Source organism: Alphaproteobacteria bacterium (genome assembly GCA_041396705.1).
In the GTDB taxonomy this organism is placed as follows: Bacteria; Pseudomonadota; Alphaproteobacteria; order CALKHQ01; family CALKHQ01; genus CALKHQ01.
The window spans coordinates 1-195,078 of record JAWKYB010000012.1 but is presented as its reverse complement, the minus strand read 5'-3'; the positions used below and the strand labels follow the sequence as shown (position 1 = coordinate 195,078).

Below are 195,078 nucleotides of genomic sequence, written 5' to 3'. Positions count from 1 at the left end.
GCTGCCGCACGAGCTGAGCGGCGGCCAGCGCCAGCGGGTGATGATCGCGATGGCGCTGGCCAACGACCCCGACATGCTGATCGCCGACGAGCCGACCACCGCGCTCGACGTCACCATCCAGGCGCAAATCCTCGACCTGCTGCGCGACCTGAAGCGGCGCATCGGCATGGCGGTGGTGTTCATCACCCACGACCTCGGCATCGTCCGCGCCTTCGCCGACCGGGTCTATGTGATGAACGAGGGCCGGGTGGTGGAGCACGGCCCCACCGGCGCGCTGTTCGCCCATCCGCGCGAGCCCTATACCGCGATGCTGCTGGCGGCGGAGCCGACCGGCCGCAAGCCGCCGCCGCCGGCCGACGCGCCGCCGGTGATCGAGGGACGCGGAATCGACGTGACCTTCCGCCTGCGCGGCGGCCTGTTCGGCGGCGCCGGCCGCGAGATCCGCGCGGTCGAGCAGGTCTCGATCGCCGTGCGCGAGGGCCAGACCCTCGGCGTCGTCGGCGAGAGCGGCTCCGGCAAGTCGACGCTGGGCCGCGCGCTGCTGCGGCTGCTGCCCAGCCGCGGCCGCATCCTCTATGCCGGACAGCCGATCGAGGGGCTGGACGAGCGCCGGATCAGGCCGCTGCGGCGCGAGATGCAGGTGGTGTTCCAGGACCCCTACGGCTCGCTGTCGCCGCGGATGACGGTGGGCGAGATCGTCGCCGAGGGCTTGCTGGTGCACGACCCGGCGCTGGGCCGCCGCGCGCGCGAAAGGCGGGTCGCCGAGGCGCTGCGCGACGTGCAGCTCGACCCGGCCATGATCCGGCGCTATCCGCACGAGTTCTCCGGCGGCCAGCGCCAGCGCATCGCCATCGCCCGCGCGCTGATCCTGCGGCCCCGGCTGATGGTCCTGGACGAGCCGACGTCGGCGCTCGACCGCTCGGTGCAGAAGCAGATCGTCGAGCTGCTGCGCGACCTGCAGGCCCGCCACCGGCTGACCTACATCTTCATCAGCCACGACCTCGCCGTGGTCCGCGCCCTGGCCGACACGGTGATGGTGATGAAGGACGGCAGGGTGGTCGAGGCCGGGCCGACCGAGGCCATCTTCGAGGCGCCGGCGACCGACTACACCCGCGCGCTGATGACCGCAGCCTTCCGCTATACCCGCGCCGACGCCTCGTCCGCTTGAACGCGGCGATTTTCGCAGCCACGATGAACCGGTTGCGGCGGTCGTGCGTCCAAGCCACATCCGAAGTCACCGCCTGTGGAGCATCCTTCGTCATGTCGAAACCATCCCGCGCCGCCTGCCTGGCCGCCGCGCTGCTGGCCGGCGCCGCCGCGACGGCGCACGCCGCCGAGCCCGCGCCGGCGTCGCCGATCCTGTGCTTCTCCAGCTTCGCCCGGCTGGGCGCCGACGCCGGCGGCGCCGCCGTCGAGGGCACGATGCGCGCGATCGCGAGCGACGGCCGCATTCTCGCGGTCGACCAGCTCGGCCCCGTTGCCGCCCTCGCCGCAACCGGCTTCTTCCTGCAGCCGATGTCGACGCCCGAGATCGTGGCGGCGCAGCTGGCCGGCGCGACCGAGACCGGCGCGGTCGTTCCCGCCGACCAGGTCGCCCGGATCGCCGGCCTGATCGAGGAGGCCCGCCAGGGCCAGGTGCTGGTGACGGCGCCGCCTGCCCCGCCGACCGGCCAAGGCATCGCCACGCTCGGCTGCTATGCGCCGGCCGCGGACGGCACGCTGGAACACATCCCGGTGCAGGTCACCGGCGATGCTTCCGCCCGCATCAACAACGAGGCGGGCCTGGTGCTGGCGAGCGAGCTGGCCGCGCTACTCGGCGCGCGGACCTTTCGGCCGACTGAACCGCTGGCCGGGTCTGCGAACGCCTGCTAGCCTGCCGCCGCGCCGCGACCACGGCGACAGGCAGCGGGAGTGTTTCCATGACCGGATCCGCTGTGGGGCGGGCCGCTCGGCGTCGTCCTGTTGGGCCGACAGGCGCCGCCCAGGCCGGCCAGCCGGTGAAGGGCGACGACGACCGTACCGAGCGACTCGGCTTCGAATGCACGGAGTGCATCGTCTTCGGCAACGCCCTCGGCGCCGAGTTGGTGATGTCCTATGCCAACCGGCCGGAGGGCTGGAACGTGTTCCCGGTCGCCTACCCGGTCGACCTGAACGGCGACGGAGTCGACGAGTATGTCGCCCAGATCATCGACGGCTACTGGTGCGGCACCGCCGGCTGCAGCACCTGGGTGCTGAGCGAGGACGGCGGCACCTGGCACATGCTGCTGGCCGAGCCGCTGACGGCGGACGGCGTCGACGTGCTGCCCAGCCGCACCAACGGCTATCGCGACATCGAACTCTATGCGCACAGCTTCGGCGAGACCTGCTTCCTGCTGTACCGGTGGAGCGGCACGGCCTACGCCGGCGGCGACATGCGCTGCGTCACCGACTGACCCGGACGCGGCGGCGGGCTATCCGGCGTCGAGCGCAGCCCTGACCTTGTGGCCGAGGCCGCGCAGCCTGGCAGCCGGCTCGTTGGCGAAGACGAAGCGGATGTACTGGCCGCCGTGGGTCTCGCCCCAGCCCGCCATCGGCGTGGCCGCCACGCCCTTGGCGAGCAGCCGCTCGGACATGGCGGCGCCGTCGATCCCGAAGCCGTCGACGCGCAGCAGCATCGACCAGCCGCCGGCGGGCACCCCCACCGGCAGGCCGTCGAGTTCGTCCAGCAGCACATCGCGCCGCCGCTGCAGCTCGCCGACATAGGCCGGCAGGGTCTCGGCCGACCGCTCCAGCGCGCCCGCGACCGCGTCCTGGGCGATGCCGACCGGGACCACCACATTGGCCAGCGAGACCGCGACGATGTCCGGCATCGCCGCCTCCGGCCCGACGATCCAGCCGACCCGCCAGCCGATCATCCGCAGCTCCTTCGCCGACGAGCCGACCGTGATCGTGCGTTCGGCCATCCCCGGCAGGCCGGCCGGGTGCAGCGGCCGGCGCCCGTCGAACAGCAGCCGCTCCATCGCCGCGTCCAGGATCAAGGTCAGGTCGTGGGCGACGCACAGCTCGGCGACCAGGCGCCAGTCGTCGGCGTCGAGCCAGCCGCCGCTCGGCATCGACGGCGACATCAGCAGCATCGCGCGGGTCCGCGGGCCGACGGCCGCGTGCAGCGCCGCCCGGTCCAGCGTCCACGGCGCGCCGGGCGCGAAGCGGAACGGCACGAAACGGGGCACGCCGCCGGCCAGCCGCACCCGGTTGATCAACCCGGCATAGGTGGGATCGGTGACGATCACCTCGTCGCCGACCTCCACCGTCGCCAGCAGCACGTTGAGGATGCCGGACAGCCCGCCGGCGCTGACGACGCAGTTGCGCGCGCCGGAATAGGCGACGCCGGACAGCGCCGCGACGTGCCGCGCCGCCACCTCGCGCAGCCGCTCCTGGCCGACGAACGGCAGGTAGGAGTTGGCCGGGTCCTCCGCGGCCGCGGCGCGGGTCCGCGCCACCGCCTCCGGGTCGGGCGGGACGTCGGTGTCGAGGTTCTCCAGCCGCAGCATGTCGTGCCCGGCCGCATCGGCCAGCGCGCCGAGCCGGTCGACGCCGATGCCGGCGATGTGCTGCAGCCGCGCCGGGCGCCGGCGGGTCATCGCCCGGCGCCTACCGTGCGCCGGCGGCGGCCCGCGCCGGCGCCAGCCGTCCCGCGACCTCGGCCAGGATCTCGTAAGACCGCAGCCGTGCGGCGTGGTCGTAGATCGCCGCGGCGACGATCAGCTCGTCGGCGGCGGTGCGGTGCACCAGCGCCTCCAGCTCGCGCCGCACCGTGTCGGGCCCGCCGACGATGCTGCAGGCCAGCATGCGCATCGCCTGCATCTTCTCCATCGGGTTCCAGTAGGACTCGATGTCGTCGATCGGCGGCTGCAGCTGGCCGCGCGCGCCGCGGAACATGTTGGTGAAGGCCTGCTGCGGGCTGGTGAACAGCCGTCGGGCCTCGGCGTCGGTGTCGGCGGCGACGATGTTGACGCCGACCATGGCATGGGGCCGGGCACACTGGCCCGACGGCTCGAAGCCGGCGCGATAGACCTGCAGCGCGCGCATCAGCTGTTCCGGGGCGAAGTGCGAGGCGAAGGCATAGGGCAGGCCGAAGGCCGCGGCGACCTGGGCGCCGTAGAGGCTGGAGCCGAGGATCCAGATCGGCACGTGGCTGTTGCCGCCGGGGACGGCGCGCACGGCCTGACCCGGCTCGACGGGACCGAGGAAGGCCTGCAGCTCCTGCACCTCCTGCGGGAACGCCTCGGCGCGCGCATCGTCGCGGCGCAGCGCGCGGGCGGTGCGCTGGTCGGTGCCCGGCGCCCGGCCGAGCCCGAGATCGATGCGGCCGGGAAACAGTGCGTCGAGCGTGCCGAACTGCTCGGCCACCATCAGCGGCGGGTGGTTGGGCAGCATGATGCCGCCGGCGCCGACCCGGATCGTCGACGTGCCGGCGGCGACGTGGCCGATGACCACGGCGGTGGCCGCGCTGGCGATGCCGGTCATGTTGTGGTGCTCCGCCAGCCAGAAGCGGCGGTAGCCCCAGCGCTCGGCGTGGCGGGCGAGATCGCGGCTGTTGCGGAAGGCGTCGGCCGCGCTCGACCCCACCGTGATGTGCGCCAGGTCGAGAACGGAAAGCGGGATCATCGGCTGCTCCTGCGTGCCGGCCGTGCGCCGGCCCGTCAGGAGCAATTGGCGATCCGTCGCGGCGTGTCAACCGCGCGGCGGCGGCCCTCAGGCCTTCGGCGGCAGCGGCGCGACCGGGCTGGCGAAGAACATCGGGTCCTGGTCGTCGGGCGTGGCGTCGAACGGGTCGCGCATCTGCACCTCGCCGCCCTCCTCCTCCGCCTGCTGCATCGCGCCATTGAGCTGCTCGGCTGCCTCCTGGCTCCACGGCAGCACATAGGCGCGCGGGCCCTCGACGCCGTCGATGCCGAGCCAGACGTAGATGGCGACATCCTCCTGCATCTCGGCGGCGATGACGCGGGCCTCGGCCAGGTCGCGGCCGCCCCACTCCGCGTCGATCGGCTTGGGCCGGCTCAGCAGCTCGACCATCGTGCCGTAGCCCAGCACGAACAGGCACAGCGTCAGCCCGATGGCACCGAGCTTGGGCACCAGCATGCGGCGCGACCAGATCGACAGGCCGGCCAGCCCGGTCGCGATGACCACCAGGGCGACGAACGGATAGAGCAGAGGCAGCATGGCCGGTCCTCCCGTCGAGGCGTGGCTCAGGGCGCGCGTTCGCGCAGGGCGACCGGCAGGGTGTTGAAGCTGCCGGCGACGACGTTGCCGTTGTCGTCCACCGTGAAGCGGGCGACCGTGCGTTCCTCGCCCAGCCGGCGCAGCTCGATGGTCTGGCTGAGCAGCTGCTGCGAGGCGCCGCCGTCGGCCGGCCGGGTGCTGATCACCACCACCACCGGGATCGGGCGCAGGTGGGTGTTGTCGCGATACAGGTGCAGGTTGATCGCATATTCGCCCGCCGGCAGGCCGCGGCTGTAGGCGACCTCGTAGTTCAGCCCGGTCGGGTCGTTGCGGTTGCCCAGGTCGTCGCGCAGCAGGTCGAACACCTCGCCGCTCTTGTTGGAATAGCCGACCGAGCGGTCGCCGGGCGCGCGCACCCACAGGTCGACGTCGACGTCGGACTCGTCGGCCCAGCGCGCCTCGACGATCAGGTTGCCGGGCGGCACCAGGGTCTCGTCGGCCTTGGTCGGCGGGTTCAGGTGCGGCAGCAGCAGCACCACGATGGTGACGAAGCCGAACAGCACCAGCATGATGACATCGCGGAAGACCGTGCCGTCGTCCGATGCGTCGTCGAACTGGTCAAGCGCGCTCATGGCCCGCCTCCAGCGCGGCGTGCTCGCCGGCCTCGACCAGGCGGCCGGCCAGCCGCGTCGCCGCGCCGACCAGCATGTGGAAGTTGATCATCAGCCACATGTTCAAGACCGCGCCGGCCAGCGTGGTGTACAGCGCCACCGACATGCCGCGCAGCAGCCCGCCGACCATCGGCGCGATGGCGCTGGGGTCGGCGGCGGTGTCGGCGCTGATCCCGCCCAGCGCGATGATGAAGCCGATCACGGTGCCGATCAGGCCGAGCAGAACCAGGGTGTTGGCGACGTGCTTGACGAAGCCGATGCGGTTGGCCAGCTGCATGCGCAGGGCGGAGCCGGCGATGGCCCGCGCACCCGCGTCCTTGGCCGCCGCCTCGGCCACATAGGCCGATATCCAGCGGATCGGTGCGCGGGACGGGTTCTCGGCGGCGTTCAGCGCCTGGCTCAGTTGCCACACCTTCCAGCCCGCCGTGACCAGACCGATCACGAACACGCCGAGGATCGCGACGGTCAGTCCGGTCTCGTCGCCCAGCAGCACCGTGCCGACCCAGCCCTGCACCGCGCCCACCGCCAGCAGCGCCAGCGCGCTCATGTTGGTCAGCACGAAACGCAGGATCAGCAGGTGGCGGTAGCGCGACACCGACTGGCGCGGCTGCGGCCTTGCCGCGGCTCTGTCGCCGACGATCGCCTCCGCAGCGCGGGTCCACAGCTTGACGAAATCCGGGGCGGCGGTGGCGTCCGCTGGGCTGTGCAGGCTGGCAAGCGACATGGCCGTTCTCCTGTTAGAGTCGATGGCCTGGCGTGAACTCGTCTTCCGCTTGCGATTCTCCGGCCCGGTACGGCCATCCGATGGCAACCGAAAGTCAGCGCAGACCGTCATTAGGCGCCTGTTGTGGTTAAAGCCCAGTAAACCGCTCCAGCCGCGCGTTAGTGTTAATGTACGCACCTTCATCGCGCGCGGTGTGCGCGGTGTCACAAGATCGGGCAACGCGTTCGTCTATTTCTCTTTTATGTGATCGCGGACACAGTTCTCGTGATCGCCGCGATGTCCCTTTCAACATTGGGCGAATTGTGGAATGCGGCCGCGTCGGCGCGGCTGCCGTTCCGCATGCATGGCGCAATTCATGGGCGACATCACAGCTGACGCCGTCGCCGACCGCCTATGCGTGCCGCGACGCCAAGCCCGGACCTTCGTCCCGCCGGCGTCCGCCTCACCCGGTCAGCACGGGCCGCAACGCGTCGATCTGCGAGCCGACGAACGCGAAGAACGCGTCGACCCGATGCAGCTGGCGGGCATCCGGGTGGCAGAGCAGGCGCCACACGCGGGTAAGTTCGTGGACCGGCGGCAGGATCTGGACCAGGTCCGGCTCGCCATCGCCAAGCGGCAGGGGCAGCGCCGCGATGCCGACGCCCGATTTGGCGGCGGAAACCAGGCCGAGCACGCTGTTGCTGCGCGCGACGATGCGCGCATTCGGCGCGACCTCGCGCAGCCAGAGCGACAGCCGATGCCGCTCGAGGCTGGCGTCGAAGGCCACCACGGCGTGCCGGTCAAGCTCGTCGATCGAAGCGGGCGCGCCGTGCTGCTGCACATAGCCGGTGCTGGCGTAGACCGCCCACAGCGAGTCCGCGATCTTGCGGCCGACCAGGACGTCGTCGGTATCGCCGGAGCGCAGCGCCACGTCGGCCTCGCCCTTGGCGAGGTCGACATAGCGATCGGCCAGCACGAACTCGACGCGCAGATCCGGATGCTTTTCGCTGAACCGTTCGAGGAATCCCGATTGCGACAGGCGGTCGGCGATCGGCTCCGGGCAGGTCAGGCGCAGGATGCCCTCATGCGCAGCGTCGATGCAGCGCCGCTCGAACGTCTCGATCGCGGTCGCGACCGCCTCGGCTGAGGCCAGCACGGACTGGCCAGCCGGCGTCAGGCAATAGCCGCTCGGCAACCGGTCGACCAGGCGCAGCTTCAGGCTGGCCTCCAGGTCGAGCAGGCGCCGCTGCACGGTCGACTGGTTCACCCTCAGCGCCCGGGCCGCGGCAAGCGTACTGCCGTTGCGGGCAACCGCCAGCAGATACTTCAGATCGTTCCAATTGAACACGACGAACCGCCCGTCCCCCAAGCACGCATGACCTCGGGACTATGCAATCCTGCGGGGCCCTTCTGCAATCTTGCCGACTGTCCCAACTGCGCGCCTCGGGCCACCTTGTCCCGGACGATTGGCGAAGCGGCACAGGGCATCACCGGACGCCGCAACGTTCGTCGCCGATACTCGCGAAAACATGAGGAAGTCGGCAGACGGCATGACGTGCGGCACGCGCGGCACCGGCTCCCGCTTCCCGACTGCAGGGAACGTGCGCAATGAGGATCTTGCGGAAGACGGCAATGAGAGCGCAGCTCGCGCTCGCAGCCGCGATGCTGACGCTGTCGGCGGTTCACGCGCAGGATGCGGCAGTAACCGATCCGGACCTCTATAAGGTCGTCTTCGAGAACGATCGCGTCCGCGTGCTGGAGTATCGCGACCAGCCGGGCGACCGGACCAGGATGCACGACCATCCGGCCTTCCTGGTCTACGCCCTGAGTGCGTTCGAACGCCGGCTGACGTTGCCGGACGGCCGGGAAATGCATCGCGCCTTCACCCCCGGCCAGGTCATGTTCTCCGAGGCGCAGACCCACGCGGGTGAGAATGTCGGGTCAACGGACACGCACATCATCATGGTGGAACTGAAGTAGACCTGCGCGCCACCTGGCGATGCATTTGTCAGTGCGCCCGGTGCTCGTCGCCAATATTCAGTGAAACGAACGGCGGCGTCGACTTCATACCTCGCCACAACGCCGGATTGCGTTGTTCGACATTGCGGATCTTTCCAGAAGCCACCCCGGATTCTCAACCGCAGCGGCAAGGCCGCAGGTACAACATGGAGAAGAGATTGACAACGAACCGGTCACTGTTACTGGCCTGCGCGCTCGTGGGCGCGTTCTCGGTCGCCGCACTCTCCGCACCAAATGTCCTTGCGCGCGATGCCGGACCGCATGGCGGCGGCGGCGGCGGCAACTTCCGCTCGGAATGCCGGCCGAACGATGCCCTGATCGGAATCAACCTGAGGAACGGCACGGCACTCGATGCCGTCGTCGCGCTCTGCATACCGCTCAACCCCGAAAGAACCGCGTGGGCCATGCAGGCCTACGAGCCCACCCAGTATTGGGGCGGCCCCGGCGGAGAATGGCAGAAGATCGCCTGCCAGGACGGTGACGTGGTGCGCGCGTTGCGGATCTTGTCCGGGCCCTGGGGCGACCTCACCGTCGTCAAGTTCATCGGGATCGAATGCCGCGATCTCGTCGACGGGCACACCTACGAGGTACTGGCAAACCCGGCGGCCGGCACAGTCCATGCGGACGAATGGGTCGGCTGCGACAACGCGACCGAGGTCGGCTCCGGCATTTTCGGCGGCGCTGGCACGATGATCGATCGGATCGGCCTGATCTGCGCCAGCGTGCCGGCACCGACGCAAACGGCTCCTGCCCCGGCACCTGCCCCGGCGCCCGCACCCGCCCCGGCGCCCGCACCCGCGCCGGCGCCCGGACAGCTCGTCGTGCTCAGCCCGGTGACCGGCTACTTCCAGGCGGGCGGCGGCGGTGGCGACCAGTGCTACCTCAATCCCGGCGACACCGGACGCCTGATCGAAAAGCTGGCGAGCGACCCGAACTGGCTGCACGTCGCGGTCGCGACGGGCGGTTGCGCCGGCCAGGAGACCTGGATCTACAACGGCGGCGAGGTGCGCTACTAGAGCGGCCCGCAGCCCGGCGGGCATGGACACGAAGCCCTGACTCGCCGAATCGACCGGTCCACATGCGATCGCGCGTGCGGCCCGGAGTGCGCGACGGCGCATTCCGGGCCACCGCCTTTTGCTTCTGGCAACCGCGCGCGCCTCCCCGGAGCGCGCATCGCTGCGTCCAGCGACGCGGCCGACGGCCCTCCGGGCGCGCTTCGCGCCTGCGGGGAGCCCACGCTCGCCAGCCGCGTGACTTTCGTCACCGCCGCCCGCGCGCAGCTTATGATGGCCTGCTGTCACAGACAGCGCTCACAGGGTGCGCGGGCGGCCCTTCCGCGCTACTGCCGAGATCGATGAGCAGCGATCAGGATTGCCGGCTCTCGGGCATGCCGGCCTTGCGAAGCCCGGCGAGCAAATGCTCCAGGTCACGGGCGTTGGCGAAGGGCAGGATCCACAGAGTGTCGCACGCGGTTCCGGGCCTGACGCGCGCCAGTTCGGCCAACGGCCGGCACGCATCCTCGATGCGACCGAGTTGGGCAAGGCTCGCAGCGTGCAGAATCAGCGCGAGCCACCATTGCGGTCGAAGCTCCACGACGCGACTGACATGCAGAAGGGCCTGGTCGTACCGGGACGCGAGATAGTGCGCGAGCGACAGACCCAGGTGACGGAAGAAACTGGTCGGATCGTCCGGGTTCATGCGGAGCGCAAGCTCGTTGGACCTGATCGCCTCGTCGGGCTGTCCGAGCCAGGCGTGGACCGTACCGAACGAGCCGTGTGCGATCGAACAGCTCGGGTTGATCTCGAGCGCCCGCTGCAACGATCTGAGACCTTGGGCATGCTCCTTCCTCAGCAGATACGCGCACTGCATCGCCCAGTAGCAGTATTCGTCCGCATCCTCTGCCCGGATCGACTGCGAGGCATGCGTGTAGAGATCGTCCAGCGCCTCACGGGTCCAGGGCAGGAAGCCCATGTAGACCTGATGGTAAAGGCAGACCGCCAGCATGCGATGCGCCGTGCCGCTCTCCGGCTCCAGCGCCAGCGCGCGTTCCGCCAATGCGCGGCTCTTCGCCAGCGACGGTTGCGTCAGGCTCAGGAATTGCTGCCAGGACCGGGCAAGCAGGCTCGTCGCGGTCTCCTGCGCCGCGATGTCCGCGATCCTGCCCTCGTGCAGGATGATCTGCGTCTGCACCGACGCCACGACCCCGCTGCAGATCTCGTCCTGAAGCGCGACCGTTTCGGCACCGATGTGGTCGACGCGGCTCGCCCAGATGTGCAGGCCGCTCGCGACCTCGATCAACTGCGTTGAGACGCGCATGCCCCCTGAGAAGCGGCGGACGCTGCCCTCCACGACGTAGTCCGCACCGAGATCAGGTCCGAGGTTGCGGATATCGACCGGACGGCCCTTGTATGTGAAGACGGTATTGCGCGCGACGATCCGGAGAGCCCTGATGCGCGCAAGGCTGGCAATCACATCTTCCGTCAGGCCGTCGGCGAACGCGCTGAGCGATGGGTCCTCGCCCATGACGTCGAACGGCAGCACGGCCACCGATGGCCTTGTCCGCGCCTGTTCGCTGTGGGCACTTCCGTCGCCGTTCGCAGCCAGAAAAGCCCTTGAGCCCTCGATCAGGCCGTCGCGCAGGGCAGTCGTTTCCTGGTTCGGCTCGATACCGAACTCCGTCTTCAGCGTCGCACGACAGATCTCGAACTGCAGCAGCGCGAGCGCACGCTCGCCCGCCTCGGCGTATGTCTGGATCAGCTTGCAATGCGCGCTCTCGCGCAGCGGGTCGAGAGCCACCAGACGCTTGGCGATATCGAGCCGCACTGCGCCGCGTTCCTGCGCCCACAGTTTCTCCAGCGCTTCGACCGCCATGTCGGAAAAGCGGCTGCGCTCCAACTGCAGCCACTCCTCGAAGGCGACATCGCCGATCTCGATGTCGGAAAGCAGCACGCCCCGGTAGAGCGCCGCTGCGGCGCGCAGGTCATCGGGTGCCGATGACACCGCGAGCCGCCGGAATGCCAGCGCGTCGACGTCGATCCGTTCCGGATCGAGACCGACGCGGGCATCGTCGGCGAAGATCGTCGCGGCGCCCGCCGCTTTGAGTTCCTTGCGCAAGGTCGTCAGGGCCTGGCGCAGGCTGCTGCGCGCCTGCTCGTCGGCGCGATCGCTCCACAGCAGCCGGGCAGCGCGAGCGCGCGAAACGGATGCGCCCGGCGCGAGGGCAAGGATAGCCAGGAGTGCACGATTCTTCCGGCCGACCAACGGGATGATCTGCCCCGCGCCGTCTCGGATCTCGAATTCGCCCAAAAGGCTGAGCGCGAGTTCGCGCAATCGAGTAGACGCTCCCCCCAAAACGCCGCGTGAAATCGAGCGATCACGCCATTCGCTCTCTTTGCACCGTATAGCGCACTTTTCCTGGGCTTTCACGCTGGTTTGACGCTGCTTTCCCGCATTCGTGAACGCCCATGAACCATTTTCCAGCGTGGACGGGACAGGTGTTCTGCGCCGGCACGGGCCGGTCGCAGGGGCATAGAGGAGAAGGGAAATGATGCGGAACCGATCTGCGTTTCTGGCCTGCGCGATCGCGGGCGCGTTCTCGGCGACCACGCTCTTCGCGACACACGTCCACGCACGCGACGTTGGGCCGTTCGGCGGCGGCGGCGGCGGCAACTTCCGCTCGGAGTGCCGGCCGAACGATGTGCTGATCGGGGTCAACCTGCGCAGCGGCACGGCGCTCGATGCCGTGGTGGCGATCTGCACGCCGCTGAATGCGGAGCGGACCGAGTGGGCCGGCGGGGCATACGAGCCCACCCAGTACTGGGGCGGCGGCGGCGGCGGATACCAGAAGGTCGCCTGCCAGCCCGGCGATGTGGTGCAAGCGCTGAGCTCATCGTACGGGCCCTGGAGCGAGCTGACGATCGTCAAGCACATCTCGATCCAGTGCCGGGACCTCGGCAGCGACTACACCTACGAGGTCAGGCCCGACCAGGTTGCCGGCACCGTCGTCGCGACCGACTGGGCCGGGTGCGACGCCGCGACCGAGACCGCGTCCGGCATTTTCGGCGGCTCCGGCGAGTATGTCGATCGGATCGGGCTGGTCTGCGGTGGTGCGCCGTCGCCGGCGCCAACCTCTTCGGCGCCGATCTTCCCCTGGGACATGGCCGCAATGCACACGCAAAACGATTGCATGGCAGCCGAAAGCCAATGCCGGGCTCTCATCATGCAAGCATATGGAGCGAGCGTCTCTTCGGCAGGCGTGATCCAGGCCGCATGCGAGCAACCGTTCCAGATCTGCGTTCAGCAGGTGCTGGTCCAGCAGACAACGACGCCGCCGCCGCCCGCGCCTGCACCCACCGCCGGCACGGTCGTGGTGCTCGCCGATGTGACCGGCTACCCGCAGGAGGGGGGCGCGGACCAGTGCTACCTCTCGCCCGGCGACCAGGTGCGCCTGATCGAGAAGTCCGCATCCGATCCGAACTGGCTTCACGTCGCGGCCTCGTCGGGCGGTTGCGCCGGCCAGCAGACCTGGGTCTACAACAGCGGCGAACTTCAATTGTAGAGCGGCGCGCACCCAGGCAGGCGCGGACATGACGCCCTGACCCGCTGACGAGATCGGCAACCCCGATCGGGCGCGCGGCCCGGAGTGTGCGACAGCGCATTCCGGGCCGCCGCCTTTTTGCTTCTGGCAACCGCGCGCGCCTCCCCGGAGCGCGCATCGCTGCGTCCAGCGACGCGGCCGACAGCCCTGCGTGCGCGTTTCGCGCCGGCAGGGAGCCCACGCTCGCCGGCCGCGTGACTTTCGTCACCGCCGCCCGCGCGTTGCCGCGGCATCGTGCCGATTAACCATATTCCCGCCGCCAGACAGCCGGATTTGCCGGCCAGGGTGATCGCATGAGCACGCCCCCCAGTCGCTCAGCGGCCTCGCGCACCGTCGCGACGTCCTATGCCTCCGCTGCCGGTAACGCCCGCGCCGGCCGCGCCGCGCCCGGCCAGGCGCTGTGCACCGCCGTTCTGTTCGGGCTCGGCCTGTTGTGGGGCCTGCAGATCGTGCTGCTGCGCATGCTGGCCACGGCCGGCGTCGACGAGACCGGCGCGCTGGCGCCCGCCCTGACGCTGTGCGCGGCCGCCTTCGCCGCGGTGCTGGCCGCCCGTGGCGGGCTGTTCCGCCCGACCCGGTCCGAGGCCGCCTATTTCGTGCTGGCCGCGCTGTTCGGCTTCGTCGTGCCGCTGGGCGGGGCCGCCGCGGCGGCGTCCGCGATGCCGGCCGGCGTCGTCGCCTTCTTCGAATCGCTGACCCCGGTGGCGACCGTCGCCATCCTGCTGGCGCTGCGCTGGGAACGCGTCGGCCGCGACCGGCTGTTCGGCGTGGCTCTGGGCACCGTCGGCGTCGCCGTGCTGCTGCTACGCGAGTTCGGACGGCCGGAATCAGGCTGGCTGCACGCCCTGCCCTTCGCGGTCGCGATCCCGGCCGCCTATGCCTTCGACGGCATCTATGTCGCGCGGTTCTGGCCGCGGCGGCTGAACACGCTGCAGGTCGTCACCGGCCAGCTCGCCGCCGCCGCGCTGATCGCGCTGCCCGCCTGGTTCGTCGTCGGCACGCCGTCGGCGCTGTTCGCCGACTGGCCGGCCGTGCGCACGCCGCTGGCCGCCTTCATCGGGGTGACGGGGGTCGAGATCTATCTCTACATATTGCTGCTGCGGCTGTCGGGCTCGATGTTCGTCGCCTTCGGCAGCTTCATCGCGCTGCCGGCCGGCATCGCCTGGGGCATGGCGCTGCTCGACGAGTGGTACCCGCCCCACTTCTGGCTCGCGGTCGCGCTCAGCCTCGCCGCGCTTGCCCTGATCGCCCTGCCGCGCCAGCCGGCCCGAAAGCCGGCACGGCGACGGCCTTGACCGGCCGCAGCCGCGCCCGGAACCCGCTCGATGCTGCAGCGTTGTGCCTGTGACAGCCTGCAACGGAGAGCGCACGTGCCCGCAAGATCGAAAGCACAGCAGAAGGCTGCCGGCGCCGCGCTGGCAGCCAAGCGCGGCGAGGCGCAAGAGTCCGACCTCAAGGGTGCCGCGCGCAGCATGTACGAGTCGATGACCGAGGCTGAACTGGAAGAGCTGGCAGAGACCAAGCGGAAAGGACTGCCCGACAAGCTGGGCAGATAGACGGTTCGTTCCCCTGCGCGACCGGGCACCGTGGCGCGGTCGCGGCGCGCCCGACGCGGACCGGCAAAGCGACCCGCAAGCGCGAGCCGATGACCGCGCAGTCTGTGCGCATGGCCGGCTTTGCCGTCTCCGGGATCGTGAGCGGCCCGAGAGATGTGACAGAACGTACCGGACACATGGGTGACATGTTTCAGGCGCGCCTGGGAGATGTCGATGCCGTGGAAGGAGTGTTCGGTTGTGGAAGAACGCCTGAGGTTCGTCGCTCGTCTGCTCGAGGGGGTCGGATGAGCGATGTCTGCCGGGAGTTCGGCATCTCGCGGAAGACCGGCTACAAGGTCTACGATCGCTATAGGGAACATGGCCTGGAGGCGCTGAGCGACCGCTCGCGCCGGCCGGTGCGCTACGCCAACCAACTGCCGGCGCCGATCGAGGCGATGATTGTCGCCTTCAAGCAGGAGAAGCCCCACTGGGGGGCGCGCAAGATCCGCGAACTGCTGGTCCGGCGGCTGGCGGGCGACGTCCGCGTCCCCGCCAGGAGCACGATCCCGCCGTCCTGCACCGGCACGGCCTGGTCAAGGTCCCCGGACGGCCCCGCCACAGGGCAAAGGGCACGCCGCTGTCCGCCGGCGCCGAACCCAACGACCTCTGGTGCGCCGACTTCAAGGGCGAGTTCAAGCTGGGGAACAGCCGATACTGCTACCCGCTGACCGTAACCGATCAGGCGTCGCGCTACCTGCTGATGTGCGAAGCGCTGAGTCCACCCGCGAGGACCTGGCCATCACCGCCTTCGAGCAGCTGTTCCACGAGCGCGGCCTGCCCGGCGCGATCCGGTCCGACAACGGCGTTCCCTTCGCAGTCCCAACGGGCTCTACGGCCTCTCCAGGCTCGCCGTCTGGTGGCTGAGGTTGGGGATCGCGATCGAACGCATCAAGCCCGGCCGCCCCAGCAGAACGGGCGCCACGAGCGCATGCATCTCACCCTGAAGAAGGAGGCGACCCGGCCGGCCGGCATGAACAGCCTCCAGCAACAAGCTCGATCGACGCCTTCGTCCGCGAGTTCAACACCGAGCGACCGCACGAAGCCTTGCAGATGAAGACGCCAGCCGAGGCCTACGCGCCCTCCACCAGGCCCTATCGCGGTCTGCCCGACATCAGTTATCCAATGCACGACCGCGACATCATGGTCACCGCCTGCGGACGCATCTGCATGCACCGCGAAGATCAACATTTCAACCGTGCTCGCCGGACAGCGTCTCGGCATCAAGGAAGTCGACCAGGCCATCTGGCTGGTCAGCTTCATGCACTACGACCTAGGATACGTCGACCTGGAACAGAAGACCCGCAGACTCTCGACAACCCGTTCGGCCCGTGGTTGTCACCCAATGTCTTAGGTACAATCCGTTACCCATCTCTCCGGGCCGGACATCGGCGCTATTGGGGTGGCTGATGGGATTTGAACCCACGACCCCTGGTACCACAAACCAGTGCTCTAACCAGCTGAGCTACAGCCACCGCAGTCGGCGGTTTACTACGCCCGCGAGGGGGTAGCGTCAAGCCGGCGCTTCCGCCGGCGCGTCGGCCAGCGCGGTCTCGACCAGCACCTCGCGGTGCAGGGTCTGGTGCACCGGGCAGCGGTCGGCGATCTGCAGCATGCGGGCGGTCTGGGCATCGTCGAGATCGCCCTGCAGCGCGATGGTGCGCACGAAGCGGTCGACCTTGCCCTCGCGGGTCTCGCAGGTGGCGCAGTCCTCGGCGTGGATGCGGTCGTGCACCACGCGCACCGCGACATGGTCGAGCGGCAGCTGCTTGTGGCCGGCATACATACGCAGCGTCATCGCGGTGCAGGCGCCGAGCGCCGCCGACAGCAGGTCATAGGGCGACGGCCCGCTGTCGTCGCCGCCGGCCGCGCGCGGCTCGTCGGCGGTCAGCCGGTGCGGGCCGACGGCGATCGCCTGCTGGAAGCGGCCGAGCCCGGTCTCCGACACCAGCACGCCGCCGGCATCCTCTTCCGCCGCGCCGGCCGCAACCGCGGCCGCCTCGACATAGCGCTCGGCCCAGGCGGCGAGCACGCGGGCGACATAGACCGCGTCGGCCCGGTCGGTCAGCAGGTGGTCGGCGGTATCCAGGCTGACGAAGCTCTTCGGATGGTGCGCCGCCTCGAAGATCATCCGCGCGTTCTCGATGCCGACGATCTCGTCGCGCGGCGCGTGCATCACCATCAGCGCCGCCTTCAGCGCGCGGATGGCGCGGAGCTGGTCCTGGTTGCGCAGGTCGTCGACGAACTGGCGCCGGATGCGGAAGGCGCGGCCGGCGATCTCCACCTTCGCCTCGCCCTCCGCCTCGATGTCGGCGACCGCGTCGCCGAGCGCGCGGGTGACGTGGGCCGGATCGGCCGGCGCGCCGATGGTCGCCACCGCCCGCACCTCCGCGATGCGCGTCGCCGCGACCAGCACCGCCGCGCCGCCCAGGCTGTGGCCGACCAGCAGCGTCGGCGCGGCGTGGTTGGCGCGCAGCCAGTCGGCGGCGGCGACCAGGTCGTCGACGTTGGACGAGTAGTTGGTGTTGGCGAAATCGCCGGCGCTGGCGCCGAGCCCGGTGAAATCGAAGCGCAGCACGCCGTAGCCGGCCTCGGTCAGGCCGGCGGCGATGCGTGCGGCGGCGAAGATGTCCTTCGAGCAGGTGAAGCAGTGGGCGAACACCGCGAACGCCCGCGGCGGGCCCGCCGGCAGGTCGAGGCGCGCGGCGAGCGGTTCGCCGAGGGCGCCCAGGAAGGTCACCTTGTGCCGCAAATCACCGCTGGCCATCGCTTTGTCCCTCTTCGGCTGTGTCGGTCGGTCCGACGCAACATAGGGCGGGCCGGCGCCGGCGCACCATGACGCATGTTCGCGCGCGCGGGCGACGCTTGCTTCCGTCGGCGGTTTTGCGCACATGTTGCGCGCTTCCGAGAAACGGCCCGGACGGGCGCAAGACGAATGGCCCGCGGGCCGGAGGGGGAAACAGGATGGCGACACTCGCCGCCGGAATGGCACGGCTGGGAACCGAGACGGCGTTCGAGGTGCTGGCCCGGGCGCGGGCGCTGGAGATGCAGGGCCGCGAGATCATCAACCTCGGCATCGGCCAGCCGGACTTCAAGACCCCGGACCATATCGTCGAGGCGGCGTGCAAGGCGCTGCGCGACGGCCATCACGGCTATACCCCGGCGAACGGCATCCTGCCGCTGCGCGAGGCGGTGGCCGCCGACCTTTTGAAGCGGACCGGGGTGGCGATCGACCCGGACTGCGTGGTGATCGTGCCCGGCGGCAAGGTCACCATGTTCTTCGCCTGCCTGATGTTCGGCGAGCCGGGGGCCGAGATCCTGTATCCCAACCCCGGCTTCCCGATCTACGAATCGGCGATCCGCTTCACCGGCGCGACCGCGGTGCCGATCCCGCTGTACGAGGACAACGGCTTCTCGTTCAGCGCCGACGAGGTGCTGGGCCTGATCACGCCGGCGACCCGCCTGATCATCGTCAACAGCCCGGCCAACCCGACCGGCGGCACCGTGCCGAAGGCGGAGTTCGACAAGCTGGCCGCCGGGCTGGCCGCCCACCCGCACGTCGCCATCCTCAGCGACGAGATCTACAGCCAGATGACCTATGACGGGCAGCCGCACGTCAGCCTGCTGACCTATCCGGAGCTGCGCGACCGGGTGATCATGCTCGACGGCTGGTCGAAGACCTATGCCATGACCGGCTGGCGGCTGGGCTATGCGGTGTGGCCGAAGCCGCTGGCCGAGCAGGCGACCCGGCTGGCCATCAACTGCCATTCCTGCGTCAACGCCGCGACGCAGTTCGCCGGCATCGCCGCGCTGGAAGGGCCGCAGGACGCGGTGCACGAGATGGTCGCCGCCTTCGACAGCCGCAGGGGCGTGATCGTCGACCGGCTGAACGCGATGCCGGGCGTGCGCTGCATCCGTCCCGGCGGCGCCTTCTATGCCTTCGCCAACACCGCCGGCACCGGCATGCAATCGCGCGAGTTGCAGCAGGTCATGCTGGACCAGCTCGGCATCGCCGCGATCTCCGGCACCAGCTTCGGCCGGTTCGGCGAGGGCTACATCCGCTTCTCCTACGCCAACTCCACCGAGAACATCGAGAAGGCGATGGACAAGCTGCACGCCTTTCTGGACCAGAGGAACTGAATGGCGATCCAAGCCGGCCGCTCGAGCCGCGGCTCCCTGATCTGGCTGGCGCTGCTGGCCGCCGTCGCCGCCGTCGTCTACGTCCTGTTCCTGCGCGACACCAGCGAGGCCGACTACCGCGCGGTCGAGGCGCGGATCGGCAAGGATGCCGCAGATCGCCTGCTGGCCGGCGTGATGCCGGTGGCGATGGCCAAGGTCTGCGCCGACCGCTTCGGCCGCGACGACGCGATGATCGAGGCGGTCGCCGAGTTCCTGGTCCGCAACCAGCCGGCGCTGGCGGTGTTGCACGCGCGGCTGGCGGATGGCGGTGCGCTGACGCCGGACGAGGAGATGGCGGTGGAGGCCTATGCCATGCCGCTCGCCGAGCAGCAGGTGCCGGACCAGGACGCGTGCCGCGCCGTCACGCAGCGCATCGCGGACGGCGCGTTCGACCTGCCGGCGCCGGAGACCGCGGACGGCGCCGCTGAACAATGACTGGTCAAATGCATAATTATTATGCAGTCATTGCCCGCGTTTCGATCAACCGGCCGCCGGCCGGTTGCGGTCGCGGGGTCCGCGCAGAGTGGCATGGTGCATGCTTCGCGGCCCGCCGAGCAGGCGCCGCCACGTCCCCGCGCGCCATGGAGAGGAAACGTCGAGGGTCATGAAGAAGATCGAAGCCATCATCAAGCCGTTCAAGCTCGAGGAAGTGAAGGAAGCGCTGAGCGAGATCGGCCTCAGCGGCATCACCGTGCTGGAGGCCAAGGGATTCGGCCGCCAGAAGGGCCATACCGAGCTCTACCGCGGCGCCGAGTACGTGGTCGATTTCCTGCCCAAGGTGAAGATCGAGATCGTGCTGGAGGATTCCCAGGTCGACCGCGCGATCGAGACCATCCAGAAGGCAGCGCACACCGGCAAGATCGGCGACGGCAAGATCTTCGTCGTGCCTATCGAACAGGCAATCCGCATCCGCACCGGCGAGACCGGGGCCAGCGCCATCTGACCCGGCCTTCACCGGCCGCGGTGTGCCGCGGCGCCGGGTTGGCGCGCAGTTTGAATGGGACCGGGCCGAGCATGGCGCCGAGCCGGCCGCACGTGTAACGACAACCGATCAACAGACCCATGGGGGAACCATGTCGGACGCAGCATCAGTCAAGAAACTCATGGAAGAGAACGACGTGAAGTTCGTCGACTTCCGCTTCACCGACCCGCGCGGCAAGTGGCAGCACACCGCCCAGTGGATCGACACCGTCGACGAGGACATGCTCGAGGAAGGCATCATGTTCGACGGCTCGTCGATCGCCGGCTGGAAGGCGATCAACGAGTCCGACATGCGGCTGAAGCCCGACCTGTCGACCGCGGTGATGGACCCGTTCTCGGCCCAGCCCAGCCTGATCCTGTTCTGCGACGTGCTCGACCCGATCTCCGGCCAGCCCTATGAGCGCGACCCGCGCAGCATCGCCCTCAAGGCCGAGGCCTATCTGGGGACCACCGGCCTCGGCGACACCGCCTATTTCGGCCCCGAGGCCGAGTTCTTCGTGTTCGACGACGTCCGCTACCAGGTCGCGCAGAACCACACCTTCTATGCCATCGACAGCGAGGAAGGCCCGTACAACACCGGCCGCGTCTTCGACGAGGGCAACGTCGGCCACCGGCCGAAGACCAAGGGCGGCTACTTCCCGGTGCCGCCGGTCGACAGCGGCATGGACATGCGCGCCGAGATGCTGTCGGCGATGCACGAGATGGGCCTGGTGGTCGAGAAGCACCACCACGAGGTGGCGCCGTCGCAGCATGAGCTGGGCACCACCTTCGGCCCGCTGGTGAAGTGCGCCGACGGCATGCAGATCTACAAATACTGCGTCCACATGGTCGCCCACTCCTACGGCAAGTCGGCCACCTTCATGGCCAAGCCGGTGTTCGGCGACAACGGCAGCGGCATGCACGTGCACCAGTCGATCTGGAAGGAAGGCAAGCCGACCTTCGCCGGGTCCGGCTATGCCGACCTCAGCGACACCGCGCTGTACTACATCGGCGGCATCATCAAGCACGCCCGCGCGATCAACGCCTTCACCAACTCGACCACCAACAGCTACAAGCGGCTGGTGCCGGGCTTCGAGGCGCCGGTGCTGCTGGCCTATTCGGCGCGCAACCGCTCGGCCTCGTGCCGCATTCCGTGGGCGGCCAGCCCGAAGGGCAAGCGCGTCGAGGTCCGCTTCCCGGATCCGGCCGGCAACCCCTATCTCGGCTTCGCCGCGATGCTGATGGCCGGGCTGGACGGCATCCAGAACAAGATCCACCCCGGCGAGGCGATGGACAAGGACCTGTACGACCTGCCGCCGGAGGAACTGGCCGGCGTGCCGACCGTGTGCTCGTCGCTGCGCGAGGCGCTGGACGCGCTCGACGCCGACCGCGCCTTCCTGACCAAGGGCGACGTGTTCACCAACGACATGATCGACAGCTACATCGACCTGAAGTCGGAGGAGGTGGTCGCCTTCATGCAGGCGCCGCACCCGATCGAGTACCAGATGTACTACTCGAACTGACCGGTCGCGCAGCGGCCGCCAGCAGGCCCCGCCGGCGCGATCCGGCGGGGCCTTCGTCTTTCAAAGGCCGCGCGCAGCGGTCCCGCCGCCGCCGGCTGTGGCCATTGCCACGGTCGCGGGCGGATTATCAATTGTAATGAGCGGGTTGCGGTTTGGACATTGTCGCTGTCCGGAGCCGCCGGTATGGTTAACGCAAAGCAAACGGGCAGGTAGGAGCGAGAGCATGACCGGTGTCGTGGCGAAAGGATTGGCTGGCTTGGCCAGCGCACTTGCGGTGGCGGCGGCGCTGCCCGCCCAGGCGATCGAGCCTGTGTTCACCTTCGCCGACCTCAACACGCTGACCGGCCTCGACGGCGACTGGTACGGCTATCGTTCGGCCGACCGGTTCATCATCTCGAACGCGGTCAGCGACACCGCCATCTACTACATCGCCTTCAACGACCTGGACGCCCAGCTGTCGCTGACCGTCGACGCCGAGCTGATCGCCAGCGACCCGACCTCGGCGGTCGGGCTGTTCTGCTGCCGGCAGGAAGAGGCGGGCCCCTATCTGGTGGTGATGCTGGAGCCCGGCGGCAACATCGGCGTCTGGAAGATCGACACCCGCACCGGCGACGCATCGTCGGTGATGTCGGTCGGCGGCGCGACCGCCGATCCGTCGCGGGCCGAGATCACGATGATCGAGACCGCCGACGGCATGGACATCCTGATCGACGGCACCTCGGTCGGCTCCTACGGCGACGGCGACCTGCGCGCCGGCAAGTCGGGCCTGTTCTTCTGGGGCACCGGGGTGATGGCGGTGAACGACTTCAACCTGTACGAAGGCGACCTGCAGGCCTCGTCGAACGGCGGCTCCGGCTTCTGGAAGGGCCTGCGCCAGGAATCCGCGCAGGACACGGTGGCGCCGGCCAACTAGCGCCGGCGCCGGCCGGGGCTAACGCGGGATCGCCACCGTCATCTCGGCGCCGCCCAGTCCGTGCACGCTGTCGTGTGCGCGCACGGTCACCGCGTCCACCCCGTCCGGGACGACGACGCCCGACAGCGACCGCGTGAACGGCTGCTCGGTCTCGTGCGGGTGCAGCAGCACGCGCTCGCCCAGCACCGCGCCGTCCGGGCCGACCACGTCCCAGCGGTCGGCATAGTGATCCCAGCCCGCGTCGGCGTGGGCGACCGTGACATCGAACCGGTAGCTGCCGTCGGCGGAACGCGTCACCGCCACGTCGACCACGTCGGCCTCGCCGGCACCGGCCGCTCCCGCCGCCAGCGCCAGGCCCGTCGCCATCGCCGCCCTGCCCAGCCTGCTTCGCATCGCCTCGTCTCCCGCGCTGCCGCAACCGCCTCAGGGTAGCGGCAGCGGCCGGCGAGGCCAGTCACCGTTGGGTGAGACGGCGTGAGCGGCTCAGCCGGCAGCGTCGTCGATCGGCCGCGGCTTGCGGTCCTCGCCGATGGCGACATAGGTGAACACGCCCTGGGTCACGCGGTGGCGCTCGCCGTGGCCGCGATGGTGCGACCAGGCCTCGACCCGGATCGCCATCGAGGTCCGGCCGATCCGCACGATCTCGGCATGGCAGCTGACCACGTCGCCGACAAAGACCGGGCGGTGGAAGGTCATCGAATCGATCGCTACGGTCGCCACCCGGCCCCGCGCCCGCTCCCAGGCCACCACGGCGCCGGCCAGGTCCATCTGTGACAGCAGCCAGCCGCCGAAGATGTCGCCGGACGGGTTGGTGTCGGCCGGCATGGCGATGGTCTGGGTGGCAAGGGTGCCGCGCGGCGCGGCGCCGTCGGCGGCCTCAGGTCCGGTGTCGTCCATCGCGGCGAGTTCTCCGTTTCTGCGCGCCGAATCGGCTCGGCGCCGGATGCGGGTCCGCCCCGCTCATAGCGTCGGCGCGCCGGCTTGTCCCGGCCCGGATGGCGCGGCGGCGGGGCGGCGCGCGGCGGATTGCCTTGAATCGCGCGGAGTCGCATCCCTATAGTCCGCCGCCATGAGCGACCTGTTCACCGCCGCGGCCACGCCCGACAGCTACAGCGCCAAGGACATCGAGGTCCTGGAGGGGCTGGAGCCGGTGCGCCGCCGGCCGGGCATGTACATCGGCGGCACCGACGAACGCGCCCTGCACCACCTGGTGTCCGAGCTGCTGGACAACGCGATGGACGAGGTCATCGCGGGCCATGCCAGCTTCATCTCGGTCGAGCTCGCCGGCGACGGCTGGGTCGGCGTGCGCGACAACGGCCGCGGCTTTCCGGTCGATCCGCATCCGAAGTTCCCGTCGAAGTCGGCGCTGGAGGTGGTGCTGACCACCCTGCATTCGGGCGGCAAGTTCTCCGGCAAGGCCTATGCCACCTCCGGCGGCCTGCACGGCGTCGGCGTCTCGGTGGTGAACGCGCTGGCCGAGGCGCTGGAGGTCGAGGTGGCGCGCGACAAGCGGCTGTGGCGCCAGGGCTTCGCGCGCGGCGTGCCGACCGGCCCGCTGGTCGACGCCGGGCCGATGCCGAACCGCCGCGGCACCCTGGTCCGCTTCCGGCCCGACCCGCAGATCTTCGGCGACCTCAGGCTGAGGCCGGCGCGGCTCTACGAGATGGCACGGTCGAAGGCCTATCTGCACCGCGGCGTCGAGATCCGCTGGTCGTGCGCGCCGGAGCTGCTGCGCGACGGCGACACGACGCCGGCCGAGGCGCGGCTGCACTTCCCCGGCGGCCTGGCCGATTTCCTCGCCGCCACGCTGGGCGGCCGGCCGCAGGTGACGCCGCTGCCCTTCGCCGGCAAGGCCGAGCTGGCCGACGGCCAGGGCCGGGTCGAATGGGCGGTGGCCTGGCCGCTGGACCAGGAGGGCGGCCTGCGCGCCTATTGCAACACCGTGCCGACGCCGCAGGGCGGCAGCCATGAACAGGGCCTGCGCACCGCGCTGACGCGCGGCCTGCGCGGCTACGCCGAGCTGGTCGGCAACAAGAAGGCGGCCGGCCAGATCACCGCCGAGGACGTGGTCGACGGCGCCTTCGCCATGCTGTCGCTGTTCATCGTCGACCCGCAGTTCCAGGGCCAGACCAAGGAGCGGCTGGCGATGCCGGGCGCGACCCGGCTGGTCGACGCCGCGCTGAAGGATCACTTCGACCACTGGGTGGCGCAGGACCCGGCCGCCGGCAGCGCGCTGCTGGCTCATGTGCTGGCGCGGGCCGAGGAGCGGATGGCGCGCCGCCAGGCCAAGGACCTGCAACGCAAGACCGCGACGGCGCGCAAACTCAGGCTGCCCGGCAAGCTGGCCGACTGCGCCAGCGGCGCGGCCGCCGGCACCGAGCTGTTCCTGGTTGAGGGCGACAGCGCCGGCGGCTCGGCCAAGCAGGCGCGCGACCGCGAGACGCAGGCGGTGCTGCCGTTGCGCGGCAAGATCCTCAACGTCGCCAGCGCCAGCCTGGAAAAGCTGCAGCAGAACCAGGAACTGGCCGACCTGCTGCAGGCGCTCGGCTGCGGCCGGCGCGAGCACTATCGCGACGAGAACCTGCGCTACGAGCGCGTCGTCATCATGACCGACGCCGACGTCGACGGCGCCCACATCGCCTCGCTGCTGATGACGTTCTTTTTCCGCGAGATGCCGCAACTCATTGCCAACGGCCATCTTTTCCTGGCCATGCCGCCGCTATACCGCCTCTCGCGCGGCGGCGAGGTGCACTATGCCCGCGACGATGCGCACCGCGAGCAGCTGATGCGCGCGGTGTTCAAGGGCCAGGGCAAGGTCGAGGTCAGCCGGTTCAAGGGGCTGGGCGAAATGCCGGCGCGCCAGCTGCGCGAGACGACGATGGACCCGAAGACCCGCAGCATGCTAAGGGTCTCGCTGTCCGACGGAGCCCGCGCCGCCGCCTATGGCGGCACGGCGGGCTTGGTCGAAAGTCTGATGGGCCGGAAACCGGAGCTGCGCCTCGCCTACATACAGCAGCATGCCGCCGAGGCCGAAGACCTGGACGTCTGACCGGAACGCAAGACGAGAGACACTCGGCGACGGCAAAATAGCCCGACTGTCCTGTGTCAATTGACAGTTAGGGTCCTGCTCCTATAGTCCGCTGACCTCCGACCGAGCATGAAGGAACTTGGCGCTGATTGATGATTCGCCAGTGAATGCCGAGGCATTTGCCGCATTGGGATTGAGCGAGCCGGTCGTAAACGCGGTTGCCGATTCCGGGTATCAGACTCCAACACCGATCCAGGCCCAGGCCATCCCGCAAGTCTTGATCGGGCGGGACGTGCTCGGCTGTGCCCAGACCGGCACCGGCAAGACCGCCTCGTTCGTCTTGCCGATGATCGACATCCTGAGCTCGGGACGGGCCCGCGCCCGCATGCCGCGTTCGCTGATCCTGGAGCCGACGCGCGAGCTGGCGGCGCAGGTGTCGGAGAACTTCGTCAAGTACGGCAAGTACCAGTCGCTGTCCTTCGCGCTGCTGATCGGCGGCGTGTCGTTCGACGAGCAGGAAAAGAAGCTGGACCGCGGGGTCGACGTGCTGATCGCGACGCCGGGCCGGCTGCTGGACCACACCGAGCGCGGCGGCGTCATCCTGACGGCGGTCAAGCTGCTGGTGATCGACGAAGCCGACCGCATGCTCGACATGGGCTTCATCCCGGATATCGAGCGCATCGTCTCGAAGCTGCCGAAGAGCCGGCAGACGCTGTTCTTCTCGGCGACGATGCCGCCGGAGATCCGCCGCCTGGCCGACTCCTTCCTGGTCAACCCGCGCGAGATCACGGTGGATCCGCCGTCTTCGACCGCCACCACCATCGAACAGTTCCTGGTGCCCTATCAGGGCCGGGACCGCGAGAAGCGGGCGGCGCTGCGTGCCGTGATCGACAACGAGAGCATCCAGAACGGGCTGGTGTTCTGCAACCGCAAGCGCGACGTCGGCGTCGTCTTCCGCTCGCTGAAGCGGCACGGCTACAACGCCGGCGAGCTGCACGGCGACATGGCGCAGGAATCGCGCATGGCGACGCTGGACGCCTTCAAGCGCGGCGAGATCCAGCTGCTGGTCGCCAGCGACGTCGCCGCCCGCGGGCTCGACATCGCCGCGGTCAGCCACGTCATCAACTACGACGCCCCGGTCAATGCCGAGGACTATGTCCACCGCATCGGCCGCACCGGGCGGGCCGGGCGCAGCGGCCGTTCGCTGACCATCGTCGGCGACGCGGACGCCAAGCACGTGCAGGCGATCGAGAAGCTGATCGGCCGCACGATCCCGGCGATGAGCGCTGCCGGCGAGGCGCTGGCCGATGTCGGGCTGGAAGCGCCGGCGCCGGCCAGCCGGCGCCGCCGGCGCGGCAAGGCCGACGCGGCCAAGGAGGCCGCACCGCGCGAAGAGAAGTCGCAGGCGCCGCGCAGGCGCGACGAGGCGCCGGCCGAAGGTCGCCGCTCGCGGCGCGGGAGCGAGGAACGGCCGCAGCGCGGGGCCGAGGAACGGCCGCAGCGCGGCGCGGAGCAACGATCGCGGCGGGGCGGCGAAGACCGTCAGGCGTCCGAAGGCGGCCCCCGGTCGGCCAAGGGCGAGTCGCGGCGCCGGACACGCGGCGGCGAGGACGAACCCGAGGCGCTGCAGGGCTTCGGCGACCACGTGCCCGCCTTCCTGCTTATCCCGTTGCCGGAACTGGGCAAGGACGCTAAAGGGTCGACCTGACCGCGGCGTGGCCGGACGGGTCCCGCGGCGCCGAAGGGGAGCCCCATGCAGACGATCTTCATCATGGTCAAGAGCGAGCTCGGCCGGTCCTACGACGTTGCCGACGCCGCGGTCGATGTCGAAGGCGTGTCGGAAGTCTATTCTATTTCAGGTCAGTACGACCTGTTGATGAAGTGCTACCTTGAGGACGATCGCGATATCGGCCACTTCGTCAACCAGGAGATCCAGACCCTGCCGGGGGTCAAGGACACGTTCACGCTGATCACGTTCAAGGCCTTCGCCTGAGGCATCGGGCGGTGGCCGACACACGCCGTCCGCTTGCCGGCCAGACCGCGCTGGTCACCGGCGGCAGCCGCGGAATCGGCGCCGCCATCGCCGACGCCCTCGCCGCCGACGGCGCGTCGCTGTGGATCACCGGACGCAACGAGACCGTGCTGGCGGCAGTGGCCGCCGATCTCGCCCGCCGCCACGACGTGCCGGTGCGTCATGCCCGCTGCGACGTGACCGCGCCGCAGGACATCGATGCGCTGGCGGCCGCCATCGGCACGGCGTGTCCGCGGCTCGAGATCCTGGTCAACAACGCCGGCGCCGCCGACAGCATCGCCTTCGACAAGCTGGACGAGGGGTTCTGGCAGCGGATGCTGGACACCAACCTGACCAGCGTCTACCGCGTCGGCCGGGCGCTGCTGCCGCTGCTGCGGCGGGCGGAGGACGGTGCGCGCATCGTCAACGTCGCCTCGACGGCGGGGCTGGTCGGCTTTCCCTATGTCACGGCCTATTGCGCCGCCAAGCACGGCGTCGTCGGCCTGACCCGCGCTCTGGCCGCCGAGCTGGCCCGCGACGGCATCACCGTCAACGCGGTCTGCCCGGGCTATACCGATACCGAGCTGGTCGACCAGGCGGTGGCGACGATCACGGCGAAGACGGGCATGAACGCGAGCCGCGCCCGCGACGGCCTGATCGCGAACGTGCCGATCGGTCGCTACATCCGACCGGCCGAGGTCGCGGCCGCGGTCCGCTGGCTGTGCCAGGCGGAGGCCGCCGGCGTCACCGGCACCGCGATCCCGATCGCCGGCGGCGCGGTGACCTGAGGCCCGTCACGGCCCGCCCGGATCACGGCTCGGCGCGCGGTTGTCCGTCGGGCGGCGGCGGGCGCCGCGGCCGCGTGAACCCGTCCCACAGGCCGAGCACGAAACCGGCCGCGATGCCGCCGGCATCGAGGCCGTTGCCGTGGCGGTCCGCCACGGTCGGCCGCCCGCGACCGCGCATCACCAGCGCGACCAGCAGCGCCAGCACGATCAGGATCGCGCCGACGATGGCCAGCGCCCCGCCCGTGCCCACCAGCGCCGCGAACCCGACGACGGCGGCCGCACTGAGCAAGCCGATCGCGACCAGCGTCAGCGCCAGCACGATCAGCCCGGCAAACAGGTTGTCGAGCAGGTTCTTCATGCCGGCCGCGCCGCTCCGGCCTTAGCGGCGCAGCAGGATGGCGGCCAGCGCGCCGGCGACGAAGGCGATGCCCATCGCCGCCATCGGGTGCGTCCGCACGCTGTCGCGCACCGACGCCGCCGCCGCCTCGCCATACTCGCGCGCCCGCGACTGCATGTCCTCCGCCACGTCCACCGCGGCATCGCGCACGCGGTTCACCCGCTGCTTGACCTGCGGCTGGATGACCTCCTTGACCGACCTGGACAGCGAGGAAAGTTCCTCGCGCAGCTTGGCGATGTCGGCCTCCAGCTTCTCCTGGGTGTCCTTCGCCGAATCCGGTGTGCTAGCCATCGCGTCCTCTCCGTTGCGACCGATCCCGCCTTAACATCACCAGCTGGCGTTTCGTTCCGCCGATTCAAGCGAATCCGCCGTGCGGCGCGTTGTCTCTGATGGAAGGGCCGGGCCAGCGCTTTCCCTGATTTCAACAGGTTATCGCCCGGCGTGCAAGAGCTGTGTCAACAAGACCGCGCATCGGCAACCGTGGCGCGGCGCGCTTGCTGCTGATGACAGAGGGCCCCGCTCCCGGCCTATAGTGGCCGATGATGTCCGAGCACCGCTTTGAGTCCGCCGCATACTTCGCCATCGACGACGCCGCGGCCTATCGCGCCCGGCACGTGCGCTGGCGGGTCGACGGCCCGGTCGGTACCGTCGTGCTCGACCGGCCGGCGCGCAAGAACCCGCTGACCTTCCAGTCCTATGCCGAGCTGCGCGACCTGTTCCGCGCCCTGGCGCGCTGCGACGCCGTCAAGACCGTCGTGATCGCTGGCGCCGGCGGCAACTTCTGCTCCGGCGGCGACGTGCACGAGATCATCGGCCCCCTGCTCGACCAGGACATGACCGGCCTGCTGGCCTTCACGCGGCTGACCGGCGACCTGGTGCTGGCGATGCGTGCCTGCCCGCAGCCGATCGTCGCCGCGGTCGACGGCATCTGCGTCGGCGCCGGCGCCATCCTCGCCATGGCCTCGGACATCCGCATCGGCACGCCGGCGGCGAAGGTCGCGTTCCTGTTCACCCGCGTCGGACTGGCCGGCTGCGACATGGGCGCCTGCGCGATGCTGCCGCGCATCGTCGGCCAGGGCCGGGCGGCCGAGCTGCTCTACACCGGCCGCATCATGCCGGCCGACGAGGCGGAGCGCTGGGGCTTCTTCAACCGGCTGGTCGAACCCGCCGGGCTGGGCGCGGCGGCCGAGGACACCGCGCGCCGGCTGGCCGAGGGGCCGACCTTCGCCCACGGCATCACCAAGCGGATGCTGCACCGCGAATGGGACATGGGGCTGGAATCCGCCATCGAGGCGGAGGCGCAGGCCCAGGCGATCTGCATGCAGACCAACGACTTCCGCCGCGCCTACGACGCCTTCGTCGCCAAGCGCCCGCCGGCGTTCGAGGGCGATTGATGGCCGACCGCAGCTTTCTCGACTGGCCGTTCCTGACCGACGCCCACCGGGCGCTGGCCGACAAGCTGGAGAGCTGGTGCGCGGCCAGGCTGGCGCGGTTCGGCCATGGCGAGGCGACGGTCGACGCCGACTGCCGCGCCCTCGTCGCCGCGCTGGGCGAGGCCGGCTGGCTCGGCATCCCGGTCCCTGACGACGGCAAGCCGCTCGACGTCCGCGCCCTCTGTCTCGCCCGCGAGACCCTGGCGCTGCCATCACGGCCTCGCCGACTTCGCCCTGGTGATGCCAGGGGCTGGGCACCGCGGCGCTGGCCGCCTTCGGCAACCCGGCGCAGCGCGCGCGCATCCTGCCGCCGGTGCGCGAGGGGCGTGCGATCGCCGCGCTGGCGATGACCGAGCCGCAGTCGGGCTCGGACGTGGGCGCGGTGGCGACCGCCGCGGTCGAGGACGCCGGCGGCTGGGTGCTGGAACGGCGAGAAGACGCTGATCTCCAACGCCGGTATCGCCGACCACTATCTCGTGCTGGCCCGCAGCGACGGGCCGGGCACCCGCGGGCTCAGCCTGTTCGTGGCGCCGGCCGATGCGCCCGGCCTGACCGTGGCGGAGCGCCAGCAGGTGATCGCCCCGCACCCGCTCGGCCGGCTGGCGTTCGACGGCTGCCGGCTGCCCGCCGACGCGCTGGTCGGGCCGCGCGGCGGCGGATTCAAGGCGGTGATGACCGTGCTCGACCGGTTCCGCCCGTCGGTCGGCGCCGCGGCGCTGGTTTTGCCCGCCGCGCGCTCGACGGGCGCTGGCCTGGAGCGAGCGCCGGCCGATGTTCGGCACCACCCTGGCCGAGATGCCGGTGACCCAGGCCGCGCTGGCCGACATGGCGCTGGACATCGACGCGGCCGCGCTGCTGGTCTACCGCGCCGCCTGGCGCGCCGACACCGTCGACGGCCGCAACACCCGCGAGGCCTCGATGGCCAAGCTCTTTGCCACCGAGGCGGCGCAGCGCGTGGTCGACGCCGCGGTGCAGATGCACGGCGGCAGCGGCGTCGTGCTAGGCTCGATCGTCGAGCGGCTGTATCGCGAGGTCAGGGCGCTGCGCATCTACGAGGGCGCCTCGGAGGTCCAGCGCCAGATCGTCGGCGCGCAGACCCGGGCCGCCTTCGCCGCCGCACCGGAGGGCGGAACGGGCCATGCACATGCATCCTAGCGGCCACGTCGACAGCTTCGCGCGCGACAACCTGCCGCCGCCGCACCTGTGGCCGGTGATCGATGCGCACGGCCTGAACGATCTCGCCTATCCGGAGCGGCTGAACTGCGCCGCGACGCTGATCGACGACGCGCTCGCCGCCGGCCATGGCGCCCGGCCGGCGATCCACTTCGCCGACGGCGCCTGGAGCTATGCCGAGCTGGCCGACCGGGTCGACCGGCTGGCGCATGTGCTGGTCGCCGACATGGGCGTGGTGTCGGGCAACCGCGTGCTGCTGCGCGGCGGCGGCGGCCCGATGATGGCCGCTGCCTGGCTGGCGGTGGTCAAGGCCGGCGCCATCGCGGTCGCCACCATGCCGCTGTTGCGCGCCCGCGAGCTGGCCGTGATCGTCGACAAGGCCGAAATCGATTTCTGCCTCTACGAGAAGGCGTTGGGCGACGAAGTTTACGCGATTGCCGACCACGCGGCGCGCCCGCTGGTCCGCCGCAGCTTCGGCGACCCGGCCGCCGACGACGCGGTCGAGCCGCTGATGGCGCGGCACGGCGCCCCCTTCCCGGCCGCCGACACCGCCGACGACGACGTCTGCCTGATCGCCTTCACCTCCGGCACCACCGGCAAGCCGAAGGGCACCATGCACTTCCACCGCGACGTGCTGGCGATCTGCGACTGCTTCCCGCGCTATGTGCTGCGCCCGACCGCGGACGACGTCTTCATCGGCTCGCCGCCGCTGGCCTTCACCTTCGGCCTGGGCGGGCTGCTGCTGTTCCCGATGCGCGCGTTCGCGGCGACCGTGCTGCTGCCGCGCACACCCCAGCCGAGCTGATCGCCGCCATCGCGCGCTTCAGGGCGACGGTCACTTCACCGCGCCGACCGCCTATCGCGCCATGCTCGACCGCTTCTACGAGGCCGGCAGCTGCGATCCATCGCCAGCCTGCGCAAAGTGCGTCTCCGCCGGCGAGACGCTGCCGGCTCACGACCTTCGAGCGTAGCGCCGGAGTCCGCCGGCATCACCATCATCGACGGCATCAGCGCGACCAGGGATCTTTGCCCATCTTCATCTCGGCCGACGAAGGAAAACATACGGCCCAGCGCCACCGGCAAGCCTTCGATCCCCGGCTATCGCGCGGGTGGTCGACGCCGCCGGCGCGCCGCACCGCCAGCGAGTCGGCCGGCTGGCGGTGCGCGGCCCGACCGGCTGCCGCTACCTCGCCGACGACCGCCAGGCCGTCTATGTCAAGGACGGCTGGAACCTGACCGGCGACGCCTACATGGTCGACGCGGACGGCTATTTCATCTACCAGGCGCGCACCGACGACGCTGATCATCGTCCGGCTACAACATCGCCGGGCCGGAGGTGGGCAGCGCTGCTGGAGCATGACGACGATACGCGAATGCGCGGTGATCAGCATGCGGACGCCGAGCGCGGCCCATCGTCAAGGCGTTCGTGGTGCTGCGCGAGGGGGTCGAGGCCGGGCCGGACACCGCCAAGGCGCTGGGACTTCGTCAAACGCACGGTCGCACCGTTCAGTACCCGCGCGCGGTCGCCTTCGTCGACAGCCTGCCGCGCACCGAGACCGGCAAGGTGCAGCGCTTCAAGCTGCGCGACGCTGGCTGACCGGCATGGTCAACCGCCCGCGTCCCGACGACGCCCCGCGCCGCCGGCGCGAACCGGTGTTCAACACCGAGGGCAAGCTGTTCAGCCTGCTGTTCGCGGCGGCCTGCGTCGCGGTGTTCGTCTACCGGGACCTGCGACCGACCGAGCAGGCGCAATTCATCCCGCCTTCGGCCTGACGCCAGGTATTTCCTGAAGGGACTGGAACGCAGCTGAGGCCTGGCCCTGCTGCCCTGCAACTGCCGCTGTTCACCATGCTGCTGCACGACGGCTTCTGGCACCTGTTCCTGGACATGGTCGCCCTGCTGTCGTTCGGACCGGCGGTGGGGCGCGCCATCAGGACCTGGCGGATGGCGCTGCTGTTCGTGCTGGGCGGTCTCGCCGCCGCGCTGGCCGAGGTCTACCTGACCGCGGAGCCGGCGATCGTGATGATCGGCGCCAGCGGCGTCTTCGCAGTCATATCCCGCCTATGTCATGCTGTGGCCGACCGGCTGGCTGTTCCTGTTCGTGATCGCGATGCCGGGCTGGGTCTGGATGATCGTCGTCGTGCTGCTGCACGTGGCGCTGGGCTGGATCTGGCCGGTCGAGGGCATCGCCTGGTGGGCGCACATGGGCGGGCTGGTCGCCGGGCTGGTGCTGATCCTGTTCCTGCGGCCGCCTGGCGTGGCGCTGTTCCAGCCGTCGCCGCGGCCGCCGCGCCGGGTGCGCCGGAGCACGCCCGAATGACGGCGTTCGAGACGATGCGGCTGCCGGCCGAAGCGGACGTCCAGGCCCCCGACGGCTCCGACGTGCGGGCGCTGCTGCGGCTGCCGGGCGGCAGCATGGCCCACTTCACGCTCGCGCCGGAGCAGGTCGCAGGCGGTCACCACAACACGGTCGAAGAGATCTGAGTACATCGTCGCCGGCCGCGGATATGGCGCCAGCAGGGCGGCCGCGAAGCGGTGGTTGCTCTGGAGCCCGGCGTCTGCCTGACGGTCCGCTCGGCACCGATTTCCAGTTCAGGGCGGCCGGCGACGCGCCGCGCTATGCTCGTCGCCGTCACCATCACCGCCCTGGCCGCTGGACCGCGAGGAGGCGCGGCCGGTCGCCCAGGCCGGTGGCCCGCCGCGCTGTAGGCCGCGCGGCGCCATCGAGCAGGTCGAACAACCGGCGCTCGGCGCCAGGTCTCGCTTGCCAGCGAGATGCCGGGTTCACGTCGACGATCGCCGCGCCGTCGCCGGCGCGCAGCGTGTCGCCGTTCAGCGCGACGGTGCCGCCGGGCGACCTGCAGCGAGGCATGGCGACCGTCCGGGATGGCGATGGTCGAGGCTGTCGTCGGCAGCGAGCTCGGCGACATGGGCCGCGTCCTGGTGGATGGTGATGGCGCCGTCGCTGCCGTCGCGGTCGCCGACCAGACGCAGGCGGCCGCGCCGCTGCTGCGGCGGAAACACCTTCTGCTCATAGCCCGGCTCCAGGCCGCGCCGCTCCGGCAGGATCCAGATCTGCCAGAAGTGCCGGCTCGCTGGCGCTCGGGTTGTATTCCGAATGGGTGATGCCGGTGCCGGCGCTCATCCGCTGGACGTCGCCGGGCCGGATCACCGAGCCGTTGCCCAGCGAATCCTTGTGCTCCAGGGCGCCGGTCAGGACGTAGGACACGATCTCCATGTCGCGATGGGCATGGGTGGCGAAGCCGGCGCCCGGCACCACCCGGTCCTCGTTGATCACGCGCAGCGCGCGGAACCCCATCAGCGCCGGGTCGCGATAGTCGCCGAACGAAAAGCTGTGCCGGCTGTCGAGCCAGCCGATCTGCGTTTGGCCGCGGCTGTCGCGGTCGCGGACGACGATCATCGCGCTGTCTCCCTGGCCGGCTGTGGCGGGGTCGGCCCCGCGCGGTGCGAGCCCGTGACCTGGGACCGCCGGCCGGCAAAGGAAAGCCCGCGGGCGTGGCCGCTTCCGCTTTGGCATCGCGGCAGCCCTCGCCTATGATCCCCGCCAAGGGCGACGGCCCAGAGAACGCGACGAGGGAGACATCCATGCGACAACACATCATCGGCGCCGCCGTGGGCGCGGCGGCGCTGGCCGGGGCCGGCATCGCCCAGGCCGACGAGATCAAGATCGGCTTCATCGCCACCCTGTCCGGCCCGGCTGCGGCCCTGGGCCAGGACCTGCTCGACGGCTTCCAGCTCGGCATCGCCGACAGCGGCGGCACGCTGGGCGGGCTCGACGTCGACCTGATCGTCGAGGACGACCAGCTGAAGCCCGACGTCGGGCGCCAGGTCGCCCAGTCGATGCTGGAGCGCGACGAGGTCGACATGATCGTCGGCATCGTCTTCTCCAACGTGATGATGGCGGTGGCGCCGCTGGTGATCGAGAACGAGACCATCCTGGTCAGCGCCAATGCCGGTCCGTCGCCGCTGGCCGGCGAGATGTGCAGCCCGTACTTCTTCAACGTCGCCTGGCAGAACGACAACACGCATGAGGCCATGGGCCAGTACGTCAAGGACCAGGGCTTCGACAACGTCTATATCATGGCGCCGAACTATCCGGCCGGCACCGATGCGCTCGCCGGCTTCAAGCGCTTCTACGACGGCGGGCTGGCCGGCGAGGTCTATACCCAGCTCAACCAGACCGACTATGCCGCCGAACTGGCTGAGCTTCGCGCCGCAAACCCCGACGCCGTCTATATTTTCTATCCCGGCGGCATGGGCGTGAACTTCGTCAAGCAATACGCGCAGGCCGGGCTGATGGAGACGATCCCGCTGTTCGGACCGTCGTTCAGCTTCGACCAGACCATCCTGCCAGCGGTCGGCGAGGCGGCGCTCGGCGTGTTCAACACCTCGTTCTGGACCCAGGACCTCGACAACGCCGCCAACGCGCAGTTCGTCGCCGGCTTCGAGGCGGCCTACGACCGCATCCCGTCGCCCTACGCCGCCCAGGCCTACGACGCCGCCCGACTGCTCGACAGCGCGCTGGCCGCCGTCGGCGGCGCCACGGACGACACCGCGGCGCTGATCGCGGCGCTGGAGGCCGCGGACTTCGAGTCGGTGCGCGGCCCGTTCCGGTTCAACACCAACCATTTCCCGATCCAGAACTTCTATGTCCGCGAGGTGGTCATGCTGGACGACGGCCGCATCGGCAATGCGCTGCGCGGCACCGTGTTCGAGGCGCATGGCGACGCCTACGCCGCCGACTGTCCCATGGAGTGACCTGCCGCAACCTCGCGCGGCCGTTCCGAACGCGCGACCGCGTCATGGCCGGTCCGGTGCGCGCCTACCCGCAGGGGTGGAGCCCGGTCGGCCAAAGAAGCCCGGGTCAAGCCCGGGCATGACGCATCCCGGGGATCGACCGGCCGCGACGGGGATGGCCTGAGCCATGTCCGCGCTGCTCCTCCTCGAACAATGCCTGAACGGGCTGCAGCTCGGCGTCATGCTGTTCCTGATGGCGGCCGGGCTGACGCTGGTGTTCGGCATCATGAACCTGGTCAACCTGGCCCATGGTTCGCTGTACATGATCGGAGCCTATCTGGCCGCGACCCTGGTGCCGGCGACCGGCTCCTTCGCCCTCGGCCTGCTGCTCGCCCTCGCCGGCGCCGCCGCCGTCGGGGTCGCGCTGGAGCTGGCGGTGCTGCGCACGCTGTACGAGCGCAGCCACCTCGACCAGGTGCTGGCCACCTTCGGCCTGATCCTGACCATCAACGAGCTGGTGCGCATCCTTTGGGGCCCGCAGGCCTATTTCATGGCGCTGCCGGCCGGCCTCGACGGCTCGGTCGAGATCGTGCCCGGCGCGCCCTACCCCCGTGTTCCAGCTGGCGGTGATCGGCGTCGGGCTCGCGGTGGCGCTCGGCCTCTATCTGCAGTCGGCCGCACCCAGCTCGGCATGCTGATCCGCGCCGGCGCCAGCAACCGGCGCATGGTCGGCGCGCTCGAGTCGACATCGCCCTGCTCCTACGGCCTGATCTTCGGCCTCGGCGCCGCGCTGGCCGGGCTTGCCGGCATGATGTCCGGGCGCTGTTCTCGGTCGAGGTCGGCATGGGCGAGCCGGTGCTGATCCACGCCTTCGTGGTGATTGTCATCGGCGGCATGGCTCGATCCGCGGCGCCTTCGCCGCCGCGCTGTTGGTCAGGCTGGCCGACACCTTCGGCCGCATCCTGCTGCCGCCGGCGGTGGCCCGGAGATGACGATCTACATGCTGATGGCCGCCGAGCGCTGTTCTGGCGTCCGCGCGGCCTGTTTCCAGCCCATGGCTGAGCGTTCCGGTTGCAGGACTGGGCCGAGCCGCTGGTGGCCTGGCCCTGCTCGCCGCGCCCTGCCCTGGGGCGCCGAGGCGGCCGGCGAGCGCTTCCTACATCATCTTCGCCAGCCGCATCCTGGTGTTCGCGCTGGCCGCGATCGGCACCGACCTGATCCTCGTGATTACGGCGGCATGGTCAGCTTCGGCCGCCGCCTTCTTCGGCGTCGGTGCCTACACCATGGGCATCCTCGCCGCCACGCCGGACGGCACCGCCCTGTTCTTCCTCGATTGGGACATCGGCGGGACCGCAACCTGTTCGTCCACCTGCCGGCGGCGTGCTGGTCGCCGGTCTGGCGGCACGCTGCTGATCGGGCTGGTGGTGCTGCGCACCACCGGCGTCTACTTCATCATGATCACGCTCGCCTTCGCCAGATGCTCTTCCTGTTCGTCTCGCTGGACGGCTATGGCGGCGACGACGGGCTTTCGCTGTTCGGCCGGTCCGATACCGCCCGGCCTGCTCGACCTTGGCGACCGCACCAGCTCTACTACCTGATCCTGGGCTGCCTGGCGCGGCCTGCAGCTTCCTCCGGCTGGCCGTCCGCGCCCGCTTCGGCCTGACGCTGACCGGCATCCGCAACATCGGCCGGATGGAGGCGATCGGCGTGCCGACCTTCCGCTACGGCACAGCTGCGCGCTCGTCATCGCCGGCGCGCTGTGCGGCCTGGCCGGGGCGCTGATGGCCAATCTCGACCGCTTCGTCAGCCCGTCGCTGATGCACTGGACCCGCTCCGGCGAGCACTGATCATGGTCATATTGAGCGGCATGGGCCGGCTGGCCGGCGCCGTGCTGGGCGCCGCGCTGTTCCTGTTGCTGGAGGACGTGCTGCCCGGCCTGCTCGACCTCTTCGGCGACGGCTGGGGCCAGCGCGGGTGGCGCTGGGGCCAGTCTGATCTGGTCGTGCTGTTCGCCCGCGGCAGCATCGCCCGGGCTGGTCGAGGCCGGCTGGCGCGGAGCCCGCGACGATGACCGCGGCCGCACTGCGGGTCGGACCTAGTCCAAGCACTTCGGCGGGCTGGTCGCCAGCGACCGACAGCCGGGCTCGCTGCCGGCAGAAGGAGAAGCTGCATGCCGTGATCGGGCCGAACGGCGCCGGCAAGACCACGCTGATCGCCCAGCTGGCCGGCAACCTGAAGCCGGATCGCGGCCGCATCCGTGTTCGGCCGCGACGTCACACACTGTCGCCGCATGCGGGTCGGACATGGGCTGGCCCTTCGTTCCAGATCACCAGCCTGTTCCGCGACCTCGACCGTGCTGGACAATGTGCGCCGTGCCGTGCTGGCCCGCACCGGCCATGGTTTCGGCTTCCTCCGGCCGACCGGGAGCGACCCGGCGCTGACCGGTCCGGCGCTGGCCTGCCTCGACCGCGTCCGGGCTGGCCGAGCGCGCCGGCGCCGTCGCCGGCACATGGCCCATGGCGAACGACGCCGGCTGGAATCGCCGATGGCGCTGTACCAGGCCGAAAGTGCTGCTGCTCGACGAGCCGATGGCCGGCGCCGGCCCGGACGAGCGCGGCGATCGTCGCCCTGCTCGGCGCTGAAGACACGATGACAGTCCTGCTGGTCGAGCACGACATGGACGCGGTGTTCGCGCTGGCCGACCGGATCAGCGTGCTGGTCGGCCGGGTGATCGCCTGCGACGTGCCGGCGGCGGTGCGCGCCAACGCAGCGGCGGTGCAGGAGGCCTATCTGGGCGAGGAGCGGCTGGCGTGCTGAGCGTGGAGGCGTCGATGCCGGCTACGACGCCTCGCAGGTGCTGTTCAGCCTGTCCTTCGCCGTCGGCGCAGGCGAGGATCGTCTCGCTGCTCGAGCGCAACGGCATGGGCAAGACCACCGCGATCCTGGCGGTGACCGGTCTGAACCCCGCCCAGTGCGCAGCCGCATCGGCTGGGACGGACGCCGATCGGGCCGCGAGCGGCCGCGCCATCGCCCGGCGCGGCATCCAGGCTGGTGCCGGAGGGACGCCAGATCTTCCCCAACCCTGACCGTGACCGCGAGAACCTGGTCGCCACCGCCCACCCGCCGCGCGGGGCCTGGAGCTGGACCGTCGCCCGCGTATTCGCTGTTCCGAGCTGGCCCGGCGGGCGAGCGCCATGGCGGCCGGCTGTCCGGCGGCGAGCAGCAGATGCTGGCGATCGGCCGTGCACTGATGACCAACCCGCGGCTGCTGATCCTCGACAGGGAGCGACCAGGGCTGGCGCCGCTGGTCGCCACGACATCTGGACCGCGCTGGACGCACTGCGGCGCACCGGGCTGGCCATCCTGGTGGTCGACAAGAACCTGCCGGCGCTGATGGCGCTGGCCGACCTACGTCATCATCGAGAAGAGCCAGCCGGAGTCCCGCTGGGCCGGCGACAGCCCGCCGCCTTCGCCGCAAACCCGACGCTGCCTGAGCACGCTATCTGGGCGTCTGACCCCGGGCGGGAACCGGCGCCGGCTCAGTCGTTGGCGAGCAGGTGGATCAGGCTGGAGGTGTCCCAGCGCTGGCCGCCGCGGGCCTGGACCTGGGCATAGAACTGGTCGACCAGCGCCGTCACCGGCAGCCGCGCTTGTTGCGCCGCGCCTCGGCGGAGCAGATCGACAGATCCTTGCGCATCCAGTCGACCGCGAAGCCATAGTCGAACTTGCCGGCGGTCATGGTCGCGGCGCGGTTGTCCATCTGCCACGACTGCGCCGCCCCCTTCGAGATCACGGCGATGACCTTCTCCATGTCGAGGCCGGCGCGGATACCGAAATTGACGCCCTCGGACAGACCCTGGACCAGGCCGGCGATGCAGATCTGGTTGACCATCTTGGTCAGCTGGCCCGAGCCCGCCGGCCCCCATCAGCACACGGACTTGGCGAAGCTGTCGATCTCCAGCTTGACCCGGTCGGAGCAGCGCCTGGTCGCCGCCGACCATCACGGTCAGCTGGCCGTTCTCCGCCCCGGCCTGGCCGCCGGAGACGGGGCCGTCGAGGAAGGCGACGCCCTTCGCCTTGGCCACGCCGTAGAGCTCGCGGGCCACATCGGCCGACGCGGTGGTGTGGTCGACGAAGAAGCCGCCGGCCGCCATGCCGGCCAGCGCGCCGTCGTCGCCGAGCACGACGCTGCGCAGGTCGTCGTCGTTGCCGACGCAGGCGAACACGATCTCCTGGCCCTGTGCCGCGGCCGCCGGGGTCGGCGCGCTGCGGCCGCCGTGCTGGGCGACCCACTTCTCGGCCTTGGCGGCGGTGCGGTTGTAGACGGTGACGTCATGACCCTTGGCGGCCAGGTGGCCGGCCATCGGATAGCCCATCACGCCGAGCCCGAGAAATGCGACTTTCGCCATGCGGCGGTCCTCCCTGTTTCCGATTGCCGCCATCCCCGGGCCTGTCCCGCGGATCTCGCGCCGCGCACGCACCGTGGCCCTATGGCGACGGCGCCCTTTCCCGTGGAGATCCCGGGGTCAAGCCCGCGGATGACGGACGTGGCTGTTGCGGCGTGTGCGCTCACACGCCGTTGAAGTGGTCGCGAATGCGATGCCACAGGTCGCGGTTCGGCGCAACCAACAGGCCGATGCCCGGGTCGACCAGCCGATAGGGCGTCTCGTCGGCCGCCCGTGCCGCATAGCCGCCGGCCTCGCGGTGCATCAGCACGCCGGCGGCGTGGTCCCACGGTTTGAGGTTCTTCATGAAGCTGAAATGCCGGCGGCCCCGGCTCATGTCGACATATTCGCGCCCGGCACAGCGCAGGTTGCGGCATTGGCGGAACGCCGCGCACCGCGCCTTGACCGTCTCGCGCGGCATCGGTGCGAACAGGCTGTAGGTGACGCCGCCGACCAGCGCGTCGAGGCGTTCGGGCTGGTCGACCGCCATCCGGCTGCCGTCGATCCAGGCGCCGCCGCCCTGCTCGGCGATCGCCATCTCGCGGTCGATCGGCAGGTAGATCCAGCCGCGGCGGGTGGCGCCGCCCTCGACCAGCGCCAGGATCAGCGCGAAGGTCGGATCGCCGTGGGCGAAATTGTGGGTGCCGTCGACCGGGTCGATCACCCAGACCGGGCGATCGTCGCTGAGATGCGCCAGCACCGAGCCGTCGGCCGCCGCCGCCTCCTCGCCGACCACCAGCGAGCCGGGCAAGAGGTCGGTCAGCCGGCGCGCCAGCGCCGCCTCGCTCTCCCGGTCGGCAATGGTGACCAGGTCGCCGGGTCCCTTCTCGTGGATCTCGTGCGCCTCCAGCGCGCGGAACCGCGGCAGCACGACCGTCTCGGCCACCTCGCGGACGATGGCGGCGACGGTCTGGGGATCGGGACTGGTCATGATGGCTCGGCTTCCGGCGGCTGTGTGTCGGGGCCAACGGCCCGCTGCCGTGGTTGACACCAGATTCGCGCCCGCCGCGCAACCGCGCGGCGCGCGGCCGGTTCAGACCGCACGCTGTTCCGCGGCCGCCGCCTGCGGGGCAATGGCGAAGCGGTCGAAGAAGCGGGCCGAATCCGCCTGCTCGATCCGCACCTGGCATTCCAGCACGTCGCCGTGCGGCTCGACCCGCTCCACCTTGGCGTGCCGGTGCAGCCAGGCGAGCGCATCGCCCTTGGCCGCCGGCACCGCATAGGTGACCAGCGCGTGGCGTGCGGTCAGCGCCCGGCCGATCGCGCGGCGCAGGTCGTCGATGCCAAGCCCGCTCAGCGCGGAAATCGCCACCGCGTCGCCGTCGCGGGCGCACTGGTTCAGCACGGCCTGCCGGCCGGCCTCGTCCAGCTGGTCGATCTTGTTCAGCACCACCAGTTGCGGCGTCGCCTCGACGCCCAGGTCCTTCAGCACGGCGTCGACGTCGGCCTTCTGCGCGTCGCTGTCGGGCGAGGCGGCGTCGCGCACGTGCAGGATCAGGTCGGCGGACTGCACCTCCTCCAGCGTCGCCCGGAACGCGGCCACAAGCTGGGTCGGCAGGTCGGAGATGAAGCCGACCGTGTCGGACAGGATCGCGTCGGAACCGCCGTCGAGATCGATGCGCCGCATGGTCGGGTCCAGCGTCGCGAACAGCATGTCCTCGGCCAGCACGTCGGCCCGGGTCAGCCGGTTGAACAGGGTCGATTTGCCGGCGTTGGTGTAGCCGACCAGCGCCACCACCGGATAGGGCACCTTCTCGCGGGCGCTGCGGTGCAGGCCGCGGGTGCGCTTCACCCCTTCCAGCTGCTGCTTCAGCCGGGCGATGCGCTCGTCGGTCAGCCGGCGGTCGATCTCGAGCTGGGATTCGCCGGGACCGCCGACGGTGCCGGTGCCGCCGCGCTGCCGCTCCAGGTGGGTCCACGACTTGACCAGCCGCGAGCGCTGGTAGGTCAGCGCCGCCAACTCGACCTGCAGCCGGCCCTCATGGGTCCGCGCCCGCGCGCCGAAGATCTCCAGGATCAGACCGGTGCGGTCGATCACTTTCAGCTTCAGAGCCTTTTCCAGGTTGCGCTGCTGCACCGGGCCGAGCGCGCAGTCCATCACCAGCAGCGTCGCACCGGTGGCGGCGACCTCGGACTCGAGCCGCTCGATGGCGCCGGTGCCGATCAGCGTGGCGGCGCGGATCTTGGGTACCCGGATGCAATGCTGCCCGACCACGTCGAGCCCGATCGAACGGGCCAGGCCGACCGCCTCGGCCAGCTGCATCGCAGGCGTGCGCAGGTCGCCGCGATGGGTTCGCGTGGCCCTGGGAAGCTCGGGATAGACGACCAGCGCGGCCGTTTCGGAGCGGTCGGCTGCGCCCGGCTGCGGCCGGGCGGCATGAACCTCAGTGATGATCGCCGTCCTTATCGCCTTCTGCCTTGTCGCCTTCGAACAGGTTGATGGCGGTCGCAGGCATCACGGTAGACATCGCGCTCTTGTAGACCAGCTGGGAGTGGCCGTCGCGGCGCAGAAGCACCGAATAGTTGTCGAACCAGGTGACCACGCCCTGCAGCTTGACGCCGTTCACCAGAAAAATGGTGACCGGAACCTTGTTCTTGCGGATGTGGTTGAGAAATACGTCCTGTACGTTATGGCCGTCGTTCGACATGGGAACCCTCATTTTTTTCCGTTCTATGCGCAGCGGGTCGTAAACGCCCTTCCCGGATCGCGCATATCGTTCCAGGCTCGAACCTCATATGGCGCTGAGTGACGTGGAAACAAGCGCCCGCAACTCATGCAAGGACGATACCGCATGGATTTCGCCCGGCGTCGGCGGGTCGTCGGCGGGATTCCAGCGCAGGCGCACGCCGGTGCAGTCGGCGGCAAGCGCGCAGGCCATGTCGACCGGCGTGTCGCCGACCAGCCAGACCGCGCGGCCGGCCTGCAGGCCGCTGCCGGCGAGCGCCAGGTCGACCACGGCGCGGTCCGGCTTGTCCGCCGCGGCGTCGCCGGCGCCGACCAGCGCCCGGAACGCGCCGCCCCAGCGCAGATGCGCGACCTCCGCCCGCAGATAGGGCCCATTCTTGTTGCTGACGATCGCCATCGGCACGCCCGCCTGGCCCAGCATGGCTAGCAGCTCCGGCGCGCCCGGCTTGACCGCCAGGCCGTCGATGTGATGGGCGGCGAAGCTGTCGAGGAAGATGGTGCGGGCCCGCTCCCACTCCGCCCCGAAGATCTCCGGGAAACTGTCGCGCAGCGACCGCGTCGCCCGCCGCTTGGCCTCGTCGATCGACACCGTCGGCATGCCGAATGCGGCATAGGCCGCGTTCAGTGCCAACGTGATCGTCGGCCAGTTGTCGACCAGCGTGTCGTCCCAGTCGAACAGCACGGCCGCCAGGCCCGGGGCGGGCGATGCCGTCATCCCGCGCTCGCGGCCTGGGCGAGATAGGCGTCGCGCAGCCGGCAAGCCAGCGGCCCCGGCTTGCCGTCGCCGATCGCGGCATCGTCGATGCGCACCACCGGCATCACCAGGTTCGAGCTCGACGACAGGAAGGCCTCGCGCGCCTGCCGCGCCTCGGCCAGCGAGAACGGCCGCTCCTCGAAGCGCAGGCCGGCATCCCGCGCCAGCGCGATGATGCGCTGCCGGGTGACGCCGTTGAGGATCGCCGAATCCGCCCGCCTGGTCACCAGAGCGCCGTCGGCGGTGACGATCCAGGCATTGGTCGACGCACCCTCGGTCACCTGCCCGTCGGGGTCGACCATCCAGGCTTCCACGCACTTCGCCTCGCGTGCCATCTGCTTCGCAAGAACATTAGGAAGAAGAGATATGGTTTTGATATCGCATCTTTTCCACCGAATATCAGGCGTCGTGACCACGGCCACGCCGCTGACCTGGTCGGCGCGGCGCGGCGGCGGCCGGCGCATCGTGGTCATCACCAGCGCCGGCGCGACGTCGCCGCCGGGAAAGGCGTGGTCGCGCGGCGCCACGCCGCGGGTCACCTGGATGTAGAGCAGGCCGTCGCGCAGCCGGTTGCGGCGCAACAGCTCGCGCGCGACCAGCTCCAGCGCCCGCCGCGGCATCGGCCAGCGGATCGACAGCTCGCCCAGCGAGCGGTCGAGCCGGTCCAGGTGCGGCGCCTCGTCGACCAGGCGGCCGCCGATCACCGGCAGCACCTCGTAGACGCCGTCGGCGAGCTGATAGCCGCGGTCCTCCACGTGGACGCAGGCCCGCTGGTGCGGCACGTAGCGACCGTTGACATAGGCGAAGCGCGGCATGCGGCTCTCCGGTGGCGTGCGCGCCGGCGGCGGGTCAGAAATACTCGAGCCGGACGGCGAACAGCTTCTCGACTCGCTTGATCGTTCCGGTCGCCGCGAACAGTACGACGCGGTCCTTGGCCTGCACCACGGTGGTCGGCCGCGCGATCACCACCTCGTTGCCGCGCACGATCGCGCCGACGATCACGCCGTCCGGCAGCTTGGCCTCGCGCAGGTTCTTGCCGACCAGGGTCGATGTCTCCAGCGCCTCGGCGACGATCACCTCGCCGAAGCCCTCGCGCACCGAGTTGACCGACAGGATGCGGCCGCGGCGGATGTGCTGCAGGATGGTGGACACGGTGATCGCCCGCGGGCTGACCACCACGTCGATGCCCAGCGTGCCGATCAGCGGGGTATAGGTCGGCGCGTTGATCAGCACCACCGCCCGCTCGCAGCCGTAGCGCTTGGCCAGCAGGCCGGCGAGGATGTTGACCTCGTCGTCGTCGGTGACCGTGACCACCGTCTCGGTCGCCGAGACGTTGGCCTCCTCCAGCACCTCCGGGTCGAGCCCGTCGCCGTTCAGCACGCGCACCCGGCTCAGGCGCTCGGCCACGTGCTGGGCGCGCTCGCGGCTCAGCTCGATCAGCTTGGCGGAGACGCCGCTGAACTGCTGCTCGATGGTCTCGGCCAGGTTGAGGCCGATGTTGCCGCCGCCGATGATGATGACCCGGCGCGCCTCCTGCTCGGTGTGGCCGAACACCGCCAGCGCCCGGCCCAGGTGGCTGGTCTCGGCCATGAAATACACCTCGTCGCCGGGCAGCATCTGGTCGTCGCTGGTCGGGATGATGGTGCGGTCGCCCCGCAGGATGCCGAACACGACGATGTGCAGGTCCGGGAACAGGGTGGTCAGCTGCCTCAGCGGCGTGTTGATCACCGGGCAGTCCTCGCGCAGCCGCACCCCGGCCGCGCGCACCTTGTCGTCGGCCATCGGGATCACGTCGAAGGCGCCGGGCACGTGCAGGCGCCGGGCGATGGCGCGGGCGACCTCGACCTCCGGTGAGATGATGACGTCGATCGGCAGGTGGTCGCGGCTGAACAGGTCGGCCCACAGCGGGTCGAGATAGCTCTGATTGCGGATGCGGGCGATCTTGGTCGGCACGTTGAACAGGCTGTGCGCCACCTGGCACGAGACCATGTTGACCTCGTCGGCCTGTGTGACCGCGATGATCATCTCGCACTCCTGGGCGCCGGCGCGCTCCAACACCGGCGGGTGCGAGGCGTGGCCGACGATGCCCTGCACGTCGAGCTGGTCGGAAATCTTGGCGACCAGGTCGGGGCGCTGGTCGATCACGGTGACGTCGTTCTCGCTCGACAGGTAGCGGGCGATGTTGAAGCCGACCTGACCGGCGCCGCAGACGATGACCTTCATCGCCGCACCTCGCCGGCGGCCGCGCGGATCGGGGCGTCAGCCATCAATCGCCGCCGTTCAGCTTGGCGTTGGCGGCGACGCCCAGCGCCTTCAGCTTGCGGTGCAGCGCGGAGCGTTCCATGCCGACGAAGGAGGCGGTGCGCGAGATGTTGCCGCCGAAGCGGCTGACCTGCGCCGCCAGGTACTGGCGCTCGAACGTCTCGCGCGCCTCGCGCAGCGGCAGGCCCATGATCTCGCCCGACTGCTCCCAGCGCAGCGCCGGCGGGGTGGCGGCGCTGATCTCCGGCGGCAGCATCTCGGCGCGGATCATCTCGCGCCCGCCGCCCGGCGCCATGATCAGCAGCCAGTCCATCACGTTGCGCAGCTGGCGCACGTTGCCCGGCCAGTCATAGGCCTGCAGGGCGGCGATGGCGTCCTCGCTGAGCTCGCGCGTGGCCAGGCCGGCCGACTGCGCCGCCAGCTGCATGAAATGGCGCGCCAGCAGCGGGATGTCCTCGCGCCGCTCGGCCAGCGACGGCACCGTCAGCGGCACCACGTTCAGGCGATAGTACAGGTCCTCGCGAAAGGCGCCGGCCGAGATCAGCTCGGCGAGGTTGCGGTTGGTCGAGGCGATCACCCGCACGTCGACATGGACCCGGGCCGACCCGCCGACCCGCTCGAACGACTGGTCCTGCAGCACCCGCACGATCTTGCCCTGGGTCTCGGTCGGCATGTCGGCGACCTCGTCCAGCAGCAGCGTGCCGCCATGGGCGCGCTCGAACATGCCGACCTTGCGCCGGCCGTCGCCGCTGGCGCTCTCCTCGCCGAACAGCTCGATCTCCAGCCGGTCGGGGTTCAGCGTGGCGCAGTTCAGCACCACGAACGGCCCGTCGGCCCGGCGCGAGCGGCGGTGCAGCAGGCGGGCGACCACTTCCTTGCCGCTGCCGGGTGCGCCGGACAGCAACACCCGGCTGCCGGTCGGCGCCACCCGCTGCACGGCCTGGCGCAGCTGGTTGACCGCCGGCGAGTTGCCGATCAGGTCGGTCTCGGCACCGGCGCGCAGCTTCAGCTCGGTGTTCTCGGCCCGCAGCCGCGCCGACTCGACGGCCCGCTCGACGATCAGCAGCAGCCGGTCCGACTTGAACGGCTTCTCGATGAAGTCGTAGGCGCCGATCTTGATGGCCGACACCGCCGTTTCGATCGAGCCGTGGCCGGAGATCATCACCACCGGCAGCGCCGGATATTCGCGCAGCAGCGCCTCCAGCACCTGCATGCCGTCGAGCTGGCTGCCCTCCAGCCAGATGTCGAGGATGACCAGGCTGGGCTGGCGTTCGCGCACCGCGGTCAGCGCCTGTTCGCCGCTGGCCGCCTCGCGCGTCGAATAGCCCTCGTCCTCCAGCGTTCCCGTGATCAGCAGGCGGATGTCGGCTTCGTCGTCAACAACAAGTACGTCGCGCGCCATTGCTCGCCTGCGTCATTCCGCGATGTTCCGAAGGGGGCTCCCGGAGCCCGCGTCGTGCCCGACCCCTTCGCCTGCGTCAATCACTTTCGGGGCGGCCTGGGCGCGCGTCGCGGCCGTCTTGCCGCCGCCCAGCGACGGCGCCGTGCGGTCCAGCGGAAGTGTCAATGTCACGCACGCGCCACCGCCTTCCCTGTCGGACAGCGTCAGCTCCCGCGATGATCCTCGACGATCCGCTTGACGATGGCCAGCCCCAGCCCGGTGCCCTTGGCCCGGGTGGTGACATAGGGTTCGGTCAGGCGGTGCCGCTCCTGCGTCGGCAGGCCGCGGCCGTTGTCGCTGATCCTAATCTTCACCGCCGTCGTGCCGGCGTCGATATCGATGCGGATCTCGCCCTGCGGCAGTTCGTCCGCCGCACCCTCGCGCCCCTCGATCGCTTCGATCGCGTTCTGCAGCAGGTTGGTCAGCGCCTGGCCGAGCTGCTGGGCGTCGCAGGTGATGCGGATCGGCTCCTTCGGCAGGTCGTAGACGAAGCGCACCTCGCCATGGGCCGTGCGCTGCAGCACCACCGCCTGGGCGCAGACGGTGCGCAGGTCGGCCTGCTCCATCTTCGGCGCCGGCATGCGCGCGAAAGACGAGAATTCGTCGACCATGCGCCGCATGTCGTCGACCTGGCGCACGATGGTGTCGGTGCAGAGCTGGAAGGTCTCGGGGTCGTCGGCGATCTGCTTCAGGTACTTGCGCTTCAGCCGCTCGGCGGAGAGCTGGATCGGGGTCAGCGGATTCTTGATCTCGTGGGCGATGCGCCGGGCGACGTCGGCCCAGGCGGCCTTGCGCTGGGCGGCGCCGAGCTCGGTGATGTCGTCGAAGGTCACCACATAGCCATTGACCTGGCTGTCGACCCGCTCGGTGGCGACGCGGACGACCAGGTTGCGCAGCTCGCCGCCGCGCTCGACCGCGACCTGGGTCTCGACGAAGCCGGCCGGCCGGCGCCGGGCCAGCCGCAGGATCGGCGCCATGTCCGGCGCCACGTCGGCCAGGCGGGCGCCGCGCAGCGCCTCCGGCGTCTTGTCGAGCAGGCGGGCGGCGGTCTCGTTGGCCATGTGCACCGAGCCGCCCTGGTCCAGCCCGATCACGCCGGCCGACACGCCGGCCAGCACCGCCTCGTTGAAGCGGCGGCGGCGGTCGATCTGCTCGTTGGCCTCGATCAGCTCGGCGCGCTGCGCCTGCAGCTGCTCGGTCATCCGGTTGAACGCGCGGCTCAGCGAGGCCAGCTCGTTGTCGCCGCGGCCGGAGTCGACCCGCGCGCCCAAGTCGCCGTCGCGGACCCGGTCGGCCGCCCCGATCAGCGCGCTGATCGGCCGGGCCAGCCCGGTGGCGAACTGCAGCCCCAACATCACCGCCGTGAACAGCAGCAGCAGCGCCAGCATGACGAAGATCAGCGCGAAGGTGACCTGCAGGTCGGACAGCCGCGTCTCCAGCATCGCATATTCGCTGACCGCGCCGCTGGTCTGCTCGATATAGCCGATCACGGTCGGGTCGATCTCGCGGCCGACGTAAAGGAAGGCGTTCTGCAGCCCGTCGAGCCGGACCAGCGCGCGGACCCGGTCCTCGTCGTCGCTGGTCATCAGCACGACCTCGCCGGCCTTGGCCGCGTCGATCGCCTCCGGCGGCAGCCGCGACGGGTCGAGGTCGGCGCGCGAGGCGAAGTCCACACTGGACAGGATGTTGCCGTCGGTGGTGAACACCACCGCCTCCGGCAGGCCGCGGACCTGGCCCTGGGCCACCAACAGCTCGCCGAAGCGCTGCGGATCCTCCGCCGCCAGCGGCGCCGCCCGGTTGAGGTCGTTGGCCATCGCCACGACATCGGACTTGATCACCCGCTTGTGCTCGGCGAGATAGGCCTCGGCCACCGCACGCGAGGTGTTCACCGCGGTCCGCACCTGGTCGGAGAACCAGGCCTGCAGGCCGAAGGTGAAGAACAGCATCGAGAACAGCGCGACGACGATCGTCGGCGCGATCGCCAGCAGCCCGAAGCGCACCACCAGACGGATGTGCAGGCGCGAACCGGCCGAGCCGCGGCGGCGCGCGCCCCAGACCTGCACCAGGTTGACCGCGATCACGCCGCCCAGCGCCAGCAGCACCAGCAGGTCGAAATTGACCAGCACGATGGTGGCGGTCGGGTCCTGGCCGAACGGCGGAATGCCGGCGAAGGCCATGTAGGTCGCGATGGCGCACAGCACCGCGACCACAAGCATCACCAGGGTAAGGATGCGGCTCGTCGCCAGCCGACGCAGCCATGCGCCCAGGTTGCGTCGCGCGGACTGCGACGGCACGACTACATCGCTGGTCATGGGCCCTCGCCGTCGTCGGCGCCCGTCGCGGCGCCGTCAGCCGGCCTAATTTATGCCGCGGCCAACCGGAATGTCCAATTCGCGAATCTTCTTGCGCAGCGTGTTGCGGTTGAGACCGAGCACGCTGGCCGCACGGATCTGGTTGCCGTTGGTGGCGTCCAGGGTCAGCCGCAGCAGCGGCCGCTCGATCTCGTGCAGGATGCGGTGGTAGAGGCCGGACGCCGGCAGGCTGCCGCCATGCGCCGCGAAATATTCCTCCAGGTGGTGCTGCACGCAGGCGGCCAGGTTGTCGGCCTGCGGCCGCGTCATCGCCAGCGGCTCGCGTTCGCCCTGGTCGAGTTCGCGCGCGATGATGTCGCCGCTGATCACGTCCTCGGAATAGAGCGCGGCCAGCCGCCGGATCAGGTTCTCCAGCTCGCGCACGTTGCCGGGCCAGTCATAGGCCTTCAGTCGCGCCAGCGCGCTCTCGTGCATGCCCTTGCGCGGCAAGCCGATCGCCACCGCCTGATCGATGAAGTGGCGGGCCAGCGCCGGGATGTCCTCGCGCCGCTCGCGCAGCGGCGGCACCCGGATCGGCACCACGTTCAGCCGGTAGTAGAGGTCCTCGCGGAACTGGCCCTCGGCGACCAGCTGGCGCAGGTCGCGGTGGGTGGCGGCGATGATGCGCACGTTGGCCTGCACCGGGGTGCGGCCGCCGACGGTGGTGAACTCGCCCTCCTGCAGCACGCGCAGCAGCCGCGTCTGCGCCTCCAGCGGCATGTCGCCGATCTCGTCGAGGAACAGCGTGCCGCCGCGCGCCTGCTCGAACCGGCCGATGCCGCGGGTGGTGGCGCCGGTGAACGCACCCTTCTCGTGCCCGAACAGGTCGCTCTCGATCAGGTCGCGCGGGATCGCGGCCATGTTGATGGCCACGAACGGCCCCTTCTTGCGCTTGCCGTAGTCGTGCAGCGCGCGGGCGATCAGCTCCTTGCCGGTCCCCGACTCGCCGGTGATCATCACCGTCAGGTCGGTCGCCATCAGGCGGGCCAGCACGCGATAGATGTCCTGCATCGCCGGCGAACGGCCGATCAGCGGCAGCGGCTCGTCGAAGCTGTCGTGGCCGTCGTGGGCGGCGGGCTCGCCGCGCGCGCCCTCGCCCTGCGACGCGGCCAGCGCCCGCTTGACCACGCCGAGCAGCTCGTTGAGGTCGAACGGCTTCGGCAGGTATTCGAACGCCCCGCGCTCGGTCGCCTTCACCGCGGTCAGCAGGGTGTTCTGCGCGCTCATCACCAGGATGCGCAGCTGCGGCCGGATCTGGCGGATGCGCGGGATCAGGTCGAGCGCGTTCTCATCCGGCATGAACACGTCGGTGATCACCAGGTCGCCGAGCCCCTCCTCCACCCAGCGCCACAGCGTGCCGGCGTTGCCGGTGGTGCGCACGTCGTAGCCCAGCCGCGACAGGGCCTGCTCCAGCACGGTCCTGATGGCGCGATCGTCGTCGGCGACCAGGATGGTTGCGTGGGCGGCCATGTCAGAATCCAGCGGCATCGGAACCGGTCGGTTCGGCGATGGGAAGGAACATGCGGAACTCCGTACCCTGGGTAGAGCTGTCGAACTCGATCACCCCGCCGTGGTCCTGCACCACCTTCGCGACCAGGGCGAGGCCGAGGCCGGTGCCGCGCGCCTTGCTGGTAACGAACGGGTCGAACAGGTGCGGGCGCATGTCGTCGGGAATGCCGGGCCCGTTGTCGCTGATCGACACCGTCAGCGGCAGCTCCAGCCGGCTGCCGCCGCCGACGCCGGCGATGCGCAGACCGTGCCGATAGGCCGTGCCCAGCACGATCTGGCCGCCGTCCTCCGGCACCGCCTCGGCCGCGTTCTTGATCAGGTTGAGCAGCGCCTGGACCAGCGCGTCGCGGTTGCCCAGCGCCGCCGGCAGGCTGGGGTCGTAGTGGGCCTGGAAGGCGACGCGGCGGCCGAATCCGGCCTCGGCGATGCCGCGGACGTGGTCCAGGATCTGATGGATGTTCACCGCCGACCGCGGCATCGCCCGGCCGTCGGCGAAGGCCTCCATGCGGTCGACCAGCCCGCAGATGCGGTCGGTCTCCTCGCAGATCAGCTGGGTCAGCCGGCGGTCGCCCTCGGTGGCCGCCTGCTCCAGCAGCTGGGCGGCGCCGCGGATGCCCGACAGCGGGTTCTTCACCTCGTGCGCCAGCAGCGCGGCCATCGCCGACACCGAGCGCGCCGCGCCGCGATGCGACAGGCGCCGCTCGATCGCCTGCTGCACCGTGCGCCGGTGCAGCGAGACGACCACCAGACCTTCGACCTCCTGTACAGGCGCTATGTGCACCGCGACCTCATGGCTGCCGATCCTCGGGGATTCGAGCGTCAGGCCATGGTCTGCAAGACTGACGCCAGTTGCGCGTACCTGGCGCAACATGGCGAAGATCGGATGGTCGGCAGCCAGCATGTCGCCCAGAGTGCGGCTGGACAGATAGCCCTCGCCGGCCTGCCAGAACTGTTCCGCCGCGCTGTTGACCTGCACGAAGCGGTCGGCCCCGTCGAGCGAGAACACCGGCTCGGCCAGCGCGTTGAGCACCGCAGCCCGCAGTGCCAGATCGGAACCGCCGGCCGGTAGCCGGTCCGTCATATTCGAGTCCATCAGCCCCCCGCCGATCTGCCTGATCGCTTCGCATATGCCTATTTATTGAGCAAATGCCGCTCTGCTCAAACGGTGTGCACTCTAGACGCTTTCCGGAATTGTTCAAGATTGCGCGTTGCGGTGAATTGACCTTAATCGGTCGGGCCCGGGGCGAGGACGGACGGAGGACCATGCAGCGGAGCATCGCGGCGCTGATCGTGGCGGCGGGGCGCGGCCAGCGCGCCGGCGGCGAACGGCCGAAGCAATATGCGCCGCTGGGCGGCGGCGCCACGGTGCTCGGCCGCGCGCTCGACGCCTTCCTGGCGGCGCCGCTGGTCGACACGGTCCGGGTGGTGATCCACCCCGACGACGCGGCGCTCTATCGCGCGGCCGCCGCCGGGCGGGCCGTCGCCGCACCGGTTGCCGGCGGCGCCAGCCGCCAGCAGTCGGTTCGGGCCGGGCTGGAGGCGTTGGCCGCCGACCCGCCGGCGCTGGTGCTGATCCACGACGCCGCACGCCCGTTCGTCGGCCAGGCCACGATCGCCCAGGTGATCGGCGCGCTTGCCGTCGACGACGGCGCGATCGCCGCCGTGCCGGTGGCGGACACACTGAAGCAGGCCGGCGCCGACGGCATGGTCGCCGCCACCCGCGACCGGGCCGGGCTGTGGCAGGCGCAGACACCGCAGGGCTTCCGCTTTCCGGCAATCCTGGCCGCGCACCGCGCCGCCGCCGGCCGCGACCTGACCGACGACGCCGCTGTCGCCGAGGCGGCCGGGATCGCGGTGCGGCTGGTGCCCGACCGGCGCGACAACTTCAAGATCACCACGGCGGACGACCTCGCCCGTGCACGGCTGCTCGCCGGCGGCAGCGGCGGCGGCGTCGACGTCCGCTGCGGCCACGGCTTCGACACCCACCGGCTGATCGAGGATGCCGCGCGCCCGCTGATGCTGTGCGGCGTCGCGGTGCCCGGCGCGCTCGCGCTCGCCGGCCACTCCGACGCCGATGTCGGCCTGCACGCACTGACCGACGCGCTGCTCGGCGCGGCCGGCCGGGGCGACATTGGCCAGCACTTTCCGCCCTCCGACCCGCGCTGGCAGGGCGCACCCTCCGCGACCTTTCTGCGCCACGCGGCCGACATTGCCCGTGCCGAGGGCTTTGCCATCGCCCATGCCGACGTCACCGTGATCTGCGAGCGCCCGAAGGTCGGCCCGCATCGCGACGCGATGCGCGCGGCGATCGCCGCCCTGCTCGCCATCGCGCCGGAGCGGGTGTCGGTCAAGGCGACGACGACCGAGCGGCTGGGCTACACCGGCCGCGGCGAGGGCATCGCCGCGCTCGCCTCCGCCACCCTGGTCCGCGGCCCGCAAGACTGAGGTCCGCCATGCCCGAGATGTCGCCGATCGACGAGGCCGAAGCCCTGCTGGCGCTCTACCGCGACCGCGGCTGGATGGTGGCGACGGCCGAATCCTGCACCGGCGGCCTGATCGCCGCGACCCTGACCGAGGTCGCCGGCAGCTCCGACATGGTCGACCGCGGCTTCGTCACCTATTCCAACCAAGCCAAGACCCAGATGCTCGGCGTGCCCGCCGACCTGATCGCGCGCCACGGCGCGGTCAGCGAGCCGGTGGCGGTCGCCATGGCGCGCGGCGCGCTCGCCGCCAGCCGGGCCGACGTGGCGGTCGCCGTCACCGGCATCGCCGGGCCCGGCGGCGGTTCGGCCGAGAAGCCGGTCGGGCTGGTGTTTCTGGCCTGCGCCCGCAAGGCCGACGGCGCGGCGGCGGCGGGCCGGGTCGAGCGCCACGTCTTTCCCGGCGACCGGGCGGCGGTCAGGCAATCGACGGTGCGCGTCGCCCTTCGCCTGTTGCGCGAGGCGGTCGAAGCCGCGTGAAGCGGCCGGCCGCGGCCGGCAACGTCTCACCCGCCCTGCGTGGCGGGCGGCGGGCCGAAGCTGAGCAACAGGTCGCGGGCGGGATGGCTCTTCCAGGACAGATAGGTGTCGCCAAGCAGGTCCCAGTCGTCGATCACGTCGACGATCTGCGCCGGATGGGTCATCGGACGCGGCTGGGCGGCGGCGATGCGCGCGACCACGTCGGCATCGCCGAGCTGGGTGGTATCGTCCAGCACATGGTCGATATAGCGCAGCACCTTGCGCCGGTAGGCGAAGGCGGCGATCAGGATGCCGCAGACCTCGGCCGCGCCGGCCGGCGAGTCCAGCGCGAGGCTCGCCCGGTCGAATACCTGGGTGCGCAGCCTGCCGGTCAGCGCGACGCAGAAGCGCGGCGGATGCGCCCCGCCCTCGCGGCTGCCGCCGCGCCGGCCGTACGCGACCACGGCGTCGGCCATGAACAACGCCTTCGGGCCGATCGCCGCCATGATCGCCTCGCTAGCCTGGTACGGCTCGAACAGGCGCGGACGGCTGAAGCGATCGACCGCGACGCCGACCCGGTCGGCGCTGTCCTCGACAAGAACGCCCGCCTGCGCCAGCGCCGTCTCGATCGCCGCCAACGTACTCGCCCGCGGGTCGCCGACGTTGCGTTCGATATTGTTCAACGTTGCCAAGGAGATGCCGGCCGCTTTTGCGAGATCCGACTGGCGCGCGCCGATCAGCGAGCGCGCGGCGCGGATATGGGTGGGGGTGAGCATGGGCTGCCCGGTTCGATTTCCTGTCTGCTCTGCTAGGGATGATCCCTAGTTTTGCGCCAATGTAAAGCGCCGCCGCCAGCGGGCGGTCAGGCAGCGGGCCCTTCGACGGACGGCTCGGCCGTACCGGCGCCGTCGCCATAGAGCCGGGCGGCGCGGGTCTCGAAGGCACGCACCATGCGGCGTACGGCCTCGTGGAAGAACAGGCCGATGATCCGCTGCAGCAGGCGCGAGCGGAACTCGAAGTCGACGTGGAAGTCGATGATGCGAGTTCCCCCCGGCCCGCGTTCGAACTGCCAGCGGCTGTTCAGATATTTGAACGGACCGTCGGAATAGGTGATGTCGATGCGGCTGGGCCGGTGCAGGTGCACCTCGGAGGTGAACTTCTCCCGCACCGCCTTGTAGCCGATCGCCAGGTCGGCGACGATCAGATGCTCGCTGCGGCGGCGGATGCGCGCCGCGGTGCACCAGGGCAGGAACTCCGGATAGGCGTCGACGGCCGCCACCAGCTCGAACATCTGCTCGGGCGTGTAGGGGACGTGGCGGCGTTCGGTATGGGTGGTCATCGGCCCGCCGACCGGCGCACGCGACCGTGCGATGGCCGCGCGCCCGCGCCGGCCGGAGCGGTCGGCCGTCGCTGCTGCAACGGCGCCGCGGTCACTCGGCTGCCGGCGTCGCCGCGGCCTCGGCCGACGCCCCGCGCGCCGCCGCCAGCCAGCTTTCCCGCGCCGCCCGCAGCCGAGCGAAGTCGTCGCCGGCGTGGTAGGAGCTGCGGGTCAGCGGCGTCGCCGACACCATCAGGAAGCCCTTGGCGCGGGCTTTCTGCGCCATCGCGTCGAACGTCTCCGGCGTAACGAAGCGGTCGACCGCCGCATGCTTGCGGGTCGGCTGCAGGTACTGGCCGACGGTCAGGAAGTCGATCTCGGCCGACCGCATGTCGTCCATCACCTGGCCGACTTCCTCGTCGGTCTCGCCCAGGCCGACCATCAGGCCCGACTTGGTGAACAGCGTCGCGTCCAGTTCCTTCACCCGCTGCAGCAGCCGCAGCGAGTGATAGTAGCGGGCGCCGGGCCGGATCCGCGGATAGAGCCGCGGCACCGTCTCCAGGTTGTGGTTGAACACGTCGGGCCGCGCCTCGACCACGATCTCCAGCGCGCCGTCCTTGCGCAGGAAATCCGGCGTCAGGATCTCGATGGTCGCGCCCGGCGCCTCGCGGCGGATCGCGCGGATGGTCGCGGCGAAGTGGCGGGCGCCGCCGTCGCCGAGGTCGTCGCGGTCGACCGAGGTGACGACCACGTGCTCCAGGCCGAGCTCGCGCACGGCGCGGCCGACGTTCAGCGGCTCCAGCGGGTCGAGGTGGTCGGGCCGGCCGGTGGCGACGTTGCAGAACGAGCAGGCGCGGGTGCAGGTGTCGCCCATGATCATCATGGTGGCGTGGCCCTTGGCCCAGCATTCGCCGATATTGGGGCAGGCCGCCTCCTCGCACACCGTGTGCAGGCTGCGCTCGCGCACGATCCTGACCGTGTCCTGGTAGCCCTTCGAGGTCGGCGCCTTGACCCGCAGCCACTTCGGCTTCGGGTGCGCGGTCGGATTGTCCGGCCGGTGGGCCTTCTCCGGGTGCCGGAGGGCAGGGTCGCTCTTGGTCGTCATACGGCGCTCTCGCTTTCGGGTCCGGGCTGTGGCCACGCCCTCTTCTCGTCATCGCGAAGAGCCGAGCGACGCGCCGATCCACGCGTTCGCGCCGGCGTCGGCAGCGTCAGCGGGATTGGCGCGCCGCCTGCGGCGGCTCGCAATGACGGCGATGGATGGTGCGTCGCCGGCACGTCACGCACCGCTAGACGTGGATCGCCTTGCCATAGGCGTCAAGGACCGACTCGTGCATCATCTCGCTGAGCGTCGGGTGCGGGAACACCGTGTGCATCAGCTCTTCCTCGGTGGTCTCCAGGTTCATCGCGACCACATAGCCCTGGATCAGCTCGGTCACTTCCGCGCCGATCATGTGGGCGCCGAGCAGCTGGCCGGTCTCCGCGTCGAAGATGGTCTTGATCATCCCCTCCGGCTCGCCCAGCGCGATCGCCTTGCCGTTGCCGATGAACGGGAAGCGGCCGATCTTCAGCTTGCGGCCGGTCTCCTTCGCCCTGTTCTCGGTCAACCCGACCGAGGCGATCTGCGGGTTGCAGTAGGTACAGCCCGGGATCTTGGCCTTGTCCATCGGGTGCACGCCCTTGACCCCGGCGATCGCCTCGACGCAGACGACGCCCTCGTGCTCGGCCTTGTGTGCCAGCATCGGCGGGCCGGCAACGTCGCCGATGGCATAGATGCCGGGCACGTTGGTGCGGCCGAGGCCGTCGGCGACGACGATGCCGCGCTCGGTCTTCACGCCCGCCTTCTCCAGGCCGATATTCTCGATGTTGCCCTGCACCCCGGCGGCGGAGATCAGGCGGTCGGCCTTGATCGTCTGGGTCTTGCCGTCCTTGCCCTCGACCGTGGCGGTGATGCCGTTGGCGGCCTTGTCGACCTTGGTCACCTTGGCGTCGGTGACGATCCGGATGCCCTGCTTCTCGAACCGCTTGCGCGCCATCGCCGCGATCTCGTGGTCCTCGACCGGCAGGATCTGCGGCAGCAGCTCGACCACCGTCACCTCGGCGCCCATGGTGCGGTAGAACGAGGCGAACTCGATGCCGATGGCGCCGGAACCGATCACCAGCAGCGACTTAGGCATCGCCTCGGGCACCATCGCCTCGAAATAGGTCCAGATCAGCTTCTTGTCCGGCTCGATGCCCGGCAGCACCCGCGGCCGCGCCCCGGTGGCGACGATGATGTGCCTGGCGGCATAGCTGCCGGCGCCCTTGCCGGTGACGGTGACCTTGCCGCCGCCGGCCAGCGCGGCCTCGCCCTCGATCACGTCGACCTTGTTCTTCTTCATCAGGAAGCCGACGCCGCCGTTCAGCTGCTTCGACACCGCGCGCGAGCGCTTGACCACGGCGGCGATGTCGAAGCCCGGCTTGCCGGCGGACAGCCCGTAGTCGGCCGCGTGCTCCATGTAGTGGTAGATCTCGGCCGAGCGCAGCAGCGCCTTGGTCGGGATGCACCCCCAGTTCAGGCAGATGCCGCCGAGATGCGCCCGCTCGACCACGGCGGTCTTCATGCCGAGCTGGGCCGATCGGATCGCCGCGACATAGCCGCCGGGGCCGCCGCCGATGATCAGGACGTCGTAGCTTTTCTCAGCCATTGCAATTCCTTAGCGGCAAAGACTTCGTTCAGAGCATCATCGAGAGCGGGTTCTCGATCAGCCCCTTGAACGCCTTCATGTATTCGGCACCGACCGCCCCGTCGACCACCCGGTGGTCGACCGACAGCGTGCACGACATCACGGTGGCGATGGCCAGTGCGCCGTCCTTGACCACCGGCCGCTGCTCGCCGGCGCCGATGGCCAGGATGCAGCCCTGCGGCGGGTTGATCACCGCCTCGAAGTGCTTGACGCCGAACATGCCGAGGTTGGACAGCGAGAAGGTGCCGCCCTGGTAGTCCTCGGGCACCAGCTTGCCCTCGCGCGCCTTCTTCGCCAGCGCCTTCATCTCCGACGAGATCGTGCCCAGGCCCTTGGTCTGGGCGGCGCGGATCACAGGCGTGATCAGCCCGCCCTCGATGGCGACGGCGACCGAGATGTCGGCCGATTTGTACATCTTGGCGCCTTCGTCGGTGTAGGAGGCGTTGGCGGCCGGCACCTTGATCAGCGCCAGCGCGCTGGCCTTGATGATGAAGTCGTTGACCGACAGCTTCGGGCCGCCCTCGCCCGACTGGTCGTTCAGCGTCTTGCGCATCGCCAGCAACGCGTCGAGCTCGCAATCGACGGTCAGGTAGAAGTGCGGCACGGTCTGCTTGGACTCGGTCAGGCGCCGCGCGATCACCTTGCGCATGCTGGTGTGCGGCACCAGTTCGAACGCCGGCTCGCCGGGCACGGCGGCGGCGGGCGCCGGGGCTGCCTTGGCCGGTGCTGCGGCCGCCTTCGCCTCGCCGGCCGGTGCGGCGGCGCGTGCCTTCGCGCCGCCCTTCAGCGCGGCCTCGACGTCGGCCTTGACGATCCGGCCGTGCGGGCCGCTGCCGGCGACGGCGCCGAGATCGAGCCCGGCCTGCCTGGCCATCCGCTTGGCCAGCGGACTGGCGGCGATCCGCCCGCCGGCGGCCGACGCGGCCGGCTGCGACGGTGCGGCGGCTGCCGGGGCATTGGCGGCAGGGGCGGCGGCCGGCTTCTGCGCCGGCGCCTCTGCCGGGGCGGCCGGCTTGGACGCGGCCGCGCCGCCGCCGGCGTCGAAGCCGTTCAGCGCGCTCTCGTCCTCGCCCTCCTCCAGGATCACCGCGATCGGCGTGTTCACCGCCACTTCCTCGGTGCCCTCGTCGACCAGGATCTTGCCGAGGATGCCTTCGTCGACCGCCTCGACCTCCATGGTTGCCTTGTCGGTCTCGATCTCGGCGATCACGTCGCCGGATGCGACCGCGTCGCCAGCGGCCTTGTGCCACTTGGCGAGCTTTCCTTCGGTCATCGTCGGCGACAGCGCCGGCATCAGCACGGGGATCGGCATCGGGATTCTCCGGTGTTCAGTCGCGGTAGCAGACGGCCTTGGCCGCGGCGACGATGTCGTCGACCTGCGGCAGGGCCATCCGCTCGAGATTGGCGGCATAGGGCAGCGGTACGTCCTTGCCGGTCACGCGCGCAACCGGCGCGTCGAGCCAGTCGAACGCCTGTTCCATCATCACCGCGGCCAGCTCGGAGCCGATCCCGGCGAAGGGCCAGCCCTCCTCGACCGCGACCAGGCGGTTGGTCTTCTTCACCGAACCGACCAGGGTCGCGGTGTCCAGCGGGCGGATGGTGCGCAGGTCGATCACCTCGGCGTCGATCCCCTCGCCCGCCAGCTTGTCCGCCGCCTCCAGCGCCCGCTCGCACATCAGCGAGAAGGCGGTGATGGTGACGTCGGCGCCCGGCCGCAGGATGCGCGCCTTGCCGATCGGCGCCACATAGTCGGGGTCGGTCGGCACGTCGTCGTGGGTGCGGCCGTACAGGATCTCGTTCTCGAGGAAGATCACCGGGTTCGGGTTGCGGATCGCGGCCTTCAGCAGCGCCTTGGAATCGCCGGCGCTGTAGGGCGCGATCACGATCAGCCCGGGCACGTGGCCGTACCAGCTGGCATAGCACTGCGAATGCTGGGCGGCGACGCGCGGCGGCGCCGTTGGGGCCGCGGAACACCACCGGGCTGCCCATCTGGCCGCCGGACATGTAGCGGGTCTTGGCGGCCGAGTTGATGATGTGGTCCATCGCCTGCATGGCGAAGTTGAAGGTCATGAACTCGACGATCGGGCGCAGGCCGTTGAAGGCGGCGCCGACCGCCAGGCCGGCGAAGCCGTGCTCGGTGATCGGCGTGTCGATCACCCGCCTGGCGCCGAATTCCTGCAGCAGGCCCTGGCTGATCTTGTAGGCGCCCTGGTACTCGGCCACCTCCTCGCCCATCAGGAAGACGGTGCCGTCGCGGCGCATCTCCTCCGCCATGGCATCGCGCAGCGCATCGCGCACCGTCATGCTGGCGGTCTCGCCGGTGTATTCGGGCGCGGCGGGCGCAGCCGGCTGCGGCGCCGCCGGCGCCGCCGCGGCGGCCGGGGCCGGTTCCGGCTCCGCCGCCGGCGCTGGCCTTGCGGCGGGGGCCGCGGACGCGCCGTTGAGGGCGGAGGCATCTTCGCCCTCCTCCAGCAACAGTGCGATCGGGGTGTTGACCGCCACCTCGTCGGTGCCCTCGGCGACGAGGATCTTGCCGATGACCCCTTCGTCGACCGCCTCGACCTCCATGGTCGCCTTGTCGGTTTCGATCTCGGCGAGGACGTCGCCGGAATTCACCGTGTCGCCTTCGGACTTCAGCCATTTGGCGAGCTTGCCCTCGGTCATCGTCGGCGACAGCGCGGGCATCAGGATTTCAATGGGCATCTTCGGCGCAGTCCTCAAATCAAGGATCGGGCGGGGATCGGACGGATGGCGGCGGGCGACGGACCGGGCCACCCGCGACGGACGGCGGCAGCCGGACGCATGGTCAGGCCTCGGCGAGCACGTCGGTGTAGAGCTCGGCGGGATCCGGTTCCTGGCTTTGCTGGGCGAATTCGGCGGCATCGGCCACCACGGCCTTGACGTCGCGGTCGATCTCCTTCAGCGCCGCCTCGTCGGCCTCGCCGCGGTCCATCAGCTTGGCGCGCGCATTGTCGATCGGGTCGTGCTGGTCGCGCATCTTGCTGACCTCCTCCTTCGACCGGTACTTGGCCGGATCGGACATGGAGTGGCCGCGGTAGCGGTAGGTCAGCATCTCGAGGATGACAGGGCCGTCGCCGCTGCGCGCGTGCTCGATGGCCTGGGTGGCGCTGGCATTCACCGCCTCGACGTCCATGCCGTCGACCTGGTGGCCGGGTATGCCGTAGGCGGCGCCGCGCTGGTGCAGGTCGGGGTTGGCCGAGGCGCGGGCGACGGAGGTGCCCATGCCGTATTTGTTGTTCTCGATCACGTAGACGACGGGCAGCTTCCACAGCGCGGCCATGTTGAAGCTCTCGTAGACCTGGCCCTGGTTGACCGCGCCGTCGCCGAGGTAGCACATCGCCACGCCGCTATCGCCGCTGTACTTGTGCGCGAAGGCGAGGCCGGTGCCGATCGGCACCTGTGCCGCGACGATGCCGTGCCCGCCGAAGAAGTTCTTCTCCTTCGAGAACATGTGCATCGAGCCGCCCTTGCCCTTGGAATAGCCGCCGCGCCGCCCGGTCAGCTCGGCCATCACGCCGCGCGCGTCCATGCCGGCCGCCAGCATGTGGCCGTGGTCGCGATAGCTGGTGACGACGGAATCCTGCTTCTGCGCCGACAGCTGCATGCCGACGACCACGGCTTCCTGACCGATATAGAGGTGGCAGAAGCCGCCGATCAGCCCCATGCCGTAAAGCTGGCCGGCCTTTTCCTCGAACCGGCGGATCAGGAGCATCTGGCGATAGGCTTCGAGCAGCGAATTGCCGCCGAGCCGGGAAGCGGCACCCGCTTTTTCCTTCGACTCCGCACGGGGTTTGCGCTTGGTCGCCGCCATGGACGGGTTTCCTCCTGTGATCGCTTTGCCAGCAAGCTGGCACGCGCGCACGGGTTAATCAATCCGCCATTGGCTTATTTTGTTTTCAAAGTGACGCCGGAAAAGGCGTTGAATTTCGCGGCCTAGCGCCCGCCGCAGGCCCGGCGGGAACCGTGCGCCGGCGCGTCCGTGGCCGAGGCGTCCCCGGCACGGCATGGCCCGACCCGTCCCATCCACGGCGCCCCGCGGTCCGGGCCGAAATGGGGTACCGACCCCATGGGGCCGGCGGACCCCAGCCCATAGCTTCCCCGGTGTCCAACGCCCGCCGTCGACCACCGCGGCGGCGGATCGCACCGAGAGGAGAACGAGATGACCGGACATGGACTGCGCCGCAAGGCCTTCGCCATCGCCACGATCGCCGCCGCCGGCATGCTCGGCGCCTGCATCGCCATGCCGATCGGTCCTGGCGTCGGCGGCCCCGCGCCGATACCGCAGCCACAACCCCAGCCCCAGCCGCAACCCCAGCCGCAGGAGCAGACGCGCACGTTCAACGATCCGCAGGTCGGCGGGCGCTGGGTCGACCTTTGCTATGCCGAGGGCTCCTGCCGACAGCAGCAGCAGATCGACCTGTTCTGCCAGCAGCAGGGATACGACGCGGCGGTGTCGTCCTATTCGCGCAACACCGTGATCTTTCAGACCAACGTACGGCTGGGCGACCAGTCGGTCTGCCGGTCGACCGGTGTCGGCAACTGCCACCGGGTGGCCAGCGTCACCTGCCGGCGCTCGGCGTAAGCGGGTGCGTGAGGCCCTAGTCGGCGGGCCCGGCCGGGCCCGCCGGCGCCGGCCGGTCGAAGATGACGACCTCATGCGGCCCGATATGGTTCAGCACCGCCCGGGCCCGTTCGCGCAGCATGTCCAGCGACAGGGTGCTGGACCGGCCGCCGCTGCCCGGCCGCAGCAGCGAAACCTCGTGCTCCAGCACCGCGCGCTCGTCGGCCACGGCGGCAAGCTCGGCCGTGGCCTCGGCCAGGGATTCCTGCAGGCGCCAATAGGCCAGCAGGCCGCGCTCGCCGTTGACGGCGTGATAGGCGAAATAGCTAAGCGTCAGCAGCCCTGCCACCGCCGGCAGGACGGCGCGGGAGCGGGATCGCAACTCGCGGAACAACGCCATCGCCGCACCGAATCACGGATCAAGACGCCGGTCAACGGGAATTGCGGGCGCCGATTCTGCCAATGGAGTCACCCGGTTGTGCCGCTATGCCGAGTCGTCGGCCGGCAACGCAACGGCCGTCGCCCGGGCGGTCTCAGATAGTCCGGCCAAGCCTTTGATAATCGATATATCTTCCCGGTATGGCGGAAACGCGTCCTTGTGAATGGGCAGCACGCGCTGCCACAAGACTCAGCGCCGCCAGCGCGCGTACTGCGCCGCGTTGCTCAGCTGCTCCTCGATGCGCAGCAGCTGGTTGTACTTGGCCATGCGGTCGGTGCGCGACAGCGAGCCGGTCTTGATCTGCCCGCAGTTGGTGGCCACCGCCAGGTCGGCGATGGTGGCGTCCTCGGTCTCGCCCGAGCGGTGCGACATCACCGCGCTGTAGGCGGCCCGGTGCGCCATCGCCACCGTCTCCATCGTCTCGGTCAGCGAGCCGATCTGGTTGACCTTGACCAGCACCGAGTTGGCTGCGCCGGACTTGATGCCGCGATGCAGGCGGGCGGTGTTGGTGACGAACAGGTCGTCGCCGACCAGCTGGACCGAGCCGCCGATGGCGGCGGTCAGCGCCACCCAGCCGTCCCAGTCGTCCTCGGCCATGCCGTCCTCGATCGAGGCGATCGGGTAGCGCTTGGTCAGGTCGGTCAGATAGGCGACCATCTCGTCGGAGCCGAGGGTCTTGCCCTCGCCCGCCAGCAAGTACTTGCCGTCCCGGTAGTATTCGGTCGCGGCACAGTCGAGCGCCAGCAGCACGTCGTCGCCCGGCTTGCGCCCTGCCGCCTCGATCGCGCCCATGATGAAGCCAAGCGCCTCGTCGGTGCTCGACACATTGGGGGCGAAGCCGCCCTCGTCGCCGACATTGGTGTTGTGGCCGGCGTCCTTCAGCGCCTTCTTCAGCGCCTGGAACACCTCGGCGCCGGTGCGCAGCGCCTCGGCGAAGGTCTCGGCGCCGACCGGCATGATCATGAATTCCTGGATGTCGACCGGGTTGTCGGCATGGGCGCCGCCGTTGAGGATGTTCATCAGCGGGATCGGCAGCACATGCGCGTTGGCACCGCCGACATAGCGGTACAGCGGCAGACCGGCGTGGTCGGCCGCCGCCTTGGCCACCGCCAGCGACACGCCGAGGACGGCATTCGCGCCGAGCCGGCCCTTGTTGGCCGAGCCGTCGAGCGCCAGCATCGCGGCGTCGACCAGCCGCTGCTCGTTCGCGTCCATGCCGATCACCACGTCGCGGATCTCGCCGTTGACCGCGTTGACCGCCTTGGTCACGCCCTTGCCGCCATAGCGGGCCTTGTCGCCGTCGCGCAGCTCGACCGCCTCGTGCGCGCCGGTGGAGGCGCCGGACGGCACCGCAGCCCGGCCGAAGCCGCCGCTGGCCAGATGCACGTCGACCTCGACGGTCGGGTTGCCGCGGCTGTCCAGGATCTCGCGGCCCACGATATCGATGATCTCGCTCATCGGGCGTCTCCTCACGGCTGCAGGGCGGTCTGCCCGGACGCGGGCGCCGCCATGTTGACGGGTCGCGATGCGCGCGCGGTCAGGCCACCGCCACCGGGCGGGCCTTGGCCAGCGCGTCGAACTGCATTAACGTCTCAAGAATTTCCGGTAATTCGTTGAACTTTATCATATTTGGCCCGTCGGACGGTGCGTTGTCCGGGTCGCGGTGGGTCTCCATGAATACCGCCGCCACGCCGACCGCCACCGCCGCGCGGGCCAGCACCGGCGCGAATTCGCGCTGGCCGCCGGAGCGGGCACCCATGCCGCCCGGCTGCTGCACCGAATGGGTGGCGTCGAACACCACCGGGTGGCCGGTCCGCGCCATGATCGGCAGCGCGCGCATGTCGGAAACCAGGGTGTTGTAGCCGAAGCTGACGCCGCGCTCGCACAGCAGCGCGTTCGGGTTGCCGGCGCCGTCGATCTTGGCGGCGACGTTGGCCATGTCCCACGGCGCCAGGAACTGGCCCTTCTTGACGTTGATCGCGCGCCCGGTGCGGGCGGCAGCGACCAGCAGGTCGGTCTGGCGGCACAGGAACGCCGGGATCTGCAGCACGTCGACGGCCTCGGCCACCGGCGCGCATTGTTCCGGTGCGTGCACGTCGGTCAGCACCGGGCAGCCCCAGCGCTCGCGCACCTCGGCCAGGATCGGCAGCGCCGCGGCCATGCCGATGCCGCGCGGGGCGTCGCCCGCCGTGCGGTTGGCCTTGTCGAACGACGTCTTGTAGATCAGGCCGATGCCGAGCCGGCCGCACAGCTCGACCAGCGCCTGGCTCATCTCCAGTGCGTGCTCCCGGCTCTCCAGCGCGCAGGGACCGGCGATCAGGGTCAGCGGCATCCGGTTGCCGACGCTGAGCGCACCGATCTTGACCACACGCTGGGCCGGACCCTGGACGGCCGGGTCGCTCTCCGCCATCAGACCAGCCTCTCCTGCTCGATCGCGGCGCGCACGAAGCTGGTGAACAGCGGGTGCGGCCGGTCTGGGCGCGACTTCAGCTCGGGGTGGAACTGGACGCCGATGAACCACGGATGGTCCTCGCGCTCGACGATCTCGGGCAGCCGCCCGTCGGGCGACATGCCGGAAAGCGCAGGCCCGCCGCCTCGAGCTGGCCGCGATAGTTGATGTTGACCTCGTAACGGTGGCGATGGCGCTCGCTGATGCTGCCGGCCTCATAGATCTCGGCCACCTTGCTGCCGGGCGAAAGCACCGCCGGATAGGCGCCCAGCCGCATGGTACCGCCCAGGTCGTCCTCGCCGGAGCGGGTCTCCAGCCGGTTGTCGCGCACCCATTCGGTCAGCAGGCCGACCACCGGCTCCGGGCACGGCCCGAATTCGGTGGAGTTGGCGCCGGCCAGCCCGGCCAGGTTGCGCGCCGCCTCGATCACCGCCATCTGCATGCCGAAACAGATGCCCAGATAAGGCACGTTGTGCTCACGCGCGAAGGCGGCGGCACGGATCTTGCCCTCGGCGCCGCGCTCGCCGAATCCGCCCGGCACCAAGATGCCGTGGACGCCGGCGAGATGGTGCACCGCGTCCTCGCGCTCGAAGATCTCCGAGTCGATCCAGTCGATCTGCACCCGCACGTTGTTGGCGATACCGCCGTGGGCCAGCGCCTCGCCCAGCGACTTGTAGGCGTCGAGCAGGCTGGTGTACTTGCCGACGATGGCGATGCGCACCTGCCCGTCGGGCATGGTCGCCCGGCGGCAGATTTCCTCCCAGCCGCCCAGGTCGGGCTTCGGCGCGTCTTCCAGCCCGAAATGGCGGCAGACCTCGTCGTCGAACCCCTCCTGGTGCAGCAGCAGCGGCACCCGGTAGATGGTGTCGGCGTCGATCGCCGGAATCACCGCGTTGCGGCGCAGGTTGCAGAACAGCGCGATCTTGCGCCGGGCATCGTCCGGAATCGGCCGGTCGCAGCGGCACAGCAGGATCGACGGCTGGATGCCGAGCCCGAGCAGCTCCTTCACCGAATGCTGGGTCGGCTTGGTCTTCAGTTCGCCCGCCGACGGGATGAACGGCACCAGCGTCAGGTGCACGAACAGGCTGCGATCCGCTGCCAGCTCGTTGCCGAGCTGGCGGATCGCCTCGAGGAACGGCAGGCCCTCGATGTCGCCGACCGTGCCGCCGATCTCGACGATGGTGAAGTCGGCGCCCTCGGGGTCGGCGGTGATGAAGTCCTTGATCGCGTCGGTGACGTGCGGGATCACCTGGATGGTCGCGCCGAGATAGTCGCCGCGCCGCTCGCGCGCGATCACCTCGGAATAGATCCGCCCGGTGGTCAGGTTGTCGTTCTGACGGGTCGGAACGCCGGTGAAGCGCTCATAGTGGCCGAGGTCGAGGTCCGTCTCCGCGCCGTCGTCGGTGACATAGACCTCGCCGTGCTGATACGGGCTCATCGTGCCCGGATCGACGTTGAGATAGGGGTCCAGCTTGCGCAGGCGCACGCTGAACCCGCGCGCCTGCAGCAGCGCCCCGAGCGCCGCCGCCGACAGGCCCTTGCCCAGCGACGAGGCGACGCCCCCCGTGACGAAAATGAATCGCGTCATGGGAGGTCAGTCTAGCCGGTTCGGCGGTGCGAGCGAAATGATCCTTTGGCGAACCGGCACGGTCACTGTGCCGGCGCGTCGGCGTCGTCGCCGGACGGGCCGTCGGCCGGCTCGCCATCGGCCGGCGCGGCGTCGTCGCCCGCGGCGCCGGACTGGCCGGACGCCGCCGCGTCGTCGCCGGTCGCTGTCGCGCCCTCGGCGTCGGTCGCCGCCGGCTGGTCGCCAGTCGCCTGGTCCTCAGTCGGCTGGTCGGCAGTCGGCTCTGTCGCCTGTCCCGTCGTCTCGGTGGGCGCGCCCTCGTCGTCGAGGAACGAACCGCGCTCCAGGCCGGCGACGATGGCCAGCGCGATGCAGTTGACGAAGAACAGCGTCGCCAGCACCGCCGTGGTGCGGGTGAGCAGGTTCGAGGCCGAGCGGCTGGTCATCATGCCGGCGCCGCCGCCGCCGCCGAGACCGCCCATGCCGCCCTCGTTGCGCTGGATCAGGATCACCCCGACCAGGCCGATCGCCAGCAGAATCTGGATGACGAGAAGAACCGTGCTCATGAAAACCGATGGTCTGTTGAGAGAAGGCGCGCCAAATCGGCGGCGGACGCACCCGGCCGCCCGCCACGACCGCCGGGTTGTAGTGCCTTTGCCGCCGCTTGCCTAGCCCGGAATGCGGTTGTGCGGGTCAGGCGGTGACGATGCCCAGGAAATCCGCGGCCTTCAGGCTGGCGCCGCCGACCAGCGCGCCGTCGACATCGGCGGTGGCCAGGATCTCCGCCGCGTTGCCCGGCTTGACCGAGCCGCCGTAGAGCAGCGCGACCCGGGCCGGGTCGCCGACCAGCCCGGCGAGGCAGCGGCGCAGATGGGCATGGGCGTCGGCCACCTGTTCCGGCGTCGCCGTGCGGCCGGTACCGATCGCCCAGACCGGCTCGTAGGCGACCACGACGTCCGCGCCGGCGCAACCCGGCGGCACCGAGTCCGCCAGCTGCCCGGCCAGCACCGCCTCGGTCCGGCCGGCGTCGCGCTCGGCCTCGGTCTCGCCGATGCACACGATCGGGGTCAGCCCGGCGGCCAGGGCGGCCTGTGCCTTCTCCCGCACCAGCGCGCTCGATTCGCCATGGTTCTGGCGGCGCTCGGAATGACCGACGATGACGTGGCTGCAACCCAGGTCGGCCAGCATCGGCGCGGCGATGTCGCCGGTGTGCGCCCCGCTCGCCGCCGGATGGCAGTCCTGCCCGCCGACCAGCACGCCGCTGCCGGCGACGGCGGCCAGCACCTCGGCCAGCAGGGTCGCCGGCGGGCACAGCAGCACCGACGGACCGAACGGGCCCGCCTCGGCCACAGCCGCGGCCAGCGCCCGGCCGTCGGCGCGCAGCATGTTCATCTTCCAGTTGCCGGCGATCAGCCGCCGCGGCCGTTCTGCCATGTCGCTTCCTCTCCCGACCGGGCCCGCAAATGGGGCGGATGCAGCGCCGCCGTCACAAAAGCGCCAGCTCGGTGTTGCAGGCCATGGGCGCGGTTCCTATGATCCGGCGCCCTTCGGACCGGGACCATGTCGGTTGCCGCGGTGCTTGGCAAGTGCGGCCGCGGCCGCCAAGGCGGAGACTGGAAGCCTCGATGCTGACCTCGATGCGCAAGACGTCGTCTTCCCTGTTCGTGAAGCTGCTGTTCGTGCTGCTTATCGCCAGCTTTGCGATCTGGGGCATCGGCGACGTGCTGCGGCCGTCGGCCGGCGGCGGCCCGATCGAGGTCGGCGACAAGCAGATCGGCCTGGCCACCATCGACCGCGAGTTCCGCGGCATCCTCGACCAGCAGTCGCGGGCCGTCGGCTTCCGCTTCACCCCGGCGATGGGCCTGCAGTTCGGCATGCTGGACCGGGCGATCAGCAACGTGGTCACCCGGGCACTGTACGACAATCTGGCCACCGACCTGGGCATCCGCATCGACGACGAATCGGTGCGCGACTTCATCCGCGACCGGCTGGGCTTCAGGACCGACGACGGCCGTTTCGACCGCGCCGCGTTCGAGCAGGAGCTGCGCAACCGGCAGGTCACCGAGGACGCCTTCGTCGAGGAGCTGCGTGCCGACATCGCCCGCGACGACCTGGTTCGCACGGTCGGCGCCGGCATCCGCCTGCCCAACGCGCTGGCCGCGGCGCTGCATGCCTATCGCGAGGAAACGCGCGTCGCCGACTATTTCAAGATCGCGGCCGAGGACATGCCGGCCCCCGCGGCGCCGGCCGAGGACGTGCTGACCGCCTATTACGAGGCCAACGGCGAGCTCTACATGGCGCCGGAGTTCCGCAGCGGCGACGTCGTGGTGCTCGATCCGGCGGAGATCGCCGCCGGCATCGCCGTCGACGACGAACAGCTGAACGAGGAGTTCCTCTACCAGCGCGATTCGCTCTATGTGCCGGAGCGCCGGACGGTCGAGCAGATGATCCTCGCCGATGCGGCGCAGGCCGAGGCCGCGGCGGCAGCGCTGGGCGAGGGCCGCGACTTCGCGTCGGTGGCGAGCGAGGTCGCCGGCCAGGACGCGGCGGCGCTGGCGATGGGCGCGTTCAGCAGCGACGAATGGTTCGTGGCGGAGGCGAAGGACGCGCTGTTCGACGGCGACGTCGGCGCGGTCAGCGCGCCGGTCGAGACCCCGCTCGGCTGGCGCATCTATCGCGTCACCGCGATCGAGCCGGGCCGCGAGGCCGAGCTGGACGACGTGCGCGACACCCTGATCGACGAGATCAGGACGCGCATCGCCCGGGACGAGATCTTCGACCTGGCCGGGCGGGTGCAGGACGAGATGGCCGGCGGCGCCAGCCTGGCCGAGGCGGCGCGGACGCTGGAGATCGCCGTGCAGCCGGTCGGCCCGATTTCCGCGGACGGCCAGGATCCCGAGGGGCTCGACACGGTCATCCCCGGCGGCGATCCGGTCGTCGCCGCGCTGTTCGAGCAGGCGCCGGACGCCGACCCGGACCAGCGCGACCTGCCGGGCGGCGGGGTGTTCTTCGTCGCCGTGACCGTGGTGACGGAGCCGGCGGTGCGCCCGCTGGCGGAGGTGCGCGACACCGTGCTGGCCGACTGGACCGCCGACCAGCAGATGGAGGCGGCCCGCGCGCTGGCCCAGACCGCAAAGGACGCGCTGGCCGCCGGCACCGGCTTCGGCGCCGTCGCGGACGCGCACAGCCTGCTGCCGCTGGTCGCCACCGGCATCCGCCGCGACGGCAGCGAGAATGCGGGCCTGCCCTCCGGCCTTGCCGCCACGCTGTTCGAGGCCGCGGTCGGCGCCGCCGATTCCGAGGAAGCGCCGGCCGAGCGGGCGGTCTATGTCGCGCAGCTGAAGGAGATCGTGCCGGCGCCGGAGGATGCGGAGGCGCTGAACACCGTGCGCATGCAGGTCAGCGCCCAGGCGACGTCCGATCTCTACACCGCGCTCGGCACCGAATTGCAGGGCCGGTACGAGACCGCGATCCAGAGCGATTTCATCCAGCAAAGCTTCTCGCAAAGCTACAGCCAGTAGGCTATGTCCTACCGCAGCCCATACATGCGCACCCGAACGGACAACGACGATGGATGACAAGGCTGACGGCCCATGGCGATCGCACCGGATTTCGACCAGTTCGTCGCCGAGTATGACGCTGGCAGGCCGCAGCTTGTCTGGACGCGCCTGATCGCCGACCTGGAGACGCCGGTTTCGGCGTTCATGAAGCTAGCCGACGGGCTGCCCAACAGTTTCCTGCTCGAATCGGTCGAAGGCGGCAAGCTGCGCGGCCGCTACTCGATCATCGGCCTGAAGCCGGACCTGATCTGGCGCTGCAAGAACGACCGCGCCGTGATCAACCGGCGCGCGCGCGCCACGCCCGGCGATCCGGCCGCCTTCGAGCCCTGCCCGGTCGGCGAGGCGAACGGTGCGCTCGCCTCGCTGCGCGCGCTGCTGGCCGAGTGCGAGGTCGCGATCCCGAAGGCGCTGCCGCCGATGGCCTGCGGGCTGTTCGGCTATCTCGGCTACGACATGGTCCGCCAGATGGAGCGGCTGCCGGATTCCAATCCGGATCCGCTCGACGTGGCCGACGCGATCCTGCTGCGGCCGTCGATCGTCGCGGTGTTCGACAGCGTCGAGGACCTGGTCACCATCGTCACGCCGGTGTGGCCGGCCGACGGGCTGTCGGCGGAACGGGCCTACACCCTGGCCCGCGAGCGGCTGGCCGACGTGATGACCGACCTGCGCCGCTCGCTGCCCAACCGGCGCGAGCCGCGCGCCGCACTGGACGGCAAGATCGAGCCGGTGTCGAACCTGGACCCGGCCGGCTACCGCGCCATGGTGGAGAAGGCGAAGGAATACATCCGGGCCGGCGACATCTTCCAGGTGGTGCCGTCGCAGCGCTTCCGCTTCCCGTTCAAACTGCCGGCGCTCAGCCTCTATCGCTCGCTGCGCCGGCTCAACCCGTCGCCATTCCTGTTCTTCTTCGACTTCGACGACCTGTCGCTGGTCGGCTCCAGCCCGGAGATCATGGTGCGGCACCGCGACGGCGTGGTCACCATCCGGCCGCTGGCCGGCACGCGCCGCCGCGGCGCGACCCCGGCCGAGGACCGCGCGCTGTCGGCCGACCTGCTCGCCGACCCGAAGGAACTGGCCGAGCACCTCATGCTGCTCGACCTGTCGCGCAACGACGTCGGCCGGGTGGCGGAGATCGGCTCGGTCGAGGTCACCGAGCGCGAGGTGATCGAGTATTATTCGCACGTGATGCACATCGTCTCCAACGTCGAGGGCCGGCTGCGCGCCGACAAGACCGCCCTGGACGCGCTGATCGCCGGCTTTCCGGTCGGCACCGTCACCGGGGCGCCGAAGGTGCGGGCGATGGAGATCATCGACGAGCTGGAGTCGGAGCGCCGCGGCGTCTACGCCGGCGCGGTCGGCTATTTCGGCGCCGACGGGGCGATGGACACCTGCATCGCCCTTCGCACCGCGGTGCTGAAGGACGGCACCTGCTATGTCCAGGCCGGCGGCGGCGTGGTCGCCGACAGCGACCCGCAGGCCGAGTATGAGGAAAGCTGCAACAAGGCACGCGCGCTGATGCGCGCCGCCGAGGACGCGCTCAGCTTCGCGGCCGACGGATTCTAGGCATGATGCTTACTCGGGGAACAACGAAGCAGCCAAAGCCGCTAGGCAATGAGCCTAACGGCACTGGTGGCACGGCTGCAACGTGTGACACGTGTCACACGCCGACTCGCTGCGACTCAGCATACCAGAACGGCACGGCGCCATGTTGCTGCTGATCGACAATTACGACAGTTTCACCTACAACCTCGTCCACTTCCTCGGCGAGTTGGGGGCGGAATGCGATGTGGTCCGCAACGACGCCGTGCCCGTCGACGAGGCGATCGGGCGCGGCCGCGAGGGCATCATCCTGTCGCCCGGCCCCTGCGACCCCGACAAGGCCGGCATCTGCCTGGCCGTGATCGCTGCGGCGGCCGAACGCGCCACGCCGGTGCTCGGCGTCTGCCTTGGCCACCAGGCCATCGGCCAGAGCTTCGGCGGGCGCGTGGTGCGGGCGCCGGCGCCCCTGCACGGCAAGACCAGCGCGATCCGCCACCAGGGCACCGGACTGTTCGCCGGGCTCCCGGACGGCTTCACCGCCACCCGCTATCATTCCCTGATGGTCGCGCGCGAGGATCTGCCGGCGTGCCTGGAGGTCAACGCCTGGTCCGACGATGGGGTGATCATGGGCTTCCGGCACCGTACGCTGCCGATCCACGGCCTGCAGTTCCACCCGGAAAGCATCGCTACCGCGCATGGGCACGACCTGCTGCGCAACTACCTCGCCGTCGTCGCCGCCGCGGCGCGCCAATAGGACAACCGGGGACCGAGACGATGACGCCCACCCTTCCGTCGATCAAGGCCGTGCTTGCGACCATCGCCGCCGGCGGCACGCTCAGCGAGGGCGACGCCGAACACACATTCGACCTGCTGATGTCGGGCGACGTCACGCCATCGCAAATGGGCGCGCTGCTGATGGGCATGCGCGTGCGCGGCGAGACCATCGACGAGATCACCGGCGCTGCGCGCGCCATGCGCGCCAAGGCGCTGGCCGTCGAGGCACCGGCCGGCGCGATCGACACCTGCGGCACCGGCGGCGACGTCAAGGGCACCCACAACATCTCCACCGCAGCGGCCATCGTGCTGGCCGGTTGCGGGGTGACCGTTGCCAAGCACGGCAACGTGGCGCGGTCGTCGAAGTCGGGCTCTGCCGATGTGCTGGCCGCTCTGGGCGTCAATCTCGAGGCCGACCTGGCTGCGTTCTCGCGCAGCCTGGAGCAGGCGCGGATCGGGTTCATGCTGGCCCAACGCCATCACGGTGCCATGCGCAACGTCGGCCCGACCCGGGTCGAATTAGGTACGGCAACTATTTTCAACATCCTGGGGCCGTTGGCCAACCCGGCGGGCACGCGCCGGCAGCTGATTGGGGTTTATGCCGACCACTGGATCCGGCCGATGGCCGAGGTGCTGAACCGCCTGGGTTGCGAGCGGGCCTGGGTGGTGCACGGCAGCGACGGCATGGACGAGTTGACCACCTGCGGCACCAGCCGCGTCGCCGAAGTCCGCGACGGCACCATCGCCGAGTTCGAGATCGACCCGACCAGCCTGGGGCTGCCTCTGGCGCAGCCGAGCGACCTGGCCGGCGACGACGCCGCCACCAACGCGGCGGCGATCCGCGCCCTGCTCGCCGGCCAGACCGGGCCGCTGCGCGACATCGTGCTGCTCAACGCCGCCGCCGGGCTGGTGGTCGCCGATGCCGCGGTCGACCTGACCGATGGCCTGGCCCAGGGCGCCGCCGCGATCGAATCCGGCGCCGCCGCGGCCGCGCTGGACAAGATGGCGCGCATCTCGCGCGGCGGCTGAGACGGCCATGGCCAGCGTTCTCGACAAGATTTGCGCCGACAAGCGCGTGCATGTGGCAGCCAGCAAGGCCCGGCGGCCGCTGGCCGCGGTCGAGGCGGCGGCACGGCACGCGGCGCCGGTCCGCGGCTTCCGCGCGAGGCTGGCCGAGAAGGCTGCGAGCGGCTACGGTCTGATCTGCGAAATCAAGAAAGCATCGCCCTCCAAGGGATTGATTCGAGAGGATTTCGATCCGGAGGACCTGGCCCGTGCCTATGCCGCCGGCGGTGCCGCCTGCCTGTCCGTGCTGACCGACGTGCCCTATTTCCAGGGTGACGATTCCTATCTGGTCGCCGCCCGTGCCGCGGTCGACCTGCCGGTGCTGCGCAAGGACTTCATGGTCGACACCTACCAGGTTGCTGAGGCGCGGGCGCTCGGTGCCGACTGCATCCTCGTCATCATGGCCGCGGTCGACGACGGCCTCGCCGGCGAGCTGATGGCGGCCGCGGCAGCGTGGGGCATGGACGTGCTGGTCGAGGTCCACGACGCGGATGAGATGGCGCGCGCCGCACGGCTGCAACCCAGCATGGTCGGCATAAACAATCGCAATCTCAAGATGTTGTCCGTCGATCTTGCAACGACGGAGGCGCTGGCTGCGCTGGCGCCGTCGGGCGCTCTGCTGGTCTGCGAGAGCGGGCTGGGCAGTCGCGCCGACCTCGACCGCATGGCGCGGGTCGGCGCCCGCTGCTTCCTGATCGGCGAATCCTTCATGCGCCAGCCCGACGTGACGGCGGCGGTGCGCGCCATGCTGCTGCCGGCGCCGGCCGGCGCGGCGGCGGAGTGAAGGCGATGAGCGGCGGCCTGACCCATTTCGACGCCGACGGCGCGGCGCGCATGGTCGACGTCTCCACCAAGGCCGAGACCGCGCGCGTCGCCGTTGCCGCCGCGCGCGTCGAGATGGCGCCCGCCACCCTGGCGGCGATCCGCGGCGGCACCGCGGCGAAGGGCGACGTGCTCGGCGTGGCCCGCATCGCCGGCATCATGGCGGCGAAGCGCACCCACGAGCTGATCCCGCTGTGCCATCCCCTGCCCCTGGCGGCGGTCGAGATCGCGTTCGAGACCGCCGATGCGCCGGTGCCGGCCGTCCACATCAGGGCGACGGCGAAGACCACCGGGCGGACCGGGGTGGAGATGGAGGCACTGACCGCCGCCGGCATCGCGGCGCTGACGGTCTACGACATGTGCAAGGCCGTCGATCGCGCCATGCGGATCGAGGGCGTGCGGCTGCTGCACAAGTCCGGCGGCAAGTCCGGCACCTACGACGCGGCCTGAGGACGCGGGCATGCTGTCGGTCGACGAGGCGCTGGCGCGACTGACCGCGGATGTGCCGCGGCTGGCGGTCGAGCAGGTCGGCATCGCCGAGGCGGTCGGCCGCGTGCTGGCCGAGGACCTGGCGGCCCGTCTGACCAAGCCGCCGACCGACGTCTCCGCCATGGACGGCTATGCGGCGCGGGCCGCCGACGTCGCCGCCGTGCCGGCGACGCTGCGCGTGGTGGCGGAACTGCCGGCCGGCGTGCACGATGCCGGCCGGATCGGCCCGGGCGAGGCGGCGCGGATCTTCACCGGGGCCCCCCTGCCCGCCGGTGCCGACACCATCGTCATCCAGGAAAACACGACCGCGGCGGACGGCCAGGTGACGGTGCACGAGACCGCCGCGCTCGGCCGCTACGTCCGCAAGGCCGGGCTCGACTTCGCAGCCGGTGCGGTCGGCCTGCGCGCCGGCCTGCGGCTGGCGCCGCGCCACATCGCGCTGGCCGCGGCGATGAACCGCCCGTGGCTCAGGGTCTATCGCCGGCCGCGGGTGGCGGTGCTGTCCACCGGCGACGAGATCGTCGGGCCGGGCGATCCGATCGGGCCGAACCAGGTGGTCAGCGCCAACGCACTGGCGCTGGCGGCCTTCATCCGCGCCGAGGGCGGCGAGCCGGTCGACCTCGGCATCGCCGCAGACCGGCCGGAGGCGCTGCACGAGCGTGCCGCCCAGGCCCGCGGCTGCGACCTGCTGGTCACCACCGGCGGCGCCTCGGTCGGCCGACACGACCTGGTCCAGAGCGCGCTGGGCGCGGTCGGGCTCGCGGTCGATTTCTGGAAGATCGCGGTCCGTCCCGGCAAGCCGCTGATCCACGGCCGCATCGGCGGCATCCCCATGCTCGGGCTGCCGGGCAATCCCGTCTCGTCCCTGGTTTGTGCGCTGTTGTTCCTGCGACCGCTGCTGGCCGCCATGCACGGCAGCGCCACCGGCCGCGCCGCAACGCTGCCCGCCATCCTCGGCACGGCGCTCGGCGCGAACGACAACCGCGAGGACTATCTGCGCGCCGCGCTGGCCCGCGATTCCGCCGGCCGGCTGGTCGCCACGCCCTTCCCGGTGCAGGACAGCTCGATGCTTGCGATCCTGGCCCATTCCGACGGCCTGGTGATCCGCGCGCCCCATGCGCCCGCCTTGCCCGCCGGCGCGCCCGTCGAGGTGTTGCCGCTTTAGTTCCGCCTGGCTTGACGGCACTAGGGAACCTAAATAGAACATTCGGTGTTATGCGTTTGTTCCGATTCGGCGACGCACAAAACCACGCCGGGCACGCACCGCACAGGCTGCGCGCCGGGCGACAGACACGGGAACCGCCGTCATGTTGACCCGCAAGCAGCACGAGTTGCTGCTGTTCATCAACGAACGCATCAAGGCCGAGGGCATCTCGCCGTCGTTCGACGAGATGAAGGACGCCCTCGACCTGAAGTCGAAATCCGGCATCCACCGCCTGATCACCGGCCTGGAGGAGCGCGGCTTCCTCAAGCGCCTGCCGCATCGCGCCCGCGCGCTGGAGGTGATCCGCCTGCCCGACGACGCCGCGGTCGATGCCGCCGACCGGCGCGGCCGCCGGCGCACACGCTCCTTCGCCCCGAACGTGATCGAGGGACGGTTCAGCACGGTGATCCGGGCCCGCGGCGCCCGCGCGGTCGAGGGCGGCAACGGCGCCCAGCCGATCCCGCTCTACGGCCGGATCGCGGCCGGCATGCCGATCGAGGCGCTGCGCGACCATAGCGTCACCATCGACATCCCCACCGCCCTGCTCGGCCGCGGCGAATACTACGCGCTGGAGGTCGCCGGCGATTCGATGATCGAGGCCGGCATCTTCGACGGCGACGTCGTGGTGATCGAGCGGCGCGACGCGGCGGAGAACGGCGACATCGTCGTCGCGCTGGTCGACGACCAGGAGGTGACGCTGAAGCGGATCCGCCGGCGCAAGGACTCGATCGCACTGGAACCGGCGAACAAGTCGTACGAGACCCGCATTTTCGGCCCGGACCGGGTCAAGGTGCAGGGCCGCCTGATCGCGCTGATCCGCCGCTACTGACCGCGCTCTCAGCGGTTGGTTGCCACCCACGGCCGATGGCCGCGCCGGGCGCCGACGCTGTCGACCGCCAAGCCGCCGTCGCCGTCGAGCGCGATGCTGTGGGCCCCATCCACCGCCAGGTCGACGTAACGGATGGTCGGCGTGCCGGTGGCGCAGGCGCGGCCGCCCGGAAAGAGCTGGACGACGAGATCGGCCAGGCGGCAGTCGTCGTCGAGCGCGTCCCGCGTGGCCGCCAGCGCGACGGACCGGCCGGCAACCGCGAACACGCAGCCGAAGGCGTCGCAAGACGCCGGCACGCCGTCGTCCGCGGCCGCGTCCAGCCGGCGCAGCGAAACCGCCGGGTCCAGCCCGGCCAGCCGGGCCCAGCCCTCGGTGTCGAAGCGGTCGCGGCGCAGCGACGGCACATACAGCGCCGAGCCGGCGACGAGGCCGTAGGCACGGCCCGATCCGGCGACGAACACCGCCGGCGGCGCCGCGGCGAGCAGCGCGACGAGCCCCGCCACCGCCGGAACCGCACCGAGCCAGCGCAGCCGGCTGCGCCACAGGCAGAGCCACAGCCCGCCCCCGGCGAACAGCGCCAGCGTCCAGGCCTCGGCCGCGGGTGCGCGCAGCACCGCGCCGGGCGCGTCGGCGATCGCCGTGCTGACCGTGCGCAACAGCGCGATGCCCCACCCCGCCGGCACGAAGCCCAGCTCGCCGAGGCCGACCGCGGCGGCGAGACAGCCGAGCGCCAGAAAAGGCATGATCCAGAACGCCATCAGCGGGATCGCGACCAGATTGGCGACGATGCCGTACAGCGCCACCTGCTGGAAGTGGAACAGCGCGAATGGCGCGGTGGCCAGCGTGGCGACCAGGGTGCTGTACAGCGTCGCCGCCAGGTAGACCAGCGGCCGCGCCCGCGGCCCGCCGCCGCGCGGCCGGCCGAGGCCGGCGATCAGCGCGCGGCGCGCCTCCACCCATTCGAAGCCGGCGATCAGCGCGACGACCGCGGCGAAGGACAGCTGGAAGCTGGGCCCGAGCACGGCCGCCGGCGCCAGCAGCATCACGCCGAGCGCGGCCGTGGCGACCAGGCGCATGGAGATCGGGTTGCGGTCGAGCAGCACCGCGCCCAGTGCCAGCGCCACCATCAGGAAGGCCCGCGCGGTCGGCGGCGTGGTGCCCGCGATCAGCATGTAGACGAAGGCGGCGGCGATGCCGGCGATGGCGGCCCACTTCTTGACCGGATGGTGCAGCGCCAGCGCCGGCACCAGCGCCAGCAGCGCCCGCACGCCCCAGAACACGAAGCCGGCGACGATGCCGATGTGCAGGCCGGAGATCGCCAGCAGGTGCGCCAGCCCGGCGTCGCGCAGCGCGGCGCGGTCGTCGTCCGCGATCTCGCCGCGCTCGCCGACCACCAGCGCCTTGGCCAGCCCGGCCTCGGGCCCGTCGAGCGCGCCGCCGATCGAAGCGGAAATGGCGCGGCGGGCGCGCTCCACCAGCGTGTCCGGGCTGCCGGCGCCGGCATCGTCGATCGCCGCGCGGCCCAGCACGAATCCGACCGCGCCGATGCCGTCGAAATAGGACTGGCGCTGAAAATCATAGGCACCGGGCGCAAGCGGCGGCGGCGGCGGCTGCAGCACCGCGCTGGCCGAAAGCGTGGCGCCGGGCGACGGCATCGCCTCCGGCGACCGCAAGCTGATGCGCACGCGCGGCGGCAACGGGTCCGTTTCCGGCGTCGAGAGCGCCGGCCGCTCGACCACGACCCGGACCCGGCCGCCGTCCCGCGGCTCGATGTCGACGATCCGCCCGCTGACGTTCACCGCGCCGACATCCCGGTCCAGCATCCGCGGCGCGACCGACCAGGTGGCGAGCTGCGCCCAGCCCCAGCCGGCTGCCGCCAGCGCCAGCACCAGCGCGACCAGCGGCAGCGTCGCACGGCGGCGCGTCGTCCAGGCCAGCGCGACCAGGACGGCGAAGGCGGCGGCGGGCCAGACCCAGGGCGGCTCGACCGGCCGGTCGAAATAGGCCAGGACGCCGGCGCCGAACGCGACTGGCAGCCACAGCACCAGCCGTTCCTGCTCCCGGCCGAGGCAGGCGCCCAGCGCCGTCCCGGCGCGCATGGCAAGCGAGGGTTGCATGGCGCGAGTGTGGCACACTCGCCGGCCGCGCGCTGCCGTCTGTGCGCCGCAGCGGCGCGGCAGCGGCGCGGCGAAGGGCGCCCGGGCCGACAACGGGTTTGGCGCGACGGGAAGCGTCGTGCTACATCAGCCCAGCCCCACGCATCCTTGCCGAGCCCGATGACCGTCACCACGCGTTTCGCGCCGTCGCCGACCGGATTCCTCCACATCGGCGGTGCGCGCACCGCCTATTTCAACTGGCTGTTCGCCCGCCATCACGGCGGCCGTTTCCTGTTGCGCATCGAGGACACCGACAAGGCGCGCTCCACCGAGGCGGCGATGCAGGCGATCGTCGACGGGCTCGCCTGGCTGGGCCTGGCATGGGACGGCGACGTGATCTACCAGTCGGCCCGCCAGGACCGCCACGCCGCGGTCGCGCACGAGCTCGTCGCCGCCGGCCGGGCCTATCGCTGCTATTGCACGCCGGAGGAGCTTGAACAGATGCGGGCGGAGGCCAAGGCGGCCGGCCGCTCGCTGCGCTACGACGGGCGCTGGCGCGACCGCGACCCGGCCAAGGCGCCGGCCGGCGTGCCGCCGGTGATCCGGGTGAAGGCGCCGCTGGCGGGCAGCACCACCATCGACGATGCGGTCCAGGGCGAGGTCACCGTCGGCCACGACCAGCTCGACGATTTCGTGCTGCTGCGCGCCGACGGCACGCCGACCTACATGCTGTCGGTGGTGGTCGACGACCACGACATGGGCATCACCCACGTGATCCGCGGCGACGACCACCTGACCAATGCCTTCCGCCAGCGCGTGCTGTACGAGGCCTGCGGGTGGGACGTGCCGGCCTTCGCCCACATCCCGATGATCCACGGGCCGGACGGCGCCAAGCTGTCGAAGCGACACGGGGCGCTTGGCGTCGAGGCCTATCGCGAGATGGGCTACCTGCCGGAGGCGCTGCGCAACTATCTGCTGCGGCTGGGCTGGAGCCACGGCGACGACGAGGTGATCGACACCGACCGGGCGGTGGCCTGGTTCGGGCTCGAAGCGGTCGGCCGCTCGCCGTCGCGCTTCGACTTCGACAAGCTGAACAGCCTGAACAACCACTACATCCGCCAGGCCGAGCCGGAGCGGCTTGCCGGGCTGGTGCTGCCGCTGGTCGCGGCGCGCACCGGCGCCGACACGGCCGCGCTGAACCCCGGCCGGCTGGTTCGCCTGGTCGACGAGCTGAAGCCGCGCGCCAACACGCTGGTCGAGATGGCCGAGCAGGCGGCGTTCCTCTATGCCGCCCGTCCGCTGGCCGCCGACGCCAAGGCGGCGCGGGCGCTGGACGAAGCCGCCCTCGCCCGGCTGGCGGCGCTGGCCGCTGCGCTGCGCGCCCTGCCCGCCGCCGGCTGGACACCGGCGGCGCTGGAGGATGCGACCAAGGCGCATGCCGAGGCGGCCGGGCTCAAGCTCAAGGACGTGGCCCAGCCCTTGCGTGCCGCCCTGACCGGCAGCCTGGTCTCGCCCGGAATCTTCGGCGTGCTGGCGGCGCTGGGCCGCGACGAGAGCCTGGGACGGATCGACGATGCGGTTGCCGGCCGGATGGCCGGACTGGACTCGCACGAAGCGGTAACCAGTTGAGATGTATGAGATGTGCGCCATTCGCGTGCAGGTGAGCCGACAGGAGCAGAAGTGATGGGCGAGGCCGACAACAAGGGACGCACGGTCACACTGGTCGACAAGACCAGCGGCAAGGAGTTCGCGTGCGCCGTCATCCCGGGCACCACCGGGCCGGACGTGATCGACGTGCGCAAGCTCTATGCCGAGACCGGGATGTTCACCTTCGATCCGGGCTTCACCTCGACCGCCAGCTGCCGCTCGAAGATCACTTTCATCGACGGCGACAAGGGCGAGCTGCTCTACCGCGGCTATCCGATCGAGCAGCTCGCCGACAAGTCGGACTTCATGGAGGTCTGCTATCTGCTGCTGTACGGCGAGCTGCCGGCCCCGGCAGAGAAGGACAAGTTCCAGAAGTCGATCACCTACCATTCGATGCTGCACGAGCAGATCCTGAATTTCTTCCGGGGCTTCCGGCGCGATGCGCATCCGATGGCGGTGATGTGCGGCGTGGTCGGCGCGCTGTCGGCCTTCTACCACGACTCGCTCGACATCAACGATCCGCACCAGCGGATGATCGCCTCGCACCGGCTGATCGCAAAGATGCCGACCATCGCGGCGATGGCCTACAAATATTCGGCCGGCCAGCCGTTCATGTATCCCCAGAATGCCCTGTCCTATGCCGAGAATTTCCTGCACATGACCTTCGCGGTGCCGTGCGAGGACTACAAGATCAACCCGGCGATCGCGCGGGCGATGGACCGCATCTTCATCCTGCACGCCGACCACGAGCAGAACGCCTCGACCTCCACCGTGCGGCTGGCCGGTTCGTCCGGCGCCAACCCGTTCGCCTGCATCGCCGCCGGCATCGCCTCGCTGTGGGGCCCGGCCCACGGCGGCGCCAACGAGGCGGTGCTGAACATGCTGCGCGAGATCGGCGACAAGTCGCGGATCGGTGAATACATCAAGAAGGCGAAGGACAAGGACGACCCGTTCCGGCTGATGGGCTTCGGCCATCGCGTCTATCGCAACTTCGACCCCCGCGCCAAAGTGATGCAGCAGAGCTGCTACGAGGTGCTCGACGCGCTCGGCATCCGTGACGAGCCGCTGCTCGACCTGGCCATGGCCCTGGAGAAAATCGCGCTCGAGGACGAATATTTCGTCGAACGCCGGCTCTATCCGAACGTCGACTTCTACTCCGGTCGTCTCTTGAACGCGATCGGCTTTCCGACGCCGCTGTTCACCGTCCTGTTCGCGCTGGCGCGTACCGTCGGGTGGATCGCGCAGTGGAAGGAAATGATCGAGGACCCGGAGCAGCGCATCGGCCGTCCGCGGCAGCTCTACTCCGGCTATGCCAAGCGCGACTACGTGCCGTTGGACGCGCGCGGCTGAACCGGGCATCGAACCGGACAGACGCGCGCCGGTAAGAGCCACGAGGGCTTGCAGACATGGCCCTGCCGAAGCAACCGAACGATCCCGGGCCACCGGCCTCCGGCCGCGGCCGCCGGGCGCCTGCATTCGCGCGAAGCGGCCTCGCCGGCCGCTTCCAGCCGCCGCACGAGGCGTTGCACAGGGCCGGCCTGCGGCCGCTCGCCGGGCCCGGGGCGCGACAGGCCATTCCCGCGGCCGCCAACGACAACGCGCCGTCGATGCGCTGGCGGCTCACCCAATGGGTCACCGCGGCCGGGCTGGTGGTCGCCAGCGCGGCGCTGGTGTGGCTGGCCGGGGACTGAGCCCCCGGCCGGCGCCGGTCAGGCGCGTTCGATCAGTTCGATCTTGTAGCCGTCCGGATCCTCGATGAAGGCGATGACGCTGCCGCCGTGCTTCATCGGGCCCGGCGGGCGCGGAATGCTGACGTGCTCCGCCTCCAGCTGCTTGCAGACTCCGTAGATGTCCGGCACGCCGATGGCGAGATGGCCGAAGCCGGAGCCGAGCTCGTACGGCGTCTCCTGGTCCCAGTTGTGGGTCAGCTCGACCACGGCGCTGCTCTCCTCGTCGCCATAGCCGACGAAGGCCAGCGTGAACTTCCCGGTCGGAAAATCCTTCTTGCGCAGCAGCTTCATGCCCAGCAGGCGGGTGTAGAAGTCCAGCGACTTGTCCAGGTCGCGGACCCGGATCATGGTGTGCAGCAGGCGGAACCTGTCGGCCTGCACGGCGGGGCGCTCGGTTGCGGTCTCGGCCACGGCCATCGGGCATTCTCCCTCGGTTGCTGTGCGCTGACTTGGGCCGACGGCGGGCCGGGCGATGCCGGCGCCGGCGCCGTTCAGCCGTCGATGGCAAGGTCGGTGGCGGAGCCGTCCAAGTCAAGCCCGGCCAGCCGCAGCACCGTGCGCGCGGCCTGCCGGCTGGGTGCCTCGTCGCCGGCCCCGATCGCCGCCAGCGCCTCGCGCTGCGCCTGCCGGATCGCGCCGGCCCGGGCCGGAACGCGCAGGATTTCCGCCACGGTGTCTGCGATCGCTTCCGGCCGGGCCCGGTCCTGCAGCAGCTCCGGCACCGCCATGCGGTCGAGGATCAGGTTGACCAGGTTGGCATAGCGCACGCGCACCATCATCCGCACCACCAGGCCGGTGAAGGCGGAGACGCGATAGACGATGACCGGCGGTACGCCGGCCATCGCCAGTTCCAGCGCAACGGTGCCGGACGCGGCGATCGCCGCATCGGCGGCGGCCATCGCGTCGTACTTCTCCGCCTCGTCATGCGTGAGGACGGGCGCGCCGGGCCATGCGGCCGCCATCGCCGCGACCCGGTCGGCCACGTTCGGCACCGTCGGCACCACCACGCGCAACCCGGGTACCGCGTTCGCCAGACGGGCGAGACTCGCGCCCAGCACGGCGCCAAGCCGGTCGACCTCGCCGCGGCGGCTGCCGGGCAGCACGCAGACCAGCCTTGCCGCCGGATCGATGCCGTGCCGGCGGCGGAAGGCCGCGCCGTCGCCACCGCCGGCGGCCGATTCCAGGATCGGGTGGCCGACGAAGGTCGCCGGCAGCCCGACGCGCTCGAAATAGGGCGGCTCGAACGGCAGCAGCGTCATCAGGTGGTCGAAGTTCTTGCGGAACTTGTGCACCCGCCAGGGTCGCCAGGCCCAGACGGTCGGCGCCACATAGTGGATGCGCGGCACGCTGCGGTCCGGCAGCCGGCGCACCACGCCGAAGGCGAAGGCCGGCGCGTCGATGGTGACCAGCGCGTGCGGCCGGAACGCCGTCACCGCATCGGCCACCTGGCGCATGCGGCGGAACAGCGCCGGCGCGCGCGGCACCACCTCCAGCACCCCCATCACCGACAGCTCGTCCATCGGGAACAGGCTGTCCAGACCGGCCGCGGCCATCGCCGGGCCGCCGACGCCGCGCAGTTCGATCGGCCGCGGCGACAGCGCACGCAGCGCCGCGATCAGCCGGCCGCCGATCAGGTCGCCCGACGGCTCGCCGGCGACCAGATACAGCCGCAGCGGCTCGGTCAAGGCGCCGGCGCGGCCTGGACCGCGACCCCGACGACGAACAGCCCCAGCCGGTCGGCTTCCGCGACCGTCTCGGCGCGGTCGATCAGGATGACGCGCCCGGCCTCGATCGCCATGCCGCGCAGGCCGGCCTGCGCCGCCGCGCGCACCGTGTCCGCGCCCACGGTCGGCAGGTCGAGCCTGAGGTCCTGCTGCGGCTTGCTGGCCTTGACCAGCACGCCGCCCGCCCCCTTGCGGCTGAGCGCAGCGCAGCGCGCGATCATCGCGTCGGTGCCTTCGACCGCCTCGACCGCCAGCACGATGCCCTGCTGCACCGCGGCCGCCTGGCCGACGTCGCAGGCGCCCAGGCCGGCTACGACCGCGATGCCGCGCCGGATGTCGGCTTCCGCCTCGGCGTCGGGACGGGCCCGGGTCAGCACACCCTCCGGCGTGGCGAGACCGGGCGCCAGATCGAGCGGGCCGACCACCTGGAAGCCTTCGCCGGCGATCACGTCGGCGATCGCGCGCAGCAGGCTGTCGTCGCCCAGCGCGCGCCGGCCGATGCGGGCGAGCAGGCCGATGGTCGCGAAATCGGGCCGCAGGGACGACAGCGACGGCCGCTCGACCTTGCCGACGAAGACCACCTGCTCGACGCCGGCCCGTTTCAGGTGCTTGACGCCGGTGCCGGCCTCGCCCAGGCGGATCGCCGCGTGGCCGTCGGGCTGCACCCGCGCGGCAAGCTCGGGATCGGCATCGTCGCGCAGGCTGAGCAGGAAGACCGAGCGGCCGGCGTCGCGGCACGCCCGTGCCACCAGTTCGGGAAGACGGCCGCCGCCGGCGACGACACCGACCTTAGGCGGCATTGTCCTGCGGCCGGCAGATCGGCCGCGACTTGCCCGCGCGGATGAACTCGACAATGGCGCGCACGGGGGCATTGTCCGCGAAAGCCGCCTCGACCTCGGCCACCCGCTCCTCCAGCGTCGCGCCGTCGTCGAACAGCGTCCGGTAGGCGGCGCGCAGCGCATTGATGTCCTCGCGCGCCATGTTGTGGCGCTTGGCGCCGATCAGATTGAGGCCGGACAGCCGGGCCCGGTCGCCCATCACGGTGCCATAGGGAATCACGTCCTGCTCGACCCCGGACATGCCGCCGATCATGGCGTTGCGGCCGATGCGCACGAACTGCTGCACCGCCGACATGCCGCCGATGATGGCGTAATCCTCGATCACCACATGGCCGCCCAGGGTGGCATTGTTGGCCATGATGACGTGATTGCCGATCAGGCAGTCGTGGGCGACGTGGCAGGTCGCCATGATCAGGCAACGGTCGCCGACCCGGGTCAGCATGCCGCCGCCCTCGGTGCCGGGGTTCATGGTCACATGCTCGCGGATCGTGGTCCCGGCGCCGATCTCCAGCCGCGATTCCTCGCCGCGGTACTTCAGGTCCTGCGGTCGGTGGCCGATCGACGAGAAGGGATAGATCTCGGTGTCGGCGCCGACCCGGGTCCTGCCGGTCACCACCACATGGCTGTGCAGGCGCACCCGGTCGCCAAGCTCCACATCACCGTCCACGATGCAGTAGGGGCCGACCCGCACGCCCGCGCCGAGGCGGGCACGCGGATCGATGATGGCCGTCGGGTGAATCTCGGCCGCTGTCTCGCTCATTCCTCCGGCGGATCCACGATCATCGCCGTGAACACGGCCTCGGCGCAGATGCGCCCGTCGACGCGCGCCTCGCCGCTGAACTTCCAGACCGCGCCGCGACTGCGCTCCTTCAACACATGCAGCTCGAGCTGGTCGCCGGGCAGCACCGGGTGGCGGAACCGGGCGTTCTCCACCGACATGAAATAGACCAGCTTGCCCATCGCGCCGGGACCGAGCGTGTGGACAACCAGGACGCCGGCGGTCTGCGCCAGCGCCTCGATGATCAGCACACCCGGCATTACCGGCTTGGACGGAAAGTGGCCCGCGAAGTAATGCTCGTTCATCGAGACGTTCTTGACGCCCACAGCGCCGACGCCGGCGCGCGCCTCGACGATCCGGTCCACCATCAGGAACGGATAGCGGTGCGGGATCATCCGCATGATCTCGGTGACGTCGAACTCCTCGGCGTCCTGAGGCTTGAGCTTGGCCTCCATCGTGCTAGGCGTCTCCTTTCCGGGCCAGCCGCTGCAGGCTCGCGAGCTCGCGAAAGAACTGCTTTATCGGAACGGCCGGCGTACCGCCATATCTCCCACCGGGCGGAACGTCGCGCATCACACCCGAGGCGGCCGCAATCTGCGCCCCCTTGCCCACCGTGATGTGGCCAGCAACACCCGATTGCGCCGCAACGACGACGAAATCCTCTAATTTTGCGCTGCCGGCGACGCCAGACTGGGCAACCAGAACACAACCGCGGCCAATGGTGACGTTGTGCCCGATCTGCACCTGATTATCAATCATCACGCCATCGCCGACCACCGTATCCGGCCCGGCGCCGCGGTCGATGCAGGTATTGGCGCCGATCTCGACATCGTCGCCGACCAGCACCCGGCCGACCTGCGGAATCCGCCGGTGCCCGGCGGGCGACATGGCGAAGCCGAAGCCGCGCTGGCCGAGTCGCACGCCGGGGTGCAGCAGGCAGCGCTTGCCGACCAGGCAATGGCTCAGGCTGGCGTTCGGCCCGACCACGGTGTCGTCGCCGACGGCGACGTTCCGGCCGATCACCGCATTGGCCCCGACATGGACCCGCGCGCCCAGCACAGCCCCCGATTCGATCACCGCTCCCGGCTCGATCCGGCAGTCGGCCGGCACCACCGCATCCGCGGCGACGACGGCGGAAGGCGCCACCCCCGGCTCCGGCGCACGGTCGGGATAGAACAGGTTGGCGATGACCGCGAAGGCCATATAGGGCTGTGCGCTGAGCAGCAGCACCATGCCCGCCGGCGCCTCGTCGCGAAAGGTCGGCTTCACCACGCAGACCCCGGCCGCGCTGGTGCGGAAGCCGGGCAGATAGGCGACGTTGTCGAGGAAGCCGATCTGGTCCGGCCCGGCCTCCGCCAGCGTGGCGATGTCGCGGACCGGGCGGGTCGGATCGGCATCGTCCGGCCACAGCGTGGCCGAGGCCGCCGCGGCCAGCTCGCCGATCGTGAACGGACCGGCGTTGTCAAAGAAGCGCGGATCAGCCATCGCTGGCGCAGCCCGGCATCATCGGCCCTGCCGCCTAGAACCGGGTGCCGAAGCTGAGCGAGAAGCGCTCGGTCTCGTCGTAGGATTCCTTCGATACCGGCTGCGAGACGTCGACCCGGACCGGGCCGAACGGCGAATCCCACAGCACGCCGATGCCGACCGAGCTGCGGATCGAGCCGGAGTCGACGACGGTCGGGCCGGAGGAGTCGAGGCCGGTCAGCGTGCCGAAATCGGCGAACACGGCTCCGGTCAGTCCCAGTTCCTCGGGCAGGCCGAGCGGGAACGACATCTCCGCCGAGCCGGTGAAGAAGGTGTTGCCGCCCAGCGCGTCGTCGGTGAACAGGTCGCGCGGACCGATGCCGCCGCGGCGGAAGCCGCGCAGGTCGCGGCCGCCGATGAAGAAGCGGTTGAAGATGCGCACGTCCTCGCCGATGCCGCTGATCATGCCGGCCTCGGCGCTGAGCGAGGCGACCACCTCCTCGGCGACCGGATAGTAGTAGCCGGCGCCCGCCGTCGCGCGGAAGAAGGTGACGTCGCCGCCCAGGCCGGCGAACTCGGTCCCGGCCCGGAGGAAATACCCCTCGGTCGGGTTGACGCGGCTGTCGCGCTGGTCGAACAGCAGCTGCTGGCCGATCGACGAGGTGATGCGGTCGCCCTCCTGCTCGCGCACGAAGATCGAGGCGTCGGACGGCACGTTGCTGATCGAATCCTGGCGCAGGGTGTAGGTCCAGTTCTGGCTCAGGCTTTCGTTGATGTTATAGCCCGCCCGCAGCGCGAAGCCGGTTTCCTCGGAGTCGTAGGAGGCGACGTCCTGCTGGTCGCGGGTGATGCGGAAGATATCGAAGCCCGCGGCGAGCCGGCGGTCGAGGAAATAGGGCTCGGTGAAGCTGAGGTCGATCTCCTGCCTGGACGTCGCCAGCGACAGGCCGAGCCGCAGGTCCTGGCCCTGGCCCAGCAGGTTGCGTTCGCGCAGCGAGAAGTCGGCGAGCGCGCCGTCGTTGGTGGAATAGCCGGCGCCGATCGACAGCTCGCCGGTCGACTTCTCCTCCACCTCGACCACGATCACGGTCTGGTCGGGGGCGTCGCCCGGCACGCTGCTGACGTCGACGGTCTCGAAGAAGTCGAGGTCGCGGATCTCCTGCTCCGACCGGCGCAGCCGCGCGGTGTTGAAGGCATCGCCCTCCACCAGCCGCATCTCGCGGCGAATCACCTGGTCCTGGGTGCGCACGTTGCCGACGATGTCGATGCGCTGCACGTAGACGCGCGGGCCCTGCTGGATGTCGTAGGTGACGCCGATCAGCAGGTTGTCGCGGTCGCGCTCGATGCGCGGGCGCACCTCGGCGAAGGCATAGCCGAGCTCGCCCAGCCGCGCCGTCATCGCCTGGATCGAGGCCTCGACCGCCTCGGCGTCGTACCAGTCGCCCTCGAAGGTGGTGATCTCGCTGCGCAGCTCCTCCGGCGACAGGTCGGGCAGCGCGCTCTGCACGTCGATCGCGCCGAAGCTGTAGCGCTCGCCCTCCTCCACCGTGAAGGTGACGAAGAAGCCGTCGCCTTCCGGCGCCAGCTCGGCGACGGCGGAGACCACCCGGAAGTCGGCGTAGCCCTCGGACAGGTAGAAGTTGCGCAGCAGCTCGCGGTCGAACGTCAGCCGGTCCGGGTCGTAGTTGTCCGAACTGGACAGGATGCGCCACCAGGCGCTCTCCTCGGTGAGGATCTCGCCCCTGAGCGTGCCGTCGCCGAAAGCCCGGTTGCCGACGAAGCTGATGCGGTCGACGCCGGTGAGCGGGCCCTCCTCGACCTCGAAGACGAGGTCGACGCGGTTCTGGTCCAGCGTGATGATCTGCGGGTCGACCGCCGCGGCATAGCGGCCGCTGCGCCGATAGACCTCGAGGATGCGGTCGGCGTCGTCGGCCACCTGGGTCTGGGTGTAGACGATGCGCGGCCGCGACTGGATCTCGGCCTCCAGCACGTCGGTGTCGATGCGGTCGTTCCCCTCGAACACCACGCGGTTGATGATCGGGTTCTCGTCCACCGTCACGGTAACGACCGTGCCGGTCACGGTCAGGTCGGCGTCGCGGAACAGGCCGCTGGCGAACAGGGCGCGCAGCGAGTCGTTCAGCGCGAACGGGTCGAGCGGATCGCCCTCCTGCACCGTCAGGTAGGAGCGGACCGTCTCGCTCTCGATGCGCTGGTTGCCCTCGACCACGATGGCGGAAATGGCCGGGCCGCCCTGCTGGGCCTTCGCCGCCATGCCAAGGCCGATCATCCCCATCACGACCGCGAGGATGGCCAGCGGCCGCATGCTGCCCCACTTCCGCATGATTCCGTACCTGCTCAGCCCGTGAGGTCGTTGAAGAATTCGACGATGCCGTCGTAACGCATCAGGTCATGCACTGTCGTCGTCAAGAACAGTCCGATGATCACGACAAGCCCGAATCCCATGGCCAGTTCGATCGCACGCCGCCCCAGCGGACGGCCACGAATCGCCTCGATGGCATAGAACAACAGATGACCGCCGTCCAGCACGGGGATCGGCAGCAGGTTGATCAGGCCGAGGCTGATCGACAGCGCCGCGATGAAGAACGCCAGCGACGGGGTTCCCGAGGCCGCGACGTGGCCCGACATCTCCATGATGCGCGGGATGCCGCTGATGTCCTCGGTGCCGCGCGAGCCGGCGACGATCTGGCCGACCGCGCGCACGGTGATCACGCTGAACTCCCAGGTCCGTGCGAAGCCGTGGACGACGGCGGAGAACGGGTCCAGCGTCTCCGCCGGCGCGGTGCTCTGCGAAATGCCCAGCCGCGCCACCTGCCGCGTATCGCCCAGCGGGTCGGTCTCCTCGACCATGTCGGGCATCACCTCGATCGACAGGGTCTCGCCGGCGCGTTCGACGGTCAGCTCCATCGGCGTGCCGACGTTGAGCTGCACCGCGCGAATCAGTTCCTCGAAGCTGCCGATGCCGCTGCCGTCGACCTCGACGATGCGGTCTCCGGCCTCGAGCCCGGCGCGCTCCGCCGCGCTGCCGGCGACGATCTCGCCGGCGACGGGCTCGGTCGTCGGCTCGCCGACGAACATCGCCAGCCCGGCGAAGACCACGGCCGACAGCAGGAAGTTGGCGACCGGGCCGGCCGCCACGATGGCGGCCCGCTGGCCGAGGCGCTTGGTCGGAAAGGCGCTGCGGTAGTAGTCGGCCTGGCTCATGCCGATCGCCTCGAGATGCGCGATCATCTCCGGCGTCGGCGGATCCTCGCGGTTGGCGGTCAGCGACTGCTCGCCGCCCAGCATCTTGACATAGCCGCCCAGCGGCAGCGCGCTGAACCGCCAGCGCGTGCCGGAGCGTGCGGTCCAGCCGAACAGCTCCGGGCCGAAGCCGATGGAGAAGACCTCCACCCGCACCCCGTTCCAGCGCGCCACCAGGTAGTGGCCGAGCTCGTGCACGAACACCAGGACGGTGAGCACGAACAGGAACGGAATGACGGTACCGAGGATGTAGTCGAACATGGGCTCCCGTCCCGAAACGCAATGCCGCCGCCGGCCGCCGACGCGACGATTGCGGCGCTGTCACATTACGCGGTCTGCGCGCCGCTTCACAACCTGCGTCGCCCGCAGGCGCGCGCTGCGGTCGGCCGCCAGCACGTCATCCAGGCCGGCGGGGGGCGGCGGGGCGACGTCGTCCAGCACCGATGCGACCACGTCGGTGATGGCGAGGTAGGGCAACGCCCCGTCGAGAAAGGCCGCGACGGCGACCTCGTTGGCCGCGTTCAGCACATTGGGAGCGCTGCCGCCGGCAGCAAGCGCCTGCCGGGCCAGGGCCAGCGCCGGGAACTGCGCGTCGTCCGGCTCGGCGAAATGCAGGGCGCCGATGGCGGCGAGGTCGAGCCGTGCCGCCGCCGTGTCCACCCGCTCCGGCCAGGCCAGGCAATAGGCGATGGGAATGCGCATGTCCGGCGCGCCGAGCTGGGCCAGCACCGACCCGTCGACATAGCAAACCATCGAATGAACGATCGATTCCGGGTGCATCAGCACCGCGATCTGGCTCTTGGCGACAGGAAAAAGATGAAAGGCCTCAATGGTTTCCAGGCCCTTATTCATCATCGTTGCGCTGTCGACCGAGATCTTTGCGCCCATCGACCAGTTGGGATGCGCCACCGCCTCGGCCGGCGTCACGTCGGTCAAAGTCTCCCGCGGCCGGTTGCGGAACGGGCCGCCCGACGCGGTCAGGATCAGGCGCTCGATCGCCTCCGGCCGGCGGGAGTCGAGCACCTGGAAGATGGCGTTGTGCTCCGAATCGGTCGGCAGCAGCAACGCACCGCTCGCCTGCGCCTCGGCCAGCATCAGGTCGCCGGCGCAGACCAGGCACTCCTTGTTGGCCAGCCCGATGCGGGCGCCGCGGCGGATGGCGGTCAGCGTCGGCGCCAGCCCGGCGGCGCCGACGATGGCGGCCATGACGAAGTCCGACTCGCGCGCCGCCGCCTCTTCGAGGCCGGCCGGACCGGCGGCCACCGCGATGCCGGTGCCGGCGAGCGCCTGGCGCAGCGCGTCGTAGCGACCGGGGTCGGCGACCGCCGCCATCTCCGCGCCCAGCCGCACCGCCAGCGCGGCGAGGCCGTCGACATCGCGGTTGGCGGTGACGGCAACGGCGCTGAACCGGTCGGGATGGCGCAGCATCACGTCGGCGGTCTGCCGTCCGACCGAACCGGTCGCCCCCAGCAGGGTGACGCGGGTCATTCCCATCGCAGCGCGATGTCGCCGGCCAGGATCTGGGCCAGGGCGAGCCCGATCGAGGCGGCGAACAGGCCGTCGAAGCGGTCGAGGAAGCCGCCGTGGCCGGGAATCAGGCTGCCGGCGTCCTTCACCCCGACACGGCGCTTGGTCAGCGATTCGGCGAGGTCGCCGAGCTGCGCCAGGATCGCCAGCGCCACCCCGACCGGTGCCAGGATCGCGGCGTCGCCGCCGAACGCCCAGCCGCCGATCCCGCCGGCGAGCCCGGCGCCGGCCAGGCCGCCGATGGCGCCCGACCAGGTCTTCTTCGGGCTGATCCGCGGCGCCAGCTTGGGGCCGCCGATCCAGCGGCCGACGCCATAGGCCAGGGTGTCGTTGGCGATCACCACCGCCAGCAGCCACAGCAGGCTGTCGCGCGCATAGTCGACCGATATCTCAAAAAACGGGAAGAAATATACGTAGAAGAACGAAAAACAGGCGACAGCCAGATAGGCCCATCCGCCGGCGACCCAGGCGTCCGGCAGGTTGCGCCGGCTCAGCCGATGCCATTCGGCGACCACGCCGCCGACCACCACGCCGGCAAGGATCACGACGCCATACGGCCCGGCGATGATCGCGGCCAGGCCGACCAGACCCATCACGATGCCGGTGGCCGTGCGGACGGTCAGGTCGCGGAATCGGCTCCCCGTCGGCGACGCGGACGGCGCGGCGTCACCGTCCGGCCATGCCATAGCGTCGCTCGCGCCGGCCGAACTCGCGCACCGCTGCGGCGAGCTGGTCGTGCCCGAAATCGGGCCACAGCACGTCGAGGAACAGCATCTCCGCATAGGCGCACTGCCACAGCAGGAAGTTGCTGATCCGCTGCTCGCCGCTGGTCCGGATCAGCAGGTCCGGGTCCGGCAGGTCTGCGGTGTACATGTTGGCCGACATTGCGGCCTCGTCGACGGCGTCGACCGTCATCTCGCCCGCCGCGACCTTGGCCGCGATGCGCCGCGCCGCCGTGGCGATCTCCGCCCGCCCGCCATAGCTGAGCGCGAGGGTGAGGGTGAGATTGCGGTTGCCGGCAGTCAGCGCTTCCGCATCCGCGATCAGCGCATTGATGTCGGGCGCCATCCGGGCGCGGTCGCCGATGACGCGCAGCCGCACGCCCTGGGAATGCAGTTCCGAAACCTCGCTGCGCAGGTAGCGGCGCAGCAGGCCCATCAGGTCCTCGACCTCGGCGAAGGGCCGCTTCCAGTTCTCCGACGAGAAGCCGAACAGGGTCAGGTAGCGCACGCCCAGCGCGACTGCCGCCTTGACGGTGGCGCGCACCGCGTCGGCGCCGCGGCGGTGGCCGGCGATCCGCGGCAGCCCGCGGCTGCGCGCCCAGCGGCCGTTGCCGTCCATGATGATGGCGACGTGCAGCGGCGTGGCCGGGTCGGCCGGTTCTGGCGCGGTGTCGGCCAAGGATTCAGACCTGCATGATCTCGGCTTCTTTGGCGGCGAGCAGCGCGTCGATCTCCTTGATGGTGTCGTCGGTCCACTTCTGCACGTCGTGGCCCAGGCCGTGGTGCTCGTCCTGCGAGATGTCGCCGTCCTTCTCCTGCCGCTTCAGCACCTCCATCGCGTCGCGGCGCACGTTGCGCACGGCGACCCGGGTCTGCTCGGCATATTTGTGGGCGACCTTGGTCAGCTCGGTGCGGCGCTCCTGGTTCAGCTCCGGCAGCGGCACGCGGATCACCTGCCCTTCCGACGACGGATTGAGGCCGAGGCCGCTGTCGCGGATCGCGCGCTCGACCGCGCCGGCGAGCCCGCGGTCCCACACCTGCACCGACAGCATGCGCGGATCGATCACGCTGACGGTGCCCAGCTGCGAGACCGGCATCTGGCTGCCATAGGCATCGACCATCACCGGCTCCAGCAGCCCGGTCGAGGCACGGCCGGTGCGCAGTCCGGCCAGTTCCTGCTTGAACACTTCGACCGCGCCGTGCATGCGCCGCCGGATGTCCTTGCCGCTGAATTCGCGGCTGCCTTGGTCGCTCACATCACCCTCCCTTCGGCCGTCTGACGCGCCCGATTTCAGGCGTCCCGGTCGCAGATGATCGTATACCGTCCGGCACCCTGCGCCACATCGGCGAACGCGCCCGCCTGGCGGATCGAGAACACGACGATCGGGATGCGGTTCTCGCGCGCCAGCGAGATGGCGGAATGGTCCATCACGCTGAGGTCGCGCGACAGCACCTCGCGATAGTCGAGCTTGTCGTGGCGCACCGCGTCGGGCGACTTCATCGGGTCGGCGCTGTAGACGCCGTCGACCTTGGTCCCCTTCATCAGCACGTCGCACTGCATCTCGGACGCGCGCAGCGCCGCGGCGGTGTCGGTGGTGAAGAACGGATTGCCGGTGCCGGCGGCGAAGATGACGATCCGGCCCTTCTCCATATGCCGCATGGCGCGGCGGCGGATGAACGGCTCGCACACCGTGTCCATCGGGATGGCCGACTGCACCCGGGTGTGCACGCCCAGCCGCTCCAGCGCGCTCTGCAGGGCCAGCGCGTTGATCACGGTGGCCAGCATGCCCATGTGGTCGGCGCTGGCCCGGTCCATGCCCGACGCCGCGCCGGAAACGCCGCGGAAGATGTTGCCGCCGCCGACCACCAGGCACAGCTGGATGCCGCTGTCGCGCACGATCTTCAGCTCGGACGCGACCTGCTTGACCACGTCGCTGTCCAGGCCGAAATCCCGGCTGCCCATCAGGGCCTCGCCCGAGATCTTCAGCAGGATCCGGCGATAGGGTCGCGGAGGTTGGTCGCTCGCCACCTCAGGTCACCCGCCTGCGCGCCCGCACGCCCCGGTCAGCCGGCGAGCTTCGCCACCTCGGCGGCGAAGTCGTCTTCACCCTTGTCGATGCCCTCGCCGAGCACGAACTTGGCGAAGCCGGCAACCCGGATCGGCGTGCCCGCGTCCTTCGCAGCCGCTTCGACCACGGCGCCGACGGTCTTGTCGGTGTCCATGATGAACGCCTGCTCGGTCAGCACGACGTCCTCGAAGAACTTGCGCATCCGGCCCTCGATCATCTTCTCGATGATGTTCTCGGGCTTGCCCTGCTCGCGGGCCTGGTCGCGCAGCACCGCGCGCTCACGCTCCACCTGCTCCGGCTGCAGGTCCTCGCGCGCCGCGACCAGCGGGTTGGCCGCGGCCACGTGCATGGCGATCTGCTTGCCGAGGCCGGCCAGCATGTCGGTCGCCGCGCCGGACTGCAGCCCGACCAGCACGCCGATCTTGCCGAGGCCGGGCGCCACCGCGCTGTGCATGTAGACCGCGACCGCGCCCTCGGGCACGCTGAGCTTGTGCATCCGGCGCACGGTCATGTTCTCGCCGATCGTCGCGATCAGGTTGGTCAGCGTGTCGGCCACGCTGACGCCGCCGCCGAAATCGGCCGCCAGCAGCGCATCGACGCCGTCGACGTCGAGCGCGAGCTCGACCGCGCGGGCGACGAAGGCCTGGAACTGCTCGTTGCGCGCCACGAAGTCGGTCTCGGCGTTGACCTCGACCAGCGCGCCGACCGCACCGCGCGCGGCAACGCCGACCAAGCCGTCAGCGGCCACGCGCCCCGCCTTCTTCGCCGCCGCCGCCAGGCCCTTCTTGCGCAGCCAGTCGACCGCCGCCTCGATGTCGCCGTCGTTCTCGGCCAGGGCCTTCTTGCAGTCCATCATGCCTGCGCCGGTTTTCTCGCGCAGCTGCTTGACCAGCGCGGCCGTAATCTCCGCCATCAGTCTTCCCCTTGTCGCATTGGGTGCTCGGTACCGGGTACCGAGCGCAATCAGGCCTCGGCGGCCTTGCTCTCTTCCTCGGTCGGCTCCTCGGCGGCCGCGGCCTCGGCCGGCACCTCCGCCTCGACGGCCTCCTCCTCGGCGGCGTCCTCGTCGGGCAGGTCGGCCGCCACCGGCTCGGCGGCCGCGCCGATATCGACGCCCTGCGACAGCATCATCGCCTGCAGGCCGTCCAGGATCGCACCGGAAAGCAGCTCCAGGTACAGCGAGATCGCGCGCAGCGCGTCGTCGTTGCCCGGCACGGGGTATTGCACGCCCTTCGGGTCGGAGTTGCTGTCGATCACCGCGACGACGGGGATGTTCAGCTTGTTGGCCTCCTGCACCGCGAGGTCGTCCTTGTTGACGTCCAGCACGAACAGGATGTCGGGCAGGCCGCCCATGTCCTTGATGCCGCCGAGCGCGCGCTCCAGCTTCTCGCGCTCGCGGGTCAGGAACAGCAGCTCGCGCTTGGTGAAGCCGGAGCCGCTGTCGCCGTCCAGCATCCCTTCCAGGTCGCGCAGGCGCTTGATCGAGTGCGAGATGGTCTGCCAGTTGGTCAGCATGCCGCCGAGCCAGCGGTGGTTGACATAGTACTGGCCGCAGCGCTTGGCGAACTCGGCGACCTTGTCGGCGGCCTGGCGCTTGGTGCCGACGAACAGCACGCGGCCGCCGGACGCGGCAACGTCGCGCATCACCCGCAGGGCCTGGTCCAGCATCGGGACCGTCTGCTGCAGGTCGATGATGTGGATGTTGTTGCGGGCGCCGAAGATGTAGGGCGCCATCTTCGGGTTCCAGCGCCGGGTGTGATGCCCGAAGTGAACGCCGGCTTCCAAGAGCTGGCGCATCGAGAATTGCGGCAGAGCCATAGCGATGTCCTTTTCCGGTTGACCAAGCATGGGGCGAGCTTCGACAGCGATCGGATTGCCGAAACACCGGATGGACCGTCCAGGGACGGCCACGTGCCCATGCGCGGAGGTGGGCGCCTAGATAGCGGCGGCATGCGCGATTTGCAAGCCTTGCGACGTATGCGCGAATGGGATGTTTAGTGCATGGCCCATGCAATGCGCGCGGCGCGGGCCGGCCCGGACGATGCGGAACGGGCCGCCAGAGGGAACCGGACAAGCGGATGCTGCACGTCGCCTCCTACAACATTCGCAAGAGCGTCGGGCTCGACTGGCAGCGCGACCCCCGGCGGATCCTGGCCGTGATACACGAGATCGGCGCCGATATCGTCGCGCTACAGGAGGTCGACCGCCGCTTCGGCAGCCGGTCCGCCAGCCTGACGCCACAGATCGTCGCGGAGGAAAGCGACTACGAACTGGTCCGCCTCGCCGAGCGGCCGGCCAGCGTGGGCTGGCACGGCAACGCCTTCCTGGTTCGCCGTCATGTCGCGGTGACTGCGACGCGCGGTCTCGCCCTGCCGGCGCTGGAGCCGCGCGGCGCTGCCATCGCCGAGGTCGATGTCGAGGGCCGGAACCTGCGCGTCGTCGGCCTGCACCTGGGCCTGCTCGCGCTGTGGCGCCGGCGCCAGGCCGATGCCGTGCTGGACCACCTGGCCGACTGCGAGGCCCGGATGCCGACTGTGATCATGGGCGACCTCAACGAATGGAGCGCCCATGGCGGCTGCCTGGCCGCCTTCGCCCGCGACCACGATATCGCCCACGCCGGTCCCAGCTTCCATGCCCGGCGTCCGTTCGCGGCGCTGGACCGGATCATCGTCAGCCGCGACCTTGCCATCGTCGACGCCGGCGTGCACCGATCCCATCACGCCGCGATGGCATCGGATCACCTGCCGATCTGGGCGCGGCTGGCCCCGGCGGAGGAAACCGCGGCATGAACGGGCAAGCTGTCGAATCCGTCGCCGCGTTGATCGAGTGGGACCTGGCGGTGCTGATCGCGGTGGCGGTCTACGCCGCCGCGGCCCTTTGCGCCGTCTATGCGATCCACAGCAGCCGCACGCCGCAGTCGGCGATGGCCTGGAGCATCGCGCTGATCGCGATCCCGTTCGTCACCATCCCGCTGTACCTGGTGTTCGGGCGCAATCGCTTCTACGGCTACGTCCGGGCGCACCGCAGCGCGATCGCGCGCGCCTCGCCGCAGGTCCGCGCGATCCTGGAGAACCTGGCCGGCCATGCCGCGCCGGCGCCGGCGCCGCTGGCGCCGCTGTTCGAGACGGTGCGCCGGCTGACCGGGCTGCCGTTCTCGACCGGCAACACCGCCGAAGTCCTCATCGACGCCGAGGCCACCTACGACCGGATGATCGCGGCGATCGAGGCGGCCGAGGACTATGTGCTGCTGCAGTCCTACATCGTGCGCGCCGATACCGCCGGGCTGCGCTTCCGCGACGCGCTGGTCGCCCGCGCCGCGGCCGGCGTGCGCGTCCATTTCCTGTTCGACGAGATCGGCAGCGTGCGCCTGCCCAACGGCTATCTGCGCACGCTGCGGCAGGCCGGCATCCACGTCACCGGGTTCAAGACCGCGCGCCGGCTCGGCACCCGCTGGCAGATCAACTTCCGCAACCACCGCAAGGTCCTGGTGGTCGACGGCCGCACCGCGTTTCTCGGCGGGCTCAATATCGGCGACGAGTATCTGGGCAGGAACCGCCGCCTCGGCGCATGGCGCGACACCCACCTGCGGCTGACCGGCCCCAGCGTGCAGATGGTGCAACTGGCCTTCGCCGAGGACTGGTTCTGGGCCGAGCAGGAGCTGCCGCAGCTACGCTGGGACGCCGCGCCGAACCCGCAGGGCGGCGCGACCGCCACGGTGGTGCGCACCGGGCCGGCCGACGAGAACCCGGCCTGCGAACTGCTGCACGTGGAGGCGTTTGCCGCCGCCAACCGGCGGCTGTGGATCGCGGTCGGCTATTTCGTGCCCGACGAACCGGTCATGCTGGCCCTGCAGCGCGCCGCCCTGCGCGGCGTCGACGTGCGCGTGCTGATCCCGCGCAAGAGCGACAGCCGGCTCGCCTGGATCGCGTCGTTCAACTACCTGCCCGCCCTGATGCAGGCCGGCGTCAAGGTGTTCCACTACACCGAGGGCACCATGCACCAGAAGGTGATGCTGATCGACGACCGGCTGGCCGGGGTGGGCTCGTGCAACCTCGACAACCGCTCGCTGCACATCAATTTCGAGATCACGGCGCTGGTCGCCGACCTGGCCTTCGCGGGCGACATCGAACGCATGCTCGAGGCCGACTTCGCGCGCGCCACCCAGCTGCGGCCCAGCGACCTGGAGGACAAGTCCGGCTGGTTCTGGCTGCTGGCGCGCGCCGTCAACCTGGCCGCGCCGATCCTGTGACGGCGGCGGCGGTCCGGCTCAGGCCACCATGTCGGCGCGGGCGAGCGCGACGCCGGCCTGCTGGAAGCCGGCATAGGCCGCCTCCTTGGTGCCGTGCAGGTCGACCGCGCGGCAGGCGTCCTCCAGCACCACCGCCTCGAAGCCCTGCCGCACGGCATCCTCCGCCGAGAAGCGGACGCAGATATCGAAGGCCAGGCCGACGCAGAACAGCCGCTTCAGCCCGCGCTCGCGCAGATAGCCGGTCAGCCCGGTCGGCGTGGTGCGGTCGTTCTCGAAGAAGGCGGAGTAGGAATCGATCGTCCGGCGGAAGCCCTTGCGGATGATCAGCTCGGCATGGTCGGCATGCAGGCCGCGGTGGAAGGCCGCCCCCGGCGTCGCCTGGACGCAGTGGTCGGGCCACAGGGTCTGCTCGCCATAGGCCAGCCGGATGGTCTCGAACGGCGCGTGGCCGGGGTGCTGCGAGGCGAAGGAGGCATGGCCGGCCGGATGCCAGTCCTGGGTCAGGATGACGTGATCGAAGCTCGCCGCCAGCCGGTTGACCACCGGCACGACCGCATCGCCGTCCGCCACCGCGAGCGAGCCGCCGGGGCAGAAGTCGTTCTGCACGTCGATGACCAGCAGCGCGTCGTCCGGCCGGCGCTGGCGCAATGCCTTCATGTCCGTCATGGCCGCAACTCCCCCACGATCAGGCCAGCTCGTGCACGTCGATCACGCCGGCGATCCCCTTGACCGCGGCGCGCAGCGCGCCCCCGGTGAAATGGGGACGCGGCAGCGCGATCTCCACCTCCTGGTCCTCGGCATCGATGACCAGCTGGATCTGGCCGCGCTTGGCGCTGCCGTTGTGGCCGGCGGCCTGGGCGTCGGCCTGCTCGATCGCCGAGCGGATCAGCGGCAGCGGCTTCGGGCTGTCGATGAAGATGCGCAGGTTGGTCACGCTCTGGGCCGCGCGCGCCTCCAGCGACTCCACCCGCTGCGCGGTCAGGCGCATGTCGTCGTCCTGCTGCTGCACGTCGACCGCGACCACCACCACGCTGCCGACCGCCAGCAGGTCGCGCGCCACCGCCAGCAGTTCGGAGAACAGGGTCACCTCGAACGAGCCGCTGGCATCGGACAGGGTGACGTGGGCGAAGCGGTTGCCGGTGCGGTTCGACGTGCGCTCCTGCACCCCCAGCACCACGCCGGCCAGCGACGGCCGGCCGCCGCTGCGGCCCTGCAGCCAATCGCGCAGGCCGCCGAACTCCACCACGCCGATCCGCTTCAGCGTCGCCTCGTAGGCGTTCAGCGGATGGGCGGTCAGGTAGAAGCCGATTGCCTCGAACTCGCGGCGCAGCCGCTCCATCGCGTCCCAGTCGTGGACGTCGGGCAGGCGCGGCGCCTGCATGCGTTCGCCGCCGCCGAACAGGCTGGTCTGCGTGCTGGCGCGCGCCGCCTGGGCGGCCTGCGACCATTTCACCAGCATCTCGACCGCGTCGAAGGTCCGCGCGCGGTTGGGCAGCAGGCTGTCGAAGGCGCCGGCGCAGACCAGGTTCTCGAGCTGGCGCTTGTTCACAACCTTGGCGTCGAGGCGATAGGCCAGGTCGAACAGGTCGGCGAAGCGGCCGCCGGCCCTGCGCTCGGCCACCAGATCGTCCATCGCCTGGCGGCCGACGCCCTTGATCGCCGCGAGCGCATAGCGGATCGCCGGCCGGCCCTCGTGCTCCTCGACGCCGAACACGGCATCGGAGCGGTTCACGTCGGGCGGCAGCAGCGGCACCTTCAGCCGGCTCAGTTCCTGGCGGAAGACGTTCAGCTTGTCGGTGTTGCCCATGTCGTGGGTCATCGACGCCGCCATGAACGCCACCGGGTGGTTCGCCTTCAAGTAGGCGGTGTGATAGGCGACCAGCGCATAGGCGGCAGCATGGCTCTTGTTGAAGCCGTAGCCGGCGAACTTGTCGACCTGGTCGAAGATCCGGGCCGCGGTGGCGTCGCCGACGCCCTTGTGCATCGCGCCCTCGATGAAGGTGGCGCGCTGGGCGTCCATCTCCGCCTGGATCTTCTTGCCCATGGCGCGGCGCAGCAGGTCGGCGCCGCCGAGGGTGTAGCCGGCCAGCACCTGGGCGATCTGGATCACCTGTTCCTGGTAGATCATGATCCCGTAGGTTTCCTTCAGGATCGGCTCCAGGGTCGGATAGAGATAGTCCGGCTGCTCGCGGCCGTGCTTGCGGTTGATGTAGCTGGGAATGTTCTCCATCGGGCCGGGGCGGTACAGCGCGACCACGGCGATGATGTCCTCGAAGCGGTCGGGCTTCAGCTTGCGCAGGACGTCGCGCATGCCGCCGCTTTCCAGCTGGAACACGCCGACCGTGTCGGCCCGGCCCAGCATCTCGTATGTCGCCGGGTCGTCGAGCGGAATGCGGTCGAGGTCGATCTCGACCCCGCCGGCGCGGATCAGCGCGCAGGCGTCGTGCAGCACGGTCAGCGTCTTCAGCCCGAGGAAGTCGAACTTCACCAGACCGGCCTGCTCGACGAACTTCATGTTGAACTGGGTCACCGGCATGTCGGATGCCGGGTCCTTGTACAGCGGCGTCAGCTCGCTCAGCGGCCGGTCGCCGATCACCACGCCGGCGGCGTGGGTGGAGGCGTTGCGGTACAGCCCCTCCAGCTTCAGCGCGATGTCGATCAGCCGGGCCACGCCCTCGTCGCTGTCGCGCATCTCCACCAGCCGCGGCTCGCTCTCGATCGCCTGGCCGAGCGGGATCGGCTTTGCCGGGTTGTACGGCACCAGCTTGGCGATGCGGTCGACCTGGCCGTAGGGCATCTCCAGCACCCGGCCGACGTCGCGCAGCGCCGCCCGCGCCTCCAGCTTGCCGAAGGTGATGATCTGGGCGACCCGGTCGAAGCCGTATTTCTCCTGCACATAGCGGATCACCTCGTCGCGGCGGTCCTTGCAGAAGTCGATGTCGAAGTCCGGCATCGACACGCGCTCGGGGTTGAGGAAGCGCTCGAACAGCAGCCCCCAGCGCAGCGGGTCGAGCCCGGTGATGCGCAGCGCCCAGGCAACCACGGAGCCGGCGCCGGAGCCGCGGCCCGGGCCGACCGGGATGCCGCGGTCCTTCGCCCATTGGATGAAGTCGGAAACGATGAGGAAATAGCCGGAAAAGCCCATCTCGACGATGACGCCGAGCTCGTATTCCAGCCGCTCGCGATAGGGTGCCGCCGCGGCCTCGCGCGCCGCCCCGTCCATGTCCGCGGCGAAGACATGGGCGACCAGGTGCTTCTCGAGCCCGGCGCGGGCCTGGGCGCGCAGCTCCTCCGGCTCGTCGCGGCCCTGGGCGGTGTCGAACGCCGGCAGGATCGGCTTGCGCACGGTCGGGAAGTAGCTGCAGCGCTGGGCGATCGTCAGCGTGTTGTCGGCCGCCTCCGGCAGGTCGGCGAAGGCATAGCGCATCTCCTCGGCGGTCTTGAACCTGTGCTGGCGGGTCAGCCGCGGCCGGTTCGGCGCCGACAGGTGGCTGCGCGCCCCGATGCACATCAGCGCGTCGTGCGCCTCGTACATCTCGACCGTCTCGAAATAGACGTCGTTGGTCGCGACCAGCGGCAGGTCCAGGTCATAGGCCAGGTTGACCAGCCCGTCCTCGATCTGCGCCTCCACCGGCATCTCGTGGCGGGTGACCTCCACATAGAGTCGGTCCGGGAACAGGGCGCGCAGGCGCTGCAGCGCGGCGCGGGCGCCATCCAGGTCGCGCTCGGCCAGGGCGCGGCCGACCGGCCCGTGCACGCCGCCGCTCAGCGCGATCAGCGCGTCGGTGCGGCCCTTCAGCTGATCCCACGACAGGATCGGCGCCGGCTCGCCGCCCGGCGCCAGATAGGCGTCGCTGACCAGTGCCAGCAGGTTGCGATAGCCGGCCTCGGTCTGCGCCAGCAGCGGCAGGTGCAGCGGGCGCGGAAACCCGCCGCGCTCGCGACCGCGCTCCTCGTCCTCGGGCGCCAGCTTCAGCGTGCAGCCGACGATCGGCTGCACCCCGGCATCCTTCGCCGCCAGCGAGAATTCCAGCGCGCCGAACAGGTTGGAATGGTCGGTGACCGCGATCGCCGGCATGGCCTGCTTCGCGGCCAGCTTGGCCAGGTCCTTGGCCCGGATCGCGCCTTCGGTCAGCGAATAGGCGGTGCGCGCGCGCAGATGGATGAAGTCGGCCCGGCTCATGCCGGCAAGCTTCGCACAAACCGGACCGAGTCGTCAGCGCCGACGGCCGCGCCCGGCGTCGGTGTCAGCCGCCCTCGTGCAGCTGCCCGTCGCGCAGCACGACGACGCGGTCCATGCGGCGGGCAAGCTCCTGGTTGTGGGTGGCGATCAGTGCGGCCAGCCCGGTCTCGCGCACCAGTTCGGTCAGCATGGCGAACACAGAATCGCCGGTCTCGCTGTCCAGGTTGCCGGTCGGCTCGTCGGCCAGCAGCAGGTGCGGCCTGTTAGCCAGCGAGCGGGCCACCGCCACACGCTGCTGCTCGCCGCCGGACAGCCGCGACGGCCGGTGGGTCAGCCGGCGCTCCAGGCCGACGCGGACCAGCAGCTCGGTCGCCCGCGCGCGCGCCTCGCGTTTCGGCGCGCCCTCGATCAGCTGCGGAATCATCACGTTCTCGACCGCGCTGAACTCGCGCAGCAGGTGGTGGTACTGGTAGACGAATCCCAGGTTGTTGCGCCGCATCAGCGTGCGTGCGCGGTCGCCGAGACGGCCGCAGGGCTGGCCGTCGATCTCGACCTCGCCGGCGGTCGGCCGCTCCAGCAGGCCGGCGAGCTGCAGCAGGGTCGACTTGCCGGCGCCGGACGGACCGACCAGCGCCACCAGTTCGCCGCGGTTGAGCGTGAGGTCGATGCCGCGCAACACCTCCAGCTCGGTGTCGCCCTGGCGGAAGGTGCGGGTGACGCCGCTGAGGCGCAGCGGCAGGTTGGCAGCGCCGTTCATCGCCCTACTCCTCGCGCAGCGCCACGACCGGGTCGAGCCGGGCGGCCCGCCACGACGGGTAGATGGTGGCGAGGAACGAGAGCCCCAGCGCCATCGCCAGCACTTGCACCACCTCGGCCGGGTCGACCTTGGCCGGCAACCGCGACAGGTAGTAGATCTCGCCGGGGAACAGCTCGGCGCCGAACGAGGTCTCGAGGAAGCTCTTGATCTCCTCGATGTTGTCGCAGATCACCAGGCCGAGCGCGAAGCCGAGCAGGGTGCCGATCACGCCGATGCTGGCCCCGGTCATGAAGAAGATGCGCATGATCATGCCGCGCGAGGCGCCCATGGTGCGCATGATCGCAATCGCCCGCTGCTTGTCCTTCACCAGCATGATCAGGCTGGAGATGATGTTGAAGGCGGCGACCAGGATGATCAGCGTCAGGATCAGAAACATCACGTTGCGCTCGACCTGCAGCGCGCCGACGAAGGCACCCTGGGCGCGCAGCCAGTCGCCGATCAGATATTGCTGCGGCAGCGCGCGGATCACCGCGGCACGCATCGCCTCGACATTGTCGGGGTCCTCGGTGAACACCTCCAGGTAGGACACGCCCTGCTCGGTCTTGAAGAACACCTGGGCGTCGGGCAGCGTCATGAAGGCGAAATTGTCGTCATACTGGTACATGCCGACGTCGAACACGCCGGCGATCAGATAGTCCTTCAGCCGCGGCACCCGGCCGAAGCCGGTGGAGTTGAAGAACGGCGAGACCAGCGTGATGGTGTCGCCGACGCGCAGGCCCAGCCGCTGCGCCAGCCGATAGCCGATGATCACCGTGTTCGGCTGGAAATCCGCCAGGCTGCCGCCGGTCAGGCTGTCGTTGAGGATCGGCCGCACCGCGAAGTCGGCCGGGCGGATGCCGCGCACCAGCACGCCGGTGGCGCGGTTGTTGACCATCGCCATCGCCTGGCCTTCCACGGTGGGCATCGTGAAGGTGACGCCGGGCACCTGGTCCACCGTCTCGGCCAGCGTGTCGTAGTCCTCCAGCGGCCCGGCCATCGAGGCCACGGTGATGTGGCCGTTGAGCCCCAGCAGCTTGCCGACCAGTTCGGCCCGGAAGCCGTTCATCACCGACATGACCACGATCAGGGTGGCGACGCCGAGCGCGATGCCGATCAGCGAGAACCAGGCGATCACCGAGATGAAGCCCTCGCTGCGCCGCGCCCGCAGATAGCGGAACGCGACCATGCGCTCGTAGAGACCAAACATCGCCGCTCCCGTTCCGCCCATGCCGGCGCCGACCGCCGACTCCCGCCGCCCGGCACGCGCCGCGGACCTTAGGCGCGCCGCGGCCCAGGCGCAACGCCGCGGGCCGGATTTGCTTCGCGGCCAAAGATGGCGAGAAGATGTCGCGCCCGTGTCCGGCCGCCGTGCCGCGGAATGGTTTGGCAAGCCGGCATCGTCGATGTACGCTTGCCGCCTCATTGCTTGCAGTGAGGCGCGCTGGTCCGAGTGTCAGGGAGGATGGGCGCCTTCGGCCGGGACAAGGCCGGACGAACAACAAGTTCTGCGTCTTCGGGCGCGACCTTCGAAGCAAGACGCTCCGGTGTCTTGCTTATTTTATTTTCGGGACCGGCCGATCAGCGGACTGCGGTGCCGGGCGCCGCTCAACCCAACTGGCTCGCCATCCGATGGAAGCTGATCACGTCGAACTCGATCAGCAGGTAGACGATCGCGAACAGGACCACGGTTATCGCCGTGGTGATCAGTGCCTTGCGCCCGATCATCGCCTTGTCGGGCGCGCCATAGGCATGGCCCTTCGGCAGATCCTGCGGCGGGCGCGCCCGCCAGGGCAGGACGGTGAACAGCACCAGCCACCAGATGATGACGAAGACGACGATGCCGGTGACGGGCGTCATGCCGGCGGCCGTCAGAGCCGGACGATATGGACGGCGATCCGCGGTTTCTTCCCGATCGCCTCGCGCAGCACCGCGCGTACGCCGCGCCGGACCGCCTCCTCGACGTCGTCGTCCTCGCGGCGGCGGCCGGGGCTCAGATCCTCGATCGCGTCGGCGATCCGGTCGGCGGCATCGTCGAGCATCTCTTCGGACTCGTCGTCGTCCTCGTCGAGCAGCCCGAAGGTGGAGATCTGCAGGTCGGCGGCCAGGTTGCCCTTGCGGTCGAGCACCACCGTGACCGTAACCGCACCGGTCTCGATCAGCCGCCGCCGGTCCTTGAACAGGATCGTGTCCAGCGGCAGCAGCCGCGATCCGTCCAGCGCCAGCCGGTCGGCGAACACGTCGTCGACGATCTCCGCCGGGCCGGGCGCCAGCCGGATCAGGCTGCCGTTGCGCGGCGCGATCGCCTGCGGCACCTGGCACAGCTTGGCGAAATGGGCATGCTCGCGGATGTGGCGCGGCTCGCCGTGCACCGGCACCGCGATCTGCGGCCGGATGAAGGCATACATCTCGGCCAGTTCGTCGCGGGCCGGGTGTCCGGAGACGTGGATATGCTCGTCGCCGGCGGTGATCACGTCGATTCCGGCGTTGACCAGGGCGTTCTGCAGGTTGCCGATCCGCCGCTCGTTGCCGGGGATGACGCGCGACGAGAAGATCACGGTGTCGTCGGGCTCCAGCGAGACCGACTGGTGCGCGCCGGCTGCGATCCGGGTCAGCGCGGCCCGCGGCTCGCCCTGGCTGCCTGTGCAGATCATCAGCGCCCGCTCGCGCGGGATCAGGGTGAAGTCGGCCTCGCTGACGAAGGGCGGCAGGTCGGCGAGATAGCCGTTGGCCCGCGCCGCCGCCTCGATCCGCCACAGCGAGCGGCCGACCAGCGCCACCACGCGGCCGTGCGCCTGGGCCGCCTTGGCGATCGATTCCAGCCGGGCGATGTTCGAGGCGAAGCAGGCGACCCCGACCCGGTTGCGGCAGCGGCCGATCAGGTCGGTCAGGTTCTCGCGCACGTCGGCCTCGGAGCCGGCCACGCCCTGCACGAAGACGTTGGTCGAATCGCAGACCATCGCCATCACCCCCTCGTCGCCCAGGGCGCGCAGGGCGGAGACGTCGGCGGAGTCGCCGACCAGCGGATCGGCATCGAACTTCCAGTCGCCGGTGTGCAGCACCGTGCCGACGGGCGTGCGGATCACCACCGCATTCGGTTCCGGGATCGAATGGGTCACCGTGATCAGTTCGATCTGGAAGGGGCCGACGCTGAACCGGCCGCTCATCGGCACCTCGATCAGCTTGGCTTCCTTGGCCAGGCCGGCGTCCTCCAGCTTGCGGCGAACCAACGTGGCGGTGAACGGCGTCGCGTAGATCGGGCAGCGCAGACGCGGCCACAGATAGGGGACGGCGCCGATATGGTCCTCGTGGCCGTGGGTCAGCACCAGGCCGGCCAGCTCGCTGCGATACTCCTCGATGAACCGGGGGTCCGGCATGATCACCTCGACCCCCGGCGGCGTGGTGTCGTCGCCGAAGGTGACGCCCAGGTCGACCATCAGCCAGCGCCCGGCGTGGCCGTAGAGGTTGAGGTTCATGCCGATCTCGTTGGAGCCGCCCAGCGGCAGGAACGTCAGCTCGTCCTTGCCCGCGAGCGGGTGCGCGGCCAGCAGGGTCATGCGCCGGGTGCCCGCTGCGCCGCGTTGCGGCGGTGGATCTCGACCAGCCCGCGCAGCGTCAGGTCCGGGTCGACCTCGTGGATCGCGCTGCAGCTGCCGGCGAACAGCGTGCCCAGCCCGCCGGTGGCGATCACCGTCATCGGCGCGCCGAACTCGTGCTGGATGCGGGCGGTCAGCCCCTCGATCATCGAGACATAGCCCCAGAACACGCCGGACTGCATCGCTTGCACCGTGGTCTTGCCGATGATGCGCGGGGTCGCCTGGATGTCGATGCGCGGCAGCTTCGCCGCGACCGAGTAGAGCGCATTGGCCGAGTGGCGGATGCCCGGCGCGAAGACGCCGCCGTGATAGTTGCCGTCGGCGTCGACGATGTCGAATGTGGTGGCGGTGCCGAAATCGATCAGCAGCAGCGGGCCGTCATACTGGATATGCCCGCCGACGGCGTTGACCAGCCGGTCGGCGCCGACCTGTTCCGGCCGCTCGACCATGATCTTGATGCCGAGCTCCAGGTCGGACTGGCCGACGATCATCGGGTCCAGCTTCAGGTAGCGGCGGCACATCCGCTCCATGTTCGGCGTGGCCAGCGGCACCACGCTGGCGATGATGGCGCCGTCGATGGCGGTGAAGGCGAGGCCGCGCAGCTCGGTCAGCCGGCTCATCACCGCCGCGATCTCGTCCGCGGTGCGTTCCGGGTCGGTGGCGATGCGCCACTCGCCGATCTTCTCGGCGTCGCGATAGACGCCAAGCACCGTATTGGTGTTGCCGATATCAACAGCCAGCAGCATGGTCCGGTTCCTGGCGGGCGGCGGCGCGCGGCCGCCGTCCCGCGATGCTCAGAACAGCGCGTCGGCCGCGACCGCGGCGCTGTCGATCAGCGGTGCGGGATAGACCACGAACACCGCGGTCAGCACGGCCGAAACGAACAGCACGACGCCGAGCGCGCGGCCCATCGGCTGGTCGAACGGTTCGGCCGCCTCGTCGAACCACATCAGCTTGACGATGCGCAGGTAGTAGAAGGCGCTGACCACGCTGGACAGCACGCCGATGATCGCCAGCACGGTCAGGCCGGCGTCGATCGCGGCGCCGAACACCAGCAGCTTGCCGATGAAGCCGGCCAGCGGCGGGATGCCCGCCATCGAGAACATGATGATGGTCAGCGCGATCGCCATGCCGCGCTGGCGGTGCTGCAGGCCGGCCAGGTCGGCGATCTCCTCCACCGCCCTGCCCTGGCGCCGCATCGCCAGGATGCAGGTGAAGGCGCCGACGTTGGTGACCAGATAGATCGCCATGTAGACCAGCACCGCCGTCAGGCCCTGCGGGGTGCCGGCGGCGAGCCCGACCAGGGCATAGCCGATGTGGCCGATCGAACTGTAGGCCATCAGCCGCTTGATGTTGGTCTGGCTGATCGCGGCGAAGGCGCCGAGCAGCATCGAGCCGACCGATACCGCGATGATGATCTGCTGCCAGTCGTGGACCAGATCGCCGAACGGCCCGGCCAGCACGCGCATGAACAGGCCGATCGCCGCGATCTTCGGCGCCACCGAGAAGAAGGCGGTCACCGGCGTCGGCGCGCCCTCGTAGACGTCGGGCGTCCACATGTGGAACGGCACCGCCGAGATCTTGAACGCCAGACCGGCCGCCAGGAAGACGATGCCGACGATGAGGCCGAGCTCGGTCGGGCCCTCGCCGCCCCCGAGCCGAAGCGCGATCTCGGCGAAGCCGGTGGCGCCGGTGTAGCCGTAGATCATCGAGGCGCCGTAGAGCAGCATGCCGGAGCTGAGCGCGCCCAGGACGAAGTATTTCAGGCCGGCCTCGGACGACCGCAGCGTGTCGCGGTGGAAGGCGGCGAGCACGTACAGCGACAGGCTCTGCACCTCCAGGCCGATGTAGAGCGAGATCAGGTCGCCGGCCGAGACCATCATCATCATGCCCAACGTCGCGAACAGGATGAGGATGGTGTATTCGAACCGCGCGATGCCCTCGATCTTCAGGTAGCCGGCCGAGATGACGATGCCGGCGATTGCGCCGATCAGGATCAGGATCTTGACGAAGACGGCGAAGGCGTCGACCTGGAACATGCCGCTGAAGGCCGCGGCCGGCGCGGCGTCGCCGGTCAACACCAGGATGCCGACCAGAACCAGGGCGGCGCAGCCGATCGCCGCCACCTCGCCGGTACCGCGCGCACCGCGATAGGCGCCGTAGACCAGCAGCACCATGGCGATGCAGGCCAGGAACACTTCCGGCAGCGCGGCGCCCAGGTCGGCGATGCTGAATTCGTTCATACCGGTCCCGTCCTAGCGCTGGGCCAGCGCGGTCGCGCCGCCTTCGGCGACGGCGACCTCGTAGTTGGAGATCAGGTTGCCGATCGCGCCGTCCATGATGTCGATGAAGCTCGACGGATAGATGCCCATCCACAGCGTCAGCACGATCAGCGGGGCGAAGGCGGCGATCTCGCGCCGGTCCATGTCCAGGATCGCCTGCAGCGACTGCTTGGTCAGCTTGCCGAAGATCACCCGCCGGTAGAGATAGAGCATGTAGGCCGCGCCCAGGATCACGCCGGTCGACATCAGCGCCGCCACCCAGGTGTTGGCCTGGAACGCGCCGATGATGGCCAGGAACTCGCCGACGAAGCCGCTGGTGCCGGGCAGCCCGACCGAGGCCAGCGTGAACAGCATGAACACCGCGGCATAGATCGGCATGCGGTGCACCAGCCCGCCATAGGCCGCGATGTCGCGCGTGTGCATGCGGTCGTAGACCACGCCGACGCACATGAACAGCGCGCCGGAGACGAAGCCGTGCGACAGCATCTGCACCATCGCGCCTTCGATGCCCTGCTGGTTGGCGGTGAAGATGCCGATGGTGACGAAGCCCATGTGCGCGACCGACGAATAGGCGATCAGCTTCTTCATGTCGGTCTGCGCCAGCGCGACCAGCGAGGTGTAGATCACCGCGATGACGCTGAGCGTGTAGATCAGCGGCGCGAAGAACTCGCTGGCCAGCGGGAACATCGGCAGCGAGAAGCGCAGGAAGCCGTAGCCGCCCATCTTCAGCAGGACGCCGGCCAGGATGACCGAACCGGCGGTCGGCGCCTCGACATGCGCGTCGGGCAGCCAGGTGTGGAACGGCCACATCGGCACCTTGACCGCGAACGACGCGAAGAAGGCCAGGAACAGCCAGTACTGCATCGTCTCCGGCAGCGCGATCCGGTGCAGGTCCGGGATCGCGCTGACCTGGCCGGCCTCGAAATAGATGAACAGGATCGCGACCAGCATCAGCACGGAGCCGAGCAGCGTGTAAGGAAGAACTTGAACGCGGCGTAGACGCGCCGCTGCCCGCCCCAGACCCCGATGATCAGGAACATCGGGATCAGCACGCCCTCGAAGAAGATGTAGAACAGGATCAGGTCGAGCGCGCAGAACATGCCGACCATCAGCGTTTCCAGCACCAGGAAGGCGATCATGTACTCCTTCACGCGGGTCTGGATCGCATTCCAGCTGGTGACGATGCAGATCGGGGTCAGCAGCGTCGACAGCAGCACGAACAGCACCGAGATGCCGTCCACGCCCATGCGATAGCCGATCCCCAGGCCCGGCAGCCACGCGCTCTGTTCCTCGAACTGGAAGCCGGGGTTCGACCTGTCGAAGTAGAACCAGAGGAACAGGCTGATCACGAAGGTGCCGAGCGAGGTCCACAGCGCGGCATAGCGGGCGTTGCGCGCGACGTCGGCCGCATCGCCGCGCACGAACATGATGAACAGCGCACCGACCAGCGGCAGGAAGGTGACGATCGACAGGATCGGGATGTCGTCCATACCGCCCCTCTCAGGCCGCGCCGTACAGGTACCAGGTGACCAGGACGACGACCCCGATCAGCATCGCGAAGGCGTAGTGGTAGACATAGCCGCTCTGCAGCGCCGCCGCCCGCCGGGCCACGTCGCGCGCCATGCGGGCGAAGCCGTCGGGCCCGCAGCCGTCGATGATCGCGCCGTCGCCGGTCTTCCAGAGACCGCGCCCGATGTACAGCGCCGGGCGGACGATGATGCGGTCGTAAAGCTCGTCGAAGTACCACTTGTTGAGCAGGAACAGGTAGAGCGGCCGCGCGCGCGCCGCCAGCCGGGCCGGCAGCCCCGGCGCGGCGATGTACATCAGCCAGGCCAGCGCGATGCCGCCCAGGGTCACGACGATCGGCAGCAGCTTGACCCAGACCGGCGATTCGTGGGCGGCATGGATCGCGTGCTCCGACGCCTCGATCGCCACCGACTCGCCCCAGAATGCGACCATGCCCTCGCCGACGAACCAGTTGTAGAAGACGAAGCCGGCGACCACGGCGCCCAGCGCCAGCACCAGCAGCGGCACCGTCATCACCGGCGGCGATTCGTGTACATGGGCCATCACATGCTCGTCGGCCCGCGGCTTGCCGTGGAAGGTCATGAACAGCAGCCGCCACGAGTAGAAGGCGGTCATCGCGGCGGCGAACACGCCCATCCAGAAGGCGAACTGGCCGGTCCAGTCATGGGCGCCGAACGCGCTCTCGATGATCAGGTCCTTGGAATAGAAGCCGGCGAAACCGATGTCGATGAACGGGATGCCGACCCCGGCCAGCGCCAGGCTGCCGATCCACATCATCGCGTAGGTGACCGGCACCATCTTCCAGATGCCGCCCATCTTGCGCATGTCCTGCTCGTCGGACATGGCGTGGATCACCGCGCCGGCGCCGAGGAACAGCAGCGCCTTGAAGAAGGCATGGGTGGTCAGGTGGAACATCGCGGCGGGATAGGCCGAAACGCCGGCGGCGAAGAACATGTAGCCGAGCTGCGAGCAGGTCGAATAGGCGATCACCCGCTTGATGTCGTTCTGCACCAGGCCGACGGTGGCGGCGAAGATCGCGGTGGCGGCGCCGACCACGGCGACCATGGCCAGCGCATCCGGCGCCAGCTCGAACAGCGGCGACATCCGGCAGACCAGGAACACGCCCGCCGTCACCATGGTCGCGGCATGGATCAGGGCCGAGACCGGGGTCGGGCCCTCCATCGCGTCCGGCAGCCAGGTGTGCAGGCCGAGCTGGGCCGACTTGCCCATCGCGCCGATGAACAGCAGCACGCACAGCGCCGTCATCGCGTGCACCTCGGCGCCAAGGAATGTGAAGCTGGCGTCGGCGAATTCGGGCGCCCGCTCGAAGATCTCGGTGAACTGGACCGTGTCCATCACCAGGAAGATGCCGGCGATGCCCAGCGCGAAGCCGAAATCGCCGACCCGGTTGACGACGAATGCCTTGATCGCCGCGGCATTGGCCGACGGCCGGTCGTACCAGAAGCCGATCAGCAGGTAGGAGGCGAGGCCGACGCCCTCCCAGCCGAAGAACAGCTGCACCAGGTTGTCCGCCGTCACCAGCATCAGCATGGCGAAGGTGAACAGGCTGAGATAGGCCATGAACCGCGGCTTGGAGTGGTCGTGCGACATGTAGCCGACCGAATAGACGTGCACGAGCGCGCTGACCGTGTTGACCACGATCAGCATCACCGCGGTCAGCGTGTCCATGCGCAGCGACCAGGCGATCTCCAGGTTGCCGGAGCTGATCCAGGCGCCGAGGTCGTAGGTGACCGGGTTGCCGCCGACGGCGATGTCGAAGAACGCCGCCCAGGACAAGCCGGCGGCGATCAGCAGCAGGCCGCAGGTCACGATCTGCGAGCCGCGGTCGCCGATCAGCCGGCCGAAGGCGCCGGCGATCAGGAAGCCGAGCAGCGGCAGGAAGACGATCAGGGCGTACATGCGCCGCTCAGCCCTTCATCATGTTGATGTCTTCGACCGCAATCGAGCCGCGGTTGCGGAAGTAGATCACCAGGATGGCCAGCCCGATCGCCGCCTCGGCCGCGGCCACCGTCAGCACGAACAGCGCGAACACCTGGCCGACCAGATTGCCGAGGAAGGCCGAGAAGGCGACCATGTTGAGATTGACCGCCAGCAGCATCAGCTCGATCGACATCAGGATGATGATGACGTTCTTCCGGTTGAGGAAGATGCCGAAGATACCCAGCGTGAACAGGATCGCCGCGACGGTCAGGTAGTGACCGAGCCCTATCTCCATGGCGCGCCTCGCCTCGTTCGATGACCCGCAAACACGGCCGTCGTCCCCGTGCCCGCCCCGCGGCTCTCCCCGGCCGGGACCGCCGGCGCCACGACACCCCCGCGACTTGGCCGGGGATGGCGGGCATCGGCCGCAACGATCGCGCGCATCGCCATCACACGCCCGTCCGCGACTGCACCTTGCGCACCTCGATCGCCTCGCTGCGCTTGCGGCCGATCTGGGCGGCGATCGACTGCCGGCGCACGCCGACGCGCTGGCGCAGGGTCAGCACGATGGCGCCGATCATGGCGACCAGCAGCACCACGCCGGAGGCCAGGAACAGGTACGAATAGTGGGTGTAGAGCAGCCGGCCGATCGCCGCGGTGTTATGGACTTCCTCGGCCGGCGGCGTCGCCAGCGGGCCGGCCGCCGCGGCGACCGCGGCCTCCTGCGGCATCGGCCAGGAGCCGACCAGCAACACCAGCTCGGCCAGCAGCACCAGCCCGATCAGCGCGCCGATCGGCAGGTACTGCAGGAAGCCGCTGCGCAGCTCGCGGAAGTTGATGTCCAGCATCATCACCACGAACAGGAACAGCACCGCGACCGCGCCGACATAGACCACGACCAGGATCATCGCCAGGAACTCGGCGCCGATCAGCACGAACAACGCCGCGGCGTTGAAGAAGGCGAGGATCAGGAACAGCACCGAGTGCACCGGGTTGCGCGCGCTGATCACCATGAAGCCGGCGGCGATCAGCACGGCGGCGAAGGCATAGAAGGCGATGCCCTGGATGATCATCGGATTCTCCGGGCGCCCGCGCGGGGCAGGCACGAAACCGAGGGACGGGCGGCGCGGCGCGGCGCCGGTCGGGATGCGCGGCGTTTATGGCCGGCCCACGCCGATTCCGCAAGCGCGTGCTGGCCGTCGGCCGGGCCGGAAATGGCGGCGGATTGGCTCACCGATAAGGCGCGTCCTTGGCGATGTTGGCTGCGATCTCCTTCTCCCAGCGGTCGCCGTTCGCCAGCAGCTTCGCCTTGTTGTACAGCAGCTCCTCGCGCGTCTCGGTGGCGAACTCGAAGTTCGGCCCCTCGACGATGGCGTCCACCGGGCAGGCCTCCTGGCAGAAGCCGCAGTAGATGCACTTGGTCATGTCGATGTCGTAGCGGGTGGTGCGCCGCGAGCCGTCCTCGCGCGGCTCCGCCTCGATGGTGATCGCCTGCGCCGGGCAGATCGCCTCGCACAGCTTGCAGGCGATGCAGCGCTCCTCGCCGTTGGGATAGCGCCTGAGGGCGTGCTCGCCGCGGAAACGCGGGCTCAGTGGGCCCTTCTCATAGGGGTAGTTCACCGTCACCTTGCGCCGGAACATGTAGCGGAAGGTCAGCCACATGCCCGAGACCAGCTCGGCCAGCAGCAATCCCTTCGCGGTGCGTTCGATGAAGGCCATGGCGTTCGGTCCGATCTATCCTTGCGTCGCGCCGTCGCTCAGCCCTGGGCGGCGGGCAGCCAGTCGAAGGCGACCAGCGCGCCGGCGGTGACCACCACCCACAGCAGCGAGAACGGCAGGAACACCTTCCAGCCCAGCCGCATCAGCTGGTCGTAGCGGAAGCGCGGGAAGGTGGCGCGCACCCAGATGAAGACGAACAGGATCGCGCAGGTCTTCAACAGGAACCAGATCGGTCCGGGGATCCAGTTGAACGGCGCCACGTCGATCAGCGGCAGCCACCCGCCGAGGAACAGGATGGTGGTCATCCCGCTCATCAGGATCATGTTCATGTACTCGCCCAGGAAGAACAGGGCGAACGGGAAGGCCGAATACTCGACGTTGTAACCGGAGACCAGCTCGGCCTCGGCCTCGGGCAGGTCGAACGGCGCGCGGTTGGTCTCGGCCAGCGCCGAGATCACGAAGATCACGAACATCGGGAACAGCGGGATGCAGAACCACAATCCCTGCTGCGCGCGCACCACGTCCGACAGGTTCAGCGAGCCGACGCACAGCAGCACGGTGATCATCACGAAGCCGATCGAGACCTCGTAGGACACCATCTGCGCGGCCGAGCGCAGCGCGCCGAGGAACGGGTATTTTGAGTTCGACGCCCAGCCGGCCATGATGATGCCGTAGACGCCGAGCGACGAGATCGCGAACAGGTAGAGGATGCCGACGTTGATGTCGGCCAGCACCCAGCCGTCGTCGAACGGGATCACCGCCCAGGCGACCAGCGCCAGCACGAAGGTCAGGATCGGCGCCAGCAGGAAAACGACGCGGTTGGCGCCCGACGGGATGATCGTCTCCTTCATCAGGAGCTTGAGCCCGTCGGCGAACGGCTGCAGCAGGCCGAACGGCCCGACCACGTTGGGGCCGCGGCGCATCTGCATCGCCGCCATCACCTTGCGCTCGGCATAGGTGAGATAGGCCATCGCGATCAGCAGCGGCACCGCGATCGCCAGCACATAGGCGACGATGATCACGCCTGGCAGGACGTAACCGTCCCAGAAGCCCAATGTCTGTTCGCCGTCCATCGTCGCTGCGTCAGCTCCGCTCTAGCCGTCCGTGCCGGTCGGACGCCCCGCGGCGCCCTCGGCGCGCAGGGCGCTGCATTCGGCCATCGTCTTCGAGGCCCGGCTGATCGGGTCGGTCCGGTAGAAATCCGCCACCGGGGAGGCGAAAGGCGCGTCGTCGAGGTCGCCGGCCGCGCCGAACGCGCCCCATTCCGCCGGCTCGACCGCGCCGACCGCGGCGAAGGTCGGGCAGGTCTCGACCAGCAGACGGCGCACGCCGGCCAGGTCGTTGAACGGCAGCGGCCGCCCCATCGCGCCCGACAGCGCGCGCAGGATCTTCCAGTCCTCGCGGCCTTCGCCGGGCGGGAAGGCGGCCGGCCGGCCGAGCTGCACCCGGCCCTCGGTGTTGACGTAGGTGCCGTGCTTCTCGGTGTAGGCGGCGCCGGGCAGCACCACGTCGGCCACCGCCGCGCCGCGGTCGCCGTGGTGGCCCTGATAGATGACGAACGCGTTCTGCAGACTGGCCGTGTCGATCTCGTCGGCCCCGAGCAGATAGACAACGTCGATCTCGCCCGCCGCGGCGCCGTCAAGAATGCCGGCCACGGCGCGGCCGCCCTCGCCCGGCACCAGACCCAGGTCCAAGCCTGCCACCCGCGCAGCCGCGGTGTGCAGCACATTGAAGCCGTTCCAGCCGTCCTTGACCGCGCCGACCTTGTCGGCGATCTCGCGCGCCAGCGCCAGCACGGCGGCGCCGTCCGGCCGGGCCAGTGCGCCCTGGCCGACGACGATCATCGGCCGCTCGGCCTCCTTGAGCGCCTTGTGGAGCTTGTCGCGGGCCGACTTCACCGCCGCCAGCGACTTGGTGCCGGCGCCGAGATAGTCGTAGTCGTAGGTCAGATCGGCCTGCGGGCCGATCACGGCGACCTGCAGCTTGCCCGCCAGCCAGCGCTTGCGGATGCGCGCGTTGATCACCGGCGCCTCGACGCGCGGGTTGGTGCCGACCAGCAGGATCAGGTCGGCCTGGTCGATGCCGGCGATGGTCGAGTTGAACAGATAGCCGGACCTGGCCGGCCCGCCCAGCGCGGCGCCGTCCTGCCGGCAGTCGACGTTGGCGGTACCGAGCCCGTCCATCAGCAGCTTCAGGGCGAACATCGATTCCGCGTCGCACAGATCGCCGGCGATAGCGCCCAGCCGCGTCGGGTCGACCTTGCTCAGCGCGTTGGCGGCGGCGGCCAGCGCGTCGTCCCAGCTTGCCGGCTTCAGCTTGCCGTCGACCCGCAGATAGGGCCGGTCGAGCCGGCGGTAGTGCAGGCCGTCACAGGCGAAGCGGGTCTTGTCGGAGATCCACTCCTCGTTGACCTCCTCGTTCAGGCGCGGCAGCACGCGCATCACCTCGCGCCCGCGGGCGTCGACCCGGATCGCGCAGCCGACGGCGTCGAGAACGTCGACCGATTCGGTCTTGCGCAGCTCCCACGGCCGCGCGGTGAACGCATAGGGCCGCGAGGTCAGCGCGCCGACCGGGCACAGGTCGATCACGTTGGCGGAGAGCTCGGAGGTCAGCGCCTTCTCGACATAGGTGCCGATCTCCATGTCCTCGCCGCGGCCGGTGGCGCCCAGTTCCGGCACGCCGGCCACCTCGGAGATGAAGCGCACGCAGCGGGTGCAATGGATGCACCGGGTCATGATCGTCTTGATCAGCGGGCCCAGATACTTCTCGCGCACCGCGCGCTTGTTCTCGCGATAGCGGCTGGAATCGCCGCCATAGGCCATGGTCTGGTCCTGCAGGTCGCATTCGCCGCCCTGGTCGCAGATCGGGCAATCGAGCGGGTGATTGATCAGCAGGAACTCCATCACCCCTTCCCGCGCCTTCTTGATCTTGGGCGAGTTGGTGGTGATCTCCTGGCCGTCGGCGGCCGGCAGCGCGCAGGAGGCCTGCGGCTTCGGCGGCCCGGGCTTCACCTCGACCAGGCACATGCGGCAGTTGCCGGCGATCGACAGCCGCTCGTGGTAGCAGAAGCGCGGAATCTCGACGCCGGCCGCCTCGCAGGCCTGCATCACCGTGCTGCCGGCCGGGACCTCGACCTCGACTCCGTCGACCGTCAGCTTCGGCATCGATCGTCCTCGCAACGCACCCTGAACGCGCCCCTCATCATGCAGCCTTCGACTTGGCGGCACCGGCGATGCGCGCCTCGATCTCGTGCCGGAAATGCCGGATCAGCCCCTGCACCGGCCAGGCGGCGCCGTCGCCGAGCGCGCAGATGGTATGCCCTTCGATCTGGTTGGCGACGTCGAGCAGCTTGTCGATCTCGGCCTTCTCGGCGTTGCCCTTGACCATGCGGGTCAGCACCCGCCACATCCAGCCGGTGCCCTCGCGGCACGGCGTGCACTGGCCGCAGCTCTCGTGCTTGTAGAAATGCGCCAGCCGGGCGATCGCCTCGATCACGTCGGTCGACTGGTCCATCACGATCACCGCGGCGGTGCCGAGGCCGGTCCGCGCCTCCTTCAGGCTGTCGAAGTCCATCAGCACGCCGTCGCAGATGTCCTTCGGCAGGATCGGGGTGGACGAGCCGCCCGGGATCACCGCCTTCAGGTTGTTCCATCCGCCGCGGACGCCGCCGGCGTATTTCTCGATCAGCTCCTTCAGCGGGATGCCGAGCTCTTCCTCGACATTGCAGGGCTTCTCGACGTGGCCGGAGATCGAAAAGATCTTTGTGCCGGTGTTGTTCGGCCGGCCGATGCCTGCGAACCAGGCGCCGCCGCGCTTGCAGATCTCGGGCGCGACCGCGATCGTCTCGACGTTGTTGACCGTGGTCGGGCAGCCATAGAGCCCGCAGGCGGCCGGGAACGGCGGCTTCAGCCGCGGCTGGCCCTTCTTGCCTTCCAGGCTCTCCAGCAGCGCGGTTTCCTCGCCGCAGATGTAAGCGCCGGCGCCGCGGTGCAGATAGACGTCGAAATCCCAGCCGGACTTGCAGGCGTTCTTGCCGATCAGCCCGGCGTCGTAAGCTTCGTCGATCGCGGCCTGCAGGTTGCTGGCCTCCAGGTAGAACTCGCCGCGCACGTAGATGTAGGCCGCGTTGGCGCCCATCGAGAAGCCGGCGACCAGGCAACCCTCGATCAGCCGGTGCGGGTCGTAGCGCAGGATCTCGCGGTCCTTGCAGGTGCCGGGCTCGGACTCGTCGGCATTGACCACCAGATAGTGCGGCCGGCCGTCGCGCCGCTCGTCCGGCGGCATGAACGACCACTTCACGCCGGTCGGAAAGCCGGCGCCGCCGCGGCCGCGCAGGCCGGATTCCTTGACCTCGTTGACGATCCAGCCGCGCCCCTTGGCGATGATGGCCGCGGTGCGGTCCCACACGCCGCGCTGCAGCGCGCCTTTCAGCCGCCAGTCGTGCTGGCCGTACAGGTTGGTGAAGATGCGGTCGCGGTCGTGCAGCATCAGCCCTTCTCCGCCGGCGCAGGCTTCGGCTCGGCCGGCTTGTCGAATGCCAGGGTCTTGACCACGGGCGGGTTCGGCAGCTCGTCCAGCGTGGTCGCGCCGCCCGGCGGCTCCGACCCGATCCGGCCGGTCTGCGAGCCGACCTTGACCTTCTTGCCGGCGGCGAGATCGTCGAGCAGCCGCTCCATCTCCGCGCCGGTCAGGTCTTCGTAGTAGTCGTCGTTGATCTGCACCATCGGCGCATTCACGCAGGCGCCGAGGCATTCGACCTCGACCAGGGTGAACGCGCCATCCACCGTGGTCTCGCCCAGCCCGATTCCAAGCTTGCGCCTGCACGCCTCGGTCAGCTCGTCGCTGCCGCGCAGCCAGCACGGCGTGGTACGGCAGACCTGGACCAGGTGGGTGCCCACCGGCCGCAGGTTGAACATCGAATAGAAGGTGGCGACCTCGTAGACCCGGATCGGCGCCATCTGCAGCATCTCGGCGATGTGGTCCATCGCCGCCCGCGGCACCCAGCCGCCGGCCTCGCGCTGGGCCAGGTCGAGCAGCGGGATCACCGCGCTCTGCTGGCGGCCTTCCGGATAGCGCGCGACGATCTGCCTGGCCCGCTCCGCTCCCTTCTTCGAGAAGGCGAAGCTCGCGGGCTGCTGCGCCGCCGGCGCCGGCGTGCGCGCGCTCATCGATCGATCTCCCCGAACACGATGTCCAGGCTGCCGAGGATGCCCACGCTGTCGGCGAGCATGTGGCCCTTGCACAGGAAATCCATCGCCTGCAGGTGCGGGAAGCCCGGCGCGCGGATCTTGCAGCGATAGGGCTTGTTGCTGCCGTCGGAGACCAGGAACACCGCGAATTCGCCCTTCGGCGCCTCGACCGCGGAATAGGTCTCGCCGGCCGGCACGTGATAGCCCTCGGTGTAGAGCTTGAAGTGGTGGATCAGGGCTTCCATCGACCGCTTCATCTCGCCGCGCGGCGGCGGCGCGATCTTGTGGTCGTCGACCTGCACCGGGCCGTCGGGCAGCCTCTCGACCACCTGCTTGATGATGCGCACCGACTGGCGCATCTCCTCGACCCGGACCAGGTAACGGTCGAAGCAGTCGCCGTTCTTGCCCACCGGAATGTCGAAATCATACAGGTCGTAGCCGTCGTAGGGCTGCGCCTTGCGCAGGTCCCACGGCACGCCCGACCCGCGCAGGCAGGGGCCGGAGAAGCCCCAGTCGGCCGCCTGGGCGGCGGTGACCACGCCGATGTCCACGGTACGCTGGCGGAAGATGCGGTTGTCGGTCAGCAGCGCTTCCATGTCGTCGATGAACTTCGGGAAGGTCTCGATGTAGCGGCCGATCTCCTCGGCCATGCCGGCCGGCATGTCCTGGTGCACGCCGCCGGGACGGAAATAGGCGGCGTGGAAGCGCGCGCCCGACACCGCCTCGTGGAACTCCAGCAGCCGCTCGCGCTCCTCGAAGCCCCACAGCATCGGGGTCAGCGCGCCGACGTCCATGCCGAACGCGGTCAGGTTGAGGATGTGGTTGAGGATGCGGCTGATTTCGGCGAACAGCACCCGGATCGCCTGGCCGCGCGGCGGCACCGCGATGCCCAGCAGCTTCTCCACCGCCAGGGCATAGGCATGCTCCTGGCACATCGGGGCGACGTAGTCGAGCCGGTCGAAATAGGGCACCGCCTGCAGGTAGGTCTTGTACTCGATCAGCTTCTCGGTGCCGCGGTGCAGCAGCCCGATGTGCGGGTCGATCCGCTCGACGATCTCGCCGTCCATCTCCATGACCATGCGCAGCACGCCGTGTGCCGCCGGGTGCTGCGGCCCGAAGTTGAAGGTGAACGGTCTGATCTCGACGTCGTCGGCCATGCGGCTATCCCTGTTCACCCGGCCTTTTCGTCGCCGGGCAGCACGTAGTGCGCGCCTTCCCACGGGCTCATAAAGTCGAAGCTGCGGAACTCCTGCGTCAGCTTGACCGGCTCGTAGACCACGCGCTTCTGCAGGTCGTCGTAGCGGACCTCGACATAGCCGGTCAGCGGGAAGTCCTTGCGCAGCGGATGGCCTTCGAAGCCGTAGTCGGTGAGCAGCCGGCGCAGGTCGGGATGGCCGCTGAACAGCACGCCCTAGAGGTCCCAGATCTCGCGCTCGTACCAGCCGGCGGTGCTGTACAGCCCGACCGCGGAGGGCACCGGCGTCTCCTCGTCGGTGGTCACCTTCACGCGGATGCGCTGGTTCTGCTTCACGCTCAACAGGTTGTAGACCACCTCGAAGCGCTCGTCCCGCGCCGGATAGTCCACGCCGCAGATGTCGCTGAGAAAGCGGAACTGGCAGTTGCTGTCGTCGCGCAGGAACTTCAGCAGGTCGAGCAGCTGGCCGCGCGGCGTGCGCACCATCAGCTCGCCATGCGCCACTTCCGTGTCGATCACGGCATCGGGCTTGGCGTTCGCCAGATAGTCGCCGAGGTCAGCCAGCGCTTGGTCCATCACAGGGTCCCGGACGGTTGCAGGCTCAGGCCGAAAGGGTGCGCGAGATCGGGCCGGAGCGCCTGATCTTCTTCTGCAGCTGAAGGATGCCGTAGACCAGCGCCTCCGCCGTCGGCGGGCAGCCGGGCACGTAGATGTCGACCGGCACCACCCGGTCGCAGCCGCGCACCACCGAATAGGAATAGTGGTAGTAGCCACCGCCATTGGCGCAGGAGCCCATCGAGATCACCCAGCGCGGCTCCGCCATCTGGTCGTAAACCTTGCGCAAGGCCGGCGCCATCTTGTTGGTCAGCGTACCGGCGACGATCATCACGTCGGACTGGCGCGGGCTCGGCCGCGGCACGACCCCGAAGCGGTCGAGATCGTAGCGCGGCATGTAGGCGTGCATCATCTCGACCGCGCAGCAGGCCAGCCCGAAGGTCATCGGCCACAGCGAACCGGTGCGCGCCCAGTTGACCAGGGAATCCAGCTTCGCCACCACGAAGCCCTTGTCCTGCAAGGTATCGGTGACGTCCTTGAGCAGCGCATCCTGGGCCGGTCCCGGCGGCAGGGCGCGGTCGGCGCTCACTCCCATTCCAGCGCCCCCTTCTTCCATTCGTAGACGAAGCCGACGGTCAGGATCGCCAGGAACACGATCATCGACCAGAAGCCGTACATGCCGATGTCGCCCAGCGACACCGCCCACGGGAACAGGAACGCCACCTCCAGGTCGAAGATGATGAACAGGATGGCGACCAGGTAGAAGCGCACGTCGAACTTGGAGCGGGCGTCGCCGAACGCCTCGAAGCCGCATTCGTAGGCCGACAGCTTCTCGGACTCCGGCTTCTGGCGCGCGGCGATGTAGGACGCGGCCACCAGCAGCACCGACAGGCCGATGGCGACGCCGAGAAAGATCACGATCGGCAGATATTCGCACAGGAGTTCAGCGGACATCGATCACCTAGGCTTCGGGCGCGGCTTCCTGGCGCCCTCGATTCGGGGTCATCGGCCGGCGAGTGCGGCGGGTGCGTTTTGCACCGCCCCGCTCACGCTGTCAAACGTCACGCGTTCGCGCCGCCCGCCTCGCGGCACCGGCACGGTCGGCGGCACGGGCACCGTGCCGCGCGCACCGGCACACCCACGGCTGCAATGAAAGGAAAATGGCGGGAGTGACGGGACTTGAACCCGCGGCCTCCGGCGTGACAGGCCGGCACTCTAACCAACTGAGCTACACCCCCGCTCGGGCCCGTGGGCCTGCGGAGGCACAGCGTGTAGCCAAAGCCGCCGCGGCTGTCAACGCCGCAGATCGGCGGCGGCCGACCGCGGCGTGCGCGGAAAATTTGCCGAAAATACAGGATAAATACTTCAAGTATTCGTAGCGATTTCCAAATATTCGATCAGTTTTCTCTTTTACAATGTAATGCCCTGTAAACATATTCGCGGCATTGTTACATAAGACAGGCAATCCACAGCGGACACCGAGGTTCCCATGAGCCAGCGCCACGCCCGCGTTCTGGTCGTCGACGACGACCCGGCCAGCGGCGAAATCCTTGAGTTCCTTCTGAAGCGTGACGGCCACCAGGTCGATACGGTGCGCTCGGTGCGCGGCATGCACCATGCGCTGGGCCAGCACGCCTACGACCTGATCATGCTCGACGTCCGGCTGCCGGACGGCAACGGCGTCGACGAGCTGCGCGCGCTGCGCACCGACAGCGACGTGCCGATCATCATGGTGTCCGGCCAGGACACCACGATCGACCGCGTGCTGGGGCTGGAATCCGGTGCGGACGACTATGTGGTCAAGCCGTTCGAGGGCCGCGAGCTGCTGGCGCGGGTCCATACCGTGCTGCGCCGCGTGCGCCACACCCGCAAGTCCGATCGCAAGTCGACCGTGCTGCGTTTCGACGAATGGGTCATCGACATCACCCGGCGCGAGCTCACCCGCGTCGGCGGCGAGCGGGTCAGCCTGACCAGCGCCGAGTTCGACCTGCTGCGCGCGCTGATCGAGCAGCCGAACAAGCCGCTGTCGCGCGACGACCTGATGGCGGCAACCAAGTCGCGCGAGTGGAGCCCGTTCGACCGCAGCATCGATGTGCTGATCGGCCGCATCCGCAAGAAGATCGAGCCCGACCCGTCCGACCCGGTGCTGATCAAGACGGTGCGCAGCATCGGCTACGTGCTGGCCGCCAACGTCCAGCCCTATGCCGGCAGCATGCCCGCGGTCTCGCACCACGCGGCGTGACCTCGGGGGGCGGCGCCCCGGCACGCTTTCGGATTGCACGGTCAGGGCGGCGCCGCGGCGCCGCCCGTCGCATTTTCCGGCGCAGGATTCCGCCCGGCCGCCCGTATCAGCCCACGGACGGCGATGGGCGGAGAGGTTCCGTATGAATCTTCGGCAATACGGCGCACGCTTGACCGGTGTCGCGCGCTCGGCCATGCCAGCGGGCGGAAGGCAGCCGGGATGAGCTTCGCGCAGGCGCGGGCCCAGGCATTCGGCTGCCGCCTTCTGAGCGGGGCGCTGGGCAACGCGGTGGACCGGAACCGGCAGCAAGCGGCCGACGGCGACGACAGCCTGATCCTGGCGGCAGCCGGCGGCGACCGCGGCGCCTTTGCGCGCCTGGTCGACCGTCACAGCGCGCGCGCCTTCGCGGTGGCCTACCGGATGACCGGCAACCGGTCCGACGCCGAGGACGTGGTGCAGGAGGCGTTCATCCGCGCCTGGCGCCACGCCGACCGCTGGCAGCCCGGGCGGGCGGCGTTCTCCACCTGGCTCTACCGCGTGGTGACCAACGCCGCCATCGACCAGAAGCGCCGCCCGCGCCACGACGACCTCGAGGACGTGGCCGAGCCGATGGACGAAACGCCCGACGCCGAGGAAAGCCTGCTGGTGCGCCAGCGCAACGCCGCCATCGCCAAGGCCAGCGCCGCCTTGCCCGACCGTCAGCGGCAGGCGCTGGCGCTGTGCTATGGTGCCGGCCTGTCGAACAAGGCGGCGGCCGACGTGATCGGGGTCAGCGTCAAGGCATTGGAATCGCTGTTGATCCGCGCCAAGCGCGCGCTGCGCGACGATCTGGGCGGCATCTGGGGCGAAGCGACGGGGACGGACTGATGCGATGAGCGAACTGAGCAAATTCCAGGACCGGCTCGATGCCCTCGGCGCCGACCTCGGCCGGTGGCCGGCGCGGGAGCGGGCTTGGGCCCATGCGCTGACCGCGCGATCCACGGACGCCCGTGCGCTGCTGCGCGCGGCCGAGGCGTTCGACCGCGCACTCGCCGGCGCCGTGCCCGACGCGCGGACCGACCGGCTGCGGGCCAGCATCATGGCCGCCCTGCCCGCCCGTGCCGCGGTCGGCGCCGGGCGGATGGCGCGCTCGCTGTGGTGGCTGTGGCCCGGCGGGCTGGCCGGCGCCGCCGCATCGATGGCCATCAGCTTCTATGCCGGCGCGGTCGCCCAGGACACGGTGTGGCCGCAGACCGAAAGCACCGAGGTCGCCGCGCCCGACGATGCCGCCGGCGGCACGCTCGACGACCTGCTGTTCGGCTTCGTGCTCGATTCGGGGGCGGCATGACGCTGAGCGGCCGGACCTCCTGGATCGTCGTCGCGGCCCTGGTGGTCTCCCTGTGCATCAACAGCTTCTTCGTCGGCGCGATCCTGACGCGGCCCGGGCCCCATGACGGCCCCCACCCGCCCGAGCAGCCGCGGGCCGAACTGGCGCAGACCGCCGGCCTTGCGCGCATCCTCGGCAACCTGCCGCCGCCGATCCGCGATTTCCTGCGCGACGAGTTCGAGACGCTGGGCGCGGACATCCCCGGCATGAACCGCGCGCTGCGCCAGGCGCGGCGCGACGTGGTGGCGGTGCTGCGCGCCGAGCCGCTGGACATGGACGCGCTCGACGCGGCGCTGGCCGCGGTGCGGAGCAGGACCACGGAACTGCAGGTCGCGCTGCACGCCATGTTCGTCACGGCGATGCAGGATATGCCGCCTGAGATGCGGGCCGAGGCCGTGGAAATCTGGAGCCGGCAGCGATGACGGACGTCGGGGCGTTCCTGGCGACGACGCGCTACGGGCTGGGCCCGGCACCGGGCGATCTGGACCGCGTTGCGCCGGACCCGGCGGGATGGCTTGCCGGCCAGCTTTCGGCGCCGCCCGCGCTGCCCGCGGCACTGCAGGGGCTGGACGGCTCGGCCGCCCGCATCCGCGCCGTGCTGGAGGCGCTCGACGAGAGCGCCGGCCGGGTGCAGGAATTCTTGCGCGAGCAGGGCCGCGACTGGCACCTGGCCGACCTGACCGCGCGGACCGTCGCGGCGGTGGAGACCGCGACGCCGTTCGTCGAGCGGCTGGTCCACTTCTGGTCGAACCATTTCACCGTATCGAGCACCAAGCCGGCAATCGTCGTCGCGGCGGTCGCCTACGAGAACGAGGCGATCCGCCCGCACGTGCTCGGCCGCTTCGCCGACATGCTGAAGGCGGTGGTCGGCCACCCGGCCATGCTGGTCTACCTCGACAACGCCCAGTCGATCGGCCCGGACAGCCGTGTCGGCAGCCGGCGCGGCCTCGGCCTGAACGAGAACCTGGCCCGCGAGGTGCTGGAACTGCATACCCTCGGCGTCGACGGCGGCTACAGCCAGGACGACGTCCGCGCGCTCGCCGAGATGCTGACCGGCTGGTCGATCGGGCGTGCCGGCGACGGCGATGTCGGCAGCTTCCGCTACCGTCCGATCATCCATCAGCCCGGCGACAAGACCCTGCTCGGCGTTCGCTATCCGGAAGCGGGCCAGGACGAGGCGATCGCCGCGCTGGACGCGCTGGCCCGCCACCCGGCGACCGCGCGCCACCTCGCCGCCAAGCTGGCGCGCCACTTCGTCGCCGACGATCCGCCGCCGGCCGTCGTCGCCCGGCTGGCCGACGTGTATCTGGCCAGCGACGGCAGCCTGGCCGCGCTGGCGGCGGAACTCGTCGCCCTGTTCGCCAGCCTCGCCGATCCGCTGGCCAAGGTGAAGACCCCGCAGGACTTCGTGGTGGCGACGCTGCGCGCGTTCAGCGCGGCGAGCCGGGCCGAGGGCGGCGTGGTCTCGCTGCGCCTGATGGGCCAGTTCCCGTTCGCCGCCCCCTCGCCCGCCGGCTGGCCCGACCGGGCGGCGGACTGGCTGGGCCCGGACGCCCTGCGCAAGCGGATCGACTGGGCGGTCGAGGTCGGCCGCCGCGTGCCGGTGCTGGTCAGCCCGGTCCGCATCGGCCGGCAGACGATCTGGCCGGTTGCGTCGGCGCAGACGCGGTTCACGGTCGAATCGGCGCCCAGCGTCGCCGACGGCGTCGCGCTGCTGCTCGCCAGCCCGGAGTTCCAGAGGAGGTGACGATGCCCTGTCCCGGCGCCGCTTCCTTGCCGCCGCCGGTGTCGGCGCCGCGATGGCCGCGCGGCCGCGGCTGCTGCTGGCCGATGCGCCGACGGAGAGCCGGCTGGTGGTGGTCATCCTGCGCGGCGCGATGGACGGCCTTTCGGCGGTGCCGCCGGTCGGCGATCCCGCCTATCGCGGGTTGCGCGGCGACCTCGCCATCGACGACGCGCTGCCGCTGGACGGCTTCTTCGGGCTGCACCCGGCGCTGGCGCCGCTCGCCGGCTGGTATGCCGAGGGCGCCCTGCTGCCGGTGCATGCGGTGGCGACGCCCTATCGCGAGCGGTCGCATTTCGACGCCCAGGACCTGCTGGAAAACGGCACCGGCATGCCGCACGGCGCCGGCGACGGCTGGCTCAACCGCGCCCTGGCGGCGATGGGCGCGACCGCGCGGCCGGCCGGGCTGGCGATCGCGCAGTCGGCGCCGCTGATCCTGCGCGGCGCGGCGCCGGTCACCACCTGGTCGCCGTCGGTGCTGCCCGGCGCGGATGACGACCTGATGGCGCGGATCGCCGCGATGTATGCCGACGACCCGCTGTTCCGGGAATCGCTCGAAAGTGCGATGGCGCTGGGCGACGCCGCCGGGGCGGGCAGCGCCGGCGGCGGCGCGCGTGCGCAGTTGGCCGAGTCCGTGCGCACGGCCGGCATGCTGCTGGCCCAGGCCGACGGGCCGCGGATCGCCGTGCTGGAGCTGGGCGGCTGGGACACCCATGCCAACCAGGGCGCCGGCAACGGACGCCTGGCCACGGCGCTGACCGGGCTTGCCGAGGCGCTGTCGGGCCTGCGCACGTCGGCCAGCGCAGTCTGGGCACGCACCTGCATCGCCGCGGTCACCGAGTTCGGCCGCACCGCGGTGCCGAACGGAACCCGCGGCACCGACCACGGCACCGGGGCCGCCATGCTGCTGGCCGGCGGTGCCGTGGCGGGCGGACGGGTGTTGGCGGATTGGCCGGGCCTCGGCACCGCGCAGCTCTACGAGGGGCGCGACCTCATGCCGACGACCGATCTGCGCGCCGTGCTGAAAGGCGTCCTGCGCGACCACCTGGGCCTCGCCGACGCTGTGCTGGCGGACGGCGTGTTTCCGCAATCCGGCGCGGTCGCGCCGTTGGACGGCCTCATCCGCGGATGAAGGCCGCCGGCCGGCCGACGGCCGGACCTACAGGCTGCAGATTCCGCCGCTGCCCAGGTCGAGATGGAAGTGGTTGTAGTGGTAGCGGTCCGAGTTCGGCGTCAGCACGGTGTCGAAGTAGCCGCAGGCGCGCTCGGCGAGCCGACGCAGGAATTCGCCCTGCTTGTTGCTCGCATAGAAGTCGTTCTCGACGCTGATCGTCTGGCCGTCGGGCATCTCGAACGCGGCCACGTCCAGCGCCAGGCCGTGGGAATGCTGGGACAGCTTGGCCCGGTTGCCGGTGCTGACCCGACAGGCATAGTCGCTGAGCTGGTGGACGTAGCTGACCGGCTGCGCGAACACTTCCTGCGCCAGCGGCTGCACGACCTCCTGGTCGAACTGCAGCCATTTCAACGCCATTTCGCATTCCAGCTCGGCGTCCGGACCCAGCTCGGCAGCGCCGGTGCGGAAGATGACGGGCTCGTCGATGCCGCAGCCGCGACCGGTGTGGAAGGACTCGCTCGGCTCGAACACTGCGCCGCGGGCACGCAGCAACTCCTGGCACGAACCCTCGGTCGCATAGACCACGTCGGTGCCGACGCTGGCGATGTCGCCGACCTCCAGCGATGCAATCTGTGGAGGACGCTGCGGGACGCAACCCGCCAAGGCAATCAAGGCACACGTCAGCCCGACCCTGCCTCCAGCTCGCATCCCCTGCACTCCGTACCTGTTCTTTGCTTGCCATCTTGCGCCCGCGGCCGCTGTGCAGCCGGGGCCCGAAATGGTTAGAGCGGCCGGGTCAGGCGGGTAAAATTAAAACATCGTAACGAACACGGCGGCCAGACGCCGCGACGGAACCTCTCGATCCGGTCGGAAAAAACCGAAGGATTCTGCGGTGTTACGCAAATCAGCGCAGATGCGCCGCAGGGTGAAATCAGTGTTAGGTCTCGATCATCTCCGACAAATTCGATCCGTTACTGCCGTGCGCTCCGAGTCATGACCGCTTCCGTTCGGGCTGGTCCTGCATCGTACCGACGCCGGCGGGGACGCCGGCGTCGGGTAAGCGGCACGGGGCTGCGCGCGGGAACGGTCTCGTCGCGGGAAGCGCCGGACGATCGCGTTAGCGCTGCGATGCTCAGTGCACGTAGGCGCCGGTGCCGGGCATCGCCTGGGCCGGCGTGTCGTCCATCAGCTCGCGCAGCCGGTTGCGGGCGCGCGACAGACGCGAGCGCACGGTGCCGATCGGCACGCTGAGGGCCTCGGCGGCGTCCTGGTAGCTCATGCCCTCGGCGCCGACCAGGGTCAGCACGCGACGGTCCTGGTCCGACAGCTTGGCGAAGGCGCGGCGGAAGTCGCGCAGTTCGACCCGGCTCTCCTGCGTCGCCGACACCGGGAACAGGTCCTCGCATTCGGTGCAATCCATGCTGCCGGCCCAGCGCGCGCGGCGGCGGATCTCGTTGATGTGCGTGTTGCGCAGAATGGTGAACATCCAGGCCCGCAGATTTGTGCCGGGCTTGAACTGGTTGATGTTGCGCAGGGCCCGCTCAAGGCAGGTCTGAACCAGATCGTCGGCATTGTCGCCGCCACGGGTCATCGACCGGGCATAGGCCAGAAGACGGGGCATCAGGGCCTGAATCTCGACAGTCAACGTAGCGCTCATCGCTTCCTCCAAGTATTGAAAACTTGATGAAGCAATGATGATTCTTCGCGATGTCGTAATCAATCAAACTCGCGTCGGTCAGATGGACCTGTTCATCATTATAACGCACCAGCACCACTACACTATGAACCTCAACCTGTTCTTCATTGTCCTGTTCCATATCATGAGCGACCTGCGCCAGCTCCGCGACTGGCGGATGCGGCACCGGTGGCATAGGATATGGAACTGACGTCACTGATGGAAAAATGGCCGGCGGAGCGGCGAGGCATGGCAGACGCGACCCGCGAGGTGCGGACGGTCAAGTTCCAGCTGATGTTGAGCGAGGCCGAACTCGGCCTGATCGACGACTGGCGCTTTGCCAACCGGATGCCGACCCGTGCCGCCGCGATCCGCGCCCTGATCGGCCGCGGGCTGGCCGCCGACGCAAGTCCGCCGGCGCAGCCGCCGGCGTAGCGCCGCTGTGCGGCGTCACAGGCTCCAGTAGGCGACGCCGTCGCCGACCGCGTCCGGTTCCAGCGCCGACTTGATGTCGACCAGCACGCCGCGTCCGCCGAGGATCGCGCCCAGCCGTCCGGCACCCAGCGCGAGATATTCGCGATGGGCGACGGCCAGGACCAGCGCATCGAGCCCGTGCAGGTCGGCGAGGTCCGGCGTCAGCGCGATGCCGTATTCTGCCGCGGTCTCCGCCGCATCGGCGTGCGGGTCGTGGACCAGACACTCGGCACCATAGGCCCGAAGCCGGGCGACGATATCCGGCACCCGGCTGTTGCGGATGTCGGACACGTTCTCCTTGAAGGTGACGCCGAGCACGCCGACACGGGGCGCGCGGCCGTAGCCGCAGGTCTGCAACACCAGCTGCAGCACCCGGTCGGCGACATAGGCGCCCATGCCGTCGTTGACCCGGCGGCCGGACAGGATGACGTGCGGCTGGTAGCCGACCTGCTCCGCCCGCGCAGTCAGGTAATAGGGGTCGACGCCGATGCAGTGGCCGCCGACCAGGCCGGGGGTGAACGGCAGGAAGTTCCACTTGGTGCGGGCGGCGGCCAGCACGTCGGCGGTGCGCAGGCCAAGCCGGTCGCAGATCATCGCCAGCTCGTTCATCAGCGCGATGTTCAGGTCGCGCTGGGTGTTCTCGATCACCTTGGCGGCCTCGGCGACCGCGATCGACGGCGCCCGGTGCAGCCCGGCGGGGATCGCGGGCCCGTAGATCGCGCATAGCCGGTCCAGCGTCTGCGGACTGTCGCCCGCCACCACCTTCACGATCCGCGTGACGGTGTGCTCGCGGTCGCCGGGATTGATCCGCTCCGGCGAATAGCCGACGGCGAAGTCGCTGCGCCAGCGCATGCCGGAGGCCTGCTCCAGCCGCGGCACGCACACGGTCTCGGTCAACCCCGGATAGACGGTCGATTCGAACGCCACCACCGCGCCCGGCCGCATCGCCTTGCCGACCGCGTCGCAGGCAGACAGGATCGGCCGCAGGTCGGGACGGCGGCTGTCGTCGATCGGGGTCGGCACCGTCACCACAAAGGCGGTCGCCTCGGCCAGCGCGGCGGCATCTTGGGTGAAGCGCACGGTGGAGGCGCGCAGCGCCTCTGCCCCGACTTCGCCGGTCCTGTCATATCCTCTGTTCAGCTCGTCGATTCGGGATGGCGCGATGTCGTAGCCGATGACGTTGGCGAACGCGCCGCCGAAGGCGTGCGCCAACGGCAGGCCGACATAGCCGAGCCCGATCACGGCGATGATTTCGTCGGAAGGATGCATCTTTCCCGGCGGTCGATGGTTATGTCCGGCGCGGAGGCAGGATTTGCGGTGAGCGTTCGATATGGTAATCGGCCCGCCTGTTCCAGCGAATTGTCGACGGAAAGGGGCGGCGCTTGAAGATCGTGGTCACCGGCGCAGCCGGCTTCGTCGGCATGAACGCGGCACGGGCGCTGCTCGACCAGGGCCATGCGGTCGTCGGCATCGACAACCTCAATCCGTATTACAGCGTGAAGCTGAAGCGCGACCGGCTGGCGCGGCTCGAAGGGCCGGGATTCAGCTTCGTCGAGGCCGACATCGCCGACCGTGCGGCGATCGAGGCGGCGCTGCAGCCGCACGGCGACGCCAGCCACATTCTGCACCTGGCCGCGCAGGCGGGCGTGCGCCATTCGCTGGTCGACCCCTACGCCTATGTCGCCAGCAACGTCATGGGCCAGCTGGTACTGCTGGAAGCGGCGCGGCGGCTGCCGCGGCTGGAGCGCTTCGTCTACGCCTCCACGTCGTCGGTCTACGGTGCGCTGAAGGACATCCCGTTCAGCGTGCGCCAGTGCACCGACAAGCCGGTGTCGATCTACGCGGCGACCAAGCTGGGTGGCGAGCACCTCGCCCGGGTCTACGCCGACAGCTTCGGCATCGCCTGCGTCGGCCTGCGCTTCTTCACCGTCTACGGTCCGTGGGGCCGGCCGGACATGGCGACGTGGCTGTTCACCGAGGCGATCCTGCAAGGCCGGCCGATCCCGGTGTTCAACAACGGCGACATGCGCCGCGACTTCACCTATGTCGACGACATCGTCGCCGGCATCTGCGGCGCGCTGACGCGGCCGCTGCCGCCCGATTCGGACGGGCTCGCCAACCGGATCTACAACCTGGGCAACCACCGGGCCGAGGCGCTGCTCGATTTCATCGGGGTGATCGAGCGCTGCCTCGGCCGCAAGGCCGAGCTGCGGATGGAACCGATGCAGCAGGGCGACGTGCGCGAAACCTTCGCCGATATCGCCGAGAGCCGGGCCGACCTCGGCTTCGCCCCCAAGGTCACGATCGACGAGGGCATCCCGCGCTTCATCGATTGGTACCGGTCGTACCACAACCTATCTTAGCGGCACGGCCCGGCGAACCGCTTGCCCCGCCCGTGCCACAACTCTAGCCTAAACGGCAGTTCATCCAGCCAGGTCATGGCAGCAGGACAGGGATCGGGCCGCAGGACGTGACGACCGAGCATAGCGAGAGCGCCTCGACCGTGCTGAAGGGTGTCGTGGCGCACCAAGAGCCCGAGACCATCACGATCGACGAGATCCTGGCCGCCCTGCACCATCGCGGGTTCGGCCTGCTGTTCATCCTGCTGGCGATCCCGAACCTGCCGCCGATCCCGATGATCCCGGGCGTGTCCACCCTGTTCGGCGTGCCGATGTTCATCCTGGCGCTGCAGTGGACGCTGGGCCGCGACCGCCCGACCCTGCCGCGCTCGATCGGCCGCAAGGCGTTCAGCCGCGCCAAGTTCAACAAGGCGATCGGCAAGGTGCTGCCGCTGCTGCGCGGCGTCGAGCGGCTGGCGCGGCCGTCGATGGAAGGCGTGCTGTCGCGCCGGTTCGAGGTGTTCTTCGGCTGTTTCGCGATGGTGTTCGCGGTGGTGCTGGCCGCCCCGCTGCCGTTCTCGAACCTGCTGCCGGCCTATGGCCTGGCCGCGCTCGGCATCGGCCTGCTGGAGAAGGACGGGCGCTTCGCCGTGCTCGGCTGGCTGATCGGCATCGGCGGGATCGTCTTCCTGGTCTGGATCTGGACCTTCGCGATCAACGAACTGATCGCCTTCGCCAACTGGGCGTTCGGCTGAACCGCGAGCCGAAGCCTCAACCGCCTTCGCGCAGCTCGCTGAGCCGGCCGTCGTCGTCCAGCACATAGTAGCTTGGCGCCACCCTGAGGCCGCGCTCGACCTCCTGCACCACGTCGGGCGTGTCGATCGGGTCGGCCACCAGCAACCGGCTGTCCGGCCGGAACTCGACGCCGTAGGTCGACGACACCGAGGCGACGGCCGCGCCGGTCGTGCAGTCGATCACCACCGCCAGCGGCGCCACGCCGCTCAACAGATTGACCTGCAGCACCACATAGTGGCCGGCGAAGTTGGGCTGGGTCTCGTACTGGGCCTCGAGGTCCAGCGGATCGGCCTCGGCCAGCATCGGATGGCTGGCGGGGTCGAGCGCCGCGAAGGCGCCTTCGAACAGTGCGTCGGCCGGGAAATCGGCGAACTGATGGTCCCACGCCTCCATCGCCACGTTCTGCACCGTGCTGCGGTGGGCGGCGCGCTGGTCCTCCAGCAGGTTGTATGTCTCCACGGTCAGCGTGCCGCTGGTGACCAGCCCGTTGGCGGCCTGGTAGCGCGCAATCGCCGTCGCCGTCGCCGGGCCGAGCACGCCGTCGGCCGCCGCCGACAGGTAGCCCAGCTCGCGCAGCAGCTGCTGGGCGCGCTGCAGGCTCCAGAAGTCCATGATCTGGGTGGCCGCGTTGTCCTCGCCGCGCAGCGCGTTCAGGGTCTCCAGGGTCAGCGTGCCGGTCACCCGCAGGCCGTTGGCCGCCTGGAACTGGCGCATCGCCTCCTCGGTCTTGCTGCCGCTCATGCCGTCGGCCGGGCCCGGATCGAAGCCGGCGTCGGCGAGCAGGCGCTGCGCCTCGGCGATGAACGGGTTCTCGCGCGGGATGTCGGTCACATCGCGCGCCCGCGCCCGCAGCCGCTCGAACGTCTCCGGCGTGATTGTGCCGGTACGGCGCAGGTTCTCGTCGGCCTGGAACCGGCTGACGGCGCGCACCGTCTCCGGCCCCATCACGCCGTCGGCGGTATTGACCTCGTAGCCGAGCAGCTTCAGCCATTCCTGGGCGTCGGCGACCATCGGGTCGGTCTGGGTCTGCTCGTGCGGCGCGCGCAGGCGCAGCCGCTCAAGCGTCGCCGGCGTCAGCCGGCCGTTGCGGTTCAGCCCCTCGGCACGCTGGAACGCAGCGATGGCCGACGACGTCGCCGGCCCCATCTCGCCGTCGGCGTCGAGGTCGCCATAGCCCAGCGCGGTCAGCAGCAGCTGGGCCTCGCGCACGTCGGGGTCGCCCCCGGCGGCGCCGTCCTCGCCCCCGCCGCCGGCGCGGCTGCGCAGCGCGCTCAGCGTCTCCGGGTTGAGCTGGCCGTTGGCGACGATGCCGGCGGCACGCTGGAACGCCTGCAGCGCATTCTGCGTGCGCGATCCCATGGCACCGTCGTCCGGTCCGGGGTCGTAGCCGAGCGAGGCGAGGATGCGCTGCGCCTCCGCCAGGTCGCTCGAAGTTGTCCCGGCACTGCTGGAGCTGGCGGTGACGCCGCTGGCGCGCGACTGCAGCACCCCCCAGGTGTAGTCGTCGATCTGGCCGGTGGGGGTGATGCCGTTCTCGTCCTGGAAGCGCTGCACCGCGTTGCGGGTCGCCGGCCCGGCAAGGCCGTCGACCGCGCCGGAGTAGTAGCCGAGGCCGGAGAGGATCTGCTGCGCGCGCTGCAGCCGCTCCGCCTCGTCGGCATGGGCCCCGGCGGCGACCAGGCCCAGCGCCAGGCCCAGAGCGAGCCCGGCACCGGCGCGCCGGCCCGCGTCGGCCGCGCTGCGAACGAATCTGCGATACGCCATGTCAGGAGGCATAGGCCAATTCATCGGGTTTGCCACGATCCTTGTGCGTGCGCGGCTCGCGCTGCCCGTCGCTCTCCATGCGGCGGAACGACATCCGGACCCGGAGTCCGGGCTCGTTGTCCTCCAGGGTCAGGGCGGCGCCGTGCAGCTTGGCAACGGCCGCGACCATAGCCAGGCCGAGCCCGTTGCCGACGGTCGAGCGCGCCGGGTCCAGCCTGGCCGAACGCTGCAGCACATATTCGCGCTTGTCCTCGGGTATCCCGGGGCCGTTGTCGCCGACAAAGAAGTCAACTTCGTGGCCGTGCTGCGAGACCACCAGGTCGACCCGCTGGCTGCCGCCGGCATATTTGATCGCGTTGTCGATCAGGTTGGCCATCGCCTGCATCAGCAGCTGGCGGTGGCCCTTGATGATCGCGCCCGGCCGGCTGCGGGCGATCATCATCATGCCGGCATCCTCGACCGCGGGTTCGTAGAGCTCGGCCACCTCCTGCACCAGGTCGTTGAGGTCGACCGGCTTCAGCTCCGACTGCAAGGCCCCGGTCTCGACCGTGGCGATGCTGAGCAGGGCGGAGAAGACGCCCAGCAGGCGGTCGGCGTCGAGGATCGCCTGGTCGATCGCCGACTTGTATTCCTCCAGCGTGCGCTCGCGCGTCAGCACCTGTTCCAGCCGCGCCTTGATCCGCGTCAGCGGGCTGCGCAGGTCGTGGGCGATGTTGTCGGTCACGTCGCGCATGCCGGCCATCAGCCGCTCGATCTGGTCGAGCATGGCATTGAGATTGGACGACAGCTCGTCGAACTCGTCGTCGGCGCCCTTCAGCGCGATGCGTTCGTGCAGGTCGCCCTGCATGATCCGCTCGGTGGTACGGTTGATCGCCTCGACCCGGCCCAGCATGCGGCGGCTGACGAAGACGCCGCCGGCCAGGCCCAGGCTCAGCGTCACGATCAGCAGCCAGCCGAAGGACTCCTGCAGCATGGTCTGCACCGCGACGCGCTCGTTCATGTCGCGGCCGACCAGCAGGCGATAGCGTCCGGGCAGCAGCACGGTCATCGCCTCGACCGGGTGGATCACCTCCTTGCCGTCCTCGATGCGCAGGATGGTGAACCGGACCAGCCCGTCGACGTCCTCCGGCACGCTCGGCCAGGCATCCAGGTTGCCGGCGCGCACGGTGTAGTCGGGGTTGGTCAGCACATAGATGCGGTCGCCCCTGATTTCCGGCGCGCTGCGGCGGCCGATCAGGTCGGTGAACTCGTCGATGTTGGCCAGGCTCGGGTGTTCGACCAGCCCCTCGATCTCGGCGATCAGGGTGTCGACCGTCTGCCGCTCGACGAAATTGAACGTGATCCAGTAGACCAGCCCGACCAGAATCAGGGCCGACGTGCCGAAGACCGTGATGTAGACCAGCGCCAGGCGGAAGGCGGTGGTCCGGAACAGCCTAACCCTGGATGCTGAGCCTGTAGCCGGCGCCGCGGACGGTGTGGAGGATGGGCGTGTCGAATCCCTTGTCGACCTTCTGGCGTAGTCGGCTGATGTGGACGTCGATGACATTCGTCTGCGGATCGAAGTGGTAGTTCCAAACACCCTCGAGCAGCATCGTGCGCGTCACGACCTGTCCGGCATGGCGCATAAGATACTCCAGAAGCTGGAATTCGCGCGGCTGTAAATGAATGGTCTGGCCGGATCGCTTCACGGTCCGCGCCAGCAGGTCCATTTCCAGGTCGCCGACGGTCAGGTTGGTCGCCTCGGCGCCGGCCTGCTCAGACCGGCGGATCAGCGATTCCACCCGGGCCAGCAGCTCGGAAAAGGCATAGGGCTTGGTCAGATAGTCGTCGCCGCCGGCGCGCAGCCCGGTCACCCGCTCGTCGACCTTGTCGAGCGCGCTGAGGATCAGGACCGGGGTGGTCCGTCCCTCCTCGCGGATCTTGGAGATGATCGACAGGCCGTCGAGGCCCGGCAGCATGCGGTCGACGATCATCGCGTCGTAGCGCCGCGACAGGGCCATGGTCAGCCCCTCTTGGCCGGTGCTGGCACGGTCGACCACGTAGCCGCATTCGCTCATGCCCTTGACCAGATGGGCTGCGGTCTCCTTGTCGTCCTCGATCACCAGCATGCGCATGGCAGCATCCCCTGCTAGGCGTCGGCCTGCGCCGACGCCGGTCTCGGTTCGATTGACCCGCCCGACGCGGCCCTGTGCCGCCGGGCGGGAGGCCGGCGCCGGCGGGCAATGCAGCCCCGCCGGCACCGCATGGGTCACGCCGTCAGGAGGCGTCGACCGGCAGCGCGACGAAGCGGCGGTCGCCATCGCGCTCGATCAGCAGCGCGACCGACCGGCCCTCCTCGCCGGCGATCGCGCCGATCGCGGTGGCCAGATCCTCTGCGCTTTCCACGGCGTGGCCACCCACGGCCAGGATCACGTCGCCGGTGCGCAGGTCGGCCTTTTCCGCCGCCGAATCCTGGCGGACTTCGGTGATCACCAGGCCGCGCGCCTTGCCGTCCTGGCCGCGCCAGCCATAGTCCTCGGCCGGCGCCACGGCGAGGCCCAGCCGGCCGAGCAGCATGCCCTGCGCCGGCGGCTCGGCCGACGCCTGCTGGCCGGCGGCATCGAGGGTGCCGACCGTCACCGGCAGCACGATCGCCTCGCCGTTGCGCAGCACCTGCATGTCCACCGTGGCGCCCGGCGCCGTCGCCGCCACCAGCCGGGGCAGGTCGCGCATCCGCTCGACCGCATGCCCGTCGAAGCCGGTGATCAGGTCGCCGACCTGCACGCCCGCCAGTTCCGCCGGCGTGCCGGCCCGCACGTCGGCGACCAGCGCGCCGGTGGGTTCGTCGAGGCCCAGCGCCATGGCGAGATCGTCGGTCACTTCCTGGATCTGCACGCCGAGGAAACCGCGCTCGACCACGCCGTCGTTCAACAGCGAATCGATGACGGATTCGGCGATCGACGCCGGCACGGCGAAGCCAATGCCGACGCTGCCCCGGCTGGGGCTGACGATGGCGGTGCTGACGCCGATCACGTGGCCGGAGACATCGAACACCGGGCCGCCGGAGTTACCCGGATTGATCGGCGCGTCGAACTGGATGTAGTCGTCATAGGGACCCGAATGCAGGTCGCGGTCGGTTGCCGAGACGATGCCGGCGGTGACGGTGCCGCTGAGGCCGAACGGGCCGCCGACGGCCACCACCCAGTTGCCGATGCGCAGCGAATCGCTGTCGCCCCAGGCCACAGTCGGGAAGGGTCCGTCGCCCTCGATCTTCAGCAGCGCCAGGTCGGTGCTCGGGTCGGTGCCGACGATGGCCGCGTCATATTCCGCACCGTCGGCCAGGGTCACGGCGACGAAATCGGCTCCGTCGACCACGTGGTTGTTGGTGACGATGTAGCCTTCGGCGTCGATGATGAAGCCGGAGCCGGAGCCATCACCGCCCGCGGCCCGCCGCGGTCGTCGAATTCCGGGCCGTCGGGCGCGTCGAACCGGTCGAACGGGCCGAAACGGAACGGCCCGGGTTGGCCCGGCATCCCGCCGCCCGGGTTCCACACGCCGGTCTGCCGCGATTCGACCGCCACATGCACCACGGCCGGCAGCACCTGCTCGACCATGTCGGCGAAGTCGGGCCCGATCGCCTGCGCCTGGGCGCCGGCGACCGATCCGAAAAGCGCCAGCGAAGCGAGAAGCGGCACGCTGACGCGCGTCGTACCGCAGGTTGTCATGTCCACCATGAATGGTTCCCCATTTGGTTCGATGGCGCGTCAGTTAGGTGCACAATAAGGCGGGATCTTGGCTGCGAGATGAAGAGTTCCTCTCTGTAAGATTAATCATGATTAACCACGTCGGCGGGCTCGCCGTCAGTGCCCGCCGTCACGGACTCCGCCGGCTAGCCGCCGAATTCCGGCCAGATCACGCGGTCGCCCGGCGCGATACCGAGCCGCTCGCAGGTGCCGCCGTTGACCTCGAGCACGGCACGCACCGGGCCGCGCGACGGCACCGGCGTCGTCGACAGCGGCACGGTCCTCTCGGCAATGTGATGCACGAGTCCGTCCGCGTCGATGAACAGCATGTCCAGCGGCAGCAACGTGTTCTTCATCCAGAACGAGGTCTCGCGCGGCTGTGCGTAGACGAACAGCATGCCGGCGTCGGCGGCCATCTCCTGCCGGAACATCAGGCCGACCGCCATGTCCTGCGGCGTGCGCACCACCTCCACCTCGAACCGGTGCATCACCCCCTCGGCGGTGACGATGTCGAGCGTGCCCTGCTCCACGGCGGACGCGCCGGTCGCGGCGCCCAGGGCCAGAAGCACGGCGATCGCCGCCGCCATTCGACGCAGAATCAGGCTCATCATGCTTTTCCTCTCGGCGGTTGCGCGCCGCTCAGGGCGCGAGCGCGGCAGCGGCCACCTGCTCGACTGCCGGGCGAATCGGACCTTTTCGTGGCGGATCGGCCAACGTGGTGAACCAGTGCGCCGGCGGGTTGCGGCCGGCCTGCCGGTGCCAGGTCAGCGACCGCAGCACCGCCTCGGCCGCCGGCGGCAGCCGGTCGGGAATCGGCTGGCCGTTCAGCGTCGCCCAGACCCCCGCCCAGCAGCGGCCGACCGACCAGGGATTGTAGCCGCCGCCGCCCAGCACCAGCCGGCGCGGCGCCAGCGCCATCGCCCGCGCCACCGCATGCCACAGCGCGCGGTTCGACAGGCCGAGCTTGCTCATCGGATCGTCGGCCAGCGCGTCGGCGCCGCACTGGATCACCACCGCTTCCGGCGCAAAGGTGCGCCCCAGCGGCACCACCACCTCGTCGATCAGCAAGGCCATCTCGCTGTCGTTGAAGTCGCGCGGCACCGGCAGGTTCCGGGCCATGCCGCCGGCGCGGTCGTCGGCCGCGCCGGTGAACGGCCAGCGGCTCTGTTCGTGGATCGACACGGTCAGCACGCGGTCGTCGTCGGCAAACGCGTCCTGCACCCCGTCGCCGTGATGGGCGTCGACGTCGACGTAGTAGATCCGGCGCAGACCCTGGTCGAGCAAGCCGAGGATCGCCAGCACTGGGTCGTTGAAATAGCAGAACCCGCTGGCCCGGTCGGCCCGGCCGTGGTGGGTGCCGCCGGCCGGGCTGTAGACGGTGCCGCCGTCGCGCAGCAGGCCGGCAGCCAGGATGGCAGCGCCGGAGGCGGTGGCCGGCCGCCGGAACATCTCGGCGAAGACGGGGTTGTCGATCCGACCCAGGTTGTAGCGCTCGCGCACCGCTGCGCTGACCTGCTGGCTCTCCTCCGCCTCGATCACCGCCCGGATGTAGTCGGGGTCGTGAAAGCGCGCGAGCTGGGCCGGTGTGGCGCGCGGGCTGTCGACATAGACTTCCTCTGGAAGCCAGCCGAGCGCGCGGCACAGGTCGATGGTGGTCGACACCCGCGGAATCGCCAGCGGGTGCTTCGGCCCGTAGGACGACAGCCGATAGATCTCGCTGCCGATGAACACCGGCGCCGCCGCGGGGTCGGGCAGCCGGGCCGCCGGCAGGGCATCGGTGACGGCGGGCTTGCCAAACGGGTCGTCGGGTCCCATCCTCTTTTCCAGCACTAGGGGGAGCCGCCCGGGCGGCTGAGAGGCTTCGTGAGAGAAGCGACCCCTTGAACCTGATCCGGTTCGCACCGGCGTAGGAATAGTGGCGTTGCACACCGAAGTCGACCAGCCGTCCGACATCACCCCGCTTCGCAACCCGGCCGCGCCGGGCGTGCACATGCGCCGTGCGCACCTGGACTATGGCGGCACGGTGCTGTTCGACGACCTGTCGCTGCACCTGCCGGGCGGGCGCTGGACCGCCATGCTGGGCCCCAGCGGTGTCGGCAAGACCAGCCTGTTGCGCATGATCGCCGGGTTGCAGCCCGGGGCCGAGGTCGCCGACGACGAGGGCCGGCCGCTGGCCGGCCGGGTCGCCTGGATGGCCCAGGCCGACCTGCTGCTGCCCTGGGCGAGCGCGGTCGACAACGTTGTCATCGGCGCGCGGCTGCGCGGCGAACGCCCCGACCGGGCGGGCGCGCGCGACCTGCTCGGCCGCGTCGGGCTGGCGCGGCGGGCCGACGCCAGGCCGGCGGAACTGTCGGGCGGCGAGCGCCAGCGGGTGGCGCTGGCCCGCACGCTGATGGAAGACCGGCCCATCGTGCTGATGGACGAGCCCTTCTCCGCGCTGGACGCCGTCACCCGCGCCCAGCTGCAGGACCTGGCGGCGACGCTGCTGGACGGCCGCACGGTGCTGCTGATCACCCACGACCCGCTGGAGGCGCTGCGGCTGGGCGACAGCGTGCTGGTGCTCAGCGGCCAGCCGGCGCGCTTCGCGCCGCCGATCGGCCCGCCCGGCGCGCGGCCGCGGCCGGTGGACGACCCGATCCTGCTGCGCCAGCAGGGCGCGCTGCTGGCGCAGCTGGCCGGTCATGCGGCACCGGCGCCCGGCCGCGCCGCGGCGGGCGGGCGCTGATGACCCTGCTGCGTCCGCTGATCATTGCCGCCGTTCTGATCGGCGGCTGGGAGGCGTTCGTCCGGCTGACCGGGCAGCCGACCTTCATCCTGCCGCCGCCGAGCCTGGTCGCAGTGACGCTGGTCGAACGCAGCGACATCCTGGTCGGCCATTTCGGCGTGACCGTGGGCGAGATCCTGCTCGGCTTCGTCTGCGGCGCGCTGCTCGGCAGCGCATCCGCGCTGGCGCTGGCCTATTTCCGCGGCGCCCGGCGCTGGCTGCTGCCGCCGCTGGTGGTCAGCCAGGCGGTGCCGGTGTTCGCGCTGGCGCCGGTGCTGACGCTGTGGATCGGCTATGGCATCGGCTCCAAGGTCGCGATGGCCACGCTGATCATCTTCTTCCCGGTCACCGCGGCCTTCTACGACGGCCTGCGCCGCACCGACCCCGGTTGGCTGGACCAGGCCCGGGTGATGGGCGCAGACCGCTGGCGCACGCTGCTGCACCTGCAGCTGCCGGCCGCCCTGCCCGCCTGCGCCTCGGGCCTGCGCGTGGCCGCGGCGGTGGCGCCGATCGGCGCGGTGGTCGGCGAGTGGGTCGGCGCCTCGTCGGGGCTCGGCTATCTGATGCTGCACGCCAACGCCCGCGGCCAGGTCGACCTGATGTTCGCCGCGCTGGCGCTGCTCGCCGCCTTCTCGGTCGCGCTCTACTTCGGGCTCGACCACGCCCTGCGACGGCTGATGCCGTGGCAGCCGGACAGCGGCGAATCCCCGCGTCCCGCCTCATCCTAGCCCGCACGAGGAATCACCGATGACCCGAGCCTGCCGTGCCGTCGCCCTTGCCGCCACGCTTTCGCTCGTCGCCACCGTGGCGACGGCACAGGACCGCCTGACGGTCCTGCTGGACTGGTTCGTCAACCCCGATCACGCGCCGCTGGTCGTTGCGCAGGAACGGGGTATCTTCGCCGCGCACGGGCTCGAGGTAGAGCTGGTGGCGCCGGCGGACCCCAACGACCCGCCGAAGCTGGTCGCCGCCGGCCAGGCCGAGCTTGCCGTCGGCTACCAGCCACAACTGCACTTCCTGGTCAACGAGGGGCTGCCGCTGATGCGGGTCGGCACCCTGGTGGCGACCCCGCTGAACGCGCTGGTGGTGCTGGCGGATTCGGACATCCGGTCCGTCGCCGACCTGGCCGACCGGCGCATCGGCTACTCGGTCGCCGGCTTCGAAGACGCGCTGCTCGGCGCGATGCTGGAGCACAACGGCCTCGGCCTCGACGATGTCGAGCTGATCAACGTCAACTTCTCGCTGTCGCCGGCCCTGATGGCGGGCCAGGTCGACGCGGTGATCGGCGCGTTCCGCAATTTCGAGCTGAACCAGATGGCCATCGAAGGCATGCCGGGCCGCGCCTTCTATGTCGAGGAAGAGGGCGTGCCGAGCTACGACGAGCTGATCTTCCTGGCCCGTCCGGACATGGCCGGCGACCCGCGGCTCGGGCGTTTCATGCAGGCGCTGACCGAAGCGGTGCAGTACCTGGTCAACCACCCGGACGAGAGCTGGGCGATGTTCGTGGCCGCCTATCCGGAGCTGGACGACGAGCTCAACCGACGGGCCTGGGGCGATACGCTGGTGCGCTTCGCACTACGACCGGCCGCGCTCGACCGCGGCCGCTACCAGCGCTTCGCCGATTTCCTCGCCGGCCGCGGCCTGATCGACGCGCCGCCGCCGGTGGAGCGCTACGCGGTCGGCCTGGACTGACCGGCCGGGCGCGAATTGCAATCCGGGAAGGCGCACACTAGGGTCGCCCGACCGGAGCGGCAGAGCGGCCCAGACCATGAGCATCAAGACGATCCTGGTACACCTTGCCAACGACGCCGGGCATCGCGCCCGGCTGGACGCCGGCCGGGCATTGGCGCGCCGCTACCAGGCGCATCTGCTGCTGCTGTACATCACCTCGCCGGTGCACATGCCGGCCGCCGCCGCCGGCCGCGCCGCCTCCGCCGTGTATCTGGAGGAGGCGCACGAGCGGGCGCGCGAGCGCGCCGCCGAGATCGAGGCCGAGATGGCCCGCACCCGGATCGGGCCGGACATGTCGTGGGAATTCCGCATCGACGGCGGCAAGCACATCGAGGTACTGACCGAGTATTCCCATTTCGTCGACCTAGCGATCGTCGGCCAGCCGCCGGAGCGGGAAGCGACAGACCTGGTGACGCTGCACCGGCCCGACGACCTGGTGCTGACCGCGGGCTGCCCGGTGATGGTGATGCCCCCGGTGGCGGCGGCGCCGGACCTCACCGGACCGGTGCTGGTCGCCTGGAAGGCGTCGAAGGAGGCGAGCCGGGCCGTTCACGGCGCCCTGGCCTTCCTCGCCACGGCGCCGAAGGTCTATGTGCTGCCGGCGCGACGCAAGGGCGGGCTGGAGACGCCGGGCGTGATGATCGGCGACTACCTCGCCCGCCATGGCGCCGACGTCGAGGTGCTGCCGGAGGACGACGACCGCGGCGAGCCGGGCGAGCGCATCCGGGCGCGGGCCCGCGAGCTGGACTGCAAGCTGATCGTGATGGGTGCGTACAGCCGTTCGCGCCTGTCCGAATTCATCTTCGGCGGCACCACGCGGCACATGCTGTGCAACGTCGACGTGCCGGTGCTGATGTCGAACTGAGCGCCCGGCCGCTAGAGGAAGAACACCAGCGTGGTCAGCCCGAACAGCGGCATCAGTAGGACGATCGACCACACCATGTAGCCGAAGAAGCTCGGCATCTTGACGCCGCGCTCCTCGGCGATCGACCGCACCATGAAGTTGGGCGCGTTGCCGATGTAGGTGACGGCGCCCATGAACACGGCGCCGGCCGAGATCGCCAGCAGCGTGCCCGCATGTTCGGTCATCAGCGCGGTCGCGTCGCCGCTGGCGGTGTTGAAGAACACCAGATAGGTCGGCGCGTTGTCGAGGAAGCTGGACAGGATTCCGGTCAGCCAGAAATAGGCCGCGTCGACGGGCTGGCCGTCGGCACCGGTCACCGCGTCGACCACCACGCCGAGCGCGCCCGCCGAGCCCGCGCGCAGGATGGCGATCGCCGGCACGATGGTGATGAAGATGCCGGCGAACAGCTTGGCCACCTCCAGGATCGGGAACCAGGAGAAGCCGTTGGCGCGCCGGCTTTCGTTGCGGGTCAGCCACAGCGACAGCAGCGCCACGCCGACCAGCAGCGCCTCGCGCAGCACGTTCTGCAGCTCCAGCGGCACGTGATAGATCTCGAACGTGACCCCGGGCTTCCAGACGCCGCTGAGCAGGACGGCGGCGACCACGCCGGCCAGCAGCAGGATGTTGACCTTGCCCTCCACGCCGAGGTGGGTGAGCGCGTGCGCGGCCTCCTCCAGGTCGTCGCCGATGCCGGGCTTGTTGTGCTTGCCCTCGCGGGCGAACAGCACCGACTCGATCACGCCGTAGATCACCAGCAGCGCGACCGACAACAGCGCCATCGGCGCCAGCATGTGCACGGTCGGCCAGAAGAACGACACGCCCTTGAGGAAGCCGAGGAACAGCGGCGGGTCGCCCAGCGGCGACAGCGATCCGCCGATGTTGGCCACCAGGAAGATGAAGAAGACGACCGTGTGCACCTTGTAGCGACGGTCCTCGTTGGCGTTGAGCAGCGGGCGGATCAGCAGCATGGCAGCGCCGGTGGTACCCATCCAGCTGGCGATCACGGTGCCGAGAAACAGGATCGCGACGTTGACCCCGGGCGTGCCCTTCAGGCGGCCGGTCACCCGCACGCCGCCGGAGACCGTGAACAGCGCGAACAGCAGGATGATGAATGGCAGATACTCCAGCAGGGCGACGTGGATCAGCTCGTAGAGCGCCAGGTCGAAGCCGAAGGCGATGGTGAACGGGATCAGGAAGGCGAAGGCCCAGAACGCGCTGACCTTGCCGAAATTGTGGTGCCAGAAATTCGGCGCGAACAGCGGGAACAGCGCGATCGAAAGCAGGATGCCGACGAACGGGACGATCCAGAAGATGCCGAGCTCGGCGCCGTCCAGGTGCGGCGCACCCTCGGCCTCGGCGGCCACGGCGGTCGCGCCTGCGGTCAGCCACAGCGCGGCCGCCCCCGCGGCCGCGGCGGCACTGCGCCGGGCGATGGTCATCCGTGTTGGAGCGATGGCCATCGGCCTCCCCGTCGGTCTCGGTGCGGGCTCGGCGAAGCCCAAAGCCCCGCCTTATAGAGTGACCGCGCGCGACGATCCAGGGCGAAGCGGCACGGCCGCGCGCCTTGCCCAAAGCTTGGGCAGCGCCGCCGCCGCTACGGTCAGCGCGGTTGACGCACCCGCACGCCGCTCCATTATGGGTCACAAGCATTCATTGAGGGAGCGATGGACATGATCGACCGGACACGACGCGGCTGCCTGGCCGCCCTGGCGGCGGGAGTGATGGCAACCAGCCTGACGCTGCCGGCCAATGCGCAGGACGACGCCTCCTACATCCTGGCGACCGCGACCACCGGCGGCACCTACTATCCGGTCGGCGTGGCGATCGCGACCCTGGTCAAGATCAAGCTGGAGGCGGCGCAGCATTTCACCCTGTCGGCGATCTCGTCGGCCGGCTCGGCCGAGAACATCGCGCTGATGCGCGACGGCAATGTGCAGTTCTCGATCCTGCAGGGCCTCTACGGCGCCTGGGCGGCCGACGGCAGCGGCGCGCTGGCGGCGGACGGTCCGCAGGCGAACCTGCGCTCGGTCAGCATGCTGTGGCAGAATGTCGAGCACTTCGTGCTGCTCAGCCACATGGCGCCGACCGGCACCATCGACGACCTCGGCCAGATCGGCGACGAGCCGTTCGCCATCGGCGCGAAGAACAGCGGCACCGAGGGTTCCGGCCTCACCATCCTCGGCAATCTCGGCTTCGACATCGAGGCGATGAACCTGGTCGATGCGGGCGGCTACAGCTCCACCGCCGATGCGCTGCAGAACGGCAACGTGGTCGGCATGAACGTGCCGGCCGGTGTGCCGGTCAGCGCGATGACGCGGGTTGCGGCGGCGATGGGCGACACCATCCGGGTGCTCGACTTCACCGACGAGCAGATGGCCCGGGCCAACGGCAGCTTCGACGGCCTGTGGACGCGATACGTGATCCCGGCGGACACCTATCCGGGCCAGACCGCGGAGATCGCCACCGTCGCGCAGCCGAACTTCCTGGCGGTCAACGCCGACGTGTCGGAAGAGCACGTCTACCTGATCACCAAGGCGATGTACGAGAATCTCGACTTCCTCAACAACATCCATGCCGCCACCACGGTGATGGCACTGGACAAGGCGATCGACGGCCTGCCGTTGCCGCTGCACCCGGGCGCGATCCGCTACTACGAGGAAGTCGGGCTGACCATTCCGGACCGCCTGCGGCCGGCCAACTAGCCCGCACGATCCGGCTCATGCACCGAAGCTGCCAGCGGGGTGGCCCCGGCCGCCCCGCGGGCCTGCGCGCGGCCGCGGTCGCGTGAGCGACCCGCAAGCAACGCCCGTGTCGCCGCTGGACGAAGCCGACGACGCCGGGTTGCGGACCCTGCCGGGCTGGCTGACCGGTCCCACCACCGTGTTCGCGGTGGCGCTGGTCCTGGTCCACATCTACTGGAACACCTTCGGCATCGTGTCCGACCTGTGGAAGGCGGCGATCCACTTCGGCGGCTTCGGGCTGCTGACCGCCTTCTATCTGGCCCCGCGGCGGCGGTGGCAGGACGGCGGACCCAGGGCGCTGATCGCCGTCGACGTCGCGCTCGGCATCCTGGTGCTGGTCGCATCGCTGTCGATCGCGCTCGCCGAGCGCGCCGTCTACGAGCGCGGAACGGCCTTCGCCTGGTCCGACTGGGTGGCCACGCTGTTCTGTCTGGTGATGGTGCTGGAGCTGGCCCGCCGGGTGGCCGGCCTGATCATTCCGATCATCGTGCTGGTGGCGCTCGCCTACATGCTGTTCCTCGGCCAATACATCGAGGGCCTGCTGCATTGGCCGGGCTGGCCGCTCGACAACACCTTGTTCCGGCTGTTCTATTCCGTCGACGAGGGCATGTTCGGCAGCGTCGCGGTGATCTCGGCGACCAGCGTGTTCATGTTCATCGTGTTCGGCGCCTTCCTGGTGCGGTCCGGCGCATCCGACTTCGTGGTCGACTTCGCCCGCATCGCGGTCGGCCGCCTGGTCGGCGGCCCCGGCTTCGTCGCGGTGTTCAGCTCCGGCCTGATGGGCACCATCTCCGGCAGCGCCATCGCCAACACCGCGGCCACCGGCGTGATCACCATTCCGCTGATGAAGCGCACCGGTTTCCCGGCCAAGTTCGCCGCCGGGGTGGAGGCGGCCGCGTCGACCGGCGGCCAGCTGATGCCGCCGATCATGGGCGCCGGCGCCTTCATCATGGCGAACTACACCCAGATCCCCTACGGCCACATCGTGGCGGTCTCGGTGCTGCCCGCCCTGCTCTATTTCCTCAGCGTCGGCTTCTACGTGCGCTCGGCGGCCCGCAAGCACGACCTGAAGCCCGACCTTGGCCTGCGGCCGGCGTTCGGCCGGCTGCTGCTCGAGCGCGGCGCGGTGTTCATCCTGCCGGTGGCCACGCTGATCGGCCTGCTGGTCTACGGCTACACCCCGAACAACGCGGCCGGCATCGCCATCGCCGTGGTCATCGCGGCTTCGTGGCTGTCGCGCGAGCCGATGGGCGCGGCCAAGATCGTGCAGGCGCTGGAGCTGGGCGCCAAGGGCATGGTCCGGCTGGCACCCCTGCTGGTGGCGGTCGGCGGCCTGACCATGGTCATCCAGAGCACCGGGGCGGGCAACACCATCTCGCTGATGATGGTGCAGTGGGCCGGCGGCAACCTGCTGATCGCGCTGATTCTGATCGCCCTGGCGTCGCTGGTCCTCGGCATGGGGCTGCCGGTGGTCGCCGCCTATGTGGTGCTGGCAACCCTGGCGGCACCGGCGCTGCGCGACCTGATCACCCAGGCCGAGCTGATCAAGCTGGTGATGGCGGGGTCGGCGCCGGGCACGCTGCAGGCCGGGCTGATGCTGACGGCGCCGGACCTGCTGTCGGTGCTCGGCCAGCCGATGAGCGCGGCGCAGGCCGCCCAGGTGGTCGCCGCCATCCCGCCCGAGCTGTACGGATCGGTCGTCGACGAGTCGATGTCGCTGGCGCAGGTGACCGCGGCCCTGCTCGCCGGCCACATGATCATCTTCTGGCTGTCGCAGGACAGCAACGTCACCCCGCCGGTCTGCCTGGCCGCGTTCACCGCCGCGACCATCGCCAAGACACCGCCGATGGCAACGGGATTCGCCGCGTGGCGGATCGCCAAGGGCCTCTACGTCGTGCCGCTGCTGTTCGCCTACCAGCCGTTCCTGTCGGGCAACTGGGACGATGCCCTGCTGGTGTTCGGCCTGGGCCTGGTCGCGGTCTATGCCAGCGTCGGCGCGCTGGAGGGCTGGCTGGAGTACCGCCTCAACCCGGTCGAGCGCATCCTTGCCGGCACGCTGGCCGTGGCGCTGATCTGGCCGCTGCCGTTGTGGCTGCACGGCATCGGCATCGGCGCCTTCGCGCTGTTCTTCGCCAGCCACCTGGTCCGCGGACGTCTTGCGGCCCGGCGTTCCGCGCCATAGGTTTCTGCGGAATCAACGCCGCAAACGGCTCGCGCCACGAAGGGGGACCTGCATCATGGACATGACCGGCGAATATCGGATCCCCGCCCCCGCCAGAAGGTGTGGGATGCCCTGAACGACCCGGAAATCCTGAAGCAGGCCATCCCCGGCTGCGAGGAGATCGAGAAGGAGTCCGACACCAGCTTCTCGGCCAAGGTGACCGCCAAGCTTGGCCCGGTGAAGGCACGCTTCGGCGGCGCCGTCACGCTCTCCGACCTCAACCCGCCGGAAAGCTATACCATCAGCGGCGAGGGCAAGGGCGGCGCGGCCGGCTTCGCCAAGGGCGGCGCCAAGGTCCACCTGGCCGAGGACGGCGACGAAACCGTGCTGACCTATGAGGTCAACGCCTCCGTCGGCGGCAAGATCGCCCAGCTGGGCGGCCGGCTGATCGACAGCACCGCGCGCAAGATGGCCGAGCAGTTCTTCGGCAAGTTCGCCGAGATTGTCGCCGGCGGCGCCGCGACCGCGGCGGAGCCCGCCGCAGCCGCCGTCCCGGCCGAGCCCGCCGTGCCCCCGGTGCCGCCCGTGCCCCCGGTGCCTGCCGAACCCGCGGTGCCCGCCGCGCCAGCCGAACCGGCGGTGCCGCCGGCGCCGGCGGTCGCAGCCACGCCGGCCGCGCCGGCACATCCTGCCGCGCCGCCGTCGGCGCCGGACGCCGAGGAGGATGAAAGCAACACGGTCGCCAGCCACCTGCATGCCAAGATGGAGGAGGCGCGCACCGAGGAAAAGGTCAGCATGACCAACCCCTACCTGTGGGTTGGCGCGGTGATCGGCATCGTGATCCTGCTGCTGGTCCTGTGGGCGGTCGGCGTGTTCTGACCGTTCGGCGCCGGCGACCCGCGTCGGCGGTCTTCGCAGCGCGCATCGCGACCCCACCCCGCTGGGCATGGCGGTTCGATGAAATGCGCGATAGGCTGGGGCCGTGGACGAAGAGACGGCGACAGCGCGGCAAGGCATGACCGCAGGGCGCAAGAAGCGCCGCTGGTGGCTTTGGATTCTCGGCGGGATCGGCGGCCTGCTGCTGGTGCTGGTCGGCGGCGCGGTGTTCGTGCTCGACCGCTATGCCGGCGACATCGTGCGCCAGGCGCTGACCGACGCCGCGCTGCCGAACCCGCGGCTGGACATCGAACATATCGGCCTGTCGAGCAGCCGCATGGTCGATATCCGCATCGGCGACGCCGACGAGCTGGTCGCCGACGCGGTCGAGCTGGAATACGACCTGTTCGACCTGATCGACCTGTCGCCCGAAGACCTGACCATCCGGCTGACGCGCCCGACGATCCATCTGTCGGTCGACGAGAACGGTGCGGTCTCGCTGGGTTCGCTCGACGCCCTGCTCGGCGGCGCCGGCGCGCCGAGCGATGAGACCGGCCCGGCGACGACGCCGTCCGGCGGCGCAGCGGCGGCGCCCTTCGACCGGCTGGTCCTCGACGACGCCACGGTCGTGCTGGACACGCCCGACGGCAGCCTCACCGCGCACGCCAGCGGCACCATCGACAGCGAGAGCGACGGCGGCTTCGCGATCGATCTCGCGCTCAAGGCCGACAATGAGACGGCCGTGCTGGACGCCGACGTGACAGCGACCGTCGGCCCGACCGGTGCGATCGATGGCCAGGCGACCCTGCGCGCCCTGACCGCCCGCACGCCTTGGGGCGACGCCGAGGACGGCACCGGCACCGTCGCCGTCGCCTGGCCGGGCGAAGGCCTGCCCACGGGGACTGCCGACCTGGCCTTCGCCAGCCTGCGCATCCCCGGCGCGCTGTTGCCGCCGGCACTGTCGACGGCGGATGGCGACATGACCCTGCACGACGTCGCCGTCGCGGCCTCGTTCGACGGAACCGCCCTGGCGGCCAGGGTGGCCGCGGCGGACACGACCGGCGAGAACGCCCTCTCGGTCGAGATCGACACGCCCGACCTGTTCGCCGGCGGCTCGGCGACCGTGGCCGTGGACCTCGCCAGCGCCGGCGACACCCTGCTATGGCCGCTGCGCACCGACTGGACCGGCGGCGGCAGCCTGACCGCGTCGGCGACGGGCACCGTGACCGTGCCGCCGATCGCCGCGCTGGCGGCGGACCCGGCGGCGGCAATGGCCGAGGCGGAGGGCAAGCTGACCCTGCAGTGGCTGCTCGGCGAGGCAACCGTGCCCGGGCTGGGCCAGGACATCGCCTCGGTCGGCGATGTGACGGTCACGCTCGCCGAAGGCAGGGCGACCCTGGCCAGCGACGATCCGGTCGAGCTGCGCATCGGCGCGCTCGACCCGGCCGCGCTCGCCGGCCTCGCCGAGTCCGACCCGCAATGGGAACCGATCCTGGCCCGCGACTTCGCCGGACGGATCGATCTGGCCGTCGAGGGCCGGCCGACCCGGTCGCTGACCCTGTCGCTGGCCGGCACGGCGGACGGCTGGACCGCAGAGGGCGACATGACGGTGCTGGCCGCGACCGAAAGCGGCCCCCTGGTCGCCGCGGAGTTCACCGGCACGGTGCATTCCGGCGAGGACGTGACCGTCGAGCTGACCGACCTGTCGCTCTATGCCTCGGACATCGATACGCCGGCCGCCAAGGTCGGCGTGGCCGAGGTCGCCGGCCGTTTCGTCTGGCGCGACGGCCTGCCGGATTTCGACATGGCCGGCGCGTTCAGCGAGCTGAGCTTCACCGACCCCGCCCTGGCCTTCCCGCGGCTGGCTGTCGAGCTGGCGCTGGCGCCGCAGCCGGACGGCGCCCTGGCCGGCCCGTTGACGATGAGCTTTGCCGACGCCGGCGGCGCCATCGACGACGTCGCCATGACCGGGCTGTCCGGCGACCTGACCGGCCGGCTGTCCTGGCAGGACAGCGTCGCCAGGCTCTATTTCACCGAGAACGCGGTGTTCCAGGTCGACGCGATGGACATCGACGGCGACGTGCTGCTGCCGGAGTCCTCGATCGTGCGCATCACCGCCAGCGAAAGCCCGGCGCTCGAGCTGGACCTGGACACGCCGGAGGGCTGGAGCCTGCGGCACAGCCTGAACATCGCGCCGCTGGACGCGCGCGGCTCCATCCGCATGGGCGACGAGCGGGTGCAGACCGCGCTGACCACCGGCGACGTCATCATGGAAGGCGGCTATCTGGAGGGCCGCTACGTGATGCAGATCGTGGTCAACGGCGTCGACGGCACCATGCCGTCGCGCGACTGGACCATCAACGGCGCCACCGTCACCATCGACTACGACGACAACGATACCACCGACCTGATCCGCATCCGCACATCGGCCCGGCGGATGAGCGCCAGCGAGACCCGCAGCAACCTGCCGCCGCTGGGCGTGCGCGCCGACCTGCGCTACGGCCTCGACGACATCATCCGCATCACCGCGCGCACCTTCGACGACCGCAACCTGCTGATCGGCGACGTCACGGTGACCCACGACGTCAACACCAATCGCGGCCGCGCCGATGTCGAGCTGCAGGACCTGATCTTCACCCCCGGCGTGCTGCAGCCATCGGACGTCAGCCCCGTGCTGGCCGATTTTGAGAACGTAACCGGTACGGTCGACGTCGACGGCGGCATCAGCTGGGCCGGGTCGACGATCACGCCGGACCTGGCGGTGCTGGTCAGGGACGTCAGCGGCTCCTACGACGACGTCGAGTTCACCCGCATGAACGCGGTGGTGCAGATCGCCGGGCTCAACCCGCTCCGCACGCAGCCCGACCAGCTGCTCTCGATCGCCAGCGTCGACCCCGGCGTGCCGATCAGCAATGCGGAGGTGCATTTCGCGATCGAGAACGGCGACACCCTGCGAATCGACCGGGCGACCTTCGACCTCGCCGACGGCGTCGTTTCCACCGAGAACCAAGCGCTGGTGTTCAGCAAGGAACAGCAGTCGATCGACCTGATCGTCACCGGCGTCAGCCTGCAGACGCTGCTGGAGTATGCCGACCTGGAGGACCTGCAGGCGGAAGGCACGCTGGACGGCGAGATCCCGATCACCGTCGTCGACGGCGAGGTGGTGATTCCCGAGGCGTTCCTGCATGCGCGCGAACCGGGCTTCATCCGTTACGATGCGGGCGAGAACCTGGATGCCGTCGGCGATTCCAACGAGGGCGTGGCGCTGATGGTCGACCTGCTGCGCAACTTCATGTTCGACGAGCTGACGCTGCGGCTGATGCGCCCGGTCGCCGGCGACATGCAGGCCGGATTTCGCATTCTCGGACGCAACCCGGACGTCTATGGTGGCGTCCCGGTCGATCTGACACTGAATGTGGACGGCCAGCTCGAGGACGTGATCCGCAACTCGCTTGAGATCTATCGCGTACCCGAGGCGATCCAGGACCTGATCCTGGACTACGGCTTCGAGGCGGTGGATCAGCAATGAGCAACCGGGCGTGCAGGCGCGACGGCGATAACAGGGAGGACACAATTTGTCCAAGCATTGCCACAGAAAGGTCCCATTCGGTGCTCATCTAGCGTGCATGCGGGTGTATCAGGCATCGGTTCTGGCGGCTTTTTTGGGGTTGGTCGCAGCCTGTGATCCCGTTGTACGGATTGAGGCTCCGGACAAACCGATCCAGCTCGAGATCAACGTGACCATCCAACAGGAGGTCCTGATCAAGGTCGATCGCGCGCTGGATGACGTTTTTGCTGAACAAGGAGACATCTTCGGATTGTCGGGAGATTCGGAATGAGTGGTGGTATCAAAAGCATCGCGCACAAGCTCGCGGTGCGCGGGTCTGCCGCCGTGCTGGCGCTGGGCCTGATTATCGGACCCGCCGCCGCCGATGCCCTGTCGGACGCGCGTGCGGCCGGGTATATCGGCGAACGGCCGGACGGCTATGTTGCGCTGGTCGACAACGGAGCGCCGGGCGACGTCCGCGCGCTGGTCGACCAGATCAACTCGCAGCGCTATGCCGCATACCAGAATGTGGCCAGCCAGACCGGTGCGCCGATCGACCAGGTCGGTATCATCGCGGCCCAGCGCATCTACAGCGAGGTCCCGTCGGGCACCTTCCTGCTGTCCCAGTCGGGCCAGTGGTATCGGAAATAGCCGGGCCGCCCGGCGCGGCACCGGCGTGGGAGGCCAGTTTGCCGCGTCGCTGACCCTCGCAATTTCCGACGCGCTGCCTTAAGTCTTGTCGTGCGCCGCTCCATCGGGGCGGCGCATGCGTTTTCCGCCGGCGCGACGTCGCACCCACGACGCGGGGCCGGCCGCAGACTGGGGACCCGCGCGTAGATGACACTGCCGACATCGGTCGACGAGACCGTCGATCTTCTCGCCCGCGGCGACTATGTCGCCGACCGCAGCCTGGCCACCGCCGTCTACCTGTCGCTGAAGCTCGGCCGTCCCCTGTTCCTCGAGGGCGAGGCCGGCGTCGGCAAGACCGAGATCGCCAAGGTGCTGGCGACGACGCTGGACCGGCGGCTGGTCCGGCTGCAGTGCTATGAGGGTCTCGACGTCGCCTCGGCGGTGTACGAGTGGAACTATTCCCGGCAGATGATCGAGATCCGCCTGGCCGAGGCGGCCGGCGAGGCCAATCGCGAGCATCTGGGCAGCGACATCTTCGACGAGCGCTTCCTGATCAAGCGGCCGCTGCTGCAGGCGCTGGAGCCGAGCCTGAGCGGGCCGCCGGTGCTGCTGATCGACGAGCTCGACCGCACCGACGAGCCGTTCGAGGCCTATCTGCTGGAGGCGCTGAGCGACTTCCAGGTCACCATCCCGGAGATCGGCACGATCGCGGCGGAGACGCCGCCGATCGTGATCATCACCTCCAACCGCACGCGCGAGATCCACGACGCGCTGAAGCGGCGCTGTTTCTACCACTGGGTCGACTATCCCGGCGCCGAGCGCGAGCTGGAGATCGTCCGGCTGAAGGCGCCGGAGGCGGACAGGCGGCTGTCGCGCCAGGTGGTGATGTTCGTGCAGAAGCTGCGCAAGATGGACCTGTTCAAGCTGCCCGGCATCGCCGAGACCATCGACTGGACCAAGGCGCTGACCACGCTGGACGTGATCGAGCTCGACCCCGACACGATCAACGACACCATCGGCGCCCTGCTGAAATACCAGGACGACATCGCCAAGCTGCAAGGGTCCGAGGCGCAGCGCATCCTCAACACCGTCAACGCCGAACTGGCCGTGGTCGCCAACGTCTGACCATGCAGCCGCCGAACGCGACCCGAAACGACCAGGCTTGGGCCCATGTCACCGGCGGCCAGGGCAAGCTGGTCGCCAACATCATGCACTTCGCCCGCGCGCTGCGTGCGGCCGGCCTGCCGATCGGGCCGGGCAAGGTGATCGAGGCGGTCAGGGCGGTGGAGACGGTCGGGCTGGAGCGCCGCGCCGACTTCTACTGGGCGCTGCATGCGGTGTTCGTCAACCGGCGCGACCAGCGCGACCTGTTCGACCAGGCCTTCCACATCTTCTGGCGCAACCCGCAGCTGCTGGAGCGGATGATGGCGCTGGTGCTGCCGTCGTTCGAGGCCGACGCCGGCCAGCCGAAGCCGGACGAAAAACAGATCAGCCGGCGGGTCGAGGAGGCGTTCCGCAAGGACCGCGACCAGCCCGACGGTGCCGAAGGCGAGCAGCAGGAGGAGCAGGAGGTCGAGCTCGACGCGGTGATGACCATGTCGGACCGCGAGCTGTTGCAGGAGATGGACTTCGAGGACATGTCGTCGGAGGAACTGGCCGAGGCGCGCAAGGCGATCGCGCGCATGCGCCTGCCGATCATGGCGATGCCGACACGCCGCTTCCGTACCACGGCGCAGGGCACCCGCGCCGACATGCGCGCCACCCTGCGCGCCGCGCTGCGCAGCGGCGGCCACGACATTCCGCTGAAGATGAAGAAGGCCAAGCTGCGCCACCCGCCGCTGGTGGTGCTGTGCGACATCTCCGGCTCGATGGCGCGCTATTCCCGCCTGTTCCTGCACTTCCTGCACGCCATCACCAACGACTACGACCGGGTCCACACCTTCCTGTTCGGCACCCGGCTGACCAACGTCACCCGGCACCTGCGCGCCAAGGATGTCGACGTGGCGCTCGACGCCTGCGCCGAGGCGGTGGAGGACTGGTCAGGCGGCACGCGCATCGGCGCCTGCCTGCGCGATTTCAACGTCAACTGGTCGCGCCGCGTGCTGGGCCAGGGCGCGATCCTGCTGCTGATCTCCGACGGCCTGGACCGCGACGCCGGCGAGGGCCTGGCCGAGGAGATGGAGCGGCTGCACAAGTCGTGCCGCAAGCTGATCTGGCTCAACCCGCTGCTGCGCTTCGAGGGCTTCGAGCCGAAGTCGCGCGGTATCCGCGCCATCCTGCCGCATGTTGACGAATTCCGGCCGGTCCACAATCTCAACAGCCTGATGGCCCTGACCGAGGCGTTGAGCGCCCCGGCGATGACGACGCCGCAACCGCGGCTGGCAGCGTGAGGTGGACGATGCAAGCGCAGGCAACGGAACAGGATAACCTCTTCGCCGGGCCCGACGCGGTGATCGAGCGGATCGCCGCCTGGCGGGCCGAGGGCCGCAAGGTCGCGGTCGCCACCGTGATCCGCACCTGGGGCTCGTCGCCCCGCCCGGTCGGCAGCCAGCTCGGCATCGACCAGGCCGGCGCCATGGTGGGCTCCGTGTCTGGCGGCTGCATCGAGGGTGCCGTCGTCGAACAGGCGATGGCCGCCATGCAGGACGGCGCGCCGCGGCGGCTCGCATTCGGCGTCTCCGACGAGGACGCGTGGCATGTGGGCCTGGCCTGCGGCGGGCGGGTCGAGGTCTATGTGGAGCCGGTCGAATGAAGGCCGAGACGCTGGCGGCCCTGCGGTCGGCACGCGCGGGCAAGCGCAGCTTCGTCATCGTCACCGCGCTGGAAGGCGGCGCGCAGGCCTGGGGCGAGCGGCCCGATGCGCTGGCCGGCGCGCTCACGCTGACGGCCGCCGAGCGCACGGCCGTCGCCCACCACCAGCGCGACGACAAGAGCGGCGTCGAGGCGCCCGAGGACCGCGAGCTCTTCATCCAGGTGTGGGCACCGCCGCTGCGGCTGGTGCTGGTCGGTGCGGTGCATATCGCCCAGCCGCTGGCGCCGATGGCGGCAATGGCCGGCTACGACGTCACGGTGGTCGACCCGCGCGGGTCCTTCGCCACCGCCGACCGCTTCCCGGGCGTCAGCCTGTGCACCGACTGGCCGGACGACGCGATCGCCGGCCTGGGGCTGGACAGCCGCACCGCCATCGTCACCCTGACCCACGACCCCAAGCTGGACGACCCCGCGCTCGACGCCGCGTTGCGCTCGCAGGCGTTCTACATCGGTGCGCTCGGCAGCCGGAAGACCCATGCCAAGCGGGTCGAGCGGCTGCGCACGCTGGGCCATGGCGAGGCGGCGCTGGCGCGCATCCACGGCCCGGTCGGACTGAATATCGGTGCGGCGTCGCCGCAGGAGATCGCGATCTCGATCCTGGCCGAGATCACAGCCGCGCTGCGCAGCGACCCGCCTGCGCGGGACGCCGCGGCGTGAGATTCGGGCCGGTCGCGCTCGACGACGCCGGGGGCGCCTATCTCGCCCACTCCGTGCGCGTCGCGACGGCCGGCAAACCGCGCATCTTCAAGAAGGGGCGCCGGCTCGGCGCCGACGATATCGCGGCACTGCGCGCCGCCGGCATCGCGCAAGTGATCGCGGCCCGGCTCGACCCGGGGGACGTGCACGAGGACGAGGCCGCGCGCCGGCTGGCGGAAGCCTGTGCCGGCGAAGGCTTGGCGGTGACGGCGCCGTTCACCGGCCGCTGCAACCTGGTTGCCGAGGGGCGTGGGCTGCTGTTGCTCGACGCGGCGCGCGTCGACCGGATCAACCAGCTCGACGAGGCGATCACCATCGCCACCCTGCCCGCCTTCGACGCCGTCGAACCCCGGCGGATGGCGGCGACCGTCAAGATCATCCCGTTGGCCGCCGACGGCGCCGCGCTGCAGCGTGCAATCGCGATTGCCGGCGAGGGCGGAGCGCTGGCGCGGCTGGCGCGGTTCGTGCCGACCCGGGCGGCCCTGATCCAGACCCGGATCGACGGGATGAAGGAATCGATCCTCGACAACACCGTGGCGGTCACCCGCGACCGGCTGGCGGCGGCCGACAGCAGCCTGATCGAGCCCGACCTGCGCTGCGCCCACGACGCGGCGGCACTGGCGGCGGCCCTGGACCAGGCGCTGGCGGCCGGCCCCGACATTGTGCTGATCGCCGGCGCGTCGGCCATCGTCGACCGACGCGACACGCTGCCGGCCGCGATCGAGGCCGCCGGCGGCCGCATCGAGCATTTCGGCATGCCGGTCGACCCGGGCAACCTGATGCTGGTCGGCGCGCTCACCCGGACCGACCGCGACGTGCCGGTGCTCGGCCTGCCAGGCTGTGCCCGCTCGCCCAAGCTGAACGGCTTCGACTGGGTGCTGCAGCGACTGATCGCGCGGGTCCCGGTGCGGCGCACCGACATCATGGCCATGGGGGTCGGCGGCCTGCTGAAGGAGATCGCGAGCCGTCCGCAGCCGCGCGACAAGGCGGTTGAGGAAAGCGAGGCGGCGGTGGTGAAGGCCCCGCATGCGCCGCGGATCGCGGCCGTCGTGCTGGCCGCCGGCCAGTCGCGCCGGATGGGCGCGGAGAACAAGCTGCTGGCGCCGCTCGATGGCGTTGCGATGGTGCGGCGCGTCGCGGAAACGGTGTGTGCGAGCGGCGTTTCCGAGGTGGTGGCGGTGACCGGTCACGAGCATGCGGCCGTGGCCGACGCGCTGGCGGGCTTGCCGGTGAAGCTGGTGCACAACCCCGACTTCGCCCAGGGGCTCAGCACCTCTGTCCGCACCGGGCTGGGCATCGTCTCGGCCGAGGCCGACGGCGCCCTGGTCCAGCTCGGCGACATGCCGGACATCCGCAGCGACACGCTGGACCGGCTGATCGCCGCGTTCAACCCGGCTGAGGGCCGCGCGATCTGCATCCCGACCTTCAACGGCCGGCGCGGCAACCCCGTGCTGTGGGGGCGGCGTTTCTTCGACGACCTGGCACAGGTGCGCGGCGACAGCGGCGGCCGCCAGATCCTGGCAGACTATGCCGAGCTGATCTGCGAGGTCGGCACCGACGACCCGGGCATTCTCATGGACGTCGACACCCCGGAAGCGCTGGCCGCGATCCGCCGCCGCAGCGCCTGAGCGACCCCGGGCCGGCCTGCCAGCGGATGGACCGCTAACGCGCCAGCACCTGCATGCAGCTGGCCGGCAACGGCGGCGGTGGCGGCGCCGGCTCGGTGCTCGGCTGGTTCGGGCCATCGGTGAACCACCAGGCCAGGTCGTCGCCGCAGCCGTCGCCGGCCGGAAGCGGCGCCTGCGGGCGGCACTCCGGGCTGTCCGGCGGACAGACCAGCCGGACGTGCATGTGCTCGTCGTGGCCGTACCACGGCCGGATCTTTGCCAGCCAGGAGCGGTCGCCGGTCACGGTTTCGCACAGCTCGCGCTTGATCACCGCATTGGCGAAGATGCGGTCGACATAGGGGTTGGTCGCGGCCAGCCGGTACATCTCGACATGGGCCGGCGACCAGAAGCTGCGGTCGATCTGGGTGGTGCCGGGCAGCACGGCGGAACGGGAGACCGGGTCGGTGCGCAACGACACGTCCATCGCCAGCAGGTTCGCCGGCAGCAGCTGCAACCAGATGTCGGCATCCAGGCCCAGCTCGTGGCTGGCATGGCCGGTGATCGGTCCGCCGCGCGGCTGGCCGATGTCGGCGACCATCAGCACGCCGAGGCCGTTGCCGACCATGGCGAAGCCAAGGTTCTGGATGAAGGCGATCATCGACGGGTGGCCCCAATAGCGGTTCCGCTGCGGCCTGATCACCGAGTAGCCTACCCCATCGAGCGGCAGGCTGACGGCCCCGTCGATGCAGCCGTTGCTGTAGGTGCCGATGACGTGGGTCGGGCCGCTCGACGGCTGTGCGACCGCACCCCATTCCGCTTCGTCGCCTGGACGGTCGGCGCGTGCGCCGGTGGCCCAGCAGGCCATGGCGAGGATTGCGGGCAGGGCCAACGCCGCGACCCGGCCGAACGGCCGGCGCGGCGACCACGAATCGTGGCTGACTGATGTGCGCATGATGCCTGAATACGGCACCGCCGGGCCCGGCGCAACGGCGTGTCAGACAGGCGCGGGCTCTACCGCCCGGCCGCCGGCGCCCCGGCGCGGTGCGGCATGGTGGGCGGTGACGGGATCGAACCGCCGACCCTCTCGGTGTAAACGAGATGCTCTGCCAGCTGAGCTAACCGCCCTGCCATCGCATCGCGCGAGCTGGGACCCGGAATCCAATACGCCGGCTGCTGCGGCCGCCGGCGTATTGGTCAGGACTTGAAGAGCTTAGTTCAGGGCGTCTTTGAGGGCCTTGCCAGCCTTGAACTTCGCCTGCTTGGAGGCCGGGATCTTGATCGGCTCGCCGGTGCGCGGATTCCGGCCCTGGCTCGCCGCCCGCTTCGACACCGCGAAGCTGCCGAACCCGACGAGCCGGACTTCCTCGCCCTTCTTCAGGGCGGCGGTGATCGAGTCAAACACCGCATCGACCGCTCGCGTCGCGTCCGCGCGTGTCATCCCGCCACTCTCGGCGACGGAGGCAATCAAGTCATTCTTGTTCACGAGGCGGTCTCCCCTCCTATTATGTGTCCGTGAAACGTCGCAACCCTGTCACCCGGGCCCCGCACTCTACTGAGCGCACCGAATAGCGTCAATTCGCACTCGGCCGCGCGGCAGCGAAATCCGGCGGAGTTCCGGCGCCGCACGCTCAATGCGCGACGACGCCCGAGTGCTCCTCATCGGCCCCGGTTGCACGCACGGTAGATGATTCGTCCTCCTCTTGCCATTCGATTGGCACCAGCGGCGCCACGAGGGCGTGCGCCAGCACTTCATCGACCGTGGCCATCGGGACGATCTGCAGCCCGCGCTTCACGTTGTCGGGGATTTCGGCCAAATCCTTTTCGTTGTCGCGCGGGATCAGCACCGTCTTGATGCCGCCGCGATGGGCGGCCAGCAGCTTCTCCTTCAGCCCGCCGATCGGCAGCACCCGGCCGCGCAGCGTGATCTCGCCGGTCATCGCCACGTCCCGGCGCACAGCGATGCCGGTCAGCACCGACACGATCGAGGTGATCATCGCCACGCCGGCCGACGGCCCGTCCTTCGGCGTCGCGCCCTCCGGCACGTGGACGTGGATGTCCTTCTTCTCGAACAGAGTCGGCTTGATGCCGAACACGACCGAACGCGAACGCACGAAGCTGGCGGCGGCCTGCACCGATTCCTGCATCACGTCGCCGAGCTTGCCGGTGATCGTCATCTTGCCCTTGCCGGGCACGGTTACCGCCTCGATCGACAAGAGCTCGCCGCCGACCTCGGTCCAGGCCAGGCCGGTGGTGACGCCGACCTGGTCCTCCTCCTCGGCCTCGCCGAAGCGGAATTTCTTCACGCCGGCGAATTTCTCGAGGTTGCGGCGGGTCAGCGCGACCTTCTTGGTCTTCGGGTTGCTCATCAGCTCCTTGACCGCCTTGCGCGCCAGGTTGGCGAGTTCCCGCTCCAGGTTGCGGACGCCGGCCTCGCGCGTGTAGTAGCGGATCAGGTCGCGCAGCACGTCGTCGGACAGCGTCCACTCGCCGTCCTTCAGGCCGTTGGCCTCCATCTGCTTCTGGATCAGGTGCCGGCGGCAGATCTCGACCTTTTCGTCCTCGGTGTAGCCGGGGATGCGGATGATCTCCATGCGGTCCAGCAGCGGCTGGGGCATGCGCAGCGTGTTCGCCGTGCAGATGAACATCACGTCGCTGAGGTCGTATTCGACCTCGAGATAGTGATCGGTGAAGGTCGCGTTCTGCTCCGGATCGAGCACCTCGAGCAGGGCGGACGACGGGTCGCCGCGCCAATCGGCGCCGAGCTTGTCGACCTCGTCGAGCAGGAACAGCGGGTTCGACGACTTTGCCTTGCGCATGCCCTGCAGCACCTTGCCCGGCATCGAGCCGATGTAGGTGCGGCGATGGCCGCGCACTTCCGCCTCGTCGCGGACGCCGCCCAGCGACATGCGCACGAACTTACGTCCGGTCGCCTTGGCGATCGACTTGCCGAGCGAGGTCTTGCCGACGCCGGGAGGCCCGACCAGGCACAGGATCGGTCCGCGCACGTTGCCGGTGCGGTTCTGCACCGCCAGATACTCGACGATCCGCTCCTTGACCTTCTCCAGGCCGTAGTGGTCGGTGTCGAGCACCAGCTCCGCTGCGCGCAGGTCCTTCTTGACCTTGGTCCGCTTCTTCCACGGCAGGCCGAGCATCCAGTCGAGGTAGTTGCGCACCACCGTGGCCTCGGCCGACATCGGGCTCATGGTCCGCAGCTTCTTGACCTCGGCCAGCGCCTTCTCGCGGGCCTCCTTCGAGAACTTGGTCTTGGCGATGCGCTCCTCGAGCTCGGTGAGCTCGTCGCGGCCATCGTCCATCTCACCCAGGTCCTTCTGGATGGCCTTCATCTGCTCGTTCAGGTAGTACTCGCGCTGGGTCCGCTCCATCTGCTTCTTGACCCGGCCGCGGATGCGCTTCTCCACCTGCAGCACGCCGATCTCGCCCTCGAGATGGCCGTAGATCTTCTCCAGCCGCTCGCCGACGCCGATCGTCTCCAGCAGGTCCTGCTTGTCGGGAATCTTCAGCGACAGGTGCGACGAGACGGTGTCGGCCAGCTTCGACCAGTCGTCGATCTGGTTGATCGACACCAGCACCTCCGGCGGCACCTTGCGGTTCAGCTTGATATACTGCTCGAACTGGCCGACGATCGTGCGGGCCAGCGCCTCGGTCTCCTGGCTGTCCGCGCCCTCGTCGCCGACCGCCTGGGCGGTGGCCTGGAAGAACTGCGGGTTGTCGACGAAGCCGGAGACGACGGCCCGCTGCACGCCCTCGACCAGCACCTTGACGGTGCCGTCGGGCAGCTTCAGCAGCTGCAGCACGGTGGCGATGGTGCCGACCTCGTAAAGGTCGCCCGCCGCCGGGTCGTCCTGGGTCGCATCGCGCTGGGTCAGCAGCAGAATCTGCTTGTCGTCGCGCATCACGTCCTCAAGCGCGCGGACCGACTTCTTGCGGCCGACGAACAGCGGCACGATCATGTGCGGGAACACGACGATGTCGCGCAGGGGAAGGACCGGAAAAAGCGAAGTGTGCCGTTCGTCCACCATGATTCCTCGATCTGCGCGCCCGTGCGGGAGCCCCCGTCGGGCGCAGGCGCCGGATTGGGCCGTGGCCGGCCCTCGCACCAGTTCGGCGCGACACGCCGGGCCCTGAGGCCCGAGCCCTGCAAACATGGTGCCGGCCCGGGGAGGGATCAACCCCGGGCCGCGGCAGGCGAAGGCGTCAGGCGCTGGCTTCTTCGGACCGTTTGTCGCTGTAGCAGTAGAGCGGCTTCGCCCGCCCCTCGACCACCTCGGCGTTCACCACGATCTCTTCGACATTCTCGAGGCTGGGCAGCTCGTACATCGAATCGAGCAGGATGCCTTCCATGATCGACCGCAGCCCGCGCGCGCCGGTCTTGCGGGCGATGGCCTTCAGCGCCACCGCACTGAGCGCGTCGTCGGTGAAGGTGAGCGTCACCCCCTCCATCTCGAACATCCGCTCGTACTGGCGGACCAGCGCGTTCTTCGGCTTGGTCAGGATGTCGATCAGCGCCTCGGTGTCGAGGTCGCGCAGGCTGGCGATCACCGGCAGACGGCCGATGAACTCCGGGATCAGCCCGAACTTGAGCAGATCCTCCGGCTCGACCTCCATCAGCAGGTCGCCGGTGCGCCGGTCGTCCGGCCCGCGCACGTCGGCGCCGAAGCCGATCGAGGTGCCCTGGTTGCGCTGGGCGATGATCTTCTCCAGACCGGAGAAGGCGCCGCCGCAGATGAACAGGATGTTGGTGGTGTCGACCTGCAGGAACTCCTGCTGCGGGTGCTTGCGGCCGCCCTGCGGCGGCACGCTGGCGACCGTGCCCTCCATGATCTTCAGCAGGGCCTGCTGCACGCCCTCGCCCGACACGTCGCGGGTGATCGACGGGTTGTCCGACTTGCGGCTGATCTTGTCGACCTCGTCGATATAGACGATGCCGCGCTGCGCCCGCTCGACATTGTAGTCGGCGGCCTGCAACAGCTTCAGGATGATGTTCTCGACATCCTCGCCGACATAGCCCGCCTCGGTCAGGGTGGTGGCGTCGGCCATCGTGAACGGCACGTCGAGGATGCGGGCCAGCGTCTGCGCCAGCAGGGTCTTGCCGCAGCCGGTCGGCCCGACCAGCAGGATGTTGGACTTGCCCAACTCGACGTCGTTGTTCTTGGCGCCGTGCGCCAGCCGCTTGTAGTGGTTGTGAACCGCCACCGACAGCACGCGCTTGGCATGCTCCTGGCCGATCACGTAGTCGTTCAGGACCTTGTTGATCTCCGACGGGGTCGGCACGCCGTCGCGCGAACGCACCAGCGTGGTCTTGTTCTCCTCGCGGATGATGTCCATGCACAGCTCGACGCATTCATCGCAGATGAACACGGTCGGGCCGGCGATGAGCTTGCGAACCTCGTGCTGGCTCTTGCCGCAGAACGAGCAGTACAGGGTGTTCTTCGTATCACCGCTGCTTGATTTCGTCATATCCGCTCCAGTTCCGCCACCATCCTCCGGGTCGTCGCCCCGGCCGGTGGTCCCGATGCAGCTTCGGCGCAGCGCACCGGACCATGCAACATTGCAACCTGCGGCAAAGCACCGTACAGCGCAACCCGGTCGTAGCTCAACCGTAGCACTTTGGCATCAAGATGGGGTTAATCGCCCCGGTCACGCCTTGGACGCGCCTTCCGCGCCCTTGCCCTCCGGCACCTGCCGCTGCGCCACCACCTCGTCGATCAGGCCGAACGCGACCGCCTCCTCGGGCGTATAGAACTTGTCGCGTTCCATCGCGTCCTCGATCTTCTTCAACGTCTGGCCGGTGTGCTTGACATAGATCTGGTTCAGGCGCTCGCGCGTTGCCAGGATTTCCTTGGCATGGATCTCGATATCCGTGGCCTGGCCCTGATAGCCGCCCGACGGCTGGTGCACCATCACCCGCGCATTGGGCAGGGCGAAGCGCTTGCCGGCTGCACCCGACGCCAGCAGCAGCGAGCCCATCGACGCCGCCTGGCCCATGCAGACCGTCGACACCTCGGGCCGGATGTACTGCATGGTGTCGTAGATCGCCATGCCGGACGTGACGATGCCGCCCGGCGAATTGATGTACATGGCGATGTCCTTGTTCGGATTCTCCGCCTCAAGGAACAGCAGCTGGGCGCAGACCAGGCTGGCGACCGTGTCGTTGATGCCGTCGGTGATGAAGATGATCCGTTCCTTCAGCAGCCGCGAATAGATGTCGAAGGCCCGCTCGCCGCGGCTGGTCTGCTCGACCACCATCGGCACCAGGGTATTCATGTACATCTCGCGTGGGTCGAACACGGCCTTGCCTTTCAAAACGACTCGGGAATGCGCTTCAGCCTAGCGCGGAACCGTAAATGAAAAAGCCCCTCACCCGTGGTGATGCCCGTGATCGTGATCGTGATCATGGTCATGATCATGATCGTGGTCATGATCGTGGTCATGGGCGTGCACGTTGGCGGCCTCGTCCATCGCCCCCGGCAGGCTGATCGCCGCGGCGGCGAGCTCGTCGAAGCTGACCGTCTTCTCGCTGACCTGGGCGCGGTCGATCAGATAATCCACCACCTTGTCCTCGAAGATCGGGCCGCGCAGGGCCTGCTGGGCCTGGGGCTGCTTCTGGTAGAACTCGAACACCTTCTGCTCCTGGCCCGGATAGCGCCGCGCCTCGGCGACCACGGCGCGCATCAGCTCCTCGTCGCTGACCGTGATCTGGTTCTTGGTGCCGATGTCGGACAGCAGCAGACCCAGCCGCACGCGCCGCTCGGCGATGGCGCGGTACTCGTCGCGCAGCTGGTCCTCGGACTTGTCCTTGTCCTCGTCGTCAACCTCGCCGCGCTCCCGCGCCTGCTCGACCTGCTGCCAGATCTGACCGAACTCCATGTCCACCATCGTCGGCGGCACGTCGAAGCTGTGGCGCTCGGCCAGGATGTCAAGCAGGTCGCGCTTCATCTTGCTGCGGCCCATGGTGCGGTATTCGCGGGTCAGCTGGTCGCGGATGGTGGTGCGCAGCGCCTCCAGGCTTTCCGCGCCCAGCGACTTGGCGAAATCCTCGTCGATCGGCACGTCGACCCGGGCGCGCAGCTCGTTGATGGTGACGTCGAACTGCGCCGTCTTGCCGGCCACCTCCGGCGACGGATAGTCGGCCGGGAAGGCCACGTCGAAGGTGGTCTGGGTGCCGGCCTTCAGGCCGATCAGGTTCTGGTCGAACTCCGGCAGCAGGCCGCTGGAGCCGAGCTGCACACTGACATTTTCCGCGGTGCCGCCAGCGAATGCGACGCCGTCGATCGAGCCGCTGTAGTTGATGACCAGCACGTCGCCCTCGGCCGACGGCCGGTCCTCGCTCACCGGCTCGGTGCGTCGCTGCTGCTGGGCGATGCGGCCCAGCGCCTCGTCGACCGCGCCGTCGCTGACCTCGGCGGTCAGCCGCTCGAGCTTGAGGTCGTCGAGCTTCGGCGCATCGATCTCGGGCAGATTCTCAAGCGCGATGGTGAACTCGACGTCCTGCTCCGGCTCCAGCTTCTGGACGTCGATCTTCGGTTCCAGCGCGGGGCGCAGCTTGTGCTCCTCGATGGTGTCGCGCACGCTGTCGCGCACCGCGTTCTGCACCTCCTCGGCGAACAGCGACTGGCCGAAACGCTTGCGCAGCAGCGCCGTCGGCACCTTGCCGCGGCGGAAGCCGGGCAATTGCGCGGTCTGCGACAGCTCGTTCAGCCGCGTCTCGATGCGCTGGCCGACCTCCCCGGCCGTCAGGACGATCTTGAACTCGCGCTTGAGCCCCTCGTTGACGGTCTCCGTAACCTGCATTGTCTTTTGTCCTTCTCGGCGTCGGCCGATGCTGTTCGCGATCGGGTCTGGCGTTCGATATCGGGTCGCTTCGGCTGGTGCGGGCGGAGGGACTTGAACCCCCACGGCTTTCGCCACCAGAACCTAAATCTGGCGTGTCTACCAATTCCACCACGCCCGCGCATTCCGCGGCAATTGGCGTCGGCGCGCGGCCGAGGAGAATTCGGCCGCGAGCCGCCGGTCTTCCTATAGGAACAGGTCGAGCGGGGTCAAGCGAGCCCGGGTGACGGCATGTATCAACCGGCGCCGCGCGGCATCTCCCACAGCGGCGCGACCGCGTCCGCCAGCGCATCGGCGCTGCTGCGCGTCATGGCGTGTCCGGCGCGAGAATGGCACGAGACGGCCAGCGCCGCGGCCTCGAACGCCGGCAGGCCCGTGGCCATGGCCGCGCCGACGATGCCGCTCAGCACGTCGCCGCTACCGGCCACGGCCAGCGCCGCCGGCGCGTCGGCGTTGATCGCCGCGCGACCGTCCGGCGCTGCAATTACGGTGTCCGGGCCCTTGAGGACCACGACCGCGCCCAGGAACGCCGCCGCCTCGCGCGCACGGTCCAGCTTGCCGGCGCCCGGCCGGTCGCCGAACAGTCGGGCATATTCGCCCTCGTGCGGGGTGACGACGCAATCCGCCCGCACCAGGCCGGCGAACGCCGGCGCGGCGCCGGCGAAACACGACAGGCCGTCGGCGTCGACCACGGTCGCGCAGCCGGCGGCGAGCACGGCGGAAACCGTCGCGCGCGCGGCCGCGTCGCGGCCGAGACCGGGCCCGACCACCGCGGTCTTGCGGCGCGGCTCGTCGAACCAGGCGGCGATCGCCTCCGGGCCCGCGGCCTCGCGCACGATCAGGCCGGCCAGGTCGTTACGATAGGTGGCGGCCCGCTCCGGCGGGCTGAGCACCGTGACCAGGCCGGCGCCGGCGTGCAGCGCGGCACGGCCGGCCAGCCGGGCGGCGCCGGTCATTTCGGTCCCGCCGACCACCCCGACCTGTCCGCGGTCGAACTTGTGCCCGTCGGCGCGCAGGGCGGGCCGGTGGCGCCCCCACAGCCAGCCGCCGTTGCGCCAGGTCCGCGGTCCGACCCCATGCAGGACCGCGGCAGGGATGCCGATCTCGGCGACCACCAGTTCGCCCGCGAACGCCCTGCCCGGCATCAGCAGGTGTCCCGGCTTGGGCCGGAAGAAGGTCACCGTCAGGTCGGCCGCGCGGGCGTAGCCGAGCACCCAGCCGCTGTCGCCGCTGATCCCCGACGGCACGTCCACGGCGACCGTGGCGGCGTCGCGCGGCACGCCTTCCAGCGCCTCGCGCACCACGCCGGTCACGGCCCCCTTCAGCCCGGCGCCGAACACCGCGTCGACCACCAGCTCCGCCGCCGCCGCGCTGTTGGCCCGCAGCGGCTCGACCGGCCCGTCCCACAGCGCCGCATGATGCGCCGCGTCGCCCTTCAGCGCATCGCGCGCGCCGAGCAGGCAAAGCGTGACCGGCCAGCCCCGCCGCCGCAGAAGCCGGGCGACGACGAAGCCGTCGCCGCCGTTGTTGCCCGGGCCGCACCGTCATCCTGTGCGGCGGGCTCCCCAGCGCAAGCAGATCGCATCGGCGACCGCGCGGCCGGCATTCTCCATCAGCGCGATGCCGTCGATGCCGCCTGCGATCGCCGCGGCGTCGGCGGCATACATCTCGCCGATGCTGAGCAGTTCGTCGGCCATGGCTGCCGCCCGACCCGCCGCGCGCCGCGCTATTGCACCGCGATCTGGCCCCGCCGGATCGCCGCGATCAGGCGGTCGTCGACGTCGGCCAGTTCGGCCGCCTCCTCGCGCAGCGCGGCGTGGATAATGACCAGTGTGCCCGATTCGCCGTTCAGCGCCGAGACCCGGAACAGCATGCCGAGCTGGTCCTCGTCGCACGATGCCGCGCGGCGCTGGATGTCGTCGCCCGCCCCCGGCTCGACCAGCGGGCTGGTGGTGTATTCGCCGCCGCACCCTTCGGTGAACACGGCGAGGATACGCTCGATCGCGCGGTCGAGGCGCCGCTCGCGCGGGGCGATGGTGTAAAGCGCGCCGTAGACGGCACCGTCGGTCCAGGCGGCGCGGGCGTCGCCCAGGAAGTCGTCCAGCTCCTCCGGCGTCAGCAGGGCGAAATCGTCGAGGCCGGCCGCGCCGAGGAAGCTGCGCGCGACCGTCTGGTCGAGCGTGATCGGGTCGACCAGGATGGTGCGGTCGCGCGGGTCGGCGTCGGGATCCGCGATGGCGCCGGCCGCCGGCTCCTCGTCCGCCACTGCGACCGGCTCGACAGACACGCCGATGCGCGCCGCCACCGTGCAGTCTTTCAGCGCGGCGATGGCTGCCGGCCCGTTGACGATGACGAACTGAAAATTCTGGCTGCCCTGGGTCACCGAGATCGCCGGCGCCTGCGCCAGTTCGGCGAGGATGGCGTCGCCGTCGGCGAAGCGCACCAGCAGCAGGGTGGAATCGACCGCGGTCGCGGTCTCGTCGTAGCTGCTGTTACCGCCGAGCCGGAAGCCCATCGGCTGCTGCTCGGCCAGCGACAGCGCCCAGCGGGGGTTGCGCACGCCGAGCGAAACCCCGCCGCCCCCGTCCAGCGCCACCACCAGCGACATCTGGCGGTCGAACTGGGCGGCCATCATGCAGTGGCTGAAGCTTTGCGATTCCGCCGCATAGAATGCCGATCCGGCCCAGGGGTCGACCGAGAAGGCGAAATCCGGCTGCTGCGCCGAGGCCGCGGATGCGGCGCCGGCGACGTACAGCGCGGACAACGTGGGCAGCGGGACCCGGCGCACGGGCGCTACTTCATGGTCGGCATGACGAACTCCGCGCCGGCGCGGATGCCCGTCGGCCAGCGCGAGGTGATCGTCTTCAGCTTGGTGAAGAAGCGCACGCCCTCCTCGCCGTGCATGTGGTGGTCGCCGAACAGCGAATCTTTCCAGCCGCCGAAGCTGTGATAGGCCACCGGCACCGGGATCGGCACGTTGACGCCGATCATGCCGATGCGGGCCCGGTTGGCGAAATCGCGCGCGCTGTCGCCGTCGCGGGTGAAGATGGCGGCACCGTTGCCGAACTGGTGGTCGTTCACCAGGTCGACCGCCTCGGCATAGTCCTTGGCGCGCACCACCGACAGCACCGGCCCGAAGATCTCCTCCTTGTAGATCCGCATGTCCGGCGTGACCCGGTCGAACAGGCTGCCTCCCATGAAATAGCCGTTCTCGTAACCCTGCAGCTTGAGCCCACGGCCGTCGACGACGAGGTCCGCCCCCTCCTCCACGCCGAGGTCGATGTAGCCGGTGACCTTGTCGAAGTGGGTCCGGGTCACCAGCGGTCCCATTTCCGATTCCGGGTCGGTGCCGACGCCGACCTTCAGGCCCTGCACCCGCGGCTTCAGCATCGAGATCAGCCGGTCGCCGGTCTGCTCGCCGACCGCGACGGCGACCGAGATCGCCATGCAGCGCTCGCCCGCCGCGCCATAGGCCGCGCCCATCAGCGCGTCGGTGGCCTGGTCCATGTCGGCGTCGGGCATCACCACCATGTGGTTCTTGGCGCCGCCCAGCGCCTGCACCCGCTTGCCGTGGGCACAGCCGGTCTCATAGATGTATTTCGCGATCGGCGTCGACCCGACGAAGCTGACGGCCGCGATGCCGGGGTGGGTCAGGATCGCGTCGACCGCCGCCTTGTCGCCGTGCACCACGTTGAACACGCCGTCGGGCAGGCCGGCCTCCTTCAGCAGGTCGGCCAGCATCAGCGACGCCGACGGGTCGCGCTCCGACGGCTTCAGGATGAAGCAGTTGCCGGCGGCGATCGCCACCGGGAACATCCACATCGGCACCATCGCCGGGAAGTTGAACGGCGTGATGCCGGCGACGACGCCAAGCGGCTGGCGCATCGCCCAGCTGTCGACCGCGGTGCCGACGTTCTCGGTGTAGGCGCCCTTCAGCAGGTGCGGAATGCCGCAGGCGAACTCGACCACCTCCAGGCCGCGCGTCACCTCGCCGTCGGCATCGCTCAGCACCTTGCCGTGCTCCGCGGTGATGATGGCGCCGAGCTCGGCCCGGTGCTGCTCCAGCAGCTCCTTGAACTTGAACATCACCCGTGCGCGGCGCAGCGGCGGCGTGGCGGCCCATTGCGGGAATGCCGCTTGCGCGGCCTCGACCGCGGCGTCGACCTCCGGCCCGGCGCCGAGCACGACCTGGGCCTGCACCTCGCCGGTGGCGGGGTTGAACACGTCGCCGACACGGCCGCCGTTCAGCGCAACCCGCTTGCCGCCGATGTAATGCTGCACTGACCGCATGGCTTTCCTCCCCCGGGATGGTGTCCCAGCCGGCGCCGGGTTCGTTGACTGTCCGGTTGCGGGTTATAGTGTCTAGGGGTGAACGCCGCAATTCACCCTGGCGGAACAGCGGCGAAATGACGGAGGCCGGCGATGACAGGCGACAAGGCGGCGCGGCGCGTCCGCGTCGACGTGGTTTCCGACGTGATCTGCCCCTGGTGCTTCATCGGCAAGCGCAACCTGGAAGCCGCCCTGGCCAGCCGACCGGACATCGCGGTCGACGTGCATTGGCGCGCCTTCCAGCTCAACCCCGACATGCCGCGCGACGGCATGGAGCGTCGCGCCTATCTGGAGGCGAAGTTCGGGCGCAGCGACGGCGGCGGCATCTATGAGCGGGTCACCGCGGCCGGCCAGCGTGCCGGTATCGATTTCGCCTTCGACCGCATCGCGCGGACGCCGAATACCGTGGCGGCCCACCGCCTGATCGCCCTCGCCGCCGAGGAAGACCGTCAGGACGCGGTGGTCGAGGCGCTGTTCGACGGCTACTTCCGGGCAGGCCGCGACATCGGATCGCTCGACCAGCTGGCGGCGCTGGCGCAGACCGCCGGCCTGTCCGAGGTGGCAATCGAAAAGCTGCGCGGCTCGGACGCCGCCGAGGCCGACGTGCTGGCCGAGGACGAGATCGCCCGCCAGTCCGGCATCCACGGCGTGCCGTGCTTCATCGTCGACCGGGCATTCGCCGTGTCCGGCGCGCAACCGCCGGAAACGCTGGCCGCGGCGCTGGACCACGCCCTGGCGATGCGGGACCAGGCGGTCGCATAGCGCCGGCGTGGCGCCAAGCCCGGCTCAGAAATCGCCCGGTCCGTAGACCGGGCCCGTCACCACGACCTCGAATGCGGTCCCGGGCACCCGGCGAAGCTGCGCCAGATCGTCGTCGACCCAGCCCGGCGACGGCGCGCCGCTGACGAACCAGCCGGTGCCGTTGTCGGCCACGATCAGCCCGTAACGCTTCAGCGCCTCCAGGATAACCCGCGCCTGGCCTTCGAAGCCGGCGAGGTCGAAATCGGCGCGCAGCCGCAGCCGCAGGCCCATCGGCGGCAGGTCGGGATCGTCGGACTGCGAGGCCCAATGCGTGGCCGGCGGGACGAACCCGCGCCGGGTCTGCGGAAGCGTCACCCGCAACGCATGCCTTATCGTGCCCGACGCCACTTCGTCGTAGCGGACCAGGCCGGGGAAGATCGGCAGGCCGGCGGCGTCAGCCGAGGTCCAGCCCAACGGACGCAGCGCGTTCGACGAAAGGTCGAACACCGCGCCGGACTCCGCCGACCAGCCGGCGCCGGTGCGGGCGGCCCGGTAGAGTTCGTAGAGCCGGCAGCCATCGGCGTCGACGACCAGCACATGGTCGTCGTTGCCGCCCTCGACGACCGCCTCGTCCGGAATCGGATAGGGGCCGGGGTCGCTCTCGTCGGCATAGTCGGTGAACCGCACCGGCACCGGCGGCTGGCCGGCGCCGACCACGGCATAGGGGATGCCATAGTCCGGATCCTCGCCGAAGTCGGCGCGCAGCATGCGGTCCTCGCCGGCGGTCAGCCGCGCGACGATCGCCGCCGAATCCGGGGCCACCGGCGCCGCGGCGATGTCCCAGTTCCAGGGATTGTCGGCCGGGAACACGGCGCAGCGGCCGACCCGCGGCGGCTCGGTGAATGCAGCCGGCGACCATGTCGGCTGCTGCGCCAGCGCGACGCCCGCCAGCGTCGGCAACGCCGCCAAACCACACAGCCAGCGGCTCATGCCGCCCGTGCCTCGACCAGCTCGCGCAGCCGGCGCAGCAGGAAGCGTGTGCCCTTCACCCGCTCGCTCACGTTGGTCCAGTCGCGGCGATAGACCAGCCGATGGTCGGGGCGCAGCGCCACGCGACCGGCCTGGCCGGCAATGAAGCTGACCAGGCCCTGCGGGTTGGCGAAGCGGTTCTCGCGGAACGCCACCACCGCGCCCTTCGGCCCCGCATCGAGCTTCTCGATGCCCGCTGCCCGGCAAAGATTTTTGATTTCAACGATCTGGAGAAGGTTTTCGACACCTTCGGTGAGCGGGCCGAACCGGTCGATCAGCTCGGCGGCGAAGGCCTCGATCTCCGACTTGTCGTGCAGGTCGGCGGCGCGCCGGTACAGCGACAGGCGCAGCCCCAGGTCCGGCACATAGTCCTCGGGGATCAGCACCGGAATGCCGATGGTGATCTGCGGGGTCCACTCCGACTCGCCGACGTCGTCGACCCGGCCCCGCGCCTCCGCCACCGCCTCCTCCAGCATCTGCTGATAGAGCTCGACACCGACCTCGCGGATCTGGCCGGACTGCTCCTCGCCCAGCAGGTTGCCGGCGCCGCGGATGTCGAGGTCGTGACTGGCCAGCGTGAAGCCGGCGCCGAGCGAATCCAGCGTCTGCATCACGTGCAGGCGCCGTTCGGCCGCCTCGGTCAGCACCTTGCCGGGCGTCGTCGTCAGATAGGCATAGGCACGGATCTTGCCGCGGCCGACCCGTCCGCGCAGCTGGTAGAGCTGGGCCAGCCCGAACATGTCGGCGCGGTGGATGACGATGGTGTTGGCATTGGGCAGGTCGAGGCCGCTTTCGACGATCTGGGTGGACAGCAGCAGGTCGAAGCGCCGCTCGTAGAAATCGGTCATCACCGCTTCCAGATCGCTGGGTGCCATCTGGCCGTGCGCCACCCGCATGCGCACCTCCGGCACCAGCTTCTCCAGCCGCTCGCGGACGGTCTCGAGATCCCTGACCCGCGGGCAGACATAGAAGATCTGGCCGCCGCGATAGCGCTCGCGCAGGATCGCCTCGCGGATCACCACGCCGTCATAGGGCTGCACGAAGGTGCGCACCGCCAGCCGGTCGACCGGCGGCGTCGCGATCATGCTCATCGTGCGCACGCCCGACAGCGCCATCTGCAGCGTGCGCGGGATCGGTGTCGCGGTCAGCGTCAGCACGTGCACGTCGGTCTTCAGCTGCTTCAGCCGTTCCTTCTGCGCCACGCCGAAATGTTGTTCCTCATCGACAACAAGTAGGCTCAAACGTTTGAATTTGATCGTTTTTGCCAGCAGAGCATGCGTGCCGACGACAATGTCGACGGTGCCGTCGGCCACGCCGGCGCGCACCGCCGCGGCGTCGCGCGACGCCACCAGGCGCGACAGCTGCGCCACCCTCAGCGGCAGGTCGGCGAAGCGCTGGCGGATCACCTCGTAATGCTGCCGGCACAACAGCGTGGTCGGCACCACCACCGCCACCTGACCGCCGGCCATCGCCGCAACGAAGGCGGCCCGCAGCGCCACCTCGGTCTTGCCGAAGCCGACATCGCCGCAGATCAGCCGGTCCATCGGCTTGCCGGACGCCATGTCGTCCAGCGTCTGCTCGATGGCGCGCAGCTGGTCGTCGGTCTCGGGATAGGGGAACCGGGCGGCGAACTCGTCGTAGATGCCGGCCGGCGTCGCCAGCTTGTCGGCGACGCGGACCTCGCGCTCGGCCGCGACCCGGATCAGGTGCGCGGCGATCTCGCGGATGCGCTGCTTGACCTTGGCCTTGCGCGACTGCCAGCCGGCCCCGCCGAGCCGGTCGAGCTGGGTCATGCCGTCGGCGGTGCCGTAGCGCGACAGCACCTCGATGTTCTCGACCGGCACGAACAGCTTGTCGTCGCCGGCATAGAGCACGCGCAGGCAGTCGTGCGGCGCGCCCGCCGCCTCGACCGCAACCAGCCCGTCGTAGCGGCCGATGCCGTGGTCGCGATGAACCACGAGGTCGCCGACCGCCAGCGCCGTCGCCTCGGTGATGACGTTCTCGGCCTTGCGCTGGCGCCGGGCCGGCCGCGCCATGCGCTCGCCCAGGATGTCCTGTTCGGTGATCACCGTCAGCCGGTCGGCGCGGAAGCCGGTCTCCAGCGGCGCCACCACCGCGCCGACCACCCGCGGCGGCAACGCCAGCGCCTGCTGCCAGCTGTCGACCCGCGTCTGCGCGTCGAGCCCGTGCTCGGCCAGCAGGCCGGACAGGCGGTCGCGCGCGCCGGTCGACAGCCCGGTCACCACCACCCGGCGGCCGTCGCCGTGCTCGACCCCGATCGCGGCGACCACCGAGTCGAACAGGCCGGAGTCGTGCCGCGCCCGCGCCTCGGCAAAGGACGGGCTGCCGCGCGCGCCGGCGTCGCGGGTGTGCTTCTCGCCTGCGATCTCGAAATGGGTCAGCTGCGCTACCGGGCGCACCGCCAGGCTGGCATCCCAGTCCGCCGCCGAGAGATAGAGCCGCTCCGGTGGGACCGGCCGGTAGACGCCGCCGCTGTCGGCCGCGGCGCCGGCGGCGGCGCGGGCCTGGAAATAATCCTGGATCGTGTCCAGCCGCGCATCGCGCGCCTCGACCGCCTGTTCGTCCAGGGCCACCGGCACGCCCGGCAGATAGTCGAGGATGCCGTCCAGCGCGCCGTAGAACAGCGGCAGCCAGTGCTCCATGCCGGCATAGCGGTGGCCGGCGCTGACGGCCTCGTACAGCGGGTCGGCACCGGCAGTGGCGCCGAACAGTGCCCGGTAGCCCTCGCGGAACTGGCGGATGCGCTCCGGCGTCAGCGTGATCTCGCTGACAGGCGCCAGCACCAGCTTCTTCCGGCTCGCGGTGGTGCGCTGGTCGACCGGGTCGAAGGCGCGGATCTCCTCCAGTTCGTCGCCGAACAGGTCGAGGCGCAGCGGCACGTCGCTGCCGGCGGGAAACACGTCGATGATCCCGCCGCGCGCGGCATATTCGCCCGGCTCGCGCACCGTGGTGGCGCGGACATAGCCGTTGCGCTCGAAGAACTGCAGCAGCCGCTCGCGGTCGATCGTCTCGCCGACCCGGGCGGAGAGGCCGGCATCGACGAAGGTCGCGCGCGGCGGCACGCGCTGCAGCAGCGCGTTGACCGTCGTCGCGACCAGCGTCGGCCGGCGGTTGGCGGTGCCGGCCTCGGCCTCCGCCGCCAGCGTGGTCAGCGTCTCGATCCGGCGCGCGACCACGTGGCCGTTGGGCGAGGCACGGTCATAGGGCAGGCAGTCCCAGGCCGGAAACTCGAGCACCCGCACGTCGGGCGCGAAAAAGGCGACGCTGGCCGCGGTCAGCGCCAGCCGCGCGTCGTCGCGCGCGACGTGCAGCACGCGGCGGCCGGGTGCCCCGGACAGGTAGTGCGCCAGCAGCAGGGCGTCGACGCCGGCCGGCACCGATCCGACCGTCAGCCGGCCCGGCGCGTCGAGGATGTCGGCGAGGTCGATCACCGGTCGGCAGGCCGGTAGCGATGGGCGCGCAGGCGACGCAACACCGGGCCGTCGAGCGCCGGCGGCGGGTCGGCCCGGCCGGTGAGCCACAGCCACAGGTCCGGGTCGCTGGCGTCGAGCAGGCGCTCCAGCTCGGCGACCTCGACCGCGTCGAAACCCGGCACATGGGCGCGCGCGAACTGGCCGAGCAGCAGGTCGGTCTCCTGCGTGCCGGTGTGCTCGCTGCGATAGATCAGCCGCTTGCGGCGGATATCCAGGTCGGCGGCGTCCGCCATCTTCGTGCTCCTCAGGCCCGCAGGGTATATAGCCAGCAGGACGCCCCGCCAATGCCGCATCACCGGACCGCCATGCGACCGCCGATCCTGTTCGACCTGTTCAAGCCGATCGACCGCCTGTCCGGCGTCGGCCCGGCCGTGGCGGCGAAACTGGAGCGCCTGGGCATCGCACGCGTGATCGACCTGCTGTGGCACCTGCCGACCCAGGTGATCGACCGTCGCGACCGGCCGCAGGTCTCGCTGGCGCGGATCGGCACGGTCGTCACCCTGCAGGTGCGCGTGCTGGAGCATCACCCGCCGGCGACGTCGCGCCAGCCCTATCGGATCTATTGCGGCGACGACAGCGGCGAGATCGCGCTGGTCTTCTTCCGCGCGCGGCCCGACTACCTGCAGCGCCTGCTGCCGGTCGGCGCCGAGCGCATCGTCAGCGGCCGGGTCGATTCGTTCAACGACCAGCTGCAGATGGCGCATCCCGACCATGTCATCGACCCGGCCGAGCTCGACCGGCTGGCGCTGGTCGAGCCGGTCTATCCGATGACCGAAGGCCTGTCGCCGAAGACCCTGCACAAGCTGGTGCAGGCGGCGGTCAAGGTCGCGCCCGCGCTGCCGGAGTGGCTGGAGCCGCATCACCGGCAGCGGACCCGCTGGCCGGACTGGCGGGCCGCGCTGGAGGCGGTGCACGCGCCGGGTTCGCCGCAAGAGATCGATCCGCGCGCGCCGGCGCGGCTGCGGCTGGCCTATGACGAGCTGCTTGCCAACCAGCTGGCGCTGATGGTGGTGCGGACCCGCCAGCGGACGCAGCGCGGGCGGCCGACCGCCGGCGACGGCAGCCTGCGCGCGAAGGCCGCAGCCGCCCTGCCCTACGCGCTCACCGGCGCGCAGCGGCGCGCGATCGGCGAGATCGTCGCCGACATGGCCTCGGACGAGCGGATGCTGCGGCTGCTGCAGGGCGACGTCGGCAGCGGCAAGACAGCGGTCGCGCTGATGGCGATGCTGAATGCGGCAGAGGCGGGGCGCCAGGCCGCGCTGATGGCGCCGACCGAGATCCTCGCCCGCCAGCACTTCCAGACCATCGCGCCGCTGGCGGCGGCCTGCGGGGTGACCGCGGCGGTGCTGACCGGGCGCGACAAGAGCCGCGAGCGCCGCGAGGCGCTGGGCCGGCTCGCCGACGGGCGCGCCGCCATCGCCATCGGCACCCATGCGCTGTTCCAGGAGGAGGTGGCGTTCCACGACCTTGCCCTGGTCATCATCGACGAGCAGCACCGCTTCGGCGTGCACCAGCGGCTGCTGCTGGCCGGCAAGGGCGAGCGCGCCGACACACTGGTGATGACCGCAACCCCGATCCCGCGCACGCTGGCGCTGGCCTTCTACGGCGACATGGACCAGTCGATCCTGGACGAGAAGCCGCCGGGACGCGCGCCGGTCGACACCCGTGCCGTGCCGATGGACCGGCTCGACGAGGTGGTCGCCGGCATCGACCGGGCGGTGAACGAGGGCGCCAAGGTCTATTGGGTGTGCCCGCTGGTCGAGGAGTCGGAGCAGTCGCCGCTGACCGCCGCTGCCGACCGGCACGCGATGGTGGCGCGCGTGCTGCGGCACCGGATCGGCCTTGTGCACGGCCGGCTGTCGGGCCCGGAGAAGGACCGGGCGGTGCAGCGCCTGGCACTGCCGCGCGACGACCCGGACGCCCTCGACGTGCTGGTCGCAACCACGGTGATCGAGGTCGGCGTCGACGTGGCGGACGCCACCGTCATGGTGATCGAGCTTGCCGAACGCTTCGGGCTGGCGCAGCTGCACCAGTTGCGCGGCCGGGTCGGCCGCGGCAACCGGCCCGGAACCTGCCTGCTGCTCTACCAGGCGCCGCTGGGCGAAACCGCGCGGGCGCGGCTGGCGATGATGCGCGAGACCGACGACGGCTTCCGCATCGCCGAGGAGGATCTCCGGCTGCGCGGCAGCGGCGAACTGCTGGGCGTGAAACAGGCCGGCATGCCGCAGATGCGCGTGGCCGACCTGATGGCGCACGCCGATCTGCTGCCGGTGGCTCGCGACGACGCGCGGCTGGCGATGGAACGCGATCCCGAGCTGGCCTCGCCGCGCGGCCAGGCGCTGCGGGTGCTGCTGTACCTGTTCGAGCGCGACGCCGCGGTTCCGCTGCTGCGTTCCGGCTGACCGCCGGGCGACAGGCGCGCTCAGGCCGCCGGTTTCTCGGCCTGCCCGTCCGCGTCCTCGCCGGGCGCGGCAATTCGCGGCGCCTCGCCGTCGCGGTAGGAGGCCACCGTCGGCTGGGCGCGCTCCTCCTCCGGGCGCTTGTCCTCCGGCGTCACCATGCCGCCGGAGACCACCATCTTGATGCCCTCCTCCACCGACATGCTGAGCACCACCAGTTCCTTGCGCGGCACGAACAGGAAGAAGCCGGAGGTGGGGTTCGGCGTCGTCGGCACGAACACATTGACCAGTTCGTCCTCGGTCAGGCTCTGCACCTCGCCCTGGGTGACGCCGGTGATGAAGCCGAGCGTCCAGGTGCCGTGGCGGGGATATTCGAACAGCACGACCTCGCGGAACGAGCCCGACTGGTTCTGGAACACCATCTCCAGAACCTGCTTGAGGAAGGCATAGATGCCGCGCACCACCGGCAGACGGCCGAGCAGCCCCTCGTAGCTGTTGCGCAGCAGCCGGCCGAGATAGCCGGTGGTCAGCGCGCCGATGACGGTGATGCCGACCAGCGCCACCACCAGGCCGACGCCGGGCAGCTCGAACGGCAGATACTGGCTCGGCCACCAACCCGGCGGCAGCAACGGCTTCACCGCCCGGTCGATCCAGTCGACGATGGCCAGCACCAGCCAGACGGTCAGCCCGATCGGCGCCGTCGCCAGCAGGCCGGCGATGAACCAGCGCCGCAGGCGCCAGAACACCCCGCCGCGCCGCTTCTTCCGCTTCTGGTCTTCAACCTGCCTGGCGTTCATGCCCGTCCCCACCCGGCTCCGCGCGACCCCGGGCAATAGAACGCCGCATCGCCGCGCCGGTCGTCAAGCCGCGGGTCGGTTCTCCGGTTCAGCCGAGCGCGCCGATGTCGTAGATAACGCCGCTGCTGATCCGCCGGATCAGGCGATAGAGCGCGTCGATCGGCTGGAAGATCTCGATGTGCTCGCGCAGATAGGACTGCGTCTCCTCGCTGCGATAGCTCGCCGGCTCGCCGAAGCCCTGGTCGGTGGCGGTCGGATCGGTGCGCGGGAAGATGCGCTCCAGCTGATCGACCGCGTGCTCCACGTCGAGATGCAGGATCTGGGCGACCAGCGCCTCGGGCGTGGTGCCATGCTGGGCGCTGAAGTCGGGAATGTGCACGGCCAGCCGGCAGAGCTGCTGGACCAGCGCGACGCGCAGCGCGTGCAGCAGCTCCAGGTTGCCGCGCCGCTCCGCCTCTCCCAGCGCATGGCCCGCCGGCACCACGTCCGCGCGCAGGTCGGCCAGGGCGTCGTCCAGGTCGGCGCAGTCGCGGCTGAGCTTGCGGTAGATGCGGACCAACCGCTCGTGGGTACGGCTGCGCTCCAGGTGCGTCGCGACCGCGCGGGCGGCGATGCGGCGATCGCGGTCGGTCTCGTGCGCCGCCAGCAGCAGCCACAGCCCGGGGTCGACCGTGTCGATATAGGCCTTAAGCGCATCCAGGCTGGAAAAGGCGCGGGCATATTCGATCATGCCGATCAACCGACGGAACCGCGCCGAATCCGCATAGAGCGCGCGGAACTGGCCCGGATCGCGCCGGATCGCCCGGCCGAGCCCGCCCAGCGTGTTGGCCAGGAAGCCCATCTGCTGCAGGATCGCATTGTGCGGGATCGCGCGGATCTGCGACGGATGCAGGCTCGCGGCATCGTCGCCGAAGTCGTGCTGCCGCCGCACCGCGCGACTGCCGGTGCTGTACAGCAGGTTCGGCCCGTAAACCCCCAGCAACGCTGCATAATCCGGATCGTCCATGATCTCGGCGTTGAAGCGCTCCACCGCGGTGAAGAACTCCTGCATGTGGGCCTGCGCCGCATAGAACGGGTCGCCCAGCCCCTCGCTCGCCGGCAGCGGACCGAGCACATGCTCGATCACCCGGCACAGCGAGGTGAAGGCGATCGCCGGGGTCACGTAGTAGAGATAGCCGTCGCCGCCCTGGAAGCTGACCTCCTGCTTCAGCGCGATGCCGGCCTCAGCCAGCGCCTCGCGCACATGCGGGCTGCAGACATAGTCCAACCGGTCCTCGAAGCTGGCGGGATGGCCGCCGCGGCCGATCGACTCGCCGTGGGTGTTGAAGATCAGCAGCTCGACATCCGACAGGCCATGTGCGGCCATGGTGGCGCCGACCCGCCCCTGCAGGCGCTCGATCGCCACCGATGCCGCGGTCTGGCCCAGATAGCGGCCGGCATCGGAAAAGCCGGTCTGGATGCACAGCCGGCCACGCTGCCGCACATAGTCGACATAGTGCGGCTGGGCGAGCAGTTCCTCGACGATCTCGTGACCGCGCTCCAGCGCCGCCTCGGTCTCGAACAGCGGCGAGATGTCGATCGATTGCTCGATGCCGAACAGCTTGGCGTAGTACAGCGCCGCCAGCACGGTGAACGGCGTCTCGCACTCCGCGATCAGGAAGCGCACCGGGTTGGTGCGGTCGATGTATTTCAGCATCTGGGTGACGATCATGAACAGCCGCTTGGCCGAGGCGCGCTCCGCCATCACCGAGCCGAAGTTGATGGTCACCGGCTCGACGGTGTCGATCATCGCGTTGACGGCGGCCAGATAGGTGTTGCGGCTGGTCGGGTCGTCCGGCGGGCTTTCCATCCCGACCGCCTTGCGGATGGCGTTGTGCAGCTGGCTGGCGTTCAGCCGGACGTGGGTCTCGGCCATGCTCAGCCCGAAATTGGCGATCTCCGCCCGCAGCACGCACAGCGCGGCGACGCCGTCCGCGGCGCGGGTCAGGCCGACCGCCCGGTCGACCAGGTCGATCAGCGCGCCGACCTCGATCAGCCGCTCGCCGCGCTCGGCGTACATCCGCTGCGCGATGCCGCGCACCAGATCGGCGTCGTCGCGCCCGGCGATGGCGTCGAACGCCGCCTGCTCGTCGCGGGCGTGGCGCAGGGTCAGGGCGATGCGGGTGTCGAACAGCTCCAGCGTCCGGCGCAGATCCTCGTCGCGCGGCGCCCGGGCATGGGCCTCGATCAGTTGGCGGGCGGAGGCGGAGTAGTGTTCGAGCTGGCGGATCTGCACCAGCAGCCGCTTCTTGAAGGTGTGGAACCACTGGATGTCCGAGCGTCCGTCCAGGTCGTAGCCGACCCAGCTGGCCAGGGTCACCAGGCGCGGCCGCAACTGGCGCCAGTTGTCGGGATAGAGCTCGGCGGCAACCTCGAACACGATGCGATAGACCCGCTGCAGCGCGGACCGGGCATTGGCGATCGCGACCAGCGACAACCGGTGTTCCAGCGCAAGGTCGATCGAGGGTTCCGGCCGGTGGTCGGCGGCCAGCAGCTGGCGCAGGCGGTTGTCGACCGCCCCGTCGTCGAGCCGGCGGCCGTCGGCCCCGACGCCGGCACCGAGCTCGGCAAGGCAGACCAGCAGCGGCTCGGCCAGCGAGAAGGTCGGGTGGGCCGTGAAGACCACGCCGAACGGCGCCGCCTCCATGCGCCGCTTGAAGCTGGTGAACGGCGCCTTGATCGGCTGGTCGCCGGTCCCCTTTTCCAGGGCGGCGCGGCGGATCAGGTCGCGCAACGCGGCATCGTTGCGCTCCGGGTCGCGGTTGCCGAGATAGCCGGCAAGGCGCTCGGCGCGGACGGCGAAGGCCTCGGCACACAGCAGCTGGACCAGCCCGTCGACGAGGGCGAGCCCGATCTGGCCGCGCTCCAGCATGCGGGTGATCTCCAGCGCAAGCCGCTGGATCGGGTTGCCGTAGGGGTCCGCCTCGGCCGCCATGCGGAAGCCGTCGAGCAGGTCCTCCAGCTGGCGCCGCAGCACCAGGCTTTCGGCCGGCGCGGCTCGCCCGAAGGCGCCCGCGGCGGACGGCAGCTCACCGCCGGGCGCGCCCGCCTCCGCGATCGCCAGCAGCCGGGCCGGCAGCTCCTCGTCCGACCCTCGGTCGGCAACGGTCGTCGGCGCTTGCTGGCGCGCTGCAGCCTTGGACATGGCTTTCCCCCGGGGTCGCAGTCAGCGGTTCGGCCCCGTTCGCACGCTGCAATCGGCGCGCCATCGGGCCCGTCACCGGCGCCGGGAAGGTGGGCCAAGCGGTGCGACAAAGCAAGCCCGCGGGCCGCTCGCGGCGCGGAACCTCCGCACTCCTGCCGTATTTCGAAGCCAGCGTGCATCGTGTATGCACCGGTTGGCGCGGCCTCGCGCCCGCCGTCCTTGGCCATGGAAGAAGCGTGACGACCCGGTCCCCACAGCACGAGCAATCCCTGCCGGCGGCGATCTGGCATGCGCTGTTCGGCGGCCCGCTGCTGCGGCTGCCGCCCGCGCGCACGCGCGAGGCACGGCGGCTCCGGCTCGCGCTCACCGCTTCGGTCGCGTTCCACAGCGTGCTGCTGGCCGGCGGGGCCCTGGTGGCGGCCGGCGCGGTGCTGCAGGGCGGCGGCGACGTCGCCGGCATCGAGATCGTGCTCGACACCCGCGGCCTGGACAGCGGCCCGATGGCCGGGCGCAGCTATGCCCCGCCGCAAGAGCTCGCCGAACGCGCGCCGACGGACGACGCGCCGCCGCCCGACGCGGCGCCGGAAGCGGTGCCCGATGAGCTGGAGGAACCGCCGCCGGAGCTGACCGAGGCGCCGCAGCCGCTGCCCGACGACCCGCAGCCGGTGCCGCCGATCGAAACGCCTGCGGCCGCCCCGCCACAGCAGCTGGCCGCACTGGACCTGCCGGAACGGTCCGACGGCCTGCCGGAGCAGATCGAGCGACCGCGCGGCATCGAGCCGTTCGAAACGCCGCCGGCGGCGGTCGACGACGTGCCAGTCGTCGCCGAGTCCCCACCGCCGGCCCAGGCCGCGCCGACGCCGCTGCAGCCGCTGCCGCCGATCGACGCACCGGCCGCGCCGACGGCCGCTGTCGACGCCCAGGCGGACGCCGTGCCGGCGCCGGCCCTGCCGGCATTCGTCGAGCCCGTCGCCGCCGTGCCGGCGCAGCAAACGACGCCGGCCCCGCCGGTTCCCGCCCTGGTCGCCCCGCCGGCTCCGGCGGCACCCGAGCCGGCCGCACTGGAGCCGGTTGCGCTGCCCGGCACCCAGCTGGCGTCGCTGGAGCCGCCGCAACCCTTCGTGCGCAGCCTGGCCCCGGCGCCCGCCGTGCCCGAGGCCTCGCCGGTTCCGGCGGCGCCGACGCCCGACGAGGCCGCGACCGAGACGCAGCCGGAGGCGCCGCTGGCGATCGCACTGCCGCCTGAGCCGGCTACGCCGGAGCCGCCGGCGCTGGACGAGCCGCCGCCGCCGGAGCAGTTCGTCCCGCCGCCGGGCCCGGTCGAATGGGTGCAGCCGATCGCGCCGCCGCGCTACGACCCGCGGATCGAGGATGCGCTCGCCGCCGTGCAGACCGGCCGGCCGGAAGGGCCCGAAAGCGCGATTGCCGCCATCCTGGCCGAGATCAGTTGCGGCCATCTCGACGCCGACGTGACCGTCGACGGCAGCGTCGCCGTGCGCGGCTTCATGACGTCCAGCGACGAGCAGGCCGAAGTGCGCCAGCGGCTTTCGGAGATCAACGGCATCGCCGGCGTCGCCGACGACAATGTCGTGGTCGTCGGCGACGGCCTCTGCAGCGGGCTCGGTGTCTATGCCGGCGCCGGCGCCGAGATCGCCCCCGACGCCGAACCGATGGACCACCTGCCGCCCGAACTGCGGCCCGACCCGCTGTTCGGGATGATCCAGGGCGGCCGGGCGGCCTTCGCGGAAGCGCAGTATCTCGAGGTCTATGTCGAGACGCCGGACTACCCCGCCCACGTCTACATCGACTTCTTCAAGCCGAACGGCGAGGTGGTCCACCTGCTGCCGAGCGAGCTGAACCCGACGCCGGCCAACTACTACCCGGCGGCGGCCACCACCATTCCGATCAGCGCGGCCGAGCCGGGCTCGATCGCGGTGCCGGCCGGCCCGCCCTACGGTACCGGCATGGTGGTCACGCTGTCGACCAGCGCACCGCTGTTCGACCTGTCGCCGCCGCGCCCGCGCGTGGAACTGGCCGAAGGCTATCTCGCCGCGCTGGAAGAGGAACTGCAGCGCCGGGCGCTGACGCCCGACTTCCGGTCGCAATACGGCTACGTCTTCGTCGAGACCCAGCAGCAGCCGTGAGCGACGGCGCCGCTCAGGCGCCGGTCCAGGCGGAGACGAACGGGGCGGTGTCGACCTGGCGCGGCGCCGGCGCGGCGTCGGTGGTGCCGATGTAGAGCAGGCCGACCAGCTCGTCGGTCTCGGCCAGCCCGAAGGCGGACTTGAACGCCGCATCGCGCGCGATCGGCCCGGTCTTCCACATGCAGCCATAGCCCTTGGCATGGGCCGCAAGCTGGATGTTCTGCGCGGCGCAGCCGGCCGACAGCACCTGCTCGACCACCGGGATCTTCGGATGGTCGGCCTGCACCTTGGCGGCCACCACCACGATCAACGGCGCGCGCAGCGGCTTCTCGGCTTCCCGCTCCAGCAACGGCGCCGGCGCATCCGGCTCGCGCGCCCGCAGGTTGTCGGCCATCAGCGCACCGAGCCTGGCCCGCGCATCGCCGGCAATGACGAACAGGCGCCAGGGCTTCAGCTTGCCGTGGTCCGGCGCGCGCAGCGCGGTCGCCAGGATCTCGTCGAGCTCGGCACCCGCGGGCGCCGGGTCCACCAGCCGCGCCGGGGTCACCCGCGTGTTCAGCGCCGTCATGGCATCCATCGGTCATCCTCCCCATCGATTCACCCGACCGGAACGTCAATTGGCACGGGCGCCGCCGGGAGGCAATGCGCTCAAGCGCCAGCGGCCTGTTCTTCCATGCCCAGATTCTGCTCCAGGCGGCGGCGGGCCACCTCGAACACATGCTCGCGCAACTCCGGCTGGGTGCCGAGGAAAGCGGAGAAGTCGCGGCTGCGCAGCACCAGCACCTCGCAATAGCCGAGCGCGGTGACGTCGGCGGTGCGCGGGCGATTGAACACCAGTGCGATCTCGCCGAAGAACTCGCCGGAGCCGAGGCGTGTGGTCGCGGCATCCCCGCCGCTGACCTCGACGGCGCCGGACAGCAGAAAGAACATGGCGTCGCCGCGCTCGCCGGCGGTGACGATACGCTCGCCGGGCATGATCAGCCGCTTGCGCAGCAGGGCCGCCAGCCCCCGCCGCTGCGCCGGGTCGAGATCGGCGAACAGCGGCACCCGTGTGATCAGCTCCTCGACCGGCGCCGACACGTCGAGCCGCGGGCGACGTTCGGCCCGCGCCCAGCGCGAACGCCAGTCGCGCATCAGGGTGGTGTGGACCTCGTGGCCGATCATGGCGTCGTCGAGCAGCGCGCGATAGGCGGCATCTTCCATGCGCATGGCGATCCGGTTCATCTGCACCGTCTTCAGCGCCATCGCATAGTCGGGATACTGCAGCTCCAGCGCCTGCAGGCCGGTGGCGATGCGCAGCATCCGCGCCTGCAGGGTGCGGTCGAGTACAGCCTGCGCCTCGGCGCCGGTCATGCCGGTCAGCCGCCCGCGGGCGAAGGCGGCCAGCTCGCGCACCGCCACCCGCATCGCCAGCAGCGTCTCGTATCGATCGGCCAGCACGCGCGACAGCATCCGCTCGACATGCAGGCGCCGGTTGATCCAGATCGCGATCCGCATCGCCGGCGAGAAGCGCAGCGAGCGGTCCACCGCCGCCTCGTAGCCGTCGAGCCGGGCGGCCTTGACCGCGTCGGCCAGCCGGCCGGCGAAGGCAAGCAGGGCGCGGTTGGTGTGCCGCGACACGATGCGCTGGGCGAACAGGTCCTCGTAGACCTGCCGCTCCTGCGCGGCGAGCGCGGTCAGCCCGATATAGACGCGGTCGTCGAGCGGCAGGCCGGCGACGGTCTCCGCCTCCCCCTCCAGCTGGGTGCGGCGGCCGTCGAAAACGGCGCACACCGCGCTGGTGATCGCCGGCTCGACGCCGTAGCGCCGCGCGATCTCGCGCAGGTCGTCCTGCACCTTGTCGAGGGCAAGATCGATCGCACGGGCCCGCACCAGCCGGTCCGCCCGGCTGAGCCTGGTCAGCCCCAGCCAGCGGATCATCGCCGGCAGCGTGGTGGCGTTGACGAACAGGGTGAACAGCACGAAGCCGGTGGCAAGCGTCGCGACCAGCCGCCGCGTCTCCGCGTCGATCTCCGGGTGCTCGGTCACCGCCAGGGCCAGCGCCAGCGTCAGCGCGCCGCGCACGCCGCCCCACCAGATCGCGATCATGAAGCCGCGCGACAGCCGCTGGCCCATGCGGAAGCGTGCGATCAGCGGGAACGACACCGCCAGCACCGCCCAGCGCGCGGCGAAGGCCGTCGCCACCATCACCGCCAGCATGGCGACCTCGGCCCAGCCGATCGTGCTGACCAGCCGCGGCATCGCCATCGCCGCCAGCAGGAACACCAGGCCGCTGGCCCAGTAGGCGACCTGGCTCCAGACGTCGAGCATGACCGGCCAGCTTTCCGGCGTCATGCGCGTGCGCCCCCAGGAGCCGACGAACAGCCCGGCCGCGACCACAGAGACCACCCCCGAAACGCCGATCACGGCCTCGGCGACGGCATAGGCCAGATAGGCCAGCGCCAGCGTGACCGTGACCTCGGCATAGCGCATGCCATGGAGATGCGGCAGGATCAGGCACGCCACCCAGGCACAGGCCACGCCGACGACCAGGCCGCCGGCCAGGTCGACGCTGAACATGAAGGTGACGTCGCCCCAGTCCGCCGCGCCGAGGTAGAGCGTCAGGTTGAAGAATATGGCATAGAGCGCGATGGCGGCGGCGTCGTTGAGCAGGCTTTCGCCCTCGATCAGGATGCCGAGCCGGCGCGGCGCACCGACATCGCGGAACAGGCCGACCACCGCCGACGGGTCGGTCGTGGCGACGATCGCGCCGATCAGCAGGCACACCGACAAGGCCAGGTCGAAGGCCATGCCCAGGCCGAAGCCGATGGCCAGCGTGGTCACAACGACGGCGACCACGGCGAGTACGAAGATCGCCCAGAAATCGTCGAGCAGCCGGCGCACGTTCAGCGCCAGCGCCACCTCGAACAGCAGTGTCGGCAGGAACAGATAGGTCAGTGCGTCGGACGGCAACGCGATGCCGCTCAACGCGTGCAGCAGCGTGCCGCCGAACCCGTCCGGCGACCAGGCGACGCCGAGCACGATGACCGAGCCCAGGGCCAGCCCGAACACCGCCAGCAGCACCGTGTGCGGCACGGCCAGCTGTTCGGCCAGCGGCTGCAGCACCGCCACCAGCAACAGCAGCAGCGCCACGGCAATGACCAGAAATGCGACCTCAGGCATCGGAACGCCGACCGGTCATGGGAAGCGAGGCCCCCTGTTCCACGACGTCGCGCAGCAGGCGCGGCAGGGATGGCTTACCGTCTCGCCCCGCGGCGGGCAATGACGGTCGCCGCGCCGGCCCGCGCCCATGCGCGGCCGCCGGGGCCGCGCGGCCGTTCACGCGATCGTATTCCGATGTGTGCGCACGCGGTGAGCCGGATCACACCACGCCCGCGCGCGGCGCCCAATCTCAGTCCCGATACCCCGCACAGGGCCGCGCCGGCCGCACGACACAGCGGCTCAGCAGGCGACGCCCGTCGGGGCGCGTACGGGAGAACTGCCATGCGCACCACGTCGAACGCCAGCCCATTCAATCCGTTCCGCGCGGCCGCGGCCGCCTTCGCCTTCGCCGGCGCAGCCGTCGTGTCGGCCGCTCCGGCATCCGCGCAGCAGATGCTGTGCGGCGAACGCGACGGCATCGTCTCGACTTTGTCGGACAGCTGGCACGAGGAACGCACCGCGATCGGACTGTCGAACACCGGCGCCGTCTACGAGGTGTTCAGCTCGCCCGACGGCACCTGGACCATTCTGCTGACCACACCCGACGGACCGACGTGCCTGGTCGGCGCCGGCGAGCACTGGGAAACCATGATGCTGCAGGTCGCCGGCGAGCCGGTCTGACGCCGGCCCGCGGCCATGCAAGCGACCGGCCGGCCCCCTTGCGAGGGGCCGGCCGGCTGAGCCTGCATCCGGTGGCTTAAGCCGCCTGGCGCACCTGTCGGGGGGTGACATGTGCGCGAACAGGCCCGTCCGGACGCAGGGTAATCATCGGCGCGGCCTGAACCGACGACGGGTCGTCGACGGTCACGTCGAACCGCTGCAGCGTCATCGCCATGATGATCAGCGCCTCGAAGATGGCGAAACGCGAGCCGAGGCAGTGGCGCGGCCCCTTGGCAAAGGGGAAATAGGCGAACTGGTCGTGGCGCGGCTCCAGGAAGCGCTCCGGCCGGAACCGTTCCGGATCGCCCCACAGTGCGGTGCGGTGATGCACCGCATAGGGGCACAGGATGACCGTCTGGTCCTTGGCCACCGCCAGGCTGCGGCCGTCGCTGAGCGGGATCCGCTCCGCCGCGTTGGCCTGCCGCGACAGGGTCCACACCGTCGGATGCACCCGCAGCGTCTCGTCGAGCACCGCGCGGCAGTATTTCAGCCGCTGCACGCTTTCCAGCGTCGGCGCGGAGCCGCCGAGCTCGCGGTCGATCTCCGCCAGCACCTGCTCGCGCACCGCCGGGTTGCGGCTCAGCTCCAGCCACACCCAGCACATGGCGTTCGCCGTGGTCTCGTGGCCGGCCAGGATGAACGACCGCACCTCGTCGACCAGGATCGACGGCTGGAACCCGCCGGCCTTCGGGTCGGAATAGGCCGCGATGAAGGCGTCGAGCAGGTCGTCCTGCGGGACGCCGGACTGGCGCCGCTCGGCGATCACCTTTTCCACCAGCTCGGCGATGACCGCGTGCGCCCTGGCGCAGGCCCGGTTGTGCGGGGTCGGAACCCACGGCGGCAGCGAGACGAACGACCACGCCCGCTTCTCGGCGTCGGCCAGCAGCGTCGCCAGCGCCTCGTACAGCGCCGCATACTCGCCGTCCATGCGATAGCCGAGCAGCGAACGCAGGATGATGTCGAGCGTCACCCGCGTCATCTCCGGCGCCAAGTCGCCGGCCCAGGCACGGGCCGGGAACGGACCACCGGCCCAACCACCGGCGGCCGCGCTCCCGGCCGATTCCGTCTGCGGGTCGGCACCGGCCCGGCCCGACCAGCGGTCCAGCATCTCGCCGGTGGCCGCCACCATCGCGCCCAGCAGGGCCGGCATCTTGCAGCCCTGAAAGGCCGGGTTGGCGACGCGCCGCTGGCGCAGCCAGCGCTCGCCCTCGACCATGAAGATGCCGCCGCCGAGCATGGGCTTCAGCGGGCCGTAGAATTTGGACTTGCGGTAATTCTGCCAGTTGTCCTGGAACACGTGGCGCAGCGCGGCGGGATCGTTGAGCATCAGCGCCTTGTGCCCGGCCAGGCTCAGCCCGACGGCCGGCCCGTGTCGGTTGGCCAGCCGCGCGAAGAATGCCAGCGGGTCGGCCCGCATCTGCGGCAGCACGCCGAGCAGCCAGTGGCCGCGCTCGAACGGCGGACTGGCCGGCGCGGCCGCCTCGGCAAGACCGGCCAGGCCGTTGCCGACGTCGCCGACGGTGGTATCGGCCATGACGCTATTCTCCCGGAATCATGTAGGCGGTGCCGTGCAGCTCGTCGCCGCGGTCGGCCGCCCCGCGCTTCTGGCCTGCATCCCGGGGGCGGTGGCGGGCGGACATCGCGTCGAGGTGGTACTCGCGCTCGAACTCGCAGAAGCGCTGTGCATCGCTGACCGAGCGCACGGCGTCGTCCAGCAGCTTCGCGGCCTGGCTCAGGCCGAGCTTGCGCAGCTCGCCCGAGAGATAGACCAGGCAATGCTGAACCGCCGCGGCCTCCTTCGACGGCGCCTTGTCGTCCGCAATAAGCCCGTTCAACGGATTGTCGAAATTCCTTGCGTCCATAATGCTTTACTCCGCTGCAATGGCCGGCACGTCGTCGCGGACGAGCACCGAGCCGACGATCTCGTTTCGCCGCCGGCAGGCGTCGAGGACCTGGTGGTTGATCAGGAAGCGACCTGCCAGCGCGGCGGTGACGCCGATGCGCTTGATCGCGGTTTTCCAGACCGGCTGGCAACCGATCCGGGGCAGCAGCCGGGCGATCCGCAGATCGTAGACCGTGACCACCTCGTCGATGCCCATCTCGAGGCAGTATTCGATCAGCCCGCAGAACAACTCGCCGGTGATGCGATGGATCTGCTGCGCCGAATGCTCGCCGTTGCCGTCGTCCTCGATGGCAAAGCGGCTGCATTCCCAGATGCGCGCCGAGCGCGGCACCGGCTCGCCGTCCATCAGCACCGAGAAGATGTCGGGCAGCATGTAGGGACCGGTGGTCGGCAACAGCCGCCAGGTCCCGATGACGCGCTCGGAATCGTCGAGCGCCAGGAAATAATACGGGCTCAGCGAGTCATAGCGATCGATCTCGCGGCCGTTGTCGACCGTGACATCCCATCCCATACGCTCGTAGAACACACGATAACGCAGCTCGAACATCTGCTGCATCAGGTCGCCGTAGGCCTGATAGTCGTACGGCGTCAGCACCCTGATCACCTGATCGCCTCCTTCCTGGTTTTGACCAGGATGGAAGCGCCGGCGCCGGGCTGGCGCTATCCGGGGAGTTCCCTATTGCAAGATAGGTGAATTCCTCGTTAGTCTAGCGGTTTGAGCCGGGTCCAGAGCTGACTGGAATCCTCGCTGGGCTCGAAGCGATCGGGCTCGATCAGCCCCAGCATATAGGCCTTGATCACGGCATGGACCGTCTTGTAGACGCCCAGTCGCGATCGCGCGCTCGCCAGCTGTTGCTCTACCGTTTTCTCTGAAAGCGATAATATCTGACTGATTTCCCAACAGGATTTGCCGGCGGACGTCCACGCCAGCACGTCGCGCTCGCGCTCCGTCAGCCTTGGCGGCGGTGCGGCCGGTCCGAAGTCCTGACGTTCGAGCAGATGCAGGTGGATCGCCTTGCCGAGGTGTTCGAGCTGCGGGACGATGGTCGGCAGCAGACGGTCGAACTCGCGGTCCGGCAGGTCGCTGGAGACGCTGAGCGTCGACATCACACGATACGGACCATGGATCGGGATGGTCATGCCGCGCTTGATGCCGAACTCGCTCGAATCGCGGAAGACCCGCTGCTCGCGCTCCTCGACATGGTCGACGATATCGCGCCAAAGCAGCGGATTGAGCGATTCGAAGGCGAGCCGGAATGTCGGGTCGCAGTTCTTCAGGTCTTCCTTGAGATAATGTGCGCTGAACTCGCGGGGAAAATTGGACAGATAGTCCTGGCGCCTTCCCGCCGGCGGGCGGACCGCCACGAAGGCGAAGCGGTTACACCCGAGGTCCTCGAATCTTCGCTCGAGCAGGCCCTCCAAACGATCCAAGGGCAGATCCTTCGGAATCGTTATGGCCTCCGTGAGCATCGCGATTCTCCGTCACGACTGAGCGGTGCGCCATGTTTGCACAGGCACACATTAAATTACATTACGCGCACGCAATGCGAATTGCCACCGTCGACTGAGTGTCTATAGTCCACGGGCTCAAGGTAAGATCGAATCCCGCGGTGACAAGCAGCACACCCTCGCGAACCCTGGACTGGCGAGTCTACCTGGTGCGGCCGGACAGTGCGCGAGTTGCGCGCCTGCCGCGGCGCAGCTGGCAGGCCCTGAAGGCCGGCACCGCCTCCCGTCCGGCATACGCCAACCATCCGGTCAGGATCGTCTACGCCTTCATGCTGGCCGACCGGGGCCGGCCGACGCTGCTGCTGGCCCTCGAGGGCTCGGTGTGGCGATTCGACACCGACGGCCGGGTCGACAACCGCGTACCGCCGTTCGACGACCGCCGCATCGGCCTGGAAAGTCCGTTCGCAGCCGACGTCCTGCCGCCGGAAGTGATCTGCACCGGCGACCGCTGGCAGCCCTGCGCCGCGATCCGGCAGGAGATCGAGCGCGAGATCTGGCCCGCCGGCGCGCCGTCGCTGGCACCCGCCGCGCCGGCTCCGGCGCGGGAACGGCCGCGGCCGACGCTGGAGGAGGCGCTGGCGGCGGTCGGCAAGGCCGGCATGGCCCGGACGATGAGCAGGCTGGTCGGCGAACTGGCGCTGACCCAGCCGACCACCGAAAAGCTGATGGCCGCCCTGGCCGTCGAGCCGGATTTCCTGCGCGATCTGATCCTGGCAGAAACCGCGAGCGCCGACGCGCTCGTGCACTGAGCGCGGCGAGCGCCCCCGGGGCGTTCAGCCGCCGAACCGCACCTTCAGTGCATCGAAGCCGCCCTGGAACACGCCGTCGCCGATCAGCTCCTCCAGCGCCTCGTCCTGGCCGGGCGGCGCATCGAATTCTGCGGTCCACTCGACATAGCTGCGGTCGCCGTCGGTGATCGGCACCAGCCGCAGGGTGGCGACGTAGTTCTCCACGCCCATCGGCGACTCCAGGATCGCGTAGGTGCAGGTGAATTCCGCATCGGAAAGCGTCAGCAGCTGCTCGCGGATCACGCCGCCGTCCTTCAGCGTGAAGTTGCGGACGCAGCCGACCTGGTCGGATGCCTTGCCGTCCTCGATCCGGCTCCTGGCGATCGCAGGGTGCCATTTCGGCAGCGCATTGAAGTCGCGGACCAGTGCCCAGACATCCTCCGGCGGAGCATTCAACACGCTGCTGGTGAACACGCTGACCATCGGACCGCACCCTCCCTCGCCGACCCCGCCGCCTACACGGCGGCCAGCGCGACATTAGGCAGATTCGGCCGGCCCGTCTGCGGCTTTCTGGCGGCGGGCGC

The 195,078-nt window shown here is 70.1% G+C and carries 179 protein-coding genes, 4 tRNA genes, 10 pseudogenes and 1 riboswitch; of the genes and pseudogenes, 78 read left to right on the top strand and 115 right to left on the bottom strand.

The window, feature by feature from the left end:
- The 3 genes from R3F55_18005 to R3F55_17995 all read left to right on the top strand — a co-directional run.
- Window positions 1–1,168, top strand: a 1,168-nt coding sequence (locus tag R3F55_18005) for a dipeptide ABC transporter ATP-binding protein (protein ID MEZ5669289.1), incomplete at its 5' end; no start/stop codon positions are given.
- 92 nt (window positions 1,169–1,260) lie between these two features.
- Window positions 1,261–1,872, top strand: coding sequence for a hypothetical protein (locus R3F55_18000; GenBank protein MEZ5669288.1), 612 nt, complete (start codon window positions 1,261–1,263; stop codon window positions 1,870–1,872).
- A 125-nt stretch (window positions 1,873–1,997) separates the two neighbouring features.
- Window positions 1,998–2,432: a hypothetical protein gene (locus R3F55_17995; protein MEZ5669287.1), complete on the top strand. Its 435-nt coding sequence runs from the start codon at window positions 1,998–2,000 to the stop codon at window positions 2,430–2,432.
- An 18-nt stretch (window positions 2,433–2,450) separates the two neighbouring features.
- On the opposite strand, the gene R3F55_17990 is transcribed toward R3F55_17995, so the two are convergent.
- The 6 genes from R3F55_17990 to R3F55_17965 form a co-directional block, all read right to left on the bottom strand.
- Window positions 2,451–3,620, bottom strand: a complete 1,170-nt coding sequence (locus R3F55_17990) for a pyridoxal phosphate-dependent aminotransferase (GenBank protein MEZ5669286.1) — start codon at window positions 3,618–3,620, stop codon at window positions 2,451–2,453.
- A gap of 10 nt (window positions 3,621–3,630) precedes the next feature.
- Window positions 3,631–4,647, bottom strand: a complete 1,017-nt coding sequence (locus R3F55_17985) for an LLM class flavin-dependent oxidoreductase (GenBank protein MEZ5669285.1) — start codon at window positions 4,645–4,647, stop codon at window positions 3,631–3,633.
- An 87-nt stretch (window positions 4,648–4,734) separates the two neighbouring features.
- Window positions 4,735–5,202 carry a hypothetical protein gene (locus R3F55_17980; GenBank protein ID MEZ5669284.1) on the bottom strand — a complete coding sequence of 156 codons (468 nt, stop codon included), beginning with the start codon at window positions 5,200–5,202 and terminating at the stop codon, window positions 4,735–4,737.
- Window positions 5,203–5,228: 26 nt separating this feature from the next.
- Window positions 5,229–5,834, bottom strand: coding sequence for a hypothetical protein (locus tag R3F55_17975; protein ID MEZ5669283.1), 606 nt, complete (start codon window positions 5,832–5,834; stop codon window positions 5,229–5,231).
- Window positions 5,821–6,597, bottom strand: coding sequence for a MotA/TolQ/ExbB proton channel family protein (locus R3F55_17970; GenBank protein ID MEZ5669282.1), 777 nt, complete (start codon window positions 6,595–6,597; stop codon window positions 5,821–5,823). The genes R3F55_17975 and R3F55_17970 overlap by 14 nt, the downstream gene beginning before the upstream one ends.
- Window positions 6,598–7,039: 442 nt before the next feature.
- Complete coding sequence (locus tag R3F55_17965) at window positions 7,040–7,924, bottom strand: LysR family transcriptional regulator (GenBank protein ID MEZ5669281.1); 885 nt, start codon at window positions 7,922–7,924, stop codon at window positions 7,040–7,042.
- A 284-nt stretch (window positions 7,925–8,208) separates the two neighbouring features.
- Here R3F55_17965 and R3F55_17960 point away from each other — a divergent pair, with 284 nt between their 5' ends.
- Window positions 8,209–8,556, top strand: a complete 348-nt coding sequence (locus R3F55_17960; protein MEZ5669280.1) for a cytoplasmic protein — start codon at window positions 8,209–8,211, stop codon at window positions 8,554–8,556.
- Window positions 8,557–8,741: 185 nt separating this feature from the next.
- Complete coding sequence (locus R3F55_17955; protein MEZ5669279.1) at window positions 8,742–9,611, top strand: hypothetical protein; 870 nt, start codon at window positions 8,742–8,744, stop codon at window positions 9,609–9,611.
- Between the two features lie 349 nt (window positions 9,612–9,960).
- Here R3F55_17955 and R3F55_17950 read toward each other — a convergent pair whose 3' ends face one another.
- A complete protein-coding gene (locus tag R3F55_17950; GenBank protein MEZ5669278.1) occupies window positions 9,961–11,925 on the bottom strand; it encodes a BTAD domain-containing putative transcriptional regulator in 1,965 nt (654 codons plus the stop codon).
- Window positions 11,926–12,139: 214 nt separating this feature from the next.
- On the opposite strand from R3F55_17950, the gene R3F55_17945 reads away from it, so the two are divergent.
- From R3F55_17945 to R3F55_17930, 4 genes and pseudogenes are all read left to right on the top strand, one after another.
- A complete protein-coding gene (locus R3F55_17945) occupies window positions 12,140–13,153 on the top strand; it encodes a hypothetical protein (protein ID MEZ5669277.1) in 1,014 nt (337 codons plus the stop codon).
- Window positions 13,154–13,485: 332 nt separating this feature from the next.
- Window positions 13,486–14,487, top strand: coding sequence for an EamA family transporter (locus tag R3F55_17940; GenBank protein MEZ5669276.1), 1,002 nt, complete (start codon window positions 13,486–13,488; stop codon window positions 14,485–14,487).
- Between the two features lie 75 nt (window positions 14,488–14,562).
- The gene (locus R3F55_17935) at window positions 14,563–14,748 is read left to right on the top strand and encodes a DUF3008 family protein (GenBank protein ID MEZ5669275.1); all 186 of its coding nucleotides are present in this window, start codon (window positions 14,563–14,565) and stop codon (window positions 14,746–14,748) included.
- Between the two features lie 213 nt (window positions 14,749–14,961).
- Window positions 14,962–16,194: pseudogene (locus R3F55_17930) on the top strand (IS481 family transposase).
- Here R3F55_17930 and R3F55_17925 read toward each other — a convergent pair.
- Window positions 16,183–16,259: transfer RNA gene (locus R3F55_17925), tRNA-His, on the bottom strand. The pseudogene R3F55_17930 and the gene R3F55_17925 sit on opposite strands and share 12 nt — an antisense overlap.
- A gap of 38 nt (window positions 16,260–16,297) precedes the next feature.
- Window positions 16,298–17,551 (bottom strand): alpha/beta fold hydrolase, encoded by a 1,254-nt coding sequence (locus R3F55_17920; GenBank protein ID MEZ5669274.1) that lies wholly within the window; start codon window positions 17,549–17,551, stop codon window positions 16,298–16,300.
- Window positions 17,552–17,748: 197 nt separating this feature from the next.
- Here R3F55_17920 and R3F55_17915 point away from each other — a divergent pair, with 197 nt between their 5' ends.
- The 5 genes from R3F55_17915 to R3F55_17895 all read left to right on the top strand — a co-directional run bounded on the left by R3F55_17915 (window position 17,749) and on the right by R3F55_17895 (window position 22,359).
- The gene (locus R3F55_17915; GenBank protein MEZ5669273.1) at window positions 17,749–18,924 is read left to right on the top strand and encodes a pyridoxal phosphate-dependent aminotransferase; all 1,176 of its coding nucleotides are present in this window, start codon (window positions 17,749–17,751) and stop codon (window positions 18,922–18,924) included.
- Window positions 18,925–19,398: a hypothetical protein gene (locus tag R3F55_17910; protein MEZ5669272.1), complete on the top strand. Its 474-nt coding sequence runs from the start codon at window positions 18,925–18,927 to the stop codon at window positions 19,396–19,398.
- A gap of 169 nt (window positions 19,399–19,567) precedes the next feature.
- Window positions 19,568–19,906 carry a P-II family nitrogen regulator gene (locus tag R3F55_17905; GenBank protein ID MEZ5669271.1) on the top strand — a complete coding sequence of 113 codons (339 nt, stop codon included), beginning with the start codon at window positions 19,568–19,570 and terminating at the stop codon, window positions 19,904–19,906.
- 130 nt (window positions 19,907–20,036) lie between these two features.
- Window positions 20,037–21,446: a type I glutamate--ammonia ligase gene (gene glnA, locus R3F55_17900; GenBank protein MEZ5669270.1), complete on the top strand. Its 1,410-nt coding sequence runs from the start codon at window positions 20,037–20,039 to the stop codon at window positions 21,444–21,446.
- 256 nt (window positions 21,447–21,702) lie between these two features.
- Window positions 21,703–22,359 (top strand): hypothetical protein, encoded by a 657-nt coding sequence (locus tag R3F55_17895; GenBank protein ID MEZ5669269.1) that lies wholly within the window; start codon window positions 21,703–21,705, stop codon window positions 22,357–22,359.
- Between the two features lie 18 nt (window positions 22,360–22,377).
- Here R3F55_17895 and R3F55_17890 read toward each other — a convergent pair whose 3' ends face one another.
- Both R3F55_17890 and R3F55_17885 read right to left on the bottom strand, forming a co-directional pair.
- Entirely contained in the window at window positions 22,378–22,752 is a 375-nt protein-coding gene (locus R3F55_17890; protein ID MEZ5669268.1) for a hypothetical protein, read from the bottom strand.
- Between the two features lie 90 nt (window positions 22,753–22,842).
- On the bottom strand, window positions 22,843–23,256 hold the full coding sequence (locus R3F55_17885) for an acyl-CoA thioesterase (protein MEZ5669267.1): 414 nt from the start codon (window positions 23,254–23,256) through the stop codon (window positions 22,843–22,845).
- A gap of 172 nt (window positions 23,257–23,428) precedes the next feature.
- Between R3F55_17885 and parE the strand changes: the two genes are divergently transcribed.
- The 4 genes from parE (at window position 23,429) to R3F55_17865 (ending at window position 28,186) form a co-directional block, all read left to right on the top strand.
- Window positions 23,429–25,408: a DNA topoisomerase IV subunit B gene (parE, locus tag R3F55_17880; protein ID MEZ5669266.1), complete on the top strand. Its 1,980-nt coding sequence runs from the start codon at window positions 23,429–23,431 to the stop codon at window positions 25,406–25,408.
- 142 nt (window positions 25,409–25,550) lie between these two features.
- Window positions 25,551–27,095: a DEAD/DEAH box helicase gene (locus tag R3F55_17875; protein ID MEZ5669265.1), complete on the top strand. Its 1,545-nt coding sequence runs from the start codon at window positions 25,551–25,553 to the stop codon at window positions 27,093–27,095.
- 45 nt (window positions 27,096–27,140) lie between these two features.
- On the top strand, window positions 27,141–27,380 hold the full coding sequence (locus tag R3F55_17870) for an Lrp/AsnC ligand binding domain-containing protein (protein MEZ5669264.1): 240 nt from the start codon (window positions 27,141–27,143) through the stop codon (window positions 27,378–27,380).
- 11 nt (window positions 27,381–27,391) lie between these two features.
- The gene (locus R3F55_17865) at window positions 27,392–28,186 is read left to right on the top strand and encodes an SDR family NAD(P)-dependent oxidoreductase (GenBank protein MEZ5669263.1); all 795 of its coding nucleotides are present in this window, start codon (window positions 27,392–27,394) and stop codon (window positions 28,184–28,186) included.
- A 22-nt stretch (window positions 28,187–28,208) separates the two neighbouring features.
- On the opposite strand, the gene R3F55_17860 is transcribed toward R3F55_17865, so the two are convergent.
- Window positions 28,209–28,544: a hypothetical protein gene (locus R3F55_17860; protein ID MEZ5669262.1), complete on the bottom strand. Its 336-nt coding sequence runs from the start codon at window positions 28,542–28,544 to the stop codon at window positions 28,209–28,211.
- Window positions 28,545–28,565: 21 nt separating this feature from the next.
- On the bottom strand, window positions 28,566–28,874 hold the full coding sequence (locus R3F55_17855) for a hypothetical protein (protein MEZ5669261.1): 309 nt from the start codon (window positions 28,872–28,874) through the stop codon (window positions 28,566–28,568).
- Between the two features lie 251 nt (window positions 28,875–29,125).
- Between R3F55_17855 and R3F55_17850 the strand changes: the two genes are divergently transcribed.
- The 3 genes and pseudogenes from R3F55_17850 (at window position 29,126) to R3F55_17840 (ending at window position 31,994) form a co-directional block, all read left to right on the top strand.
- On the top strand, window positions 29,126–29,977 hold the full coding sequence (locus R3F55_17850; GenBank protein ID MEZ5669260.1) for an enoyl-CoA hydratase family protein: 852 nt from the start codon (window positions 29,126–29,128) through the stop codon (window positions 29,975–29,977).
- A pseudogene (locus R3F55_17845) lies at window positions 29,977–31,171 on the top strand (acyl-CoA dehydrogenase family protein). Before R3F55_17850 ends, R3F55_17845 begins: the two are co-directional and overlap by 1 nt.
- Window positions 31,155–31,994 carry an AMP-binding protein gene (locus R3F55_17840; GenBank protein MEZ5669259.1) on the top strand — a complete coding sequence of 280 codons (840 nt, stop codon included), beginning with the start codon at window positions 31,155–31,157 and terminating at the stop codon, window positions 31,992–31,994. Before R3F55_17845 ends, R3F55_17840 begins: the two are co-directional and overlap by 17 nt.
- A 202-nt stretch (window positions 31,995–32,196) precedes the next feature.
- Here the strand turns inward: R3F55_17840 and R3F55_17835 are convergent, their stop codons facing one another.
- Window positions 32,197–32,580, bottom strand: a complete 384-nt coding sequence (locus tag R3F55_17835) for a hypothetical protein (GenBank protein MEZ5669258.1) — start codon at window positions 32,578–32,580, stop codon at window positions 32,197–32,199.
- Window positions 32,581–32,618: 38 nt separating this feature from the next.
- On the opposite strand from R3F55_17835, the gene R3F55_17830 reads away from it, so the two are divergent.
- The 4 genes from R3F55_17830 (at window position 32,619) to R3F55_17815 (ending at window position 33,673) form a co-directional block, all read left to right on the top strand.
- Window positions 32,619–32,786: a hypothetical protein gene (locus R3F55_17830; GenBank protein ID MEZ5669257.1), complete on the top strand. Its 168-nt coding sequence runs from the start codon at window positions 32,619–32,621 to the stop codon at window positions 32,784–32,786.
- Window positions 32,787–32,791: 5 nt separating this feature from the next.
- Entirely contained in the window at window positions 32,792–32,962 is a 171-nt protein-coding gene (locus R3F55_17825; GenBank protein MEZ5669256.1) for a hypothetical protein, read from the top strand.
- A gap of 295 nt (window positions 32,963–33,257) precedes the next feature.
- Window positions 33,258–33,509 (top strand): rhomboid family intramembrane serine protease, encoded by a 252-nt coding sequence (locus R3F55_17820; GenBank protein ID MEZ5669255.1) that lies wholly within the window; start codon window positions 33,258–33,260, stop codon window positions 33,507–33,509.
- The gene (locus R3F55_17815; protein MEZ5669254.1) at window positions 33,506–33,673 is read left to right on the top strand and encodes a hypothetical protein; all 168 of its coding nucleotides are present in this window, start codon (window positions 33,506–33,508) and stop codon (window positions 33,671–33,673) included. The genes R3F55_17820 and R3F55_17815 overlap by 4 nt, the downstream gene beginning before the upstream one ends.
- Before the next feature lie 154 nt (window positions 33,674–33,827).
- Here the strand turns inward: R3F55_17815 and R3F55_17810 are convergent, their stop codons facing one another.
- Genes R3F55_17810 through R3F55_17800 form a run of 3 tightly spaced genes read right to left on the bottom strand, consistent with a single transcriptional unit; the run spans window position 33,828 to window position 34,610 of the window.
- Window positions 33,828–34,061, bottom strand: a complete 234-nt coding sequence (locus R3F55_17810; GenBank protein MEZ5669253.1) for a hypothetical protein — start codon at window positions 34,059–34,061, stop codon at window positions 33,828–33,830.
- Window positions 34,022–34,213 (bottom strand): hypothetical protein, encoded by a 192-nt coding sequence (locus tag R3F55_17805; protein MEZ5669252.1) that lies wholly within the window; start codon window positions 34,211–34,213, stop codon window positions 34,022–34,024. The genes R3F55_17810 and R3F55_17805 overlap by 40 nt, the downstream gene beginning before the upstream one ends.
- Window positions 34,214–34,220: 7 nt before the next feature.
- A complete protein-coding gene (locus R3F55_17800) occupies window positions 34,221–34,610 on the bottom strand; it encodes a pirin family protein (GenBank protein MEZ5669251.1) in 390 nt (129 codons plus the stop codon).
- A 185-nt stretch (window positions 34,611–34,795) separates the two neighbouring features.
- Between R3F55_17800 and R3F55_17795 the strand changes: the two genes are divergently transcribed.
- From R3F55_17795 to R3F55_17760, 8 genes and pseudogenes are all read left to right on the top strand, one after another.
- Window positions 34,796–35,968: an ABC transporter substrate-binding protein gene (locus tag R3F55_17795; protein ID MEZ5669250.1), complete on the top strand. Its 1,173-nt coding sequence runs from the start codon at window positions 34,796–34,798 to the stop codon at window positions 35,966–35,968.
- A 166-nt stretch (window positions 35,969–36,134) separates the two neighbouring features.
- Window positions 36,135–37,009, top strand: a pseudogene (locus tag R3F55_17790) (branched-chain amino acid ABC transporter permease).
- Between the two features lie 122 nt (window positions 37,010–37,131).
- Entirely contained in the window at window positions 37,132–37,545 is a 414-nt protein-coding gene (locus R3F55_17785; GenBank protein ID MEZ5669249.1) for a hypothetical protein, read from the top strand.
- A complete protein-coding gene (locus R3F55_17780; protein MEZ5669248.1) occupies window positions 37,517–37,729 on the top strand; it encodes a hypothetical protein in 213 nt (70 codons plus the stop codon). Before R3F55_17785 ends, R3F55_17780 begins: the two co-directional genes overlap by 29 nt.
- A gap of 67 nt (window positions 37,730–37,796) precedes the next feature.
- Complete coding sequence (locus tag R3F55_17775; GenBank protein ID MEZ5669247.1) at window positions 37,797–38,018, top strand: hypothetical protein; 222 nt, start codon at window positions 37,797–37,799, stop codon at window positions 38,016–38,018.
- 578 nt (window positions 38,019–38,596) lie between these two features.
- Window positions 38,597–38,764 carry a hypothetical protein gene (locus tag R3F55_17770; protein MEZ5669246.1) on the top strand — a complete coding sequence of 56 codons (168 nt, stop codon included), beginning with the start codon at window positions 38,597–38,599 and terminating at the stop codon, window positions 38,762–38,764.
- Window positions 38,758–39,033 (top strand): hypothetical protein, encoded by a 276-nt coding sequence (locus R3F55_17765; protein ID MEZ5669245.1) that lies wholly within the window; start codon window positions 38,758–38,760, stop codon window positions 39,031–39,033. The genes R3F55_17770 and R3F55_17765 overlap by 7 nt, the downstream gene beginning before the upstream one ends.
- 140 nt (window positions 39,034–39,173) lie before the next feature.
- Window positions 39,174–39,341 carry a hypothetical protein gene (locus tag R3F55_17760; protein MEZ5669244.1) on the top strand — a complete coding sequence of 56 codons (168 nt, stop codon included), beginning with the start codon at window positions 39,174–39,176 and terminating at the stop codon, window positions 39,339–39,341.
- Window positions 39,342–39,486: 145 nt separating this feature from the next.
- Here the strand turns inward: R3F55_17760 and R3F55_17755 are convergent.
- The 11 genes and pseudogenes from R3F55_17755 to R3F55_17705 all read right to left on the bottom strand — a co-directional run bounded on the left by R3F55_17755 (window position 39,487) and on the right by R3F55_17705 (window position 52,476).
- Window positions 39,487–40,356 (bottom strand): annotated as a pseudogene (locus R3F55_17755) (NAD(P)-dependent oxidoreductase).
- 160 nt (window positions 40,357–40,516) lie between these two features.
- On the bottom strand, window positions 40,517–41,323 hold the full coding sequence (locus R3F55_17750) for an inositol monophosphatase (protein MEZ5669243.1): 807 nt from the start codon (window positions 41,321–41,323) through the stop codon (window positions 40,517–40,519).
- Between the two features lie 102 nt (window positions 41,324–41,425).
- Window positions 41,426–42,655: a GTPase HflX gene (gene hflX, locus R3F55_17745; protein ID MEZ5669242.1), complete on the bottom strand. Its 1,230-nt coding sequence runs from the start codon at window positions 42,653–42,655 to the stop codon at window positions 41,426–41,428.
- Window positions 42,656–42,776: 121 nt separating this feature from the next.
- The gene (gene hfq / locus R3F55_17740; GenBank protein MEZ5669241.1) at window positions 42,777–43,040 is read right to left on the bottom strand and encodes an RNA chaperone Hfq; all 264 of its coding nucleotides are present in this window, start codon (window positions 43,038–43,040) and stop codon (window positions 42,777–42,779) included.
- 84 nt (window positions 43,041–43,124) lie between these two features.
- A complete protein-coding gene (locus tag R3F55_17735) occupies window positions 43,125–43,793 on the bottom strand; it encodes an HAD family hydrolase (protein ID MEZ5669240.1) in 669 nt (222 codons plus the stop codon).
- Entirely contained in the window at window positions 43,790–44,647 is an 858-nt protein-coding gene (locus R3F55_17730) for a D-amino-acid transaminase (protein ID MEZ5669239.1), read from the bottom strand. Before R3F55_17730 ends, R3F55_17735 begins: the two co-directional genes overlap by 4 nt.
- A 34-nt stretch (window positions 44,648–44,681) precedes the next feature.
- Window positions 44,682–46,055: a Trk system potassium transporter TrkA gene (gene trkA, locus R3F55_17725; protein ID MEZ5669238.1), complete on the bottom strand. Its 1,374-nt coding sequence runs from the start codon at window positions 46,053–46,055 to the stop codon at window positions 44,682–44,684.
- A 43-nt stretch (window positions 46,056–46,098) separates the two neighbouring features.
- Window positions 46,099–47,496 (bottom strand): sigma-54 dependent transcriptional regulator, encoded by a 1,398-nt coding sequence (locus R3F55_17720; protein MEZ5669237.1) that lies wholly within the window; start codon window positions 47,494–47,496, stop codon window positions 46,099–46,101.
- Between the two features lie 203 nt (window positions 47,497–47,699).
- The gene (locus R3F55_17715; GenBank protein ID MEZ5669236.1) at window positions 47,700–49,847 is read right to left on the bottom strand and encodes a PAS domain-containing sensor histidine kinase; all 2,148 of its coding nucleotides are present in this window, start codon (window positions 49,845–49,847) and stop codon (window positions 47,700–47,702) included.
- Between the two features lie 45 nt (window positions 49,848–49,892).
- Window positions 49,893–51,356: a nitrogen regulation protein NR(I) gene (ntrC, locus tag R3F55_17710; protein ID MEZ5669235.1), complete on the bottom strand. Its 1,464-nt coding sequence runs from the start codon at window positions 51,354–51,356 to the stop codon at window positions 49,893–49,895.
- Between the two features lies 1 nt (window position 51,357).
- Entirely contained in the window at window positions 51,358–52,476 is a 1,119-nt protein-coding gene (locus tag R3F55_17705) for an ATP-binding protein (protein ID MEZ5669234.1), read from the bottom strand.
- Between the two features lie 182 nt (window positions 52,477–52,658).
- Between R3F55_17705 and R3F55_17700 the strand changes: the two genes are divergently transcribed.
- Both R3F55_17700 and R3F55_17695 read left to right on the top strand, forming a co-directional pair.
- A complete protein-coding gene (locus R3F55_17700; GenBank protein ID MEZ5669233.1) occupies window positions 52,659–53,840 on the top strand; it encodes a bifunctional 2-C-methyl-D-erythritol 4-phosphate cytidylyltransferase/2-C-methyl-D-erythritol 2,4-cyclodiphosphate synthase in 1,182 nt (393 codons plus the stop codon).
- A gap of 8 nt (window positions 53,841–53,848) precedes the next feature.
- The gene (locus R3F55_17695) at window positions 53,849–54,355 is read left to right on the top strand and encodes a CinA family protein (GenBank protein ID MEZ5669232.1); all 507 of its coding nucleotides are present in this window, start codon (window positions 53,849–53,851) and stop codon (window positions 54,353–54,355) included.
- A gap of 26 nt (window positions 54,356–54,381) precedes the next feature.
- Here the strand turns inward: R3F55_17695 and R3F55_17690 are convergent, their stop codons facing one another.
- The 7 genes and pseudogenes from R3F55_17690 to pdhA form a co-directional block, all read right to left on the bottom strand.
- Entirely contained in the window at window positions 54,382–55,110 is a 729-nt protein-coding gene (locus R3F55_17690; protein MEZ5669231.1) for a helix-turn-helix domain-containing protein, read from the bottom strand.
- Between the two features lie 86 nt (window positions 55,111–55,196).
- Window positions 55,197–55,673 (bottom strand): type II toxin-antitoxin system RatA family toxin, encoded by a 477-nt coding sequence (locus R3F55_17685; protein MEZ5669230.1) that lies wholly within the window; start codon window positions 55,671–55,673, stop codon window positions 55,197–55,199.
- A 91-nt stretch (window positions 55,674–55,764) separates the two neighbouring features.
- Window positions 55,765–56,757, bottom strand: coding sequence for a lipoyl synthase (lipA, locus tag R3F55_17680; protein ID MEZ5669229.1), 993 nt, complete (start codon window positions 56,755–56,757; stop codon window positions 55,765–55,767).
- A gap of 184 nt (window positions 56,758–56,941) precedes the next feature.
- Window positions 56,942–58,339 (bottom strand): dihydrolipoyl dehydrogenase, encoded by a 1,398-nt coding sequence (gene lpdA / locus R3F55_17675; protein ID MEZ5669228.1) that lies wholly within the window; start codon window positions 58,337–58,339, stop codon window positions 56,942–56,944.
- A gap of 28 nt (window positions 58,340–58,367) precedes the next feature.
- Window positions 58,368–59,690, bottom strand: a complete 1,323-nt coding sequence (locus R3F55_17670) for a pyruvate dehydrogenase complex dihydrolipoamide acetyltransferase (GenBank protein MEZ5669227.1) — start codon at window positions 59,688–59,690, stop codon at window positions 58,368–58,370.
- Between the two features lie 16 nt (window positions 59,691–59,706).
- Window positions 59,707–61,081 (bottom strand): annotated as a pseudogene (locus R3F55_17665) (pyruvate dehydrogenase complex E1 component subunit beta).
- A 103-nt stretch (window positions 61,082–61,184) separates the two neighbouring features.
- Complete coding sequence (gene pdhA / locus R3F55_17660) at window positions 61,185–62,210, bottom strand: pyruvate dehydrogenase (acetyl-transferring) E1 component subunit alpha (protein MEZ5669226.1); 1,026 nt, start codon at window positions 62,208–62,210, stop codon at window positions 61,185–61,187.
- Between the two features lie 348 nt (window positions 62,211–62,558).
- Between pdhA and R3F55_17655 the strand changes: the two genes are divergently transcribed.
- The gene (locus R3F55_17655) at window positions 62,559–62,981 is read left to right on the top strand and encodes a hypothetical protein (protein ID MEZ5669225.1); all 423 of its coding nucleotides are present in this window, start codon (window positions 62,559–62,561) and stop codon (window positions 62,979–62,981) included.
- A gap of 16 nt (window positions 62,982–62,997) precedes the next feature.
- Here R3F55_17655 and R3F55_17650 read toward each other — a convergent pair whose 3' ends face one another.
- From R3F55_17650 to tpiA, 6 genes and pseudogenes are all read right to left on the bottom strand, one after another.
- The gene (locus R3F55_17650; protein MEZ5669224.1) at window positions 62,998–63,360 is read right to left on the bottom strand and encodes a septum formation initiator family protein; all 363 of its coding nucleotides are present in this window, start codon (window positions 63,358–63,360) and stop codon (window positions 62,998–63,000) included.
- A gap of 228 nt (window positions 63,361–63,588) precedes the next feature.
- Complete coding sequence (gene eno, locus R3F55_17645; protein ID MEZ5669223.1) at window positions 63,589–64,857, bottom strand: phosphopyruvate hydratase; 1,269 nt, start codon at window positions 64,855–64,857, stop codon at window positions 63,589–63,591.
- 79 nt (window positions 64,858–64,936) lie between these two features.
- Window positions 64,937–65,809, bottom strand: a complete 873-nt coding sequence (gene kdsA / locus R3F55_17640) for a 3-deoxy-8-phosphooctulonate synthase (protein MEZ5669222.1) — start codon at window positions 65,807–65,809, stop codon at window positions 64,937–64,939.
- Window positions 65,809–67,436 (bottom strand): annotated as a pseudogene (locus R3F55_17635) (CTP synthase). The gene kdsA and the pseudogene R3F55_17635 overlap by 1 nt, the downstream one beginning before the upstream one ends.
- A gap of 62 nt (window positions 67,437–67,498) precedes the next feature.
- On the bottom strand, window positions 67,499–67,981 hold the full coding sequence (secG, locus tag R3F55_17630) for a preprotein translocase subunit SecG (protein ID MEZ5669221.1): 483 nt from the start codon (window positions 67,979–67,981) through the stop codon (window positions 67,499–67,501).
- A 127-nt stretch (window positions 67,982–68,108) separates the two neighbouring features.
- Window positions 68,109–68,849: a triose-phosphate isomerase gene (gene tpiA / locus R3F55_17625; GenBank protein ID MEZ5669220.1), complete on the bottom strand. Its 741-nt coding sequence runs from the start codon at window positions 68,847–68,849 to the stop codon at window positions 68,109–68,111.
- A 191-nt stretch (window positions 68,850–69,040) separates the two neighbouring features.
- Here tpiA and R3F55_17620 point away from each other — a divergent pair, with 191 nt between their 5' ends.
- The 8 genes from R3F55_17620 to lexA all read left to right on the top strand — a co-directional run bounded on the left by R3F55_17620 (window position 69,041) and on the right by lexA (window position 77,697).
- On the top strand, window positions 69,041–70,936 hold the full coding sequence (locus R3F55_17620) for a SurA N-terminal domain-containing protein (GenBank protein ID MEZ5669219.1): 1,896 nt from the start codon (window positions 69,041–69,043) through the stop codon (window positions 70,934–70,936).
- 72 nt (window positions 70,937–71,008) lie between these two features.
- Window positions 71,009–72,538 carry an anthranilate synthase component I gene (gene trpE / locus R3F55_17615; protein MEZ5669218.1) on the top strand — a complete coding sequence of 510 codons (1,530 nt, stop codon included), beginning with the start codon at window positions 71,009–71,011 and terminating at the stop codon, window positions 72,536–72,538.
- Between the two features lie 142 nt (window positions 72,539–72,680).
- On the top strand, window positions 72,681–73,268 hold the full coding sequence (locus tag R3F55_17610) for an aminodeoxychorismate/anthranilate synthase component II (protein ID MEZ5669217.1): 588 nt from the start codon (window positions 72,681–72,683) through the stop codon (window positions 73,266–73,268).
- A 20-nt stretch (window positions 73,269–73,288) separates the two neighbouring features.
- On the top strand, window positions 73,289–74,317 hold the full coding sequence (gene trpD, locus R3F55_17605; GenBank protein ID MEZ5669216.1) for an anthranilate phosphoribosyltransferase: 1,029 nt from the start codon (window positions 73,289–73,291) through the stop codon (window positions 74,315–74,317).
- Window positions 74,318–74,324: 7 nt separating this feature from the next.
- Window positions 74,325–75,137 carry an indole-3-glycerol phosphate synthase TrpC gene (trpC, locus tag R3F55_17600; protein ID MEZ5669215.1) on the top strand — a complete coding sequence of 271 codons (813 nt, stop codon included), beginning with the start codon at window positions 74,325–74,327 and terminating at the stop codon, window positions 75,135–75,137.
- A 5-nt stretch (window positions 75,138–75,142) separates the two neighbouring features.
- On the top strand, window positions 75,143–75,625 hold the full coding sequence (gene moaC / locus R3F55_17595; GenBank protein MEZ5669214.1) for a cyclic pyranopterin monophosphate synthase MoaC: 483 nt from the start codon (window positions 75,143–75,145) through the stop codon (window positions 75,623–75,625).
- 10 nt (window positions 75,626–75,635) lie between these two features.
- The gene (locus R3F55_17590) at window positions 75,636–76,829 is read left to right on the top strand and encodes a molybdopterin molybdotransferase MoeA (protein ID MEZ5669213.1); all 1,194 of its coding nucleotides are present in this window, start codon (window positions 75,636–75,638) and stop codon (window positions 76,827–76,829) included.
- Window positions 76,830–76,971: 142 nt separating this feature from the next.
- Window positions 76,972–77,697 carry a transcriptional repressor LexA gene (gene lexA / locus R3F55_17585; protein MEZ5669212.1) on the top strand — a complete coding sequence of 242 codons (726 nt, stop codon included), beginning with the start codon at window positions 76,972–76,974 and terminating at the stop codon, window positions 77,695–77,697.
- Between the two features lie 8 nt (window positions 77,698–77,705).
- On the opposite strand, the gene R3F55_17580 is transcribed toward lexA, so the two are convergent.
- Window positions 77,706–79,796 carry a ComEC/Rec2 family competence protein gene (locus R3F55_17580; GenBank protein MEZ5669211.1) on the bottom strand — a complete coding sequence of 697 codons (2,091 nt, stop codon included), beginning with the start codon at window positions 79,794–79,796 and terminating at the stop codon, window positions 77,706–77,708.
- A 177-nt stretch (window positions 79,797–79,973) separates the two neighbouring features.
- Here R3F55_17580 and gltX point away from each other — a divergent pair, with 177 nt between their 5' ends.
- From gltX to R3F55_17565, 3 genes are read left to right on the top strand one after another with little or no spacing between them, the layout of a single operon-like run.
- Window positions 79,974–81,422 (top strand): glutamate--tRNA ligase, encoded by a 1,449-nt coding sequence (gene gltX, locus R3F55_17575; GenBank protein MEZ5669210.1) that lies wholly within the window; start codon window positions 79,974–79,976, stop codon window positions 81,420–81,422.
- Between the two features lie 54 nt (window positions 81,423–81,476).
- Entirely contained in the window at window positions 81,477–82,790 is a 1,314-nt protein-coding gene (gene gltA, locus R3F55_17570; GenBank protein ID MEZ5669209.1) for a citrate synthase, read from the top strand.
- 56 nt (window positions 82,791–82,846) lie between these two features.
- The gene (locus R3F55_17565) at window positions 82,847–83,131 is read left to right on the top strand and encodes a hypothetical protein (GenBank protein ID MEZ5669208.1); all 285 of its coding nucleotides are present in this window, start codon (window positions 82,847–82,849) and stop codon (window positions 83,129–83,131) included.
- 18 nt (window positions 83,132–83,149) lie between these two features.
- Here R3F55_17565 and gloA read toward each other — a convergent pair whose 3' ends face one another.
- The 15 genes from gloA to rpsB form a co-directional block, all read right to left on the bottom strand.
- Window positions 83,150–83,587, bottom strand: coding sequence for a lactoylglutathione lyase (gene gloA, locus R3F55_17560; GenBank protein MEZ5669207.1), 438 nt, complete (start codon window positions 83,585–83,587; stop codon window positions 83,150–83,152).
- Between the two features lie 74 nt (window positions 83,588–83,661).
- Window positions 83,662–84,855 carry a lipid-A-disaccharide synthase gene (gene lpxB, locus R3F55_17555; GenBank protein ID MEZ5669206.1) on the bottom strand — a complete coding sequence of 398 codons (1,194 nt, stop codon included), beginning with the start codon at window positions 84,853–84,855 and terminating at the stop codon, window positions 83,662–83,664.
- Window positions 84,852–85,694, bottom strand: a complete 843-nt coding sequence (lpxI, locus tag R3F55_17550) for a UDP-2,3-diacylglucosamine diphosphatase LpxI (GenBank protein ID MEZ5669205.1) — start codon at window positions 85,692–85,694, stop codon at window positions 84,852–84,854. The genes lpxB and lpxI overlap by 4 nt, the downstream gene beginning before the upstream one ends.
- Window positions 85,684–86,493: an acyl-ACP--UDP-N-acetylglucosamine O-acyltransferase gene (gene lpxA, locus R3F55_17545; GenBank protein ID MEZ5669204.1), complete on the bottom strand. Its 810-nt coding sequence runs from the start codon at window positions 86,491–86,493 to the stop codon at window positions 85,684–85,686. Before lpxA ends, lpxI begins: the two co-directional genes overlap by 11 nt.
- Complete coding sequence (gene fabZ / locus R3F55_17540; GenBank protein MEZ5669203.1) at window positions 86,490–86,966, bottom strand: 3-hydroxyacyl-ACP dehydratase FabZ; 477 nt, start codon at window positions 86,964–86,966, stop codon at window positions 86,490–86,492. Before fabZ ends, lpxA begins: the two co-directional genes overlap by 4 nt.
- Window positions 86,967–86,970: 4 nt before the next feature.
- The gene (lpxD, locus tag R3F55_17535) at window positions 86,971–87,996 is read right to left on the bottom strand and encodes a UDP-3-O-(3-hydroxymyristoyl)glucosamine N-acyltransferase (protein ID MEZ5669202.1); all 1,026 of its coding nucleotides are present in this window, start codon (window positions 87,994–87,996) and stop codon (window positions 86,971–86,973) included.
- Between the two features lie 34 nt (window positions 87,997–88,030).
- Window positions 88,031–90,316 carry an outer membrane protein assembly factor BamA gene (gene bamA, locus R3F55_17530; GenBank protein ID MEZ5669201.1) on the bottom strand — a complete coding sequence of 762 codons (2,286 nt, stop codon included), beginning with the start codon at window positions 90,314–90,316 and terminating at the stop codon, window positions 88,031–88,033.
- A gap of 14 nt (window positions 90,317–90,330) precedes the next feature.
- The gene (gene rseP / locus R3F55_17525; protein MEZ5669200.1) at window positions 90,331–91,497 is read right to left on the bottom strand and encodes an RIP metalloprotease RseP; all 1,167 of its coding nucleotides are present in this window, start codon (window positions 91,495–91,497) and stop codon (window positions 90,331–90,333) included.
- 60 nt (window positions 91,498–91,557) lie between these two features.
- Window positions 91,558–92,724 carry a 1-deoxy-D-xylulose-5-phosphate reductoisomerase gene (locus R3F55_17520; protein ID MEZ5669199.1) on the bottom strand — a complete coding sequence of 389 codons (1,167 nt, stop codon included), beginning with the start codon at window positions 92,722–92,724 and terminating at the stop codon, window positions 91,558–91,560.
- A complete protein-coding gene (locus R3F55_17515; GenBank protein ID MEZ5669198.1) occupies window positions 92,721–93,449 on the bottom strand; it encodes a phosphatidate cytidylyltransferase in 729 nt (242 codons plus the stop codon). Before R3F55_17515 ends, R3F55_17520 begins: the two co-directional genes overlap by 4 nt.
- Complete coding sequence (gene uppS, locus R3F55_17510; GenBank protein ID MEZ5669197.1) at window positions 93,430–94,104, bottom strand: polyprenyl diphosphate synthase; 675 nt, start codon at window positions 94,102–94,104, stop codon at window positions 93,430–93,432. The genes R3F55_17515 and uppS overlap by 20 nt, the downstream gene beginning before the upstream one ends.
- A gap of 64 nt (window positions 94,105–94,168) precedes the next feature.
- Complete coding sequence (gene frr / locus R3F55_17505; protein ID MEZ5669196.1) at window positions 94,169–94,690, bottom strand: ribosome recycling factor; 522 nt, start codon at window positions 94,688–94,690, stop codon at window positions 94,169–94,171.
- A gap of 86 nt (window positions 94,691–94,776) precedes the next feature.
- A complete protein-coding gene (gene pyrH / locus R3F55_17500; GenBank protein ID MEZ5669195.1) occupies window positions 94,777–95,514 on the bottom strand; it encodes a UMP kinase in 738 nt (245 codons plus the stop codon).
- A gap of 35 nt (window positions 95,515–95,549) precedes the next feature.
- On the bottom strand, window positions 95,550–96,467 hold the full coding sequence (tsf, locus tag R3F55_17495; GenBank protein MEZ5669194.1) for a translation elongation factor Ts: 918 nt from the start codon (window positions 96,465–96,467) through the stop codon (window positions 95,550–95,552).
- Window positions 96,468–96,517: 50 nt separating this feature from the next.
- Window positions 96,518–97,372, bottom strand: a complete 855-nt coding sequence (gene rpsB, locus R3F55_17490) for a 30S ribosomal protein S2 (protein MEZ5669193.1) — start codon at window positions 97,370–97,372, stop codon at window positions 96,518–96,520.
- A gap of 260 nt (window positions 97,373–97,632) precedes the next feature.
- Here rpsB and R3F55_17485 point away from each other — a divergent pair, with 260 nt between their 5' ends.
- Both R3F55_17485 and cls read left to right on the top strand, forming a co-directional pair.
- On the top strand, window positions 97,633–98,343 hold the full coding sequence (locus R3F55_17485) for an endonuclease/exonuclease/phosphatase family protein (GenBank protein ID MEZ5669192.1): 711 nt from the start codon (window positions 97,633–97,635) through the stop codon (window positions 98,341–98,343).
- Window positions 98,340–99,803, top strand: coding sequence for a cardiolipin synthase (gene cls / locus R3F55_17480; GenBank protein ID MEZ5669191.1), 1,464 nt, complete (start codon window positions 98,340–98,342; stop codon window positions 99,801–99,803). The genes R3F55_17485 and cls overlap by 4 nt, the downstream gene beginning before the upstream one ends.
- 18 nt (window positions 99,804–99,821) lie before the next feature.
- Here the strand turns inward: cls and pncA are convergent, their stop codons facing one another.
- The 22 genes and pseudogenes from pncA to R3F55_17370 form a co-directional block, all read right to left on the bottom strand.
- A complete protein-coding gene (pncA, locus tag R3F55_17475; protein MEZ5669190.1) occupies window positions 99,822–100,469 on the bottom strand; it encodes a bifunctional nicotinamidase/pyrazinamidase in 648 nt (215 codons plus the stop codon).
- Window positions 100,470–100,488: 19 nt separating this feature from the next.
- Window positions 100,489–103,986, bottom strand: coding sequence for a DNA polymerase III subunit alpha (dnaE, locus tag R3F55_17470; GenBank protein MEZ5669189.1), 3,498 nt, complete (start codon window positions 103,984–103,986; stop codon window positions 100,489–100,491).
- 64 nt (window positions 103,987–104,050) lie between these two features.
- A complete protein-coding gene (locus tag R3F55_17465) occupies window positions 104,051–104,743 on the bottom strand; it encodes an ABC transporter ATP-binding protein (protein ID MEZ5669188.1) in 693 nt (230 codons plus the stop codon).
- A 4-nt stretch (window positions 104,744–104,747) separates the two neighbouring features.
- Window positions 104,748–106,010 (bottom strand): lipoprotein-releasing ABC transporter permease subunit, encoded by a 1,263-nt coding sequence (locus R3F55_17460; GenBank protein ID MEZ5669187.1) that lies wholly within the window; start codon window positions 106,008–106,010, stop codon window positions 104,748–104,750.
- A gap of 377 nt (window positions 106,011–106,387) precedes the next feature.
- Window positions 106,388–106,639 carry a DUF1467 family protein gene (locus tag R3F55_17455; GenBank protein MEZ5669186.1) on the bottom strand — a complete coding sequence of 84 codons (252 nt, stop codon included), beginning with the start codon at window positions 106,637–106,639 and terminating at the stop codon, window positions 106,388–106,390.
- A gap of 11 nt (window positions 106,640–106,650) precedes the next feature.
- Entirely contained in the window at window positions 106,651–108,336 is a 1,686-nt protein-coding gene (locus tag R3F55_17450; GenBank protein MEZ5669185.1) for a ribonuclease J, read from the bottom strand.
- Complete coding sequence (locus R3F55_17445) at window positions 108,333–109,121, bottom strand: type III pantothenate kinase (protein MEZ5669184.1); 789 nt, start codon at window positions 109,119–109,121, stop codon at window positions 108,333–108,335. Before R3F55_17445 ends, R3F55_17450 begins: the two co-directional genes overlap by 4 nt.
- Before the next feature lie 48 nt (window positions 109,122–109,169).
- Window positions 109,170–110,618 carry an NADH-quinone oxidoreductase subunit NuoN gene (gene nuoN, locus R3F55_17440; GenBank protein ID MEZ5669183.1) on the bottom strand — a complete coding sequence of 483 codons (1,449 nt, stop codon included), beginning with the start codon at window positions 110,616–110,618 and terminating at the stop codon, window positions 109,170–109,172.
- Window positions 110,619–110,630: 12 nt separating this feature from the next.
- Window positions 110,631–112,147 (bottom strand): annotated as a pseudogene (locus R3F55_17435) (NADH-quinone oxidoreductase subunit M).
- 10 nt (window positions 112,148–112,157) lie between these two features.
- On the bottom strand, window positions 112,158–114,104 hold the full coding sequence (gene nuoL, locus R3F55_17430) for an NADH-quinone oxidoreductase subunit L (GenBank protein MEZ5669182.1): 1,947 nt from the start codon (window positions 114,102–114,104) through the stop codon (window positions 112,158–112,160).
- A gap of 7 nt (window positions 114,105–114,111) precedes the next feature.
- Entirely contained in the window at window positions 114,112–114,420 is a 309-nt protein-coding gene (nuoK, locus tag R3F55_17425; GenBank protein ID MEZ5669181.1) for an NADH-quinone oxidoreductase subunit NuoK, read from the bottom strand.
- A gap of 154 nt (window positions 114,421–114,574) precedes the next feature.
- Window positions 114,575–115,198 carry an NADH-quinone oxidoreductase subunit J gene (locus R3F55_17420; GenBank protein MEZ5669180.1) on the bottom strand — a complete coding sequence of 208 codons (624 nt, stop codon included), beginning with the start codon at window positions 115,196–115,198 and terminating at the stop codon, window positions 114,575–114,577.
- Between the two features lie 157 nt (window positions 115,199–115,355).
- The gene (gene nuoI, locus R3F55_17415; GenBank protein ID MEZ5669179.1) at window positions 115,356–115,844 is read right to left on the bottom strand and encodes an NADH-quinone oxidoreductase subunit NuoI; all 489 of its coding nucleotides are present in this window, start codon (window positions 115,842–115,844) and stop codon (window positions 115,356–115,358) included.
- 38 nt (window positions 115,845–115,882) lie between these two features.
- Window positions 115,883–116,917, bottom strand: a complete 1,035-nt coding sequence (nuoH, locus tag R3F55_17410) for an NADH-quinone oxidoreductase subunit NuoH (protein MEZ5669178.1) — start codon at window positions 116,915–116,917, stop codon at window positions 115,883–115,885.
- A gap of 21 nt (window positions 116,918–116,938) precedes the next feature.
- On the bottom strand, window positions 116,939–119,008 hold the full coding sequence (gene nuoG / locus R3F55_17405) for an NADH-quinone oxidoreductase subunit NuoG (GenBank protein ID MEZ5669177.1): 2,070 nt from the start codon (window positions 119,006–119,008) through the stop codon (window positions 116,939–116,941).
- A 37-nt stretch (window positions 119,009–119,045) separates the two neighbouring features.
- Window positions 119,046–120,332 carry an NADH-quinone oxidoreductase subunit NuoF gene (gene nuoF, locus R3F55_17400; GenBank protein ID MEZ5669176.1) on the bottom strand — a complete coding sequence of 429 codons (1,287 nt, stop codon included), beginning with the start codon at window positions 120,330–120,332 and terminating at the stop codon, window positions 119,046–119,048.
- Entirely contained in the window at window positions 120,332–121,012 is a 681-nt protein-coding gene (nuoE, locus tag R3F55_17395) for an NADH-quinone oxidoreductase subunit NuoE (protein MEZ5669175.1), read from the bottom strand. The genes nuoF and nuoE overlap by 1 nt, the downstream gene beginning before the upstream one ends.
- Window positions 121,009–122,190 carry an NADH-quinone oxidoreductase subunit D gene (locus R3F55_17390; GenBank protein ID MEZ5669174.1) on the bottom strand — a complete coding sequence of 394 codons (1,182 nt, stop codon included), beginning with the start codon at window positions 122,188–122,190 and terminating at the stop codon, window positions 121,009–121,011. Before R3F55_17390 ends, nuoE begins: the two co-directional genes overlap by 4 nt.
- A gap of 14 nt (window positions 122,191–122,204) precedes the next feature.
- A pseudogene (locus R3F55_17385) lies at window positions 122,205–122,804 on the bottom strand (NADH-quinone oxidoreductase subunit C).
- A gap of 25 nt (window positions 122,805–122,829) precedes the next feature.
- Entirely contained in the window at window positions 122,830–123,399 is a 570-nt protein-coding gene (locus tag R3F55_17380) for an NADH-quinone oxidoreductase subunit B family protein (protein MEZ5669173.1), read from the bottom strand.
- The gene (locus R3F55_17375; protein ID MEZ5669172.1) at window positions 123,369–123,737 is read right to left on the bottom strand and encodes an NADH-quinone oxidoreductase subunit A; all 369 of its coding nucleotides are present in this window, start codon (window positions 123,735–123,737) and stop codon (window positions 123,369–123,371) included. Before R3F55_17375 ends, R3F55_17380 begins: the two co-directional genes overlap by 31 nt.
- Window positions 123,738–123,944: 207 nt before the next feature.
- A tRNA-Asp gene (locus R3F55_17370) sits at window positions 123,945–124,021 on the bottom strand.
- A 251-nt stretch (window positions 124,022–124,272) separates the two neighbouring features.
- Between R3F55_17370 and R3F55_17365 the strand changes: the two genes are divergently transcribed.
- The 6 genes from R3F55_17365 to R3F55_17340 all read left to right on the top strand — a co-directional run bounded on the left by R3F55_17365 (window position 124,273) and on the right by R3F55_17340 (window position 129,306).
- Window positions 124,273–125,025 carry a response regulator transcription factor gene (locus R3F55_17365; GenBank protein ID MEZ5669171.1) on the top strand — a complete coding sequence of 251 codons (753 nt, stop codon included), beginning with the start codon at window positions 124,273–124,275 and terminating at the stop codon, window positions 125,023–125,025.
- A gap of 219 nt (window positions 125,026–125,244) precedes the next feature.
- The gene (locus R3F55_17360; protein MEZ5669170.1) at window positions 125,245–125,892 is read left to right on the top strand and encodes an RNA polymerase sigma factor; all 648 of its coding nucleotides are present in this window, start codon (window positions 125,245–125,247) and stop codon (window positions 125,890–125,892) included.
- 4 nt (window positions 125,893–125,896) lie between these two features.
- Window positions 125,897–126,352 (top strand): hypothetical protein, encoded by a 456-nt coding sequence (locus tag R3F55_17355; GenBank protein MEZ5669169.1) that lies wholly within the window; start codon window positions 125,897–125,899, stop codon window positions 126,350–126,352.
- Complete coding sequence (locus R3F55_17350) at window positions 126,349–126,813, top strand: periplasmic heavy metal sensor (protein ID MEZ5669168.1); 465 nt, start codon at window positions 126,349–126,351, stop codon at window positions 126,811–126,813. Before R3F55_17355 ends, R3F55_17350 begins: the two co-directional genes overlap by 4 nt.
- Window positions 126,810–128,138 (top strand): DUF1800 domain-containing protein, encoded by a 1,329-nt coding sequence (locus R3F55_17345; protein ID MEZ5669167.1) that lies wholly within the window; start codon window positions 126,810–126,812, stop codon window positions 128,136–128,138. Before R3F55_17350 ends, R3F55_17345 begins: the two co-directional genes overlap by 4 nt.
- Window positions 128,139–128,190: 52 nt before the next feature.
- Window positions 128,191–129,306 (top strand): DUF1501 domain-containing protein, encoded by a 1,116-nt coding sequence (locus R3F55_17340; GenBank protein ID MEZ5669166.1) that lies wholly within the window; start codon window positions 128,191–128,193, stop codon window positions 129,304–129,306.
- Between the two features lie 27 nt (window positions 129,307–129,333).
- On the opposite strand, the gene R3F55_17335 is transcribed toward R3F55_17340, so the two are convergent.
- Window positions 129,334–129,951 carry an extensin family protein gene (locus tag R3F55_17335; protein ID MEZ5669165.1) on the bottom strand — a complete coding sequence of 206 codons (618 nt, stop codon included), beginning with the start codon at window positions 129,949–129,951 and terminating at the stop codon, window positions 129,334–129,336.
- 469 nt (window positions 129,952–130,420) lie between these two features.
- On the bottom strand, window positions 130,421–130,945 hold the full coding sequence (locus tag R3F55_17330) for a sigma-70 family RNA polymerase sigma factor (protein MEZ5669164.1): 525 nt from the start codon (window positions 130,943–130,945) through the stop codon (window positions 130,421–130,423).
- A gap of 267 nt (window positions 130,946–131,212) precedes the next feature.
- Here R3F55_17330 and R3F55_17325 point away from each other — a divergent pair, with 267 nt between their 5' ends.
- The gene (locus R3F55_17325; protein MEZ5669163.1) at window positions 131,213–131,398 is read left to right on the top strand and encodes a hypothetical protein; all 186 of its coding nucleotides are present in this window, start codon (window positions 131,213–131,215) and stop codon (window positions 131,396–131,398) included.
- Between the two features lie 15 nt (window positions 131,399–131,413).
- Here R3F55_17325 and R3F55_17320 read toward each other — a convergent pair whose 3' ends face one another.
- A complete protein-coding gene (locus tag R3F55_17320) occupies window positions 131,414–132,706 on the bottom strand; it encodes a nucleotide sugar dehydrogenase (protein MEZ5669162.1) in 1,293 nt (430 codons plus the stop codon).
- Window positions 132,707–132,828: 122 nt separating this feature from the next.
- On the opposite strand from R3F55_17320, the gene R3F55_17315 reads away from it, so the two are divergent.
- Window positions 132,829–133,800 (top strand): GDP-mannose 4,6-dehydratase, encoded by a 972-nt coding sequence (locus R3F55_17315; GenBank protein ID MEZ5669161.1) that lies wholly within the window; start codon window positions 132,829–132,831, stop codon window positions 133,798–133,800.
- A 107-nt stretch (window positions 133,801–133,907) separates the two neighbouring features.
- Window positions 133,908–134,531, top strand: a complete 624-nt coding sequence (locus tag R3F55_17310) for an exopolysaccharide biosynthesis protein (GenBank protein MEZ5669160.1) — start codon at window positions 133,908–133,910, stop codon at window positions 134,529–134,531.
- 16 nt (window positions 134,532–134,547) lie between these two features.
- Here R3F55_17310 and R3F55_17305 read toward each other — a convergent pair whose 3' ends face one another.
- From R3F55_17305 to R3F55_17275, 7 genes are all read right to left on the bottom strand, one after another.
- Window positions 134,548–136,335 carry a peptidoglycan-binding protein gene (locus R3F55_17305; protein ID MEZ5669159.1) on the bottom strand — a complete coding sequence of 596 codons (1,788 nt, stop codon included), beginning with the start codon at window positions 136,333–136,335 and terminating at the stop codon, window positions 134,548–134,550.
- A 1-nt stretch (window position 136,336) separates the two neighbouring features.
- Window positions 136,337–137,881: a HAMP domain-containing sensor histidine kinase gene (locus R3F55_17300; protein ID MEZ5669158.1), complete on the bottom strand. Its 1,545-nt coding sequence runs from the start codon at window positions 137,879–137,881 to the stop codon at window positions 136,337–136,339.
- On the bottom strand, window positions 137,769–138,449 hold the full coding sequence (locus R3F55_17295) for a response regulator transcription factor (GenBank protein ID MEZ5669157.1): 681 nt from the start codon (window positions 138,447–138,449) through the stop codon (window positions 137,769–137,771). The genes R3F55_17300 and R3F55_17295 overlap by 113 nt, the downstream gene beginning before the upstream one ends.
- Window positions 138,450–138,591: 142 nt before the next feature.
- On the bottom strand, window positions 138,592–139,707 hold the full coding sequence (locus R3F55_17290) for a PDZ domain-containing protein (protein MEZ5669156.1): 1,116 nt from the start codon (window positions 139,705–139,707) through the stop codon (window positions 138,592–138,594).
- Window positions 139,659–140,048, bottom strand: coding sequence for a hypothetical protein (locus tag R3F55_17285; protein MEZ5669155.1), 390 nt, complete (start codon window positions 140,046–140,048; stop codon window positions 139,659–139,661). The genes R3F55_17290 and R3F55_17285 overlap by 49 nt, the downstream gene beginning before the upstream one ends.
- A 155-nt stretch (window positions 140,049–140,203) precedes the next feature.
- Window positions 140,204–140,665: a DUF192 domain-containing protein gene (locus tag R3F55_17280; protein ID MEZ5669154.1), complete on the bottom strand. Its 462-nt coding sequence runs from the start codon at window positions 140,663–140,665 to the stop codon at window positions 140,204–140,206.
- 31 nt (window positions 140,666–140,696) lie between these two features.
- Complete coding sequence (locus R3F55_17275) at window positions 140,697–141,872, bottom strand: acetoin utilization protein AcuC (GenBank protein ID MEZ5669153.1); 1,176 nt, start codon at window positions 141,870–141,872, stop codon at window positions 140,697–140,699.
- 7 nt (window positions 141,873–141,879) lie between these two features.
- Window positions 141,880–141,987, top strand: a riboswitch (TPP riboswitch).
- 60 nt (window positions 141,988–142,047) lie between these two features.
- Here R3F55_17275 and R3F55_17270 point away from each other — a divergent pair.
- The 4 genes from R3F55_17270 (at window position 142,048) to R3F55_17255 (ending at window position 145,417) form a co-directional block, all read left to right on the top strand.
- Window positions 142,048–142,782 carry an ABC transporter ATP-binding protein gene (locus tag R3F55_17270; GenBank protein MEZ5669152.1) on the top strand — a complete coding sequence of 245 codons (735 nt, stop codon included), beginning with the start codon at window positions 142,048–142,050 and terminating at the stop codon, window positions 142,780–142,782.
- Window positions 142,782–143,549, top strand: a complete 768-nt coding sequence (locus R3F55_17265; protein MEZ5669151.1) for an ABC transporter permease — start codon at window positions 142,782–142,784, stop codon at window positions 143,547–143,549. Before R3F55_17270 ends, R3F55_17265 begins: the two co-directional genes overlap by 1 nt.
- A 19-nt stretch (window positions 143,550–143,568) precedes the next feature.
- Window positions 143,569–144,513: an ABC transporter substrate-binding protein gene (locus R3F55_17260; GenBank protein ID MEZ5669150.1), complete on the top strand. Its 945-nt coding sequence runs from the start codon at window positions 143,569–143,571 to the stop codon at window positions 144,511–144,513.
- Between the two features lie 76 nt (window positions 144,514–144,589).
- Window positions 144,590–145,417 carry a universal stress protein gene (locus R3F55_17255; GenBank protein MEZ5669149.1) on the top strand — a complete coding sequence of 276 codons (828 nt, stop codon included), beginning with the start codon at window positions 144,590–144,592 and terminating at the stop codon, window positions 145,415–145,417.
- Window positions 145,418–145,428: 11 nt separating this feature from the next.
- Here R3F55_17255 and R3F55_17250 read toward each other — a convergent pair whose 3' ends face one another.
- The gene (locus tag R3F55_17250) at window positions 145,429–146,916 is read right to left on the bottom strand and encodes a sodium:proton antiporter (GenBank protein ID MEZ5669148.1); all 1,488 of its coding nucleotides are present in this window, start codon (window positions 146,914–146,916) and stop codon (window positions 145,429–145,431) included.
- 210 nt (window positions 146,917–147,126) lie between these two features.
- Here R3F55_17250 and R3F55_17245 point away from each other — a divergent pair, with 210 nt between their 5' ends.
- The 11 genes and pseudogenes from R3F55_17245 to R3F55_17195 all read left to right on the top strand — a co-directional run bounded on the left by R3F55_17245 (window position 147,127) and on the right by R3F55_17195 (window position 160,546).
- On the top strand, window positions 147,127–148,158 hold the full coding sequence (locus R3F55_17245; GenBank protein MEZ5669147.1) for a TAXI family TRAP transporter solute-binding subunit: 1,032 nt from the start codon (window positions 147,127–147,129) through the stop codon (window positions 148,156–148,158).
- Window positions 148,159–148,264: 106 nt separating this feature from the next.
- A complete protein-coding gene (locus R3F55_17240; GenBank protein MEZ5669146.1) occupies window positions 148,265–150,379 on the top strand; it encodes a TRAP transporter fused permease subunit in 2,115 nt (704 codons plus the stop codon).
- Window positions 150,380–150,434: 55 nt separating this feature from the next.
- Window positions 150,435–150,892, top strand: a pseudogene (locus R3F55_17235) (carbon monoxide dehydrogenase subunit G).
- Window positions 150,893–151,373: 481 nt separating this feature from the next.
- Complete coding sequence (locus R3F55_17230) at window positions 151,374–154,763, top strand: YdbH domain-containing protein (protein MEZ5669145.1); 3,390 nt, start codon at window positions 151,374–151,376, stop codon at window positions 154,761–154,763.
- A gap of 103 nt (window positions 154,764–154,866) precedes the next feature.
- The gene (locus R3F55_17225) at window positions 154,867–155,073 is read left to right on the top strand and encodes a YnbE family lipoprotein (protein ID MEZ5669144.1); all 207 of its coding nucleotides are present in this window, start codon (window positions 154,867–154,869) and stop codon (window positions 155,071–155,073) included.
- Window positions 155,070–155,432, top strand: a complete 363-nt coding sequence (locus R3F55_17220) for a YdbL family protein (GenBank protein ID MEZ5669143.1) — start codon at window positions 155,070–155,072, stop codon at window positions 155,430–155,432. The genes R3F55_17225 and R3F55_17220 overlap by 4 nt, the downstream gene beginning before the upstream one ends.
- Window positions 155,433–155,618: 186 nt before the next feature.
- Entirely contained in the window at window positions 155,619–156,536 is a 918-nt protein-coding gene (locus tag R3F55_17215; GenBank protein MEZ5669142.1) for a MoxR family ATPase, read from the top strand.
- 2 nt (window positions 156,537–156,538) lie between these two features.
- Complete coding sequence (locus R3F55_17210; GenBank protein ID MEZ5669141.1) at window positions 156,539–157,801, top strand: VWA domain-containing protein; 1,263 nt, start codon at window positions 156,539–156,541, stop codon at window positions 157,799–157,801.
- Between the two features lie 8 nt (window positions 157,802–157,809).
- Window positions 157,810–158,163 carry an XdhC family protein gene (locus R3F55_17205; GenBank protein ID MEZ5669140.1) on the top strand — a complete coding sequence of 118 codons (354 nt, stop codon included), beginning with the start codon at window positions 157,810–157,812 and terminating at the stop codon, window positions 158,161–158,163.
- The gene (locus R3F55_17200; GenBank protein ID MEZ5669139.1) at window positions 158,160–158,879 is read left to right on the top strand and encodes an XdhC family protein; all 720 of its coding nucleotides are present in this window, start codon (window positions 158,160–158,162) and stop codon (window positions 158,877–158,879) included. Before R3F55_17205 ends, R3F55_17200 begins: the two co-directional genes overlap by 4 nt.
- Entirely contained in the window at window positions 158,876–160,546 is a 1,671-nt protein-coding gene (locus R3F55_17195; GenBank protein ID MEZ5669138.1) for a molybdopterin-binding/glycosyltransferase family 2 protein, read from the top strand. Before R3F55_17200 ends, R3F55_17195 begins: the two co-directional genes overlap by 4 nt.
- A gap of 34 nt (window positions 160,547–160,580) precedes the next feature.
- Here the strand turns inward: R3F55_17195 and mepA are convergent, their stop codons facing one another.
- The 13 genes and pseudogenes from mepA to R3F55_17130 form a co-directional block, all read right to left on the bottom strand.
- On the bottom strand, window positions 160,581–161,477 hold the full coding sequence (mepA, locus tag R3F55_17190) for a penicillin-insensitive murein endopeptidase (GenBank protein MEZ5669137.1): 897 nt from the start codon (window positions 161,475–161,477) through the stop codon (window positions 160,581–160,583).
- Window positions 161,478–161,574: 97 nt separating this feature from the next.
- A tRNA-Val gene (locus R3F55_17185) sits at window positions 161,575–161,650 on the bottom strand.
- Window positions 161,651–161,735: 85 nt separating this feature from the next.
- Window positions 161,736–162,008 carry an HU family DNA-binding protein gene (locus tag R3F55_17180; GenBank protein MEZ5669136.1) on the bottom strand — a complete coding sequence of 91 codons (273 nt, stop codon included), beginning with the start codon at window positions 162,006–162,008 and terminating at the stop codon, window positions 161,736–161,738.
- A 145-nt stretch (window positions 162,009–162,153) separates the two neighbouring features.
- Window positions 162,154–164,565, bottom strand: coding sequence for an endopeptidase La (gene lon / locus R3F55_17175; protein ID MEZ5669135.1), 2,412 nt, complete (start codon window positions 164,563–164,565; stop codon window positions 162,154–162,156).
- A 175-nt stretch (window positions 164,566–164,740) separates the two neighbouring features.
- A complete protein-coding gene (gene clpX / locus R3F55_17170; GenBank protein ID MEZ5669134.1) occupies window positions 164,741–166,003 on the bottom strand; it encodes an ATP-dependent Clp protease ATP-binding subunit ClpX in 1,263 nt (420 codons plus the stop codon).
- Between the two features lie 180 nt (window positions 166,004–166,183).
- Window positions 166,184–166,816 carry an ATP-dependent Clp endopeptidase proteolytic subunit ClpP gene (gene clpP / locus R3F55_17165; protein MEZ5669133.1) on the bottom strand — a complete coding sequence of 211 codons (633 nt, stop codon included), beginning with the start codon at window positions 166,814–166,816 and terminating at the stop codon, window positions 166,184–166,186.
- An 87-nt stretch (window positions 166,817–166,903) separates the two neighbouring features.
- A complete protein-coding gene (gene tig, locus R3F55_17160) occupies window positions 166,904–168,337 on the bottom strand; it encodes a trigger factor (protein MEZ5669132.1) in 1,434 nt (477 codons plus the stop codon).
- A 75-nt stretch (window positions 168,338–168,412) separates the two neighbouring features.
- Window positions 168,413–168,497 (bottom strand) — tRNA-Leu (locus tag R3F55_17155).
- Window positions 168,498–168,612: 115 nt separating this feature from the next.
- The gene (locus R3F55_17150) at window positions 168,613–169,491 is read right to left on the bottom strand and encodes an NAD(P)H-hydrate dehydratase (protein ID MEZ5669131.1); all 879 of its coding nucleotides are present in this window, start codon (window positions 169,489–169,491) and stop codon (window positions 168,613–168,615) included.
- Window positions 169,480–169,905: pseudogene (locus R3F55_17145) on the bottom strand (NAD(P)H-hydrate epimerase). Before R3F55_17145 ends, R3F55_17150 begins: the two are co-directional and overlap by 12 nt.
- A gap of 15 nt (window positions 169,906–169,920) precedes the next feature.
- Window positions 169,921–170,073 carry a hypothetical protein gene (locus tag R3F55_17140; GenBank protein MEZ5669130.1) on the bottom strand — a complete coding sequence of 51 codons (153 nt, stop codon included), beginning with the start codon at window positions 170,071–170,073 and terminating at the stop codon, window positions 169,921–169,923.
- A 29-nt stretch (window positions 170,074–170,102) separates the two neighbouring features.
- A complete protein-coding gene (locus tag R3F55_17135) occupies window positions 170,103–171,164 on the bottom strand; it encodes a hypothetical protein (protein ID MEZ5669129.1) in 1,062 nt (353 codons plus the stop codon).
- Window positions 171,165–171,169: 5 nt separating this feature from the next.
- Complete coding sequence (locus tag R3F55_17130) at window positions 171,170–172,666, bottom strand: CoA-acylating methylmalonate-semialdehyde dehydrogenase (GenBank protein ID MEZ5669128.1); 1,497 nt, start codon at window positions 172,664–172,666, stop codon at window positions 171,170–171,172.
- A 132-nt stretch (window positions 172,667–172,798) separates the two neighbouring features.
- On the opposite strand from R3F55_17130, the gene R3F55_17125 reads away from it, so the two are divergent.
- Window positions 172,799–173,467 (top strand): DsbA family oxidoreductase, encoded by a 669-nt coding sequence (locus tag R3F55_17125; protein MEZ5669127.1) that lies wholly within the window; start codon window positions 172,799–172,801, stop codon window positions 173,465–173,467.
- Window positions 173,468–173,491: 24 nt separating this feature from the next.
- Here the strand turns inward: R3F55_17125 and R3F55_17120 are convergent, their stop codons facing one another.
- Genes R3F55_17120 through R3F55_17110 form a run of 3 tightly spaced genes read right to left on the bottom strand, consistent with a single transcriptional unit; the run spans window position 173,492 to window position 178,202 of the window.
- Window positions 173,492–174,436, bottom strand: a complete 945-nt coding sequence (locus R3F55_17120) for a hypothetical protein (protein MEZ5669126.1) — start codon at window positions 174,434–174,436, stop codon at window positions 173,492–173,494.
- The gene (gene mfd, locus R3F55_17115; protein ID MEZ5669125.1) at window positions 174,433–177,927 is read right to left on the bottom strand and encodes a transcription-repair coupling factor; all 3,495 of its coding nucleotides are present in this window, start codon (window positions 177,925–177,927) and stop codon (window positions 174,433–174,435) included. Before mfd ends, R3F55_17120 begins: the two co-directional genes overlap by 4 nt.
- Window positions 177,924–178,202: a succinate dehydrogenase assembly factor 2 gene (locus R3F55_17110; protein MEZ5669124.1), complete on the bottom strand. Its 279-nt coding sequence runs from the start codon at window positions 178,200–178,202 to the stop codon at window positions 177,924–177,926. Before R3F55_17110 ends, mfd begins: the two co-directional genes overlap by 4 nt.
- 72 nt (window positions 178,203–178,274) lie before the next feature.
- On the opposite strand from R3F55_17110, the gene recG reads away from it, so the two are divergent.
- The gene (recG, locus tag R3F55_17105) at window positions 178,275–180,371 is read left to right on the top strand and encodes an ATP-dependent DNA helicase RecG (protein MEZ5669123.1); all 2,097 of its coding nucleotides are present in this window, start codon (window positions 178,275–178,277) and stop codon (window positions 180,369–180,371) included.
- A gap of 20 nt (window positions 180,372–180,391) precedes the next feature.
- On the opposite strand, the gene R3F55_17100 is transcribed toward recG, so the two are convergent.
- Both R3F55_17100 and R3F55_17095 read right to left on the bottom strand, forming a co-directional pair.
- Complete coding sequence (locus R3F55_17100) at window positions 180,392–181,165, bottom strand: DUF502 domain-containing protein (protein ID MEZ5669122.1); 774 nt, start codon at window positions 181,163–181,165, stop codon at window positions 180,392–180,394.
- A gap of 88 nt (window positions 181,166–181,253) precedes the next feature.
- Window positions 181,254–184,349 carry a phosphoenolpyruvate carboxylase gene (locus R3F55_17095; protein ID MEZ5669121.1) on the bottom strand — a complete coding sequence of 1,032 codons (3,096 nt, stop codon included), beginning with the start codon at window positions 184,347–184,349 and terminating at the stop codon, window positions 181,254–181,256.
- A gap of 236 nt (window positions 184,350–184,585) precedes the next feature.
- Here R3F55_17095 and R3F55_17090 point away from each other — a divergent pair, with 236 nt between their 5' ends.
- The gene (locus R3F55_17090) at window positions 184,586–186,493 is read left to right on the top strand and encodes a hypothetical protein (GenBank protein MEZ5669120.1); all 1,908 of its coding nucleotides are present in this window, start codon (window positions 184,586–184,588) and stop codon (window positions 186,491–186,493) included.
- 13 nt (window positions 186,494–186,506) lie between these two features.
- On the opposite strand, the gene R3F55_17085 is transcribed toward R3F55_17090, so the two are convergent.
- Together R3F55_17085 and R3F55_17080 are read right to left on the bottom strand one after the other, a co-directional pair.
- Window positions 186,507–187,070, bottom strand: a complete 564-nt coding sequence (locus R3F55_17085; protein MEZ5669119.1) for a nitroreductase — start codon at window positions 187,068–187,070, stop codon at window positions 186,507–186,509.
- 71 nt (window positions 187,071–187,141) lie between these two features.
- Complete coding sequence (locus tag R3F55_17080; GenBank protein MEZ5669118.1) at window positions 187,142–189,655, bottom strand: cation:proton antiporter; 2,514 nt, start codon at window positions 189,653–189,655, stop codon at window positions 187,142–187,144.
- Between the two features lie 321 nt (window positions 189,656–189,976).
- On the opposite strand from R3F55_17080, the gene R3F55_17075 reads away from it, so the two are divergent.
- The gene (locus R3F55_17075) at window positions 189,977–190,315 is read left to right on the top strand and encodes a hypothetical protein (GenBank protein MEZ5669117.1); all 339 of its coding nucleotides are present in this window, start codon (window positions 189,977–189,979) and stop codon (window positions 190,313–190,315) included.
- A gap of 76 nt (window positions 190,316–190,391) precedes the next feature.
- Here the strand turns inward: R3F55_17075 and R3F55_17070 are convergent, their stop codons facing one another.
- From R3F55_17070 to R3F55_17055, 4 genes are all read right to left on the bottom strand, one after another.
- Window positions 190,392–191,888 (bottom strand): cytochrome P450, encoded by a 1,497-nt coding sequence (locus tag R3F55_17070; GenBank protein ID MEZ5669116.1) that lies wholly within the window; start codon window positions 191,886–191,888, stop codon window positions 190,392–190,394.
- Between the two features lie 4 nt (window positions 191,889–191,892).
- Window positions 191,893–192,216, bottom strand: coding sequence for a hypothetical protein (locus R3F55_17065; protein ID MEZ5669115.1), 324 nt, complete (start codon window positions 192,214–192,216; stop codon window positions 191,893–191,895).
- Between the two features lie 6 nt (window positions 192,217–192,222).
- Window positions 192,223–192,861: an acyl-homoserine-lactone synthase gene (locus tag R3F55_17060; protein MEZ5669114.1), complete on the bottom strand. Its 639-nt coding sequence runs from the start codon at window positions 192,859–192,861 to the stop codon at window positions 192,223–192,225.
- 98 nt (window positions 192,862–192,959) lie between these two features.
- Window positions 192,960–193,727 (bottom strand): LuxR family transcriptional regulator, encoded by a 768-nt coding sequence (locus tag R3F55_17055; protein MEZ5669113.1) that lies wholly within the window; start codon window positions 193,725–193,727, stop codon window positions 192,960–192,962.
- Between the two features lie 140 nt (window positions 193,728–193,867).
- On the opposite strand from R3F55_17055, the gene R3F55_17050 reads away from it, so the two are divergent.
- Window positions 193,868–194,515 carry a hypothetical protein gene (locus R3F55_17050; protein MEZ5669112.1) on the top strand — a complete coding sequence of 216 codons (648 nt, stop codon included), beginning with the start codon at window positions 193,868–193,870 and terminating at the stop codon, window positions 194,513–194,515.
- A 24-nt stretch (window positions 194,516–194,539) separates the two neighbouring features.
- Here R3F55_17050 and R3F55_17045 read toward each other — a convergent pair whose 3' ends face one another.
- Window positions 194,540–194,977 (bottom strand): SRPBCC family protein, encoded by a 438-nt coding sequence (locus R3F55_17045; GenBank protein ID MEZ5669111.1) that lies wholly within the window; start codon window positions 194,975–194,977, stop codon window positions 194,540–194,542.
- Window positions 194,978–195,078: the final 101 nt, after the last annotated feature.

Bases quoted from the DNA above. Each gene is read 5' to 3' on its own strand.
- lon (MEZ5669135.1), bottom strand. From the start codon at position 164,565: ATGGTGGACGAACGGCACACTTCGCTTTTTCCGGTCCTTCCCCTGCGC.
- gltX (MEZ5669210.1), top strand. From the start codon at position 79,974: ATGACCGTCACCACGCGTTTCGCGCCGTCGCCGACCGGATTCCTCCAC.
- R3F55_17260 (MEZ5669150.1), top strand. From the start codon at position 143,569: ATGACCCGAGCCTGCCGTGCCGTCGCCCTTGCCGCCACGCTTTCGCTC.
- moaC (MEZ5669214.1), top strand. From the start codon at position 75,143: ATGAGCGGCGGCCTGACCCATTTCGACGCCGACGGCGCGGCGCGCATG.
- R3F55_17520 (MEZ5669199.1), bottom strand. From the start codon at position 92,724: ATGACCCGCGTCACCCTGCTGGGGGCGACCGGTTCGGTCGGACGGCAG.
- R3F55_17715 (MEZ5669236.1), bottom strand. From the start codon at position 49,847: ATGACCAGCGATGTAGTCGTGCCGTCGCAGTCCGCGCGACGCAACCTG.
- R3F55_17080 (MEZ5669118.1), bottom strand. From the start codon at position 189,655: ATGCCTGAGGTCGCATTTCTGGTCATTGCCGTGGCGCTGCTGCTGTTG.
- nuoH (MEZ5669178.1), bottom strand. From the start codon at position 116,917: ATGGACGGCGAACAGACATTGGGCTTCTGGGACGGTTACGTCCTGCCA.
- R3F55_17465 (MEZ5669188.1), bottom strand. From the start codon at position 104,743: ATGAACGGCGCTGCCAACCTGCCGCTGCGCCTCAGCGGCGTCACCCGC.
- R3F55_17890 (MEZ5669268.1), bottom strand. From the start codon at position 22,752: ATGCGAAGCAGGCTGGGCAGGGCGGCGATGGCGACGGGCCTGGCGCTG.
- rpsB (MEZ5669193.1), bottom strand. From the start codon at position 97,372: ATGGCTCTGCCGCAATTCTCGATGCGCCAGCTCTTGGAAGCCGGCGTT.
- R3F55_17590 (MEZ5669213.1), top strand. From the start codon at position 75,636: ATGCTGTCGGTCGACGAGGCGCTGGCGCGACTGACCGCGGATGTGCCG.
- R3F55_17985 (MEZ5669285.1), bottom strand. From the start codon at position 4,647: ATGATCCCGCTTTCCGTTCTCGACCTGGCGCACATCACGGTGGGGTCG.
- secG (MEZ5669221.1), bottom strand. From the start codon at position 67,981: ATGAGCACGGTTCTTCTCGTCATCCAGATTCTGCTGGCGATCGGCCTG.
- R3F55_17375 (MEZ5669172.1), bottom strand. From the start codon at position 123,737: ATGTCCGCTGAACTCCTGTGCGAATATCTGCCGATCGTGATCTTTCTC.
- nuoL (MEZ5669182.1), bottom strand. From the start codon at position 114,104: ATGTACGCCCTGATCGTCTTCCTGCCGCTGCTCGGCTTCCTGATCGCC.
- lpxA (MEZ5669204.1), bottom strand. From the start codon at position 86,493: ATGAGCGAGACAGCGGCCGAGATTCACCCGACGGCCATCATCGATCCG.
- R3F55_17720 (MEZ5669237.1), bottom strand. From the start codon at position 47,496: ATGGCGCGCGACGTACTTGTTGTTGACGACGAAGCCGACATCCGCCTG.
- R3F55_17345 (MEZ5669167.1), top strand. From the start codon at position 126,810: ATGACGGACGTCGGGGCGTTCCTGGCGACGACGCGCTACGGGCTGGGC.
- R3F55_17250 (MEZ5669148.1), bottom strand. From the start codon at position 146,916: ATGGCCATCGCTCCAACACGGATGACCATCGCCCGGCGCAGTGCCGCC.
- lexA (MEZ5669212.1), top strand. From the start codon at position 76,972: ATGTTGACCCGCAAGCAGCACGAGTTGCTGCTGTTCATCAACGAACGC.
- frr (MEZ5669196.1), bottom strand. From the start codon at position 94,690: ATGCACGGCGCGGTCGAAGTGTTCAAGCAGGAACTGGCCGGACTGCGC.
- rseP (MEZ5669200.1), bottom strand. From the start codon at position 91,497: ATGTTCGACTACATCCTCGGTACCGTCATTCCGTTCCTGTTCGTGCTC.
- R3F55_17975 (MEZ5669283.1), bottom strand. From the start codon at position 5,834: ATGAGCGCGCTTGACCAGTTCGACGACGCATCGGACGACGGCACGGTC.
- R3F55_17205 (MEZ5669140.1), top strand. From the start codon at position 157,810: ATGCAAGCGCAGGCAACGGAACAGGATAACCTCTTCGCCGGGCCCGAC.
- R3F55_17815 (MEZ5669254.1), top strand. From the start codon at position 33,506: ATGACGGCGTTCGAGACGATGCGGCTGCCGGCCGAAGCGGACGTCCAG.
- R3F55_17860 (MEZ5669262.1), bottom strand. From the start codon at position 28,544: ATGAAGAACCTGCTCGACAACCTGTTTGCCGGGCTGATCGTGCTGGCG.
- R3F55_17325 (MEZ5669163.1), top strand. From the start codon at position 131,213: ATGGCAGACGCGACCCGCGAGGTGCGGACGGTCAAGTTCCAGCTGATG.
- R3F55_17825 (MEZ5669256.1), top strand. From the start codon at position 32,792: ATGGTCAACCGCCCGCGTCCCGACGACGCCCCGCGCCGCCGGCGCGAA.
- eno (MEZ5669223.1), bottom strand. From the start codon at position 64,857: ATGAGCGAGATCATCGATATCGTGGGCCGCGAGATCCTGGACAGCCGC.
- R3F55_17055 (MEZ5669113.1), bottom strand. From the start codon at position 193,727: ATGCTCACGGAGGCCATAACGATTCCGAAGGATCTGCCCTTGGATCGT.
- R3F55_17770 (MEZ5669246.1), top strand. From the start codon at position 38,597: ATGACAGTCCTGCTGGTCGAGCACGACATGGACGCGGTGTTCGCGCTG.
- R3F55_17125 (MEZ5669127.1), top strand. From the start codon at position 172,799: ATGACAGGCGACAAGGCGGCGCGGCGCGTCCGCGTCGACGTGGTTTCC.
- R3F55_17230 (MEZ5669145.1), top strand. From the start codon at position 151,374: ATGACCGCAGGGCGCAAGAAGCGCCGCTGGTGGCTTTGGATTCTCGGC.
- R3F55_17735 (MEZ5669240.1), bottom strand. From the start codon at position 43,793: ATGACGGCATCGCCCGCCCCGGGCCTGGCGGCCGTGCTGTTCGACTGG.
- trpE (MEZ5669218.1), top strand. From the start codon at position 71,009: ATGGCGATCGCACCGGATTTCGACCAGTTCGTCGCCGAGTATGACGCT.
- R3F55_17045 (MEZ5669111.1), bottom strand. From the start codon at position 194,977: ATGGTCAGCGTGTTCACCAGCAGCGTGTTGAATGCTCCGCCGGAGGAT.
- kdsA (MEZ5669222.1), bottom strand. From the start codon at position 65,809: ATGGCGGAGAGCGACCCGGCCGTCCAGGGTCCGGCCCAGCGTGTGGTC.
- R3F55_17075 (MEZ5669117.1), top strand. From the start codon at position 189,977: ATGCGCACCACGTCGAACGCCAGCCCATTCAATCCGTTCCGCGCGGCC.
- R3F55_17420 (MEZ5669180.1), bottom strand. From the start codon at position 115,198: ATGATCATCCAGGGCATCGCCTTCTATGCCTTCGCCGCCGTGCTGATC.
- R3F55_17220 (MEZ5669143.1), top strand. From the start codon at position 155,070: ATGAGTGGTGGTATCAAAAGCATCGCGCACAAGCTCGCGGTGCGCGGG.
- nuoE (MEZ5669175.1), bottom strand. From the start codon at position 121,012: ATGAGCGCGCGCACGCCGGCGCCGGCGGCGCAGCAGCCCGCGAGCTTC.
- parE (MEZ5669266.1), top strand. From the start codon at position 23,429: ATGAGCGACCTGTTCACCGCCGCGGCCACGCCCGACAGCTACAGCGCC.
- dnaE (MEZ5669189.1), bottom strand. From the start codon at position 103,986: ATGAGCCGGGCCGACTTCATCCATCTGCGCGCGCGCACCGCCTATTCG.
- R3F55_17650 (MEZ5669224.1), bottom strand. From the start codon at position 63,360: ATGGCGTTGTTCCGCGAGTTGCGATCCCGCTCCCGCGCCGTCCTGCCG.
- R3F55_17210 (MEZ5669141.1), top strand. From the start codon at position 156,539: ATGCAGCCGCCGAACGCGACCCGAAACGACCAGGCTTGGGCCCATGTC.
- nuoI (MEZ5669179.1), bottom strand. From the start codon at position 115,844: ATGGCCTTCATCGAACGCACCGCGAAGGGATTGCTGCTGGCCGAGCTG.
- tig (MEZ5669132.1), bottom strand. From the start codon at position 168,337: ATGCAGGTTACGGAGACCGTCAACGAGGGGCTCAAGCGCGAGTTCAAG.
- R3F55_17955 (MEZ5669279.1), top strand. From the start codon at position 8,742: ATGGAGAAGAGATTGACAACGAACCGGTCACTGTTACTGGCCTGCGCG.
- lpxD (MEZ5669202.1), bottom strand. From the start codon at position 87,996: ATGGCTGATCCGCGCTTCTTTGACAACGCCGGTCCGTTCACGATCGGC.
- R3F55_17300 (MEZ5669158.1), bottom strand. From the start codon at position 137,881: ATGTCATCGACGTCCACATCAGCCGACTACGCCAGAAGGTCGACAAGG.
- tsf (MEZ5669194.1), bottom strand. From the start codon at position 96,467: ATGGCGGAGATTACGGCCGCGCTGGTCAAGCAGCTGCGCGAGAAAACC.
- R3F55_17990 (MEZ5669286.1), bottom strand. From the start codon at position 3,620: ATGACCCGCCGGCGCCCGGCGCGGCTGCAGCACATCGCCGGCATCGGC.
- R3F55_17365 (MEZ5669171.1), top strand. From the start codon at position 124,273: ATGAGCCAGCGCCACGCCCGCGTTCTGGTCGTCGACGACGACCCGGCC.
- R3F55_17840 (MEZ5669259.1), top strand. From the start codon at position 31,155: ATGCACATGCATCCTAGCGGCCACGTCGACAGCTTCGCGCGCGACAAC.
- nuoN (MEZ5669183.1), bottom strand. From the start codon at position 110,618: ATGAACGAATTCAGCATCGCCGACCTGGGCGCCGCGCTGCCGGAAGTG.
- R3F55_17270 (MEZ5669152.1), top strand. From the start codon at position 142,048: ATGCGCCGTGCGCACCTGGACTATGGCGGCACGGTGCTGTTCGACGAC.
- R3F55_17810 (MEZ5669253.1), bottom strand. From the start codon at position 34,061: ATGCCTCGCTGCAGGTCGCCCGGCGGCACCGTCGCGCTGAACGGCGAC.
- R3F55_17295 (MEZ5669157.1), bottom strand. From the start codon at position 138,449: ATGCGCATGCTGGTGATCGAGGACGACAAGGAGACCGCAGCCCATCTG.
- R3F55_17255 (MEZ5669149.1), top strand. From the start codon at position 144,590: ATGAGCATCAAGACGATCCTGGTACACCTTGCCAACGACGCCGGGCAT.
- R3F55_17485 (MEZ5669192.1), top strand. From the start codon at position 97,633: ATGCTGCACGTCGCCTCCTACAACATTCGCAAGAGCGTCGGGCTCGAC.
- R3F55_17380 (MEZ5669173.1), bottom strand. From the start codon at position 123,399: ATGGAAGAAGGGGGCGCTGGAATGGGAGTGAGCGCCGACCGCGCCCTG.
- R3F55_17245 (MEZ5669147.1), top strand. From the start codon at position 147,127: ATGATCGACCGGACACGACGCGGCTGCCTGGCCGCCCTGGCGGCGGGA.
- R3F55_17620 (MEZ5669219.1), top strand. From the start codon at position 69,041: ATGCTGACCTCGATGCGCAAGACGTCGTCTTCCCTGTTCGTGAAGCTG.
- R3F55_18000 (MEZ5669288.1), top strand. From the start codon at position 1,261: ATGTCGAAACCATCCCGCGCCGCCTGCCTGGCCGCCGCGCTGCTGGCC.
- R3F55_17140 (MEZ5669130.1), bottom strand. From the start codon at position 170,073: ATGGCCGACGAACTGCTCAGCATCGGCGAGATGTATGCCGCCGACGCC.
- R3F55_17690 (MEZ5669231.1), bottom strand. From the start codon at position 55,110: ATGCTCACCCCCACCCATATCCGCGCCGCGCGCTCGCTGATCGGCGCG.
- bamA (MEZ5669201.1), bottom strand. From the start codon at position 90,316: ATGCGGAAGTGGGGCAGCATGCGGCCGCTGGCCATCCTCGCGGTCGTG.
- R3F55_17685 (MEZ5669230.1), bottom strand. From the start codon at position 55,673: ATGACCACCCATACCGAACGCCGCCACGTCCCCTACACGCCCGAGCAG.
- uppS (MEZ5669197.1), bottom strand. From the start codon at position 94,104: ATGGACGGCAACGGCCGCTGGGCGCGCAGCCGCGGGCTGCCGCGGATC.
- clpP (MEZ5669133.1), bottom strand. From the start codon at position 166,816: ATGTACATGAATACCCTGGTGCCGATGGTGGTCGAGCAGACCAGCCGC.
- R3F55_17905 (MEZ5669271.1), top strand. From the start codon at position 19,568: ATGAAGAAGATCGAAGCCATCATCAAGCCGTTCAAGCTCGAGGAAGTG.
- R3F55_17580 (MEZ5669211.1), bottom strand. From the start codon at position 79,796: ATGCGCGCCGGGACGGCGCTGGGCGCCTGCCTCGGCCGGGAGCAGGAA.
- cls (MEZ5669191.1), top strand. From the start codon at position 98,340: ATGAACGGGCAAGCTGTCGAATCCGTCGCCGCGTTGATCGAGTGGGAC.
- lipA (MEZ5669229.1), bottom strand. From the start codon at position 56,757: ATGACGACCAAGAGCGACCCTGCCCTCCGGCACCCGGAGAAGGCCCAC.
- R3F55_17280 (MEZ5669154.1), bottom strand. From the start codon at position 140,665: ATGAGCCTGATTCTGCGTCGAATGGCGGCGGCGATCGCCGTGCTTCTG.
- R3F55_17670 (MEZ5669227.1), bottom strand. From the start codon at position 59,690: ATGCCGATCCCCGTGCTGATGCCGGCGCTGTCGCCGACGATGACCGAA.
- R3F55_17775 (MEZ5669247.1), top strand. From the start codon at position 37,797: ATGGTCATATTGAGCGGCATGGGCCGGCTGGCCGGCGCCGTGCTGGGC.
- gltA (MEZ5669209.1), top strand. From the start codon at position 81,477: ATGGGCGAGGCCGACAACAAGGGACGCACGGTCACACTGGTCGACAAG.
- R3F55_17460 (MEZ5669187.1), bottom strand. From the start codon at position 106,010: ATGGGCGGAACGGGAGCGGCGATGTTTGGTCTCTACGAGCGCATGGTC.
- mepA (MEZ5669137.1), bottom strand. From the start codon at position 161,477: ATGCGCACATCAGTCAGCCACGATTCGTGGTCGCCGCGCCGGCCGTTC.
- R3F55_17100 (MEZ5669122.1), bottom strand. From the start codon at position 181,165: ATGAACGCCAGGCAGGTTGAAGACCAGAAGCGGAAGAAGCGGCGCGGC.
- R3F55_17705 (MEZ5669234.1), bottom strand. From the start codon at position 52,476: ATGACGGACCGGCTACCGGCCGGCGGTTCCGATCTGGCACTGCGGGCT.
- R3F55_17085 (MEZ5669119.1), bottom strand. From the start codon at position 187,070: ATGGATGCCATGACGGCGCTGAACACGCGGGTGACCCCGGCGCGGCTG.
- pncA (MEZ5669190.1), bottom strand. From the start codon at position 100,469: ATGACGGACATGAAGGCATTGCGCCAGCGCCGGCCGGACGACGCGCTG.
- R3F55_17265 (MEZ5669151.1), top strand. From the start codon at position 142,782: ATGACCCTGCTGCGTCCGCTGATCATTGCCGCCGTTCTGATCGGCGGC.
- recG (MEZ5669123.1), top strand. From the start codon at position 178,275: ATGCGACCGCCGATCCTGTTCGACCTGTTCAAGCCGATCGACCGCCTG.
- trpD (MEZ5669216.1), top strand. From the start codon at position 73,289: ATGACGCCCACCCTTCCGTCGATCAAGGCCGTGCTTGCGACCATCGCC.
- pdhA (MEZ5669226.1), bottom strand. From the start codon at position 62,210: ATGGCGGCGACCAAGCGCAAACCCCGTGCGGAGTCGAAGGAAAAAGCG.
- R3F55_17095 (MEZ5669121.1), bottom strand. From the start codon at position 184,349: ATGTCCAAGGCTGCAGCGCGCCAGCAAGCGCCGACGACCGTTGCCGAC.
- R3F55_17120 (MEZ5669126.1), bottom strand. From the start codon at position 174,436: ATGAGCCGCTGGCTGTGTGGTTTGGCGGCGTTGCCGACGCTGGCGGGC.
- gloA (MEZ5669207.1), bottom strand. From the start codon at position 83,587: ATGGCCGTGGCCGAGACCGCAACCGAGCGCCCCGCCGTGCAGGCCGAC.
- R3F55_17110 (MEZ5669124.1), bottom strand. From the start codon at position 178,202: ATGGCGGACGCCGCCGACCTGGATATCCGCCGCAAGCGGCTGATCTAT.
- R3F55_17305 (MEZ5669159.1), bottom strand. From the start codon at position 136,335: ATGGCGTATCGCAGATTCGTTCGCAGCGCGGCCGACGCGGGCCGGCGC.
- lpdA (MEZ5669228.1), bottom strand. From the start codon at position 58,339: ATGGCTGAGAAAAGCTACGACGTCCTGATCATCGGCGGCGGCCCCGGC.
- R3F55_17700 (MEZ5669233.1), top strand. From the start codon at position 52,659: ATGCAGCGGAGCATCGCGGCGCTGATCGTGGCGGCGGGGCGCGGCCAG.
- R3F55_17820 (MEZ5669255.1), top strand. From the start codon at position 33,258: ATGCTGTGGCCGACCGGCTGGCTGTTCCTGTTCGTGATCGCGATGCCG.
- R3F55_17940 (MEZ5669276.1), top strand. From the start codon at position 13,486: ATGAGCACGCCCCCCAGTCGCTCAGCGGCCTCGCGCACCGTCGCGACG.
- R3F55_17980 (MEZ5669284.1), bottom strand. From the start codon at position 5,202: ATGCTGCCTCTGCTCTATCCGTTCGTCGCCCTGGTGGTCATCGCGACC.
- R3F55_17515 (MEZ5669198.1), bottom strand. From the start codon at position 93,449: ATGGCATGGCCGGACGGTGACGCCGCGCCGTCCGCGTCGCCGACGGGG.
- hflX (MEZ5669242.1), bottom strand. From the start codon at position 42,655: ATGCAGCTGGCCGAGGCGGTCGGCCTGGCCCGTTCGATCGGGCTCGAC.
- R3F55_17565 (MEZ5669208.1), top strand. From the start codon at position 82,847: ATGGCCCTGCCGAAGCAACCGAACGATCCCGGGCCACCGGCCTCCGGC.
- R3F55_17920 (MEZ5669274.1), bottom strand. From the start codon at position 17,551: ATGGCCAGCGGTGATTTGCGGCACAAGGTGACCTTCCTGGGCGCCCTC.
- R3F55_17885 (MEZ5669267.1), bottom strand. From the start codon at position 23,256: ATGGACGACACCGGACCTGAGGCCGCCGACGGCGCCGCGCCGCGCGGC.
- trpC (MEZ5669215.1), top strand. From the start codon at position 74,325: ATGGCCAGCGTTCTCGACAAGATTTGCGCCGACAAGCGCGTGCATGTG.
- ntrC (MEZ5669235.1), bottom strand. From the start codon at position 51,356: ATGGCCGCCCACGCAACCATCCTGGTCGCCGACGACGATCGCGCCATC.
- R3F55_17695 (MEZ5669232.1), top strand. From the start codon at position 53,849: ATGCCCGAGATGTCGCCGATCGACGAGGCCGAAGCCCTGCTGGCGCTC.
- fabZ (MEZ5669203.1), bottom strand. From the start codon at position 86,966: ATGGAGGCCAAGCTCAAGCCTCAGGACGCCGAGGAGTTCGACGTCACC.
- R3F55_17855 (MEZ5669261.1), bottom strand. From the start codon at position 28,874: ATGGCTAGCACACCGGATTCGGCGAAGGACACCCAGGAGAAGCTGGAG.
- R3F55_17610 (MEZ5669217.1), top strand. From the start codon at position 72,681: ATGTTGCTGCTGATCGACAATTACGACAGTTTCACCTACAACCTCGTC.
- R3F55_17750 (MEZ5669243.1), bottom strand. From the start codon at position 41,323: ATGACCAGTCCCGATCCCCAGACCGTCGCCGCCATCGTCCGCGAGGTG.
- R3F55_17320 (MEZ5669162.1), bottom strand. From the start codon at position 132,706: ATGCATCCTTCCGACGAAATCATCGCCGTGATCGGGCTCGGCTATGTC.
- R3F55_17655 (MEZ5669225.1), top strand. From the start codon at position 62,559: ATGACCGGACATGGACTGCGCCGCAAGGCCTTCGCCATCGCCACGATC.
- nuoK (MEZ5669181.1), bottom strand. From the start codon at position 114,420: ATGGAGATAGGGCTCGGTCACTACCTGACCGTCGCGGCGATCCTGTTC.
- lpxI (MEZ5669205.1), bottom strand. From the start codon at position 85,694: ATGCCGCCTAAGGTCGGTGTCGTCGCCGGCGGCGGCCGTCTTCCCGAA.
- R3F55_17960 (MEZ5669280.1), top strand. From the start codon at position 8,209: ATGAGAGCGCAGCTCGCGCTCGCAGCCGCGATGCTGACGCTGTCGGCG.
- R3F55_17275 (MEZ5669153.1), bottom strand. From the start codon at position 141,872: ATGGGACCCGACGACCCGTTTGGCAAGCCCGCCGTCACCGATGCCCTG.
- R3F55_17340 (MEZ5669166.1), top strand. From the start codon at position 128,191: ATGGCCGCGCGGCCGCGGCTGCTGCTGGCCGATGCGCCGACGGAGAGC.
- R3F55_17130 (MEZ5669128.1), bottom strand. From the start codon at position 172,666: ATGCGGTCAGTGCAGCATTACATCGGCGGCAAGCGGGTTGCGCTGAAC.
- R3F55_17285 (MEZ5669155.1), bottom strand. From the start codon at position 140,048: ATGGTGGACATGACAACCTGCGGTACGACGCGCGTCAGCGTGCCGCTT.
- R3F55_17760 (MEZ5669244.1), top strand. From the start codon at position 39,174: ATGCTGGCGATCGGCCGTGCACTGATGACCAACCCGCGGCTGCTGATC.
- R3F55_17215 (MEZ5669142.1), top strand. From the start codon at position 155,619: ATGACACTGCCGACATCGGTCGACGAGACCGTCGATCTTCTCGCCCGC.
- glnA (MEZ5669270.1), top strand. From the start codon at position 20,037: ATGTCGGACGCAGCATCAGTCAAGAAACTCATGGAAGAGAACGACGTG.
- R3F55_17450 (MEZ5669185.1), bottom strand. From the start codon at position 108,336: ATGACCCTGCTGGCCGCGCACCCGCTCGCGGGCAAGGACGAGCTGACG.
- R3F55_17065 (MEZ5669115.1), bottom strand. From the start codon at position 192,216: ATGGACGCAAGGAATTTCGACAATCCGTTGAACGGGCTTATTGCGGAC.
- R3F55_17970 (MEZ5669282.1), bottom strand. From the start codon at position 6,597: ATGTCGCTTGCCAGCCTGCACAGCCCAGCGGACGCCACCGCCGCCCCG.
- nuoG (MEZ5669177.1), bottom strand. From the start codon at position 119,008: ATGCCGAAGCTGACGGTCGACGGAGTCGAGGTCGAGGTCCCGGCCGGC.
- R3F55_17870 (MEZ5669264.1), top strand. From the start codon at position 27,141: ATGCAGACGATCTTCATCATGGTCAAGAGCGAGCTCGGCCGGTCCTAC.
- R3F55_17835 (MEZ5669258.1), bottom strand. From the start codon at position 32,580: ATGCTGATCACCGCGCATTCGCGTATCGTCGTCATGCTCCAGCAGCGC.
- R3F55_17350 (MEZ5669168.1), top strand. From the start codon at position 126,349: ATGACGCTGAGCGGCCGGACCTCCTGGATCGTCGTCGCGGCCCTGGTG.
- tpiA (MEZ5669220.1), bottom strand. From the start codon at position 68,849: ATGGCAGAACGGCCGCGGCGGCTGATCGCCGGCAACTGGAAGATGAAC.
- clpX (MEZ5669134.1), bottom strand. From the start codon at position 166,003: ATGACGAAATCAAGCAGCGGTGATACGAAGAACACCCTGTACTGCTCG.
- R3F55_17360 (MEZ5669170.1), top strand. From the start codon at position 125,245: ATGAGCTTCGCGCAGGCGCGGGCCCAGGCATTCGGCTGCCGCCTTCTG.
- R3F55_17795 (MEZ5669250.1), top strand. From the start codon at position 34,796: ATGCGACAACACATCATCGGCGCCGCCGTGGGCGCGGCGGCGCTGGCC.
- R3F55_17910 (MEZ5669272.1), top strand. From the start codon at position 18,925: ATGGCGATCCAAGCCGGCCGCTCGAGCCGCGGCTCCCTGATCTGGCTG.
- R3F55_17445 (MEZ5669184.1), bottom strand. From the start codon at position 109,121: ATGCTGCTGGCTGTTGATATCGGCAACACCAATACGGTGCTTGGCGTC.
- R3F55_17800 (MEZ5669251.1), bottom strand. From the start codon at position 34,610: ATGATCGTCGTCCGCGACCGCGACAGCCGCGGCCAAACGCAGATCGGC.
- R3F55_17330 (MEZ5669164.1), bottom strand. From the start codon at position 130,945: ATGAGCGCTACGTTGACTGTCGAGATTCAGGCCCTGATGCCCCGTCTT.
- R3F55_17390 (MEZ5669174.1), bottom strand. From the start codon at position 122,190: ATGGCCGACGACGTCGAGATCAGACCGTTCACCTTCAACTTCGGGCCG.
- R3F55_17200 (MEZ5669139.1), top strand. From the start codon at position 158,160: ATGAAGGCCGAGACGCTGGCGGCCCTGCGGTCGGCACGCGCGGGCAAG.
- R3F55_17730 (MEZ5669239.1), bottom strand. From the start codon at position 44,647: ATGCCGCGCTTCGCCTATGTCAACGGTCGCTACGTGCCGCACCAGCGG.
- R3F55_17355 (MEZ5669169.1), top strand. From the start codon at position 125,897: ATGAGCGAACTGAGCAAATTCCAGGACCGGCTCGATGCCCTCGGCGCC.
- hfq (MEZ5669241.1), bottom strand. From the start codon at position 43,040: ATGTCGAACGACGGCCATAACGTACAGGACGTATTTCTCAACCACATC.
- R3F55_17850 (MEZ5669260.1), top strand. From the start codon at position 29,126: ATGTCCGAGCACCGCTTTGAGTCCGCCGCATACTTCGCCATCGACGAC.
- R3F55_17945 (MEZ5669277.1), top strand. From the start codon at position 12,140: ATGATGCGGAACCGATCTGCGTTTCTGGCCTGCGCGATCGCGGGCGCG.
- R3F55_17455 (MEZ5669186.1), bottom strand. From the start codon at position 106,639: ATGACGCCCGTCACCGGCATCGTCGTCTTCGTCATCATCTGGTGGCTG.
- trkA (MEZ5669238.1), bottom strand. From the start codon at position 46,055: ATGAAGGTCATCGTCTGCGGCGCCGGTCAGGTCGGCTTCAACATCGCC.
- nuoF (MEZ5669176.1), bottom strand. From the start codon at position 120,332: ATGCTGCACGACCGCGACCGCATCTTCACCAACCTGTACGGCCAGCAC.
- R3F55_17915 (MEZ5669273.1), top strand. From the start codon at position 17,749: ATGGCGACACTCGCCGCCGGAATGGCACGGCTGGGAACCGAGACGGCG.
- R3F55_17070 (MEZ5669116.1), bottom strand. From the start codon at position 191,888: ATGGCCGATACCACCGTCGGCGACGTCGGCAACGGCCTGGCCGGTCTT.